Origin of the sequence: Bradyrhizobium sp. ORS 278, assembly GCF_000026145.1 — a bacterium.
Lineage (GTDB): Bacteria > Pseudomonadota > Alphaproteobacteria > Rhizobiales > Xanthobacteraceae > Bradyrhizobium.
The window spans coordinates 3,271,023-3,497,334 of sequence record NC_009445.1 but is presented as its reverse complement, the minus strand read 5'-3'; the positions used below and the strand labels follow the sequence as shown (position 1 = coordinate 3,497,334).

224 protein-coding genes and 2 tRNA genes (2 of these 226 only partly in view) are annotated in these 226,312 nt (G+C 65.5%); 78 read left to right on the top strand and 148 right to left on the bottom strand.

Annotation, left to right across the window (positions count from 1 at the left end; genetic code table 11):
* Positions 1-109 carry the final stretch of a replicative DNA helicase gene (locus tag BRADO_RS15465; RefSeq protein WP_041756558.1) on the top strand. 1,400 nt of this gene lie to the left of the window's left edge, so only the last 109 of its 1,509 coding nucleotides appear in the window; the start codon falls outside the window, past its left edge; the stop codon is at positions 107-109.
* Between the two features lie 45 nt (positions 110-154).
* On the top strand, positions 155-1,336 hold the full coding sequence (gene alr, locus BRADO_RS15460) for an alanine racemase (protein ID WP_011926253.1): 1,182 nt from the start codon (positions 155-157) through the stop codon (positions 1,334-1,336).
* A gap of 1,003 nt (positions 1,337-2,339) precedes the next feature.
* On the opposite strand, the gene BRADO_RS15455 is transcribed toward alr, so the two are convergent.
* The gene (locus BRADO_RS15455; protein ID WP_011926252.1) at positions 2,340-2,543 is read right to left on the bottom strand and encodes a hypothetical protein; all 204 of its coding nucleotides are present in this window, start codon (positions 2,541-2,543) and stop codon (positions 2,340-2,342) included.
* Positions 2,544-2,549: 6 nt separating this feature from the next.
* On the opposite strand from BRADO_RS15455, the gene BRADO_RS35015 reads away from it, so the two are divergent.
* Positions 2,550-3,044: a hypothetical protein gene (locus BRADO_RS35015; protein WP_157872568.1), complete on the top strand. Its 495-nt coding sequence runs from the start codon at positions 2,550-2,552 to the stop codon at positions 3,042-3,044.
* 68 nt (positions 3,045-3,112) lie between these two features.
* Here BRADO_RS35015 and BRADO_RS15450 read toward each other — a convergent pair whose 3' ends face one another.
* From BRADO_RS15450 to BRADO_RS15425, 6 genes are all read right to left on the bottom strand, one after another.
* Entirely contained in the window at positions 3,113-4,096 is a 984-nt protein-coding gene (locus BRADO_RS15450) for a hypothetical protein (protein WP_011926251.1), read from the bottom strand.
* 396 nt (positions 4,097-4,492) lie between these two features.
* Complete coding sequence (locus tag BRADO_RS15445) at positions 4,493-5,053, bottom strand: GNAT family N-acetyltransferase (RefSeq protein WP_011926250.1); 561 nt, start codon at positions 5,051-5,053, stop codon at positions 4,493-4,495.
* A 77-nt stretch (positions 5,054-5,130) separates the two neighbouring features.
* Positions 5,131-5,622, bottom strand: a complete 492-nt coding sequence (locus BRADO_RS15440; RefSeq protein ID WP_011926249.1) for a hypothetical protein — start codon at positions 5,620-5,622, stop codon at positions 5,131-5,133.
* Positions 5,623-5,717: 95 nt separating this feature from the next.
* Positions 5,718-6,947, bottom strand: a complete 1,230-nt coding sequence (gene thrS, locus BRADO_RS15435) for a threonine--tRNA ligase (RefSeq protein WP_011926248.1) — start codon at positions 6,945-6,947, stop codon at positions 5,718-5,720.
* A gap of 310 nt (positions 6,948-7,257) precedes the next feature.
* On the bottom strand, positions 7,258-7,851 hold the full coding sequence (locus BRADO_RS33310; RefSeq protein ID WP_011926246.1) for a lipocalin family protein: 594 nt from the start codon (positions 7,849-7,851) through the stop codon (positions 7,258-7,260).
* Between the two features lie 436 nt (positions 7,852-8,287).
* Complete coding sequence (locus tag BRADO_RS15425; protein WP_011926245.1) at positions 8,288-9,106, bottom strand: SDR family oxidoreductase; 819 nt, start codon at positions 9,104-9,106, stop codon at positions 8,288-8,290.
* 93 nt (positions 9,107-9,199) lie between these two features.
* Here BRADO_RS15425 and BRADO_RS15420 point away from each other — a divergent pair, with 93 nt between their 5' ends.
* Positions 9,200-9,778, top strand: coding sequence for a TetR/AcrR family transcriptional regulator (locus tag BRADO_RS15420; protein WP_011926244.1), 579 nt, complete (start codon positions 9,200-9,202; stop codon positions 9,776-9,778).
* 9 nt (positions 9,779-9,787) lie between these two features.
* On the opposite strand, the gene BRADO_RS15415 is transcribed toward BRADO_RS15420, so the two are convergent.
* Positions 9,788-10,030 carry a cysteine rich repeat-containing protein gene (locus tag BRADO_RS15415; protein ID WP_011926243.1) on the bottom strand — a complete coding sequence of 81 codons (243 nt, stop codon included), beginning with the start codon at positions 10,028-10,030 and terminating at the stop codon, positions 9,788-9,790.
* A 27-nt stretch (positions 10,031-10,057) separates the two neighbouring features.
* On the opposite strand from BRADO_RS15415, the gene xth reads away from it, so the two are divergent.
* A complete protein-coding gene (gene xth, locus BRADO_RS15410) occupies positions 10,058-10,846 on the top strand; it encodes an exodeoxyribonuclease III (protein WP_011926242.1) in 789 nt (262 codons plus the stop codon).
* Positions 10,847-11,127: 281 nt separating this feature from the next.
* On the opposite strand, the gene BRADO_RS15405 is transcribed toward xth, so the two are convergent.
* Together BRADO_RS15405 and BRADO_RS15400 are read right to left on the bottom strand one after the other, a co-directional pair.
* The gene (locus BRADO_RS15405; RefSeq protein WP_011926241.1) at positions 11,128-11,622 is read right to left on the bottom strand and encodes a hypothetical protein; all 495 of its coding nucleotides are present in this window, start codon (positions 11,620-11,622) and stop codon (positions 11,128-11,130) included.
* A gap of 163 nt (positions 11,623-11,785) precedes the next feature.
* Complete coding sequence (locus tag BRADO_RS15400; RefSeq protein WP_041756557.1) at positions 11,786-12,511, bottom strand: alpha/beta hydrolase; 726 nt, start codon at positions 12,509-12,511, stop codon at positions 11,786-11,788.
* A 105-nt stretch (positions 12,512-12,616) separates the two neighbouring features.
* Here BRADO_RS15400 and BRADO_RS15395 point away from each other — a divergent pair, with 105 nt between their 5' ends.
* Positions 12,617-13,600 (top strand): helix-turn-helix domain-containing protein, encoded by a 984-nt coding sequence (locus BRADO_RS15395; RefSeq protein WP_011926239.1) that lies wholly within the window; start codon positions 12,617-12,619, stop codon positions 13,598-13,600.
* Here the strand turns inward: BRADO_RS15395 and BRADO_RS15390 are convergent.
* On the bottom strand, positions 13,592-13,879 hold the full coding sequence (locus BRADO_RS15390; RefSeq protein ID WP_011926238.1) for a hypothetical protein: 288 nt from the start codon (positions 13,877-13,879) through the stop codon (positions 13,592-13,594). The two genes, BRADO_RS15395 and BRADO_RS15390, sit on opposite strands and share 9 nt — an antisense overlap.
* Positions 13,880-14,134: 255 nt before the next feature.
* Between BRADO_RS15390 and BRADO_RS15385 the strand changes: the two genes are divergently transcribed.
* The 4 genes from BRADO_RS15385 (at position 14,135) to purF (ending at position 18,721) form a co-directional block, all read left to right on the top strand.
* A complete protein-coding gene (locus BRADO_RS15385; RefSeq protein WP_041757521.1) occupies positions 14,135-14,860 on the top strand; it encodes a sulfite exporter TauE/SafE family protein in 726 nt (241 codons plus the stop codon).
* A 19-nt stretch (positions 14,861-14,879) separates the two neighbouring features.
* Positions 14,880-16,379, top strand: coding sequence for a DNA repair protein RadA (gene radA / locus BRADO_RS15380; protein WP_011926236.1), 1,500 nt, complete (start codon positions 14,880-14,882; stop codon positions 16,377-16,379).
* A 159-nt stretch (positions 16,380-16,538) separates the two neighbouring features.
* Complete coding sequence (locus BRADO_RS15375; protein ID WP_011926235.1) at positions 16,539-17,165, top strand: CvpA family protein; 627 nt, start codon at positions 16,539-16,541, stop codon at positions 17,163-17,165.
* 59 nt (positions 17,166-17,224) lie between these two features.
* Positions 17,225-18,721 carry an amidophosphoribosyltransferase gene (gene purF / locus BRADO_RS15370; RefSeq protein WP_041756555.1) on the top strand — a complete coding sequence of 499 codons (1,497 nt, stop codon included), beginning with the start codon at positions 17,225-17,227 and terminating at the stop codon, positions 18,719-18,721.
* A 615-nt stretch (positions 18,722-19,336) separates the two neighbouring features.
* Here the strand turns inward: purF and BRADO_RS15365 are convergent.
* Both BRADO_RS15365 and BRADO_RS15360 read right to left on the bottom strand, forming a co-directional pair.
* A complete protein-coding gene (locus BRADO_RS15365) occupies positions 19,337-19,894 on the bottom strand; it encodes a hypothetical protein (protein WP_011926232.1) in 558 nt (185 codons plus the stop codon).
* Positions 19,882-20,148: a PadR family transcriptional regulator gene (locus BRADO_RS15360; RefSeq protein WP_157872567.1), complete on the bottom strand. Its 267-nt coding sequence runs from the start codon at positions 20,146-20,148 to the stop codon at positions 19,882-19,884. Before BRADO_RS15360 ends, BRADO_RS15365 begins: the two co-directional genes overlap by 13 nt.
* A 430-nt stretch (positions 20,149-20,578) precedes the next feature.
* Here BRADO_RS15360 and BRADO_RS15355 point away from each other — a divergent pair, with 430 nt between their 5' ends.
* On the top strand, positions 20,579-21,322 hold the full coding sequence (locus tag BRADO_RS15355) for an SDR family NAD(P)-dependent oxidoreductase (RefSeq protein ID WP_011926230.1): 744 nt from the start codon (positions 20,579-20,581) through the stop codon (positions 21,320-21,322).
* A gap of 300 nt (positions 21,323-21,622) precedes the next feature.
* On the opposite strand, the gene BRADO_RS15350 is transcribed toward BRADO_RS15355, so the two are convergent.
* From BRADO_RS15350 to BRADO_RS15340, 3 genes are read right to left on the bottom strand one after another with little or no spacing between them, the layout of a single operon-like run.
* Positions 21,623-21,928: a hypothetical protein gene (locus BRADO_RS15350; protein WP_011926229.1), complete on the bottom strand. Its 306-nt coding sequence runs from the start codon at positions 21,926-21,928 to the stop codon at positions 21,623-21,625.
* Between the two features lie 8 nt (positions 21,929-21,936).
* Positions 21,937-23,211: a patatin-like phospholipase family protein gene (locus BRADO_RS15345; RefSeq protein WP_011926228.1), complete on the bottom strand. Its 1,275-nt coding sequence runs from the start codon at positions 23,209-23,211 to the stop codon at positions 21,937-21,939.
* On the bottom strand, positions 23,208-24,104 hold the full coding sequence (locus BRADO_RS15340; RefSeq protein ID WP_041756551.1) for a DUF3313 family protein: 897 nt from the start codon (positions 24,102-24,104) through the stop codon (positions 23,208-23,210). Before BRADO_RS15340 ends, BRADO_RS15345 begins: the two co-directional genes overlap by 4 nt.
* A 180-nt stretch (positions 24,105-24,284) precedes the next feature.
* Between BRADO_RS15340 and BRADO_RS15335 the strand changes: the two genes are divergently transcribed.
* The 4 genes from BRADO_RS15335 (at position 24,285) to BRADO_RS15320 (ending at position 28,102) form a co-directional block, all read left to right on the top strand.
* Positions 24,285-24,893, top strand: a complete 609-nt coding sequence (locus BRADO_RS15335; protein ID WP_011926226.1) for a TetR/AcrR family transcriptional regulator — start codon at positions 24,285-24,287, stop codon at positions 24,891-24,893.
* 98 nt (positions 24,894-24,991) lie between these two features.
* Entirely contained in the window at positions 24,992-26,128 is a 1,137-nt protein-coding gene (locus tag BRADO_RS15330) for a hypothetical protein (protein WP_011926225.1), read from the top strand.
* A 143-nt stretch (positions 26,129-26,271) separates the two neighbouring features.
* Positions 26,272-27,498, top strand: a complete 1,227-nt coding sequence (locus BRADO_RS15325; protein WP_008962012.1) for an ABC transporter substrate-binding protein — start codon at positions 26,272-26,274, stop codon at positions 27,496-27,498.
* 229 nt (positions 27,499-27,727) lie between these two features.
* A complete protein-coding gene (locus BRADO_RS15320) occupies positions 27,728-28,102 on the top strand; it encodes a DUF1398 domain-containing protein (RefSeq protein WP_011926224.1) in 375 nt (124 codons plus the stop codon).
* Positions 28,103-28,190: 88 nt separating this feature from the next.
* On the opposite strand, the gene BRADO_RS15315 is transcribed toward BRADO_RS15320, so the two are convergent.
* Positions 28,191-29,468, bottom strand: a complete 1,278-nt coding sequence (locus BRADO_RS15315) for a TCR/Tet family MFS transporter (RefSeq protein ID WP_011926223.1) — start codon at positions 29,466-29,468, stop codon at positions 28,191-28,193.
* Positions 29,469-29,772: 304 nt separating this feature from the next.
* On the opposite strand from BRADO_RS15315, the gene BRADO_RS35010 reads away from it, so the two are divergent.
* From BRADO_RS35010 to BRADO_RS15295, 4 genes are all read left to right on the top strand, one after another.
* The gene (locus tag BRADO_RS35010) at positions 29,773-30,105 is read left to right on the top strand and encodes a hypothetical protein (RefSeq protein ID WP_011926222.1); all 333 of its coding nucleotides are present in this window, start codon (positions 29,773-29,775) and stop codon (positions 30,103-30,105) included.
* Between the two features lie 237 nt (positions 30,106-30,342).
* Positions 30,343-31,359, top strand: a complete 1,017-nt coding sequence (locus tag BRADO_RS35760) for a deaminase (RefSeq protein ID WP_083794887.1) — start codon at positions 30,343-30,345, stop codon at positions 31,357-31,359.
* Between the two features lie 95 nt (positions 31,360-31,454).
* A complete protein-coding gene (locus BRADO_RS35625; RefSeq protein WP_197535383.1) occupies positions 31,455-31,727 on the top strand; it encodes a hypothetical protein in 273 nt (90 codons plus the stop codon).
* A gap of 180 nt (positions 31,728-31,907) precedes the next feature.
* Complete coding sequence (locus BRADO_RS15295; RefSeq protein WP_011926217.1) at positions 31,908-32,945, top strand: tyrosine-type recombinase/integrase; 1,038 nt, start codon at positions 31,908-31,910, stop codon at positions 32,943-32,945.
* A gap of 80 nt (positions 32,946-33,025) precedes the next feature.
* Here BRADO_RS15295 and BRADO_RS15290 read toward each other — a convergent pair.
* Together BRADO_RS15290 and BRADO_RS15285 are read right to left on the bottom strand one after the other, a co-directional pair.
* A tRNA-Leu gene (locus BRADO_RS15290) sits at positions 33,026-33,110 on the bottom strand.
* 135 nt (positions 33,111-33,245) lie between these two features.
* A complete protein-coding gene (locus BRADO_RS15285) occupies positions 33,246-33,536 on the bottom strand; it encodes a FliM/FliN family flagellar motor switch protein (protein WP_371259359.1) in 291 nt (96 codons plus the stop codon).
* A gap of 20 nt (positions 33,537-33,556) precedes the next feature.
* On the opposite strand from BRADO_RS15285, the gene lipB reads away from it, so the two are divergent.
* A complete protein-coding gene (gene lipB / locus BRADO_RS15280) occupies positions 33,557-34,279 on the top strand; it encodes a lipoyl(octanoyl) transferase LipB (protein ID WP_011926216.1) in 723 nt (240 codons plus the stop codon).
* 2 nt (positions 34,280-34,281) lie between these two features.
* Here the strand turns inward: lipB and BRADO_RS15275 are convergent, their stop codons facing one another.
* Positions 34,282-34,710, bottom strand: coding sequence for a 4-oxalocrotonate tautomerase family protein (locus tag BRADO_RS15275; protein ID WP_011926215.1), 429 nt, complete (start codon positions 34,708-34,710; stop codon positions 34,282-34,284).
* 115 nt (positions 34,711-34,825) lie between these two features.
* Between BRADO_RS15275 and BRADO_RS15270 the strand changes: the two genes are divergently transcribed.
* Both BRADO_RS15270 and BRADO_RS15265 read left to right on the top strand, forming a co-directional pair.
* Positions 34,826-35,683 (top strand): LysR family transcriptional regulator, encoded by an 858-nt coding sequence (locus tag BRADO_RS15270; RefSeq protein WP_011926214.1) that lies wholly within the window; start codon positions 34,826-34,828, stop codon positions 35,681-35,683.
* A gap of 118 nt (positions 35,684-35,801) precedes the next feature.
* Positions 35,802-36,788, top strand: coding sequence for an AraC family transcriptional regulator (locus BRADO_RS15265; RefSeq protein WP_011926213.1), 987 nt, complete (start codon positions 35,802-35,804; stop codon positions 36,786-36,788).
* Between the two features lie 14 nt (positions 36,789-36,802).
* Here the strand turns inward: BRADO_RS15265 and BRADO_RS15260 are convergent, their stop codons facing one another.
* From BRADO_RS15260 to BRADO_RS15250, 3 genes are read right to left on the bottom strand one after another with little or no spacing between them, the layout of a single operon-like run.
* A complete protein-coding gene (locus BRADO_RS15260) occupies positions 36,803-38,239 on the bottom strand; it encodes a TIGR01777 family oxidoreductase (RefSeq protein WP_011926212.1) in 1,437 nt (478 codons plus the stop codon).
* Positions 38,236-38,895, bottom strand: coding sequence for a DUF4166 domain-containing protein (locus BRADO_RS15255; RefSeq protein ID WP_011926211.1), 660 nt, complete (start codon positions 38,893-38,895; stop codon positions 38,236-38,238). Before BRADO_RS15255 ends, BRADO_RS15260 begins: the two co-directional genes overlap by 4 nt.
* Before the next feature lie 16 nt (positions 38,896-38,911).
* Complete coding sequence (locus tag BRADO_RS15250) at positions 38,912-39,481, bottom strand: GbsR/MarR family transcriptional regulator (protein ID WP_011926210.1); 570 nt, start codon at positions 39,479-39,481, stop codon at positions 38,912-38,914.
* 155 nt (positions 39,482-39,636) lie between these two features.
* On the opposite strand from BRADO_RS15250, the gene BRADO_RS15245 reads away from it, so the two are divergent.
* The gene (locus BRADO_RS15245; RefSeq protein ID WP_011926209.1) at positions 39,637-40,446 is read left to right on the top strand and encodes a class I SAM-dependent methyltransferase; all 810 of its coding nucleotides are present in this window, start codon (positions 39,637-39,639) and stop codon (positions 40,444-40,446) included.
* Between the two features lie 9 nt (positions 40,447-40,455).
* Here the strand turns inward: BRADO_RS15245 and BRADO_RS15240 are convergent, their stop codons facing one another.
* The 5 genes from BRADO_RS15240 to BRADO_RS15220 all read right to left on the bottom strand — a co-directional run bounded on the left by BRADO_RS15240 (position 40,456) and on the right by BRADO_RS15220 (position 45,306).
* Entirely contained in the window at positions 40,456-40,743 is a 288-nt protein-coding gene (locus BRADO_RS15240; protein ID WP_011926208.1) for an acylphosphatase, read from the bottom strand.
* An 11-nt stretch (positions 40,744-40,754) separates the two neighbouring features.
* Positions 40,755-41,621, bottom strand: coding sequence for an oxaloacetate decarboxylase (locus BRADO_RS15235; RefSeq protein WP_011926207.1), 867 nt, complete (start codon positions 41,619-41,621; stop codon positions 40,755-40,757).
* 110 nt (positions 41,622-41,731) lie between these two features.
* Positions 41,732-43,747 carry an acetyl/propionyl/methylcrotonyl-CoA carboxylase subunit alpha gene (locus BRADO_RS15230; RefSeq protein ID WP_041756547.1) on the bottom strand — a complete coding sequence of 672 codons (2,016 nt, stop codon included), beginning with the start codon at positions 43,745-43,747 and terminating at the stop codon, positions 41,732-41,734.
* A gap of 153 nt (positions 43,748-43,900) precedes the next feature.
* Positions 43,901-44,107, bottom strand: coding sequence for a hypothetical protein (locus tag BRADO_RS15225; protein WP_011926205.1), 207 nt, complete (start codon positions 44,105-44,107; stop codon positions 43,901-43,903).
* A 71-nt stretch (positions 44,108-44,178) separates the two neighbouring features.
* Positions 44,179-45,306 (bottom strand): putative zinc-binding metallopeptidase, encoded by a 1,128-nt coding sequence (locus BRADO_RS15220; RefSeq protein ID WP_011926204.1) that lies wholly within the window; start codon positions 45,304-45,306, stop codon positions 44,179-44,181.
* Between the two features lie 227 nt (positions 45,307-45,533).
* Here BRADO_RS15220 and BRADO_RS15215 point away from each other — a divergent pair, with 227 nt between their 5' ends.
* From BRADO_RS15215 to BRADO_RS15185, 7 genes are all read left to right on the top strand, one after another.
* Complete coding sequence (locus BRADO_RS15215; protein WP_083794885.1) at positions 45,534-48,002, top strand: PAS domain-containing protein; 2,469 nt, start codon at positions 45,534-45,536, stop codon at positions 48,000-48,002.
* A 121-nt stretch (positions 48,003-48,123) separates the two neighbouring features.
* Positions 48,124-49,572 carry a HAMP domain-containing sensor histidine kinase gene (locus BRADO_RS15210; protein ID WP_041756545.1) on the top strand — a complete coding sequence of 483 codons (1,449 nt, stop codon included), beginning with the start codon at positions 48,124-48,126 and terminating at the stop codon, positions 49,570-49,572.
* On the top strand, positions 49,557-50,912 hold the full coding sequence (locus BRADO_RS15205; RefSeq protein ID WP_011926201.1) for a sigma-54 dependent transcriptional regulator: 1,356 nt from the start codon (positions 49,557-49,559) through the stop codon (positions 50,910-50,912). Before BRADO_RS15210 ends, BRADO_RS15205 begins: the two co-directional genes overlap by 16 nt.
* 115 nt (positions 50,913-51,027) lie before the next feature.
* Positions 51,028-51,720: an OB-fold nucleic acid binding domain-containing protein gene (locus BRADO_RS15200; protein ID WP_011926200.1), complete on the top strand. Its 693-nt coding sequence runs from the start codon at positions 51,028-51,030 to the stop codon at positions 51,718-51,720.
* Between the two features lie 39 nt (positions 51,721-51,759).
* Entirely contained in the window at positions 51,760-52,434 is a 675-nt protein-coding gene (locus tag BRADO_RS15195) for a hypothetical protein (RefSeq protein WP_011926199.1), read from the top strand.
* Positions 52,435-52,477: 43 nt separating this feature from the next.
* Positions 52,478-53,752 (top strand): MFS transporter, encoded by a 1,275-nt coding sequence (locus tag BRADO_RS15190; protein WP_011926198.1) that lies wholly within the window; start codon positions 52,478-52,480, stop codon positions 53,750-53,752.
* 22 nt (positions 53,753-53,774) lie between these two features.
* Entirely contained in the window at positions 53,775-55,031 is a 1,257-nt protein-coding gene (locus tag BRADO_RS15185) for an arsenic transporter (RefSeq protein ID WP_011926197.1), read from the top strand.
* Between the two features lie 14 nt (positions 55,032-55,045).
* Here the strand turns inward: BRADO_RS15185 and BRADO_RS15180 are convergent, their stop codons facing one another.
* The gene (locus BRADO_RS15180; protein ID WP_006610550.1) at positions 55,046-55,540 is read right to left on the bottom strand and encodes a ferritin-like domain-containing protein; all 495 of its coding nucleotides are present in this window, start codon (positions 55,538-55,540) and stop codon (positions 55,046-55,048) included.
* Positions 55,541-55,745: 205 nt separating this feature from the next.
* On the opposite strand from BRADO_RS15180, the gene BRADO_RS15175 reads away from it, so the two are divergent.
* The gene (locus BRADO_RS15175) at positions 55,746-57,602 is read left to right on the top strand and encodes an alkaline phosphatase family protein (protein WP_011926196.1); all 1,857 of its coding nucleotides are present in this window, start codon (positions 55,746-55,748) and stop codon (positions 57,600-57,602) included.
* Between the two features lie 273 nt (positions 57,603-57,875).
* Here the strand turns inward: BRADO_RS15175 and BRADO_RS34030 are convergent, their stop codons facing one another.
* Positions 57,876-58,115, bottom strand: a complete 240-nt coding sequence (locus BRADO_RS34030) for a PDZ domain-containing protein (protein WP_244423042.1) — start codon at positions 58,113-58,115, stop codon at positions 57,876-57,878.
* Between the two features lie 38 nt (positions 58,116-58,153).
* Complete coding sequence (locus BRADO_RS15170; RefSeq protein ID WP_011926195.1) at positions 58,154-58,717, bottom strand: hypothetical protein; 564 nt, start codon at positions 58,715-58,717, stop codon at positions 58,154-58,156.
* Between the two features lie 365 nt (positions 58,718-59,082).
* Here BRADO_RS15170 and BRADO_RS15165 point away from each other — a divergent pair, with 365 nt between their 5' ends.
* Positions 59,083-59,742, top strand: a complete 660-nt coding sequence (locus BRADO_RS15165) for a peroxiredoxin (RefSeq protein ID WP_011926194.1) — start codon at positions 59,083-59,085, stop codon at positions 59,740-59,742.
* A 108-nt stretch (positions 59,743-59,850) separates the two neighbouring features.
* Here the strand turns inward: BRADO_RS15165 and BRADO_RS15160 are convergent, their stop codons facing one another.
* The gene (locus tag BRADO_RS15160; RefSeq protein ID WP_041757515.1) at positions 59,851-60,252 is read right to left on the bottom strand and encodes a DUF2177 family protein; all 402 of its coding nucleotides are present in this window, start codon (positions 60,250-60,252) and stop codon (positions 59,851-59,853) included.
* Between the two features lie 55 nt (positions 60,253-60,307).
* Positions 60,308-62,251: a DEAD/DEAH box helicase gene (locus tag BRADO_RS15155; protein ID WP_041756543.1), complete on the bottom strand. Its 1,944-nt coding sequence runs from the start codon at positions 62,249-62,251 to the stop codon at positions 60,308-60,310.
* A 139-nt stretch (positions 62,252-62,390) separates the two neighbouring features.
* On the opposite strand from BRADO_RS15155, the gene BRADO_RS15150 reads away from it, so the two are divergent.
* The 6 genes from BRADO_RS15150 to BRADO_RS15120 all read left to right on the top strand — a co-directional run bounded on the left by BRADO_RS15150 (position 62,391) and on the right by BRADO_RS15120 (position 70,825).
* The gene (locus BRADO_RS15150) at positions 62,391-62,768 is read left to right on the top strand and encodes a DUF1428 domain-containing protein (protein WP_041756541.1); all 378 of its coding nucleotides are present in this window, start codon (positions 62,391-62,393) and stop codon (positions 62,766-62,768) included.
* Between the two features lie 912 nt (positions 62,769-63,680).
* Positions 63,681-65,765, top strand: a complete 2,085-nt coding sequence (locus tag BRADO_RS15145) for a hydantoinase/oxoprolinase family protein (RefSeq protein WP_011926189.1) — start codon at positions 63,681-63,683, stop codon at positions 65,763-65,765.
* Positions 65,766-65,767: 2 nt separating this feature from the next.
* Positions 65,768-67,420 (top strand): hydantoinase B/oxoprolinase family protein, encoded by a 1,653-nt coding sequence (locus BRADO_RS15140; RefSeq protein ID WP_011926188.1) that lies wholly within the window; start codon positions 65,768-65,770, stop codon positions 67,418-67,420.
* A 274-nt stretch (positions 67,421-67,694) separates the two neighbouring features.
* Positions 67,695-68,696, top strand: coding sequence for a TRAP transporter substrate-binding protein (locus tag BRADO_RS15135; protein WP_011926187.1), 1,002 nt, complete (start codon positions 67,695-67,697; stop codon positions 68,694-68,696).
* Positions 68,689-69,294, top strand: coding sequence for a TRAP transporter small permease subunit (locus BRADO_RS15130; RefSeq protein WP_011926186.1), 606 nt, complete (start codon positions 68,689-68,691; stop codon positions 69,292-69,294). Before BRADO_RS15135 ends, BRADO_RS15130 begins: the two co-directional genes overlap by 8 nt.
* 226 nt (positions 69,295-69,520) lie before the next feature.
* Positions 69,521-70,825, top strand: coding sequence for a TRAP transporter large permease (locus BRADO_RS15120; RefSeq protein WP_011926185.1), 1,305 nt, complete (start codon positions 69,521-69,523; stop codon positions 70,823-70,825).
* 260 nt (positions 70,826-71,085) lie between these two features.
* Here BRADO_RS15120 and BRADO_RS15115 read toward each other — a convergent pair whose 3' ends face one another.
* Positions 71,086-72,789 carry a Cache 3/Cache 2 fusion domain-containing protein gene (locus BRADO_RS15115; RefSeq protein ID WP_041756538.1) on the bottom strand — a complete coding sequence of 568 codons (1,704 nt, stop codon included), beginning with the start codon at positions 72,787-72,789 and terminating at the stop codon, positions 71,086-71,088.
* A 125-nt stretch (positions 72,790-72,914) separates the two neighbouring features.
* Between BRADO_RS15115 and BRADO_RS15110 the strand changes: the two genes are divergently transcribed.
* A complete protein-coding gene (locus BRADO_RS15110) occupies positions 72,915-74,360 on the top strand; it encodes a deoxyribodipyrimidine photo-lyase (RefSeq protein ID WP_083794883.1) in 1,446 nt (481 codons plus the stop codon).
* A gap of 70 nt (positions 74,361-74,430) precedes the next feature.
* Positions 74,431-74,712 carry a hypothetical protein gene (locus BRADO_RS15105; protein ID WP_011926182.1) on the top strand — a complete coding sequence of 94 codons (282 nt, stop codon included), beginning with the start codon at positions 74,431-74,433 and terminating at the stop codon, positions 74,710-74,712.
* Positions 74,713-74,932: 220 nt separating this feature from the next.
* Here BRADO_RS15105 and BRADO_RS15100 read toward each other — a convergent pair whose 3' ends face one another.
* On the bottom strand, positions 74,933-75,376 hold the full coding sequence (locus tag BRADO_RS15100) for a hypothetical protein (protein ID WP_011926181.1): 444 nt from the start codon (positions 75,374-75,376) through the stop codon (positions 74,933-74,935).
* A 208-nt stretch (positions 75,377-75,584) separates the two neighbouring features.
* On the opposite strand from BRADO_RS15100, the gene BRADO_RS15095 reads away from it, so the two are divergent.
* From BRADO_RS15095 to BRADO_RS15085, 3 genes are all read left to right on the top strand, one after another.
* Positions 75,585-75,851, top strand: coding sequence for a hypothetical protein (locus BRADO_RS15095; protein WP_011926180.1), 267 nt, complete (start codon positions 75,585-75,587; stop codon positions 75,849-75,851).
* Positions 75,852-75,945: 94 nt separating this feature from the next.
* A tRNA-Arg gene (locus BRADO_RS15090) sits at positions 75,946-76,022 on the top strand.
* Positions 76,023-76,250: 228 nt separating this feature from the next.
* Positions 76,251-77,375, top strand: coding sequence for an integrase arm-type DNA-binding domain-containing protein (locus BRADO_RS15085; protein WP_011926179.1), 1,125 nt, complete (start codon positions 76,251-76,253; stop codon positions 77,373-77,375).
* A 135-nt stretch (positions 77,376-77,510) separates the two neighbouring features.
* On the opposite strand, the gene BRADO_RS15080 is transcribed toward BRADO_RS15085, so the two are convergent.
* The 14 genes from BRADO_RS15080 to BRADO_RS15015 all read right to left on the bottom strand — a co-directional run bounded on the left by BRADO_RS15080 (position 77,511) and on the right by BRADO_RS15015 (position 93,585).
* Positions 77,511-77,735, bottom strand: a complete 225-nt coding sequence (locus BRADO_RS15080; protein WP_157872565.1) for a helix-turn-helix domain-containing protein — start codon at positions 77,733-77,735, stop codon at positions 77,511-77,513.
* Positions 77,736-78,261: 526 nt separating this feature from the next.
* A complete protein-coding gene (locus BRADO_RS15075) occupies positions 78,262-78,975 on the bottom strand; it encodes a hypothetical protein (protein ID WP_011926177.1) in 714 nt (237 codons plus the stop codon).
* Between the two features lie 737 nt (positions 78,976-79,712).
* Positions 79,713-80,735, bottom strand: coding sequence for a hypothetical protein (locus BRADO_RS15070; RefSeq protein WP_041756537.1), 1,023 nt, complete (start codon positions 80,733-80,735; stop codon positions 79,713-79,715).
* A gap of 1 nt (position 80,736) precedes the next feature.
* Positions 80,737-84,936 (bottom strand): hypothetical protein, encoded by a 4,200-nt coding sequence (locus tag BRADO_RS15065; RefSeq protein WP_041756535.1) that lies wholly within the window; start codon positions 84,934-84,936, stop codon positions 80,737-80,739.
* A complete protein-coding gene (locus BRADO_RS33295) occupies positions 84,933-86,042 on the bottom strand; it encodes a MoxR family ATPase (RefSeq protein WP_011926173.1) in 1,110 nt (369 codons plus the stop codon). The genes BRADO_RS15065 and BRADO_RS33295 overlap by 4 nt, the downstream gene beginning before the upstream one ends.
* A gap of 10 nt (positions 86,043-86,052) precedes the next feature.
* Positions 86,053-87,552 (bottom strand): trypsin-like serine protease, encoded by a 1,500-nt coding sequence (locus tag BRADO_RS15055; RefSeq protein WP_011926172.1) that lies wholly within the window; start codon positions 87,550-87,552, stop codon positions 86,053-86,055.
* A gap of 9 nt (positions 87,553-87,561) precedes the next feature.
* Positions 87,562-87,885 carry a trypco2 family protein gene (locus BRADO_RS15050; RefSeq protein ID WP_011926171.1) on the bottom strand — a complete coding sequence of 108 codons (324 nt, stop codon included), beginning with the start codon at positions 87,883-87,885 and terminating at the stop codon, positions 87,562-87,564.
* A gap of 1,205 nt (positions 87,886-89,090) precedes the next feature.
* Entirely contained in the window at positions 89,091-89,243 is a 153-nt protein-coding gene (locus tag BRADO_RS35005) for a hypothetical protein (RefSeq protein WP_157872564.1), read from the bottom strand.
* A gap of 59 nt (positions 89,244-89,302) precedes the next feature.
* A complete protein-coding gene (locus BRADO_RS15040) occupies positions 89,303-89,605 on the bottom strand; it encodes a LysR substrate-binding domain-containing protein (protein WP_256374626.1) in 303 nt (100 codons plus the stop codon).
* Positions 89,606-89,712: 107 nt separating this feature from the next.
* On the bottom strand, positions 89,713-89,922 hold the full coding sequence (locus BRADO_RS15035) for a hypothetical protein (protein ID WP_041756534.1): 210 nt from the start codon (positions 89,920-89,922) through the stop codon (positions 89,713-89,715).
* 192 nt (positions 89,923-90,114) lie between these two features.
* Positions 90,115-91,560 carry a cytochrome c oxidase accessory protein CcoG gene (gene ccoG, locus BRADO_RS15030; RefSeq protein ID WP_011926167.1) on the bottom strand — a complete coding sequence of 482 codons (1,446 nt, stop codon included), beginning with the start codon at positions 91,558-91,560 and terminating at the stop codon, positions 90,115-90,117.
* 45 nt (positions 91,561-91,605) lie between these two features.
* Complete coding sequence (locus BRADO_RS15025) at positions 91,606-91,809, bottom strand: DUF2892 domain-containing protein (RefSeq protein ID WP_009027996.1); 204 nt, start codon at positions 91,807-91,809, stop codon at positions 91,606-91,608.
* Between the two features lie 52 nt (positions 91,810-91,861).
* Complete coding sequence (trxC, locus tag BRADO_RS15020) at positions 91,862-92,302, bottom strand: thioredoxin TrxC (protein WP_011926165.1); 441 nt, start codon at positions 92,300-92,302, stop codon at positions 91,862-91,864.
* Positions 92,299-93,585, bottom strand: coding sequence for an NAD(P)/FAD-dependent oxidoreductase (locus BRADO_RS15015; protein ID WP_041756532.1), 1,287 nt, complete (start codon positions 93,583-93,585; stop codon positions 92,299-92,301). Before BRADO_RS15015 ends, trxC begins: the two co-directional genes overlap by 4 nt.
* A gap of 118 nt (positions 93,586-93,703) precedes the next feature.
* Here BRADO_RS15015 and BRADO_RS15010 point away from each other — a divergent pair, with 118 nt between their 5' ends.
* The 10 genes from BRADO_RS15010 to BRADO_RS14965 all read left to right on the top strand — a co-directional run bounded on the left by BRADO_RS15010 (position 93,704) and on the right by BRADO_RS14965 (position 104,128).
* Positions 93,704-94,012, top strand: a complete 309-nt coding sequence (locus tag BRADO_RS15010; protein ID WP_173363502.1) for a helix-turn-helix transcriptional regulator — start codon at positions 93,704-93,706, stop codon at positions 94,010-94,012.
* Between the two features lie 118 nt (positions 94,013-94,130).
* Positions 94,131-95,132: an efflux RND transporter periplasmic adaptor subunit gene (locus tag BRADO_RS15005; protein ID WP_041757508.1), complete on the top strand. Its 1,002-nt coding sequence runs from the start codon at positions 94,131-94,133 to the stop codon at positions 95,130-95,132.
* On the top strand, positions 95,129-98,350 hold the full coding sequence (locus BRADO_RS15000) for an efflux RND transporter permease subunit (protein ID WP_041756530.1): 3,222 nt from the start codon (positions 95,129-95,131) through the stop codon (positions 98,348-98,350). The genes BRADO_RS15005 and BRADO_RS15000 overlap by 4 nt, the downstream gene beginning before the upstream one ends.
* A 9-nt stretch (positions 98,351-98,359) precedes the next feature.
* Positions 98,360-98,713, top strand: a complete 354-nt coding sequence (locus tag BRADO_RS14995; RefSeq protein ID WP_041757507.1) for a carboxymuconolactone decarboxylase family protein — start codon at positions 98,360-98,362, stop codon at positions 98,711-98,713.
* Between the two features lie 112 nt (positions 98,714-98,825).
* Complete coding sequence (locus BRADO_RS14990; protein ID WP_011926159.1) at positions 98,826-99,494, top strand: Crp/Fnr family transcriptional regulator; 669 nt, start codon at positions 98,826-98,828, stop codon at positions 99,492-99,494.
* 90 nt (positions 99,495-99,584) lie between these two features.
* Positions 99,585-99,788, top strand: a complete 204-nt coding sequence (locus BRADO_RS14985; RefSeq protein WP_011926158.1) for a DUF2892 domain-containing protein — start codon at positions 99,585-99,587, stop codon at positions 99,786-99,788.
* 68 nt (positions 99,789-99,856) lie between these two features.
* On the top strand, positions 99,857-100,744 hold the full coding sequence (locus tag BRADO_RS14980) for an MBL fold metallo-hydrolase (protein ID WP_011926157.1): 888 nt from the start codon (positions 99,857-99,859) through the stop codon (positions 100,742-100,744).
* A gap of 108 nt (positions 100,745-100,852) precedes the next feature.
* Positions 100,853-101,230, top strand: coding sequence for a hypothetical protein (locus BRADO_RS14975; RefSeq protein WP_041757505.1), 378 nt, complete (start codon positions 100,853-100,855; stop codon positions 101,228-101,230).
* A 166-nt stretch (positions 101,231-101,396) separates the two neighbouring features.
* Positions 101,397-103,493: a protein-disulfide reductase DsbD gene (locus tag BRADO_RS14970; RefSeq protein WP_011926155.1), complete on the top strand. Its 2,097-nt coding sequence runs from the start codon at positions 101,397-101,399 to the stop codon at positions 103,491-103,493.
* Positions 103,493-104,128: a DsbA family protein gene (locus BRADO_RS14965; protein ID WP_011926154.1), complete on the top strand. Its 636-nt coding sequence runs from the start codon at positions 103,493-103,495 to the stop codon at positions 104,126-104,128. Before BRADO_RS14970 ends, BRADO_RS14965 begins: the two co-directional genes overlap by 1 nt.
* Positions 104,129-104,183: 55 nt before the next feature.
* Here BRADO_RS14965 and BRADO_RS14960 read toward each other — a convergent pair whose 3' ends face one another.
* The 15 genes from BRADO_RS14960 to BRADO_RS14890 form a co-directional block, all read right to left on the bottom strand.
* On the bottom strand, positions 104,184-104,525 hold the full coding sequence (locus BRADO_RS14960) for a rhodanese-like domain-containing protein (RefSeq protein ID WP_011926153.1): 342 nt from the start codon (positions 104,523-104,525) through the stop codon (positions 104,184-104,186).
* A 48-nt stretch (positions 104,526-104,573) separates the two neighbouring features.
* Entirely contained in the window at positions 104,574-105,131 is a 558-nt protein-coding gene (locus BRADO_RS14955) for a YeeE/YedE thiosulfate transporter family protein (RefSeq protein ID WP_011926152.1), read from the bottom strand.
* A gap of 14 nt (positions 105,132-105,145) precedes the next feature.
* Positions 105,146-105,688 carry a YeeE/YedE thiosulfate transporter family protein gene (locus tag BRADO_RS14950; RefSeq protein WP_011926151.1) on the bottom strand — a complete coding sequence of 181 codons (543 nt, stop codon included), beginning with the start codon at positions 105,686-105,688 and terminating at the stop codon, positions 105,146-105,148.
* A gap of 93 nt (positions 105,689-105,781) precedes the next feature.
* The gene (locus BRADO_RS14945) at positions 105,782-106,882 is read right to left on the bottom strand and encodes a YeeE/YedE family protein (RefSeq protein ID WP_011926150.1); all 1,101 of its coding nucleotides are present in this window, start codon (positions 106,880-106,882) and stop codon (positions 105,782-105,784) included.
* A 67-nt stretch (positions 106,883-106,949) separates the two neighbouring features.
* Entirely contained in the window at positions 106,950-107,390 is a 441-nt protein-coding gene (locus tag BRADO_RS14940) for a DsrE family protein (protein WP_041756529.1), read from the bottom strand.
* Positions 107,391-107,392: 2 nt separating this feature from the next.
* Complete coding sequence (locus BRADO_RS14935) at positions 107,393-108,301, bottom strand: alpha/beta hydrolase (protein WP_011926148.1); 909 nt, start codon at positions 108,299-108,301, stop codon at positions 107,393-107,395.
* Between the two features lie 11 nt (positions 108,302-108,312).
* Positions 108,313-108,747 (bottom strand): hypothetical protein, encoded by a 435-nt coding sequence (locus BRADO_RS14930; protein WP_011926147.1) that lies wholly within the window; start codon positions 108,745-108,747, stop codon positions 108,313-108,315.
* A gap of 26 nt (positions 108,748-108,773) precedes the next feature.
* Positions 108,774-109,553, bottom strand: a complete 780-nt coding sequence (locus BRADO_RS14925; protein ID WP_011926146.1) for a c-type cytochrome — start codon at positions 109,551-109,553, stop codon at positions 108,774-108,776.
* A complete protein-coding gene (gene soxC, locus BRADO_RS14920; protein WP_011926145.1) occupies positions 109,492-110,775 on the bottom strand; it encodes a sulfite dehydrogenase in 1,284 nt (427 codons plus the stop codon). Before soxC ends, BRADO_RS14925 begins: the two co-directional genes overlap by 62 nt.
* A gap of 5 nt (positions 110,776-110,780) precedes the next feature.
* On the bottom strand, positions 110,781-112,460 hold the full coding sequence (soxB, locus tag BRADO_RS14915; RefSeq protein ID WP_041756527.1) for a thiosulfohydrolase SoxB: 1,680 nt from the start codon (positions 112,458-112,460) through the stop codon (positions 110,781-110,783).
* A 20-nt stretch (positions 112,461-112,480) separates the two neighbouring features.
* A complete protein-coding gene (gene soxA / locus BRADO_RS14910) occupies positions 112,481-113,305 on the bottom strand; it encodes a sulfur oxidation c-type cytochrome SoxA (protein WP_011926143.1) in 825 nt (274 codons plus the stop codon).
* A 34-nt stretch (positions 113,306-113,339) separates the two neighbouring features.
* Positions 113,340-113,666, bottom strand: a complete 327-nt coding sequence (soxZ, locus tag BRADO_RS14905) for a thiosulfate oxidation carrier complex protein SoxZ (RefSeq protein WP_011926142.1) — start codon at positions 113,664-113,666, stop codon at positions 113,340-113,342.
* Positions 113,667-113,684: 18 nt separating this feature from the next.
* Positions 113,685-114,137 carry a thiosulfate oxidation carrier protein SoxY gene (soxY, locus tag BRADO_RS14900; RefSeq protein WP_011926141.1) on the bottom strand — a complete coding sequence of 151 codons (453 nt, stop codon included), beginning with the start codon at positions 114,135-114,137 and terminating at the stop codon, positions 113,685-113,687.
* A gap of 20 nt (positions 114,138-114,157) precedes the next feature.
* Positions 114,158-114,601: a sulfur oxidation c-type cytochrome SoxX gene (gene soxX, locus BRADO_RS14895; RefSeq protein WP_041756525.1), complete on the bottom strand. Its 444-nt coding sequence runs from the start codon at positions 114,599-114,601 to the stop codon at positions 114,158-114,160.
* A gap of 128 nt (positions 114,602-114,729) precedes the next feature.
* Entirely contained in the window at positions 114,730-115,278 is a 549-nt protein-coding gene (locus tag BRADO_RS14890) for a thioredoxin family protein (RefSeq protein ID WP_011926139.1), read from the bottom strand.
* A 122-nt stretch (positions 115,279-115,400) separates the two neighbouring features.
* On the opposite strand from BRADO_RS14890, the gene BRADO_RS14885 reads away from it, so the two are divergent.
* Complete coding sequence (locus BRADO_RS14885; RefSeq protein WP_011926138.1) at positions 115,401-116,117, top strand: hypothetical protein; 717 nt, start codon at positions 115,401-115,403, stop codon at positions 116,115-116,117.
* Here the strand turns inward: BRADO_RS14885 and BRADO_RS14880 are convergent, their stop codons facing one another.
* Complete coding sequence (locus BRADO_RS14880) at positions 116,118-116,852, bottom strand: cytochrome c biogenesis CcdA family protein (RefSeq protein ID WP_011926137.1); 735 nt, start codon at positions 116,850-116,852, stop codon at positions 116,118-116,120.
* Between the two features lie 121 nt (positions 116,853-116,973).
* Between BRADO_RS14880 and BRADO_RS14875 the strand changes: the two genes are divergently transcribed.
* The 3 genes from BRADO_RS14875 to BRADO_RS14865 all read left to right on the top strand — a co-directional run bounded on the left by BRADO_RS14875 (position 116,974) and on the right by BRADO_RS14865 (position 118,966).
* Positions 116,974-117,363 (top strand): thioredoxin, encoded by a 390-nt coding sequence (locus BRADO_RS14875; RefSeq protein WP_011926136.1) that lies wholly within the window; start codon positions 116,974-116,976, stop codon positions 117,361-117,363.
* A gap of 24 nt (positions 117,364-117,387) precedes the next feature.
* Entirely contained in the window at positions 117,388-117,738 is a 351-nt protein-coding gene (locus BRADO_RS14870) for a helix-turn-helix transcriptional regulator (protein WP_006614312.1), read from the top strand.
* A 142-nt stretch (positions 117,739-117,880) separates the two neighbouring features.
* The gene (locus BRADO_RS14865; RefSeq protein WP_041756523.1) at positions 117,881-118,966 is read left to right on the top strand and encodes a YeeE/YedE family protein; all 1,086 of its coding nucleotides are present in this window, start codon (positions 117,881-117,883) and stop codon (positions 118,964-118,966) included.
* An 847-nt stretch (positions 118,967-119,813) separates the two neighbouring features.
* Here BRADO_RS14865 and BRADO_RS34015 read toward each other — a convergent pair.
* From BRADO_RS34015 to BRADO_RS14825, 8 genes are all read right to left on the bottom strand, one after another.
* A complete protein-coding gene (locus BRADO_RS34015) occupies positions 119,814-121,880 on the bottom strand; it encodes a hypothetical protein (RefSeq protein ID WP_197535382.1) in 2,067 nt (688 codons plus the stop codon).
* Positions 121,881-121,973: 93 nt separating this feature from the next.
* Positions 121,974-122,165 (bottom strand): type II toxin-antitoxin system HicA family toxin, encoded by a 192-nt coding sequence (locus BRADO_RS36005; RefSeq protein ID WP_041756520.1) that lies wholly within the window; start codon positions 122,163-122,165, stop codon positions 121,974-121,976.
* Between the two features lie 401 nt (positions 122,166-122,566).
* Entirely contained in the window at positions 122,567-124,174 is a 1,608-nt protein-coding gene (guaA, locus tag BRADO_RS14850; RefSeq protein WP_011926132.1) for a glutamine-hydrolyzing GMP synthase, read from the bottom strand.
* Positions 124,175-125,047: 873 nt separating this feature from the next.
* Complete coding sequence (locus tag BRADO_RS14845) at positions 125,048-126,346, bottom strand: RsmB/NOP family class I SAM-dependent RNA methyltransferase (protein ID WP_011926131.1); 1,299 nt, start codon at positions 126,344-126,346, stop codon at positions 125,048-125,050.
* Positions 126,347-126,361: 15 nt separating this feature from the next.
* Entirely contained in the window at positions 126,362-126,694 is a 333-nt protein-coding gene (locus BRADO_RS14840; protein WP_011926130.1) for an MAPEG family protein, read from the bottom strand.
* Between the two features lie 139 nt (positions 126,695-126,833).
* Positions 126,834-127,856, bottom strand: coding sequence for an NADP-dependent oxidoreductase (locus tag BRADO_RS14835; RefSeq protein WP_011926129.1), 1,023 nt, complete (start codon positions 127,854-127,856; stop codon positions 126,834-126,836).
* A gap of 247 nt (positions 127,857-128,103) precedes the next feature.
* Complete coding sequence (guaB, locus tag BRADO_RS14830; RefSeq protein ID WP_011926128.1) at positions 128,104-129,591, bottom strand: IMP dehydrogenase; 1,488 nt, start codon at positions 129,589-129,591, stop codon at positions 128,104-128,106.
* Between the two features lie 251 nt (positions 129,592-129,842).
* Positions 129,843-130,091, bottom strand: coding sequence for a hypothetical protein (locus tag BRADO_RS14825; protein WP_011926127.1), 249 nt, complete (start codon positions 130,089-130,091; stop codon positions 129,843-129,845).
* A 132-nt stretch (positions 130,092-130,223) separates the two neighbouring features.
* Between BRADO_RS14825 and BRADO_RS14820 the strand changes: the two genes are divergently transcribed.
* The 4 genes from BRADO_RS14820 (at position 130,224) to BRADO_RS14805 (ending at position 136,080) form a co-directional block, all read left to right on the top strand.
* Entirely contained in the window at positions 130,224-131,711 is a 1,488-nt protein-coding gene (locus BRADO_RS14820; RefSeq protein ID WP_011926126.1) for a DHA2 family efflux MFS transporter permease subunit, read from the top strand.
* 252 nt (positions 131,712-131,963) lie between these two features.
* On the top strand, positions 131,964-133,373 hold the full coding sequence (locus BRADO_RS14815) for a cytochrome c (protein ID WP_011926125.1): 1,410 nt from the start codon (positions 131,964-131,966) through the stop codon (positions 133,371-133,373).
* Positions 133,370-133,861, top strand: coding sequence for a (2Fe-2S)-binding protein (locus BRADO_RS14810; RefSeq protein WP_041756519.1), 492 nt, complete (start codon positions 133,370-133,372; stop codon positions 133,859-133,861). The genes BRADO_RS14815 and BRADO_RS14810 overlap by 4 nt, the downstream gene beginning before the upstream one ends.
* Entirely contained in the window at positions 133,858-136,080 is a 2,223-nt protein-coding gene (locus BRADO_RS14805) for a molybdopterin cofactor-binding domain-containing protein (RefSeq protein WP_011926123.1), read from the top strand. Before BRADO_RS14810 ends, BRADO_RS14805 begins: the two co-directional genes overlap by 4 nt.
* 60 nt (positions 136,081-136,140) lie before the next feature.
* Here BRADO_RS14805 and BRADO_RS14800 read toward each other — a convergent pair whose 3' ends face one another.
* A complete protein-coding gene (locus tag BRADO_RS14800; RefSeq protein WP_244423040.1) occupies positions 136,141-137,646 on the bottom strand; it encodes a hypothetical protein in 1,506 nt (501 codons plus the stop codon).
* Here BRADO_RS14800 and BRADO_RS14795 point away from each other — a divergent pair.
* Entirely contained in the window at positions 137,613-138,146 is a 534-nt protein-coding gene (locus tag BRADO_RS14795; protein WP_011926121.1) for a DUF1003 domain-containing protein, read from the top strand. The two genes, BRADO_RS14800 and BRADO_RS14795, sit on opposite strands and share 34 nt — an antisense overlap.
* 111 nt (positions 138,147-138,257) lie before the next feature.
* Here the strand turns inward: BRADO_RS14795 and BRADO_RS14790 are convergent, their stop codons facing one another.
* The 8 genes from BRADO_RS14790 to BRADO_RS14755 all read right to left on the bottom strand — a co-directional run bounded on the left by BRADO_RS14790 (position 138,258) and on the right by BRADO_RS14755 (position 145,419).
* Entirely contained in the window at positions 138,258-139,475 is a 1,218-nt protein-coding gene (locus BRADO_RS14790; protein ID WP_011926120.1) for a hypothetical protein, read from the bottom strand.
* Between the two features lie 53 nt (positions 139,476-139,528).
* On the bottom strand, positions 139,529-141,028 hold the full coding sequence (locus BRADO_RS14785) for a tripartite tricarboxylate transporter permease (RefSeq protein ID WP_041756516.1): 1,500 nt from the start codon (positions 141,026-141,028) through the stop codon (positions 139,529-139,531).
* Positions 141,028-141,516, bottom strand: a complete 489-nt coding sequence (locus tag BRADO_RS14780) for a tripartite tricarboxylate transporter TctB family protein (protein WP_011926118.1) — start codon at positions 141,514-141,516, stop codon at positions 141,028-141,030. The genes BRADO_RS14785 and BRADO_RS14780 overlap by 1 nt, the downstream gene beginning before the upstream one ends.
* On the bottom strand, positions 141,513-142,481 hold the full coding sequence (locus BRADO_RS14775; RefSeq protein ID WP_041756514.1) for a tripartite tricarboxylate transporter substrate binding protein: 969 nt from the start codon (positions 142,479-142,481) through the stop codon (positions 141,513-141,515). Before BRADO_RS14775 ends, BRADO_RS14780 begins: the two co-directional genes overlap by 4 nt.
* 192 nt (positions 142,482-142,673) lie before the next feature.
* Positions 142,674-143,033, bottom strand: coding sequence for a hypothetical protein (locus BRADO_RS14770; protein ID WP_041756512.1), 360 nt, complete (start codon positions 143,031-143,033; stop codon positions 142,674-142,676).
* A gap of 82 nt (positions 143,034-143,115) precedes the next feature.
* On the bottom strand, positions 143,116-143,397 hold the full coding sequence (locus tag BRADO_RS14765; protein WP_083794876.1) for a DUF3551 domain-containing protein: 282 nt from the start codon (positions 143,395-143,397) through the stop codon (positions 143,116-143,118).
* Between the two features lie 104 nt (positions 143,398-143,501).
* The gene (locus BRADO_RS14760) at positions 143,502-144,197 is read right to left on the bottom strand and encodes an RlmE family RNA methyltransferase (RefSeq protein ID WP_011926114.1); all 696 of its coding nucleotides are present in this window, start codon (positions 144,195-144,197) and stop codon (positions 143,502-143,504) included.
* 148 nt (positions 144,198-144,345) lie between these two features.
* Positions 144,346-145,419 (bottom strand): Ppx/GppA phosphatase family protein, encoded by a 1,074-nt coding sequence (locus BRADO_RS14755; RefSeq protein ID WP_041756510.1) that lies wholly within the window; start codon positions 145,417-145,419, stop codon positions 144,346-144,348.
* A gap of 200 nt (positions 145,420-145,619) precedes the next feature.
* Between BRADO_RS14755 and BRADO_RS14750 the strand changes: the two genes are divergently transcribed.
* Positions 145,620-147,995 carry a xanthine dehydrogenase family protein molybdopterin-binding subunit gene (locus BRADO_RS14750; RefSeq protein WP_011926112.1) on the top strand — a complete coding sequence of 792 codons (2,376 nt, stop codon included), beginning with the start codon at positions 145,620-145,622 and terminating at the stop codon, positions 147,993-147,995.
* Between the two features lie 398 nt (positions 147,996-148,393).
* On the opposite strand, the gene BRADO_RS14740 is transcribed toward BRADO_RS14750, so the two are convergent.
* On the bottom strand, positions 148,394-149,197 hold the full coding sequence (locus BRADO_RS14740) for a hypothetical protein (RefSeq protein WP_011926111.1): 804 nt from the start codon (positions 149,195-149,197) through the stop codon (positions 148,394-148,396).
* A 124-nt stretch (positions 149,198-149,321) separates the two neighbouring features.
* Here BRADO_RS14740 and BRADO_RS14735 point away from each other — a divergent pair, with 124 nt between their 5' ends.
* The 3 genes from BRADO_RS14735 (at position 149,322) to BRADO_RS14725 (ending at position 152,913) form a co-directional block, all read left to right on the top strand.
* Positions 149,322-149,816, top strand: a complete 495-nt coding sequence (locus BRADO_RS14735) for a YaiI/YqxD family protein (RefSeq protein WP_011926110.1) — start codon at positions 149,322-149,324, stop codon at positions 149,814-149,816.
* Between the two features lie 7 nt (positions 149,817-149,823).
* On the top strand, positions 149,824-151,632 hold the full coding sequence (locus tag BRADO_RS14730) for an ABC-F family ATP-binding cassette domain-containing protein (RefSeq protein WP_011926109.1): 1,809 nt from the start codon (positions 149,824-149,826) through the stop codon (positions 151,630-151,632).
* 201 nt (positions 151,633-151,833) lie between these two features.
* Positions 151,834-152,913: a D-TA family PLP-dependent enzyme gene (locus tag BRADO_RS14725; protein WP_011926108.1), complete on the top strand. Its 1,080-nt coding sequence runs from the start codon at positions 151,834-151,836 to the stop codon at positions 152,911-152,913.
* Between the two features lie 206 nt (positions 152,914-153,119).
* Here BRADO_RS14725 and BRADO_RS14720 read toward each other — a convergent pair whose 3' ends face one another.
* From BRADO_RS14720 to BRADO_RS14680, 9 genes are all read right to left on the bottom strand, one after another.
* Positions 153,120-154,295 (bottom strand): TIGR03862 family flavoprotein, encoded by a 1,176-nt coding sequence (locus BRADO_RS14720; RefSeq protein ID WP_244423039.1) that lies wholly within the window; start codon positions 154,293-154,295, stop codon positions 153,120-153,122.
* Between the two features lie 246 nt (positions 154,296-154,541).
* Positions 154,542-155,459 carry an SDR family NAD(P)-dependent oxidoreductase gene (locus BRADO_RS14715; protein WP_011926106.1) on the bottom strand — a complete coding sequence of 306 codons (918 nt, stop codon included), beginning with the start codon at positions 155,457-155,459 and terminating at the stop codon, positions 154,542-154,544.
* Positions 155,460-155,584: 125 nt separating this feature from the next.
* Complete coding sequence (locus BRADO_RS14710) at positions 155,585-156,061, bottom strand: MaoC family dehydratase (protein WP_011926105.1); 477 nt, start codon at positions 156,059-156,061, stop codon at positions 155,585-155,587.
* Between the two features lie 7 nt (positions 156,062-156,068).
* Positions 156,069-157,796, bottom strand: coding sequence for an AMP-binding protein (locus tag BRADO_RS14705; protein ID WP_011926104.1), 1,728 nt, complete (start codon positions 157,794-157,796; stop codon positions 156,069-156,071).
* On the bottom strand, positions 157,796-158,686 hold the full coding sequence (gene mmsB, locus BRADO_RS14700) for a 3-hydroxyisobutyrate dehydrogenase (protein WP_011926103.1): 891 nt from the start codon (positions 158,684-158,686) through the stop codon (positions 157,796-157,798). Before mmsB ends, BRADO_RS14705 begins: the two co-directional genes overlap by 1 nt.
* A gap of 28 nt (positions 158,687-158,714) precedes the next feature.
* The gene (locus BRADO_RS14695; protein ID WP_041756507.1) at positions 158,715-159,791 is read right to left on the bottom strand and encodes an enoyl-CoA hydratase/isomerase family protein; all 1,077 of its coding nucleotides are present in this window, start codon (positions 159,789-159,791) and stop codon (positions 158,715-158,717) included.
* The gene (locus tag BRADO_RS14690; protein ID WP_011926101.1) at positions 159,788-160,933 is read right to left on the bottom strand and encodes an isobutyryl-CoA dehydrogenase; all 1,146 of its coding nucleotides are present in this window, start codon (positions 160,931-160,933) and stop codon (positions 159,788-159,790) included. Before BRADO_RS14690 ends, BRADO_RS14695 begins: the two co-directional genes overlap by 4 nt.
* A 158-nt stretch (positions 160,934-161,091) precedes the next feature.
* Entirely contained in the window at positions 161,092-162,588 is a 1,497-nt protein-coding gene (locus BRADO_RS14685) for a CoA-acylating methylmalonate-semialdehyde dehydrogenase (RefSeq protein ID WP_011926100.1), read from the bottom strand.
* A gap of 153 nt (positions 162,589-162,741) precedes the next feature.
* Positions 162,742-163,398 carry a TetR/AcrR family transcriptional regulator gene (locus tag BRADO_RS14680; protein ID WP_011926099.1) on the bottom strand — a complete coding sequence of 219 codons (657 nt, stop codon included), beginning with the start codon at positions 163,396-163,398 and terminating at the stop codon, positions 162,742-162,744.
* 148 nt (positions 163,399-163,546) lie between these two features.
* Here BRADO_RS14680 and BRADO_RS14675 point away from each other — a divergent pair, with 148 nt between their 5' ends.
* The 3 genes from BRADO_RS14675 to BRADO_RS14665 all read left to right on the top strand — a co-directional run bounded on the left by BRADO_RS14675 (position 163,547) and on the right by BRADO_RS14665 (position 167,015).
* Entirely contained in the window at positions 163,547-164,317 is a 771-nt protein-coding gene (locus BRADO_RS14675; RefSeq protein ID WP_011926098.1) for an enoyl-CoA hydratase, read from the top strand.
* Between the two features lie 141 nt (positions 164,318-164,458).
* The gene (locus tag BRADO_RS14670) at positions 164,459-165,646 is read left to right on the top strand and encodes an acetyl-CoA C-acyltransferase (protein ID WP_011926097.1); all 1,188 of its coding nucleotides are present in this window, start codon (positions 164,459-164,461) and stop codon (positions 165,644-165,646) included.
* Between the two features lie 85 nt (positions 165,647-165,731).
* On the top strand, positions 165,732-167,015 hold the full coding sequence (locus BRADO_RS14665; protein ID WP_011926096.1) for an MFS transporter: 1,284 nt from the start codon (positions 165,732-165,734) through the stop codon (positions 167,013-167,015).
* Between the two features lie 6 nt (positions 167,016-167,021).
* On the opposite strand, the gene BRADO_RS14660 is transcribed toward BRADO_RS14665, so the two are convergent.
* Positions 167,022-168,581: an acyl-CoA carboxylase subunit beta gene (locus BRADO_RS14660; protein WP_011926095.1), complete on the bottom strand. Its 1,560-nt coding sequence runs from the start codon at positions 168,579-168,581 to the stop codon at positions 167,022-167,024.
* A complete protein-coding gene (locus BRADO_RS14655; protein ID WP_011926094.1) occupies positions 168,511-169,494 on the bottom strand; it encodes an IclR family transcriptional regulator in 984 nt (327 codons plus the stop codon). Before BRADO_RS14655 ends, BRADO_RS14660 begins: the two co-directional genes overlap by 71 nt.
* Positions 169,495-169,868: 374 nt before the next feature.
* Here BRADO_RS14655 and glsA point away from each other — a divergent pair, with 374 nt between their 5' ends.
* Positions 169,869-171,731, top strand: coding sequence for a glutaminase A (gene glsA / locus BRADO_RS14650; RefSeq protein ID WP_011926093.1), 1,863 nt, complete (start codon positions 169,869-169,871; stop codon positions 171,729-171,731).
* A 654-nt stretch (positions 171,732-172,385) separates the two neighbouring features.
* On the opposite strand, the gene BRADO_RS14645 is transcribed toward glsA, so the two are convergent.
* From BRADO_RS14645 to BRADO_RS14630, 4 genes are all read right to left on the bottom strand, one after another.
* Positions 172,386-172,742 carry a Zn-ribbon domain-containing OB-fold protein gene (locus BRADO_RS14645; RefSeq protein WP_011926092.1) on the bottom strand — a complete coding sequence of 119 codons (357 nt, stop codon included), beginning with the start codon at positions 172,740-172,742 and terminating at the stop codon, positions 172,386-172,388.
* Complete coding sequence (locus BRADO_RS14640; protein ID WP_011926091.1) at positions 172,739-173,875, bottom strand: thiolase family protein; 1,137 nt, start codon at positions 173,873-173,875, stop codon at positions 172,739-172,741. Before BRADO_RS14640 ends, BRADO_RS14645 begins: the two co-directional genes overlap by 4 nt.
* 567 nt (positions 173,876-174,442) lie before the next feature.
* Positions 174,443-175,609 carry an acyl-CoA dehydrogenase family protein gene (locus BRADO_RS14635; RefSeq protein ID WP_011926090.1) on the bottom strand — a complete coding sequence of 389 codons (1,167 nt, stop codon included), beginning with the start codon at positions 175,607-175,609 and terminating at the stop codon, positions 174,443-174,445.
* A 4-nt stretch (positions 175,610-175,613) separates the two neighbouring features.
* Positions 175,614-176,819 carry a CaiB/BaiF CoA-transferase family protein gene (locus BRADO_RS14630; RefSeq protein WP_011926089.1) on the bottom strand — a complete coding sequence of 402 codons (1,206 nt, stop codon included), beginning with the start codon at positions 176,817-176,819 and terminating at the stop codon, positions 175,614-175,616.
* 459 nt (positions 176,820-177,278) lie between these two features.
* On the opposite strand from BRADO_RS14630, the gene BRADO_RS14625 reads away from it, so the two are divergent.
* On the top strand, positions 177,279-177,704 hold the full coding sequence (locus tag BRADO_RS14625; protein ID WP_011926088.1) for a GFA family protein: 426 nt from the start codon (positions 177,279-177,281) through the stop codon (positions 177,702-177,704).
* A gap of 755 nt (positions 177,705-178,459) precedes the next feature.
* On the opposite strand, the gene BRADO_RS14620 is transcribed toward BRADO_RS14625, so the two are convergent.
* The 3 genes from BRADO_RS14620 to BRADO_RS34995 form a co-directional block, all read right to left on the bottom strand.
* Positions 178,460-179,605: a hypothetical protein gene (locus BRADO_RS14620; protein WP_197535381.1), complete on the bottom strand. Its 1,146-nt coding sequence runs from the start codon at positions 179,603-179,605 to the stop codon at positions 178,460-178,462.
* A gap of 87 nt (positions 179,606-179,692) precedes the next feature.
* Positions 179,693-180,007 (bottom strand): hypothetical protein, encoded by a 315-nt coding sequence (locus BRADO_RS35000; RefSeq protein WP_011926086.1) that lies wholly within the window; start codon positions 180,005-180,007, stop codon positions 179,693-179,695.
* A gap of 184 nt (positions 180,008-180,191) precedes the next feature.
* Entirely contained in the window at positions 180,192-180,386 is a 195-nt protein-coding gene (locus tag BRADO_RS34995) for a hypothetical protein (RefSeq protein WP_157872563.1), read from the bottom strand.
* A 180-nt stretch (positions 180,387-180,566) separates the two neighbouring features.
* Here BRADO_RS34995 and BRADO_RS14615 point away from each other — a divergent pair, with 180 nt between their 5' ends.
* Complete coding sequence (locus tag BRADO_RS14615) at positions 180,567-183,614, top strand: AAA family ATPase (protein ID WP_011926085.1); 3,048 nt, start codon at positions 180,567-180,569, stop codon at positions 183,612-183,614.
* A gap of 5 nt (positions 183,615-183,619) precedes the next feature.
* Here BRADO_RS14615 and BRADO_RS14610 read toward each other — a convergent pair whose 3' ends face one another.
* Together BRADO_RS14610 and BRADO_RS14605 are read right to left on the bottom strand one after the other, a co-directional pair.
* A complete protein-coding gene (locus BRADO_RS14610) occupies positions 183,620-184,660 on the bottom strand; it encodes a catalase family protein (RefSeq protein WP_244423038.1) in 1,041 nt (346 codons plus the stop codon).
* Between the two features lie 350 nt (positions 184,661-185,010).
* Complete coding sequence (locus BRADO_RS14605; RefSeq protein ID WP_041756506.1) at positions 185,011-185,325, bottom strand: NAD-binding protein; 315 nt, start codon at positions 185,323-185,325, stop codon at positions 185,011-185,013.
* 261 nt (positions 185,326-185,586) lie between these two features.
* On the opposite strand from BRADO_RS14605, the gene BRADO_RS14600 reads away from it, so the two are divergent.
* Positions 185,587-186,150: a DinB family protein gene (locus BRADO_RS14600; RefSeq protein ID WP_041756505.1), complete on the top strand. Its 564-nt coding sequence runs from the start codon at positions 185,587-185,589 to the stop codon at positions 186,148-186,150.
* 129 nt (positions 186,151-186,279) lie between these two features.
* Here the strand turns inward: BRADO_RS14600 and BRADO_RS14595 are convergent, their stop codons facing one another.
* Positions 186,280-186,837, bottom strand: coding sequence for a GNAT family N-acetyltransferase (locus BRADO_RS14595; RefSeq protein WP_041757502.1), 558 nt, complete (start codon positions 186,835-186,837; stop codon positions 186,280-186,282).
* Between the two features lie 258 nt (positions 186,838-187,095).
* On the opposite strand from BRADO_RS14595, the gene BRADO_RS14590 reads away from it, so the two are divergent.
* Positions 187,096-188,325 carry an LON peptidase substrate-binding domain-containing protein gene (locus tag BRADO_RS14590; RefSeq protein WP_011926081.1) on the top strand — a complete coding sequence of 410 codons (1,230 nt, stop codon included), beginning with the start codon at positions 187,096-187,098 and terminating at the stop codon, positions 188,323-188,325.
* 213 nt (positions 188,326-188,538) lie between these two features.
* On the opposite strand, the gene BRADO_RS14585 is transcribed toward BRADO_RS14590, so the two are convergent.
* From BRADO_RS14585 to BRADO_RS14560, 6 genes are all read right to left on the bottom strand, one after another.
* Positions 188,539-189,708, bottom strand: coding sequence for an acetyl-CoA acetyltransferase (locus BRADO_RS14585; RefSeq protein WP_041756504.1), 1,170 nt, complete (start codon positions 189,706-189,708; stop codon positions 188,539-188,541).
* A 75-nt stretch (positions 189,709-189,783) separates the two neighbouring features.
* Positions 189,784-190,767 (bottom strand): D-erythronate dehydrogenase, encoded by a 984-nt coding sequence (gene denD, locus BRADO_RS14580; protein WP_011926079.1) that lies wholly within the window; start codon positions 190,765-190,767, stop codon positions 189,784-189,786.
* 130 nt (positions 190,768-190,897) lie between these two features.
* On the bottom strand, positions 190,898-191,833 hold the full coding sequence (locus BRADO_RS14575) for a carbohydrate ABC transporter permease (protein WP_008964681.1): 936 nt from the start codon (positions 191,831-191,833) through the stop codon (positions 190,898-190,900).
* Positions 191,830-192,783 carry a carbohydrate ABC transporter permease gene (locus BRADO_RS14570; RefSeq protein ID WP_041756502.1) on the bottom strand — a complete coding sequence of 318 codons (954 nt, stop codon included), beginning with the start codon at positions 192,781-192,783 and terminating at the stop codon, positions 191,830-191,832. Before BRADO_RS14570 ends, BRADO_RS14575 begins: the two co-directional genes overlap by 4 nt.
* Positions 192,784-193,124: 341 nt before the next feature.
* Positions 193,125-194,447 (bottom strand): ABC transporter substrate-binding protein, encoded by a 1,323-nt coding sequence (locus tag BRADO_RS14565; protein WP_011926076.1) that lies wholly within the window; start codon positions 194,445-194,447, stop codon positions 193,125-193,127.
* 98 nt (positions 194,448-194,545) lie between these two features.
* On the bottom strand, positions 194,546-195,607 hold the full coding sequence (locus BRADO_RS14560) for an ABC transporter ATP-binding protein (RefSeq protein ID WP_041756501.1): 1,062 nt from the start codon (positions 195,605-195,607) through the stop codon (positions 194,546-194,548).
* A 248-nt stretch (positions 195,608-195,855) separates the two neighbouring features.
* Between BRADO_RS14560 and BRADO_RS14555 the strand changes: the two genes are divergently transcribed.
* The 4 genes from BRADO_RS14555 to BRADO_RS14540 all read left to right on the top strand — a co-directional run bounded on the left by BRADO_RS14555 (position 195,856) and on the right by BRADO_RS14540 (position 200,664).
* Complete coding sequence (locus BRADO_RS14555) at positions 195,856-196,950, top strand: LacI family DNA-binding transcriptional regulator (RefSeq protein ID WP_011926074.1); 1,095 nt, start codon at positions 195,856-195,858, stop codon at positions 196,948-196,950.
* Positions 196,951-197,108: 158 nt separating this feature from the next.
* Entirely contained in the window at positions 197,109-198,932 is a 1,824-nt protein-coding gene (locus BRADO_RS14550; RefSeq protein WP_011926073.1) for an IlvD/Edd family dehydratase, read from the top strand.
* Positions 198,933-199,069: 137 nt separating this feature from the next.
* The gene (locus BRADO_RS14545; RefSeq protein ID WP_011926072.1) at positions 199,070-199,804 is read left to right on the top strand and encodes an SDR family oxidoreductase; all 735 of its coding nucleotides are present in this window, start codon (positions 199,070-199,072) and stop codon (positions 199,802-199,804) included.
* Positions 199,805-199,917: 113 nt separating this feature from the next.
* Positions 199,918-200,664 (top strand): SDR family NAD(P)-dependent oxidoreductase, encoded by a 747-nt coding sequence (locus BRADO_RS14540; RefSeq protein ID WP_011926071.1) that lies wholly within the window; start codon positions 199,918-199,920, stop codon positions 200,662-200,664.
* A 128-nt stretch (positions 200,665-200,792) separates the two neighbouring features.
* Here the strand turns inward: BRADO_RS14540 and BRADO_RS14535 are convergent, their stop codons facing one another.
* The 38 genes from BRADO_RS14535 to fusA form a co-directional block, all read right to left on the bottom strand.
* Positions 200,793-201,089, bottom strand: coding sequence for a hypothetical protein (locus BRADO_RS14535; RefSeq protein ID WP_041756499.1), 297 nt, complete (start codon positions 201,087-201,089; stop codon positions 200,793-200,795).
* A 144-nt stretch (positions 201,090-201,233) separates the two neighbouring features.
* Positions 201,234-202,772, bottom strand: a complete 1,539-nt coding sequence (locus BRADO_RS14530; RefSeq protein ID WP_011926069.1) for an amidohydrolase family protein — start codon at positions 202,770-202,772, stop codon at positions 201,234-201,236.
* Between the two features lie 15 nt (positions 202,773-202,787).
* Positions 202,788-203,576: an ABC transporter ATP-binding protein gene (locus tag BRADO_RS14525; protein ID WP_011926068.1), complete on the bottom strand. Its 789-nt coding sequence runs from the start codon at positions 203,574-203,576 to the stop codon at positions 202,788-202,790.
* On the bottom strand, positions 203,576-204,475 hold the full coding sequence (locus BRADO_RS14520; RefSeq protein ID WP_050781001.1) for an ABC transporter permease: 900 nt from the start codon (positions 204,473-204,475) through the stop codon (positions 203,576-203,578). Before BRADO_RS14520 ends, BRADO_RS14525 begins: the two co-directional genes overlap by 1 nt.
* A gap of 204 nt (positions 204,476-204,679) precedes the next feature.
* On the bottom strand, positions 204,680-205,735 hold the full coding sequence (locus BRADO_RS14515) for an ABC transporter substrate-binding protein (RefSeq protein ID WP_011926066.1): 1,056 nt from the start codon (positions 205,733-205,735) through the stop codon (positions 204,680-204,682).
* A 384-nt stretch (positions 205,736-206,119) separates the two neighbouring features.
* Positions 206,120-207,430 carry a chloride channel protein gene (locus BRADO_RS14510; protein ID WP_011926065.1) on the bottom strand — a complete coding sequence of 437 codons (1,311 nt, stop codon included), beginning with the start codon at positions 207,428-207,430 and terminating at the stop codon, positions 206,120-206,122.
* Positions 207,431-207,451: 21 nt separating this feature from the next.
* Positions 207,452-207,748: a DUF1330 domain-containing protein gene (locus tag BRADO_RS14505; RefSeq protein WP_041756498.1), complete on the bottom strand. Its 297-nt coding sequence runs from the start codon at positions 207,746-207,748 to the stop codon at positions 207,452-207,454.
* 106 nt (positions 207,749-207,854) lie between these two features.
* The gene (locus BRADO_RS14500) at positions 207,855-208,649 is read right to left on the bottom strand and encodes an SDR family NAD(P)-dependent oxidoreductase (protein ID WP_041757500.1); all 795 of its coding nucleotides are present in this window, start codon (positions 208,647-208,649) and stop codon (positions 207,855-207,857) included.
* Between the two features lie 238 nt (positions 208,650-208,887).
* On the bottom strand, positions 208,888-209,328 hold the full coding sequence (locus BRADO_RS14495) for a hypothetical protein (protein WP_011926062.1): 441 nt from the start codon (positions 209,326-209,328) through the stop codon (positions 208,888-208,890).
* Between the two features lie 183 nt (positions 209,329-209,511).
* Complete coding sequence (gene rplQ, locus BRADO_RS14490; RefSeq protein ID WP_011926061.1) at positions 209,512-209,925, bottom strand: 50S ribosomal protein L17; 414 nt, start codon at positions 209,923-209,925, stop codon at positions 209,512-209,514.
* 173 nt (positions 209,926-210,098) lie between these two features.
* Positions 210,099-211,130, bottom strand: a complete 1,032-nt coding sequence (locus tag BRADO_RS14485) for a DNA-directed RNA polymerase subunit alpha (RefSeq protein WP_011926060.1) — start codon at positions 211,128-211,130, stop codon at positions 210,099-210,101.
* 115 nt (positions 211,131-211,245) lie between these two features.
* Positions 211,246-211,635 (bottom strand): 30S ribosomal protein S11, encoded by a 390-nt coding sequence (rpsK, locus tag BRADO_RS14480; protein ID WP_006611861.1) that lies wholly within the window; start codon positions 211,633-211,635, stop codon positions 211,246-211,248.
* Positions 211,636-211,763: 128 nt separating this feature from the next.
* Positions 211,764-212,132: a 30S ribosomal protein S13 gene (rpsM, locus tag BRADO_RS14475; protein ID WP_008963796.1), complete on the bottom strand. Its 369-nt coding sequence runs from the start codon at positions 212,130-212,132 to the stop codon at positions 211,764-211,766.
* Positions 212,133-212,327: 195 nt separating this feature from the next.
* Entirely contained in the window at positions 212,328-213,209 is an 882-nt protein-coding gene (locus tag BRADO_RS14470) for an adenylate kinase (RefSeq protein WP_011926059.1), read from the bottom strand.
* An 88-nt stretch (positions 213,210-213,297) separates the two neighbouring features.
* Positions 213,298-214,629, bottom strand: a complete 1,332-nt coding sequence (gene secY / locus BRADO_RS14465) for a preprotein translocase subunit SecY (protein ID WP_011926058.1) — start codon at positions 214,627-214,629, stop codon at positions 213,298-213,300.
* A gap of 158 nt (positions 214,630-214,787) precedes the next feature.
* Positions 214,788-215,273: a 50S ribosomal protein L15 gene (gene rplO / locus BRADO_RS14460; protein WP_011926057.1), complete on the bottom strand. Its 486-nt coding sequence runs from the start codon at positions 215,271-215,273 to the stop codon at positions 214,788-214,790.
* A gap of 11 nt (positions 215,274-215,284) precedes the next feature.
* Positions 215,285-215,476: a 50S ribosomal protein L30 gene (gene rpmD / locus BRADO_RS14455; RefSeq protein WP_011926056.1), complete on the bottom strand. Its 192-nt coding sequence runs from the start codon at positions 215,474-215,476 to the stop codon at positions 215,285-215,287.
* Between the two features lie 45 nt (positions 215,477-215,521).
* Positions 215,522-216,094, bottom strand: coding sequence for a 30S ribosomal protein S5 (gene rpsE / locus BRADO_RS14450; protein WP_006611855.1), 573 nt, complete (start codon positions 216,092-216,094; stop codon positions 215,522-215,524).
* A gap of 48 nt (positions 216,095-216,142) precedes the next feature.
* Positions 216,143-216,505, bottom strand: coding sequence for a 50S ribosomal protein L18 (rplR, locus tag BRADO_RS14445; RefSeq protein WP_011926054.1), 363 nt, complete (start codon positions 216,503-216,505; stop codon positions 216,143-216,145).
* Between the two features lie 11 nt (positions 216,506-216,516).
* Positions 216,517-217,050, bottom strand: coding sequence for a 50S ribosomal protein L6 (gene rplF / locus BRADO_RS14440; protein WP_008963473.1), 534 nt, complete (start codon positions 217,048-217,050; stop codon positions 216,517-216,519).
* A gap of 13 nt (positions 217,051-217,063) precedes the next feature.
* Positions 217,064-217,462: a 30S ribosomal protein S8 gene (gene rpsH / locus BRADO_RS14435; RefSeq protein ID WP_006611852.1), complete on the bottom strand. Its 399-nt coding sequence runs from the start codon at positions 217,460-217,462 to the stop codon at positions 217,064-217,066.
* Positions 217,463-217,474: 12 nt separating this feature from the next.
* Positions 217,475-217,780: a 30S ribosomal protein S14 gene (gene rpsN / locus BRADO_RS14430; RefSeq protein WP_035656627.1), complete on the bottom strand. Its 306-nt coding sequence runs from the start codon at positions 217,778-217,780 to the stop codon at positions 217,475-217,477.
* 48 nt (positions 217,781-217,828) lie between these two features.
* Positions 217,829-218,386, bottom strand: coding sequence for a 50S ribosomal protein L5 (rplE, locus tag BRADO_RS14425; protein WP_006611850.1), 558 nt, complete (start codon positions 218,384-218,386; stop codon positions 217,829-217,831).
* Positions 218,379-218,693, bottom strand: a complete 315-nt coding sequence (gene rplX / locus BRADO_RS14420) for a 50S ribosomal protein L24 (protein WP_006611849.1) — start codon at positions 218,691-218,693, stop codon at positions 218,379-218,381. Before rplX ends, rplE begins: the two co-directional genes overlap by 8 nt.
* Entirely contained in the window at positions 218,693-219,061 is a 369-nt protein-coding gene (gene rplN, locus BRADO_RS14415; RefSeq protein ID WP_006611848.1) for a 50S ribosomal protein L14, read from the bottom strand. The genes rplX and rplN overlap by 1 nt, the downstream gene beginning before the upstream one ends.
* A gap of 100 nt (positions 219,062-219,161) precedes the next feature.
* Entirely contained in the window at positions 219,162-219,410 is a 249-nt protein-coding gene (gene rpsQ, locus BRADO_RS14410) for a 30S ribosomal protein S17 (protein WP_006611847.1), read from the bottom strand.
* A gap of 10 nt (positions 219,411-219,420) precedes the next feature.
* On the bottom strand, positions 219,421-219,627 hold the full coding sequence (gene rpmC, locus BRADO_RS14405; protein WP_006611846.1) for a 50S ribosomal protein L29: 207 nt from the start codon (positions 219,625-219,627) through the stop codon (positions 219,421-219,423).
* 5 nt (positions 219,628-219,632) lie between these two features.
* Positions 219,633-220,046, bottom strand: coding sequence for a 50S ribosomal protein L16 (gene rplP, locus BRADO_RS14400; RefSeq protein ID WP_006611845.1), 414 nt, complete (start codon positions 220,044-220,046; stop codon positions 219,633-219,635).
* Positions 220,047-220,086: 40 nt separating this feature from the next.
* Positions 220,087-220,797 carry a 30S ribosomal protein S3 gene (gene rpsC / locus BRADO_RS14395; RefSeq protein ID WP_006611844.1) on the bottom strand — a complete coding sequence of 237 codons (711 nt, stop codon included), beginning with the start codon at positions 220,795-220,797 and terminating at the stop codon, positions 220,087-220,089.
* A gap of 22 nt (positions 220,798-220,819) precedes the next feature.
* Positions 220,820-221,200 carry a 50S ribosomal protein L22 gene (gene rplV, locus BRADO_RS14390; RefSeq protein WP_006611843.1) on the bottom strand — a complete coding sequence of 127 codons (381 nt, stop codon included), beginning with the start codon at positions 221,198-221,200 and terminating at the stop codon, positions 220,820-220,822.
* Positions 221,201-221,210: 10 nt separating this feature from the next.
* Positions 221,211-221,489: a 30S ribosomal protein S19 gene (gene rpsS / locus BRADO_RS14385; protein ID WP_008963465.1), complete on the bottom strand. Its 279-nt coding sequence runs from the start codon at positions 221,487-221,489 to the stop codon at positions 221,211-221,213.
* Between the two features lie 12 nt (positions 221,490-221,501).
* Positions 221,502-222,335 (bottom strand): 50S ribosomal protein L2, encoded by an 834-nt coding sequence (gene rplB, locus BRADO_RS14380; RefSeq protein WP_011926053.1) that lies wholly within the window; start codon positions 222,333-222,335, stop codon positions 221,502-221,504.
* A gap of 12 nt (positions 222,336-222,347) precedes the next feature.
* Entirely contained in the window at positions 222,348-222,647 is a 300-nt protein-coding gene (locus tag BRADO_RS14375; RefSeq protein ID WP_011926052.1) for a 50S ribosomal protein L23, read from the bottom strand.
* Positions 222,644-223,264 (bottom strand): 50S ribosomal protein L4, encoded by a 621-nt coding sequence (gene rplD / locus BRADO_RS14370; RefSeq protein WP_006611839.1) that lies wholly within the window; start codon positions 223,262-223,264, stop codon positions 222,644-222,646. Before rplD ends, BRADO_RS14375 begins: the two co-directional genes overlap by 4 nt.
* Entirely contained in the window at positions 223,265-223,984 is a 720-nt protein-coding gene (rplC, locus tag BRADO_RS14365; protein WP_011926051.1) for a 50S ribosomal protein L3, read from the bottom strand.
* Positions 223,985-224,041: 57 nt separating this feature from the next.
* On the bottom strand, positions 224,042-224,350 hold the full coding sequence (rpsJ, locus tag BRADO_RS14360) for a 30S ribosomal protein S10 (protein ID WP_002712302.1): 309 nt from the start codon (positions 224,348-224,350) through the stop codon (positions 224,042-224,044).
* Between the two features lie 87 nt (positions 224,351-224,437).
* Positions 224,438-225,628, bottom strand: a complete 1,191-nt coding sequence (gene tuf, locus BRADO_RS14355; protein WP_008963462.1) for an elongation factor Tu — start codon at positions 225,626-225,628, stop codon at positions 224,438-224,440.
* Positions 225,629-225,667: 39 nt separating this feature from the next.
* Positions 225,668-226,312, bottom strand: the final stretch of a protein-coding gene (gene fusA, locus BRADO_RS14350; protein ID WP_011926050.1) for an elongation factor G. It continues 1,428 nt past the right edge of the window; only the last 645 of its 2,073 coding nucleotides appear in the window; the start codon falls outside the window, past its right edge; it ends in the stop codon at positions 225,668-225,670.

The window sequence follows — 226,312 nt, the reverse complement described above, 5'->3', positions numbered from 1 at the left end:
GCAGCGTCACGGTCCGACCGGCACCGTCGAGCTGCACTTCGACGCCTCGGTCACGCGCTTCGGCGACCTCGCCCATGACGGTATGCCGCCGCAGCATCACGACTATTGACCGTGTGCTGTTGAACAGATGCGCCGCGGCGCGTAAAAGCGCCGCATGAGTGTTCCCGAACCGAAACCCGCCGAGCCCTCTGCGTCGGCGGCCGATGCGATCCCCGCCAGCGCGACCGGCGTGCTGACCATCGATCTCGATGCGCTCGCCGCGAACTGGCGCAAGCTGGAAAAGACCGCGGTGCCGGCCGAATGCGCGGGCGTGATCAAGGCCGACGCCTATGGCTGTGGCATTCCGCAGGTAGCGCGCACGCTCGCCGCCGCCGGTTGCAAGACGTTCTTTGTGGCGACGCTCGGTGAGGCCAAGATCGCCCGCAGCGCCCTGCCCGAGCCAGCCGCGCTCTACGTGCTCGACGGCTTCTTCCAGAACACCGGCGATGACTACGCTGCGATCAACTGCCGCCCCGTGATCGGCGATCTCAATGAGCTCGCCGAATGGGACATGTTCTGCCGCCGCACCGGCTGGAAGGGCGGCGCCGCGATCCATGTCGACACCGGCATGAACCGGCTTGGCCTTACGCCGATCGACGCGCAGGGCATGATCCCGCGCATCCAGAGCGGCGACCATGGCATCACCCTGGTGATGAGCCATCTCGCCTCCGCCGAGCAGGTCAACAGCCCGGCGAATGCGCGCCAGCTCGCGACCTTCCGCGAGGTCGCCAGCGTCTTCACCGGCGTGCCGGCGGCGCTCGCCGCCTCCTCCGGCATCTTCCTCGGCGCCTCCTTCCATTTCGACATGGTGCGTCCGGGCGCCGCGCTCTACGGCGTCAACCCGACACCGGAGGCCGACAACCCGATGCAGCCGGTCGCCGAGATCAAGGCCCGCATCGTGCAGCTGCGGGATCTCGCTCGCGGTGATGCCGTCGGCTATGGGGGCACCTGGACCGCGCGTCGACCGACGAAGATCGCCATCCTCTCCGCCGGCTATGCCGACGGCTATTTCCGCGCCGCCTCGTCCAACGACGGCACCCGCGGCGCCGACGTCATCGTCGCCGGCCAGCGCTGCCCCGTCGCGGGCCGGGTGTCGATGGACCTGATCGCCGTCGATGTCACCGACCTGCCGCCGAAGGCCGCGCGCCGCGGCCATTTCGCCACCCTGCTCGGCGAAGGCATCAGTGTCGACGAGCTCGCGCATCATTTCGGCACCATCGGCTACGAAGTCCTGACCAATCTCGGCCGCCGCTACCACCGCATCTACAAGGGCGGCGCGGCGGTTGCGGCGAGCTGATCGCGAGGCGGCGAGCGCCGGATTCGTTGGCACACTCCGTTGTATCTACATCGTCATTGCGAGCGCAGCGAAGCAATCCAGAGTCCCGCACACCACCCTGGATTGCTTCGCTGCGCTCGCAATGACGAGCTGATAGATATCGGCCCCAATTTGCGACGCCGCCCGCAGCCGTAGCCCGGATGAGCGTAGCGACATCCGGGATCTCACGCGCAACATCGGTGACCCCGGATACCGTTGCGCTCATCCAGGCTACGCACTGATCGGGCTGCTCTGCGCCTGCGATCTCGATGATCACCCAACAACCTCCACTGTCATCGCCCGGCTTGACCGGGCGATCCAGTATTCCAGAGCCAGTTGTGAATCCTCGATGGGCCGCGGCGTACTGGATCTCCGCTTTCGCGGGGATGACGACCGTGTGTGAGGTGCGACGATTCCGTCTCATGAGCGGACACAGCTCGTTATCCTCGCGCGCGGTTTGCGCCGAGCTATCCATTCTCGTTGTCACCCTCTCGCAAACGAGGGCGCAGGGAATGCCGGGTGCTGGCCGCAACCCATGGCCCGCCTGCAGAAAAATTAGCAGGCGGCAGTCACCACAGGTCCAGCCGGTCAACCGGCATTCCCTGCACGATGGCTTTACGTCTTATGACGTACTCTCCCCGGGGATCGGCTGTCTTGCCCCCGTAACCTGTGGATCATCGTCACCACCGGCGTAGCATCAGCGTCGAGATGCCAGGACCATACGTTTTCGACGTGCGCCTCGAACCGTTCGTCCGCACGGCCAGGCCATGCTGCGATCCGATGCGCCCACCACATCTCACCCCGCGTGCCGTGACGATCGCGATACGCCCCTCGTGCCGAGGCAGGACAAAGGCAGTGAACCATATTTTTCTGAAAAACGGAAGCTCGATATTTTTCGCCAGCTGACTGGACAGCGTGAGTCGCCTTGAGATTGCAGACAGATTCCCGGCTTCGGCGCATCCGTTAGGGCAAGGCCAGGATCGGACTACGGTTTCTGGTCATGACGGATGTCGTTCGCCCGCTTCATTTCTCGCGCCAGATCGTCAACGACCTGCGCCAGAGAGCGGTCATCATCGGCAGTGAGCGACTTCGTTATCTGCCGTGAGCTCCACAGAATGGCAGCAATGAACATGATGAAGGGAAGCCAGGAGACAATCAGGCTCACGTACCACGGCACTTCATTCGTCATAACAAAATGCTTTCCTGCGATGTCTTCGAGACAGCGCGCCTGGTTCGGATCAGCGGTGCTGACCGACTACAACCTTTTCTCATTTGCACGTTTCAACTCATCCGCCAGATCGCCGACGACCTGCGTCAGCGATCGACCATCGCTGGTTGTCAGAGACCTCTGGATCCGACGGGTGCTCCAAACAACCGCTCAAACGAACGCAATCAATGGCAACCAGGCGATGACAAGACTTACGTACCAAGGCGCATCGTCATTCACACCGACCTCCACGCAATGGCCTCGCGCCGGCGGACCCTGATCAAGGCTATGATGCATTCATTAAGAAGTAGATGGGACGGCAACGACAACCTGCACCATGAGCACCGTCCAGCTGGCATGCTGAAGCTCGGCAAGATCAGGCGCCGCCCAAGCGGTCACCACTGCCTTCATAACGTCATTGCGAGCGAAGCAATCCAGAGTTCCGCACACCCGCCCTGGGTGGCTTCGCTTCGCTCGCAGTGACGGGTGGCGGCTCGGACCTCATGATCATCCTGTGCCGCAAAGCGGAGCGTGATCGCCGCCGAGGCCCGCTACCCCGTCGTCACGATGCGATCCATCTCCTGCAGACGGACGAATGCCGCCCAGGCCTGGCGATATTCGATGTCGATGCAGTCGATGGTCAGCAGTGCGCGGGAGGCGTCCTTGATGTCCTTCGGCGAGGGACGCAGGCGCGGATCGCCGGCGGCCTCGGACTTCTTCCAGCGCTCCTCGACGTCTCGCGCCAATGCCAAAGCTTCGGACGGCGGACGTTTCTCCGCCGGAACCGCCAGCGGATGGCCCTGCGGGAATTTCGGCCAGTTGGGCGGCGGCTGATCGGCGCGCCATTCCGGCGGCTTGCTGGCGGACCCTGCCGACTTGCTGGGGATGCCGCGCTCGCTGACGATGATCTGCCCTGCACTGCTGCCGCCAGCTGACCCCACGGTCTTGCCGGCAAGCGCCGCGATCTGCTGCTCCATCGGCTGGCCACCCCCTCCGCCCGCCCTCGACCCGGCCGCCTCAGCCATCGTCGAGGCCAGCGCCGTCAGCGTCGCCGGATCGCCCTCCGGCATCAGTTGCACGGCCGTCTTCACCACGGCCAGCGCGGCGGGCGAGATCATGAGCTTCTTGTCAGGGTCCTTCTGCGCGACCTTCGGCTCATCCTCGATCACCGGACAAGGCCGGTACGGCGCCTGCTCACGCGTCAGCCGGCCGCCATCGTCGACGCGGACAAAATTCGCCGCCACAGCATAGACAAAGGGGGCATCAGCGACGTTGCCGGTGCGGTCGCGCGCCTTGACGAGGCCGCAGACATATTTCGTCGTGCCCTCGGTCACCGTCCGCATGCCGTCGAACTGCGCCGTGTCCGGCGCGACCAGCACGTTGCGCACCGCCGCGCGCGCTTTCATGTGGTCGGACGACAGCGCGCTCATGACAGGCTTTGCGTCGATAGCCGGCGGCTGGACGTACCATCTGAGCTCCGCGGCCAGGAACACCGCGCCAAATCCGGTCGCGATCAGCAGAGCCGGAATATTCATGACACCACTCCAGGTAGCATATACTAAAAATTGCTTTTCTCTCACCAAACCATTTTGGATAGAAATACCGGACACACCTCGGCGTCGACCGGACGCGGACGTGGCCAGGGCGAGAGACGGGGATGAGCGGTGACATCATACGTCAAGCGGCGCGCGGCCGGTAACGGAATGTTTCTGCGTTTCTGATCAGGGTAAAGCCGGTCTTAACGTGATCGCTTCGACAGCGCGTCGGGCGTGATCGCAACGGCCCTGCCTGCGGTGACGCGAGCGTCACGGTCGAAAGAGGCGTTGACGCGGGAACTCGCCTCCTGAGTGCAGGACGCCATCTTGCAAACATTCGTCACAAGTCCCGGCCCGGCCGGTGTCGCACGCGGCCGTCAGCAGCCGCCGCGCGCCTCACGCGCGTCCGCGCGAATCCGTTGCCAGCAGCGCATAGAGCATGTCGTCGCGCCATTCGCCGTCGACGCGCAGATGATCGCGCAGCCGGCCCTCGCAGCGGAAGCCGAGCTTCTCGGCAAGGCCGCGGGACGGAGCATTGTCGGGATGGATCAACGCCTGAAGGCGGTGCAGGCCGAGCTCGCCGAAGCAGTAGTCGAGCATCGCAGCAACGGCCTCGCCGGCAATGCCCTGACGCTGGCGGGCGGGATCGACGATGTAGCCGATCGCGGCGCGCCGGCTGCGGATGTGGCCGTCGTGATAATTGACCATGCCGATGCAGCGATCGGACGTCGCCTCCGCCACCGCCCAGAACCGATAGTAGGACGGCGTGCAGTCGATGAACCTGCGCACAGCGCGCTCGCTCTCGATGCGCTTGGTGTGCACCGGATGGTTCCAGAACCGCATCGCATCGGGATCGCTGAAGCAGCGATGCATCGCGTCGACATCGTCGGGGCGAAACTGGCGCAGTTGCAACCGCGCAGTCGACAGGATCGGGTGGGGAAGCGGCGGCTTGGCCATGGCGGGACTCGTGCGTCTGCTCGCACGAGCCTAGCCGCAACGATCGCAGGAGCGCCAGGGGGGACGACGTCCGCTCGCTATTTCCCGGTCAGCTTGATCGAGCCCAGGATCTTCGTCACCGCCGCGGCATTGCGCTGGAAACCGTCGGCCGTGCCCCATTGCGCCACCTGAAGACAGCGCTTGCCGGGGAGAGGCGCAACCAGGGCGACGATCTGCCGGGCCTTCTTGTCCTCCGTTGCAGCATATTGCGTCGCCGTGCCCTGCAGGCCGGCAAGCGGCTGCGCGCTTTCCTTTGCGGAGGCGCGATCGATAGTCATACCGTTGCGGGTCAGCATCGCAACCACATCGTCACGCGCGGCAGCGCAATTGTCGCCGTCGAACGTGTAGATCGACATGAAGAACGTATTGCCGGGCGCTGCCGCGTCGACGCCGTCTTCCGAATGATTCGGGCTCCAGCCATCGGGAACGGTGATCGTGAAGGCCGATTTCTCATAGGGTACGCCGAACGTCCCGGCGACGGCCGCGGTGGTGATGGCCATGATGCTCAACGCAGCGATCAGCGTTCTCATAGATCCTCCCTCTTGCTCTTCGGCCGTCGCGGTGAGCGCCCTGCCCCAACGCGCCTGCGGCGCGTCGTATTGGTCGCGCCGCGGCACTGACTGGTTCAGTCAAGATCGGGGCCGCACGCGCGATCGACGCTACCGCGAGGCGGCCGATTCCGCTCGCGCAGCGTGCTGACCGCCCGATCCCACGTGAGCACGGAGGTCGTCCCGTCGCGCTCGCGCAGGCTCACGGTGCCCTGCGCTGCTTCACGAGCCCCGACCACCGCAACGACGGGAATGCTCGCCGCATGCGCCGCGACGATGCGCCGAGACAGCGTCTCGCCATCAGCTGATAGAACGGCGCGCAGCTCGGCGCTGAAGAGAAGTTCGCGGAGCTTCAACGCATCGTCCAGCTGATCCCTCGTGATCGGCACGACCGCGACCTGGTCGGGCGACAGCCAGAACGGCAGCGCGCCGGCGTGGTGCTCGAGCAGCATCGCGATGAAGCGACCGATCGAGCCGAGCACCGCGTGGTGGATCAGGACCGGCGTCGCCCGGGCACCGTGGGCGGCGACATAGGAGGCGCCGAGACGTTCCGGAAGCACGCTGTCGAGCTGAACCGTGCCGCACTGCCAGGAGCGGCCGAGCCGGTCGCGCAGCGCAAACTCCAGCTTCGGTCCGTAGAACGCGCCCTCGCCGGGCTGGATCGCATAGGACAGGCCACAGCTGCGGGCGGCTTCGGCCAGAGCCTGCTCCGCCCAATCCCATGACGCGTCCGATCCGGCGCGCAGTTGCGGTCGCGTCGACAGCGACACCTCCGGCGCGTCGAAGCCGAACGCGGCATAGACCTCCGAGAGCAGCGCGGCGAAGCGGGCGACCTCGCCCGCGACATCGTCGGCGCGGCAGAACACATGCGCATCGTCCTGCTCGAAGCCGCGCGTGCGCATCAGACCGTGCAGCGCGCCAGACGGCTCGTCGCGATGGCAGCTGCCGAACTCGGCGTAGCGCAGCGGCAGCTCGCGCCACGACCTCAAATTCCTGTTGAAGATCTGGACATGGCAGGGACACGACATCGGCTTCAGCGCCATCGCGCGCTCGCCCTCGCCGAGGGCGAACATCTGCGCGCCGAACTTCTCCCAATGCCCGCTTTGCATCCACAAGTCGAGCGGCAGCAGCTGCGGCGTCCTGACCTCGGCATAGCCGAGCCGGCGCATCTTGCCGCGGATAAAGTTTTCGAGCACGCGATAGAGCGCGTGGCCGCGCGGATGCCAGAACACCATTCCCGGCGCATCCTCCTGGATGTGCCAGAGATCGAGACGGGGTCCGAGGCTTCTGTGATCGAGATCGTCCATGACTAGCTTCCTTTGCATGAAGCCGCGCGGACGAGGGTTTGTGCAGACACAGAAAAGGCCCCGTCCGTCGCCGGCGGGGCCTGTTCTGGGAATGCGATCTGCTACCGCATGCGACCAGGAGACGACCCGCCGGAGCTGGTCGTCGCGGTGGTCATAGACATGGAGCGGAGATTGCGCATACGTGCTCATATCGCATCGTCTCTGCCGCTCCGTCAATGGCGGTTACCCTCATTTTAACGGGGCCCTCGCCTGCAGCACGTCGTTGCGTCGCGCGTCTGCCCGGCGCGCTGGAGCTGGCGCGAGCGGTCCGTTATGGGCCGCCGGCCCTCGGGCCTTGAGGGGTCTCGACGGTTAGGGAATTGGAATACCCTTTTCGAAGCGCCACCTCTTCGGCCATCGCCAGGAGAGCGGGAGACGGATCGGGCACACGGCTGAGGATCGTGTATCCGCGTGACCTTGGAGACGAGAGGAGAGCCATCTGGTAGTCCGGATCGACCCAGACTACCCAGTAGTCGAACTCGAAAGGCCGCAAGTACAGCGGATCGAAACGGATCTTGAACTCAGTGCGGTTGGCATTGACGGGACGGGCAGATCCTTCGATCACAATGCGTCTCCCATCCAACGAGCCCTCGAAGCATTCGTTTCGCAAGCGAATCGTGCCATCCGCTTGAGCGGCGTACGTAACCCGCGTGCCCACGCAGCGGTCCTTGACCTTTTCTCGTTGCTCGAACTCCGCCGCATTGTCATCGACACTGTCCCTCAGCTGAAACCAGGTGCCGCTGTATCGATCCAGGTCCAGGACGAACCCGGAGTCGGCCCGCTCACCCGCGCAACCCGTCCCCGACATCGAGCCTAAGAACGTCCCCAGAGAAAAGAACCAAGCGCGTAGAGTTTTCGACGTCATCAGTTAGAGCCTGTGCTTCCATTGACAGGAACCGATACGGTCGCGGCGGCATCTATGCATCGTCTTGCTGTAATCCAATAGCGAGCCGAGAACGCCGTGACCCGGTGCCGGGGCAATTCGGCGCAGTGATCTCGACACCGGCCAAGTTGGCTCCGGCCTATTGACGCCGGCGGAAAGACGACGCCGGCCGCAACTGTCCATTGCTCACGACGGAAAGCATTTCCCGAATGCCGCCATCAGCCGCACCGGACCAGGCGGGCGATTGAGATCTTCTTGGCGAGAAAGCGCAGCCAAGACGTGCTGTCGGCGGTGATGCGGCCTTGCCGACATGACCCTGCTGCACGGTGAGCCGGCGGTCACGGATGGTGACGGTGGCCTCTGCCGGCTCCTCGCCATGGCTCTCGTGCTCCGTCGCGCAGCAGAGAATGTCGCGGAGTCACGCCGTCTTCGTCATGCCGGCCATCACCCGCGCCAGCATTGCGGCACGGCCCGAGCGCGGCAGCAGCATCAGGCTGGCCTCCAGCGCCTTGGCGAGAAAGCCGGGCCGCACCGTGGTGCAGCGGCCCAGCATCTTGAGCGTGCCGACCGCGACCTCGTCGGGAGTCTGGCCGCTCGCAATCGTCATGCGGGCGCGCTGGCCGAAGCCGCTCATCACCGGCCCCGGCGCCGAGGCCAGGACGTCGACGCCGAACGGCTTGAGCTCGGGCGCGAGGCCCTCGGCGAGGCTCTGCACGAACGCTTTCGTCGCGGCATAGTTGGCGGCCCGCGGCACGCCCTGGAACGCGACCAGCGAACTCATCAGCACGATGCCGCCGCGCCGTCTCGCGGCGAAGCGGCGGCCGAACATGTGCGTGAGCTGCGCCAGCGCGCGGCAGTTGACGTCGATCATGTTGAGCTCGGCGGTGAGATCGCCGTCGACGAACGGGCCCGAGGTGCCGAAACCGGCGGCGGCGACCAGCAGGCCGACATCGAGATGCGCGGTGTCGCGGTCGATGCGCGCGACATCGTCTGGCACCGAAAGATCAGCCGAGATCACGACGGGTCGGATCGACTGCAGCGCTTCGAGCTCGTCGGCGAGTGCGTCCAGCACCGCCTTGCGCCGCGCGACCAGCACGAGGCCGAAGCCGGCCTGCGCGAGGCGCATCGCCACGGCGCGACCGATCCCATCGGAGGCGCCGGTGACGACAGCAGTGGCGCCATAGGCGCGGCGCAAGCGGTCGGCCTCTGCCAACGGCCGCAGGAGAGGACTGGTCATGAACGGCTCCAATTTAGATTATGATCGAACTCTAATTGCAAAGATGTCGGACGACCGCTAAATTGTCAAGACCAACACATCAGGTTCGATCAGATGCGCAAGACACGCGAGCAAACCGCTGAGAGCAAAGCAAAAATCATCGATACGGCGGCACATTTGCTGCGCGAGCGCGGGGTTGCGGAAGCAAGCATCGCCGACGTCATGGCCGCCGCCGGCATGACCCAGGGCGGCTTCTACCGGCACTTCACCTCCAAGAACGACATGCTCACGGCGGCCACGCGGCACGCCTTTGCGATCATGGCCGACGGGATGGACCGCGATATTGAGACAGCCGGCGCCGAGGCGGCGCTGGCGGCCTATGTGGCGCGCTATCTGTCGCCCGAGCACATCGCCCATCCCGGCGCGGGCTGCCCCGCGGCGGGCTTCGGCGCCGATGCGGGCCGCATGCCGGACGTGCTCGGCGCGGAATTCGCCGCAGGCGCCGAGCAGCTCATCACGCGCGTGGCGGCCGGCCTTGTCGCGCGCGGCCATGCCGAGCCGGAGGCACGCGCGGAAGCGATCCGCACGCTGACGATGCTGGTCGGGACTGTTGTGATGGCCCGCGCACTCGGCGCCTCTTCGTTGCAAGACGAGATCGTCGCGGCGGCACAGCAGAAGCTCGCGGGGGATTGAGGAGCCGGCCTACCCCTTGGTGTCGGCGATGGTCGCGGCGTCGAGCACCTTCTTGCAGGCGTCCGCGAGCTCGGCGTAATTGCGCATCATGCAGGCAATGATGCGGCCGCCGCCCGGCAGCACGTCGACGCAGAACCTGATGTAGTCCGCCTGGCAGGCGGCGCGCTGCGCGTCGGTCGGCAGCTGCTGTGCATGCGCAGTCGCGACGCCCGACGCCAGCGTGAACAAAATGGCGGCTGCGAACTTTGGCATCAGGTCTTTCCTCGCTCCGGCGGCATCATGAAGATTGCGACATTCAACATCAACAATGTCAGGCGACGGCTCCCCAACTTGCTGGCCTGGCTGCGCGCCGCCAAGCCGGACATCGTCTGCCTGCAGGAGCTGAAATGTACGCTGGCCGAATTTCCGGTCGAGGAGATCGCCAAAGCCGGCTACGGCGCTGTCTGGCAGGGCCAGAAGACCTGGAACGGGGTCGCGATCCTCGCCCGCAAAGCCGAGCCGGTGCTGATCCGCACCGCCCTGCCCGGCGATCCCAGCGACAAGGAGGCGCGTTACATCGAGGCGGCGGTGCGCGGCATCGTCATCGCCTGCCTGTATCTGCCGAATGGCAATCCGCAGCCGGGTCCGAAATTCGACTATAAGCTCGCCTGGTTCAAGCGGCTGCACAAGCACGCGGCCAAGTTCATCAAGGACGACCTGCCCGTCGTGCTCGCCGGCGACTACAATGTCGCGCCGACGCCGCTCGACATCTATCCGACGAAATCGTGGGACAAGGATGCTTTGATCCAGCCCAAGAGCCGCGCAGCCTATGCGGCGCTGGTCAATCAGGGCTGGTGCGACGCGATCCGCACGCTGCACCCGGACGCGCCGATGTTCACGTTCTGGGACTACAAGCGCAACCGCTGGCCGCGCGATGCGGGACTGCGGCTCGATCATCTGCTGCTCAGCCCGCAACTCGCGCCACGGCTCAAAACCGCCGGCGTCGACCGCGCCATTCGCGGCGAGGACGGCGCCAGCGACCACGCACCGGCCTGGATCATGTTGAAATCGACCCGCGCCTCGCCATAACACGCTCTCCGCATGTTGGCGGAGAGAGTGTGCAGCGCCGGCCTCGGCCCTGCCCCTCTCCATGACTGTCGTATTCATGCTCCAGCGTGTAGCGCCGACCCGGCTGCCACCCCTCATGGTGAGGAGGCGCGCAGCGCCGTCTCGAACCACGAGGCCCAGTCAGCGGCCTCGCCCTTCGAGACGACCGCCTGCGGCGGTCTCCTCGGGGTGAGGAGCGATAAGGGGTGCCGGCAACTAACGAACAAACCGAACGAACAATTGGACGTGATCTCGAGACCGGCTCAGCTGCGATCCGGCCAGACCTCCTCCAGGTTGGTCCTGCGCTCCGGCAGGCCTTCGGTCAGGACAGCCGTGCCGCCGCACACCGGCAGATGCACGACGAGGCTGGCGGCATCCGGGACATTGGCCCGCGGCGTCACGTTCCACAGCATGATCTCCTGGCGGGTGCGGCGGATCTCCTTGAACTCATAGCTGAAGGTCTCCGATCCCCGCGGATATTCGCGCCAGATCTTGCCTTCCTTGCGGAAGCTGCTCTGCGTGCCGCCGAACTGATCGGCATAGGAGAGACAGGCCGGGATATTGAGCGTGTCGAGCACGGTCGCGCTGATGTTCGACACCTGGGGAATGAGGGTATTCGCTGCACCGATGGCGGCGAAAACGGTGGTGAGCGCGCCGGCCGCCATGGCGAGCCAGCTCGTCTTTGATGCGCCGGGCTTGGCGCTGACGGTCTTGTTGGACAGAACCTTGGACGGCGACGTCAAATGGAGCTGGGTCATGACTGCGTTCTCCGATGTTTCGCGAGGAGCTTTGCTGACCAACCGGGTCCGTTCATCGGAGATTAATCTCGCAGGTCACAGCCGTGGCGAATGTGAGGCAAATCACAACCAGGAATTTCCGCCGCCCTTCGCTGCACGGCTGACGGTCAGCGTCCCTGCCCTATCAGTCGCGGCCCGCGTCCATGATCGCCTGCGCCAGGCGCGCCGGATCCGAGAAACACAGCTCGTGGCTGCCGGGCACCTGCACCAGCCGGAACAGGCCGAGCTTGCCGGAGAGCCGCGGATGCCATGGCAGGCTGTGCGGCAGCGCCGTGTCCTCGGTGCAGTTGATGTAGGACTTGGCGATGGTCATCTCGGCCGGATTGGTCTTCAGCTTGATCGCGTCGGTGAAAGTCTTGTTGGGATGCGGATTGAGGATCTCGTAGGTGCGCGTTGCAGTGGCGAGATCGGCATCGTTGATGAAGGCCTCGCGCCAGATCGGGAATGGCAGCACCACCGAGCCGTCGCCGCGCTCGGCCGCAACCGCATCGAACAGCGCGACGTAGTGCGGCGGCACCATGTCGTTGAGGCATTCGCCGTCATTCGGCACGAACGCGTTCCAGTAGATCAGCCGGCGGATGCGTCCGGGAATGCGATCGGCGACGCCGGTGATGACCATGCCGCCATACGAATGGCCCATCAGCACGGCGTCGGTGATGTCGTGCTCGGTGAAGTAGTCGACGATCGAGCTGATCGCCTCATTGAGACCGGTGGTCTTTGCGTCCCCGGGGCGGTTGCCACTGATGGTCGGGAGATGCACGATATGCCCGGCGGCGCGGATTGGGGCTGCGACAGGCTCGAGCTCGGCTCCGGTGTGCCAGGCGCCGTGGATCAGGACATAGGTTGACATGGTGAGGTTCCTTTGCACGATGAAGGGACGGTGCAAGGAAGATGGGCCGGGCGGCGTTCGCCGCGCTTGGCTGCGACTGAACCCGAATGGTCTCGGAGTGAACTGATGACTGGCGCAGCATCGGAACGTCAGCGGAGCTGGAACACCGCCATGGTGCGGCCGGCGGAGCAGTTCTCCTACTACCGCGAAGCGATCTGCCAGGCCTTCATGAACCTGACGCCGGAGCCGCCGCGCCGCCACGGCTTTTCAGCGGAGGTGCAGCACATCAGTCTCGGCCGCGGCGCCATCAATCGCGTGACCTTCCCCGAACATACGGTGCGCCGCTCGCGCACGGACATCGCGGCCTCCGACCAGCGCTGCTTCTATCTGAACCTCAAGCTCGCCGGCCGCTGCACGATCCTGCAGGACCAGCACGAGGTCAGCCTGTCGACCGGACAGGTCGGCATCTTCGACAGCCACCGTACTTTCGAGCTGCGGCACGATCGCGGACCTTCGCTCGGCGTCATTTCGTTTCGCGTCCCCGCTGACGCGCTATTCGGCCGGCTGCCGACCATTTCGGAGGTTGCGCCGACGCGGCTGTCCGATGATCCCTGCCTCGGCGCGCTGATCGTCGAGACCGCGCGCTCCCTGAATGCCAATGCGCTCCGGCTCGTGCCCGACGATGCCGCGGCGCTGTTTGACGTTCTGCTCGACCTGGTCGCGCTCAGCGTCTCACGCCGCACGCGCAACGAGGCCTTCGCTACGGCATCCTTTGCCGACGCCACCACGTTGGCGGTGCGCCGCGCCATTCACGAGCGGCTGCGCGAGCCGGGCCTGACGGTCGCGACCATTGCGTCGGTTGTCGGGATCAGCGAGCGTTACGTGCACAAGCTTTTGGCGCGCGCCGGCACCAGCTTTTCCGACCTCGTGATGCAGCGCAGGCTCGACGGCATCGCGCGAGACCTCCGCGATCCCGCCTGCGCGGGCCGCGACATCGGCCGTATCGCCTTCGACTGGGGCTTTTCGGATCTGTCGCATTTTACGCGCCGCTTCAAGCAGCGCTTCGGCCTGCGCCCGCGCGACTGGCGCGCGCAGGCGAACTCAGGCTGAAAGCCGCCGCGCATTGGCGGCGACGTGCTCGCGATAGCGGCCCACGATGGCTGCAGCCGACGCACCGGCGCACAGGCCGGCGGCAGCCTCGAACGCGGCCGCGATCTTCTCTCCGACCATCAGCTGCGCTTCATAAGGCGAGTCCTGATCGCCGCGCGCGAACTTTTCCAGGCGCAACCGGATCACCTCGCCTGCCTCCACGGCCAGCATCGCGCCGGCGAGCCAGGGGAACGCCGCGGTGGTTGGCTGTGTCTTCGCGGATGTCGGCTGTCTGCTCATCGTCGCCTCGCTGCGGAACATCGGCAGGTGATGCGACGAATACGCTTCAACTTTTAAAGATGCAGACGCAAAATCATCGGCGATCGCGAGTCGGGTCGAACCACCCGTTAACCACCGGCGCAGCTCCCTCCTTCGTCATTTCGAGAGCAGCGAAACAATCCAGGGCCGTGGAAGTGGCCCTGGATTGCTTCGTCGCTTCGCTCCTCGCAACGACGTGTGGAGAGGTCTTGCCTCGTCACTGCGGAGGACGACATCTTGAGCTTCCTGTTCGTCCTCGCCGTCGGCCTCGTCGCCGGCACCTTGTCAGGCATCGTCGGCACCGGCTCATCGATCATGCTGATGCCGGTGCTGGTCTATGAGTATGGACCGAAGGAGGCGGTGCCGATCATGGCGGTGGCTGCCGTCATGGCGAATCTGTCGCGCATCCTGGCGTGGTGGCGCGAGGTCGACTGGCGCGCCTGTGCGGCCTATTCCGTGACGGGCATCCCGGCCGCGGCGCTCGGCGCGCGTACGCTGCTGATCCTGCCCTCGCGCGCTGTGGATATCGCCATCGGTCTGTTCCTGATGGCGATGGTGCCGGTGCGGCACTGGCTGGCGCGGCACGAGATCAAGGCCAACCTCTGGCACCTCGCGCTCGGCGGTGCGGTCATCGGATTCCTGACCGGCATCGTGGTCTCGACCGGGCCCCTTAGCGTGCCCCTGTTCCTGTTCTATGGGCTGTCGAAAGGCGCCTTTCTCGCCACGGAGGCGGCGAGCTCGCTCGGGCTCTACGTCTCCAAATCCATCACCTTTCAGCGCTTCGGCGCATTGACGCCGGACATCCTGTTCAAGGGGCTGATCGCCGGCGGCTCGCTGATGGCCGGCGCCTTCGTCGCCAAGCGGTTCGTGCTGCACATGAAGCCCGACGTGTTCCGCCTAGTGATGGATGGCATCATGCTGGCCGCGGGCCTAAGTATGTTATGGAACGCCACCCACTCCTGACTGCATCGATTCTCCCGACATGGCCAAGTCCACGCTCTCCTTCGTCTGCCAGAACTGCGGTGCGGCCTATACCCGCTGGCAGGGCAAGTGCGAGGCCTGCGGCGAGTGGAACACGCTGGCCGAGGAAGACACCACGGGCGCGACCTCTGCGCCGGTGTCGCTGCGCTCCAAGCGCAAGGGTCGCACCTTCCAGCTGGAATCGCTGACCGGCAAGAGCATCGATGCGCCGCGGCTGTCCTCCGGCATGACCGAGCTCGACCGCGTCACCGGCGGCGGTTTTGTGCGCGGCTCGATCCTCCTGGTCGGCGGCGATCCGGGCATCGGCAAGTCGACCCTGCTGACCCAGGCGACCGCGATGATGGCGCGCGCCGGCCATCGCGCTGTCTACATCTCCGGCGAGGAGGCTGTCGCCCAGGTGCGGCTCCGCGCCGAGCGGCTCGGGCTCGCGGATGCGCCGGTGCAGCTGGCGGCAGAGACCTCGGTCGAGGACATTATCTCCACTTTGTCCGAAGGCACGATGCCGCGGCTGATCGTGATCGATTCGATCCAGACGATGTGGACCGACACCGTCGAATCGGCGCCGGGCACGGTCACCCAGGTGCGCGCCTCGGCGCAGAAGCTGATTCGCTTTGCCAAGAAATCCGGCGCGGCCATCATCCTGGTCGGCCATGTCACCAAGGACGGCCAGATCGCCGGCCCCCGCGTCGTCGAGCACATGGTCGATGCGGTGCTGTCGTTCGAGGGCGAGGGTTCTCAGCAGTTCCGCATCCTGCGCGCGGTCAAGAACCGCTTTGGCCCGACCGACGAGATCGGCGTCTTCGAGATGACCGGTCTCGGCCTGCGCGAGGTCACCAACCCGTCCGAGCTGTTCCTGTCCGAGCGCGATCTCGGCAGCCCCGGCACCGCCGTGTTCGCCGGCATCGAAGGCACCCGCCCCGTGCTGGTGGAAATGCAGGCGCTGGTGGCGCCGACCTCGCTCGGCACGCCACGCCGCGCCGTCGTCGGCTGGGATCCGAGCCGGCTATCGATGGTGCTGGCGGTGCTGGAGGCGCATTGCGGCGTCAAGCTGTCCGGCCACGACGTCTATCTCAACGTCGCCGGTGGCCTGCGCATTCACGAGCCCGCCGCCGATCTTGCCGCGGCCGCCGCGCTGGTCTCGTCGCTGGTGAACGCGCCGCTGCCGCCCGATGCGGTGTATTTCGGCGAGATCTCGCTGTCGGGCGCGGTGCGGCCGGTGGCGCAGACCTCGGCGCGCCTGAAGGAAGCCGCCAAGCTCGGCTTTCTGCGCGTCGTGCTGCCGGAGCGCGCCCGCGGCGAGGTGGGCGGCGACGCCGGCCTGAACCTCAGTACCGTCGGCGGACTGACCTCGCTGGTGGCCGACATCGCCGCGCGCGGCACGCCCCGCGCGCGGCCAAACAGCGGCCGGGACGATGGCGATGCCGCCGAACAAGGCGGCCGCAAGGCGAGCTATGCCGAAAAAAATGCCACACCGGCGAGATTCCGCCGTCAGGACGGCTAGCCGGACCGTGACGTTCCCGTGACTCGCCGCTATACAACGCCGCATCCGGGCCCGCACGGGATCACGGACTTGCCGGGGAACCCTGCTTTCCTGCACGTGGAAGGCCGTCCTCACTCGATTCGAAGCGAACCTTGACCTTGAAGCGGACCTGAGCAGCCGATGCCGATAACGATCCTCGATCTCATCCTGCTCGGTGTCATGCTGATCTCAGGACTGCTCGCGATGGTCCGCGGCTTCATGCGCGAGGTGCTGTCGATCGCGGCCTGGGGCGCCGCCGCGCTGGTCACGCTTTATTCATTCTCCAAGCTGCTGCCGACCGCGAAGACCTACTTCAACAACGATACCGTCGCGAGCGTTGTCGTCGTCGCCGGTACTTTCGTGGGCACGCTGCTGATCGTCTCCGTCATCACGGTCAAGATCTCCGACATGATCCTCGATTCGCGCATCGGCGCGCTCGACCGCACCCTGGGTTTCCTGTTCGGCCTGGGCCGCGGCCTGCTGATCGTGGTCGTCGCCTTCCTGTTCTTCAGCTGGCTGGTGCCGGACAAGCAGCGGCCGGACTGGGTCACGGCGGCAAAATCCCGGGTGGTCCTGCAGGGAACCGGGGATTGGCTGATGTCGCTCTTGCCTGATGATCCCGAGAACACCATTTTAAAGAAATTCAAGAAGAACAAGCCGGACGACGACCAGACTGACACCGAGTCGCCCGCAGCGGGCGGCGATGGGTACAGCAAGCCTAACCGCGACAGCTTGAAGAAGCTGATCGAGAAACCCGCGGCCAAGTGAGCCAACCCCAGAAGAGAGGCGCGATGGACCAGCACCACGATTCTTCCGGCGAAGCTCCCATGGAAATCCAATCGGATCTGGACTTCGGACCTCAAGCCTACACGAGAGACCCTGACCTGGACGGAGACACGCTGCGCGAGGAGTGCGGCGTGTTCGGCATTTATGGGCATAGCGATGCCGCCGCGATCACCGCGCTCGGCCTGCATGCGCTCCAGCATCGCGGCCAGGAAGCCGCCGGCATCGTCTGCTATGACGGCACCCGCTTCCACAGCGAGCGGCGCCTCGGCCTGGTCGGCGACACCTTCTCCCGCCGCGAGGTGATCGAGCGCCTGCCCGGCACCGCCGCGGTCGGCCATGTCCGCTACGCGACGACCGGCGCAACCATCCTGCGCAACGTGCAGCCGCTGTTCGCCGAGCTCAATGCCGGCGGCTTCGCGGTCGGCCACAACGGCAATCTCACCAACGGTCTCACGCTCCGTCGCGAACTGGTGCGCGCCGGCGCGATCATGCAGTCGACCACCGACACCGAGGTGATCCTGCATCTCGTCGCGCATTCCCGCCGCAGCAACTTCATCGACCGCTTCATCGAGGCGCTGCGCGCGCTGGAGGGCGCCTATTCGCTGGTCTGCCTTACCAACAAGAAGCTGATCGGCGCCCGCGATCCCCTGGGCATCCGCCCGCTGGTCTATGGCGAGCTCGACGGCTGCCCGATCCTGGCGTCGGAGACCTGCGCGCTCGACATGATCGGCGCGCGCTACATCCGCGACATCGAGCCCGGCGAGGTCGTGATCTTCGACGAAGCCGGCATGCACAGCCACAAGCCGTTCCCGCCGAAGCCCGCGCGTCCCTGCGTGTTCGAATACATCTACTTTGCCCGGCCCGATTCCGTGGTCGGCGGCCGCTCGGTCTACGAGGTACGCAAGGCGTTCGGCGCTCAACTCGCGCGCGAGAGCCATCCCGAGGTGGATGTCGTCGTGCCGGTGCCGGATTCCGGTGTGCCGGCGGCGATCGGCTACAGCCAGTATTCGGGCGTGCCGTTCGAGCTTGGCATCATCCGCAACCACTATGTCGGCCGTACCTTCATCCAGCCGACCCAGGCGATCCGCGAATCCGGCGTGCGCATGAAGCACTCGGCGAACCGCGCCGCGATCGAAGGCAAGCGCATCATCCTGATCGACGATTCGCTGGTGCGCGGTACCACCTCGCGCAAGATCGTGCGCATGATGCGGGACGCTGGCGCCACCGAGGTGCACTTCCGTCTTGCGTCGCCGCCGATCCTCTACCCCGACTATTACGGCATCGACCTGCCGGACCGCGGCGGCCTGCTCGCGGCGACGCATTCGCTCGAGGAGATGCGCGAGCTGATCGGGGCGGATTCGCTGGCGTTCCTGTCGATCGACGGCATGTACCGCGCGATGGGCGAGCCGGCCCGCGACCCCGCCGCACCGAAATACGCCGACCACTGCTTCACCGGCAGCTACCCCACCAGCCTCACCGACCAGTCGCTGGTCGAGCCGACCCAGCAGCAGCTGTCGCTGCTGGCGGAAGCGAGCTGAGGCGGCCCCTCCTCACGCCGTCATTCCGGGGCGAGGCCACAGGCCTCGAACCCGGAACCCCGAAGTTTCATTCTGGAATCATGAAGGTCCGAGTCAAGGTCTTCGTCGAAAACATCCAGCATCAGGATGTCCCCGGCACCGACCAGTTCGCCACCATCCTGATGAAGCCCGGTCTTTGGCTCCTACGGCGACGTCGAAGGCACAAACAAGAGCTGGTCGAAGTGGACGCCCTCCGGGCACCTCTCGATCACGATCACCAACCCCGACGCGATCGACGCGTTCGAGATGGGGAAGGCGTACTACCTCGACTTCACGCCGGTGCCTGCCGCCGGCTGAACACCAATCCCAGAGAGGGCCCCCCCCGCGACTGTCGTCGCTACGGCGTGGATCAGGCGGGCCCCGCCATGCAAGCCGCGCTGACCGGAGGGCGACGTGTCCGGAGCGGGAGCTGATAACTCCCCACAGCAGACGACGGTGAAGACGGTCCCGTCACAAAGGCTCACCAGAACCCGATCAGCCAGCCCGCTGCAAGGCGATGGGGCGAAACATCGCCGGAGGTCCGCAAGCCTCCAAGCCTATTCGCGCTGAATGGCGCAACGAGCGTTGGGAAGTAGCTCAGCTGCCCAGCCGTCGGTTTGAGTCCAGCCTTGCCAGCCGACGCGACCGAGCGAAGCGGATACGGTTGAGCGCTATGTGCCACGCCTCGTAAGTGCCGTAGCAGAGTGCGAGTATTGACATGCCAAAGATAGTCCAGAATACGAGCGGTGATCGAGTCGAAAGCTTCTGGCCGCCCAGCTTGCTATAGAGGATTAGGGTCAACGCCAACGAAACCGCCATCGCGAGCGATGAAAACGCCATCCGCTGCCAGACGTTGCGTTTGGGCGGGGTGGCGACATGGTTCGCGGCTCGGGCTGACCGTCCTGCAAGCACGTAAAAAGATGCTGCATCCCAAAGCCGTCGCGTTGGGCTTGCTATGCCGCCGTTCATCGCAAGAATTTCGGCCATGTGCTCGGCGCGATGTTCTTCAGCGAAATGATTGCACCCCTTGTCGATGAGCCACTTGATGAGCGGCTCATAGACGGCGGAGACCTCGGCGCGCGCCCAGGCCCCCAGCAGCGATAGCAAGATCGAGGAACAGGCCACGCCGATCAGGGTAAGCATCAGCGTGCCCATGCGATGGCTCCTGACATAGCCTTCTCCTGACCACGCTCGAAGGCACGCTGGCCAGACGGTGTCAGGCGGTAGAAGCGCTTCTTCGGTCGACCGAGTTCGATTGGACTGTCGTCTTCCCAGCGATCCTTCAGCCAGCCGGCTTCGCGAAAGCGAATGAGGATCGGATAGAGCGTGCCGGACAGCATCCCGGTGCGCTCGCTGATGTCAGCGCCGGAGAGTTCGACGTGTCCGGCTTCAATAAACGCGTTGAGCACGCGCATCCCCTGTGAGGTGAGACGAGGTTCTGGCACTTCAGTTCGCTCCTATGTCGAAATCTACATAGCCCCTCCGAGGCCGGTTCGCAAGGTTCTCGACGGGGCGGAACATCGTCGGAGGCCCGCAAAAGCTCCGAACCAATTCGCGCCGGAATGGTGGAACCGAGGCTAGCTGGTAGTGCGAGGATATTCCCCCCGCGTCGTCTGCAGCGACGCGGGGGAGAGACAAGACACATCTGCAAAGTTTAATGCTTCGCAACGCCCCGGAATGATGGGCGTGTGCTGAGCAGTCGTCCCGACGCACGCCGGGACCGTAGCCACCGGCCGTTGCTTGACCAACAGGACTAGCCACGGGCAGCCAACTCCCTCATAACCGCCGCGGAGTATGGGTCCCGGCGTGCGCCGGGACGACGGCCCTGAGATGATCGTGATGACCCTTCCCCTCGCCAATCGGATTGCCCTCGTGACCGGCGCCTCGCGCGGCATCGGCCATGCGACCGCGCGCGCGCTCGCCCGCGCCGGCGCGCATGTCGTGGCCGTCGCCCGCACGCAAGGAGGGCTGGAGGAGCTCGACGACGAGATCCGCAAGGAGACCGGCCACGGCGCCACGCTGGTGCCGCTCAGCATGACCGACAGCGACGGCATCGCCCGGCTCGGCGCCGCGCTGCACGAGCGCCACGGCAAGCTCGACATCCTCGTCGGCAACGCCGCCGTGCCCGGCCCGTCCTCGCCGCTCGGCCATATCGACCTCAAGCCCTGGAACGACGTCGTGACGGTGAACCTCTCGGCGAACTTCCAATTGATCCGCTGCATGGAGCCGCTGCTGAAGGCCTCCGATGCCGGCCGCGCGGTGTTCCTCACGTCGGGCGCCGCGCAGCGCGCGCAGGCTTATCTCGGCCCCTATGCGGTCACCAAGGCGGCGCTGGAGACCCTGGCGCGCGTCTGGGCGCACGAGACCGAGCGCACGGCGCTGCGCGTCAATCTGTTCAGCCCTGGCCCGATCCGCACCCGCATGCGCGCCACCGTCTTCCCCGGCGAAGACCCGATGACGCTGGACACGCCCGAGCAGGTCGCCGAGTTCATCGTGCCGCTCTGCCTGCCGTCCTGGACCGAGACCGGCAAGCTCTACGAGTACAAGACCCGCACGCTGAAGAGCTTTCAGCTGCCAGCGTAGCGCACCCGCGCGACCGCTGACATCACGTGCCCGCCACGATCTCCACGAACGCGATGCTACGATCGGGCCCGGCTGCCTGCGACCTCCGCCGTCGTCGTCCCGGCGAACGCCGGGACCCATAACCACCGGCCGCCGTATTTTCACACGATGGCAATTCAGACTTTTCGTCCCCACGCGCATCACGCGGTATGGGTCCCGGCGTTCGCCGGGACGACGGCGGCGAGCGTGATCGGCACCGCGCTTCTCATGCATGCCGCGTCAGCGCGCTCGTGCCTGATGGCCGTCGGATCCGATCGGCACCTATTTCGAATCCGGGCTTGCAGCCGGCTTTGCTGCCGCGCCCTTGGCCGCCGCCGGGACCTGCCGATCACGGACGGCCATCAGCTCCTTGCGCAGCTTCTCCTGCTGCTCCACCGACAGCACCGGCCGCTGCTCGTCATGCGGCAGGTCGTTGACCGGAAGATAGTTGTAGGTGTTGTTGAAGCTCGCACCGGCCTCGGGAGCCGGCGTGGACGACGTCGCGCAGCCGGCGAGCAACAGCGTGGCCAGCAGGGCCGCTGCGCTAGGCAGCGCGCGCGCAGCGGCGACCACTCCGGAGTCTCGCACCGATCTGCTCATCGCGCCGCCGCCATCGTGGGCGCAGACAGCTGCGCCGTGAGGCCATGCTCGTTCGATTGCAGACCCGGCAGGCTCCGCACCCAGGGATAGCCGCGCCGTCCCATCTCGAAGCCGCGATCGAACAAGGCGGTCATGTAGGTGCGGTCGAACGCGCCGTTGGGCTTGACCTGGAAATCCGCCGGCACGCTGGCGAGGTTGAAGTCGATGTTGTTGAACTTCGCCACCGTATAGATCCGGTAGATGTCGCCGATGCCCTGGTTCTTGATCAGGGTCGTCAGCGAGCGCTGCGTCACCGACAGCACGTCGGCCCCGACGCTGTCCCATTCCGGATCGATCCGGGCGTTTCGGATGACGTAGAGATGCGCGCCGCTGACGCTGCGTCGCGGACCGCGTGCGGCGACGAGGCGCAGCACCGACGGGCCGATGAACACCTGCCGCGTGACGCCGCCATCGACATGCAGCTCGTCGTAATCCTTGTCGCCGATCCTCACCTTGATGCGCACCGGCGCGAAGGCGCCGGGCACGGTGGCGGAGGCAAGCAGCACCTGGCGGAACAGGTCGATCGCCTCCGGCGTGTCGGCGGCGGCGATGCGGCCCATGTCCCACAGCACCGGCCGCTGCGCGTCGAGATTGGTGGTGCCGACCAGCAGCACCCTGCCCTTGGCGCTCTCGCGGGCGACGTCGCGCAGGAAATCGCGGTCGACATATTTCTCGATCAGGCGCGACAGCGGCGTATTGTCGGCCAGCGCCGAGCCCTGCAGCAGGCCGGGAATGTTGACGGTGAAGATGTCCTTGCGCTCATAGGCGGTGAAGATCTCGCGCAGCCGCTCGTCATGCGCTCGCCCCAGGAACACGAACGGAGCCATGAGCGCGCCCGAGCTCACGCCCGTCACCATGTCGAAGGTCGGCCGGCTGCCGGCCTCGCCCCAACCCGACAGAAGCCCGGCACCGAACGCGCCATTCTCCGCTCCGCCGGAGATCGCCAGAAAGTTCATCGGACGCGACGCGGCCAGTTCTGCCGAGGCGCGCTGCAACGAGGCTTCCGCCATGCGCGGCGACGGCTCATCGCCCCAATAACGGACGTCGCGGAAGCCGACCGGCTCGGCATGAATGGCCGCCATCTCGGACGGCGCGTTGCGCGGCACGATCGCGGCGCAGGCGCCAAGCTGCAGCGACGCCACGAGCACGACCGCCAGCCGCGAGACAATGGCGCGGAGAGTGCCGAGAGTCAGAGTACTGAGAGTGAGAGTGCTGAGAGCCATGGGCATCATCGCGTGGGTTGCTGCTCCATGCTCGCGACTTCAGGTGAAGGCGGCGGCGAGGACGACTTGGCCTCGTCCGCGCCCTTGTCGGTCCAGCCCGGCGGCAGGCCGAGACCGGCGCCGACGAATCCCTTCAGACCCGGGAAGCGACCAAACTGCTCACATGCGGCATATTTAGGGGCGCCCCCGAGCTTGGCTGGGACGCTGGACACCGACGGCAACGAGGCCAGCGACGACACGCCTGAGAACGGCGACTCCCCGGTCGACACGAGCTTGGCGAAATCGGCGCCGAATTCGGACGCGAGGTCGTAGGCGTCGCCGTCATTGGCCATGCGCGCCGTCGAGATCGAATTGGCGCCGCGCGCCCACACCATCGCTGCCTTCTGAAAGCCGGCAAAGTCGCGCGCCTCGGCTTCGACCGACAAGGTGCCGAGCCCGACCGGCAGCCGCGGCACTGGCACCGGAACGCCGGGAAGCGCGACGCTCTTGGCGATCGAGGCAGCCTGCGAGGCGGCGGACGCGGTCGCACTCGTGGCCGTCGCATGGGTGACGGTGGCCTTGATGGTCAGATCGGCGTCGTCGCGGGGCCCGACGATCTCAAACCGCTCGCTCAGCCGCAGGCACATTTCGCGGCTGATGGCATTGGTCACCAGCTTCCGCTCGGTCTCGTCGAAGGCGACGTCGGCGCGCGGCGAAAACGCGGTCGGCTCGATCCGGACCGTCTTGGCCTCCAGCAGATCCGCCTTGCTGGCTTTGATCTGCGCGCGCGTGACCAGGCCGTTGGCATCGGCGAGACGATCGTAACTCTTGAGCGAGCCCGCCCGCTCCAGCGGCGCCGTCGCGCAGCCACCGGTCGCAAGCGTCAGGGACACCGTGCATTGCAGCGCAGCCAGCCGCGTCATACGAGAGAAATCCGTTGATAGATAGCTCACTCTAATTATTTCCACGGGTCCGGCGGCTTGTCCATGGAAACTAGATCAAATTCTCTAGAAAACAGCGGCGAGAAATATTATTTTATATTACAAGGGTTTGGCAAAGTTGGATGGAATGAGGCGGCCGCTGGGCAGGCAGAGCGCGAACCGATGAGGAAGGTTGATCCGGTCAGGCACGAGCAGAAGCGGGGCGAGATTCTCCGCGCCGCGCTGGCCTGCTTCGTCCGGGATGGCTTTCACGGCGCCAGCACCACCGACATCTGCGCCGAGGCCAAGATCAGCCCGGGCCACCTCTACCACTACTTCCCCAGCAAGGAGACGATGATCCAGGCGCTGGTGGAGCAGAACCTCTGCCACGCCGCCTCCCGTCTCAAGGTTATCTTGACGGAGCCCGACGTCATCGAAGCGCTGGTTCTGGAGCTCGAGAGCACCAGCATCCACCGGCCGGAGGCCCAGGTGCTCAGCGCCGAGGCGCTCGCCGAGGCCTGCCGCAATCCGCAGTTCGCAGCCATCGTTCATGCCCATGCGCGGGCGATGCGGGCACTGCTGGTCGATTTCATCACCAAGGCCCAGCGCCGCGGCGAGGTGGACGCGGGCCTCGATCCCGAGGCGACGGCCAACATCCTGTTCGTCGTGGTGGACGGCGCGCGCGCGCTGCCGATCCGCAATCCGAACGTCGACGTCGCGCAGAGCACGCAGCATCTGCGTCTCATGCTGACGCGCTTCCTCAGGCCCGCCGCGGCGTCGGCGGTCGCGTGAGACCGCGCATCGCCATCGCCGGCAATTGACACCCTCCCCCGCGCACGATTGACTGCATTCAACTAAGCGGATGACCGCAGCAGATCGGGGAGGATGCCATGACGCGAGGACGACGCGGACGCGCAAGTGGTCTTGCCCTGACGTTGCTGACGGCCGTCGTCGCGACCGCCGGCGCCCTGCTCCCCCACACCGTCCGCGCCGCTGACATCCCGGCCTTCGCCGTCGAGCCGTCCTGGCCGAAGCAGCTCCCCAACAACTGGATCCTCGGCCAGGTCGGCGGCATCACCGTCGATGCCCAGGGCCACATCTGGGTCATCCATCGCCCGCGCTCGCTGACCGACGATGAGAAAGGTGCGGCCCTCAATCCGCCCCGCTCGAAATGCTGCATCCCGGCGCCGCCGGTGCTGGAGTTCGACACCGACGGCAATCTGCTTCGCGCCTGGGGCGGCCCTGGACCGGGCTATGAATGGGTCGGCCGCGAGCACGGCATCGAGGTCGATGAGCGCGGCTTCGTCTGGATCGGCGGCAATGCCGACAATGACAATGCGATCCTGAAATTCACCCTCGACGGCAAATTCGTCGCGCAGATCGGCTCGATCGCGCCGAGCAAGGGCTCGAACGACACCACGCAGCTCGGCAAGCCCGCAGAGACCGCGATCGACAAGGACGCGAACGAGATCTACGTCGCGGACGGCTATGGCAACCGGCGTGTGATCGTGTTCGATGCAACGACGCTGGCCTACAAGCGGCACTGGGGCGCCTATGGCCATGTCCCTGACGATGCCAAGCAGCCGCCCTACGATCCCAAGGCGCCGGTCTCGCAGCAATTCGGCAATCCCGTGCACTGCGTGAAGATCGCCGACGACGGCCTCGTCTATGTCTGCGACCGCATCAATGACCGCATCCAGGTGTTCAGGAAGGACGGCACCTTCGTGACCGAATGGTTCTTCGAGAAGGCCACGCTCGGCAACGGCGCGGTGTGGGACGTCGCGATCTGGCCCGATCCGAAGCAGAGCTATCTGCTGTCCGCCGACGGCGAGAACAACGAGATCCGGATCATCCGCCGCGCCGACGGCAGCGTGGTCGGAGCCTTCGGTCACAATGGCCGCAATGCCGGGCAATTCCACTGGGTGCACGCGATGGCGGTGGACAGGCAGGGCAACGTTTATACCGCCGAGGTCGACACGGGAAAGCGCATCCAGAAATTCAGGCTGACCTCGGATGCCCTGCGTTAAGGCTTAAGCGAGACGCTCAAAGCTTGGGCGCGCCTTCCTCCTTTGGCGCATTGCCGCGACCGGCGAGACCGGCTAATCAGGATGACAGACGGCAAAGGGCGCCCAAGATGCCCTGCCGCGACACGACACCAGGGAGGACTTTGATGACGACGTCTCACGCGCGACGGATTGCCGCGCTGCTTGCCGCCACCACGCTCAGCTTTGCCGGCTCCGCCTTCGCCGACGACAAGGTCGTCAAGATCGGCGTGCTCAACGACATGTCGAGCCTCTATGCCGACATCGGCGGCCCGAACTCGGTGGCCGCGATCAACATGGCGGTCGAGGATTCCGGCCTGAAGGCCAAGGGCTGGACCATCGAGGTCATCAGCGGCGATCACCAGAACAAGCCCGACATCGGCGTCAACATCGGCCGGCAGTGGATCGACACCCAGAAGGTCGACGTGATCATGGACACGCCGAACTCCGGCGTGGCGCTGGCCGTCTCCAACCTGGTCAAGGACAAGAACGTGGTCCTGATCAATTCCGGCGGCGCGACGGCCGACCTCACCGGCAAGGCCTGCAACGCCAACACCATCTCCTTCACCTACGACACTTACATGCTGGCGAACGGCACCGGCAAGGCGCTGACCAAGTCCGGCGGCGACAGCTGGTTCTTCCTGACCGCGGACTACGCGTTCGGCCAGGCACTGGAGCGCGACACCTCGGCGGTGGTGACGGCCAATGGCGGCAAGGTGCTCGGCTCGGTGAAGCATCCGCTCAACACCGCCGACTTCTCCTCCTTCCTGCTGCAGGCGCAGTCGTCGAAGGCGAAGGTCATCGGCCTCGCCAATGCCGGCGGCGACACCACGAACGCGATCAAGCAGGCCTCGGAGTTCGGCATCGTGCAGGGCGGCCAGAAGCTCGCCGCGCTGCTGCTGTTCGTCAACGACGTGCACGCGCTCGGCCTGAAGGTCGCCCAGGGATTGACGTTCACGGAATCGTTCTACTGGGACCTGAACGAGCAGACCCGCGCCTGGTCCAACCGCTTCATCAAGCTGTCGCCCAAGGGCACGATGCCGTCGATGACCGTCGCCGGAAACTACGCCGGCACGCTGCATTACCTGAAGGCGCTGGAAGCGCTTGGCGGCAATCCGCATGACGGCGCCAAGGTCGTGGCCAAGATGAAGGAGATCCCGACCGACGATCCGCTGTTCGGCAAGGGCCCGCTGCGCGCCGACGGCCGCCGCTTGATCCCGGCCTATCTGTTCGAGGTCAAGAAGCCGGAAGAGTCGAAGTATCCGTGGGACTACTACAAGCTGATCGCGACCATCCCCGCCGAGGACGCCGCCAAGCCGCTCGAGGCCAGCGAGTGCCCGCTGGTGAAGAAGTAGTCTCACGACCCTCTCCTCTCCGAGACCGCGTCGCGGCGCCGGTCTCGGGAAGCAGCTCCTTTCAGCCCCTATGTGCAACAGCCGACGCCTCCCCGGGCGTCGGCGCGAGCGATGCCCCGGTTTATCGACGACAGCTCGTGAGACCCCGGGATGTTGCGTGCGGCTCCGGCTTGCGCTCGTCGGGAATGTGAAGACACAGACTCGTAGATCCCGCCTCTCGGGAAATACCATGAGCTTTCCGCAGATCGTTGGCACGTTGATGAAAGCCGGATTCGAGAGCTATGCGATCGACTTCAGGCGCGCGACCGCGACCTATTACTTGGCCGACGGAGACAGCATCGAGCTGCCGGTCCACCGGATCCATACGCCGATCACACCCGCGTTCGACACATCGCGCATGCAGGCCGCCATCCGGGAAACGCAGCAACAGGTCCCTTGCTACACTTACAGAGGCTTCTGCGAGAAAGCGGTTTCGGCGGGCTGCGCTGGTTACATCGTGTCGTTCTCGGGCCGTCGCGCCCTGTATGTCGGACGCACCGCCGAAACTCACGTTGAGCACTTTCCAAATCACCAGGCCGGGAGCCGCCGTGGACTTGGATCGTGAAGATGCGGCAGGCGGAAACGAAGGTGCGCTCTTCGTCCACGCGTGCTCACAGTCGACTGTGCAGCACGGTTTGCGCGCGCTGCCGTCATCATGACTTTCTTTCCTCCGCGCGCAGCGCCCGCACCGCGATGACGAGCGCCACGATCAGCAGCGCCGAGGCCAGCAGGAACGGCGCGCCCGGCAGATGCAGCGGCGCGCCGGCGCCGATGAAATACGCAAACGTCAGCGTGAACAGGAACGGCCCCGCGAGTTGCGCCATGCTCTGCACGCTCGACGTCGCGCCCTGCAGCTGGCCTTGCCGGTCCGGCGGAACCAGCCGCGTCATCAACGCCTGGATCGCCGCACCCGACACGCCCCACAGCGCCATCGCGGGAATGCCCGTCCAGCTCAGCATCCCCGTTGGCGCCAGGCCGAAGATCAGGAACCCGACCGTGCCCGCGGACAATCCGAGCATCAGCGCGCCGCGCTCGCCGAGCCTGCGCACGATGAAGCCGACGGCGCCGCCCTGCACCACCATTGCGCAGACGCCGACGATCGCGAGCGTCAGGCCGACCGTGCGCGTGTCCCACCCATAGCGATAGGTCGCGTACAGCACGAAGGTCGACGGCAGCACCACATGGGCGAGCTGGGTGATGAAGTTGACCAGCGACAAGCCCGCCAATGTCCGCTCCGAGCGCAGCAAGCGCAGCGCCCCCAGCGGGTTCGCCGCGCGCCAGCGGAACGCGCTGCGACGTTCGGCCGGCAGCGATTCCGGCAGCACCAGCAGGCCATAGAGCGCATTGGCGAAGCTCAGCCCGGCCGCCGCCCAGAACGGCAGCCGCGGATCGATGTCGCCGAGCAGACCGCCAGTCGCGGGACCGAGCACGAAGCCGGCGCCGAACGCCGCCCCGATGCGGCCGAACACGGCGGCCCGGCGGTCCGGCGGCGTGAGATCGGAGATGTAGGCAAACGCCGTGGAGATGCTGGCTGAGGTGACGCCGGAAATCAGCCGCCCGAGGAACAGCCAGGCGAGCGACGGCGCCAGCGCCATCAGCACGTAGTCGGCGGCGAGGCCGAAATTCGACAGCAGGATGACGGGCCGCCGCCCGAACCGGTCGGACAGGCTGCCGAGCACCGGCGAGAACACCAACTGCATCAACGCCCAGGCCGTCCCGAACAGCCCGAAGATCCGCGCGGCCTGCGCCGTGTCGTTGCCGACGAAGCCCTCGATCAGCTTCGGCAGGATCGGCATGATCAGCCCGAGCGCGAGCATGTCGAGCAGGATGGTGACGAAGATGAAGGCGACCGCGCCACGGCGCGGCGCCTGCGGCGGTGCCGTGTTATTCAAGATCGTGTCGTCGGATGTCGTGTCGTCGGGACGGAGCATGGCCTGCCATCGGATGTGCGTCCGCGGCGACGCAGGACGGAGCCGACTTATACACGTGGCGACCGGACCGGCAATCCACGCAGCTCAGCGGCCACGGCCCGGCGGCGCGACCGTTGCCGGCTCTCCGAAGGCGAGACATCTTCAGCTGCACCTTGGCTCCAGAACGAGCGCGCCCGCACTCGGCGCTGGAGGACTACCAGTCATTCCCGCTTGTGTGGCTGGACTCGTCGACTCGGCTGGAATTCTAGATGATCTTCAAGCAGTCACTCGTTCTGAGGACCTCGATCGCGATGTATTATCACGCTTGAAGGGACTTCGCGCGGCGAAGCCAAGTGCCGAGAACTATCTAGCTGCTCACCACGCGTGGTTGCGCTGGCAGTTCGCCGATGCCCTGGTCTGGGGTCGCGAGCCTTTTTCGCTAAGTGACATCTATGCTGAGACGGACTGTGGTCGACTCAGCTGGTCGGAGATTGTCGATCAAAGCAGACAGCGCGATCCTTTCCGAGATGACGAGACAAACGGCGGTCGGCATAACCTGATCGACACCGTCATCGAGTTGTTCTCGGATCCCAAAAAGTTCCTAGACCTTGTCGTCGTGCAGGGACCACCGGATGCGGCAAATCCGCGTTTTCGTTGAGGCTGTTATCCAGCGTGCAATTGACCCCGTATCGGCGTGCAAATTTTGCACGCCGGATAACAAGATGATCGTTGCCGCCGTCTCACGCGGCGCGAAGCCCGACGCGGGCTCCGTGTCCTTCGCGTTGCCCAACGCGCGCTTTCGCGTAGTCGAGATCACCATGCGGCTCGACAACGTGATCGCCGGTGTGCGCAGGGTCCGCGCCACCGGCACCGTCCCAACCTTGGATGTCGCGTGGTGGCCAAACGCGCTGCTTTTTGGATGGATCAGGCCGCCGCTGCCGCCACGCAGAGCAAGGATCGCAGCCGCAAGATCGGTTGCGTGATAGTCGATCGCAACGACGTTTTAGTGCAAATGGGCTGGAAGGGCTTTCCCCGCCGCGTGAACGAAAATGTCGAGGCTTGCCATGTGCGCCCGCTGAAAAACAAGTGGACCGAGCATGCCGAGCGCAACGCCATCTATAAAGCTGCCGCGCGTGGCGTCAGCACACTCGGCTGCACGATCTATCTCTCATGGTTTCCGTGCAGCGATTGCGCTCGCGCGATCATTCAGTCCGGCATCGAGCGCCTGATCTGTGTGGCGTCCGAGCCGGACGATCCGCAATGGTCCGAGGACATACGCTTCATCCTCATGGCGAGGAGCGACCGCAAGCGCGTGCTGTGGCCGATGCCGACCCATGCCCGCGTGCCGGCGAGCGGCAACCTCTCGTTGTTCGGCGACATGAAGCCGTGGCGCCCGGCGCGCGACATCATCGACTGGAAGATCAAGGGCCGCTCGATCTATGACCGGAAGAAGCCGCTCGCCCCTGCGACGCTGGCGCGCATCCATGCCGGCGCCGTCAAGTTCGGCTGGCCTGAGCCCTTCATCGTCACGCTGCGCAACCACATGGCGGCGCACGGGGTCGACCAGCCTATCCCGACCATCGCGGCGAACGGAACGCATATCGGGCTGGCAGAGCCGTTCCTCCTGAATCGCCACGGGGACGGCTACGGCGAGACGCGCGCTCATTCGATCGACGAGCCCGCTCCCACCGCGAACTGCGACGGCGGCGGCTACGTGGTCGAGCCGTTGGTCGTCAACCTAAAGGGCCAGTCGACGGCACCGAAATTGAGTCGCCCCTGCCGACGCAGACAGCGCACGCCGGCCATCTCTATATCGCGGAGCCGTTCGTCTTCTCCCGCCATGCCGAGGGAGCCCCGCGCTCGGTCGACGAGCCGACTCCGACCCAGGTGGCCAAGCACTCGTATTGCCTGATCTCGCCCTACTACGGCTCCGGATCTGGCGAGACCTGACAGAGCGCGTCCGAGCCGCTGCCGACGGTCACCTCGAAGGGGCGGTTCGGAATAGTGGTGCCGGTCACCCACGCCGACGGATCGAATCGCGCGCGCGACGTCGCCGACCCATTGCCGACGCTGACCACCGCGAACCGCGGCGAGCTGGCGTTTATCACCGCGGCCTTCGGCGAGCGCGAGGGCCAGGATCCGCGTGTGCACGACATCGGGGAGCCATCGCCGACCATCTGCGCCACCGGCCGGGTCAACCTCGTCCAGGCCACGCCGCAATTCGACATCCTCTTCCGTATGCCGGCGCGCGCGTCCATCGTCCAGCGAGCGGCCGAATGAGCCGCCGCCCCGCCACCGTCACCCAGGCCGACGTGCACCGCGTCATCAAGGCAGCAAAGCAGGCCGGCGCCGGCGTGGTCGAGATCAAGCCAGACGGCACGATCCGGGTGCTCCTGTGTCACCCGAATCCACCGTTGCCGAGCCGGAAGGGGTTGAGGACGAGCGTCCCGTGGTGCTCTGATGGCCGACATGCCCCGCCCGAGACCACCGCATCTGCAGCGCGGCGTCAGCCGCCACGGCAAGGTCTATTGGTTTGACCAGATGCGCCGCGGTGCACCGAAGACCCGGATCAGGGGGGAATACGGCTCGGCCGAGTTTATGGCCGCCTACGACGCGGCGGTGACCGGTGGCGCCGCCAAGCCGACGCCGGAGATCAAGGCGCCCAAGGGCACTCTGGAATGGGCCTGGATGCTCTACCGGCAGTCCGGAGCGTGGCAGAGCGGCCTCAGCCAGGCAACGCGGCGGCAGCGCGAGAACATCATGAAGCATGTTCTAAAAACAGCCGCCAGCACTCCGCTGTCCGACATCGACGCAGCTGCAATCGCCGACGGCATCGACCGCCGCGCCAAGACGCCTTCTCAGGCCAAGAACTTCTTGCAGACCATGAACCAGTTTTTCGCCTGGTTGAAGCGGGCGAAGATCGTCAGCGAAAACCCCTGCGACGGCGCCGAGCTGCCGAAACGGCCGAAGACCGGCGGCTTTAAGAAATGGTCGCTGGACGACGTCGAGCTATACGAGAAGCGCTGGCCGATTGGCACCCGAGAGCGGGTGATGCTCGATGACTACATGTACACGGGTCTGCGCCGCGGTGACGCGGCCGTGGTCGGCAAGCAGCACGTCAGGAACGGGGTGATCTCGCTGCAGACAGAGAAGGCCGGCCAGTGGGTTCACATCCCGCTGCTGGACGTCCTCAAGCGGACGCTCGAGGCCGGACCGGTCGGCGACCTCGCCTGGAACGCGACGAAGTCCGGCCGGCCCTTCGCCAAGGAGTCGCTCGGTAACGCATTCAAGGATGCTTGCGTCGCAGCCGGCGTGCGCGACAAGTCGGCCCATGGCCTGCGCAAGGCAGCAGCAACGCGCGCGGCCGACAACGGCGCCACCGCGCACGAGCTGATGGCCATCTTTAGGTGGGTGGACATCAAGGAAGCCGAACTCTACACCCGCGCCGCGGACCGCAAGCGGCTGGCCGCCCAGGCGATGGGGAAGCTCGAAAAGTGAACAGGCTATGCACCCACCCTTGTGCGAGGTGGGTGCAGCAGCGCGAAAAGCGCAGCAATATCAAAGCTAGATTTTGGGCTTGGTGCGCTCGGAGGGACTCGAACCCCCACGGTGTTACCCACTGCCACCTCAAGGCAGCGCGTCTACCAATTCCGCCACGAGCGCGAAGGAGAAGCCGGAGCCTGGAAACGGACGGCACCGGATCAGTGGCGCCCGTGTATCAAATCGATGTCGGGGGGACAAGGCCCGCCCTGCCCTAAAATACCGGATTGTGGATGGTTTTCGCAGCCGCCCCGGACGCTACCGCGTGGTCGGCGTCGGCGAGCGCGGCAGCATCTGCTTGACCTCGACCGCGATGCGATTGCGGTCGACCAGCACCACGCCGTTGGCGATCGGCAGGTTGTTGGCCAGCACCTTGACGTCGTCGGCCTCGGTGGCGTCCAGCTCGATGATGGCGCCGCGGGACAGCCGCAGAACCTGGTGGATGGGCATGGAGCAGGTGCCGAGAACGACCATCAGGTCGACTGTCACTTTATCGAGGGTTGACACTGCGGGAGCACCGAAGTCACTGGATTCCGTTACCCCAGACATCACCATGTTGTGGTTAGCCAATGGTTAACGGCCGCGAAACGCTCGACCTCACCCCCTTCGCCGGCCCTCCGGGCAATGTGGCGGCGTGGCGCATCTCCGATGCGCTGGTCGACTATGCCGAGGCGACGGCGTTCATGGAGGCCCGTGCTGCGGCCATCGCGGCCCATCAGGCCGAGGAGCTGGTCTGGCTGCTCGAGCATCCGCCGGTCTACACCTCCGGCACCTCGGGCAAGCCCGAGGATCTGCGCGATCCGCGCTTCCCTTTCATCGCCACCGGGCGCGGCGGCCAGGTCACCTATCACGGCCCCGGCCAGCGCGTGGCCTATGTCATGCTCGACCTCAAGCGTCGCCGGCCCGACGTGCGGGCCTATGTCGCGGCGCTGGAGGAGACCATCATTCGCACGCTCGACGCGTTCAACGTGCGCGGCGAGCGGCGGGAGGACCGCGTCGGCGTCTGGGTGAAACGGCCCGACAAGGGCGAAGGCCATGAAGACAAGATCGCCGCGATCGGCGTGAGGCTCAAACGCTGGGTGACGTTTCACGGCATCGCCATCAATGTCGAGCCGGACCTGTCGCACTTCCAGGCGATCGTGCCCTGCGGCGTGACCGATCCGCGCTACGGCGTCACCAGCCTGGTCGATCTCGGCCTGCCCGTGACCATGGCCGATGTCGATGTGGCGCTCCGGCAGGCGTTCGAGAGCGTGTTCGGCGCGACCCGTGCGATCCTGCCGGAAACCGCATGAAGTCAGGCGGCGCCGCGCTGCAGGGGCACGTCGAGCCTGGCGGCAATATATCGACGCTCCTGGCTGAGGCCGCCGAAGCCATAGGCATCCGCCTTGACCTCGTCGACATGCAGATAGGTCTCGTGATGCAGCGGTCCGATCAGTTCGGTCATCGCCGCGAACACCGCGGTGAGATAGGCCGCCTTCTCGTCCTTGGTGTTGGTGCCCTCGGTGACATGGACGTCGATCCAATAGCTGGCGAGCCCCTGCTCGGCCAGCGAGGCGCCGCCGGCAAACCAGTTGGCCGGATCGGCTTCGGCGACGATGACGGCGGTGACCTTGGGGTCCTTGCCGAGGATGCGCGCCGTCAGCGCGGTGACGGTCTCGGCGATGTCCTTCTTCAGCGACGGCGAGCGGCGCTGGCTGGCATAGTTGATCGAGATGAGGGGCATGGTGTTCATCCTGTGGAGGCGGCGACGCCGCGTGCACCACCAACCTAGTCCCCGCCGCATCATTTCTGTATGCTATTGCGTCTGATATCAATGATAAGCGAACCGAATATTAGAGATGACCCCGACTCTCGACGTTTCGGCCGTTCGCGCCTTCCTGCTGGTCTGCGATCTCAAGAGCTTCACACGCTCGGCCGAAGCGCTGGGCACGACGCAGGCCGCGGTCAGCCTGAAGCTGCAGCGGCTGGAAACGGCACTCGGCAAGCGCCTGCTGGAGCGCTCGCCGCGGGCCGTCCAGCTGACCGCCGATGGCGCGGCCTTCGTCGACAACGCCCGCACGCTTGTCGCCGCGCACGATGCTGCGCTGGCAGGCGGTTCCAGCGAGAGGCCGCGATTGTCGCTCGGCATCAGCGATCATGCCGCCGGCCCCGAGCTGGTGCCGATGCTGCAGCAGTTTCAGGCCATCGTCACCCGGCTGAGCCTGTCAGTCAGCATCGGCTTTTCCCGCGACCTGCTCGACAGCTACGATGCGGGCACGCTCGATGCGATCATCATTCGCCAGGAGGCCTCCCGCCGTGGCGGGGAGACCCTGGCCGATGACGAATTCGCCTGGTTTGCGAGCCCGCGATTTCGGGCGCCGGCCGGCGCCCCCTTGCCTCTTGCCACGCTGGCCGCGCCCTGCGGCGTGCGCGCGATTGCGGTCCGCGCCCTCGACAAGCTCAAATTGCCTTTTGTCGAGGCATTCGTCGGCGGCGGTGTTGCAGCCGTCGTGGCTGCCGCGCAGGCCGGCCTCGCCGTCGCGCCGCTGGCACGCCGGATCGCGCCGGGAGGGCTGCTCGACGTCGGACCAACGCTCGGGCTGCCGAAGCTGGGGCGATCGAGGGTGATCCTGCACGCCAAGGTCGGTGACACGGAGAAGCGCGCCGCCTTGCGCGCGCTGGCGGCGGCATTCCGAAGCGCTGCGACATCGAATTAATTGACGCGGAGCGAACGTCAGGTAGCATAGGTTAATTTCGGAGCTCAGGAGCCGCGGCTTGAACCGTCTCTTGACCGCAGCTGACACCGTCAGTGCTGCACCACGGCCGAGCCCGGCAATGACGGGCGACATCGGCCTCGAACCGTTGCATCGCCACGCCCTGATCCGAACCTCGAGCGCCGAGGTGCTGCGCGATCTCGCCAGCCGTAAGCTCGGCGCGGAGCGCGTCGATTTCCGCAATGCCGAACGCTTCGAGGCCATCGTCAACCTGATCGAGCTGCAGACCATAGGGCTCGCCTTCGGCACCACGACCTGCGACATGGTCTCCGATCATCGGACGGCCGACTTCCTGCGCGTGCAGATCTCCCTGAGAGGACGCGCCGTGAGCTGCGCCCGCGGCGAGGCGACCGACGTCAATGAGCACCAGTTCGCGGTCGCGCCGGCCGGCATGCCCTGGCAGATGGCGTGTCAGGGCGGACATCGCCGGCTGACCCTGCGGCTCGATCCGCAGGCACTGCGACAACGGTTGACCGCGCTGGTCGGCGTGCAGCCGCGCACCGACTACACGATCGAAGCTGCCATCCCCGCAGCGGACCCCCAGGCCCGCAGCCTGCAGCGGCTGCTCGATTTTCTCATCACCCAGCTGAGCGAGCAGGACGCGGTCTTTCCGGCGGCGGTCTACCGCGAGCTCGAAGACGCCGTGCACGTGGCCTTTCTCTGCGCCAGCCGGCACCGTTTCCGCGACGCGCTGATCGATCCCTCGCCGATGCCCGATTTCGGCCTGGTCAAACGGCTCGAGGACTACATCGAGGCCAACTGGCACGAGGCGATCACGATCGAGCGCCTCGCGGATGAAGCGGGTGTCAGCGCCAGGTCGATCTTTCGCGTCTTCGAGCGCGTGCGCGGCTATTCGCCGATGGCCTTCGTCAAGTCCGTGCGCCTGCGCCGGGCGCACGAGATGCTGCGCTCGGGAGATCCGAGCGTGACGGTGGCGGTGGCAGCGGCCGCCTGCAACTTCGCCAACGCCGGACATTTCGCGCGCTACTACCGCGCCACGTTCGGCGAACTGCCGTCGGCGACGATCGCCCGCGCCGAGCGGAGGTGACCGACGCGCGCATCTCACAGGACCGATTCGAGCGCGCTGCGCAGGCTCTGATGACGAAACACGAAGCCGCTCGACAACGCCTTGTTCGGCACCACACGCTGGCCGCCGAGCAGCAGTTCCTCGGCAAAGTCGCCGCCGATCCGGCGCAGCAGCCCCGCCGGCACCCGCAGGATGGCCGGACGCCGCAAACAACGCGCGAGTTCGGCGGTGAAGGTGACATTGCGCACCGGCAGCGGCGCCGTCGCGTTAATGGGGCCGCCCATCGCGTCGGTCGCGATGACATGCGCGATCAGGCGGATGAGATCGTCGCGCTCGATCCACGACATCCATTGCGCGCCGGAGCCGAGCGGCCCGCCGAGGCCGAACTCGAACGGCGTCAGCATCCGCGCCAGGAAACCGCCGTCGCGGCCGACGACGAGTCCGATCCGCAACAGCGCCACGCGCACGCCATGCGCCTCCGCACCTCGGGCCGCCTGCTCCCAGGCTTCGCAGAGGTCGTGGCTGAAGCAGGCATGCGACTTCGCGGACTCCGTCAGCGGCTGGTCCTGCCACAGGCCATACCAGCCGATGGCGGAGCCATTGACCAGAACCTTCGGCTTGCGATCGAGCCGCGCGATCAGGCCCACGACGGCTTCCGTCGTGGCGAGCCGCGACTGCAGGATCGCGGCGCGCTTGGCCGCCGTCCAGGGCGCGTTGCCGATCGGCTCGCCGGCGAGATTGACGATTGCGTCGATGCGCGTATCGGAGGCGAGCTGATCGAGGCCGGTGATCAAGGTGAGCGGCGGCGGCAATGCGGCGGCGCGGCCGGGAGCGCGCACCAGCGCGATGACATGATGGCCCGCCGCTGTAAGGCTCGCGACGAGACGCGCGCCGATGAACCCGGTCGCGCCGGTGACGAGGATCGTCTGCGCCGGCGGCAGCGCGCCGACCAGTCCGCTCGCATCGGGCTGCGACATCCGCGCCAGTCGCGCCGCGGCCGTGAAGTCGCGCAGGCCGCACAGGCTCGCGCCCACCGCAGCGGCGGCGGCAATCCAGCTCAGCCAGCCCGCATAAGCCAAAACGATTGCGGAGGGCCGCATCGCCCAGGCGATCAGCACGGGCACCAGCAGCATCAGGATGGCGCCGTAGTTGATCGCGAGCAGCGTATGATTGATGCGTTCGCTCGGCGGCAGCTTGCGCGTCAGGTCCTCCTCGACGAAGTCGGTCAGGGTGATGGCGATCTCGGCGATAAGCACCGCGAGGACTGCTATCGCGAACAGGCCGTTCGGCTCACACCAGCCGAGCACGGCAAACAGCACGGCATAGAGCAGATTGCGCGCGCCATGCAGCTTCAGCTCGTCCCGCTGCGACGGCCGCCAGGCGAGCCGCTCGGTGAATTCGTGGTGATAGAACGTGTCGAACACGCCCATCGCGACCTGGAGGGCGATCAGGGACCAGAGCAGCGGCGTCATGGTGCGGACTCCCGGAACGTGGCGCTCTGGCGGATGATCCGGCCGAAGCGCGGATGGACGATCTCGAGCGCGAAGCGGAAGGCACCGCCGCCGAGATCGGAATGCGTGACGGTGAGATCGCCCGGCGTCAGCCAGGCCGGCAGCCGCCAGCGCCGGCCGGCGATTGCAAGCGTGTAGCCGGCACTGTGAAAGGCGAGCGCACCATCGCTCACGCAGACGCGCAGGCTCATGCTGAGGCCCCAGCCGAGATATTCCTCCAGCCCGGTCGGGCCGGCGAAGCGCTTGGCCGAATGGATCACCTGCGGAAAGCCTTGCGGCCGGCCGCAGATGCGGGTCCAGATCTGGCCGCCGCTTGCGGCATCTTCCGTCACCGCGACGATCATCGGCACGTCGGTATTCGCCGTGGTCGGCAGCGGCCCGCCGATCAGCCGCGCGGCCTGCGCAAACCAGAAGCCGGCGCGACTCATTTCGGCCTGATCGACCTCGCCGACATAGACGACGGTCGCGCCATCGGCGAGCCGCTTGGAGAAGCGCCGCCAGATCGAGACCGGCAGCCGGCCCCAATCCTCCGGCGACAGCAGCGCCCGGAATCTGTGATCGTCGTGCAGCCTGGCGTTGGAGGGCGTTGTTGATCCGAGTTGTCGTAGACTCACCATGGCGCCCTCCTCTGACCTAATCGCTGCCGGACCTGGATCGACCCGACGGCAGCAGATTTGCGATCTTCTCGCCGAGCTTGATCAGCGCGACCAGACGGGGCCGCGGCACCCTCAGCATCTGCGCGTACCAGCGGTCGACCAGTTCGGTGAACGCCAGCATGTCCTTGAGTCGCCTGGCCGCGACCGCGCTGATCGCGGGATCGGCGGTCGCCTCCGCGACGCAGGCGCGCAGCGCGGCGATCGCCGGATCGATCTCGCGCTCCTTGCGGCCGGCGGCGATGCGCTGCGCGACCTCCCAGATGTCGGTCTCCGCCTCGAAATGATCGCGGCGGTCGCCCATGATCGGCACGCGCCGGATCAGGTCCCAGGCGAGCAGCTCCTTGAGCGAGTTGGAGACGTTGGAGCGCGCCATCCCGAGCGTCTCGGCGATGTCCTCCGCGGTCATCGGCTTCTCGGCGAGATACAGCAGGCCATGGATCTGGCTGACCGAGCGGTTCACGCCCCATTGGTCACCCATGTCGCCCCAGTTGAGGATGAAGCGCTCGACGGCGGGAGGAAGCTTCTTTTTGCCTGTAATTTCTGTCATGACAGAAATATCTGACCGATGGAGGCAGATGTCAAGAGTGAACGCCTAGCTGAACCGCAGGCCCGATTGGCAAGACGCAGATGAGGGCGCGGACTTCGTCCGCCGACGACCACCGCCCTGACGTTTCTCCGCCACACCTGGAACAGGAGCCAGCCATGACGGCATCCGACAAGGCCTTCACCGGTTCGATCCCGCAGATCTACGACGAGCTGCTGGTTCCGCTGATCTTCACGCCCTATGCACATGATCTTGCAGGCCGTATTGCGAAGGCAAAGCCTGGCCAGGTGCTGGAGACGGCGGCGGGAACCGGCGTCGTGACCCGGGCGCTTCATGCGGCGCTGCCGCCGGAGGTGCGCATGACGGCCACCGACCTCAACGAACCCATGCTGATGCAGGCGAGGACCCATCTCGCCGGCGCTGACCGCATCAGCTTCCAACAGGCCGATGCGCTGGCCCTGCCCTTTGCCGATGCGAGCTTCGATGTCGTCGCGTGCCAGTTCGGCGTGATGTTCTTCCCGGATCGCGTCAAGGGCTATGCCGAGGCGCGCCGCGTGCTCAGGCCGGGCGGACGCTTCGTCTTTAACGTGTGGGACCGGATCGAGGACAACGAGTTCGCCCACGTGGTGCATGAGACGCTGCAACAGATCTTCTCAGACAACCCGCCCCAGTTCTTCACCCGCGCGCCGCATGGCTATTTCGATCCGGTGAAGATCCGGGCCGACCTGGGCGACGCCGGCTTCTCCGATATCATCATCGAGACGCTGCCTCACCGCAGCCGCGCCGCCTCTGCGCAGGAGCCCGCCATTGCCTACTGCCAGGGTACGCCGATGCGCGGCGAGATCGAGGCGCGGGGCACGCCGGACCTCGCCACCGTGACGCAAGCGGCCGCGAACGCGATCCGGCAACGCTTCGGAGATGGACCGGTCGAGGGGCAGATCCAGGGGCTGGTGATTTCAGCCCGGTGAGCGCCGCAGCTAGACCGTCGGCAGGACGGAGAACTCTTCGCCGGGCCGGCGCAGCGCGAGTTGATCGACCGTGGCCGGCGTGTCCGCGACATTGTCGACGCGCGCAGCCGGCGGCCCGTTTCGGCAGGCGGCGACCATGACGGCGACGTCATCGGCAGGGCCGGCGAAGACGGCCTCGACGCTGCGGTCGGTGCGGTTGCGGACCCAGCCTCCGAGGCCGTTCAGAATGGCCTGATCCTCGACCCAGGCTCGATAGCCGACGCCCTGAACGCGGCCGCGCACGATGACATGGACCATGGTCAGATCGCTCACGATCCGAGCCCCAGAAAATCGCGCAGCCGTTTCTTGACGTCGGCCTCACGCATCACGCGCGACGTCAGCTCGGCCGACGGCAGTCCCTTGAGCTGTTTTGGTGACACGCCATCACGCAGCGCCTTCAGCGTGTCGTACACCGCCTGCGTCGCGGCTGCGATCGGCGCATGTCCCTGCAGCGCGATCCGGACGCGGCGCGAGGCGAGATAGCCGAGGTCGGACATCTCTTCCGGCGCACCGCCCAGCACGATCGGCAAGTTCGTCGCCGCCGCGATCGCATCGAGCTGATCGCGCGTCGTGATGCCGGTGAAGAAAAGACCGTCGACGCCGCAGGTCTCATAGACCCTGGCGCGAGCAATCGCGTCGTCGAGCGAGGTGATCGAGACAGCGCCAGTGCGCCCGAGGATCACCAGCGAGGAATCGCCGCGGCCATCGAGCGCGGCCTTCACCTTGCCGACGCCTTCATCCAACGAGATCAGCTGCGGCTTGGCCGCGCCATAGGCCTGCGGCAGCGACGTGTCCTCGATGGTGAGGCCGGCGGCCCCGGCGGCCTCCAGCTCCTGCACCGTGCGGCGGACGTTCATCGCATTGCCGTAGCCGTGGTCGGCATCGACCAGCACCGGCAGCACCGCCGCGCGCGACATCCGCCGCATCTGCTCGGCGAGCTCGGTAAGCGTGATCAGCGCGATGTCGGGATCGCCGAGAATGGCCAGCGACGCCGCCGAGCCGCCGAACATGCCGAGCGGAAAGCCGAGATCCTCGGCGATGCGGATCGAGATCGCGTCGTAGACGGAGCCGGGGTTCACGCAGCGATCGCTGGTGAGGATCGTGCGAAGCGCCTCCCGACGCAGACGGAAAGTCATTCCGGGCTCCTCTCTCGGCATCGCGAGGAGCGAAGCGACGAAGCAATCCAGAGTGGCGTGCCGAGCCCTGGATTGCGTCGCTTCGCTCGCAATGACGGCGGTTGGACTGACTACGCGAACTCCAGGATGAGCGCGTCGACCGCCAGCGTGGCCCCGGCCGAGGCGTGAACCTTCTTCACCGTCCCGTCCTGTTCGGCGCGCAGCACGTTCTGCATCTTCATGGCCTCGATCACAGCCAGCGTCTCGCCGGCCTTGACCTCCTGCCCTTCGGTGACGGCAATCGAGACCACCAGCCCCGGCATCGGGCACAGCAGCTTCTTGCCGCTGTCGCCGGCCGTGACCACCGGCATCAGCCGCGCCGCCGCGGCTTCGGACTCGGTGTAGACGTAGACCGGCGCCTCGACGCCTTGATGCGCGAGCCGCACGCCGTTCGGAATCGGGCGGGTCTGCACCGCGATCTCGGAGCCGTCGATGGTGCCGTGCCACACCGCATCGCCCGGCTTCCAGTCGGACACCAGCGCATGCGCCGGGCCGACCTTGCCATCAGCCGCCAGGAAGCGGACCGTGATCGCGCCATTGTCCCTGCTGATGTCTAGCAGGATCTCGTCGCGCCCGAGCCATACCGCACGGCGGCCCTGGCGCTTCACCGGGCGGCCGATCATCTGCTGCGAGATCTGCCGCTTGCGCTCGCCGAGCACGTGATCGATCGCAGCACCCACCGCCGCGAGACGGCGCGCGATCTCGCCTTCCGGCGCACGCGCGGCGAAGCCCTTGGGAAACTCCTCGGCGATGAACCCGGTCGACAGCCTTCCCTCGCGCCAGCGCGGATGGTTCATCAGCGCCGACAGGAACGGGATGTTGTGGCGGATACCGTCGACATAGAACGCGTCGAGCGCGGTCGACTGCGCCTCGATGGCGGCGGCGCGCGACGGCGCGTGCGTGACCAGCTTGGCGATCATGGGGTCGTAGTAGATCGAGATCTCGCCGCCCTCCTGAACGCCGGTGTCGTTGCGCACGGTGATGCCATCGGCCCTGCTCTCGGCCGGTGGGCGATACTTCACGAGACGGCCGATCGAGGGCAGGAAGTTGCGGAACGGATCCTCCGCATACACACGCGACTCGACCGCCCAGCCGGTCAGCGTGACGTCCTTCTGCTGAAGCGCCAGCTTCTCGCCGGCGGCGACGCGGATCATCTGCTCGACGAGGTCGATGCCGGTGACGAGCTCGGTGACGGGATGCTCGACCTGCAGGCGGGTGTTCATCTCCAGGAAGTAGAAGCTCTTGTCCTGGCCGGCGACGAACTCCACCGTGCCGGCGGAATCGTAATTCACGGCCTTGGCGAGCGCGACCGCCTGCTCGCCCATCTCGCGCCGGGTCTCCTCGTCGAGCAGCGGCGACGGCGCCTCCTCGATGACCTTCTGGTTGCGGCGCTGGATCGAGCATTCGCGCTCGCCGAGATAGATCACGTTGCCATGCTTGTCGCCGAGCACCTGGATCTCGATGTGGCGCGGGTCCGTGATGAACTTCTCGATGAAGACGCGGTCGTCGCCGAACGAGGCCTTCGCCTCGGCCTTGGCCAGGTTGAAGCCCTCGGCCACCTCGGCGGTCGAATGCGCGATGCGCATGCCCTTGCCGCCGCCGCCGGCGGAGGCCTTGATCATGACGGGATAGCCGATGTCGTCGGCGATGCGCACGGCGTGCTTGTCGTCCTCGATCACCCCGAGGAAGCCGGGCACGGTGGAGACCTTGGCCTTGGCGGCGGCCTTCTTCGATTCGATCTTGTCGCCCATCGCGGCGATGGCGCCGGGATTGGGACCGATGAAGACGATGCCATTCTCCTGCAGCGCGCGCGGAAACGCCTCGCGCTCTGACAGGAAGCCGTAGCCCGGATGCACGGCTTGCGCGCCGGTCTTCTTGCAGGCCTCGACGATGCGGTCGATCAGCAGATAGCTCTCGGCGGCGGCGGGGGGACCGATCAGAACGGCGTCGTCGGCCATCTCGACATGCAGCGCATCGCGATCGGCTTCCGAATAGACCGCCACGGTCTTGATACCCATGCGGCGGGCGGTCTTGATGACCCGGCAGGCGATCTCGCCGCGGTTTGCGATCAGAATGGTCTTGAACATGTTTTTTCTTGATACCTTTGGGCGGGCTCCCCGCACGCGGCGCAGCAACGGACCGCGAGCTTGACCGGTTCGTCTATAGCAAAATGGCCCGCGCGCAACCCGCCTTGCGTCAGATCAAGCCGTTCTTCGAGGCATGCCAGTCGCGCTGTCCCGTCAGCCGGAATAGCTGTGGAAACGTCCCCGCGTATAGGCGTGCGACACCGCTTTCATCAGCTCGCCGACTTCCGTCTCCAGATAATCATTCGCAACGATCAGCGCGCGAATGGTGGCTCTGAGATCACCACCGCAGGCGGCAATCGCCTGGTCCACGGCGACCTCGAGTTCGTCGTCCTCGGGAGTTGAGCGGGCTTGGGTCGGCATCGGAGGATCGCCCTGGTCGATATCTGCGACCGCCTTTGTTCACTTTATGTTCTCAGGAGTCAAGGCCGGGTTCATACCGCCCCGGCCTCCTCCTTCTGTTCGGCCTGCGGCTTTTCCGGCGCCAGAGGCGCCGTCGTGGTCTGCAGCGCGCCATGGCGCACCAGCTCATGGATGAAGCCGAGCTTTTCGATGACGGGAGGCGTCAGGATAAAGGGATAGAGATCGCGCGCGCCCATCGCCCGGGCCACGCTATTCATGGCGAAGGTGAACGGCAGCCAGGCATTGACGATCCTATCGATGTCTTTGACCACATACGGATCGAAGGTGACCCGCGCGGTCAGCCCGCCGATCTGGTCAGCCGGCGGATCGATCTCGATGCCGAACTCGGAGGCCATTTCCAGCGTGTCGACGATGTGCAGATAGTGCGCCCAGGTCTCGGCGAAGTCTTCCCAGGGATGGGTTGTCGCATAGGCCGAGACGAAATTGTCCTGCCAATTCGCCGGGGCGCCCTGATCGTAGTGGCGCTTCAGCGCCTCACCATAATCCTGGCTGTCGTCGCCGAACACGGCGCGGCAGGCGTCGAGCCTGCCGGCATCGCGCACCAGCACGTCCCAGAAATAATGCCCGACCTCGTGGCGGAAATGCCCGAGCAAGGTGCGGTACGGCTCGTCCATCTCCAGCCGGCGGCGCTCGCGCTCGATGTCGTCGGCTTCGGCGAGCGCGATCGTGATCAGGCCGTTGTCGTGACCGGTCATAACCTTCTGCTGGCCGGTGGGATCATCGGCCAGGAAGTTGAAGATCAGCCCGTGCTGCGGATCCTCGATCCGCGTTTTCAGCGGCAGCTTCCAGCGGATCAGCGAATACAGCAGCCGGTGCTTGGCCACCTCCAGTTCGCGCCAACCGGCAAGTTGCGCCGGGTCGGACAGATTGGGGATGGTGCCATTGTGCCGGCAGGCGCGGCAGAATCCTGCGGTCTCGCCGATCTCGAGCAGCCAGTTGCAGGCGTCATGCTCGGCATTCGCGCAGAAGAACCGTCCGGTCTTGCCGTCGGCCAGCGTGCGAAAGCCGTCGTCGGCCGGCTCGATCGCCGACAGCGTCTGGCTCTCCGGCATGAACGCGAGCTGATGGCCGCAGCGTCCGCAGCTGCGGTTCTCGAAATACAGGATGTTCTTGCAGGCCTGACAGACGAAGAGCTTCACGGTATGGACCTACGTGTTGCGGTTGTTCAGCGCCTGACGACGCACGACAGTAACAGTCCGTTCCGCCGCTGCGGAACTTTTTATCTGCCTCGACGTTCACGTCATGCGGGCGTTTGCCCGCCTCAATCGCTGGCCAATCTGCTTTCATTGACCCCAATGTCGCCAACCTTCCGAACACCTCCGGTGAAATGGTCCGGCGACCGCTTGCTCTCCCAGTGCAGGTCAGCATGAACCGCGCGGATGCGCCACGAGACGAAGTCCTTCCGGAAGCCGCAGGCGCGGCCGAGCTGCGCCAGCACATCGAGGAGATCGCGCGCGACCGCGACCAGGCCTATCGGGCGCTGCAGGAGCGCGAGGCGGAGCTGGCGCGGATCCAGCGGATCGGTCGCGTGGGCGGCGTCGAGGTCGATCTCCGCGAGGGTTTTCGCAACCGCCGCTCCCCCGAATATCTCATCATTCACGGCCTGCCTCCCGAAGCCGCCAACGAGACCCACGAGGATTGGGTCCGGCGCATCCATCCGGACGACCGTGCCAAGGCGGAGCAGGACTTCATCGCCGCGGTCAAGAGCAAGCAGGAAGACTATACCACCGAATACCGGATCATCCGTCCGAACGACGGCGAAATCCGCTGGATCAGGGTGATCGCCAGGATCGAGCGCGACCGCAACGGCCGCGCCATCCGGCTGGTTGGCGCGCATATCGATGTCACCGACCAGATGCTCGCGCAGGCCAAGCTGCGCGAGAGCGAGGAGCGCTTTCGCCTGATCGCCGACAGCGCGCCGGTGCCGATCTGGGTGACCAAGCTCGATCGCACCCGGTCCTTCGTCAATCAGGCCTATGTCGACTTTCTCGGCCTGCCCCATGACGAGGCGATGGCCTTCGACTGGCGCAAGGTGCTGCATCCGGAGGACCTGCCGCGTATCCTGGCCCAGCAGCAATCCGGCGAATGCTCGCTGAAGCCGTTCTTTCTCGAGGCACGCTATCGCCGCGTGGACGGCGAGTGGCGCTGGCTGCGCTCGGAGTCACAGCCGCGCTGGGACGCGAACGGCCGGCACATCGGCTTCATCGGTGTCGCCCATGACGTGACCGCCGCCAAGCAAGGCGAGATCGAGCTGCGGCGCATCAACGAAACGCTCGAGGAGCGGATCCGCGAGCGGACCTCCCAGCTCGAAGCCAACGAGGCGCGCATGCGCGCCATCTTCGACACCAGCAACCAATATCAGGCGATCCTCGACACCGAAGGCCGTATCACCCACGCCAATCGCATCGCCGTCATGGGCATGCGCGCCGGCGGCGTGGATGTGATCGGCCAGCCACTGTGGAACGCGCCCTGGTTCGCCGACACCACGGGCGTCAGCGACATGCTGCGCAAGGCGTTCGCGCGCGTGCTGTCCGGCGACAGTTTCCGCACGGAGGTCCGGCTCGAATTCGCCAACGGCGATCGCCATTTCGAGCTGTCGATGCGGCCCTTGTTTGATCAGCACGAGGCGATCATGGGCGCGGTCGCCGAAGCCGTCGATGTCACCGAGCGCATCCAGGGTGAGGAACTGCTGCGCCAGTCGCAGAAGATGGAAGCAGTGGGACAGCTGACCGGCGGCGTCGCGCATGACTTCAACAATCTGCTGACGATCATTCGCTCGGCGACCGATTTCCTGCGCCGGCGCGATCTGCCCGAGGAGCGGCGACGGCGCTATGTCGATGCGATCTCCGAGACCGTCGAGCGCGCCTCCAAGCTGACCGGGCAATTGCTGGCCTTCGCGCGACGGCAGCCGCTGACGCCGCAAGTGTTCAATGTCGGCGAGCAGGTCGAGAGCGTGGTGCAGCTGATCCGTCCGCTGGTCGGCAGCCGCATCCACATCGAGCTGGCCATCGACGACGCCAGACTGTTCACGCTCGCCGACATCGCCCAATTCCAGACCGCGTTGATCAACCTGGCGGTCAACGCGCGCGATGCCATGAACGGCGAAGGGCGGCTGACGATCGGCGTGCAACGGACCGATCATATTCCGTCCTTGCGCGGCCAGACCGCGCGCCCCGGTGCCTTCATCGCGATTTCGGTGAGCGATACCGGCGCCGGCATTGCACCACAGAACATCAACGCGATCTTCGAGCCGTTCTTCACGACCAAGGAGGTCGGCAAGGGCACCGGCCTTGGCCTCAGCCAGGCGTTCGGCTTCGCCAAGCAGTCCGAAGGCGACATCGCCGTCGACAGCCGGCTCGGCCATGGCGCGACCTTCACGATCTATCTGCCGCAGGCGGCCGCGCCGCAGTCTGGCACGGATGCCGGCGTCGCGCGGATCGAGCCCGCCACCATCGGCCGCGGCTATCGCGTCCTGGTGGTCGAGGATAATGACGAGGTCGGGCAATTCTCGACCGAGCTGCTTGAAGATCTCGGCTACGTCACCCGCCGCGTGTCGAACGCGCAGGATGCGCTGGCCATCCTCGCCGACAACGAGTTCGCGGTCGATCTCGTGTTCTCCGACGTCATCATGCCCGGCATCAACGGCCTGGAGCTCGCCGGCATCATCCGCGAACGCTTTCCCGGCTTGCCGGTGGTGCTCACCTCCGGCTACAGCCACGTGCTCGCGGAGAACGCCCATCATGGCTTCGAGCTGATCAAGAAGCCCTACTCGGTGGAGTCACTGTCGCGCATCCTGCGCAAGGCCATGGCCGAGAAGGCGCCACTGCCACGGTGAGCCGGTAGCGCGGGAACCATTGTTGCAGATCAGGCGTTCCTTTCCGTGATGACGTGCACCGATCCGTGTCCTGCGGAAGGCTTTGCGCGCTCAGGCATCCCTTGTCATTGCGGACCAATCGATGCGCTCCCTACGCTCGCGGCTGTCGGCGCTCTGGCTCATGCTGGCAGTCTCCGGCGCGGCGACGGCCTATCTTCTGGTCGAGTCGTTTCAGCAATCGTCGCAGGCGCGCGTCGCGCGCGCGCAAGATCTCGTGGTTCGCGGCTGCCGCGATATCGCAGACCGCTATCAGTTCTTCGTCGCGGGCTGGGGCGGCGCGCCGATCGATGATCGCATCAAGCAGGACCTCATTCCCGTGGTGCAGTCCGCGCTGGCGGCATCGCCGGGCGTCGAGGGCGGCATCTGGCAGGCCGAGCATGGCTCGCTTGCCTATTCCTATCCGACCTATGAGGGCACGGGCCCGAAAACCGATCTCCCCGCAGCAGAGCTCAGCGTCATTCAGCAGGTCAATGGCGACGCCCAGCGCAGCGGCCGTCCCGCGACGACGGAAAACGCCGGACGCTCGCAGACCCTGATCGTCCATGCCTGCCCGCTGCGCGGGCCGCTGCCGAACGTCACGGCATGGACGATGACGCGCGCGGCCACCGCGGAGGGTCCGGCCTACGCGCATCTGCTGACTGGTCTCTCGGTGCTGGCGCTCACGCTGCTTGGCTCGGCCATCTGGCTGGCTTTCATCCTGGCCTCGTGGTCGCGCCGTATCGCCATTATCGAGCATGCGCTTGGCGTGGCGCCCGCAGCCGCCGACCTTCCGCAGCTGCCGCACACCGGCGCGCGCGAGCTCGATCGCCTGGTCGATGCCGTCAACGATGCCGGCCACCGGCTCGCAGCGGAGCGCGAAAGGGCAACGGCGGCTGAGCGGCTTGCCGCCGTCGGCCGTCTCTCGGCGAACCTCGCCCACGAGATCCGCAACCCGATCGCGGCGATGCGATTGAAAGCCGAGAATGCGCTCGCCTCGCCCGATCCCACGCGCAAGGGCCGCGCGCTCGAAGCGATCCTGCAACAGGTCGCGCGGCTCGATGCGTTGTTGCGTGATCTGCTCGCCATGACCCAGGCGAGCCGGCCCGCCACGCGTGCTGTCGATCTCGCGGCCTTCCTGCACGCGACGATCGAGACGCATCGCGAGCTGGCCGCGCGTCGCGGACTGGAATTGCACATGCGCGCACCCTCCGCCACCGAGGCCGCCTGCTTCGATCCTGTCCAGATGCAGCGTGCGCTCGACAACCTGATCCTTAACGCGATCCAGAATGCGCCGGAGCGAAGCGAGATCGTCGTGGCCGCCGAGATCCAGGACGCGCGACTGCTCTTTCGCGTCATCGACAGCGGGCCCGGCGTTGATGCCCGCATCAAGGATCGCCTGTTCGAACCCTTCGTCAGCAGCCGCGCCGAAGGCACCGGCCTCGGCCTCGCCATCGTGCGCGAGATCGCCCGCGCCCACCATGGCGAGGTGCAACTCGCACACACTCGTCACGGCTCCAGCTTCGAGATCTCCCTCCCATGGCCACCATCCTGATCGTCGACGACGATGCGGCGCTGCGCGACGGTCTCGCGGAGACGCTGACCGATCTCGGTCACGACACGCTAACGGCTGCATCGGGGCGCGAGGCGATCGGCATGGTCTCGGCCGAGACCGACGCCATCCTGCTCGACCTGCGCATGCCCGGGATCGACGGCATCGAGACCTTGCGTCGGATCCGTGCCGACGCCGAAGCGCCGCCGGTGATCGTGCTGACGGCCTATGCAAGCCCGGAAAACACCATCGAGGCGATGCGGCTCGGCGCTTTCGATCATCTGGTCAAGCCAATCGGCCGCGACGCCCTGCGTGAGTTGATCGAGCGGCTGCCGCCGCGAACCCGGCCGCAGCAGGACATTCGCGGCCGCGATGACAGCGGCCTGATCGGCACCAGCGAAGCGATGCGACGGGTGCAGAAGATCATCGGTCTCGCCGCCGACGCCGACGCGACGGTGCTAATCCGCGGCGAGACCGGCACCGGCAAGGAGCTGGTCGCACGCGCGCTGCATGTCCACAGCCGGCGCAGCGCGAGCCCCTTCATCGCCGTGAACTGCGCGGCGATCCCGCAGGACCTGCTCGAAAGCGAGTTGTTCGGCCATGTGAAGGGGTCCTTCACCGGCGCCACCTCGGATCGCTCCGGCGCATTTCGCGATGCCGGCGCGGGGACACTCTTCCTCGACGAGATCGGCGACATGCCGCCTGCGATGCAGGCCAAGATCCTGCGCGCGCTGCAGGAGCGCGTGATCGCGCCGGTCGGCGGCAAGCCGGTGAGGGTGGCCGCCCGCGTCGTCGCTGCCACGCATCGCGATCTCGCCAGGCAAGTCGCGAGCGGCGCCTTCCGCGAGGATCTCTACTATCGCTTGAACGTCATCCCGATCGAGCTGCCGCCGCTGCGCGAGCGCAGCGAGGACATTCTGCTGCTCGCCGGTCACTTCCTCGCGCTCGCTGCCAATGGGCGCGCGCGCCCGCAACTGAGCGAAGCGGCGATCGACAAGCTCGTTCGTGCGCCCTGGCCCGGCAATGTGCGCGAGCTGCGCAATGTGATCGAGCGCGCCTGCGTGCTGACGCGTGGCGGCTTGATCGAAGCCGAGGACATCGACATCGCCGCAGCCCCGATCGCTGAGGACATCGATCCGGCAACGGATCTGCCGGCTGCGGTCGCGCGGCTCGAGGAACGCATGATCCGGCGCGCGCTCGCGGACTGCAGCGGCAACCGCACCGAAGCCGCGCGGCAGCTCAACATCAACCGGCAGCTGCTCTACACCAAGATGCAGCGCTACGGGCTCGCTGAAGAGGCGTCAGGAAATCTGACGCGCATCGTCGGGAAAGACGACGTCTAGCGCGCGTCACGCTCATGCAACCCATTGATTTGTCGGCAACCCGCGATTGGCACGGCCGTTGCGAAACAGAACGCGTCACCAACCAACGACAAGGAGTTCCAGGATGACGCGAAAGATGACGCCGATCATGGGTGCGCTCGTGCTCGCCGCAGCCGGCCTCGGCACCTATGCCTATGCCCAGGCACCGCTGTCTCCCCCCGATGCGACATGGGACGCATCGCAGCTGCCGGAGACGCGCGGCATCGTCAAGCAGTACACGCTGACGCCGCGCGGCGACGTCGATGGGCTGATCCTCAATGACGGCACCGAGGTGAAGCTGCCGCCGCATCTCACCGCGCAGATCGTGTTCACGATCAAGCCGGGTGACGGCGTCTCCGTGCGGGGCTTGCGCGCCCGCGCGCTGCCGCTGGTCGACGCCAGCCAGGTCACCAACATCGCGACGGGCAAGAGCGTGGTCGACAACGGCCCGCCCGATGGGCCCGGCCGGCGCGCCAACGAGCAGACGATCAGCGGACGCATCGCCACGCTGCTGCACGGCAAGCGCGGCGAGGTCAACGGCGCGGTGCTCGACGACGGCACCGAGCTGCGGCTACCACCGCCGGAAGCGGAGCGCCTCGCCGACACGCTGCGTCCCGGCCAGACGATTTCGGTGCGCGGCGACCTGCTGGAGACCGCGCTCGGCAAGCTCGTCGACGTCAGGGCGATCGGCACTTCGCCCGATCAGTTGACCGAGATCGAAGGCCCGCGACCGCCGCGCGGCCCGAAGGGCGGTCCCGACCGGCTCGGCCCTCCGCCGCCGCGCGGCTGAGACCTTTCAAACCCAACGAACAGAACTGAGGAGACAATCATGCATTGGATCGACCCTGAAAGCCTGCCGGCCGTGACCGGCATTCTCGAGCGCTTCGTGCTCAATCCTCATGGCGAGGTCGATGGCTTCGTCATGCGCGCGGGCGACAAGGACTTGCTCGTTCACACCCCTCCGCACATGGAGGCGGAGCTGACGCGTCATATCAAGGCCGGCGATGAGGTCGGCGTGCACGCGGTAAAACCGCGTGGTGCTGACTTGCTTGCCGCAGTCGCCATCACTGGGCCGAACGGACATCAGATCGTCGACCAAGGACCGGACGACGACCGTGAGCATCCCGAGCACGACCATCAGAAGATGGACGCCGAGGGCACGGTGCGGCTGTCGCTGTTCGGGCCGAAGGGCGAGCTGCGCGGCGCCCTGCTCACCGACGGCACCGTCATCAGGGTCGGGCCCAAGGAAGCCACTGATATCGCCGAGTTGCTCGCGCCCAAGGCCACGCTCGCCGTACGCGGCGACGGCATCGAGACCTGCTTCGGCCGGGTCATTCATGCCCGCGAGGCCGGCGCGAGCGTGAAGTCCCTGGCGCCGATCAAGCACGCCAAGCCACGCCCCAAGCATGAGCACAAGCGTGAGCATGAGCATGGCCCGAAGCACGGGCCCAAACATGGACCCAAGCACAAGCATGGACCCAGGCATGATCACGCCCACGCGTGATCGCGCGTGCTCACGATAGTCAGATGAACCGAGGCCGCCAGCCATGTCCCAGGATGAGATCACCACGCGCCGGGCGAGCCGCGCGCTCGACGCCGCCAATTTCTTCCTGGCCGACGTGCGCGACGGCCTCGGTCCCTATCTCGCGATCTATCTGCTCACCGAGCAGAAGTGGGACGAAGCCTCGATCGGCGTCGTGATGTCCCTGGCGACCATCGCCGGCATCGTGGCGCAGACACCGGCCGGCGCGCTGGTCGATGCGACCCGGGCCAAGCGCATGATCATGATCGTGGCCGCGATCATCGTCACGGCAGCGTCCCTGGCGCTGCCGCTGATGTCGAGCTTCTGGCCGGTGGCGATCTCGCAGAGCATCGCCAACGCGGCCGGCGTGATCTTCGCGCCGGCGATCGCGGCGGTGTCGCTCGGCATCGTCGGCGCCCGCGCCTTCACCGCGCGGATCGGGCGCAACGAGACCTTCAACCATGCCGGCAACGCGGTCGGCGCCGTCATCGCGGGCGCGGCCGCCTACGCGCTCGGGCCATCCGCCGTGTTCTACCTGATGGCGGTCACCTCCGCCGGCAGCCTCATCAGCGTGCTCGCCATCCCTGAGCGCGCCATCGATCATGATGCTGCGCGCGGCCTGGCGCATCAGAAAGACCGCGGCTCGAGCGACCAAGGCGGGCAACCCTCCGGCCTGGGCATTCTGCTCACTTGCCGCCCGCTGCTCATCTTCGCGATCTGCGTGGCGTTGTTCCATCTCGCCAACGCGGCGATGCTGCCGCTGGTCGGCCAGAAGCTCGCCTTGCAGGACAAGAATCTCGGCACCAGCCTGATGTCGGCCTGCATCGCCGCCGCCCAAGTCGTGATGGTGCCGATGGCTCTCCTGGTCGGCGCCCGCGCCGATCGCTGGGGCCACAAGCGCTTCTTCCTCGCAGCGCTCCTGATCCTGCCGCTGCGCGCGGTGCTCTATACGCTGTCCGACGACAAGGCTTGGCTGGTCGGCGTGCAGCTGCTCGACGGCGTCGGCGCCGGCATCTTCGGCGCAATCATGCCGGTGATCGTCGCCGACCTGATGCGTGGCACCGGCCGCTTTAACGTCGCGCAGGGCGCCGTCATCACTGCGCAGAGTATCGGAGCAGCGCTCTCCACCGCGATGGCCGGCCTCGTCGTGGTCCATGGCGGCTACAGCGCCGCATTCCTGGTGCTCGGCGCAACGGCCGCGGTCGCCGTGGCCGTGTGCTGGCTGCTGCTGCCCGAGACCGGCGGAGCGGAGGCCGCGCATCCGGACGCCGCCGCCGCGCCCGCTATCCCCGCCGAATGATTTGCTCTAACGATCCCCGATCATGCTCGCACACCCGACCTGGCTCACCTACGCCATCATCATCACCGCCACCGCCGGCGTCATTATTCGCCCCTTCCGGCTGCCCGAAGCAATCTGGGCGGTGGCCGGCGCGGTCCTGCTCGTCGCGCTCGGTCTGCTGCCTTGGACGGACGCGCTCGCCGGCATCCGCAAGGGCATCGACGTCTATCTGTTCCTGATCGGCATGATGCTGATCGCCGAGCTCGCGCGCCGCGAAGGTCTGTTCGATTATCTGGCCGCCTATGCGGTGGAGCATGCGCGCGGCTCGCCGCAGCTGCTGTTCCTGCTGGTCTATGCGGTCGGCACCCTGGTCACCGTGCTGCTCTCCAACGACGCCACCGCGATCGTGCTGACGCCCGCCGTCTATGCCGCGACGCGCGCCGCCGGCGCCTCGCCGCTGCCTTACCTCTACGTCTGCGCCTTCATCGCCAACGCGGCGAGCTTCGTGCTGCCAATCTCAAACCCGGCCAACCTCGTGGTGTTCGGCGAGCGCATGCCGCATCTGACCGAATGGCTGCGCCAGTTCACCCTGCCCTCGATTGCGGCCATCGCCCTCACCTATGTGGCCTTGTGGCTGACCCAGCGCCGTGCGCTAAGCGACGAGACGCTGCGCACTGACGCCGACAAGCCCCATCTGAGCCGCGAGGGCCGGCTCGCGGCGATGGGCATCATCGCGATTGCCGCCGTGCTGCTGACGGCGTCCGCGCTCGACGTGCAGCTGGGCCTGCCGACCTTCGTCTGCGGCGTGGTCACGGCGGCCGCGATCCTGCTGGTCAGCCGGCAGTCGCCCTGGCCGATCCTCAAGGGCGTGTCCTGGGGCGTGCTGCCGCTGGTCGGCGGGCTGTTCGTGATGGTGGAGGGATTGGGCCGCCTTGGTGCGATCGGCCAGCTCAGCGCCTGGCTGCATCAGGGCGTCAGTCAGTCACCGGCGGGAACCGCCTGGGCTGCCGGCCTGATCACGGCGGTCGCCGACAACATCGCCAACAATCTGCCGGTCGGGCTCGTCGCAGGCTCGGTCGCGGCGAGCGATCACCTGCCGCAAGAAGTCATCCGCTCGATCCTGATCGGGGTCGATCTCGGGCCGAACATCTCGGTCACGGGCTCGCTCGCGACCATCCTGTGGCTGACGGCGCTGCGGCGCGAAAAGATCGAGGTGTCGGCCTGGCAATTTCTCAAGATCGGACTCGTGGCAACGCCGCCAGCGCTGATTGCAGCACTAGCGGCGGCCATTCAAGGGTAGAGCGTGCGCGGTGATCAGGCAGCCGCCTCGTAGTTGACCTCGCTCTCGGCGACCTTGGTCAGGAGATCGTCGGTCTTCTTCTCCTCGTTCAGGGTCTGGTCGAGCAGCTTGACGGCCTGCTTGAGTTCGAGCTTGTTGGCCCAGGACTTCAAGGTGCCGTAGCGCGAGATCTCGTAGTGCTCGACGGCCTGCGCCGCAGCCAGCAGGCCGGCATCGAGCGCCGACGTGCCCTTGTACTCCGTCATGATCTCCTTGCCCTCGTCGAGGATGCCCTCGATCGCATCGCAACGCTTGCCGCGCGCGGGCTTGCCGAGCAGCTCGAAGATCTGCTCCAGGCGCTCGATCTGGCCCTCGGTCTCCTCCTGGTGCTTCTCAAACGCCGCTGACAGCTTCTGCGACTGCGCCGCCTTGGCCATCTTCGGCAGATTCTTCAGGATCTGCTTCTCGGCGTAGTAGATGTCCTTCAGCGTATCGAGGAAGAGTTCGTTGAGGTCTTTGTCTGCAGCCATGGTGTGCTCCCTGGGGTTGTTGCGAGCCGACAACCGGAAAGCCACACCCAGGTTCCTGCAAGGGACTACCGCCGCGCGAAATTCCTGTCGCGAGCCGGCCTCGTCGCAGCCTTCCCCCTTGTAACAAAACCGTCACCTGGCAAAACTAAAGCTCTTGCCTGCGGCGAGACGCCGCGATTCCGCCGATTGCTTTCAGGAGTTATCAATGCGCCGCCCGCTCGTGCTGCTGTGCGCCGGACTGACCCTCTTGTCGTCCAGTGCCGCATTTGCGCAGAACGCCACGCCCCGTAACCTCATCCTGTTCATTCCCGACGGTCTGCGCGCGGCAAAGGTGACGCCGGAGACCGCGCCGGCCATGGCCGCCGTCCGCGACAAGGGCGTCAATTTCAAGAACTCGCACTCGCTGTTTCCGACTTTCACCATGGCCAACGGCTCGGCCATGGCGACCGGCCACTATCTCGGCGACACCGGCACGTTCTCGAACACCATCTTCACCGGCTACACCTCGGTGCCGGCCGGCGACACCGTCGTGCCCTTCATCGAGAACGACGCCGTGCTCGGCGACATCGACGAGCATTTCAACGGCGACTATCTCAACGAGGACACGATCCTGAAGCTCGCCCGCAAGGCCGGCTATTCCACGGCCGCGATCGGCAAGCTCGGCCCGACCTATCTGTTCGACCACACCGGCTGCCCCTGCAAGCCCGGCGCGACATCGTCGATCGTGATCGACGATTCCACCGGCGGCAAGGCCGGCGTGCCGCTGACCGACGAGATCAAAGACGCCATCGGCAAGGCCGGGCTGCCGCTGGCGACGCCGTCGCGCGGCGACAATGGCAAGGCGGGCGATGCCAAGACACCGGGCACCACCTCGGCCAACGTCGCCCAGCAGGCCTATATGGTCGACGTCGCCACCAAGGTGGTGCTGCCGATGTTCAAGGCCCGCAACAAGCCGTTCGTGCTGGTGTTCTGGTCGCGTGACCCCGACGGCAGCCAGCACAATCAGGGCGACAGCCTCAACACCATCACGCCGGGCATCAACGGCCCGACCTCGATGGCCAGCATCAAGAATGCCGACGACAATCTCGCCGCGCTGCGCAAGGCGCTCGATGATCTCGGGCTTGCTTCCTCGACCAACATCATGGTGCAGGCCGACCACGGCTTCTCGACCATCTCCAAGGAGAGCAAGACCTCGCCCTCGGCCAAGGTCAGCTATGACGACACGCCGAAGGATTTCCTGCCGATGGGCTTCCTGGCGATCGACCTCGCGAAGGCGCTCGACCTGCCGCTGTTCGATCCCAACGACAAGAACGCCGCGGTACCCGACGGCAAGCATCCCAAGTCCGGCAACGGCGTGCTCGGCAAGGACCCGGCCAAGCCGGACCTCGTCGTCGCCACCAATGGCGGCTCCGACCTGATCTATCTGCCGAACGGCGACAAGAAGCTCGCCCGCCGCACCGTGAAGGCGCTGCTGGCGCAGGATTATGTCTCCGGCATCTTCGTCGACGACAAGCTCGGCGAGATCCCCGGCACATTGCCGCTGTCGGAGATCAACCTGCAGGGCAAGGCGGTGACGCCGCATCCCGCGATCGTGGTGAACTTCCGCTCCTACGTCGCACCTGGCTGCGACCAGCCGACCAATTGCCAGGTCGAGGTCGCCGACACGGTGCTGCGCCAGGGCCAGGGCATGCACGGCTCGTTCGGCCGCGGCGACACCTACAACTTCATGGCCGCCATCGGTCCCGACTTCAAGGCGGGCTTCGTCGATCCCCTGCCCGTCAGCAACGCCGATGTCGGCGCCACCGCGGCCAAGCTGCTCGACCTCAAGGTCGCGCCGAAGGGCAAACTGGTAGGCCGCGTGATGACCGAGGCGATGCCGAACGGCGCGACGCCGAAGGCCACGACCGACGTCATCAAGTCCGACCCGGCCGCCGGCGGGCTCCGCACCGTGCTGAAGCTGCAGCGCGTCGGCAGCCAGCGCTATTTCGACGTCGCCGGCTTCCCGGGCCGCACGGTGGGCCTGGATGACGAGGCGCCGCAGCAGAAGGCGGCGGCGAAGTAGTCGGATTACGGCCTTTCAGCGATCAGCGAGTGCCCCGTGCAAGCGGGGCACTCCTTTTTGAACGCGACGCGCTGCCGTCGCCCGGGTGAGCGCAGCGACACCCGGGAACACTGTCCCCGCATATCGCTTCGCTCATGCGGGCTACGGTTCACCAGCGAGCCACCGCTCTCTCCACGTGATTGCGAGCGCAGCGAAGCAATCCAGAGTCGCCCTGGATTGCTTCGCTTACGCTCGCAATGACGCGTGGAACCATCTCGCTGCTTCACGACCACCTCACCGCGCGACGTCGAGCGTCACCTTAACCTCGATCGTCTTGCCTGCGCGGAGCACGCGCAGCACGACGCGATCACCGGGGGTCTTGCTCTCCAGCGCGCGCGTCATGTCGTCAGGCGAATCCACCGGCTGGCCGTCGATCGCGTGCAGCACGTCGCCCAATGCGAAGCTTCTAAGACTGCCGATACTGATGCGCGCCGGCGGCCCGGGCCAAAAAGCAAAAGAGCGCGATGAAGCCATCGCGCTCTCGACAATCCATGTGGATGAGGCGCTCCGCCTCACATCCCGATATCGATCATCGACGGCAATTGCGCCAGCGGCAGCACGCTCACGCCGACCAGGGTCGCGACCATCGCGCGCAGCGCGCGGTTGCCCTGGCGCTTGCCGCGCATGCGCTTGGCGACCCACTCCAGCGCGTCGGTGCGGACGCCGCGCGCATTCATCGGCGCCCAGCTCTCGATCGCCGTCTCCGGCGACAGCGCCACGCTGCGCGGCGGCACCGGCAGGCCGGAGGCGGAAGCGGTGTGATGCGCGATCGCCTTGGCCAGCAGATCCTCGAACCGACCGTCATCCTTGCGCTCGGTCGCTGCAGCGTCGATCTCGAACAGCGCCTCGGCCTCGGCGCGACTGACCGGGGCGTCGTTGATCGCGGCGGCGGTCAGAATGCGCAGACACCAGGCGGCATCCTCGGGATCGAGCATGCGGGAGAAATGCACGCGGCCCGCGGTGGTCGGACCCTCGCCGGTGATCACGCCGTCGCGCACGATGCCGAGCGCGGAAGCAGCGGTCTCACACGAGGAGGGTTCGAGACCATCGATGGATTTTGGTGCAGAGGTAGCCATGTTCTCTTCTCAGTTGCTGTGTTGACCCACCTTGTCGGTCCGCGTCTGAACGAGTGGTTAATGGTTCGAAACGGCGTTGTGGGTTTTTGTATCGGTTGCCGATTTGCCGCAGTGACCTCGATCACAGTTCAAAGCCCCGGCGCCAGGGGGCGGCGTGTTGCGACCAAGACGTGGCGAAATCTGGGCAGCCGGTAGTCTCACGGATGTTTCGCCGCAGGAGCGGAACTCAAAAGAAGTTGTTGCGCGCAGGGGCTGCAGGAGAACGATGTTCTCTTTTTTTCGAAACGGTTCCCATGGTGGGCGGTATTTCCTATAATCAAGAGAACAATTTATGCCGCCCCTTCAATTCTTCACGTGAGGACATCATGGCTCTGCAAATCGGCTCCACCGCGCCCGACTTCGAGGCTGAGACCACCGAAGGCAAGATCAAATTCCACGACTGGATCGGCGACAGCTGGGCGCTGTTGTTCTCGCATCCGAAGGATTTCACGCCGGTATGCACGACCGAGCTCGGCGCCCTCGCCCGGCTGAAGCCCGAATTCGACAAGCGCGGCGTCAAGCTGCTGGGCCTCTCGGTCGATCCGGTGGACAAGCACGCGCAGTGGTCCGAAGACATCCGCGAGACCCAGGGTGCGGCGCCGAACTATCCGATGATCGGCGATACCGATTACAACGTCTCCAAGCTCTACGACATGCTGCCGGCCGCCGTATCCGGCGATCCCGCCAAGCGCACCGCCGCCGACAATCTGACCGTCCGCAACGTGTTCATCATCGGGCCCGACAAGAAGATCAAGCTGATCCTGGTCTATCCGATGACCACCGGCCGCAACTTCCAGGAAATTCTCCGCGTCATCGACTCGCTGCAGCTCACCGCCAAGCACCGCGTCGCCACTCCCGCCGACTGGAAGCAGGGCGAGGACGTGATCATCGCGGGCTCCGTGTCCGACGACGAGGCCAAGACGATCTATCCCGACGGCTGGAAGGCCCCGAAGCCGTATCTGCGCGTGGTGCCTCAGCCGAAGTAAAGGGCGTCACACAGGGCTTGCAAAGGTTATCCCGGGACACCTCGCATAGGCGGACCCGGGATCTTGAGATTCGGGTTCGCGCTGCGCGCGCCTCGGATTGACTGCCGATTACCCCCGCGGCGTCACCCAGTCCGCGATCAACAGGCCAAGCGTCGCGGACACTGCCGTCACCAGCACGCCCCAGCTGATGTCGAGCGCGACGACCGCCCAGGTCCACTGCTTGAGCATGGCGAGCGAGGTCAGCTCGAAGGTGGCATAGCAGAACAGGCCGAACAGCGCGCCGTACAGCAAGGTCGAGCGCCAGGTGGCGTCGGCCATACCGTTCACGAAGATCAGCACGCCCGCGATATAGATCAGATAGAACATCACCGCGGGCACCGGGCGGACTTCGCCGAGCATCTCGCCGACCTGCGACTGGAAGAAGCCCTTGGCGACGATGGCGAGGAACGGGATGTCGAAGCCGAGCAGCACGGCGAGCGTGGCGAAATACAGAACGGCGTAGCGGCTCAAGGACGGCTCCTCCTTCACGTTTGCCGGTCGACTTCAGCAAGATCAACCGGCTGGGTCAGCCGCGACGCTTGGCCTTCGGCTTCTTGCCACCCGGCGCTTTCGCGTGCGGGTTGCTCGAACGAAACGCCTGTCCGCCAGGGCTGGACTTGTCGCGGTGCTTCTTTTTCTTCGCGAACGCCGGTTCGCGGAATGATTTCGGCTGATGGTCGCGAGGCGGCTTGCCGCGCGGCTTGTCGTCCGCTCTGTCGCGCGGCTCGTCACGATCGAGCGGATGATAGCTGCCCTCGTCCGCCTTGCGCCGCGGCGGCTTGTCGGGCCGGGCCGCTGCCGACGGCGCGGCGGCGAGCGGTTCGATCCGGATCGTATCCTCCTTGTCGGGCCGGCGGATGTTGGCGGTGAAGCTGTCGGCGACGCGCGCGGCGATCTCGAATTCGGTCGTGGTGTCCGAGATCTTGATCGCACCGATGTCCTGCTTGTCGATGCCGCCGCGCCGGCAGATCATCGGTAACAGCCAGCGCGCCTCCGCGTTCTTGCGGCGACCGATTGCCGCGCGGAACCAGACGCTCGGCTCGCCCATGCCGTGGCGCGACGGCTTGCCGCCCTTGGTGCGCGGCGCCGGCGCCCGCTCCTCCCCCCGTGACGGCCGCTCGCGCGCGGCACGATCGGGCCGCGACCGGCCGCGGTCCTCGCCGGGATCGAGAATGTCCTCCGGCGACGGCAGCCTCGCGCGATAGAGCCGCACCAGTGCTGCGGCGATATCTTCCGGCGAGCGCTCCGCGAGCAGCGCCTGCGCCAGCGCCAGGTCCTCCGCCGTCGACTCCTCGGTCAGCACCGAATCCTGCAGCATGCGCTCCTGGTCGAGCTTGCGGATCTCCTCGGCCTGCGGCGCCGCGCCCCACTCCGCCTCGATTCCTGCGAGCTTCAGCAGCATCTCCGCGCGCCGCCGCCGCGCCGGCGACACCAGGAGTACGCTGACGCCCTTGCGCCCGGCCCGCCCCGTGCGCCCCGAGCGATGCTGCATCACCTCGGGATCGTTCGGCAGCTCGGCATGGATGACGAGATCGAGATTGGCGAGATCGATGCCGCGCGCCGCGACGTCGGTCGCCACGCAGACGCGCGAGCGGCCGTCGCGCAGCGACTGCAGCGCCATCGTGCGCTCGTTCTGCGTCAATTCGCCGGACAGCGCGACGACCGAGAAGCCGCGCTCGAGCAGCGCCGCCTGCAGATGCCGCACCGCCTCGCGCGTGTTGCAGAACACGATCGCGCTCGGCGATTCGTAGAACCGCAACAGGTTGACCACCGCATGCTCGGCATCATCGGGCGCGATGCGGATGGCGCGATACTCGATGTCAGCGTGCCCGCCCTCGTCGCCCTCGACCTCGATGCGGAACGCGTCGTCCTGATACTGCTTCGCCAGTGCCACGATGCCGCGGGGAAAGGTTGCCGAGAACAAGAGCGTGCGGCGAGTCTCCGGCGTGGTCTCGAGGATGAACTCCAGATCCTCGCGGAAGCCGAGGTTGAGCATCTCGTCGGCCTCGTCGAGCACCACGGCCTTCAGCTCCGAGATGTCGAGCCGCCCGCGGCGAAGATGATCGCACAGCCGCCCCGGCGTGCCGACGACGATATGCGCGCCCGCCTCCAGCTCACGCTGCTCGCGGCGCGGATCCATGCCGCCGACGCAGGAGATCACCCGCGCGCCGGCATGCTGGTACAGCCAGGCCAGCTCGCGCTGCACCTGCAGCGCCAACTCGCGCGTCGGCGCCACGATCAGCGCCAGCGGCGCGGCGGCCGGGCCGAACCGCTCGGCCTCGCCGAGCATGTTCGCCGCCATTGCGAGCCCGTAAGCGACGGTTTTGCCCGAGCCCGTCTGCGCCGACACCAGGAGGTCGCGACCCTCGGCGTCCTCGGCGAGCACGGCGAGCTGGACCGGCGTGGGATTCACATAATTGCGCTCGGCCAAAGCGCGGGCCAGCGGCGGGGTGGTCGCGGGGAATGACAAGGAAAGACCTCTCTTCGATTCCGGCTGCTTTACGCCATGCCGCGCCGGAACACGAGGGCCATGACACCCCGTCTCTGCCGGGCCGGGCGCGCTGGCCCTCGTCGTGCTAGCCTTGCCGGAGTCCAGGGGAGACGAGCCCATGTATATCGCAGGATTTGTGATCCCGGTGCCCGCCGAGAAGCTGGAGGCCTATCGCCGATGGGCGGAGCGTGGCGCGCTGCTGTTCAGGGAATATGGCTGCATCGAAATCGTCGAGTCCTGGGAAGACAACGTTCCCGACGGCCAGCTCACGGATTTTCGCCGCGCCGTTGCCGCCAAGCCCGGTGAGAAGATCGTGTTCTCCTGGCAGGTCTGGCCCGACCGGGCGACATGCGATGCGGCCGAGACGCGGCTGCGCGACGACGACCGCTTCGACATCCCCGCAGACATTCCCTTCGATCCCAGGCGCCTGATCCTCGGCTGCTTCAGCCCGATCGTTGTCATGGGGCGGACCACGGCCGAGCCGCTGGACCCATGATGCGGCGACACCGCGTCCTCCATGTCAAACAATTTCGCATAAATAGAATTTTGAACTTTCGTTTTCTCGGAACTCATGTATGATCCGCGCCGTCCTGCCCCATGCAGAGGGACGTACGCGTCGTCACGAACGTCGGGGTGGGATGCGGTGCCGAAAGTCATGCCGGACGCGCGTCACGCGCAGACGACCGGCATGCTTGCGGACGTGAAGTCGCAGCGTCCTGATACCCCGATGCTGGTATCCCCCGCGCAATGCGCGCCAGCGCAGTGTCGCGGCATGGTGGCCAACAAGCCCGGCGCACCAGGGAGACTGCGTATAAACGTGAAGACACCGCGCAGGGAATGCCGGATGCTCGGCTGCACCTGTGGTACCTGCCGCCTGCATTTTTTTCGCAGGCGGGCCATGGGTGAGGCCTTCACCCGGCATTCCCTGCACCCTCTCGGTCTCAGTGAGGGTGAACTGATTGCAGAGCTCGGGCTGATCGTGCCGCGGGAATGCGAACGCATGCCAATGAGATCCGCCGCACGCGCACCATCCCCCGCCGTCGTCCCGGACAAGCCGCGGCGCGCATCAGCGCGACGCGGCGCCGATCCGGGACCCAAACGCCGCGACGGTCATGAGGCGGATGGTGCGTAACGACGTGACTGCCTCAAACCACGCCCTGTGGTTATGGGTCCCGGCGTTCGCCGGGACGACGGTAGAGCGGATGATCGGCAGCGATGCCTGGACTCGCCATCGAGCGAATGTCGCCGAACAACGACTCTGTCGATCAGCAGGATTGAGCGCGCATCTCTTCACGACCTCCAATCCGCACCGCACAAAACGCAGAGCAGCAACACGCATCACCTCTGGCGCAATGGCATGGGACTTGCTCAAATTGCACCTCAATTCGTTGCTTGCGGAGATGACTGAATGCTTGAAGGAGCCGAAGTCCGGCTGGCCGTCGATATCGGGGGCACATTCACCGATATCGTTCTCGACATCGGCGATCACCGCCGCACACGCAAGGTGCTGACGACGCCGACTCAGCCGGAGCAGGCTGTGCTCGACGGCACACGTCTCATCCTGGCCGATGCGAAGGCCCGCATCTCCGACATCGACGTCTTCATTCACGGCACCACGCTCGCGACCAACGCCATCATCGAGCGACGCGGCGCGAAGACGGCGCTGATCGCGACGTCAGGCTTCCGCGATGTTCTGGATATTGGAACTGAGAGCCGCTACGACCAGTACGACCTCTCCATCGACAAGCCGAAGCCGCTGGTGCCGCGCAGCTTGCGCTTCACCGTTCCCGAGCGCGTCGATGCTCACGGCGACATCAGGCTGCCGCTCGACGAAGCGGCGGTGCGCGCACTGGTTCCGCAACTGCGCGCGCTCGAGGTCAGCAGCATCGCCATCGCCTTCCTGCACGCCTACGCCAATCCCGCGCATGAGCGTCGTGCCGGCGAGATCCTGGCCGATGTGATGCCAGGCGTATCGATCACGCTGTCGTCGGCCGTCTGTCCCGAAATCCGGGAATATGAGCGCACCTCGACCGCGGTCGCCAACGCCTATGTGCAGCCGCTGATGGACTCCTATCTCGCCCGCATGGATCAGGCGCTGCGCGTCGAGCAGTTCCGCGGCGCGATCTATCTCGTGACCTCCGGCGGCGGCGTCACCTCGATCGACACGGCGCGGCGTTTCCCGGTGCGCCTCGTCGAATCCGGTCCCGCCGGCGGCGCGATCTTCGCGGGCCAGATCGCCGCACGGCTCGGCGAACGCAAGGTGCTGTCGTTCGACATGGGCGGCACCACCGCCAAGATCTGTCTCATCGAGGACTTCGAGCCCGAGAGCTCGCGCGTGTTCGAGGTCGATCGCGCCGCGCGCTTCCTCAAGGGCTCCGGCCTGCCGGTGCGCATCCCCGTCATCGAGATGGTCGAGATCGGCGCCGGCGGCGGCTCGATCGCGCGCATCGATGCGATGAAGCGCGTCACCGTCGGCCCCGAAAGCGCCTCCTCTGAGCCGGGCCCGGCGTGCTATGGCCGCGGCGGCCAGCATCCGGCCGTGACCGATTCCGACGTCGCGCTCGGCATGATCGATCCCGACGCGTTTGCCGGCGGCACCATCAAGCTCGATCCCGAACTGTCGAAGCAGGCGCTGCTCCGCGACGTCGGCGCGCCGCTCGGCCTCAATGCCGAGACCGCGGCCTATGCGGTGCATGAGGTCGTCTGCGAGAACATGGCGAGCGCCGCGCGCGTCCACGCCGTCGAGCGCGGCGCTATCATCGGCCAGCACACGCTGATTGCGTTCGGCGGTGCAGCGCCGCTGCATGCCGCGCGCGTCGCCGAGAAGATCGGTGTCGCCAAAGTGATCGTGCCGTCGAATGCCGGCGTCGGCTCAGCCGTCGGCTTCCTCGCGGCTCCCATTGCCTATGAGCTGGTCCGCAGCCGCCACGCGCGGCTCGATACGTTCGACACCACGCTCGTCTCCGCCCTGCTACAGGAGATGGCGGACGAAGCCCGCGCCCTGGTCGAGCCGGGCGCAGCCGGTGCTCCGGTGCGCGAGCGCCGCTCCGCCTTCATGCGCTATGTCGGCCAGGGACACGAGATCAGCGTCGAGTTGCCCAACCGTGCCCTCACCGCGGACGACCTCCCTGCCCTGCGCAAGACCTTCGAGGCCGGCTATGCCGCGCTGTTCGAGCGCGCCATTCCGGGGGCCGCGATCGAGGTGCTGAGCTGGTCGGTGCTGGCGACGACGGACGCGCACCAGCCAGCCACCGTCGCTGAGGTCACGCGCAAGCCCGCCGGCGAGGCGTCGGGCCACCGCAAATTCTTCGACGGCCGCGCCGGCCGCTTCGTCGACATCCCGCTGTATCGCCGCGAGCAGATGGCGCCCGGCGCGGTCATCGCAGGTCCCGCCGTGATCGCCGAGGACGAGACCTCGACCTTCATCTCCAACAGTTTCGACGCGCATATCGACGGTGCCGGCAGCATCGTCATGGAACGGAAGGCGGCCTAACCATGAGCTCGCAAACCAGCCTGATCGACCTGCAGATCATGTGGCACCGGCTGATCGCCGTGGTCGAGGAGCAGGCGCAGGTGCTGCTGCGCACCGCCTTCAGCCCGATCGTGCGGGAATGCGGCGACCTCTCAGCCGGCGTGTTCGACCTGAAGGGCCGCATGCTGGCGCAGGCGGTTACCGGCACGCCGGGCCACGTCAACTCGATGGCGGAGTCGGTGAAGCACTTCATCGCGCATTTCCCGCTTCAGACGATGAAGCCCGGCGATGCCTACATCACCAACGATCCCTGGATGGGCACCGGCCATCTCAACGACTTCGTCGTGACCACGCCATGCTTCAAGGACGGCAAGCCGGTCGCTTTGTTCTCCTGCACCAGCCATCTGATGGACATCGGCGGCATTGGCTTCGGCCCTGATGGCACCGACGTGTTCATGGAGGGCCTTTACATCCCGATGCTGAAGCTGATCGACCAGGGCGTCGTCAACGAAACCTTGATGGCTGTCATCCGCGCCAACACGCGGCTGCCGGTCGACACCGAAGGCGACACCTACTCGCTCGCCGCCTGCAACGACGTCGGCTGCCAGCGCCTGGTCGAGATGATGACGGAGTTCGGCATCGCCTCGCTCGACGAACTCGGCGACTATGTCTGCGACCGCTCGCGCGAGGCGGTGCTGGCCGAGATCGCCAAGCTGCCGAAGGGCACCTTCCGCAACGAGATGGTGGTCGACGGCTATGATGCGCCGGTAACGCTCAAGGCCGCGCTGACGATCAGCGATGCCGGCATTCACGTCGATTTCGACGGCACGTCGACGGCCTCGAAGTTCGGCATCAACGTGCCGCTGTCCTACACGACAGCCTACACCGTGTTCGGCCTCGGCTGCGTGGTGGCGTCCGCGATTCCCAACAATGCCGGCTCGCTGTCGCCGCTGACGGTCTCCGCGCCTTCGGGCGCGATCCTCAACGCGCCAAAGCCCGCGCCGGTCGCCTCGCGCCACGTCATCGGCCAGATGCTGCCCGACGTCGTGTTCGGTTGCCTGCGCCAGATCATTCCGGAGCGCGTGCCCGCCGAAGGCACCTCCTGCCTGTGGAATCTCAACGTCCGCGGCCAGACCCGCTCCGGCGCCGGCGGCAATTACGGGTTCTCGATGGCGGTGACGTCGAACGGCGGCACCGGCGCGCGTTTCGACAAGGACGGGCTGTCGGCGACGGCCTATCCGTCCGGCGTGCGCGGCACGCCTGTCGAGATCGCCGAGACGCAGACGCCGCTGATCTTCTGGCGCAAGGAGCTGCGGCCGGATTCAGGCGGCGCCGGCCGCACCCGCGGCGGCCTCGGCCAGATCATCGAGGTCGGCAGCGGCGTCGACGCGCCGTTCGACATCCTCGCCGCCTTCGACCGCATCGACCACCCGCCCCGCGGCCGCGACGGCGGCCACAATGGCGAGGCCGGCTATGTCGGGCTCGCCTCGGGCAAGAAGCTGCGCGGCAAGGGCTTCCAGACCGTGCCGCCGGACGACCGGCTGGTGGTGCTGACACCGGGCGGCGCCGGCATCGGCGATCCGCGCGAGCGCGCGGCAGCGCTGGTGCAAGGCGATGTCGAGAGCGGGCTGGTGTCGGCGGAGAACGCGGCAGCGGTCTACGGTCGAGCACGATGATGAACGATCGTATGAGACGGCAGCTGAGGCCTCGCCCCGTTTGGGGCATCGCTCTCGCCGCACGCGCGGTGCACCCTCTCCCCTTGTGGGAGAGGGTGGCGACGAGCGTCAGCTCGGCGCCGGGTGAGGGGTTCTCTCGGCACATGCGATCGCGGAGAGAGACCCCTCACCCGGCTTCGCTGCGCGAAGCCACCCTCTCCCACAAGGGGAGAGGGTGCACCATCCGCGCACAAGCAGCATCGACCAAAGCAAACCTACAACAGCGGAGACCCTCATGATCACGCGACGTACGTTCACCGCAGGTGCAGCTACCCTGCTCGCCGGCACCCAGCTTTCGACACGCGCACGCGCCGCCACCACCAACTGGGACATGTCCACCGTCTGGCCCGACGGCAACTTTCACACCCAGAACGCGATGGCCTTCGCCGAGGAGGTGAAGAAGCAGACCAATGGCGCCGTCAACATCACCGTGAAGGCCGGCGGTCAGCTCGGCTTCAAGGGCCCCGAGCATCTGCGCGCGGTGCGCGACGGCCTGGTGCCGCTGGCGGATGTGCTCAACATCCAGCAGGTCGGCGACGAGCCCTTCATGGGCGTCGAAAGCATCCCGTTTCTGGCCGGCTCGATGGACGAGCTCAAGGTGCTGCACAAATATGTGCGGCCGGAATACGAAAAGATCGCCGCGCGCAACAATCAGAAGATCCTCTACATCGTGCCGTGGCCGACGCAATACCTGCATCTCAAGGTCAAGACGACGGATGTCGCGGGCCTGAAGAACATCAAGATCCGGGTGCCCGACAAGAACGCGGTCGACATGCTCAATGCGATCGGCATGGCCGCGGTCATGATCCCCTGGGGCGAGACGATTCCGGCGCTGGCGTCCGGCGCGGTCGCCGGCGTCTCGACCTCCTCGGTGTCGGGCGTCGACGGCAAGTTCTGGGAGTTCCTGAAATACGTCTACCCGACCAACCATGTGTGGTCGTCGCAGATGCTCAACGTGAACCTCGACTCGTGGAAGGCGCTGACGCCGGAGCAGCAGAAGACCGTCACCGACATCGCCGCGAAGATGGAGCCGACGTTCTGGGCCAACTCGTTGAAGGCCGATGTCGACAGCCTCAACCGGCTGAAGGAAGGCGGCATGGAGGTCGTACCGGTCTCGGACGCGATGATGACGGAGATCCGGGCCAAGACTGCGCCGCAGATGGACGCCTTCCTGAAGCGCGTGCCAGCCGCGGACGCGCCGGTGAAGGCCTATCTCGCCGAGATGAAGCGTGGCTGAGATCGCGCAGGCCCCCTCGCCGGGCGAACGAGCGAGCCTCAATGCAGCGGCGCCCGCGCCGCTGCGAATCCTGCTCGACGTCATCGATCGGCTCGGCCGGCTCGACGGCTGGATCGGCGGCGGCTGCCTGCTGACCCTGACGGCGCTGATGCTGGCGGAGGTCACGACGCGGGCGCTGTCGAACGTGCTGCCGTTTTTCCCGCCGACGATCTCGATCGCCTGGGAATACTCATCCTATTTGATGGCGGCGTCCTTCACCTTCGGCGCCGCCATGACGCTCCGGGTCGGCGGCCACATCCGCGTGGTGCTGCTGCTGAAGAACGTGCCCGCTCCGCTGCAGCGCGCGCTCGAAGTGCTGGCCGCGGCCGCCGGCTTCGCCTTCATGGCTTACCTCACCTCGGCGATGACGAAGTTCGCGTGGAGCTCCTTCATCCGCGGCCAGGTCTCGACCTCCAGCGACACCCCGCTGTGGTTTCCGCAGGCCGTCGTCACCTTCGGCATGCTGCTGCTGACCCTGCAATTCCTCGCCCGCGCGATTCAGGCGGCGCTGGGACTGCCGATGGAAGACCACCGCATGAAGGCCTCGCCGGTCGAATGAGAGGGCGATTGCACATGCTGGCAGTTAGTTACTCCGTCCTGCCCGGGCTTGTCCCGCCTGCGCGGCCGAAGCCGCTTCGGCGCGGCGAAGGCCCGGGCATCCATGTCGTTCTCCGCGTGCCGAACGACGTGGATGGCCGGGACAAGCCCTGCCATGACGACGTGGAGACAGACGAACGCAAAACTTCGAACGCAGTCGCCCTCCTCACCGCGGACTCCCCCACCCCATGACCATCGAAGTCATCGCCCTTTTCGTCATCCTATTCGCGCTGCTGGCCGGCGGCCTGTGGATCGGGCTCACGCTCGCCTTCACCGCGACCCTGCTGCTGGCGATGTTCCGCTCGATCCCGCTGGACAAGCTGCTGCCGCAATATGCCTGGAACATCCTGACCACCCAGGAGCTGCTGGCGCTGCCGCTGTTCATCCTGATGGGCGAGCTGCTGTTCCGCACCCGCCTGTCGCGCTCGCTGTTCCAGGGACTCGCGCCCTGGGCCGGCCTGCTGCCGGGCCGGCTGCTCCACGTCAACGTCATCGGCTGCACCATCTTCGCCGCGATCTCCGGCTCGTCGGCCGCGACCACGCAGGTGATCGGCCGGATGTCGCTCAACGAGCTCCTGCGCCGCGGCTATTCGCGCGACATCGCGATCGGCTCGCTGGCCGGCGCCGGCACGCTGGGCTTCCTGATCCCGCCGTCGAACATCATGATCATCTATGGCGTGCTCGGCGACGTTTCTATTCTGAAGCTCTTCACCGCCGGCGTGCTGCCCGGCCTGCTGCTCGCCGGCACCTTCATGGGCTGGGTGATGCTGCACACCACGCTGAAGCCCGCGATGGTGCCGAAGGCCGAGGCACAGCTGTCGCAGGTGCCGTGGGCCGAGCGCTTCGCCGCGCTCAAGGACCTCGCGCCAGCCCTGTTCCTGATCGCCTGCGTGCTCGGCTCGATGTATGGCGGCCTCGCCACGCCCTCGGAAGCCGCCGCGGTCGGCGTGCTCGGCGCGGCGCTGGTCGCCTTTTTCCAGGGAGCCCTATCTCAGCAGGTCGTCCGCGACGTGATGATCGGCTCGGTGATCACCTGCTCGATGATCGCGCTGATCGTGCTCGGCGCCTCGATCCTCGGCAATGCCGCGGCGTTCCTCGGAATCCCCCAGGCGGTCGCCGCCTTCGTCAAGGGGCTCGGCCTGTCGCCGTTCATGCTCATCGTGGTGCTGATCGTGTTCTATCTGATCCTGGGCTGCTTCCTGGACGGCTTCTCGATGATCGTGATGACCCTGCCGATCGTGCTGCCGATCGTGAAGGGCGCCGGCTTCGACGAGGTCTGGTTCGGGATCTTCCTGGTGCTCGCGGTTGAGATGGCCCAGATCACGCCGCCGGTCGGCTTCAATCTGTTTGTGATCCAGGGCCTGACGGAGGACGGCCTCGGCTATATCGCCCGCGTGACCGCCCCCTATCTGATCATCATGATCGCCTTCGTGCTGCTGCTCACCCTGCTCCCGGGCATCGTGACGATCCTGCCAAAACTGCTCTACGGGTGATCCATGTGACGTCAGCGACCTTTTTCCCCACCGTCATTCCGGGGCATTCGCGCGCAAGACGGCAAAGCCGTCTTGAAGCAGCGCGAATGAGCCCGGATTCCATAACCACGAACGGTCGTGGCGTGGCGAGATGCGAGTGGCACCGCTCTTCGAACCAACGACCGCTCGTGGTTATGGATTCCGGGCTCGCGCTTCGCGCGCCCCGGAATGACGAGAGAGCGAGGGTTCGGATGGGTGTCAGCGCCATCCGGCCGGGCAAATCAAGCCGCGCGCATCCCGTCGAGGAACTTCTGCACCTCGGCCTTCAGGCGCAGGCTCTCGCCGGACAGCGCCTGGGCGGAGGCGAACATCCGGTTGGAGCTTTCGCCGGTCTCGCCCGCCCCGCGCGCCGCGCTGCGGATGTTGTTGACGACCTCGGCGGTGCCGCTCGCGGCCGAGCGGACGCTCTGGGTGATGTTCTGCGTGGCGGCGCGCTGCTGCTCGACCGCGGCCGAGATCGACGCCGCAATCTCGTTGATGCGCTCGATGGTCGAGCCGATCGCCTTGATGGCGTCGACCGATTCCTGCGTCACCGTCTGCATGTTGGCGATCTGGCTGGAGATCTCCTCGGTGGCCTTGGCGGTCTGCCCGGCGAGCGTCTTGACCTCCTGGGCGACGACCGCGAAGCCGCGGCCGGCATCGCCGGCGCGTGCCGCCTCGATGGTGGCATTGAGCGCCAGCAGGTTGGTCTGCTCGGCGATCGAGGTGATCAGCTTGACGACGTCGCCGATGCGGTTGCCTGCGTCAGACAGCTCCTTGATGCGCTGGTCGGTGGCGGTGGCCTGCTTGACCGCCTCGGCGGCAATGGCGTTGGACTCTTGGACGCGGCGGATGATCTCGGCGATCGAGCCGGAGAGCTCGTCGGATGCCGCCGCGGCGGTGCGGACGTGCTCCGACGCGGTCTCCGAGGCGCCGGCCGACTGTCCCGAGAGATCGGCTGTGGTGCGCGCGGTCTGTGTCAGCTGGCGCGCCTCGCGCTCGAACTCGCCCGACGAGGTCAGCACATTCTCGATGATGCCGCCGATGCTGGTCTGGAAGGAATCGACGAAGCGCTGCAGCTCGGCCTTGCGGTGCTCGACCGCCGCGATCGTGGACGCCGCCTGCTCCTCGCGCATCCGGCGCCGCTCGCTGGCGGCGCTGCGGAACACGACAAGGCTGCGGGCAATCTCGCCGATCTCGTCGCCACGGTCGTCGGACGTGATGTCGACGTGGTCCCGTCCTTCGGCGATGGCAGTCAGCGCCTCCGTCACAGCGCTCAGCGGCTTGGTCACGCGGCTCACGGCCAGCATCGTCAGCCCGAGCACGAGAAGCGCCGCGACGACCGCAGCGATGATCATCGTCTGCATCGCCTGCGACAGCATGGCGTCGAGCTCAGCCATCGGTACGCCGACATAGAGGATGCCGATCACCTTGCCCGCGGGATTGGTAACCGGGAAATAGGCCGTCATGAACGGCTTGCCGAACAGCACGGCCGGCCCCTTATAGGCCTCGCCACGACGCAACAGCGCCTGCGCCGGATGATCGGCGGCGAGTTGCGTGCCCACCGCGCGGTCGCCATTCTCCTTCTTCACGTTGGTGGAACGGCGCACGAACTGGCCGCTGTCGTCGACCACGAACAGGGTCGCGCTGCCGCCGACATACGACACCGCGCGGTCGACGATCGCATGATCCTTGATCTCCGGGATCGCCGGGACCTCGATGCGCGTGACGACGCCGTTCTGGAGGCTGACCTTGGCGTCCTTGAACGTCTCGTTGAACGTCAGGGCGAAGGTGCGCAGATTGCCTTCGATGTCGCGCTTGGCGCGATCGGCAAAATCGTTGGTGAGGGACCAGTAGGCGGCGCCCACCACGAGGGCCGTATTCAGCGCGATCACGACCACGGCGCCGAGCAGCGCCTTGGTACCGAGCTTCAATTTGACGGACACGTCAGAAAACCTTCCTGGAGAACTGCAACTGAATCTCAAAGTGCCCGTATTTGGTTTCCATCAGATTATTTTCCGGCCGGAAGAATACTGACATCACCGGAAAAACAGCAATAAGATACCTCAGAATGGCTCCCCCCCCTATCATCGTATGGTTTCGCGAGAGCCTGCGACTATCTGACCACCCGGCGTTGTATACTGCGGCACAGGCTGGCGGCCCCGTTGTTTGTAGTTACGTGTTCGATCAGGAGAGTCCGGGGCTTCGGCAACTCGGAGGAGCGACGCGATGGTGGCTTGCACAATCGCTGCGTGCGCTGCGCACTGAGTTGCAGTCGCTCGGCTCTGATCTGGTGATCCGCCGCGGGCCGGCGGCGCAGGTTCTCGGCCAGCTCGCACGCGAGACCAACGCCAGCGCAGTGTACTGGAACGATGTCGCTCAAGCGGGACCGCGCCGGGTGGCCGCCTCCGTCGAGGCCGACCTCGATCACATCGGCGTCGCGTCACGCGTGTTTCCAGACGACCTGCTGGTCGATCCGGCGACCATGAGCGGAAAGGATGGACGCGGCCCGCGCGTGTTCACGCCGTTCTGGAAGCGCGTGCTGGCCCTCGGCGATCCGCCGAAGCCGCTGCCGACACCGGCGAGGCTGCCCATGGTGCCGGACGTCACCGGCCTCACCGTGGATGACCTGAGGCTGGAGCCGACCAAACCGGACTGGGCGGGCGGCCTGCGCGCCACGTGGCAGGCCGGCGAGCGCGCCGCGCAGCAGCGCCTCCGGAGCTTCCTCGAGAGCACCGTCAGCGGCTACGCCGCCGATCGCGACCGCCCCGACATCGACGCCACGTCGCGGTTGTCGCCGCATTTACGTTTTGGCGAAATCACTCCGCGGCAGATCTGGCACGCCGCCCGCTTCGCGGCCGAGGAGCGCCCCGCGCAGGCGAAGGGGATCGACAAGTTCCTGAGCGAGATCGGCTGGCGCGAGTTCAGCCGCCACCTGCTCTACAACAATCCGGACCTCGCCAGCCGCAATCTGCAACCGTCCTTCGATCCCTTCCCTTGGGTTCAGGACGATGCTGCACTCGCCGCCTGGCAGCGCGGGCGGACCGGCTATCCGATCGTCGACGCCGGACTGCGCGAGCTATGGCACACCGGCAGCATGCACAACCGCGTCCGCATGGTGGCTGCTTCGCTGCTGGTGAAGCACCTGCTGATCGACTGGCGGCAGGGCGAACAATGGTTCTGGGACACGCTGGTGGACGCCGACCCGGGCAGCAACCCGGCGAGCTGGCAATGGGTGGCCGGCTCCGGGGCGGATGCGGCGCCCTACTTCCGCGTCTTCAACCCTGTGCTGCAGGGCGAGAAGTTCGATGCCAACGGCAGCTATGTGCGGCGCTGGGTTCCGGAGCTTGCGCGACTTCCTGCCGGGGTGATCCATCAGCCGTGGGCGGCCAAGCCGCTTGAGCTCGCCGAGGCCGGTGTCACGCTCGGACGCTCCTACCCCACGCCGATCATCGATCACAAGCAGGGGCGCGAGCGTGCGCTGGCGGCTTATGCGAGCTTGCGCACAAGTGATTAGTTGCGCTCGCTTTGACAGCCGGGAGAATCCAGCTATCGTCGCAAGGTTTCCAACACATCGGGGGACCGATATGGACGACACCACTCTGACCGACCCGACCGTCGCCGCACCGAGCGCACCGCCCGAGGCTGCGGCCGATCCGACCACTGCCGCAGCGCCGAAGGCGAAGCGGGCTTCCAAGAAGACGGCCAAGAAAGCCGCGAAGAAAGCCGCACCCAAGCGGGCCGCCGCCAAGGCCAAGAAGGTTGCGACCAAGAAGTCGGCCAAGAAGACCGTGAAGAAGGCAGCGAAAAAGACTGCGAAGAAGGCCACCAAGAAGGCGGCCAAGAAGACCAAGAAGGCCAAGCGCTAACCTGCTTGGTCGAGACCGACGGCGGGGTCGTCACCTGTCCCGAGGGTCTCGGCGAAACAATCCAGTGCCCGGTCATGGGGACGATCTGGCGCTGGATTGTTTCGTGCGTTTGTTCGGAATGGCTGCTGTCATGACCCGCTGCGGTCATGTCCGGAGCCCGCGCCTGGAACGGCCCTGATCGCGGCGTTGCAGCCTCTATAAGATGTGGGAGGTGCGCCGCTCACCAGGAATCGGGACAGGGATCGACGATCTTCCAGAGCTCGACGCCGTTCGTGATCTTCTTCATCTCGGTCGTCAGCCCGCCATTGCGCCGGATCCAGGACTTCACCGTCTCTGGATAGAACGACATCAGCTCGGTCGTCCCCTCGATGCTGGTGACCTTGATCCCGAACGTGAATGCCTTGTCGTAATAGGCCTGATGGAACCCGATGCTCGCCCTGGGCGTAACGCAGATCCTGTTCAACGGCACGATGCCGAATACCAGGGTGCAGGCCGAGTTGCAAATGCCGTCGATGATGACACGCTGGCGCGTATCGCGGATGTGCCTGTACTTGGCCTTGTACTCTTCGATATACCCGCCATGATCGCGTGTGATGTGCAGATCGGCATACGCCGGGGTCGCGGCGATCAGCGAAAGCACGACGCATGGGAGCAGGCGGTTCATGGATCGGACGGGAAACCCGGTCTCAACTCGGCTCGCGGCGAGGCCCCACGGCCCGACGGCATCCGCGATACCTTGTCACAGATGTCTTAAGCATGCGGAAAAGGCCAAAATTTTGACAAAACGGCTGTTCTTGCGCATCCTTTGAGCCCTTGTCGGGTTAGAGAACCGGCCCGTTGGCCGCCCTACCGCTCCCTCTGGAGACAAGAACATGAGCAAGCTCGCATTGTCGGCCGCTGCCCTGATTGTCGTCGTTGCGGCCCTGGCTCCCGCCGCTGCGGAGGCGCGCAGCCATCACCGTTACCATCACCATCGCAATCACCCAGGCTTGCCCTACGCGATCAGCTACCTGCACAATTACGGTCCCGGCCCACTGCCCGGCACCTTTGCGTTCTACGACGGCCCGTCGACCAATCACTGCTACCAGAGCTCAGCCGCCTATATCGGTCAGGACCGTCGTCGGCATCCCTGCTTCTGACGCCCCTTGGCATCGCCACCATCGCAACTGGCAATGCCGTCTTGGGCTGGTCTTGGCTGACCAAGTCTGATATCCGGATCGAGATGGTCAGCACGCGCTCGTAGCTCAGCTGGATAGAGCATCGGATTTCGATTCCGAGGGTCGGGAGTTCGAATCTCTCCGAGCGCGCCAAGCCCGCCTTCGCCCCCCTTCACCCGCCATCGCCGACCATCACCGAAGCCCACGATAAGCGCTTGTCAGATCGTGGTTTTTCGTAGTTTGGGAGACTCCAGCGTACGATCGGCGGTCGTCGGCTAACTCCGCCAGACCGTCCATTTGGCCATCCCTCGATCTGAGTTAGAATCCCCCTCACCTGAAACGCTGCATTTTTCGGCGAGGGACAGGAGTTTCGAATCTCCCATGCAGTTTCTAACTCAAAAGCCCGAGATCACCGCCAAGAACTATCTCTCCGTCGGGCCCGGCGAATACCCGTGCGGCAACACCCTCTACCTGATCGTCACCCCAAGCGGCGGCCGCCGCTGGGCGTTCCGCTACCAGCGCAACGGCATCGTCAAGAAGATGGGTTTTGGCTCGGCCAAGGAAACCGGCCTGAAGCTCTCCGAGGCCCGGGACAAGGCGATTGACGCTCTGCGGCTGCTAGCGAAGGGGACCGATCCGCGAGAGCACCGTGACGTCGAGAAACGCCGCATTCAGGGATCGCGCCAGTTCGGCGAATTCGCCGAGGAATGGCGGCGAACCTACGAGATCGGCATGGGGCACAAGGCCGCCAGGGCAAAGCTGAAGCGCATCGTGCAGGTCGTCTGCCGCCCGCTCCACAAGCACTGGGTCCACGAGATCGAAACCGCCCATGTCGTCAACGTGCTCATGCCAATCTGGCAGCAGCCCGAGACCTCCCGCTCCGCTCGCCAGATCATCAAGAAGATTCTCGACGCGGCGATCGCCCACAACCTGCGACCGAAAGACAACCCCGCTGACTGGGCCAGCCGACTGCAACCGATCATGCCCAGGCAGCGGCGGCGTGGCACGATACGGGGCGGCCACAAGGCGATGGACTACCAGGACCTGCCGGCGTTCATGCACAAGCTCAGCGCCATCTCCACGCAAAGCGCGCGGGCGCTCGAGGTCATCATCCTGACCCTGGGACGAACCGCCGAAGTTCAGAACATGCGCTGGGCGCAACTCGATCTCGATAACGGAGTCTGGGATCTTGGCTTTCTCGGCACCAAGAACGAGCGGTTGAAGCGTACGCCGTTGCCCCGGCAGACGCTGACCTATTTGCGCGAGGCTTACGAGAGCCGGGTCAATGACGAATTCGTGTTTCCCGGGCGCAGTTTAAAGCGGCCGATGAGCAACATGACCATGCTGAAATATCTCAAGGAGCTCACCGGAGACGACTCCCTGACAGTGCACGGCTTCCGCACGACGTTTCGAACCTGGGCGCAGGAGCAAACCCACTTCGAGGAGGAAATCGTCGAGCATTGCCTGCACCACATCACGGGCGATGATGCCGGAAAAGGCCTATAAGCGCGGCGAGGCCCTGAAGAAGCGACTGCATGTGATGCAGACATTCGCGGACTTCGCAACGCAACCACCAAAGAGCAATGTGACCCCGATGAAGGTCGCCTGAAAGTTCAAACTATCCCTGCCCCGCCGAGGATGTCACCGCTCGGGCTGCTTGGTCGCCTCGGGCAGGCTTTCCAAGAAAGAGGCCAGATCTGCGCGCGTGATGATCGTCCGCGTGCCGTACTTTCGGATTCGCAGCCGCCCTTCTTTGATGGCCTTGTAGAGGGAAGTCTGTCCGAGCGAACACAGTACGGCAGCCTCAGGAACAGTGAGGCAGAGCTTGTCCGCAGCGTTTCGAAGCATCGGTTCGCGCTTTGGCATCTTGGGTTGTTCTCGCTTCATTTGATTGCCGCGGCGACATCGAAGGCACGCAGATCCGACGGATGATGGCGAAGCTAATGCTTGGCAACATCTGAAATCCCCTAGGCGGAGTTTCGGATACGATGTCGCATAATTGGGATAGTTGGGAATTCTGGCTGAATTGAACTGGCAGCGAAGCGCGGATGCCGAGACCAGCTAAGAGGGCAGCCGCAGTGTCAACATCGTGTGGCGACTGTTGCCCCTTTGCTGCGCCTTCGGTTCCACAGCTCTCCAAATCCTTCCGGAAGTCGTTGGAGTGGCTCAAAGCAGACCGCGCGGATTAGAGCCCAATCCCTTCGCTTCAGTCTCCTGCGCCCGCTCTGGGCCTTGCAGCCCACGTTCACGAGCAGGCAGAGATCAGGACGATACACGGCATAGCTTCCGGTTCGGCCCCCTGGACCGCCCCGCCGGCTTCCCCCCAGCGGTTTGGAGCTTCGTCACGTCACTGCACCCAGCACAATCTGGGCGGCCCCGCGAGTCGGATCGCTTACCTGCCCTTCGGCCGACCGCCACCCAGCAAATGTCGGTATCGGGTCCGGAGCTCCATGATCGCAAACCGATCGAGCTCGCCCCGCCGGTAGCGTTGAAGCAACTCGTCCCGTGCCGGGTCCGGAAGCGCGACAATCAACTCCCAACCTTCAGCAGCATCGTCGAAAAGCTCGACAATCCTCGGATCGAGGCAGGCGTCATCCTGGAGCTCGGCCATCTCATCGTGCGCCGTGCCGACGACGTCAGGCCAACCATCGAAAGCGCGTGCTCCCAGCAGATCAGGTCTGTTTTTATATCGTTCTTTATAGGCAGGTCCCTCAGGGCCCTGCGGTGAGTCTTTATACGCAGGTCCCTTTTGGACCCGCGGAGCCGCAGGTCCCTTTCGACCCCGCGGACGCGCCGACTTATCCACAGGCGCCGGCACGTCACGGACGACGTAATCAATCTCACCGAACCGATGTCCGTCGACAATTCGTTGTGCTTCGCGTGTGACGTAGCCGGCGGCGATCAACTCTCGGAAAATACGCTGCAGCTTCTTGCGGCCGACCAGGAGGGTTCGCCCGATATGATCGAGGCGGACATGCCAGTTGTGGGGGCGCGACAAGAGATAGCCGAGGACACCCTTGGCCTGGACAGAGAGACGGGTATCCGCGAAGACCGCGTTCGGGACGATGGTGAACTGCGCCCTGTGCACGCGACGGACGATCGTCACCGGCGGGTGACCGTCCAGATGAGCTCATCCAGATCGGCGCGAGCTTTAGCCGCCCGACGGCACCCTGCCCCTATGGAACGGCGTGCGAAGCTCACGGGAGGATACGCCGGATTCAGGAGCTTGCAGGACCTCGCATCGGTCGGAGCGCGCAACTCACTCGGGCAATGGCCGCACGGCGACATAGGTCGATTGTGTCACAGCAACTCCGGGCCCGCATATCGCCGAATCTTCGCTGTGCTACGCCGCCATGCGATCGACAGGTCGCGGGGTTCTGAGAGATGGCGAGAGGCGCCAACCGCAATGAGCGTCGCCAGTGCGAGGCTCGCCGTGAACCGCATGCAGTCCCGCAAACCGGCCGCCCGTCCTCAGGCCGACTGCCCCTCAGAGAGTCCGGCCCCGTTCTCTTCCAGGCCTTCTCCCACCCGATCAGTGCCGACTGTGATCTGGTAGCACAGACTCCAGGCGGCGTTCTGTATTACCAGAGCTTGCAATGCGGGGCTCGCCGCCCTCCGCAGCCTGCGCCGCCTTGACGAGACGCCTGACCTGTCGTGCCGTGCCGGCCAGGGCCTCGGCGTGACCTTCTGGCAGATCATTGCCCGGTAGGTCGATCCGATCCCGGCCGGCTGCGACGCGCTGCCAACGATTCTGACCAACACCGGCTGCGACCCTCAGTTTCTCAACCTGCCAACGGGACGGCACGACGTCGCAACCTCGGCCGAGAGAGATCTCTTTGGCGCTCAACCAGCACCTTTGAGCTGCTCAACCGGTGGTTTGGTGTCGGGCTGCAGCTGCGAGGGAGTGCCGAGCACAGCAAGAATGCCCGCGCCTGACAGCAGGAGCAGCAGCAGGACGATGGCCCAGGCCACCGGGACCGCCGGAGCCAGCGGAAACTGCCGAGGCGGCCGGCCGAGCGGCGTCCACACGCCCTCGGGCGCCTCGTGCAGCACAGCGTCGGCAAATTGCGCAGCGCGGTCTCGCAACGCCCCGGCGGCGGCGTTGAATTCGCGGGCGCTGCCATTGTCCTGGATTGGTGCCTTGCCTTCGGCTGGTGCCGACGTCGGGCCGACCTCCGATCTCACCAAATGGAGCTTGAACTCAGGGCTTTCGACCAGCTCGTACAGCGACCAGAGGCGCGTGACATGAGCCTTGAACGAACGCACCAGCGCGAGGAATTGCTCGCCCAGTTGCTTGCCGGTCGCGGTCTCGATCGCCTGTCGCCGTTCCGTATCGAAGAAAAGCTCGGCAAGCCGGATCGGCGTAACGAGCCATTGCTCCGGCGGCGATCGGTTGCGCGCAACAATCCCGATGAAGCGATCGCCGATGAACACCGGGGACCCGATCGTCAATTCAGGCTCTTCCGCCGTAATAAAATCCATGCGCCGGTCCGAGCCCTGAAAACTCAAGATGTATCCCGCGACGGCTCCCCCTTCGTCGGCGCGAAGCGCCACGGCTTCGGTAAAATCGATCGGTCGCTCAGACAGCACTTCGCTGGCACTATCATCATCCAGGGACGGCCCACCGATGCCCTCGATCGCCAGCAGCGACACGCGGCCGCCAATGCCGGTGCGCGACGCCAGCAGACGAACCGGCCGCTGCATGCCGTCACCGAGATCAACCGACTCCGGCTGCCCCAGCTTCTCATCCTTCGTAGCGATCAGGATCAGGCTCGGCCGAAATCGATAGCCAATGCTTGCGCTTGAGGCATAGTGCACGGTGCATTGACCGCGCACGAAAGTGGGGGATGAGACCGAGGATGCCATGTCATGCCGCCTTTGGCATCGGCGCCTCGGCCCTTGCATCGACGGCACCGCTCGCGACGGAGGGCCTGAATGCGAGCATCACGCGCCAACCGAACAGCGCGAAGGCGAGATCATCGAACCGAGACGTTAGAACATCGATTGGCCTGGGATAGCTCATCGCGACTTTAAGATCCCAGACGTTAAAGGCTAACGCGAGCTTGCCAGAGCCGGACAATAAGGCGGGAAGGAATTCACCGCCAAGCAAAATGGCGGCGGAGAGCAGGACGCCGCGCCAGCCGAGGGCCATGCCGAGCATGAAGATCAAGGGCTGGAAGACTGCTGCGCCGATCAGGCCATCGAAGGCTGTTCTTCCCAGCGAGCTGCCGCGCAACTCGGCATGGCTCAGGACAACACACAGCAGCAGGACGCCGGCCAGCGCGCTCGCCACATTCGCGGTCTCTCCGTTTCGACTCTCTTCTCGCTGAAGGGCACGGGGGAGCTGCCAGTGAAAGAGGTAGCCTCCAAGGAGCAGGAACGCGAGCGGGGTCGTGATCTCCGATGGATGAGTGAAGCCGAGCGTCAGATAAACTGGCCATTCGACGGCTGACATCGGATTGGTGCCTATCAGTCGATCTACAGAGAAATTGACAGCAAATGTCACGACCGCCACGGCGAGTAGTACGCCGGTGACTGGAACCTTCGGAATGCGCGATGCGCCCAACAGAAACAGAACATAATAGAGGGCGAGCTCGGCCGATCCGCTGCCGCTGGGGTCCGACCCGATCGCGAACTGGTAAGTGCTTCCGAGCAGCAGGATGATTGCCGTCAGCTGGATCGGCGCCAGCGAGGTCGCGAACAAGACGCGTGTGCGAAACGTCGGATCGGCAAACAGTCGATGCACGAGCAGCGCCGTCAGGAATATGCCAGGACTGGCGATGGTCTTCAGCGGGGCAAAATCGAGATAGAGGAAAAATGGCAATCCGCCGATGATGACGGCGGGCCATGACGCCGTCCCGAAATGGCTGCCGAGCGCCGCCGCCGCTGGGATGAACAGAAGCGGCGCGCCGAATGTCGTTCCGAACAGAGCTCCCTGAACCGTGAGGAGCCCGAGCGGTGGGATCGCGACCAGCCATAGCGGCGGCGCATACACCGCCGCAAATGCGCGCCAGGGCGATGCGCTGGCGGACGCTCCGTTCTGGCGCGCCTCGGCGTTGGCAAGGGCGGCCATGATCGCCGCGATCGCACCGGGCACGAACAGGAACTGCACGGCGTGGCCGATTGCGGCTCCGATCTGCCTCACCGGCACGCTAAACATGCGGTAGTTGCTGCTGGCGAAATCATTGGGGGAGCTATCGGAGAGCACGCCGATCAGCAGACCGGCCGCAAAGACAGTCACCATATAGACGAGCCCGCCGCGAACCACCGGGCGGGAGGTCAGGGCATCGGGTCGCACCAGCGCAAGCAATGTCAGCACCAGGCAAAGGCCGCCCGACGGCACGTAACTCGACCACAGTCGAAGGGGTGTCAGGTGCTGTGGCGCCCTCGATGGCGCAGAGGGTACATCGAACATTGCATTTGCGATTGTGGCTACGAGAATACCGACAATACCGAGCGCGGCGATGATGAGAAACCGGGTCAGGCGGATGCGTCGCAGCGTCACGGCCGCGAGCATCGCGCCATAGACCGCTGTGATGATCCCAATGTGGACCCACGATTGGAGCGACAGAACGTTTTCGAAATCACCAGGGCGTACGAGCCATTGGAGCAACAAGACGACTGCCACAGCAGGAAAATAAGAGAAGATCCCACCAAGAATTGCGCCTATCAACATGAACACCAGTGGAAGATTGACAATGTTGCTCAGGATAGCGGCTAGAAGTGTTACGCCGATCGCCGCAACGAGAATGCCATCGGTCGACTTGTTCGCGACATCGATCATCACGACCGCATACAGGACGCCGGCCAGCAGGTAGAGAAAGGTCGACAGATCACGGAACGGCAGCAGTTGGTCCAGAGGCTCAATTTTGGCAGGGACCAAGGCGAGCACAAACCCTGGCAATAAGAGACTTGCCATAGCCGCCCGAAAGAGATCGTTAGGTGCTACGTCGACGATCACAATCGCTTGCGTCACGAGCAAGAGCAGAACCGATACGACATTGGTGATCGTAAGCCACGCTCGCCAGCGCTCAAGATAAGCTGCGAGATGCCAGGTGATGATCGAAGCGGCGGAGCCGGCCACGATTGATATCGCGCCTGGCACCCCGTCAATCGTCCGGGTTTTGCGAAGCGCAACGAGCTCCGGCGCATAGACGAAAGCCAAAACCGCGAGTCCGAGCGCCACCGCGCCGGCAATCCATTCTGGGTCGAGAAAGCCCGGACGTAGCAGCCGGCGCAGTACGTCCGGGGCGCGCAGGTCGATGTCGCTGATCTCCTCGCCGCGTTGCGACTTCAGGAAGATCACATCGCGCAGGGGCGTGCTCGGATCGCTGGCGACGTGGCGGCGCAACAGTCGCGCGAAAGCTCCCGGCTCATAGGCAATCGGTGTATCGTCACCTCCCTGTTGCGGGAGCCCCTGCGCCAGCCAGAGATCGTAGAGCTGTCGCGCCTCCTCGCGCCGTTTCGCCGACAGGCACTGAACCAGGTCGAGACGAAGCCAGTCCGGAAGACGGCCGAGCCGCATCCACGGCAGCCACGCCAGCGCGCCAAAGCTTTCTTCGTCGAGCAGCGGATCGCCGTTGCGTCGCTTCAGCATCAGCCCCATGTGCAGCGTGAGATCGAGGCGGACATCGGGGAATCGGGCGAGCACGCAAAGCAGTTCGAACGCCGCGGCGGGAAGCTCCGCCGCGATCGCATCAATGATCTCCTCGCGCTCTTCCGGTGCGGGTATCGGTTCGTCATGGTGCCAGGCGAGGCTGGCGTGGATGTCGCGTCGGACCGCGCGGCACTGTGCAGCAGGCAGCCGCAAGGCCGGGCTTTGCAGCTCGGCATTGCCCGCAAGCTTCAGCGCGAGCTGCGCCAGGCCTTCCGGCGTGGCCGGCATCACCAGCAGGCCGGCTTCAGCCAACACCTGCTCGCGGCGCGACCAGCGCGCGAGCGGCACTGGCGTCAGCAGCACCGGATTGGCCCAGGCCAGCAGCTCGAGCGCGTAGGCGTTCGCTGCGCCCGTCAGCGGGTCGATCAGCACATCGCCGTCGCTGACCAGAAGGATGGTGTCATCGCCATGGCGGCTGAGGACATCGCCAAGCCCGAGCAGGCGACGGGTGTCGCCGCGCAGCATGCGTGGATCGGTCGAGAACACATAGACCGTTGCCGCCAGTCGCTCGGCGGTCAGTCGCGCGGCAAGCGCGCGGCCGAGCGCGGCAACATGATCCTTGCCCGAAAGCTGCTCGATGAGCACCGGATATTCGGGCAGCATCGGCCGCAGATCCTGCACCAGCGTCAGGAAACCGCCGGCCTTTGCGGTCGCACAAGCGCTTTGCGCAAAGTCGTATCCCGCCGAGGGGGCGAGCCGGTGTGCGCGCATCGCCTGCAGCGGCCGGCGCAGCTCCGGCGCACCGAACAGCACGAAACGGTCGGCCGACGACTCGGCAAGCGAATGTCTTGCCTTTTCGTCCGGCGCGTCGCGCGTGCGTGCCCGTTGCAGCACGACCGGGCGGCGGCGGTACCAGCTGTAGAACATCAGCCAGAAACCGATCGGAACGATCGCAAAACTCAAACCCTGTGAGAGCCGCATCCATAGCCAGCTGAAGTCTCTGGTCAGCGGTTGCACGGCGGTCCTGGGATCGGAAACAGGAGGAGGGTCTGGGGAGACGCGAAACCCGAGCGCATAGGCCAGCGCGACGAAGAGGCCGATCATGCCAAGCAAAATTGCGCCGGCGACGAACGGGTTCTTCATCAAATTCGCGCCGGCGCCTGCCGGATCTTGCTCGGCAGGCGGGAGCGTTGGTAGCGGTGCCGGCGGGACCGGAGCGGGGATGAAGAGGCTCTCGAATTCGGCCAACAGCAGTGGCAGTACCGCCTGCTGCGCCGCGTTCGTGCACACCAGCGGCGCGAGCCATCGCGTCGCTTCTTGAGCCGTGCGCGGCTTGGTGCCGCGCCGGCCGAGTTCGTCGAGCACGGCGCTGACCCGCAAGGCCTCGCCGGTCCCCAGACGCAGACCGCGTTCGCGCAGGAAGGTGCACAGCACCAGCGGATCGTCGAGCCAATCCGCCCTGGCCGTCACGGCTTTGCTGCCTGGGCGCGGCTCCGGGCCGGGTCCGCGGCCCAGGCATCGATGATCGTCTTGGCTCTGACGATATCTTCCGGCATCTTCGCGAGTGCGCTCAGCTGACTCTTGAGTTCGTCGACGTGGTCGCGCAAGTCTGTCGTGGCGACAATCTTGGGGTTCGCCTTGAGCAGCCGGAGCGAGTTCAACAATTCGGATGTGCTCGGCGGCTTGCGCAGCGCCTTTCGCAGGTCATTGAACAGCGTGAGCAGCTGGTCGAGCTGGTCTTCGTCGGAAAACACCAGGCCGCCGAGGCGGCTTTCGATGATCCGGCGCAGCATGTCGTTGTCGGGAAACTCGATGTGGTGGAAGGCGCAGCGCCGCAGAAATGCCTCGGGCAGGCTCTTCTCGCTGTTGCTCGTGATGAACACCACCGGTCTTGGCGCCTTCTCGGGTGGATCGACGCGCAGGCCTAGCTCCGGGATCGCGAACGAGAGACGTTCGAACTCCTCGAGAAGATCGTTCGGCGCGTCGCGCGGCGCCTTGTCGATCTCGTCGATCAGCACGACCCAGCGTTCCTGCCTCGTCCAATTCGTCGCATGAGGCAGCAGCATCCGTGTGGTCGGAGCGCCGTCGGGACGACCCGGACGTTTGCCGAAAATCTCATCGAGAACCGGCTCGTCACCGCTGAGCGGACGCCCGGCCCTGTCGCTGAGCGGAGCATCCGGACCGCAAGAGCGGATGATCGCCTCGCCAAGCGGTTGGAACTCGACATAGGCGATCGTCGGCTTGGTCATGCGCTGCGGTTGCGCGTCGCGAAAGCGTCCCAGCTCGTCGATCCGATAGAGCAGATCGGTGCGGCTGGTAGAGGATTTGACCTGCATTTCGAGATAGCGTCCGTCGAACAATTCGTCGGCGACCGCGCGGGCGAGCGTCGTCTTGCCGGTGCCGGGCTCACCCGTGAGCAAAAGCGGCTGGCCCAGGATCATCGCAACGTCGACCGCAGCCTTCAACGCGGGGCTCGGGATGTAGCCGGAGCTCTTGCGGAAGTGCGGTTCAATCGGTTCGGGAAGCTTCGGCTCCTTAGTTGCGGACCCAACGCCTGCATAAATCGACTCGACCATCGAAAGCCCTCTATCTCGCCATCCGACGCACTTTACGGACGACCGTCTTCAGGTCGGAAGCTGTGAACTCTCGCGGGCCGCCGAGCATCTGGTCGAGCTCACTCTCGAGATCATCCTTGATTTGCGTCGCCTCCGCGGCCAACGCCGGCACGATTTTGGGAACTCGACGATCGATCCATTCGCCGAAATCGATCCATTTGCAGGCGCCAAGCTCAGCAAACGACGGCAGCGCAACCTCCTTCGCCGGCGTAATCTGCTTCAGCCACGCCTCGATCTGAGCGCGCGTTGCATCGGTGACCAGGAAGATGTGCAGCGGCGGACGTGACAGCTCGTAGACCGCAACAGATTCGAGAAACGCGAGCCAGGCGCTCCACAACACCGCGCTTTCCGCCGTCAGCTGCGTTGGCGAAAGCTCCGAGACGAAGAAGTGCGGGCGGCTCTCGTCACAAAGACGCTCCCTGAACGCAGCCGGCTCGACAGGAACCTCACTGCCATCCTCGTCGCACAGAACATTCCAGAGCAGCGCGCGCAAGGTTGCGAGACCGTTGGTAACGTCGACCTCGCTGCTGGGCCAATTTATCGGCTTGAATGGCGATGTCTCGCCAGGCCTCAGCTTGCGCAGTTCAGGGATCGTCACCAGCGCGAAGCGGTCAGCCAGGTCGATCGGCCGATGCCGGGCGCCGCCATAGATCAGGCAGCACAACGGCCGAACCCGCCTGTCGTCGAGCAGCTTTCGATACGCGGTTCGAAATGCGCTGTCTTGTGGATCGCGATCGACCAGGCAGACGAGCCGGCCCAGATTGAGGTTGGATTCGGCGGCGCCTTTGGTCGAAATCGCCGCCTGTGACGCGGCAACGCGTTGGCGGAAATCGGGATCGCGAAGAGCGGCATCGAGGCGCATCGCGCTGAAATCGTCCATGCCGTCCACGATCTTGACGGTCAGCACAGCAATCAGCTGGCCTTGCGAGAACACCGCAGCGCCCGACGCGCCCTTCCATTCTTCGTCAGACTTCGCAGGCCGTCCCTTGTTGATGTCGATCGTATAGATGTTCTGCTTGACGCCGGTGGCGGGCGCGGCTTCTCCGAACAGCTGTCTGACGTCCCGATTGTCGCTGTTTCTGATCGTCATCAGTCTCGGGAAACCGGCGAAGCTGATTTGGAGCATCTTGTCGCGCGGCAAGCCGTCCGTTCCGAAGTGGATCGGTTGTGCAGCCTTCTTGGTAACCGGGTCCGGGGTGATCTCCAGCAACGCAATGTCGAGATCGGCAAGCTCCTGCCATCGCGCGGGCGGCGGCCAGATCAGCTTGGCCTTCTGAAATGGAAGGCGCGCATTAAAATGCGCGATGGTCCTGATATCGATGTCGAGGTCATCAGGAGGCGACCGGGTCAAGTCCGCAATCACATGGCAAGCGGTCAGCACGAGATCAGGCGCGATCAAGTAGCCAGACCCATATCCGGAGGTGGTCTTGCAGCGAACCTCGGTGAGACACGTCTCGATATCGCCAGGCATTGCCGCGTGCTACTCTGGCATTTTGCCAACCGTGTCGCGAACCATGAACTGATTGCCGTCCTTGTCGACCGGCGTGAGCTTCAGCTTGAGCTTATGGCTGCCGGCCCGCTCGACTTCGCCTTTGGCACCGATCTCCAGGACCCAGAATTTCACGCCGGCATTGGCGCCGCCCTTGTAGGTCATTCCGACGCTGAGCTCGAGCTCGACCGGGTCAAGCTTGAACCGCAGATCCTGGTTCTTGCCTTCCGATACCGCCTTCAACAATTCTGACCTGAGGTCGGCGATGGCCTTGGCGAGTGGAATACCAGACTCGGTTTGTTCATCGGCGCTCATGGTGTCTCCCCCGCCGCAAATGAATGTCTCAAATTTCGTGAATGCTAATCTGAGGTTGTGGCAATGCCAAGTCGAAAAATCCGACACCTCCCGGCCTCAAGATGTTACCTAGGCCGAACCGATATTCGATCCCACGCTTCAGGGCCACAGCGTCTGTCAAATGTGGCGGGCGACATCCTCTCGGCCCGCGGCCAGCGTCCGGGGCAGAGAACATGGAGCGCAAATCTCTTCGGTTGAGCTAAGTGAACTCGGCGAGGCTCGAATGAAGATTAGGATCGGCATTGCCCGTCTTTGAAATCGACAACGAGAGCTTGCGCTCTCAAGAAGCATCCACAGCGCTCCGCACACCGAGCTGCCGCCCGAGAAGGACGAGACCATTAGCGACGCCAACCCAACAGACGAAGACGCCCCCGAAAGAAGGGCTGCCAAGCCGTAAAAAATCGATTTGTGTTGTACTGGATGAGCATGCCGACGGATCAGGTCGCATTCCCAAATTCTCGATTTGATCGCAAAGTCAGAAACTTACGGCAAGTGGAGGCACTACTCCGCCGCACTTTTCGATGGCAATGCCTCCACCGCCCCTCAGCGATCACAACGACGCACCCGGTCTGAAGATACTTCGGGCGGCCGGCAATTGCCCTCTCGTTCACAAATCTGCAACATTTAACTTCGGCGAAGGAGAGTCCCCATGGAGCCTGCTCGAACACACTGCAAACGAGCGCAAACGCCTGCTGAAGGTCTGGTGCGACGAACTGGCCCACTGCGAGCGGCGCGAAATCGAATTCGTCGCCACGATCGCCACCAGCGGGACGCCGAGCTGGAACTGCTAATGGGAGAATCTTCAGGCCAGTGCGTGTCCGAGCGGCCGGCAGCTCTGTATCGTCTGACCGCTCTCATCTCCCATTGGACCTTCTCTCGGTCCATCAAGCGGGGCTTGCCGGACCTCGCATTCGTCGGTGTGCGCAACTCACTCTGGCAATGGCCGCACGGCGACATAGGTCGATTGTGCCACAGCAACTCTGGGCTCGCATATCGCCGAGTCTGCGCTGTGCTACGCCGCTATGCGATGGACAAGTCCGCGTGGGTCGTTGATGCGACAGGCGTCGATCGCAATGAGCTTCGCGAGTGCGGGGCTCGCCATTCCGGCGAGCCGTCTACCAAACCGGCCGTCCCGCGCCGACTCCCCCTCAGAAAAGCCGGCTCCCCTACTCTTCCAGGTCTTCTCCCACTCGATTATCTTGCGCAGCACTAACGCATTGATCCCAAATGCTTTTACCGACATGCCACATCGGCACGCCGATGGCGAGACCGACGATTTTCTTTGGTCTTGATTCCACAGGATTATTTTGCGGGGTCATGACGAGCTTCTCTTCATCAACTATCGTCTGCTATTGCCAGCACAGCGACAAGTCGTTTGTTAGTTCCGTACAGAACAGCGCATCACCGCGTCGACAGTGTTGACCGAAAATCGCGGCTTGATCGGCACCGCGTCTTCGCCGGCGCCACTGCCAAACGTCCAGCTCCGATAGGTCTGCAAGCCTTCGAAGGCGATGCAGTCATGATCGCACAGCGCCTCAAGGTCGGCGGGCCTGCCGCGGCGGGCAAGGTCGTCCGGACTGGCGCTGAGGATCCAGCGCACGTGCCCGACCTGACGGCTGATCAGTTGGCGGTCGGGCATGCAGCCGATGCGGACCGTGACGTCGACATGCGCGTCGATGATATCGATGATGTGGTCCGCCGCGGGAGCGCTTCACGATGTCTCGCTTCCGGCCCCCGACCGAGGCGCTGTTTGATGCCGTGAACGCCTCCAGTCCGGCTGCGCACCCGTCAGGCGGTGCGGCCCCGTCCATTACGGCCGATCTTCGCCGCGACGAGATAGGACAGAGGCATTGCGACCACAAAGCCGACCAGCGCCGCCAGCGGCAGGTCTTTCATCGGGCTCGCGACCAGCCCCTGCACCGTCAACAATGCCGTGATCGCACTGCCCGCCAGCACCGTGCCCAGCATCACCCAGATCAGAATTGCGACCTTGAACATCTGTTCTTCTCCGTCATGAGGAAACATCGATCCCTTGACGCCCCGATGCTCTGCCTGCCGTCTTTGCGCATCATTGATCTGGAACAAGCACGACAGACAAAAGAGGGAGGAGCGGATGCTCCTCCCTCTTTTTTCATCAGCTACAAACTACGCGACAGATGACGTTGCCTCGCAACTGCTCGATCGTCAGCGTCATCGCGTCGGCGGCACGAAGTGATCGCGCTTGCTCACGGACGTTCCGGTAGCCGGATCGGTGATCTTGATTTCGATGTCGACGGGAGTCGAGGGAAGATCGGCGCCCTTGGCCTCGATCGACATCCGAATCTCCCGCGTCTGGTCCTGGCCGACATCGATCATCATGCGGCCGTCCTGCTCGCGCACCTCGCCGGCCACGGTGACCTTGGCATTCGGCAGGCCGACGACGTCGAGCACGAAGTCGCGTGCGCCGCGCTTGTTGAGCAGGCGTACCGTGTAGTCATTGCGCACGCCGCCATCCGACAGTTGCACGAACAGCGGGTTGCGCTCGTGCAGCACGTTGATGCCCATGGTGCCCCGCGTCGCCAGCGTATACAGCATGATGCCGCCGACGATCGCGATGAAGCTCGCATAGATGATCGTACGCGGCCGGATGATCCGGTAGATCTCCGGCTTGCCTTCCTTGCGGCGCTGCACGTTGATGTCGGTGTCGTAGCCGATCAGGCCGGTCGGGCGTCCGATCTGCTTCATCACGGTATCGCAGGCATCGATGCACAGGCTGCACTGGATGCAGCCGAGCTGGATGCCGTGCCGGATGTCGACGCCGGTCGGGCAGGCATTGACGCATTGATGGCAATCGACGCAGTCGCCGGCCGGTTCGCCCTGCAGCCGCGCCGCCTCGGCCTTCTTGACCGACATGCGCGGCTCGCCACGGTCGCCCTTGTAGGTGACGTTGAGCGCCCATTCGTCGGTCAACGCCGCCTGGATGCGCGGCCAGGGGCACATGTAGATGCAGACCTGCTCGCGGGCGTGGCCGGCGAAGACGTAGGTGGTCGCAGTCAGGATGCCGATCCACAGATAGGCGGTGAACGGCGCCTGGAAGGTGGCAAGTTCCGTCACCAGCGTCGGCGCGTCGTCGAAGTACAGCACCCAGGCGCCGCCGGTCCACCAGCCGATCATGATCCAGAGGAAGTGCTTGAGCGCGACCTGGCGGATGTGGGTGAAGGTCCAGCCCTTCTTGTCGCTCAGCATGCGTTCGCGCCGATCGCCCTCGACCCAGCGCTCGACCGCGTAGAACAGGTCGGTCCAGACCGTCTGCGGACACAGATAGCCGCACCACAACCGCCCCGCGACCGCGTTCATCAGGAACAGGCTTACAGCGGCAATGATCAACAGGCCGGTGAAGTAGTAGACCTCCTGCGGCCACAGCTCGATGAAGAAGAAATAGAAGCGACGGTGCGGGAAGTCGACCAGCACCGCCTGGTTCGGCATGCCCGGCCCGCGGTCCCAGCGCACGAAGGGCAGCAGGTAGTAGATGCCGAGCGTGATGCAGAGGATCGTCCACTTGATGCGCCGGAAGCGGCCGTGCACAGCCGCCGGATAGACCTTGTCGCGCGCCTTGTAGAGCGGACCGACGATATAGGTTTCGTCCGAGTCAGCCATGATACCCCCGCTTCATCTTCATCTCGCTCTGTTTTATCGGCGCGCTCAGGAGAATGCGTTGCCGCTGCGCAGCCCCAACTTCTTGAACACGATCGCCGCCGGACAGAAGCCGGTGAACGAGGCCTGGATCATGTTCACGCCGGCAAAGGCCGCGAGCAGGAACCAATATGGATTGACGTACCAGCCGAGCGCGAGGCTGAGCAGGACGACGAACCCTGCGAAGGTGAGAACTGCTTTATCGACGTTCATGGCATGGTCCCTCATCGTTGCATTTGAGCGTGATCAAGCCGGTGCCGCGGCGTCACTGCCGCAGGCCGGACAACGTCCAGGCGACGATTCGTTGCGAGTCCATTGCACCCGAGATCCGCGCCAGCTCCCTTCCCTTCTGCAGCAGCAGCAGGGTGGGAATTCCGGAGATGCCGAACTTCGCCGAGACCTCCGGCGCCTCGTCGGAGTTCAGCTTCAGAAGCTGCACGCGCGGCTCGAGCGCCTCGGCGGCGCGCGCGAACATCGGCGCCATTGCCCGGCACGGGCCGCACCACGGCGCCCAGACATCGACCAGCAAAGGCAGGTCGCTGTTGGCGAGGTGGCGCGTGAAGCCGGCCTGGTCGACCTCGATCGGATGACCGGAAAACAGCGGCGCGTGGCACTTGCCGCATTTGCCCTGGGTGGGCGCCCGGCCCGCGGGCAGCCGGTTGATCTGCCCGCAATGGCCGCACACCAGTTGGAAGGTCTCGCTCATGTGCCCGTCCTGACTTCCTTGATCTTGCCGATGTTGAGCCGGTCGAGCAGGAACTTCTCGTAGAAGGGCTCCGGCGTGCCGCGCTTCATCTTGCGCAGGAAATACTTCTCAAAGGCGACCTTGGCGTAATGCACCCACTCCCCCTTCGACGACCAGTTGACGTTGCGGGGCGGGATCTGTGGCTGCGCCAGGAAGGCGACGCCGGAATCGCCGAAGTCTGCAAGGCAGATCGCATTCCAGGTCGGCTGCGCCTTCGGCACCTCGCCGCGCAGCAGCGCGCCGATGTTCAGCGCGGTGGCCGTGACCATCGACTCGATCATGAAGCCGGTCTTCGGCACGCCGACCGGCACCGGCGTCGGCCCAATCGGCGGGATCGCGACGCAGACGCCGATGGCGAACACGTTGGGATAGGCCGGGTTGCGCTGGTGCTTGTCGACAACAACGAATCCGCGCGGATTGGTCAGCTTGTCGATGCCCTTGACGGCGCCGACGCCGCGGAACGCCGGCAGCATCATCGAATAGGCGAACGGCAGCTCATGGGTCTTCCGCACCGAGCCGTCGTCGGCCACCTCCTCCACGAACATGCGGCCGTCCTCGACCTTGGTGACGCGCGCACTGGTGATCCACTTGATGTGCTTCTCGCGCATCTCGCTTTCGAGCAGCCCCTTGGTGTCGCCGACGCCGTCCAGCCCGAGATGGCCGATATAGGGCTCCGAGGTCACGAAGGTCATCGGCACCCGGTCGCGCATCTTGCGCCGGCGCAACTCGGTTTCGAGGATGAAGAGGAATTCGTAAGCCGGTCCGAAGCAGGACGCACCCTGCACCGCGCCGACGATGACGGGACCGGGTGTCTCGGCCAGCTTGTCGAAGGCGGCCTTGGCATGGGCGGCGTGATCGACATGGCACACCGACTGCGTGTGGCCGTCGGGGCCGAGGCCCGGGATCTCGTCGAAGGCGAGTTCGGGCCCGGTGGCGACGACCAAATAGTCGTAGGCGACCATCGCGCCGTCCGTCAGTTCGACCTGGTTGTCGTCTGGGTGCACCCGTTTGGCGCCCTGAGTCAGCAGGCGGATGCCCTTGCGCTGCATGACATCGACGAGGTCGATCTCGATGTCGTCGCGCTTGCGCCAGCCCACAGCCACCCAGGGATTGGACGGCACGAAATGATACGAGGACCCCTGCGAGATGACGGTCACGCGATCCTCCTTTCGCATCTGGGGCAGCAATTCATAGGCCATCAGGGAGCCGCTCAGCCCCGCTCCGATCACGACAACGTCCGCCATTGGGTCCTCCATCGCCTTGCTTTGTTCTTGTCTCGCTCAGCCGCGACCTTCCGGGCCGGCCTTGACTATATATTTGAATATCTGTATATATGCAACTATGAAATTTAATGCTGACATCATGGAAGTGGCGGCCGACCAGGCCCGTGACCTGTTGAAGGCGCTGTCGAACCGGCACCGGCTCCTGATCGTCTGCCAGCTGGTCGACGATGAACGGTCGGTCGGCGAGTTGGCGGCATTCCTCGGCCTGCGCGACTCGACCGTCTCGCAGCACTTGGCGTTGCTACGCAGAGACGGCCTAGTCACCGCCCGGCGCGACGGGCAGACCATCCACTACTCGATCGCCAGCGAGCCGGCCCGCGAGGTTCTGAAGACGCTCTATCAGGTCTATTGCGCGACGCCGCCGCAGAAACCCGTCCCGAGACTATGACGGCGTCCAGCCGCCGACTTGACCGGTATCAAGCGGGAACCCGTATCCCGGTGGGATGTCTGGACCGCCCGTTTCGCCCGACCACACGATTTGATTCAAGACAGACAGGATGAAGCCGATGCGCAGATTATCGCTCCTGACCTTGATCGCCGCGATGGCCTGCCAGCTTAGCTCGCAGACCGCGCCGGCCCTTGCCGAAGCGCTGACGGTGAGCCCGCGCCAAATCGCCGACGAAAAGGCGGTGTTCGCGACCGTCGAAAGCATCAGCGTCGTTCCTGCTCGCGGCAGAATTGGCGGCACGATCGTGCAGCTCTCGGTCCGTGAAGGCGATCCGGTCAAGCGCGGCCAGCCCATCGCCCTGATCGGCGACGAGAAGCTGGCGCTGCAGCTCAAATCGCTCGACGCCCAGATCGAAGCGCTGCAGGCGCAGGCCAACCAGGCGCAGCTCGATTTCACACGGACCGAGGGCCTCGTCGAGCGCGGCACCCTGCCCCGGGTCAAGCTCGACGAGACGCGCACCGCGCTCAACGTTGCCGACAACTCGCTGCGCGCGAAGACCGCGGAGCGTGCGGTGGTCAACCAGCAGATGAGCGAAGGCCAGGTGCTGGCCCCGGATGACGGGCGCATCCTGAAGAAGCTGATTGCAGTCGGATCCGTGGTGTTGCCCGGCGATCCCGTGGTCACGGTGGCGCAGCAGAACTTCAAGCTGCGGCTGCGCGTGCCGGAGCGGCATGCGCTGTTTCTCAAGGCCGGCGACAAGGTCCGGGTCGACGGCACCGAGTTCGGCGACAGCTCCGACAAATGGGGCGTGATCGATCTCGTCTATCCGCAGATCGAGGAAGGCCGGGTCGTTGCCGACGCCATCGTCTCCGGTCTCGGCCAGTATTTCGTCGGCGACCGGCTGCGGGTCTGGATCTCCGGCGGCCAGCGCGACGCCTTCGTGATTCCGTCCCGCTACGTCACCACCCGGTTCGGCATCGACTATGTCCAGCTACAGCAAGGAGCGCAGAAGGTCAGCGTTCCGGTGCAGCGCGGCCGTGCTTTGCCGAGCGCCGACCTCCCCGACGGACTTGAAATCCTGTCCGGCCTGCGCGCCGGCGACCAATTGGTGCAGCCGTGAAACTTGGACTCTCAGGCAAGCTGGCCCAGGCGACCATCGCCTCGCCGCTGACGCCGCTGTTCCTGCTCGCCTCGCTCGTGGTCGGCCTCATCGCCGTGGTCGTGATCCCGCGCGAGGAAGAGCCGCAGATCAGCGTGCCCATGGTCGACATCCGGGTCAACGCCGACGGCCTGCGCGCGCCTGACGGCGTCGAGCTCGTGACCAAGCCGCTCGAGACGATCGTCAAGGCCATCGACGGCGTCGAGCATGTCTATAGCCAGACCGAGGATGACCGCGTCATGGTCACCGCGCGGTTCCTGGTCGGTACCAAGTTCGAGGATGCGATCCTGCGCGTCCACGAGAAGCTCCGCGCCAATCTCGACCGCATCCCGGTCGGCATCCCCGAGCCGCTGATCGTCGGGCGTGGCATCAACGACGTTGCGGTCACCGTGCTCACATTGTCGCCGAAGCCGGAAGCCGCCGAGCGCTGGTCGGACAAGGATCTCTACGAGCTTGCCGATAAGCTGCGGGCCGAGCTGACCAAGGTCGACAATATCGGCCTGACTTACATCTCCGGCGGCGGCGCCCAGCAGATCCGCGTCGAGCCGGATACGGAGAAGCTGGCCCTGTTCGGAGTGACCCTGCAGCAGCTGGTCGGCAAGGTGAAGGATGCGAATCGTTCGTTCCTCGCCGGCGACGTCCGCGACGGCGGCATCGTCCGCAATGTGGCTGCCGGGCAGACGCTGGCCGGCATTCCCGATATCGGCCTGCTGCTGATCTCGACACGTGACGGCCGCCCAGTCTATGTCCGCGATGTCGCAACCGTCGTCGTCGGCCTCAATCTCGCCGAGCACCGCGTGTGGGACGATGCCCGCAGCAATAAGGGCGACTGGCATCGTGTCCCTGCGGTGAGCCTCGCGCTCGCCAAGCGCGCCGGCGCCAATGCCGTCACCGTGTCGCATGACATCGCGCATCGTCTCGAAGGGCTCAAAGCCAGCCTCATCCCGCACGACGTCTCGGTCACCGTGACGCGCGACTATGGCGAGACCGCCAACGAGAAGGCCAACGAGCTGCTGTTCCATCTTGGCCTGGCCACGATCTCCATCGTCGTACTGATCGCGATCGCGATCGGCTGGCGCGAGGCCGTCGTCACCTTCGTGGTGATTCCGACCACGATCCTGCTGACGATGTTCGCGGCCAACCTGATGGGCTACACGATCAACCGGGTCAGCCTGTTTGCCCTCATCTTCTCCATCGGCATCCTGGTCGACGACGCCATCGTGGTGGTCGAGAACATCGCCCGACACTGGGGCATGCATGACGGCCGGCCGCGGCTGCAGGCGACGATCGAGGCGGTGGCCGAGGTCGGCAATCCCACTGTCGTCGCGACCCTCACCGTGGTCGCCGCCCTGCTCCCCATGCTGTTCGTGTCCGGGCTGATGGGGCCGTACATGGCGCCGATCCCGGCCAACGCCTCGGCGGCGATGCTGTTCTCGTTCTTCGTCGCCATGGTGGTGGCGCCATGGTTGATGCTGCGCTTGGCGCCGAAGACGACAACCGCCTCGGCAGGCGGGCATGACGCGCACGGCGAAGGCCGTCTCGGACGGATCTATCGCGGCGTTGCGCGTCCGATCGTCGCCAGCAAACGCTCGGCCTGGATTTTCCTGCTCGGCGTCGGCATCGCCACCCTGCTGTCGATGACGCTGTTCGCGACCAAGTCCGTCACGGTCAAGCTGCTGCCGTTCGACAACAAGTCGGAAATCGCCGTGATGGTCGATCTGCCCGAGGGCGCGAGCCTCGAGGATACCGAGCGGACGCTGTTCGCGGCCGCCGACATCACCCATCAGCTGCCGGAGATCACGACGGTGCAGAGCTATGCAGGCACCGCTGCGCCGTTCAACTTCAACGGCCTCGTCCGCCATTATTATCTGCGCGAACGGCCCGAACTGGGCGAGTTGCAGGTCAATCTCGCGGCCCGCGGCGACCGCAAGCGCTCGAGCCATGACATCGCGCTCGATCTGCGCCAACGGCTGAAGGCGGTCGCGGTGCCCTCGGGCACCAGCATCAAGGTGGTCGAGGTGCCTCCCGGACCTCCGGTGCTGGCAACCCTGCTTGCCGAGGTCTACGGACCCGATGCGGCGACCAGGCGCGCCGTCACGACCGAGCTCAAGAAGGTATTCGCCGACGTTCCCTTCATCGTTGACGTCGACGACTCCATCGGTCAGCGGCGACCCCGGCTGCGGCTGTCAATCGACCAGGACAGTCTCGAGTTCTTCGGCGTCGAGCAGAAGGACGTCTACGACACGATCCAGACGCTGTTCGGCGGCGTCTCGGTCGGCTACTCGCACCGCGGCGAGGACCGCAATCCGATCGAGATCGCTGTGCGGTTGCCGAAGAGCGACAAGAGCTGGAGCCAAGCCCTGGCATCGACGCCGGTACCGGCCAACACCCTGCCCGGCAGCAAGACCGTGGTCGAGCTCGGCCAGGTCGTGAAGGCCACCATGGAAGAGGGATCGCCGATGATCTTCCGGCGCGACGGCCGCTTCGCCGACATGGTGATGGCCGAGCTCGCCGGTCGCTTCGAGGCGCCGCTCTACGGCATGCTCGCGGTCGCCGACCGGATCGACGCGCATGACTGGGGCAAGCTGCCGAAGCCCGTGATCGGCTTCCATGGCCAGCCAACCGACGAGCAGCGTCCGACCCTGCTGTGGGACGGCGAATGGGAGATCACCTATGTCACCTTCCGCGACATGGGCGCGGCGTTCGGCGCGGCCATCCTCGGCATCTACGTGCTGGTGGTGGCGCAATTCAAGAGCTTCCGCCTGCCGCTGGTGATCCTGACGCCGATCCCGCTGACCCTGATCGGCATCCTGCTCGGCCACTGGCTGCTCGGCGCGCCGTTCACGGCGACGTCGATGATCGGCTTCATCGCGCTCGCCGGCATCATCGTCCGCAACTCGATCCTGCTGGTCGACTTCATCCGGCACAGCGGCGGTGAGGGCAAGACCTTGCGCGACGTCGTGCTGGAGGCCGGCGCGGTGCGCTTCAAGCCGATCCTGCTGACGGCGCTCGCCGCCATGATCGGCGCAGCGACGATCCTGCTCGACCCGATCTTCCAGGGCCTGGCGATCTCGCTGCTGTTCGGCCTCGCCTCGTCCACCCTGCTCACCGTGCTCGTCATCCCCGCGATCTACATCGCGCTGCGCGAGCCCGCCAAATCTACCACGAAGACGTCGTAGGAGACAATGATGACCAAGCTGTACAGCGATATCTGCAAGGATCTGTCCGGCAATCTGAAGACTTTGCGCAAGGACATTCCCGACGTCATGCAGGGTTTCTCCGCGCTGGCGCGGGCTGCCGGCGCAGACGGCGCGCTCGACAAGAAGACCAAGGAGCTGATCGCGCTGGCGATCGGCGTCGCCGTCCGTTGCGATGGCTGCATCGGCTTTCATGCCGAGGCGCTGGTCCGCCTCGGTGCGAGCCGCCAGGAGGTCGAGGAGACGCTCGGCATGGCGATCTACATGGGCGGCGGCCCGTCGCTGATGTACGCCGCCGACGCGATCGGCGCCTTCGAGCAGTTCCAGCAGCAGGCAACCGCCTGAGCCGAGATCAGCCGCAGACGATGCCTTCTATGCCGCCCATTTTTAGATATGGTCGGCGTCGATCCCATAGGCAGATCGGACTGCAGTCGATCTGGAACGCTCGGATTTGGTGATGTCATCGAAGCAAGATTGGACGGACACATTCCCGCCGCTACAGCAGTTGCCGGAAGGGATCTTCAAGCAACTGCGCCAGGCCAGCCTGATCGTGGAGCTTCCCGAGGGCAGCCGCATCTTTGGGCCCGGCCAAGCGCCGGAATCGTTCCTGCTGCTGCTGGCAGGAACCATTCGTGTTCAGCAGACGTCGGAGTCCGGACGCGAGATCGTGCTCTACCGCGTTCAGGCCGGTGAGAGCTGCGCCCTGACCACCGCGTGCCTGATGGGCTATGAGGAATACCAGGCCGAGGGGATTGCCGAGACACCGATCCGTGCCGTGGCAATCCCGCGTGCGCTATTCGACCAGTTGATCGCCACCTCGCGCGAATTTCGCCAGTTCGTGTTCACGGCGTTCAGCCGCCGGGTCACGAACCTGTTTCGCGTCATCGAGGAGGTGGCGTTCGAACGGATCGACGTGCGGCTGGCGCAGAAGCTGCTCGAGCTTGCCGGCGCGAAGCATCAGGTTGTCGCCACCCACCAGGATCTTGCCAACGAGCTCGGCAGCGCCCGCGAGGTCATCAGCCGCCAGCTCAACGAATTCGCCAGGCGCGGCTGGTTGCGAGTGGCTCGCGGAATCGTAGAGATCACCGACAGGCCGGCGCTCGCGCGGTTGGCCCAGCACGGCTAGAAAGCCGTCTGGTCTCGGTGACTTAGTTACAGACCCTCGCCCCCTGCCGCTCTACGTTTGCTCCATCACAACGCTACAGGGGAGCATCACATGACGCGGAATGTTGGCAATATCGACCGGCTGCTCAGGATCATCGTTGGACTGGCGGTTCTCAGTCTCGTGTTCGTCGGACCGAAGACGATGTGGGGTCTGCTCGGTCTGATCCCGCTCGGCACCGCGCTGGTCGGCTGGTGTCCGCCCTACGCTTTGCTCGGCATCAACACCTGCGGGACGAAGTCGAGCCCGACGTCTTAGACCCGGCAGAATGACAGAGGGCACGGGGCGGCGATGCCGCCCCGGAGCTTCATCGTGGAGCAGCAGCCATGTCCTATCCGAGCGATCTCCGTGTGCGGCCCAAGGTGGCCGGCTTCTTCGATCCGGACACCAGCACGATCAGCTATGTGGTGAAGGATCCGTCATCGCCGTCCTGTGCGATCATCGATCCCGTCCTCGACATCGACTATGCGGCCGGCCGCCTCGGCACCCGCTCCGCAGACACGCTGATCGACTATGTCAGGATGAACGATCTGCGGCCGGAATGGCTGATCGAGACGCATGCCCATGCCGATCATCTCTCGGCCGCGCCCTACATCCAGGACAAGCTCGGCGGCAAGATCGGCATCGGCGAGCACATCCTCACTGTGCAGGAGACATTCGGCAAGGTCTTCAACGAAGGCACCGAGTTTCGCCGCGACGGCAGCCAGTTCGACCGGCTGTTCAAGGACGGCGACACCTATAAGGTCGGGCAGATGACCGCCTTCACGATGCACACGCCCGGCCACACGCCGGCCTGCGCAACGCATGTGATGGGCGATGCGGCGTTTGTTGGCGACACCCTGTTCATGCCCGACGGCGGCACGGCGCGGGCGGATTTTCCCGGCGGCGATGCGCGCACGCTGTTTCGGTCGATCCGCCGGATCCTCGAGACGCTGCCGCGCGAGACCCGGCTGTTCATGTGTCACGATTACGGCCCTGATGGCCGTGAGGTGCGCTGGGAGACGACCGTCGGCGACGAACGCCTTCACAACATTCACGTCCGCGACGGCATGACCGAGGACGCGTTCGTTGCGCTGCGCGAGTCCCGCGACAAGATGCTGGGCATGCCGCGGCTGATCATTCCCTCGCTGCAGGTGAACATCCGCGCTGGACATCTTCCGCCCGCCGACGACAGCGGAAAGACCTTTCTCAAGGTGCCGATCAACGTGCTGTGACGATGACGCCGGCAGCATCTTGGTTGCCAGATCACAGCGTCACGAAGATGTCAGTTGCCAAAGACGAGCGCTCCGCGCGACCTGTCTGCGGTGAAGAAGAGAGCCGAGATGAGGCGATCTGGTTTCAAGGTGCCCGTGCTGACCCGCCGCCTCGTGGCGGCGCTGGTCGCGGTCGCCGTGAGCCTGGTTCAGCTGCTCGGCACGCTCGATACCGCAACGGCGGCAACCGCCGACGGCGTTCACGTGCAGCAATTGTCGTCGACGACGACATCTGCGCCGAAGCCATGCAGGAAGGCCGTGCTCCCCGGCACTATCAATCTCTGTCCCTTCGCCGCGGCGAGCCTCACCGCCCTTCCCGCGGATGACAGCCCAATGGCGCAGCCGATGGCCGACGCCCGGACGCTGTCGTGGCATCCCCGGCATGAGGCGCTGACGACGCAATGCCACGCGTCCTCGCCCTACCGTCCTCCCTGTCGCCGCTCCTGATCATCGTTTCGCGCGCGGCGTAACGCTGCGGCTAGAGCGAACGAAATTCCATCATCGATCGCGCATCGAACGGATCGAGCACCGCGGCCCCGTTGTTCGGCCGCCTTGCGTCGAACCGCGCGGCACGACCGCTTGAGACATGCGCTGACCGCGCAGGGAGATCATCATGTCCATCCGCCATCCTCGCTGGCTCGGCCTGCTGCTGGGCGCGCTCCTTGTTGCGACGACGGCCGCGAGCGCCGCGTCGCGGCCTCAGCCGAACCTCGCCACGCGCCTGCTGGTCGGCCACGTCGCACGCACCGACAGCGGCGTGACGACGGCCTGGGCTGGCCTCGACGTCAGGCTCGGCGCCGGCTGGCACACCTATTGGCGCTCGGCCGGCGACGCGGGTGCGCCACCCGAGTTCGACTGGGCCGGATCCGCCAATGTCGCTGATGTCACGGTCGAATGGCCGGCGCCGCGCCGCTTCAGCGAGCAGGACATCGACACGTTCGGCTATGACGAGCACGTGCTGTTTCCATTGCGGGTGCGGCTGCAGGATGGAGCAGCGCCGGCGTATCTCAAGCTGAAGGCGGTCCTGTTCGTCTGCTCGATTATCTGCACCCAACAGGAGACACAGCTCGAGGCCGACATCCCGGCGGCCTCACATCAGCCGAACGATCAGGCGCTGATCGAGGAATGGCGGCAGAGCGTGCCGCGCGAGACCGCACCCGGCCTCTCCGTCACCGCGCTGCGCATCGAACGCCAACCCAAACCGCAGCTGCGTCTCGAGGCCCTGGCGACGCCGCCGCTGCGCGCGCCCGACGTCTTCGTCGACGGCAGTGAGGCGGTGTCCGGCGGTCGCGCCCAGGTTAGCAACAGCTCGGATGGTGCCGTCACGATCCATGTGCCGTTGCAGGGCCTCGATCAGGCTGCGGCTGGAGAACGTCTGCGGGTCACGCTGGTCGATGGTGACAGAGCGATCGAAGCCACGCTCCCCGTGGACGCTCATACTGTCGCCGCCACGTCGGCAACGATAAGGCCGCACGCCGCTGCGGCATCGATCTGGACCATCCTCGGCGTGGCGCTGCTCGGCGGATTCATCCTCAACTTCATGCCCTGCGTGTTCCCGGTGCTGTCGCTGAAGCTCGTCTCCCTGGTGGATCACGATCCGGCCCGCGCGCCGTCACGGCGTCCGGCCTTCCTGGCGACGGCCGCCGGCATCATCGCCTCATTCGTGACCCTCGCCCTCGTCCTCTCAAGCCTCAAGGCCGCGGGCGCGGAAGTCGGCTGGGGACTGCAGTTCCAGCAGCCGGCTTTCCTCATAGCGATGATCGTCGTGCTCGCCGCGTTCGGCGCCAACCTGCTCGGCCTGTTCGAGATCCAACTGCCTTGGTGGATCGCCGGCCGCCTCGGCGGCGCCACCGGCCGCAACACGATGGCGGGCCACGCCGTCAACGGCTTCGTCATGACGCTGCTCGCGACGCCCTGCTCGGCGCCGTTCGTCGGCACCGCCGTGGCGTTCGCGCTGTCGCAAGCTGCGCCGCAGATCCTGCTGGTGTTCACCGCGCTAGGGCTCGGCATGGCGGCGCCCTATCTGGGCCTCGCAGCGGCGCCGCGCTTGGCCGCGCTGTTTCCTCGGCCGGGCCGCTGGATGTTGACGCTGCGCGCCGTTGCGGCGCTCGCGATGATCGCAACGGCATCATGGCTGCTGCGCGTGCTCGCGGACATCAGCGGCGTTGCAGCCGCGGCCATGCTCGCCGCCGTCCTGCTCGTGCCCGCGCTGATCCTGACGATGCTGCGCTTTCCGTTGCGGCGAACGGTCGCCGGCGCGGGCGTCATCGTCGCGATCGGGCTGGTGCTGACCGCCGCCACTGCGATCCGGCACTCGGATGGCCCCGGACGGTCGGACGGAATTGCATGGCGGCCGCTGGTGCCGACAGACATCGCGACCCAGGTCAGCGCCGGCCATACTGTGTTCGTCGACATCGGCGCCAGTTGGTGCGTGACCTGCAAGGTCAATGAGAAGCTCGTGATCGACAGCACCGCCGTGCGAAGCCGTCTCACGTCGGTCGTCACCGTCAGGGCGGACTGGACCTCGCACGACGATACGATCGCAGCGTACCTGCAATCCTTCGGCCGCTACGGCCTGCCGTTCAACGTCGTGTTCGGCCCCGGCGCGCCCGCCGGCATCGTGCTGCCCGAACTGCTCACACCGCAGATCGTGCTCGACGCCATCGACACCGCATCGACCATCCCGCCAAAGGAGACCGACAAGACATGATGACCAGGAAGACCTTTGCCGCATCGCTCGCGACGCTGCTGCTGCTCACGGCTGCCATGCTGCCGTTCCAGGCCCGCGCCGAGGATGACGACGGCGACATTCTGAGGGAGGCGCGCATCTTGCGCGATCCCGCTATTCCCGTCCTCGGCAACGCCGATGGCGACATCACGATCGTCGAGTATTTCGACTATCAATGTCCGTATTGCCGCAAGATCAGCCCGGAGCTCGCCAAGGTGGTTCGCGACGACGGTCACGTCCGCCTGATCTTCAAGGACTGGCCGATCTTCGGCGGCCCCTCGATCTACGCCGCACGCATGACATTGGCGGCGAAGTACCAGGACAAGTTCGCCGAAGCCCACGAGGCGCTGATCTCGCTCAAGGACAAGCTCTCGGAGGCAAACGCCGACGCCGCGCTTTCGGCCGCCGGGATCGACCTCGCGCGCGCCAAGGCCGATCTGGCCGCCAAAGGCAGCGAGATCGATGCCGTCCTCGCCCGCAACCACGAGCAGGCCATGGGCCTGGGCTTCCAGGGCACCCCGGCCTTCATCATCGGCCGCTTCCGCGTACCCGGAGCTCCCAACGCGCAGGCCTTCAAGCAGGCCATCGCCGACGCACGAAAAGCGGCGCGGAAGTAACGTCCGTCGTCAAACGCGACGCTGGCGTTATGTTCAGCCGATCCGGACCGGCCGCCTAGGCGACCGGACCGCCATGCGCGCGCCAGCGGCTCATGCCGCCGGCGTAGTGGCGGATGTCCTGCCGCCCCGCCGCCAGCGCTCGCCTTAATGCCGTGGCCGAGCGGCCGCCGGCTTGGCAGATCAGAATCACCGGCTTGTCGTGCACGAGGCTGTCCGGATCGAATCTTGAAAGCGGGTGGTTGATCGCGCCCGGGATGTGGCCACCGTTGAACTCGTGCGGCTCGCGGACGTCGACGATGACGCAGCTGCGCCGTTGATGCGCCTTGACCAGCTCGTCGTGCTCGATCGCCGGCACGCTGGTCGATCCCGTCAGCTTGTTGAACAATCCTGCCAGCATTGGATGAACCTCTCGACTGTTGATGATGGGCGGATCGGACGAAGCGACCTAACCTTGCGCGCGCTTCGCCTTGGCCTCCGACGCCTCGACCCAGAAGAAGAACGCGCCAGCGCCGATGGCCAGCGCGGCGAACCAGACGCCATCCGGCACGCCGGTGATATCGGGCAGCCGCACCTTGCCGAGTGCCCAGACATTGAGGATGTGGGCCTTCAACCAGTCGAAGCTCAGCGCATAGAGGATGGCGCCGACGATCATGCCGAAAGCCCCAACCGCTGCGTGGACGCTGCCGCTAGCGATGGCGCCGAGCGCGGTGCCCGGGCAGTAGCCGTAGACGACCATGCCGACGCCGAACAAGGCCGCGCCGAGCGTGACCGCCAGCATGTTGGCGTCCTTGACGTAGTATTTCGTGTTGCCGGTGTCGACCAGCAGCAGCACGCCGATGCCACCGACCACGATCGCGGTGCCGATCACCTTCAAGACGGTGAAGTCACGCAGACGGAACTGATTCTCAATCACGTTGCAACTCGTGACCTTGCCCTGCTGCAGCAGATAGCCGAATACAGCGCCCATCAGGATCGGGCCGGCGATGCTCATCAAAGACGTCATGACCTCTCTCCCTCTCAGGCCTTGCGGAACATCAAGCGTGACACGGCCAGGCCGGTCGCGAACATCACCGCCAGGAACAGCCAGCTCGACAGCGCCAATTGCAGCCCGCCGGAAATGCCGTGTCCGCTGGTGCAGCCACCGGCCAGCCGCGCGCCATACATGATGACGATGCCGCCGAGAAACGCAGCGACAAAGCGCTTGAACACCGACGGACCGAAGCGCTCCTTCCAGACCTCCGGCACCAGCTCGAGCCGCCAGGTCCCCGAGATGATCGCCGACAGGAACGCGCCGAGTGGAATGCCGACCAGGAACCAGACGCCGTAGTCCCATTTCAGCGGCATCGATTTCCAATAGCTGTTGGCGGCGACGGCTTCGGATCCGATCACCGGCGCGGCGAACAACGACGCGATCCGTGAAAACGCGGTCGTCACGCCGAGCGGATCGCCAAATCCGGCAAAGGCCACCCAGCTCAGGATGCCGATGCCGGCTCCGACCAGGTAAGGCGACCAGTCGATCCGCCTGGACTTCCTTGCATCTCCGACTACGACGTCGGTCATGATCGTCATGACGCCTGTCCTCCCTGCTCGCGCGCGGCGCATGCCGCGCTGGTGCACTCATTATATACGTACATTCGAACTTGTGAATATAAATTATGAGGGCGCCGCCGTGCTCGACAGTGTGTCGCGCTGCGCCCGTTTGGCTCCGAACAGCCAGCGATCGACGACGAAATCGGTCACCGCCGCGCCGATCCACATGCCGCCGAGCACGATCCAGGCCGTCAGCGCGAACACCGACGCTCCGGTCACGCCGGCCCCGACCGCGCAGCCGCCGGCCAGCATCGCGCCGAAGCCCATGAGGACGGCGCCGATCAGATAGCGCCGCATGCCGCGGCCGTCGGAAAAGCCTTCGAGATTGAGCTCGCGGGCCAGCGCGGCGGCGACGAACGAGCCGAGAAAGACGCCCGGGATGATGCCGAGGTCGAACCCCGGCTTCAGCTGGGGGCTGGCCAGCACCTGCATCAGGAGCTCGGCGGAAGGCCCGCTGAACGTCAGGCTCTTCAGCGGCACCGGCGCGAACGAGGCCTGGCCGAGCTGATACGTCAGCAGCCAGCCCGCCACGACTGCCGCGCCCGCGGCCACGGCCGAGCGCAGGACCTTCGCGCCGACCTGAAACTTCGACACCGCGGCGAGGCCGGCCACGAACCACAACATGCCGAAGCCGAGCTTCTCGGGCGTGCCGCCGCCGAACAGGCTCATGATGTCGCGGGACGGCCCGCCGTCGACGAGCCAGAGATTGGTGAGCCACTCGCGCGCCGGCGCGAGCAGGCCACGATAGGCAGACTGCGCCGTCACCGCGAAGATCAAGCCGGACAGCAGCGCCCGCAGATTGCCGTTCGCCGAGAGCACCAGGAGCCGGCTGGCACAGCCGCGCGCCAGGATCATGCCGCAGCCGAACAGGGTGCCGCCGATCATCGCGCCGGAGATGCTGCCCTGCTGTGCCAGCTGGCGCGCTTCGGACACATCGAGCAGGCCCATCGCCACCAGCGCCTGGGTGCCGAGCAGCGCCGAGGCGAAGGTGAGGAGCCACACCGCCAGACGCGGCCCGCCCTGCCCGCGCGCGAACTCGATCGTCGCCGCCCGCAGGCAGAAGCGGCTGCGCTGGGCGAAGAAGCCGAACGCGCCGCCGACCGCGAGCCCGCCCAGCAGCGACACCAGCTCCTCACCCAGAAGGTCGATCAATGCGGTGAGCACGGGCGCTCTCGTCGTTCAGGTCTGTCGGCGGTCACGCCGGGCGGCCTCGGTGGGACGCATGCACCCGCTACGGGCGCAGATAGGCATATCCGCTCTGCTGCAGCTCGGTGAGGCGCACCACCCCGCCTTTCTCCGCCACCGCGAAGCCGGGCAGGAGATCGTCGAGCTTCACGCCCTGCGCCTTCATGGTGTTGGCGCAGGCTTCGAAGCTGACGCCGGCCTTCATGAGCCGTTCGGCAAGGCCCGAAATGGTCTGATCGGCCGAGATCGCGTGAAAGGCGCGCAACCCCGGACCGTGGATCACCAGCCGGATGTCGGCGTGACCGGGTCCGCCGGTGCCGTCGACATGGTTCTGGATGTTGCCGAGCACGAACAGCGCGCGATCCTGGTCGGCCAGATGATAGGCGACCCGCTGGCGCGGCGACTCCGTCGCGGCCCGGGCGCTGCCGACACCCAATAGTCCGAACAGGCTGGCAAGCCCGGCTTGCATCAAGGATCGTCGTTCCATGGTCACTCCTTACGCGCGGCTGCAATGAATCCTGCGATGCGATCAGCGGCATCCTCGGCGGCGAGATCGCGGAAGAAGTGATCGGCGTCGTCGATCGTCTCCAGCCGGACACGACTGCCGGCGCGCGCGGCCAGCGGCGCGAACGAGGCTGCCACGTCCGGCACGGTCTTGTCTTGCGCGGCCGCAAGCACCAGGACCGGGACACTGAGGCCCGCGATCAGCGCCGCCGTGTCTTGGCGCCGGTCGGCGCGATAGAACGCGGCGAAGGCGCGCGCCGTCACCTTGGCGTCGCGGCAATAGATGAAACCCGGCACCGACATCCACTCGCCGCCACGCCCCGCGGACACAGCGGCTTCGGCCTTGTCGAGCAGCGGCGCCAAAGGCTGGCCATAGCTCTCCGCATAGGCTGCCTTCAGGCTGGTCTCGATGCCCGCCGTGGCCGGCGCCAGCAGGATCGCGCCTGCGATCGCGGCTTTCGGGTTGGCCACCAGATAGCGCGCGAGCTGATTGGCGCCGCGCGAATGCCCGAGCACGAAGATCCGCGACGATGTCTTGCGCGCCTCGGCGAGCCAGGCGGCGATCTCCTCGATCGCATCATCCGGCGCGTAGTCATGCGGCTTGGCACAGTCGTACATGCCGGTGCGGCGATCGAGCCCGAGCACGAGATTGTGGGCGAGCGAGGCGATGCCGCGCTCGGCCAGCGCCTTCGACAGGCCCTGAATGGTCTCCATGTCCTTGTGCGCGAGCGTGCCGTGGGTCATCAGCACCAGCGGCACATCCGGCCCCGACTGCGCCGGCAGCCTGAGCGTCGCAAGCGCCGTGCGGCCGCCGATCATGAGCTCGCGCGGCTCCTCAGCGGCGAGCGCGACCGAGGCAACGAGACAGACGACGAGAGCGAGCCACCAGCGCATCACAAATTCCTTCACGGACGCACGATCGTCCAGTTCTTCTCCGCCAGCTCCAGCAGGGTCGCGACACCGGTCTTGACCACCGTCACGCCGGCGAGCAGCGGCGGCTGCCGCCCCTCCTTGCTCGCGAGCGTCTCCAAGGTGTTGCCGCAGGCGATGAAGCTGACATTGGGCATCGACTTGGCGAAGCCGAGCACCCGCTCCTTCACCGGCGAGCGGTCGGCCAGCAGCATGTCGAGCCCGCCGTTGAACGCGACCACCACGATCTCGACCTCGTCGCCCTCGCCCGAATAGTGCCGGGACACATTGGCGGCGACGTCGAGCACCGCACGCATCTTGGCCGGGTCCTCATCGCTAATTTGCAGCGCGAGCCTGTGCGGCTCCGCTGCGGCGGCAATGGAGGCAGCCCCGCTTATCGCGAGCGTGACCGATGCGGCCGCCAACAGCATCTCGCGGCGGCTGCATCCGACCATCGTCACTCGACGCCCCGCGGCTTGCCGTCCTTGTCCTCGGGCGTGACGTCGACGGCGGTCGCACGTCCGGTGATCTTGACCGGCGCGATGCAGTTCTTCATGCACGGGTCCTTCTGCCAGAACGCCTTCTCGCTGGTCGCTCGATCGTCCATGATGAACCCGCTTTCGTTGGGCATCTTGATCGTGGCGAGATTCTTGTCGGTCAGCTCGAAGTTCTGATCGGCGATGATGTCGTTCAGATAGAGCACATAGGCGACCAGCGCGTAGTACTCGTCGACCTTCAGCGACTGCGGGCTGCCGAACGGCATCGCGTGGCGGACATAGTCGAACAAAGTGGAGGCGTAGGGCCAGTAGGAGCCGACCGTCTTGACCGGGTTGTCCGATGTCAGCGAGCCCTTGCCGCCGGCGAGCACCGGCCAGCGGCCGGCGCCCTCGCCGAACTCGCCGTGGCAAGTGGCGCAATTGTCCATGAAGAGCTTCTCGCCTTGCGCGACGGTGCCCTTGCCGGCCGGCAGGCCCTGCCCGTCCGGCCGCACGTCGATGTCCCAGCCGCGGATCTCCTCGACCGTCGGCGCGCGGCCGATGTTGAAGCGCTGCGGCGCATTGGCTTCCGTCTTCGCCTCGGTCTTGGCCTCGGTCTTGGCCGCGATCTTCTCCTGCGGACCACCGGCGAGCGCAACCGAGCCCGCGAAGGTGGCTAACGCGACTGCAATGATCAGCTTAGGCGACCTCGACATTCTCGACCTCACCGTTTGCCTGCACATGCCAGGTCTGGATGCCATTGTTGTGATAGATGGAGTTGTAGCCGCGCACCTTGCGCAGCTCAGCCTTGGACGGCTGGACGTAGCCGGTCTCGTCCTGCACCCGGGACTGCAGCAGCAGTGGCTCGCCGTTCCAGTCGAACTCGTAGTAAAAGCGGGTTAGCGCCTTATCGAGCACAGGGCCATCGATCCGCGCCGGCCACCAGTTGCGGCCGCCGTCGAGCGACACATCCACGCGCTTGACCTTGCCGCTGCCCGACCACGCCAGGCCCGAGACGATCGTAAAGCCCTTGCCATGCTTGATCGGCGCCTGCGGGCTCGGGCTCGTGATCACCGACTTCGGATCCATCGCCCAGGTGAAACGGCGCGCCTTGCCGTTCGGCAGGAGGTCCGTGTACTTCGACGTCTCCTCGCGGGTGTGCCAGGGCTGATCGCCGACCTCGATGCGGCGCAGCCACTTAACCCAGAGATTGCCCTGCCATCCCGGCACGACCAAGCGCATCGGATAGCCCTGTTCGGGATACAGCGCCTCGCCGTTCATCTTGTAGGCGATGATGCAATCGTCGAGCGCCTTCTCGATCGGCAGGCTGCGATCCATCGAGGCAGAGTCGGCGCCCTCGACCAGCAGCCACTTGCCGCTCGGCTTGACGCCGGTCTCCTCCAGCAGCGTGCGCAGCGAGACGCCGGTGTACTGCACGCAGTGGATCATGCCATGGGTGAACTGGCAGCCGTTGAGCTGGGCGCCGCGCCACTCCATTCCGGAATTGGCCGCGCATTCCATGAAATGGATGCGGTTGACGCGCGGGTAGCGCTTGAGCTCGTCGAGCGACAGCAGCAGCGGCCGCTCGACCAGGCCATGGATCATCAGCCGGTGATCGGCCGGATCGACCTCGGCGACGCCGCCGTGGTGACGCTCGAAGCACAGTCCGTTCGGCGTGATGATGCCTTCCAGCTCATGCAGCGGCGTGAAGCTGACGGAGGATTCGCGCGACGCCGTCAGCCATTCGACGTCGCGGCGGATGACGTCCTTCTCGAATTTCGACGGCTTGCCGTAGGGGCGAACCGCGACGCCCTCGCCGAGCGTGCGGGTCCATTCCGGCACGTTCGGCGGCTGATTGGCAGGATTGCCGGCGCCGGCACGCGCTTGCGACGCCAGCGCCGTGGCCGCGAGGCCGCCCGCCGCGGTCAGGAAGCCGCGCCGCGACGCGCGTGGGGCTGAGGAAAGCGATTTGTCCTTGGACATCGTCGTCACACTCCGGAGACTTTGACGGCCCGGTTGGGCTCGAGACGCACGGTTTTCTGGCGCTGCAGATAGCTCGACACGACCTCCCAGATCGGCGGGCCCTGCGTGCCTTCGTTGACGCTGGCCCAGCCGGCGACCTGATATTCGCGCGCCGGATCGATCGCGGCGCCGGTCTTGATCAGGCGCATGTCGGAGATGCGCTGCCCCTGCGGCTTGTTGACGTCGATCGCATAGGACATGCCGCCGATGCGAACCATGTCGCCGCCCTGCTGGTAGTACGGGTCGACGTTGAACAGATTGTCGGCGACGTCCTCGATGATCTCCTTGAGGCGCGTGCCGGTCATGCCCATCCGATACACCGCGGGATAGGTGATCGCGGTGGCGTTGGTGACGTCCTCGAAGGTGATGTCCTGGCCCGGCATCACGCTGGTGCCCCAGCGGAAGCCCGGCGACAGCGCGATCTCCGCGTCGCGCTCCTGCAGCAGCGCCTGGCAGATCAGGTCGTCGAACGTGCCGTTGAAATTCCCCCGGCGATATAGCAGCGTTTCGGTCCGTCCCAGCGCACGGCCGAGATCGGCGGCAAACGGCTTGCGCACCTCGGCGATCTTGGCGGCCATCGCCGGATCAGGCGTGATCACGTCGGAGAACAGCGGGATCAGCTTGTAACGATAGCCCTTGACCTCGCCATCCCTGACGTCGAGATCGAGCCGCGAGACGAACTTGCCGGACGACCCCGACGCGATCAGCAGCGTCTTGCCGACCTTGACCGCCTCGGGCAGCGCATCATGGGTGTGACCGGTGAGGATGACGTCGAGGCCCTTGACGCGGCTCGCCAGCTTACGGTCCACGTCGAAGCCGTTGTGCGACAGCAGCACCACCAGACCTGCGCCGTCCTTGCGCGCCTTGTCGACCTGGGTCTGGACATCCTCCTCGCGCACGCCGAACGACCAGTTCGGAATCATCCAGCGCGGATTGGCGACGGGCGTGTACGGAAAGGCCTGGCCGAGCACCGCGATCTTGAGGCCACCGCGCTCAATCATCGTCGAGGCTTCGAACGCCGGCTCGTTCCACTCGGTGTCGCGGATGTTGAGACCGAGGAACGGGAAGCCGAGCGCATCGACTGCCTGCTTGACGCGCTCGCTGCCGTAGGTGAACTCCCAATGCCCCGTCATCGCATCGGGCTTGAGCAGCACCATGCAGTCGATCATGTCCTGGCCACGTGTCTTCAATGACGTCCAGGATCCCTGCCAGGTGTCGCCGCCATCGAGCAGCACGACCTTGTCGCCGCGCTCGGCGCGGATGGCCTTGATGACGGTGGCGGCGCGGTCGAGCCCGCCGATCCGCCCGTAGGTCTTGGCGAGCGCCTCGAAATCCTCGGAGGTCAGCGCATAGGCCGACGACGAGCCCGGCGCGATGCCGAAGCGGGTGAGAAAATCCTTGCCGGTGACATGCGGCGGCTGGCCCTTGGCGTCGCCGACGCCGAGATTGGTCGACGGCTCGCGGAAATACAGCGGCATGAGCTGGCCGTGGATGTCGGTGACATGCACCAGCGTGACATTGCCGACCGGATCGAACGCAAGAAGCTCCTTCTCGGTCAGCTTCTGCTGCGCAAAGGCGCGGGACGTGCCGCCCGACAAGGCAGCCGCCGCCAATGCGACCTGAACGAATTCGCGACGCGATATCATGATGTCTATCCTTGTGTCCGCTAGTTGCGGACCGACGGTGTCTCGACGGGCAGACCGATGCCGCGCCAGGCGACGTAGAGCTCTAGCGCGAGGAACTCGTCCGACAGCGGCTTGTAGGGCACGCCGCGGACATCGAACATGCAACCCTCGAAGCGCTCGTGCAGCGGGATCAGGCGCTGATCACGCAGCCGGTAGGTCGGAAAGCCGTTGGTCTGGCCCTGGCTGAGGAAATCAGCGCGCATGAACTTGCCGTTGTTCTTCTCGTGGCACGAGGCGCAGGCGAGATCGAGCTGGCCGACACGCGTGTAGTAGATCTCCTTACCCTTCTCGAACCAGGGCGACATCGGACCGTCGGTCTTGACAGCCACCGGCATGCCGCGCGACTGGAAGCGGACGAAGGTCGTCATGTCCGTCAGCTCCTTGGACTTGAACGCCCAGGGCTGCGCCTTCATGTGCTCGGTGCGGCAGATGTTGATCTGCTGCTCGAGATTGACCGGCTTGTTGAGCTTCTCGCTCCATTTGGGCATGGCAGCGCCGACGCCCTTCATGGTCGTTTCCGCCTCGCCGTGGCAGCTCATGCACGACTTGCCTTCGCTGCCGTCGACCGACTTCCAGACATCGGCCGCCCGCTCCACCGCGAGGAAGCCCGGGTTCTCCAGGTCATCATCCTGCAGCGCGCGGGTCTCCTTGGTGCGGAACTGATAGCCCGAGATGATGGTCTTGAAGACGTGGCCGGGAGGCGCCGGAATGCCCTTCCGTTCCGCCTCCTGCCCGAACACGGCGATCGCCGAAAGGGTCAGCGCGGCCGTGGCCAGGACAGCGAGAGAACCGTAGCGAATGGACATCCGTCACTCCCTGTAGCGATCGGCAGCCTGCCAATCAGGCCTTCAACGCGATCTTTTCCTCGGCCGTCACCACCGAGCCGTCGTCATCCGTCCAGGCGAACTTGAAGGTGCCCTCTTCGTCGACCTTCGCGTCAAACTGGATGTACGGGTTGGCCGAGATCGCCGGCTCCAGCGCACAGGAGAACACCGGCTTGCCGTTGAACTCGCAAGCGAACTTGTTGATGATCTTGCGTGGGATCGGCTTGCCCTGCGCATCCTTGCGCTGGCCCGATTCCATCAGATGCGAGACCAGCGTCTTGATCTGGATGATCTCGCCCTTCTTGGCTTCCTTCGGAAGCTTGATTCGCGGCTTGTCTGCCATATCAGTCTCTCCCCTGTCTCAGCCGCCGCAGCCGCCGATGGTGACCTTGACGGTCTTGCGCTCGGTGAACAGCGAGCCGTCGCTCATCTTGGCGACCGCGATCACGTTCTGGGTCTGCGCCAGGCGGATGCGGATCGAGGCCTCGGCCTTGCCGGACATCGGCGTGAACATCAGCGTCGCGACGCCAGCGTTCGGATTGCCGTCGGCCACGAACAGCACCTCCTTGACGTAGTTGTCAGCCGTCATCGGGCTCTCGACAGAGAGCGCGAGCGGCACGGTGTTGCCGTTCTCGGCGATCTCGGGCAGATCGAGCGTGATCTTGCCCTTCGTGGCATCCTTGCCGCCGGTGAACTTCTTGATCATCTCGGCCGCGTCGTTGCTCGGCTCGGCGTTGGCGGCCATCGGCAGCACCGTCAAGGCGACGAAACCGCCGCCGAGAAGGAATGCCTGTCGTCTGTTGATTGCGCCCATGCATCATCCTCCAGAGGCGGTTATTTCAATGTTTCGAGATAGGCCACGACATCCTCGACCTGCGCGGCGGTGAGAACCGGCTTGCCGACAAACTCGGGACGCACGCGATTGAGACCGTCGTTCTTGTAGAAGGCGGGCATCACCGTATCGGTGAAGATGCGCTTGGGATCGGCAACGATGAGGCGCAGCTGCGCCGTGTTGTAGCGGGTCGCGACGCCGTCGAGCGACGGCCCGAACTCGCCGTGAAACTCCTCGGACTTCAACGACGTGACCTGATGACAGGCAAGGCAATTGCCGAGCGTCCGCGTCAAAAAAACGTTCTTGCCGGCATCGGCACTGCCGGGCGCACCCGTCAACGATTTCGGAATGGCGAAGTCGACGACATCGAGCCTGATCGGCTCGTCGCCTCGCGCGGTCGCGGAGAGCAACGCGCAGAACAAGGCAGCCGGAATCATACGGCGCATGTTTCCACCCTGACCGACGAGGTTTCCCCTCGCCTGCTGATGACGCGACGGACTTACGGTCCATCATATTCACTAATTATGATTTGATAATATGATTGAAGTCAACCGAATTCGATGCGGCAGCGCACTCAACCTTTGGACGCAGCGAGATAGTCGCGGAAGGTGCCGCGCTCATAGGCCCTGTCGCGCACGAAACGGAACATCGCCAGGAAATGCGGCGGCTTGAGATAGCCCGGCGCGCGCGCCACCTCGCGCGCGAGCGGCTCCTTGGCGGCGACGCCATCGGCGGACGGCGGAAAGAACTGGAAGGTCGGCGTGAACCTGATGGCGTAGCGCTCGGCAAGCTCCTTCTCGGTGAGCTCCTTGCCGTCGAAATCGGTCACCTTGCGGGCGCCGAGCAGATTGAGCTGCAGCACCTCGAAATTCGCGCGGATGTAGTCGGTGATGCCGGGATCGGCGAAGTTCACCAGATGCGTCTCGCGGCAATACGGACAGCCGCGCAGCTCCCACATGATCGCGAGCCGCTTGCCTTCCGATGCCGCGCTGTCGAGATCTTCGCGCAGGTCGAGAAAGCTGTTGAGAAACCACGACTGATGATAGAGCCCGTCGTCGCCGAGCACCGCGTCCGCTCGCGCCAGCGTCGGCGCGGCGCCGAGGACGGTCGCGGCAGGCAGCATGGCAATCAGGCCGCGCCGCGTCATCGTCGAGTTCGAAGTCATGAGCCTGCTCGCGCGCTTTGCCAAGTCGGCCGAAGTTCGATACACCATATTCGAATAGCAGAATATGAAGAGGACATTCGATGCTGCGCCGCGCCATCATTCTGTCCCTCGTGCTGTCGTGTCTCGCCCCAAGCGTCCATCTGCATGCCGCAGAGGAGGCGGACATCGCGGCGCTGATGCCGGCGGCGATGGCCAGTCTGCGCGCCGCTGCGAGCTACGCGCGCACCGGCAATATCGGCCTCGCGCAGATCGAGCTCGACGATGCCCGACGGGCCTGGGCAAGGCTCGGCGGAGTGACCGAGCGCGCGGTGGCCCCCTATTCGGATAGGTCGATTTCGGGGCTGATCGCCGGTGGCAACGATCGCCTGAGCAAGGCCGACGCAGCTCTGACCGCGGGTGATGGCGCCCGTGCCGCGGTGGACATCGCCGCGCTGCGCCGGTCGATCCACGCGCTGAGGCGCGAGGCCGGCGTGGCCGAGCTCAGCGACTGCGTGTTCGAGCTCGCGCCCGTCATGGACGCGCTGCGCAACGTCGCGGCGCGGTTCGCCTCGAGCAAGGCAGGACCTGGCGAGGTGGTCGAGGCCGGCGCCGCCCTGCGCGCCCAGTTGCAGCGCTGCAACGACCTCGCCACGCCCGAGATCGCAAGCCAGGCCGAATTCCGCCGCCTGATCGACGGCGCCAGCGCGAGCGCCGAGGAGATCGGCCGCGCCGCGCGCGAGGGCGATGCCGGCCTCGTGCATCGCTACGAGATCGAGCTGGAATCCTTCGTCAACCTGCTCGATTTCCGCTTTGGCTGATCAGCCGATGGTGGCGAGCGATGGGAAGCGCTCGAATATCCATTGCGACATCTCCGGAATGACACCGGCAAGAAAGGCCACGCCGGTAAGGACGAGAAAGCCGCCCATCGTCTTTTCGACCAGAGGCAGATGCGGCTTGATACCCTTCAGTACCGTCATGAACTGCCCCGTGAAGGCCGCCGCGATCAGGAACGGGATGCCTGTTCCGACCGAATAGGCCGCGAGCAGCAGCGCGCCCTTCCCCACGGTCGCCTCCGCGCCGGCCATCATCAGCACGGCGGCGAGCACCGGTCCCGCGCATGGCGTCCAGCCTAAGGCGAAGGCCAGCCCCATGACGAAAGCGCCAAGCAGGCCGGCCGGCTTGCGGCCGACATCGATCGTCGCGCTGCGGTACAGCAAGGGTATCCTGAGCAACCCGAGGAAATGCAGCCCCATCGCGATGATGACGAGTCCCGCGACCATGCCGAGCTGGCCGAGATGACCGGCGATGAAGCGGCCAAAGACGGAGGCTGTCGCACCGAGGCCTATGAACACCAGCGAGAAGCCGGCGACGAAGCACAGCGCCGTCAGCACCGTCCGGCGCCGCTGCACCACGCCGCCCTCGGCGATGGTATCGGCCGCCGAGACGCCGGCCATGTAGCACAGGAACGGCGGAACCAGCGGCAGGATGCAGGGCGACAGGAACGACAGGAGGCCGGCGGCGAGCGCGGCGCCGAGCGTGACGTCGAGATCCATTTGTCCTCCCGCGCAGCAGTGCTGCGACTCCCGGCCGGCAGCGCAGGCTTCGGAATTCGCGCACTAGTACATATTCGAATTTAATGATAGATTGGCTGGCAAGTCCAGAGAGGATGGCAGCATGTCCGGTCAAATCACAGCTCGCACGGCTGCAACACTCGCCTCGGCCGCGGTCGCCCTGCTGTGCCTGTCGGCTCCGCTCCTCGCCTCCGAACTCGTGATGTTCGAGCGCCCCGGCTGCGGCTGGTGCGCCCGGTTCAATGCCGAGATCGCGCCGATCTATGCCAGGACCGACGAAGGGCGCGCCCTTCCGCTGCGACGGGTCGACCTCACCCAGCCACTGCCGGCGGATCTCGCCGGCATCGACCCCGGCGCCTTCACGCCGACCTTCGTGGTGCTCGACCAGGGCCGCGAGATCGGCCGGATCCGCGGCTATCCGGGCGATGCGTTCTTCTTTGGGCTGCTCGGCCGCCTGATGAATGCTACAAGCGGGACGCCGGCCCGCTCCTGACCGACAATCGAGGATCCCAGTTTCATGCCGCTGCCGAAGATGAAGGACATCGAAACCTCCGCCGAGCTCGAGCAGATGATCGAGAAGGCGCGCGAGGCCAGCGAGATGCTGAAGGCCCTGTCCCACGAGTCCCGGCTGCTGCTGCTGTGCATTCTCTCCGAGGGCGAAAAATCCGTTACCGAGCTCGAGCAGTTTCTCGGTGAGCGGCAGTCGACCGTCTCGCAGCAGCTCGCCCGTCTCAGGCTCGACCGGCTGGTAACGACGCGGCGCGACGGCAAGACGATCTATTACAGTCTCGCCAGTGAGGACGTGCGCAAGATTCTGACGGCGATCTATGACGTCTTCTGCGAGCCGGTCCGCAAGCGTCGTCGCTGACCATCGCTCTGCGCTGCGGCATCCTCGGACGCACGCGCGACAGGCAGGCGCGAACGCCGACAGCGGGTGTCGCAAGAGGTCTGGCTTCGCCGTCGATCCTGGCGCACAATCGCCCGGACAAGAACAAGGACATCGGGGAGGCATGCTCAGTCCGTCAGCTTTGACGTTCATGTGCGGGCTGCTCGCAGGCGCCGTGCTCGGGGTGGCCGGCCGCGCCGGGCGCTTCTGCACGCTCGCGATGCTCGAGGACGCGTTCTTCGGCGCCGATACACGGCGGCTCAAATCCTTCGCCCTGGCCGCCGCCGTCGCGCTTGTCGCGACCCAGTTGCTCGCCAGCTTCGGCCTGGTCGATCTCTCCCGCTCGATCTATCTCACCTCCTCCATTCCGCTCGGCGGCGCCATCCTCGGCGGCCTGCTGTTCGGGATCGGCATGGCGCTGGTCGGCACCTGCGGCTTCGGGACCCTGGTGCGCATCGGTGGCGGCGATCTGCGCGCCATCGTCGTCTTTCTCGTGCTCGGCGTCTCCGCATTGGCGGCGATGCGTGGCCTCACTGGATTCTTGCGCGTCGGTTTGATCGAGCCGCTGTCGGTGCATCTGCCGGAGGCAATGAACCAGGGCATGGATACGCTGCTATCCGCAGCTATCGGCTCCTATGCACGGCCCGTCATCGTCTCACTCGCGGCCGTGGCGCTCGCGGCCTGGGCCCTGGCTAATGGCCAATTGTTGAGATCACCTCGCCTGCTGTTGTCAGGCCTCGCGGTGGGCGGCGCCGTCGCCTTCGGCTGGTTCGCAACCGGCTGGCTCGGCCATGACGATTTCGACCCCGAGCGGGTGGCCTCGCTCACCTTCGTTGCTCCGCTCGGCAACACCGTGCTCTACATCGCTACGCTCTCGGGCAGCCACGCCGACTTCGCGATCGGCTCGGTCGCCGGCGTCATCCTTGGCTCGTTCCTGGCGGCGATGTTCTCGCGCGTCTTCCGCTGGGAAGCCTGCGACGACGCGCGCGAGCTGAAGCGCCACATGGTCGGCGCGCTCCTGATGGGCACCGGCGGCATCATGTCGATGGGCTGCACCATCGGCCAGGGCCTGTCGGCATTCTCGACGCTCGCGCTATCGGCGCCGCTGACCATGCTCGCGGTCGCCTGCGGTGCGCGCCTTGGGCTCGAATACACCATGACGGGCGAATGGCGCCCCGCCGTACGCAACCTGTTCCGGATGAGCCATTGACGTCCGGGCGCCGGCCGGCCGCTCCTGCGGATCACGGCATGACATCGTCATGCGCCCCTTCTCCACGGTTTTGACACCAGGCATGGCTTAGCGATCTCGCGGCGATGTCTGCCCGAGTTGTTTTCTTGAGTGAACCTCTTCCGAAGAAGAGGCGCAGGGAAGACCGGGTATCGACTGATACCCGCGGTCCGCGTGCAGCAAACAAGCACGCGGTAGAACCACAGGTTCAGCCCGATCTCCGGCCTTCCCTGCGCGACGGTTTTGCGGGTTATAGGTGCTCTCCCCGGGGACCGGCTGTCTTGCCCCCGTCACCAGCGGATCATCATCACCACCGGCTTGGTCTCAGCGTCGGGAGACCAGGACCACACCATTTCGCCGTCGCCTCGCTCCGTTCGTCGGCACGGGCTGTGAGACCCGGCTGCGGAGCAACGCGCCCGTCGCCTCTCCGGCTCGACGCTTCATGACGATCGCGAAACGTCCCTCTTCAGCGAGCCGGGATGCGCGGAAATGTGCAGGTGATTTGCCCGACGGCGCAAGGGAAAAGTGTGCGACAAACTGGCACGACGGGCAGTTGGTGCATGCGGGGATTGCCCGTCGTGAAAGGGGCAATGCATCTGAGAGAAACGGCGCGCTTTCACCCCAAGCAGGCCGTGACGACTCCACCGAGGTCGAGACCAACTCCACCTCGCCGCCGAATGCAGCTTCGACATTCTGCGGCAAAGCAAATACGAGCCTTGCACGCCGTAATCGAAATCACCTATCTCTCGCAAACTGGGCTCTCCCAACTGGCTCAGCAATCCTGCCGAGCCAGTTGTGAAATTTAAAGGAAGATTTAGTTCTGCAGACATCAACTGGACGACTTAGCGTTTAATGCCGCATCTTCACTTTCCCAAGCCTCCTCGGAGCCACCGCTCGAATCGGCATACGGATCATCATTCTCGACCTCATCATCGTCGGACGGATTGATCACGTTAGCCGGCTTGGTCCCGTGAGCTCGACGAAAAGTACGAGCCCAGATTACCATCTCTTCGTCGACCTTAGACAGCAAGTCCCTCCAAGTATCTGTGAGGCGTGGTTCGACGCCCAGTGTGTCAACTACTGGCTGGCTGTCGTCGCCAAGGACCTTGGTAAGACCATTAAATGCCTCTTCTACACTAACGAATGCTCGGCTGAGTGCCGAAAGAGCGTTCTGGTAACGGTCTGTGGCAGTGTCACCCGGCCGCGTCGCCTTCACCTTTCCAGGCGGAGGAAACTCATTGCGAAGATAAACGTCGGTAATCGTGATTTCGGATGAACCGTTTGTCAGACACTTGATCGCTCCCGACTCATCAACAGCGCGCAAAGGCCTATTGCCTTCAAAGTCCAGCAGCGCGCGTCCAAGTTGGTGAATGCCTTGGACAGAGCGCCGCATTGTGTCCAAAATCTCACCCGGCGTCCGACGATCGGGCTGATCGTTACCCGACGATCCGCGATCTGCATTGAGGCGACCTGACACAACAAGCGGATAGGAAGCGCGCACAGCCAGCTCCAGAGACGACGGCCCGGGCTCACCGGTAGTACCCGCTGAGATCGCCTCGCGCACCTCTGTGAGCGCGGCCTGGATCAACTGTTCACTCGTCCTTCCAGTCGCCTGCCATCGTGCCCGATGCGCTGATTTGCCAAAGGCGTGGCGCAAATAGCGTCGGATTTGGTCAACCTTAGCGGGCTCATCTGCCACGGCACGAAGGATTAATGCAGTCGCGAGTTCGTTCATCAGTTTTGCTGTGATACGCTTCCGCGTAGACTGACTCGTTACCGCAACACGGATGGCCTCAGCGACTCGTTCGTCACTTGTTGTGAAAAGCTGAACGATCTTTGCTGCTCGGAGCACGGGATCAACTGGCAGATGGGCCGCCGCCGCTTCCGTCTTTGTGCATGCCCCCGCAAAATAGTCTCGCTCCGTTGATGAGATCAGGTGGCGGCGATGAAGTTCATCAAGCACCTCGTCCGCAAGGGACTCGTTCTCCGGCCCCTCGCCCCAAGGCTTCGGTGGATCGACGTGGCGCAGAGCAACCAAAGATTTCACGGCCGTCGGAAAACCGGTGGTACCAAATGCGTGAGGTCGGAAACCAACTAAGATCAGAGCTGGGATTCGCTCACAACGGAGTGCAACAACAGTCTCCTTGTTTCGCTCACCACGATCAAAAGCATCATTCAGCTTTCGGATGTGAGCGCGAAACCGCGAGTCATTATCCTCGTAAGGAACGTCGGCGGAATTAACGCCGAGAAGGCCATGGACCGCGGTACATCTTGATGATCCCTCTACAGTCGTCAAAGTCGTAGCCGGCGCGGATCCATCGGTGTGGAGGTAAGTCGTCGGTACCAACCAAACGGCTTCCATCACCCCTTGGGACTCGATCGAACTACGCCAATCGTTTTCAGCCAGAACGAAAGCAGCAGCCCGCTGGCATGCCCAAATCAGATGGTGCCTGCTCTCAATCTCGACGGCAAGTTCTGCTCTCTCAGCTGCGTTCGCGTCCAAACTTCTTGGTTCGGGGACAGGTCGGAACTTGGAGTCCTCTCCACCGCTTCCCGGATCAACTGCGAAAGGATGTCGGCGCGACGGAAGAGTCCTGGGATTTCGTGGATCCGGCATAACGCGGCGAGCCCAAACACTCGTGCGAATGCCGAGCAGAGTTCCGCCAGGTACCGCGATGCTCTCGACATCAGGGTCATTTGGCTCGCCAATGGACTTACGTACCTCCGAAGGATCAACAACTGCAGAAGCGATTGCTGCGGCCGACGTGTCGGACATTCCAAAGGCATCGACAAGACGCTCTGTCAGAGCTTGGCGAGCTTTCGAGTGAGCGTATTCAGGAAGCCGGTCGACTGGACGAGGCAAGACGAAGCCGTTCGCATTCTCTGTGTTATTCATTTGAATGCTCCTTATGGGCGCGCAGCCCACCAAATCAGTTACAGAAAAGAGCCGCCCAGCCGTGATGAGCGGGCGGCTCCATCTACGACTTTGTTAGGGGATGAACCGCGACCTCATCTTTCGCCGAATCAGAGCGAACAGGTTCTTAGTCCCGCGGTAGTCTGACGGTGTGTCTGGCGCGAACACCGGACCGTCCATGTCGGGGTGTTCGAAACGCCAGTGGCCTCCTCGGGTCTTGGTCATGGTAAACCCATGACGTTCGAGGAGACGGCGCACTTCCTTCATCTGACTGCTTGCAGTCATAACATTCTCCACTTGGCAGGCGGCCGCCAGCTTGCAGCTTGACTCGGCCGCAACACTAGGTTGACGATCCCGAGGTGCCAGGGAGAACGATGAGATGCTCCATGCGCATCCTCCTTCCGCTTACCGGAATTCCGGTGTCACCGAAGGCGGCAACAGCATCGAGAGCATCTCCAAGACGTACAGAATGGCCGGGCTAACCGATCAAACTGCGTGGTCGCCCCTCACATCCAAACAGTGAGGGTGAAAAACCCGCATAGCTGCGTCGCGGTTGTACCAAAATGATCTACTACCGAAAAAAGTCAAGTGGGCTGTTAAGATCACGGTAATCTTGCGGTGCACAGCCTTGTTGGGGGACACGTCAATTCGAGCGTCATTGGGGCACCCTACTCCCACTCAATCGTTCCCGGAGGCTTGCTCGTCACGTCATACACCACCCGGTTCACGCCCTTCACCTCGTTGATGATGCGCGTCGCCGTATTCCCTAAGAACTTCATATCAAACGGATAGAAGTCCGCCGTCATGCCATCCGTCGAGGTGACCGCGCGCAGGCCGACGACGTAGTCGTAGGTGCGGCCGTCGCCCATGACGCCGACGGTCTTGACGGGGAGCAGCACGGCGAAGGCCTGCCAGATGGTGTCGTAGAGGCCGGCTTTGCGGATCTCGTCGATGTAGATGGCGTCGGCCTTGCGCAGGATGTCGAGCTTGTCTGTCGTGATCTCGCCGGGGCAGCGGATGGCGAGGCCGGGGCCCGGGAACGGGTGGCGGCCGACGAAGACGTCGGGGAGGCCGAGCTCGCGGCCGAGCACGCGGACCTCGTCCTTGAACAGCTCGCGCAGCGGCTCGACCAGCTTCATGTTCATGCGCGCCGGCAGGCCGCCGACATTGTGGTGCGACTTGATCGTCACCGAGGGGCCGCCGGTGAAGGAGACGCTCTCGATCACGTCGGGATAGAGCGTGCCCTGCGCCAGGAAATCGGCGCCGCCGATCTTCTTGGCCTCGGCCTCGAACACGTCGATGAAGAGCCTTCCGATGGTCTTGCGCTTCGCTTCCGGGTCGGTGACGCCTGCGAGCTCGCCGAGGAAGAGCTTTGAGGCGTCCACATGCACCAGCGGGATGTTGTAGTGGTGGCGGAACAGGTCGACGACGGTCTCGGCCTCGTTCAGGCGCAGCAGGCCGTGGTCGACGAAGACGCAGGTGAGCTGGTCGCCGATCGCCTCGTGGATCAGCACCGCGGCGACAGCGGAATCGACGCCGCCGGAGAGACCGCAGATCACCTTGCCCTGGCCGACCTGGGCGCGGATCTTCTTGATCTCCTCCTCGCGGAAGGCGTGCATGGTCCAGTCGCCGCCGAGGCCTGAGATGTTGCGGACGAAGTTGCGGATCAGCTTGGCGCCGTCGGGTGTGTGCACCACCTCGGGGTGGAACATCAGGCCGTAATATTTGCGCGCCTCGTCCTGGATCACGGCGAACGGCGCGTTCGGCGAGACGCCGGCGACCGAGAAGCCCGGCGGCATCTGGGTGATGCGGTCGCCATGGCTCATCCACACCTGGTGCTGCTCACCCGGCTGCCAGACGCCGTCGAACAGCAGGCTGTTGGTCTTCACCTCGACGTCGGCGCGGCCGAACTCGCGGTGGTGACCGCCCTCGACGGTGCCGCCGAGCTGGGCGGCCATCGTCATCTGGCCGTAGCAGATGCCCATCACGGGGACGCCTGACTCGAAGATCAGCTGCGGGGCGCGCGGCGAGCCTTCCTCGTGGACGGATTCGGGGCCGCCGGACAGGATCACGGCCTTCGGGTTCATCTGCCGGAAGGCGGCCTCCGCCTTCTGGAACGGCACGATCTCGCAATACACGCCGTCCTCGCGCACCCGGCGCGCGATCAGCTGCGTGACCTGGCTGCCGAAATCGACGATCAGGATCTTGTCGTGGAGCGCGGCCACGGAGGTGTCGGTGGCGGCGGCGGCGGGGGTATTGTTGGCTGGGGCTGTCATGGCAAGGAATTACGCCGCTGCGGGAGGACTCGCAACCCTTGCAAGCGGGCGATTCACTGCGCCGTGACGCGTTTCGATGCGGCTGCCAGATACAGCGCCCTCTCCCCTTGTGGGAGAGGGCATGTACGGCCCATCCGCGCATACGGTTGGGTGAGGGGTATCTTTCAGCAAGCGGTGCTCGCGGAGAGAGACCCCTCACCCAACCGAGCTTGCCCAACCGTCGTGCATGCCCTCTCCCACAAGGGGAGAGGGCACAATAACGGGCACCGTCAGAAGGAGCGGCATGGTATCGTCCGCCGGATTCGGTCCTCAACCACCGCTGTCGTCCCGGCCAAGCGGGCTGGGGCAATGCGCAGCATTGCGCCGGGCCGCGCCGAGCGGGGATCCATAACCACAGGATGCGGGGCGCGGGCACGCTGGCCGCTCGATCTCGCGCCTCATAACGGCCGCGGAGTATGGGTCCCGGGTCGGCGCCCCACGCGCTGCGCGCGCGGGGCTTGCCCGGGACGACACTTGTTTTGTTATCCCGGCCCTCGTCCCGGCCAATCGGGCCGGGCAATGCGATAGCATTGCGCCGGACCGCGCCGAGCCGGGACCCATAACCACAGGATGCGGGGCTCGGGCACGCTGGCCGCTCCATCTCGCGCCTCATAACGGCCGCGGAGTATGGGTCCCGGGTCGGCGCCCCACGCGCTACGCGCGCGGGGCTCGCCCGGGACGACAGCAGTGGGGGGGCGCGGCTCCCTCCTTCGTCATTGCGAGCGCAGCGAAGCAATCCAGGGGCTCGGGTGGGACTCTGGATTGCTTCGCTGCGCTCGCAATGACGGCGGAGAGGGCTTTGACCGCGGAGGGACCTGCAGACGGCGGATGGGCTTACGCCTTCTTCAGGACCGACACGAAGAAACCGTCCGTGCCCGTCCGGCGGGGGGTCATCAGCCAGCCTTCGGGCGTCTTCAATGCGGCCTCGGCGAACGGCTCCGACTTGTCCCAGAGGACAGTGGCGGTCTGGTCCGGGGGCTGAACTGCGAATTCCTTGTGCCGCGCCACGAACGCCCGCACCTGGTCACCGTTTTCCGGCTGGAGCACCGAGCAGGTGATGTAGGCGATGCGGCCGCCGGGTTTGACCAAGCCCGCGGCGCGCTCCAGCACCTCGGCCTGGTCCTTCAGGCGGATCTCCAATGCACCCGGGCGCATGCGCCATTTGGCGTCGGGGTTGCGGCGCCAGGTGCCGGTGCCCGTGCAGGGGGCGTCGATGACGACCAGATCGGCGGAGGACTTGATGTCGGCGAGCGGGTCGGCGTCGCCCTTCGGCGTGCGGATCTCGGCATTGTGGACGCCGGCGCGGGAGAGGCGCTCATGGATCGGGGCGAGCTGGCGCTTGTCGGCGTCGGTGGCGATCAGGCGGCCCTTGCCGCCCATCATCGCCGCCAGCGCGAGCGTCTTGCCGCCGGCGCCGGCGCAGAGGTCGATGACCTGCTCGCCGGGCTTGGCGGCGGTGAAGAGTGCTGCGAGCTGCGAGCCCTCGTCCTGGACTTCGATGGCGCCCTTGATGAAATCCTCCTCGGCATGAACGCCGGGATTGCGCGCGTCGGCCCCGAGCGTGATGCGCAGGCCGAGCGGCGACCATGGTGTCGGCACAGCGCCGAGATGCTTCAGCGAGGCCTGCACCTTCTCGCGCTTGGCCTTGAGCGCGTTGACGCGGAGGTCGAGCGGCGCGCGGCTGGCCATCGCCGTGGCTTCCGCAACGCGGTCGTCGCCGAACACGGCAGCGAGATACGGGTCGAGCCAGTCGGGATAGTCGCCGGAGACCGGCGGCGGTGCGCCCTCCGTCGTGCGCGAGGCCAGCGCCCGCTCCTCCTGCGCCGTGAGCGGCGATGGCGCGAAGCGGTTGCCGTCGCACATCGCGGCGATGGTCGGCACGTCGAGACCGCGCTCGAGCTTCAGCATGCCGAGCACCCGCGCCCGCGCCGTATCGTTCTCCATCACGTAAGCGCTGGAGGCGCGGCGGCGGAGCACGTCCCAGACCAGGCCGGCGATGGCGGCGCGGTCGCCGGCGCCGGCGAAGCGGTGGCTGGTGCCCCAATCCTTCAGCGCCTTGGCCGCCGGCGCGCGCTCGGCCTCGATGGTCTCGATGATGTCGATGGCGGCGGACAGCCGGGCGGCGGGGGTCATTTGAGGTATCCAGTCTCAGATCAGAAGAAGCATCTTCAGGGCGAAATACAGCCACATCGCCAGCAGCACCAGCGCCGAGGCGGTCCAGGCCAGGGAGCGCTTGTCTGCCCCGCGCACAAAGCCGGCATTGACGAAGCGGGTGACGACGAACACCCAGGACAGCAGCACGATCACCAGATCGGCATGGCGCAGCGGCAGCGCAATCGCGATCAGGGCGTAGAACAAGGTCGGCAGGCCGAATTCGTCGGCGGCGTCCGTGGCTTGGCTGCGCGTCTTATTCCAGAATAGCAGCGCAAACGTCAGCGCGATCTCGACGAAGACGGGCAGCAGCACCATGGGCAGCGACATCGACAATCCCCCTCTGGAATGGCGAAGGCCCGGCATCATGCCGGGCCCTCTGAATGAACCGGTTCCCTCAGGACTCCCGATAAGCCCCAGTGGTTCCCGTGAATTTACGGCCGCGCTGAACTTTCACATCAAGTGTGGCTCAGGCTTTATCCGGCCCGACCCGCACCAGCTGCTTGCCGAAATTGGCGCCCTTGAGCAGGCCCATGAACGCATCCGGCGCATTCTCCAGACCTTCGGTGACGTGCTCCTTATACTTGACCTTGCCGTCGCGGACCCAGGCCGACATGTCCTTGATGAAGTCGCCGTGGCGGGAGGCGAAGTCGGAGACGATGAAGCCGCGGATCAGGAGACGCTTGGTCAGCACGTTGCGCATCAGCGCGCCGGCCCATTTCGGCGAGGCCGACTGGGTGTCGTTGTAATGCGCGATCAGGCCGCAGACGGGCATGCGGGCGAAGGCGTTGAACAGCGGGAACACCGCCTCGAACACCGGGCCGCCGACATTCTCGAAATAGACGTCGATGCCATCAGGGCACGCCACTTTCAGCTTGGCCGCGAGATCGGGGTCGCGATGGTCGAGGCAGTCGTCGAAGCCGAATTCGGATCGAACGTAGTCGCATTTGTCCTTGCCGCCGGCGATGCCGATGGCGCGGGCGCCCTTGATCTTGGCGATCTGCCCCACCGCCGAGCCGACCGCACCGGAGGCGGCGGCGACCACCACGGTCTCGCCGGCCTTGGGCTGGCCGATGTCGAGCAGGCCGGTATAGGCGGTCATGCCGGGCATGCCGAGCACGCCGACCGCGGTCGAGATCGGCGCGAGGCTCGGGTCGACCTTGGCGAGACCACGGCCGTCGGAGATCGCATGCGTCTGCCAGCCGGCGCGGGCCAGCACGATGTCGCCGGGCTTGAAGGCTGGATTGTTGGAGGCCACCACCTCGCACACGGTCCCCGCCTCCATCACGCCGCCGACCGGCACCGGCTGGGCATAGGACGGCCCGTCGCTCATGCGGCCGCGCATGTAGGGATCGAGCGACAGCCAGATCGTGCGCAGCAGCACCTCGCCGGCGCCGGGCGTCGGCACGGCGTAATCCTCGAGGCGGAAATCGCTGGGCTTAGGCTCGCCGACGGGACGCGCGGCGAGCACGATGCGCTTGGCTTGGGACATGGTGTTTCCTCTTCTTTGTTGGTTGTGGAGCCTTTATGCCCCGAGGGCACCGTCATTGCGAGGAGCGAAGCGACGAAGCAATCCAGGGCTGCGCGCGCCGCCCCTGGATTGCTTCGCTTCGCTCGCAATGACGGAGACGGTGCCGTAGCCCGGATGAGCGGAGCGACATCCGGGGTCGCACGCGCTGTTTACTAGAACCCGGATATCGCTTCGCTCATCCGGGCTACACGCTTGCTCTCTCCCCGTCTTACGCCCCGCCCGGATAGTTCGGGCTCTCGCGGGTGATGGTCACGTCGTGGACGTGGCTTTCGCGCAAGCCCGCGCCGGTGATGCGGACGAACTCGGCCTTGGCGTGGAAGTCTTCCAGCGTCTTGGCGCCGACATAGCCCATGGCGGCGCGCAGGCCCCCGGCGAGCTGGTGCATGACGTTGCCGACCGGGCCCTTGTACGGCACCTGGCCCTCGATGCCCTCGGGCACGAGCTTCAAGGTGTCCTTGATGTCCTGCTGGAAGTAGCGGTCGGCCGAGCCGCGGGCCATCGCGCCGACCGAGCCCATGCCGCGATAGGCCTTGTAGGAGCGGCCCTGCCACAGGAAGACTTCGCCGGGGGTCTCGTCGGTGCCGGCGAGCAGCGAGCCGACCATGGCGACGTCGGCGCCGGCGGCGAGCGCCTTGGCGAGGTCGCCGGAGAACTTGATGCCGCCGTCGGCGATCACAGGCACGTCAGCCTTCTTGGCGGCTTCCACTGCATCCATGATCGCGGTGAGCTGCGGCACGCCGACGCCGGCGACGATGCGGGTGGTGCAGATCGAGCCCGGGCCGATGCCGACCTTGACCGCGTCAGCGCCAGCATCGATCAGCGCCTGGGCGCCGTCGCGGGTGGCGATGTTGCCGGCGATCACCTGCACCGCGTTGGAGATGCGCTTGATGCGGTTGACCGCTTCCAGCACGCGCGAGGAATGGCCATGCGCGGTATCGACGACGACGAGATCGACGCCGGCCTCGATCAGCTTCTCGGTGCGCTCGAAACCGCCCTCGCCCACGGTGGTCGCGGCGGCGACGCGGAGCCGTCCCTGCGCGTCCTTGCAGGCCAGGGGATGCGCGACCGCCTTCTCCATGTCCTTGACGGTGATCAGGCCCACGCAGCGGTACTGATCGTCGACGACGAGCAGCTTTTCGATGCGGTGCTTGTGCAGGATCTTCTTGGCCTCGTCCTGGCCGACGCCCTCGCGCACGGTGACGAGGTTCTCATGCGTCATCAGCTCGGAGATCTTCTGCCGCGGATCGGTGGCGAAGCGGACGTCGCGGTTGGTCAGGATGCCGACCAGCTTGCCGGGAATGCCCTTGCCGCCACCGGTGACGACGGGAATGCCGGAGAAGCCGTAATCCTTCATCAGCGCCAGCGCGTCCGCCAGCGTCGCGTCCGGCGCGATGGTCAGCGGGTTCACCACCATGCCGGATTCGAACTTCTTGACCTGGCGCACCTGGGCGGCCTGGCCCTCGGGATCGAAATTGCGATGGATCACCCCGACACCACCAGCCTGCGCCATCGCGATCGCCATGCGCGCCTCGGTGACGGTATCCATGGCGGAGGCCATGATCGGAATGTTCAGCGGGATTTCGCGCGTCACGCGCGAGCGGATGTCGACCTCGGAGGGAAGCACATCGGACAGGCCCGGCTTCAAGAGCACGTCGTCGAAGGTGAAGGCTTCGCGAAGTGTCTGCACGGTCGCCATCGTCAACTCCTTGTCTGCAGCCATAACGGCCGCGATGGGATCTAAGGATGAGCGGCGCCGCCGTCGAGACCATGCCTCGCCGTCGAATCGGAGCCCATCGGTGGGGTTGACGCGGGTCGATAGCATGGGCCTGTGACGAATCAAAGGGCCGATCGGCCGTCCTCCCGCGATTGCGAAGGACGGCCTGGATCGGCCCCCGATGCGCAACAAAAGGTCGCGAAAGCCCCGATTCCGGGGCAGAAGTTCCGCCGCTAGCGCCAGGCGCCCGGCGGCGGGCCATAGCGGCGGATAGCGTCGACCACCTCGCGGTGCCGCCGGTCCTCCCGCCGCATGTGCACGGCGATCAAGGCGTGCGCCGAGGGCACCAGCAGCAGCACGTGGAAGAACAGGCCGAGGACGAGGCAGACCAGGCACAGCATCAGGTTGAAGATCGCCGCGAACGGTTGCCCGTTGAGCAGCAGACCCAGCGGCGGCACCAAAGCGGCGAGCAGGTAGATCATCGGCATCTCTCCTACAGCGAGGACGCAACAGCGCCACCCTGCATTTGGGGGGCCATGCCGCCCACGCAATGGCCCTGTCCGTCGCAGGGTGTTAAAGCCGCCGCGCCCGCCGCTTTCCCTCCCCAGGATTCGATGAACAAGCAACGCATCATTCCGCTGATCGTCGCCACCGCCCTGTTCATGGAGAACATGGACTCCACGGTCATCGCGACCTCGCTGCCGGCGATCGCTAGGGATATCGGCACCAGCCCGCTGACCTTGAAGCTCGCGATCACGTCCTACCTGCTGTCGCTCGCGGTGTTCATCCCGGCGAGCGGCTGGACGGCCGACCGCTTCGGCGCACGGCGGGTGTTCTCCAGCGCGGTCGCGGTGTTCATGATCGGCTCGATCGGGTGCGCGCTCGCCAACTCGGTCGAGAACTTCGTGTTCGCGCGCATCCTGCAGGGCATGGGCGGGGCGATGATGACGCCGGTCGGCCGCCTCGTGCTGCTGCGCTCCGTCGACAAGAGCGCGCTGGTCGGCGCGATGGCCTGGGTCACGATCCCCGCGCTGATCGGCCCGGTGATCGGGCCGCCGGTCGGCGGCTTCATCACCACCTATTTCTCCTGGCACTGGATCTTCCTGATCAACATCCCGATCGGCATCGTCGGCATCATCATGGCGCTGCGCTTCATCGATCCGATCAAGAGTGACAATCCAGAGCCGTTCGATCTCTACGGCATGGTGCTCGCCGGCATCGGGCTGGCCGGCCTCGCCTTCGGCCTGTCGGTCGCCGGCCTCAATCTGCTGCCGTGGTCGGTGGTCGGCAGCCTGGTCGCGATCGGCGCGATCTCGATGACGCTCTATGTCCGCCACTCCTGGCGGACCAATTCGCCGGTGCTCGACTTCTCGCTGCTGCGGCTGCCGACCTTGCGGGCCTCGATCGTCGGCGGCTTCATGTTCCGGCTCGGCATCGGCGCCCTGCCCTTCCTGCTGCCGCTGTTGATGCAGCTCGGCTTCGGCCTGTCGCCGTTCCAGTCCGGCCTCGTCACCTTCGGCTCCTCGGCCGGCGCGATGGGCATGAAGGCGCTGGCGGCGCGGCTGATCAAGACCTTCGGCTTCCGCCACCTCATGACGGTCAATGCGGTCGTCAGCTCGGTCTTCCTCGCCGCCTGCGCGCTGTTCACGCCGGCGACGCCGCTGTTGCTGATCGTCATCATCCTGTTCGTCGGCGGCTTCTTCCGCTCGCTGCAGTTCACCGCGATCAACACCGTCGCCTATGCCGAGGTCGAGACCGCGCAGATGAGCCGCGCCACCACGCTGACCAGCGTCAACCAGCAGCTCGCGATCTCCGCCGGAGTCGCCGTCGGCGCGTTTTCAGTGGAGACGACGATGTGGGCTCATGGTGCGAGCCAGCTGACTGCCACCTCCTTCGCGCCAGCCTTCATCGTCGTCGCCATCACCTCGGCGCTGTCGTCGCTCCTGTTCTGGCAGATGCCCGACGATGCCGGCAGCGAAATCTCCGGCCGGAAGGTCAATGCGATCGCGAGCCGCAAGGGCGCGGAAAAAGGCGCCGAGAAGGCCGCGACCAAGTCGGCCAGCGAGACCACGCACGACGCGCGGGATCAGAAGCTGGGATGATAGGCCCCTCCCGTCATCGCGAGCGCAGCGAAGCGATCCACAGTGATGGGCGGGACTCTGGATTGCTTCGCTGCGCTCGCAATGACATGCTGAGGGATAGTGGCCGCTCGCGATCTTCGCTCGATGAGCCATCGATCGGGTATCGGCGCTGCGGTGCAGCGCCTTCAAATTGAAGCAGCAGTGAATGGCGCTTTTGCCGTGAAACCGATCATGCTGGGGATCGTTGTCTGACGCCACGAGAACAGCGTCTGCATGTCCCTTTCGAAACGGTTCGGCCTCGCGCTCCTGACGCTGCTGGTGATCCTCGGCGCGGCCGCCCTTGCGATGACGTGGCGACCTGCGATCGCCGCGATCGATCCGCCCAGCGCAAAGGCCTTCGATCCCGCACTGGTCAAGCGCGGCCGGCAACTCGCGGCTATCGGCAATTGCGCCGACTGTCACACCTTCAAGGGCGGCAAGGATTTCGCCGGCGGGCTTCCTGTGGCCACGCCATTCGGAACAATCTTTTCGACCAACATCACGCCTGATCCGGACACGGGCATCGGCCGCTGGTCCGAGGCTGCGTTTCAGCGCGCGATGGCCTCCGGCATCGATCGTGCCGGACAGCATCTCTATCCGACCTTTCCCTATGATCACTTCACCCATGTGAGCCCTGAGGACAACAGCGCGCTCTATGCCTATCTGATGACGCGCGAGCCGGTGCATGTGGCGCCGCCCGACAATCACCTCACCTTCCCCTTCAACGTCAGACCCATTTTGGCCGGCTGGAAGCTGCTGTTCCTGCGCCGCGGCGAGGTGACGCCGGATCCCGCCCGGAGCGCCGCCTGGAACCGCGGGCAATATCTCGTCGAGGGCCTCGCGCATTGCGGCGCGTGCCACACGCCGCGCAATGCGCTCGGCGCCGAACGGAAGGCAGCCAGCTTCGGCGGCGGTGAGGCCGATAATTGGCAGGCCTATGCGCTGAATGCACAGTCGCCGGCGCCGGTGCCATGGACCGGGGACGCGCTGCTCGACTATCTGCGTCACGGCTGGCAGAGGGATCACGGCGTCGCGCGCGGGCCGATGGCGCAGGTCGTCAACAATCTGGCTTCCGTGGACGCGGATGATGTCCGAGCGATCGCAACCTATACGGCCGACATCTTCGGTCCTCCGCGGGATCGGTCGCGGCGCCCGGAGGCCGGAGTTGCCGACGCCGCCGCAAGTCAGTCCAAGCCGCCAGCAGGCCTCCCGCAAGCCTCCGTCTCAACAGCGAACACCGGGTCCGCGCCCTCCAACAACGCGGATGGCGCGGCGATCTATGCCGCCGCCTGCGCCAACTGCCATGAGAGCGCGCGTCCCCTCCCCTATGGCGGCATCGACCTGCATCGCTCCACCGGCATCAGCGCGCCAGACGCCCGCAACGTCGCCAACACCGTGCTGTACGGCCTGCCGCCGCGCGACGGTGAACGCAGCCCAATCATGCCGGGCTTCGCCGCGAGCCTGACCGATGCGCAGGCAAGCGCGCTGCTTGCATTCCTCCGCGCCCGCTTCAGCACGCAGCCGCCGTGGAGCCATCTCGATCAGACCCTCGCCGGGGCACGCCGGGCACAGGCGAGCTTCCTCCGCACGGCGGCCGAGCCGCCCAACATCAGCATCACCGGGACGACGCGAGGCCAGCCATGATGACCCTCACGATCAACGGCCGCGATCACCAGGTGGACGCGGAGCCGGACACGCCGCTGCTCTACGTGCTGCGCGACGATCTCGCACTCAACGCGGCGAAATATGGCTGCGGGCTAGGCCAATGCGGCGCTTGCACGGTCATGATCGACGGCGAGGCCGTATTCTCCTGCATCACGCCCGTCCTGCTTCTCGCAGGCCGCAAGATCACCACGCTCGAAGGATTGGGCACGGAGGAAGCGCCGGCCCCGATCCAGCGCGCCTTCATCGAAGAGCAGGCCGCGCAATGCGGCTACTGTATCCCGGGCATGATGATGCGCGCGCATGCACTGCTGCAGCGCAATGCCAGCCCGACCGACCTGCAGATCCGCGCCGAGCTGGCGCCGCATCTCTGTCGTTGCGGCACGCACATGCGCATCCTGCGCGCGGTGCATCGGGCCGCGGACATGGTGCGCCGGGCCGATGCCGGCACCGAGGGAGGCAGGTTATGACGTCAACTATCACCCTCGATCGTCGTGGCGTCCTGCTCGGCGGCGGCGCCCTGATCGTCAGTTTCGCCCTGCGCGACACCGCCGCGCAGCCGTTACCGGGTGGCGTGAAGCGGCCGGGCAGCTTGACCGGCGCCCCCTATCTCGACTCCTGGATCCGCATCGATGCCCGCGGCGAGATCACGGTGCTGACCGGCAAGGCGGAGCTCGGCCAGGGCCTCAAGACCGCGCTACGGCAAGTCGCCGCCGAGGAGCTCGACGTGCCCGTCTCAGGATTGAAGCTGGTCACGGCCGATACCGGCCTCACAGCCAATGAGGGCTACACCTCCGGCAGCCATTCGATGCAGGACAGCGGCACCGCGATCCGCAACGCCGCGGCCCAGGCGCGCGCGCTGCTGATCACCCGGGCGTCGCAGCGACTCAATCTCTCAGCAGATCAGCTGCGAACCGACAGCGGCGCTGTCGTCGCACCAGATGGCACGCGCATCTCCTATGGCGAGCTTGTCGTCGGCGACACGTTGCATATCGAAGCCGAACCGACCTCGCCACTGAAGGGAACCGCGCGCTTCACCGCGATGGGCAAGCCGCTGCCGCGCGTGGACATTCCGGCCAAGGTGACTGGCGGCGCTGCCTATGTCCAGGACATGCGTCCGAGCGGCATGTTGCACGCGCGTGTAGTGCGTCCACCCAGCTATGGCGCGCAATTGACAACTCTCGACAGCGCCGAGGTCGAAGCGATGCCCGGTGTGGTCAAGGTCGTCAGGAACGGCAATTTCCTTGCGGTGGTCGCCGAAAAGGAATTCCAGGCGATCAGAGCCATGATTGCGCTCGCCGCGCGCAGCCAGTGGCGGGAGAAGGCGAGCTTGCCGGCGCAGGGCGATCCGCGACAGCTGCTGACCGGCCTGCCCGCACAGGATTCGATCATTCTCAACATCGCCAACCCGGCCGCCGCAACGGGCACGAGAACACTCGAGGCAAGCTACACGCGCCCCTATCAGGCGCACGGCTCGATCGGCCCGTCCTGCGCGCTGGCGCAGTTCGTGGACGGCGCGATGACTGTGTGGAGCCACACCCAGGGCGTCTTCCCCGACCGCCAGGCGATTGCCGAGATGCTGCAGCTGCCGCCCGACAAGGTTCGCGTCATCCATGCCGAGGGCTCCGGCTGCTACGGCCATAACGGCGCTGATGACGCCGCCGCTGACGCGGCACTGATCGCGCGCGAGCTGCCGGGCCGTCCGATCCGGGTGCAGTGGATGCGCGAGCAGGAGCATGCATGGGAGCCATTCGGCCCGGCCATGCTCACGCAGGCCAAGGCGTCGCTCGATGCCGACGGCAAGATCGCCGACTGGCGGTATGAGGTCTGGAGCAACACCCATTCGATGCGGCCGGGCGGCGCCGGCAGCCTGCTGGCCGCCCAGCACAAGGCCGATCCGGTCGCGGAGCCCGCCCCCAAGCCGCTGCCGCTTCCCGAAGGCGGCGGCGACCGCAACGCGATCCCGATCTACACATTCCCCAACGCCACCGTGACGCACCACTTCATCAAGCAGATGCCGTTGCGCGTCTCGGCGCTGCGCTCGCTCGGCGCCTATCACAACGTGTTCTCGATCGAGAGTTTTATCGACGAGCTCGCGCTGCTGGCGGGCGCTGATCCCGTCGCGTTCCGGCTCAAGCACCTGACGGATGCGCGTGGCCGCGACGTCATCGACAAAGCGGCGAGCGCGTTCGGGTGGAGCCGAGGTGACAAACTCCCGGCCGGACACGGCCGCGGCTTCGCCTTCGCACGCTACAAGAACCTGGCGGCCTACTGCGCCATAGCCGCTGACGTCGAGGTCAACCGTGACACGGGTCGCGCGCGACTCGTGCGCGCGGTGGCGGCGGTCGATGCCGGTGAGATCATCAATCCCGACGGTCTCACCAACCAGATCGAGGGCGGAATCATCCAGTCGATGAGCTGGACGCTGTACGAAAGCGTCACCCATGACGACACGAGAATCACCAGCATCGACTGGCAGAGCTATCCGATCCTGCGCTTCAACTCGGTGCCGGACAGCATTGAGGTGCATCTCATCAACCGCCCGGGCCTGCCGTTTCTCGGTGCGGGCGAGACCGCGCAAGGACCGGCAGCCGCCGCGATCGGCAATGCCGTCGCTCATGCGATCGGCCGCCGGTTGCGTGACCTGCCGCTGACCCGGCAGCGGATCAAGCATGCGATCGAGGCCTGATCTCCAGCCGGATCATCGAACACCGGCTGAACCCGAAGCGGCGCGGTTCAGTTCAGGCCGTCAACGCGCATCGAATTGTCCCGTCACGGTCAATCGCGGACCGTGCGTATAGCGGTTCGGCGTGAAGGCCGTATCCTGCGTGTTGATCACGGCGTCGACTCGGTAGCTTCCGCCGAGCTTGACGTTGTCGGTGATCCCATAGGACAGGCCGAACTGCAGATCGGCATTGAACAGCGCAGTGTTACGCTCCATTGAGAAGGTGGCGCTGGTGCCGGGTTGCGCCAGCCCGGGCACGCTGGCGGATGACTGGGACCTGCTGTTGACGACGTTGCGCTGCACGCCGAACAGAACGGCAATGTCGCTGAGATAATCGAGCGACCAGCGGCCGGCGAAGGGAATCGAGCCTTCCACGCCGACACGCGGGCCGGCCCCAAGAAAGCTGTTGCGATTTTCGCCGTCGTTCACCTGCGCGACGTCGACATTGGTGAAGACCGCGTTGCCGAAATTGACGATGCTCGCATTCTGTCGCAGCAGATCGGAGTTGGTCGCGCGGGTCTCGAAGTCGAGCAGCCGCAGTCCCCCCTTGACCTGAAGCGCCGCCGGCCCGGTCGCAAACACGTCGCGCCCGATGGCGATGTCGGCCAGCCAACGCGATTCCTGATAGGTTGCGCCGAACGTGTCGGACGCGGTGATGACGCGGCCCTGTCCGAGATCAAGCCGTCCGGATGACGCGATTTGTGCGCTGGCCTGGCCGCTCTGACCGTAGCGGAGCTGGCCGCTGACGTGCCACGGCGAGCCGGCGATCAGATAGTCGAATCCGGTGGCGGCCTCCCAACCGACCTTGGGCGTCAGATCGAGCGGCGGCGACACGGGCGTGTTGGGAAAAAAAGCGAGCGGCGTGCCCGCATCCTGGACAAACCGATCGCCCCCGCTCCAGATGGCGCCGCCCTCACCCCAGATCTTCAGCACGCCCCCCGCGGGACGAGCCGCCGCCGTGTACGCGGCGGGACCATCCGCCGACGCAAAGCTGCGATAAGGATCTTTGTTGTTCAGTCCAAGGCGCGCCGGAGCGGGCGCCGCGCTTCGATCGGCGGCAGATCGGCCGAAGCCGCCGGACGTGGCGGATCGCACAGCCTCGGCATCCTGCGCCGAGCGCAGCCTGCCGTTTTCGTCGCGTAACCGCTTGTTCTCGCGCAGCGCCGCGTTCTCCATCCGCATCGCCGCGTTCTCCCGTTCCAACTTCGCCAAGCGGGCGTTGAGATCGTCAACCTCGGCGGCCGAGGCGCTCGCCGATACAAGCATGAGGCTGAGGATCGACACGTTACGACGAAGCGCGGTGCTCATGACTATTCCCATCTGCAATCGAAAAACAGCGAGATTGCTGCTTGCCAAGCGCAACCGCCCGGCGCCTCCGCCAAATGATGGAGACCGACCAAGATTGGGCCTGCGTGGCCTCACGGCCACAGCTGTCGGTGGTGTTGGTTGACGAGCGGACGTTGGAACACTTGGCCGCGAGGTTTCGTTCTGATCGCATGACCGAAGAGCTGGCACCGCATCCCACCCCAAGTCCGGGGCTAACGCCCGCGCTCGAGCGCAACATCCAGGCGCTGGTCGACCGCCGCAAGCGCGAGCAGAGCGAGGCAACCACGCAGCAGAAGGTCGCCGACGCGATCACCGGCTTCACCGGCTCGATGATCTTCGTCTATCTGCATCTGGCCGTGTTCGGCTTCTGGATCATCGCCAACCTGCACCTCATTCCCGGCGTGCCCGCCTGGGACGAGAGCTTCGTGGTGCTGGCGATGATCGCCTCCGTCGAGGCGATCTTCCTCTCCACCTTTGTGCTCATCTCACAGAACCGGATGGCCGGCGAAGCCGATAAGCGCGCAGATCTCGATCTGCAGATCAGCCTGCTCACCGAGCACGAGCTGACACAGGTGGTGACGCTGCTGAACCAGATGGCCAAGCGCATGGGAATCGAGCCGGACGCCAAGCCCGAGCTGCGCGACGCCTCCAAGGACATCGCGCCGGAGCGCGTGCTGGACAAGATCGAGGAAGCGCAGCGATGACATGCGGGCTCGCACGCGCTGCGTGGAAAACTCCAGGCCGCCGAACTCGCTCAGGCCGCGCAGCGCCGGCGCTGATGGATGGATCAGCCCGGCGCGTCGGAGGACGGAACCTCAGGGCACTCTCACGCCGGTGAACGGATTCCAGCCGGTCTCGGCGAGCACCGCCCATGCCGTCGCGCCGAGATGCGGACGCTTGTAGTAGAAGAAATCGGGGATCTTGCTCGCCCCGCTCGGATCGATCGACAGGCCGGTCGTGAGCCGCGCGCCACGCGTCGCATTCAGTAGCCCGGACGCCGTGCCGTCGGCCTGCAGGCCGGTCAGCAGCCGCTGGCTCGCAGCGGAGTTGCCGATCATGCGATAGGCGAGCGCAGCTTGCGCCGTGCCCTCGACCCAGACACCGTCGCGGTTGCCGTTGAAATCGAAGCCGCCGTCGACGGCGAGATTTCGCTCGGCAAAGCCCAGCGCCTTGCGCCAATCGAGCGCATCCGGCACGGCCATCCATGGCCACAGCTGCACGTCGAGAGCCAGCAGATCGCTTTCGGCGATGCTGCCGTCGGGCTTGGTGCCGAGCAGAAAGTGATCGCCGCGGAAGGTGCGCTCGAGCAGCCGGCGCGCCGCTCTTGCCGCGTCCTGATAGCGGGGCTCGGATGTGAGGCGAGCGAGCCACGCGGCGACGGCATAGACATCCGTGTTGTGCTCGGTCGACATCCAGGTCAGCCGCACCTGCTGCGGATCATAGCCGTGAAAGCCGCCGCTGAAGCCATCAGAGCCGCTTGCGGCATGGGCGATGATCCAGTCCATCAGCCGCCGCGCGCTGGACAGATAGGCCGTCTCCCCCGTTGCCTGATGCAGGGTCAGCAGCGCCAGCGCCGCCCATGCGACATTGCCGGTGGACGTGCCGTCCTGCGCGGGATCCTCGCCCCAGATGTTCCTGGCGTAGTCCCACCAGCCTGGCAGGAGCGCCGCCCCCCGGCCGACCGGCCCGGCCCGATAGGCATTGCGGAGACGGCCATCGTCGAAGGTTCGATCATAGGTCGCCGCTTGCATCAGGGCTTTGCCGATGATCCGTGCCTGGTCGACCTGGCCACAGGCCACCAGCGCGATCGCGGCGAGCGCATTGTCGTAGACGAAGGCCGTCGTGGACAGGCCGAGCGGCAGCTCCCCCTCACCGGCGGCCGGCTCATAGCTGCGAATGAACACCGCCTCCCGCTCTGCGAGCTTCGGAGCCACGGCCTTGATCAGGCCTGGGCAGAACGAGCCCTCGGCCTGTGCCGGCAGGCCGCCGCCGAACAGCGCTGTCGCCATGATGACCACGGATATCAGCCTCATCGCGTCGCCTGCGCTCGAACATCAGCCGCGCCAGACCGCGGATCGCGTCGTGCTCAATCCTCGTTCGCCTTGAAGCGCCCGAGCCCCTTCAGGATGAACGGCGCGACCAGCGCGATCAGCGCGACGACCAGCAAGGTGGCAGAGATCGGAGATTGCAGCAAGGTCATGGGATCGCCGAGGCTGATGGCGAGCGCGCGTCGCAGCTGGCTCTCGGCGATCGGTCCGAGGATCAGCCCAACCACGACAGGGGCGATCGGAAAATCGAAGCGGCGCATCAGGAAGCCGAGCACGCCGAAGCCGGCGAGCATCGACAGTTCGACCACCGACGGCTTGGCGGCGATGGTGCCCATGGTCGCGAACACGAGGATGCCGGCATAGAGCCAGGGCGTCGGGATTCTCAACAGCCGCACCCACAGGCCGACAAGTGGCAGGTTCAAGACCAGCAGCATCGTGTTGGCGATAAACAGGCTCGCGATCAGGCCCCAGACCAGATCGGGACGTTCAGCGAACAGCAGCGGGCCCGGATTGAGTCCATATTGCTGGAACCCCGCGAGCATCATCGCCGCGGTGGCGGAGGTCGGCAGTCCCAGGGTCAGCAGCGGCACGAGTGTACCCGCGGCGGAGGCGTTGTTCGCGGCCTCCGGCCCGGCGACGCCTTCGATCGCGCCCTTGCCGAACTGGTCGGGATATTTGGTCAGACGCCGCTCCGTCGAATAGGACAGGAAGGTCGGAATCTCGGCGCCGCCGGCCGGCAGCGCGCCGATCGGGAAGCCGAACGCAGTACCGCGCAGCCACGGCTTCCACGAGCGCTTCCAATCCTCGCGCGTCATCCACAGCGAGCCTTTGACCGCCTCGATCTTCTCCTCGCTGTGATGGCGGCGCGAGGCGACGTAGAGCGCCTCGCCGACGGCGAACAGGCCGACCGCAAGCGTCGTCACCTCGACGCCGTCGAGCAACTCGGGCACGCCGAAGGCGAGCCGCGCCTGGCCGGTGAGCTTGTCGATGCCGACAAGGCCGAGGGTCAGCCCGATGAACAGGCTGATCAGCCCGCGGATGGGGGAGTCGCCGAACGTCGCGGACACCGTGACGAAGGCGACGCACATCAGCGCGAAGTAATCCTCGGGTCCGAAGCGAACGGCGATGTCGACGAGATAGGGCGAGAGAAACGCGAGACCGATGGTGGCGATGGTGCCAGCGACGAACGAGCCGATCGCCGAGGTCGCCAGCGCCGGGCCGCCGCGGCCGGCCTTGGCCATCTTGTTGCCCTCCAGCGCGGTGGCCATCGAGGCACTCTCGCCGGGCGTGTTGATCAAGATCGCGGTGGTCGAGCCGCCATACATCCCGCCGTAATAGATGCCGGCGAACATGATCAGCGAGCCGCCGGGATCGAGCTTGTAGGTGACCGGCAGCAGCAGCGCGACGGTGAGCGCCGGGCCGATGCCCGGCAGCACGCCGACGGCGGTGCCGAGAAACACGCCGATCAGCGCGTAAAGCAGGTTCATGGGCTGGGCGGCGATCGCCATCCCATGCGCGAGCGCGGCGAAGGTGTCCATCAGAGCAGTCTTTCGAGCGGACCGGCGGGAAGGCTCAAAGTGAGGAGACGGTCGAACGCGACGTAGATGAGCGTCGTCAGCACGGCGCCGATGACGAGATCGGTTGCGAAGGCGCGGCGGCCGAACGCGGCCGAGGTGGTGACGAACAATGTCGTCGTCGCCAGGATGAAGCCGCCGCCGAAGCCGATGATGGCGATGAGCAGCGCGAGGCCGACGAGAATCAGCAGCACCGCGACCGGATCGGCACTTTCGCGCGGCGGCAGGTTGCCCCTGATCGCATCGATCAGGTTGGCGAGCGCGAGAATGCCGAGGCCGATGGCGATCACCACCGGCATGACCTGCGGGCCCATGCCGTAAATCGTCGTCGCCGGAATCTGATTGGCGTCATAGACCAGCACCAGCGCCACCGCGGCCAGCAGCGCCGCGATGACGATGCCGGCCTTGTCGATGCCGCGCGGGGATGTCTGCGTTCCGGCGCTTTCCGTCATGACTTGACGAGGCCGACCGACTTCAGCACATCGGTGACACGAACTTTCTCCTTCTTGAGGAAGTCGGCGAAGGCATCGCCCGCGAGATAGGCATCATCCCAGCCCTTCTGCTTCAGGATCTCCTTCCACGCATCCGACTTCACCATCTTCTCGACGGCATCGGCGAGCGTCTTCTTCTGCTCCGGCGTGATGCCGGGCGGGCCGACCACCGAGCGCCAATTGGCGAGCACGAGATCGATGCCCTGCTCCTTGAAGGTCGGGATGTCGACGCCGGCAATGCGGTTCTCCGAGGAGATGCCGATCGCGCGCAGTTTGCCGCTCTTGATCTGCCCGTCATATTCCGACAGTCCGGAGATCCCGGCGGTGACCTTGCCGCCGAGGATCGCCGCCAGCGACTCGCCGCCACCGGAGAACGGAATGTAGTTGACCTTCTTGGCATCGGCGCCGACGGTGCCGGCGAACAGCGCCGCCATTACATGGTCGACGCCGCCGGCCGAGCCGCCGGCAAAGGTCACCTTGGCGATGTCGGCCTTCAACGCGGCGGCCAGATCCTGTGCCGACTTGATCGGCGAGTTCGCGGGCACGACGATGACCTGGATCTCCTCGGTCAGGCGCGCGATCGGCGTCACCTGCTCGAGCGTAACCGGCGACTTGTTCATGGCGAGCGCGCCGACCATGACGAAGCCGTTGACCATCAGCTGATTGCCGTCGCCCTTGGCGCCGTTGACGAATTGGGCGATGCCGACGGTGCCGCCGGCACCGGCGACGTTGGTGACCTGCACGCTGCGCGCCACTCCGGAGGCGACGAAGGCCTGTTGCATCGCCCGCGCGGTCTGATCCCAGCCGCCGCCAGGCGCGGCCGGCGCCATCACTTTCAGCTCGAGCTGCTGGGCAAGGGCCGGAGCGCCGGCCAGAAACGTCAACGCGACAGCTGCGCCGAACAGGCGAGCAACAAACGAATTCAAAGGACCCCTCCACGGCCGCTCAGGCGGCTCCCGTTTCTTCTCTTGTCTCGAAGACCGGACGCGGACCGCTCCCGGATTCTCAAGACACCACAAGAGCCTACAGCCGCATGGGGGGCGTTCAAGGCGTCGGGCTGCGACAGGATAGCGCAGCCGCCAGCGGAACTCAGTGAAGAGAACGTCCGGCCCGCAGGCCTAGCCGCAGGTCCAGACCATGCCGACCGGCGTGCGGGTCCAGCACGGGCCGAAGCTGCCGCCATTGTAGTGGCCGCGGTAGAAGCCGGGCTGGCCGAAATAGTGCCACTCGCCGTTGTAAAGCATGTATTTCGGCGTGCCGTCGATGTACCAGTTGCGGCGGTTGCCGCGCGGCCCGTTACGCATCGCCTCCTTGTCGGCGTAGAGCGGCAGGCTGTTGTTCGGCGGCTGCTTGTAGCCGGGCAGGAAGCCGTAGCCCTGCCAGCGTTGCGCTTTGCGCTTGTGCGACGGCGCCGCGAGGGCGATCGCCGGCAGCAACAGGAGAAGCGTCACGATCGAAACGATAAAGCGATGCGGCATGGCGGCGGCCTGATGGCGATGATGTCCCGGATCTTGAGCTTGATCGCGCGGCCCCGCAACGGCCGTTCCGTCATGAAATGTTTCAGTGATGCCGCCGATGGGCACGCGGCGGCGGGGGCGCCGGCGGCGCGTAGAACGGATTGATGTCGCAAATCGCCGCCCGTCCCGACGCCGTCGCGCGGCATTGTGGCAGCGAGGTGAAGCTGCAGTCGATCCACGGGCTAGCGCCGAACCGGTCGCCCCCTTCATAGACCTTCATGCACACGGGATAGCGCGGATCATAGGCCTGGGCATGAGCCGGGCCCGATGCGGCGCCCGCGACCATCAAACCCAGCGCGAGGGCGCTCCAGCTCAGGACACGCATGAAGGACCTCCGAAATTGATGTCTCGCCGGCTCTTCAACCGATTCCCGAGACTGTGGTTGCAGCTGCTCTTTATCGCCCGGGCGAGGCCACCGCAATGACGCCATTACAACAGGTCGGCCTGCTCTCCGCCGCGGAAGCCCATCGCCAACACGTAGCGCTCCGAGGAATCCTGCCGGCTCGCCGCCGGCTTGACATGGCGGACTGTGGCGTAATCGCGCTTCAGCTGCGCCAGCAACTCGGCATCGGCGCCGCTCTGGAACGTCTTGGCGAGGAAGCTGCCGCCGGGCTTCAGCACCTCGCCGGCGAAATGCGCGGCGAGTTCCACGAGGCCGACGATCCGCAGCTGGTCGGTCTTGCGATGTCCCGTGGTGTTGGCAGCCATGTCCGACATGACCACGTCAGCGCGGCCGCCGATCATGGTGCGGAGCTTTTCGGGCGCATCCTGGGCGTGGAAGTCGAGCTGGGCGAAGGTCACGCCGGGGATCTCGCCCATCTCCAGCAAATCGATCGCGACCACCTTGCCCTTGCCGGCCTCGGCGCCGACGCGGCGCGCGGCGATCTGGCTCCAGCCGCCGGGCGCAGCGCCGAGATCGACCACGGTCATGCCGGGCTTGAGCATGTGATATTTGTCGTCGATTTCGATCAGCTTGTAGGTCGCGCGCGAGCGATAGCCGTCGCGCTTGGCCTGCGCCACATAGGGGTCGTTGAGCTGGCGCTCCAGCCAGAGCTTCGAGGACAGCTTGCGCTTGCCCCCGGTCTTGACCTGCACATGCATGCGGCCGGTGGTGTCTTTTGCCATCTTGATCTCGGAAGCCATTCCGGGACCGCCCGTCAGGGCGGGACCCGGAATCCAGAGGTTACGGAACGAGTTTCCCGGTTCGCGCCAGACGCAAACAGCTTCGCTGTTTTCGTCCGGCCCGCCCCGGAATGACGTCGTCAATCCTTTGCTACGCCGACCTCAGCGCGCCGTCCTCGCGCATCATCTCGACCAGCATGCCTTCGCGCAGGCCGCGATCGGCGACGCGCAGGCGCGGCAGCGGGAAGGATTGCCGGATGGCGTCGAGAATGGCGCAGCCGGCCAGCACGAGATCGGCACGGTCGATGCTGATGCAGTTGTTCTCGGCGCGCTCCTGATAGCTCATCGCCAACAGCTTGCCGATCGTCGACGTGATGTCTGAATCGTTGATCCAGATGCCGTCGACGCGTCGGCGATCGTAACGCGCGAGGTTGAGGTGGATGCCCGCGAGCGTCGTCACCGTGCCCGACGTGCCGAGCAGATGCATGCGGTCGAGATCGCCGCCGTTCTCGGCCGCGAACGGGCCGACATGCTCCGCAACCGCCTCGACCATGGCCGCATAGATCTCCGGCGTCACGTCGCGGCCGCCGAACCGCTCGGCCAGCGTCACGACGCCCAATGGAATCGACATCCAGGCCTTGATGCGCGGCTCGGCATGGCGATCGGCCGGATCACGTTCGATCCGGACCAGTTCGCTGGAGCCGCCGCCGATGTCGAACAGGATCGCCCCGCGCCCGCCGGGGTCGAGCAGCGGCGCACAGCCCTTCACGGCCAGCGCAGCTTCGGTTTCGCGGTCGATCACCTCGAGCTCGATGCCGGTCTCCGCCGCCACCCGGGTCCGGAACCCCTCGGCATTGGCCGCCGCGCGGCAGGCCTCGGTCGCGATCAGGCGCAGCCGCCTGGCCTTCTTCGACTGGATCTTGTCCCGGCAGATGGACAGCGCCGCGATGGCCCGGTCCATCGCCGCGTCGCTGATGCAGCCGGTGGTCGAGATGCCCTCGCCCAGCCGGACGATGCGCGAGAAGGAGTCGACCACGCGGAAACTGTCGCCCGAGGGACAGGCGATCAGGAGCCGGCAATTGTTGGTTCCAAGGTCCAGGGCCGCATACACGCTGCTGCCGTGGCTGGCGCAGGCCGGTGTCGCGACGTCCAGACCCGGATTCAAGCCGGGCTCCAGGTTCCCGCGCGGCGTGGGACTCTCCCGCAGCCGCGTGTCATTGATCATTCAAATGTCTTTCCGCTGGCCGAACCGGCCCAGGTGGAAGTTCTCTTTCCCAAGACTTTATCAGTGGAGTGCGCCGGCGCAACAGCCCCTCCGTCAGGCGTGATGCACCATTCCTAATCAACCGTTGTCCGGCCGCGGGCCCTGCACTATCTGGGAACTGCCCGCATTTGCGCTCCATCCAGCTTCCCGGATCCCCATCCATGCAAGATCACACCGCACCGGCCTCCCTCGAAAATGCGATTGCGCTGCAGAAATTCGGCGTCGGTCAGCCGGTCCGGCGCAAGGAAGACGACACGCTGGTGCGTGGTCACGGCAAATATACCGACGATTTCAACCTGCCGGGACAGGCGCATGCCTGGATTGTCCGCTCCAGCCACGCCCACGGCATCATCAAGGGCATCGACACGGCCGCGGCCAAGGCCATGCCGGGCGTGCTGGGCGTGTGGACCGGCGCGGACCTCGCGGCCGCCGCCTATGGCCCGTTCACCTGCGGCCTGCCGCTGAAGGGCCGGGACGGCTCGCCGCTGCTGCAGACCAACCGGCCGGCGCTGGTCACCGACAAGGTGCGCTTCGTCGGCGACCCCATCGCCTTTGTGGTGGCCGAAACCGCCGCGCAGGCGCGCGACGCCGCCGAGGCCGTCGAGGTCGACATCGAGCCCCTGCCCGCCGTCACCAATGCCGAAGAGGCGACCAAGCCGGGCGCGCCGCAGCTCTACGACCACATCCCGAACAACGTCGCGCTCGATTACCATTATGGCGACACCGCCAAGATCGACGAGGCGTTCGCCAAGGCCGCGCATGTGACCAAGCTCGACATCGTCAATACCCGCGTCGCGGTCGTGTCGATGGAGCCGCGCGTCGCGCTCGCCGCGTTCGATGGCAAAACCGAGCGCTTCACCTTGCAGGTGCCGACCCAGGGCGTCTCCGGCAACAAAGCGACGCTGGCCAAGATCCTGAACGTCGCGCCGGAGAAGGTCCGCATCCTTACGACCAATGTCGGCGGCTCGTTCGGGATGAAGAACGTCTCCTATCCGGAATACATCTGCATCCTGCACGCGGCGAAGGAGCTCGGACGTCCGGTGAAGTGGCGCGACGAGCGCACCACCGCCTTCCTGTCGGACAGCCAGGGCCGCGACCAGATCATCCATGGCGAGCTCGCGCTCGACGCCGACGGCAAGTTCCTCGCCGTGAGACTCTCCGGCTACGGCAATCTCGGCGCCTACATCATGGGCGTGGCGCCGCTGCCGCTGTCGCTCAACACCGGCAAGAACCTCGCCAGCGTCTACAAGACGCCGCTGCTCAGCGTCGACATCAAGACCGTGCTGACCAACGTCACCCTGATGGGCGCCTATCGCGGCGCCGGCCGGCCCGAGGCCAACTACTTCATGGAGCGGCTGATCGACACCGCCGCGCGCGAGATGGGCATCGACCGCCTCACCATCCGCAAGCGCAACTTCATCAAGCCGAGCCAGATGCCGTTCCCGGCGGCCTCCGGCGTGACCTATGACTCCGGCGACTTCGCCGCGGTGTTCGAGAAGGCGCTGCAGGTCTCCGACTATGCCGGCTTTGCCAAGCGCAAGCGCGAGAGCCGCAAGCAAGGCAAGCTGCGCGGCATCGCCGTCGGCTCGTATCTGGAAGTCACCGCGCCGCCCTCCGGCGAGCTCGGCAAGATCACCTTCGACGCCGATGGCGGCGTGACGTTAACGACCGGCACACTCGATTACGGCCAGGGCCATGCCACGCCGTTCTCACAGGTGCTGTCCGAGCAGCTCGGCGTGCCCTTCGAGAAGATCCGGCTGGAGCAGAGCGACTCCGATCTCGTCCGCTTCGGCAACGGCACCGGCGGCTCGCGCTCGATCACTGCGACCGGACAGGCGATCGTCGAATCCTCACAGCTCGTCATCGCCAAGGGCAAGCAGGCAGCGGCGCATCTGCTCGAGGCGTCTGAGGCGGACATCGAGTTCGCGGGCGGCCGGTTCACCATCGCCGGCACCGACCGCAGCATCGACATCATGGAGCTGGCGCGGCGGATGCGCGAGGGCAAGATGCCCGACGGCGTGCCCGCCTCGCTCGACGTCGACCACAATTCAACGGCGACGGAGTCGACCTTCCCCAACGGCTGCCATGTCTGCGAGGTCGAGATCGAGCCGGATACCGGCGTGGCGCACATCGTCGGCTACACCGCGATCAACGACTTTGGCACGGTCATCAATCCGATGATCGTCGCCGGCCAGCTGCATGGCGGCGTCGCGCAGGGCATCGGCCAGGCGATGATGGAGCATCTTCGCTACGACGAGAGCGGCCAGCCGATCACCGGCTCGCTGATGGACTACGCCCTGCCGCGCGCCTCGGACGTGCCGATGATGACGGTCGACAATCATCCGGTGCCGGCCAAGAGCAATCCCCTGGGTACCAAGGGCTGCGGCGAGGCCGGCTGCGCCGGCTCGATGGCAAGCGTGATCAATGCGGTGATCGACGCGCTGTCGGACTACGGTGTGAAGCACCTCGACATGCCGCTGACCGCGGAGAAAATCTGGCGCGCCATCCAGGACGGCAAGGCGAAGACGGCGGCGTGAGGCACGCGCTAGTGCGGCGATGAGTTAGTGCCCCTCTCTCTCCTCCGTCATGGCCGGGCTTGACCCGGCCATCCACGAGCTGCAGCTGACGCACGACGTGGATGCCCGGGACAAGCCCGGGCATGACGACCGATTGTTGGAAGACAGCGTCATTGCGAGCGCAGCGAAGCAATCCAGAGTTCCGCCCACCACCCTGGATTGCTTCGCTACGCTCGCAATGACGGAGTGTGGGGCGAGCGGCGTGCCACAAACTCCGCTGTCGTCGTCCGCGAAGGCGGACGATCCAGTACGCCGAGACGGTTGTGATTGAACTGAGACGCCGCGGCGTACTGGATGCCCGCCTGCGCGGGCATGACAGTTGTGTTTGGAGCGGCGGCTTGCATTTCCGCGCCCCGTCGCTATGCCGCTGCCTGCGCGCGCGGCTGGTAAATCGCGACGTGGTGGCAATGCGCCAGCGGTCGATCGCCATTCGCGACCACCAGCGCGTCGATCTCGACGAAGCGGTGGCCCTTCTTCTCGTAGTTGGCAACCACCCGCCCCCGCGCCGTGATCTCGTCGGTCTCGGCGATCGCCGACACCAGCTGCATCCGGCTGCCGACGTGGATCCAGGGGCCGAGCACGACATTGTCGACCAGCAGCCGGTTCATCACCCGCTGCAGCATGCCGGGATGGCCGAGCCGCTCGCCGGCGTAGATCGGATCGCGCTCGCGGATCTCGTCGAGATACAGCGTGGCCGCCTGCCCGGGCCAGGCGCGCGGCGCGGTGCCGAGCCAGCTGCCGACGGCAAACGTGTCTGGCCCGATCGGCGGGCGCTCGGCTGCGGGCGGAACGTCGCGATAGTCGGCCAGTTCGACTGAAGGCGCCGACGGCTGCAGGAATGCGGCTCCCCAGGCGCACATTTGTCCCTGACTCGCCACTTCGAGCCCCAGAATGCCCTCTTCCTCGCGGCGCGCCCTGACCTCGGCCATCTCGCCATCATAGACCGGCTTGATGAACCGCGCCTCGATGAACCCGCGCTCCAGAAACCCCCGGCCCCAGCGCGCGACCGGCTGGTGCAGCATATAGGCCAGCACCTCGACGCCGGGCACCAGGCCGCCGGCGAAGCCGAAGCGGCGGGCCACGCGGTCGTCGTGCATCTTGTTCTCGGACTGCTTGGCCGTATTGAACGCCTCGACCGCGTAAGGCGCGATTTCGCCGGACATGCTTGCCTCCCTTTGAGCCTTTTGGGCGATGGTAGCGGCCGGAAAGTCCCTGGCAAGCGCAGCCTTTGGCTCGCAATTCCCGGCGCGATGGAGTACCAACCGGCCCATCCCTTATGAAGCCCCGATGACGACCGAAACCGCCCCGATTACCCTCTATGTCGACGCCGACGCCTGCCCGGTGAAGGACGAGATCTACCGCGTCGCGATCCGGCACGGCCTGGCGGTGATCGTCGTCGCCGGCGGCTTCATCCGCGTGCCCGACGATCCCCTGATCACGCGCGTCGCGGCGGGCAGCGGCATGGATGCCGCCGATGACTGGATCGCCGAGCATACTGGTCCGGACGACATCGTCATTACCGCGGACATTCCGCTGGCGAGCCGCTGCGTCAAAGCCGGCAGCGCGGTCATCGCGCCGAACGGCAAGCCATTCACGGAAGAGTCCATGGGCATGACGCTCGCGGTCCGCAATCTCATGACCGATCTGCGCTCCTCCGGCGAGGTCACCGGCGGCCCGCGCTCGTTCACGCCACGCGACCGCTCCACATTCCTGTCCACCCTCGACACCACGATCCGCCGCGTGCAGCGCCAGCGCGCCGCGCGGATCCAGCAACAGAGCTAGCATCACGATGGCGCCGCCTCTCATCCAACTCAAGGACATCCGCCTGACCTTCGGCGGCACGGCGCTGCTGCAAGGCGTGGAGCTGTCGGTGTCGCCCGGCGAGCGCGTCTGCCTGATCGGCCGCAACGGCTCAGGCAAGTCGACCTTGTTGAAGATCGCAGCCGGGCTGGTCGACTGCGACAGCGGCACGCGCTTCGTGCAGCCCGGCGCGACCGTACGCTATCTGCCGCAGGAGCCGGATTTCTCCGGCCATGCCACGACGCTCTCCTACGTTGAGGCCGGGCTCGGGCCCGGCGACGATCACTACCAGGCACGTTATCTCGTCGAACAGCTTGGTCTCACCGGTGAGGAAGATCCCGCGCACGTCTCCGGCGGCGAGGCGCGCCGCGCGGCGCTGGCGCGCGTGCTCGCGCCCAATCCCGACATTCTGCTCCTGGACGAGCCGACCAACCATCTCGACCTCACCACCATCGAGTGGCTGGAGAACGAGCTCGATGGCCGCCGCTGCGCGCTGGTGCTGATCAGCCACGATCGCCGCTTCCTCACCAACCTGTCGCGCGCGACCGCCTGGCTCGATCGCGGTCAGATCAAGCAGATCGACCGCGGTTTTGCGGCGTTCGAGGCGTGGCGTGACGAAGTCCTGGCGGAAGAAGAGCGCGAGCAGCACAAGCTCGACCGCAAGATCGTCAACGAGGAGCACTGGCTGCGCTACGGCGTCTCCGGCCGGCGCAAGCGCAACGTCAAGCGGCTCGCCAATCTGCATGCGCTGCGCCAGCAGCGCCGCGACTATCGCGGCACCGCAGGCAGCGCCAATCTCGCCGCGGCCGAGGCCGACAAGTCCGGCAAGCTGGTGATCGAGGCCAAGGGGGCGTCGAAGAGTTTCGGCAATCGCAAGATCATCGACAATTTCTCCATCCGTATCCAGCGCGGCGACCGCATCGGCATCGTCGGCCCGAACGGCGCTGGCAAGACCACGCTGGTCAACCTGCTCACCGGCGGCAGCGAGCCGGACAGCGGCAGCGTCCGGCTCGGCGTCAATCTGGAGATGGCGACGCTGGACCAGCATCGCGAGAGCCTCGATCCGCGCACGACGTTGGCAGAGGCGCTGACCGGCGGCCGCGGCGATCACGTCATGGTGGCGGGCAAGCCGAAGCACGTTGTCGGCTACATGGAGGACTTCCTGTTCTCGCGCGAGCAGATGCGGACCCCGCTCGAGGTGCTGTCCGGCGGCGAGCGCGGCCGGCTGATGCTGGCGCGCGCGCTCGCAAAACCCTCGAACCTGCTGGTGCTGGACGAGCCGACCAACGATCTCGATCTCGAGACGCTGGACGTATTGGAGGACATGCTCGGCGACTACGAGGGCACGGTCATCCTGATCAGCCACGATCGCGACTTCCTCGACCGCGTCGTCACCTCGGTAATCGTGCCCGAGGGCAACGGCAAGTGGCAGGAATATGCCGGCGGCTACAGCGACATGCTGGTCCAGCGCGGCGCCGATTTGAAGCGCGAGCACGCGAAGGCGGCTGAGGAAAAGAAAGAGACGAAGCCGGCCACCGCCGCGCCCGCAAGCGCGCCGAAGCGCAAGCTCTCTTTCAACGAGAAGCACGCGCTGGAGACGCTGCCGAAGACGATCGCGAAGCTGCAAGCCGAGATCGCCAAGCAGCAGGCCGTGCTCGCCGACCCCGCGCTTTATTCGAAAGATCGCAAGAAATTCGACGCCGCCTCCCTCGCCATCGCGGCAGCGCAAGCCGAGCTCACCGCCGCGGAGGACCGCTGGCTGGAGCTCGAAGTCCTGCGCGAGGAGATCGAGGGATAACGCTGCGTAGGGTGGGCAAAGGCGCGCAAGCGCCGTGCCCACCGCGTTCTTGCACAACAACAAATGGTGGGCACGCTTCGCTTTGCCCACCCTACGTTCTCTCTTTCGTCATTGCGAGCGAAGCGAAGCAATCCAGGGCTGCAGTCGGGACTCTGGATTGCTTCGCTCCGCTCGCAATGACGACAACATGGAGCAAACGACATGACTACCCCGCTCGCCGCCAAGATCGCCCGGGAGTACGGCACGCCCTGCGCCGTCATCGACATGGACAAGGTCGAGCGCAACATTGCGCGCATCCAGGCGCAGTGCGCTGCCGCCGGCGTCGCCAACCGACCGCACATCAAGACGCACAAGAGCCCGGTGCTCGCCAAGCTGCAGATCGAGGCCGGCGCGCAGGGCATCACCTGCCAGAAGATCGGCGAGGCCGAGATCATGGCGGACGCTGGCATCAATAATATCCTGATCAGCTACAACCTGATCGGTGAGGAGAAGATGGCGCGTCTCGCCGCGTTGCAGGCCAAGGCCGACATGACCGTCGCCGCCGACAACGCGACCGTGATCGCCGGCCTGCCGCAGGCGGCGAAGCAGTCTGGCCGCACGCTGTCGGTCGTCGTCGAATGCGATACGGGGCGCAAGCGCGCCGGCGTCGAGACGCCGGCCGAGGCAATCCAGCTGGCGCGGCAGATCAAGGCCAGCGAAGGCCTGCGCTTCGCCGGCTTCATGCTGTATCCCACGGAGAGCGGCTGGGACGACGCACAACGCTTCTACGACGAGGCGCTGGCCGGCGTCCGCGCCGAGGGGCTGGAGGCCAGCATCGTCTCGACCGGCGGCTCGCCAAACCTGAAGAACATCGGCAAGCTCAAAGGCGCCACCGAGCATCGTCCCGGCACCTACATCTACAACGACCGCATGCAGGTCGCCGCCGGCGTCGCCACCTGGGACGACTGCGCGCTGCACATCTACTCCACCGTCGTCAGCCGCGCCGCGCCCGAGCGCGGCATCCTCGACGCCGGCTCCAAGACCTTGACCACCGACACCGGCGGCCTCGATGGCCACGGCCTGATCCTGGAGCATCCGGAAGCCAAGATCGCCCGTTTCGCCGAGGAGCACGGCTTCCTCGATCTCTCCCGCAGCAACACCCGCCCCAACGTCGGCGACGTCGTCCGCATCGTCCCCAACCACGTCTGCGTGGTCGTCAACATGATGGACGAGGTCGTGATGGTGCGCGGGGACGAGATTTTGGGCACGTTGCCGGTGGCGGCAAGGGGGAAGCTGCGGTAGGGCACGCCTTTTTCAGCTCGTCATTGCGAGGAGCGGAGCGACGACGCAATCCATAGTCACGCGCGCAGCCCTGGGTTGCTTCGCTCCGCTCGCAATGACGGAAATTTGTAGGGTGGGCAAAGAGACGACGCGGCAAAGCCGCGGCGCATCGTGCCCACCGTGGTCTCGGTTGACGCTGATGGTGTGCACGCTGCGCTTTGCCCACCCTACGATTTGAGCCACTTCAGCACGCCCCTCCCCGCAGCCACGCCCGTCGCAAATGAGGCCTGCAGCAGATAGCCGCCGGTCGGGGCCTCCCAGTCCAGCATCTCTCCCGCGGCGAACACGCCTGGGAGACGCCTGAGCATGTAGTCAGCATCGAGCTCGTCGTGCGCGATACCGCCGGCGCTGGAGATAGCGCGCGCGAGCCCCGCAATGCCCGTCAGCTTGATTGGCACGTCGTTAACGAGCGCCGCGAGACGCTCGGGTGGCAGCGAAGACAATGACTGCCCTTGCGTCTTTGCCGCCTCCTGCAATAGCCCGATCGCCACAGGAGAGAGCTGCAGCACCTTGCGCAGCACGTTCGAGAACGACTGTTTTCCGCGCGGTGCCGACAGCCGCCTGATCAGATCGGGCGTCTCGAGGTCAGGCCGCAACGCGACATGCAAGACCGTCTCGCCATTCAGCGCGATGGCCTCGCGCAATTCAGCCGACAGCGCGTAGACTGCGCCGCCTTCAATGCCATCTCGCGTGACGACCGCCTCACCGCGCACACTGCGCTCGCCAAACGACAGCGCGATACCCTTCAGCGGATGGCCCTCGAACCGGTCGCGAAAGATGTCGGACCAGCCGACGCTGAAGCCACAATTGGAGGGCCGCAGCGGCGCGATCGCGACGCCTCTTGCTGCAAGGATCGATACCCAGCCGCCATCGGAGCCGAGCCGCGGCCAGCTCGCGCCGCCGAGGGCGAGCACCGTCGCCTCGGCTGCGATGGCGCGCGGACCGTTTGGCGTGTCGAAGATGAGACGACCCTGATCGTCCCAGCCGGTCCAGCGATGGCGCAGCTCGGTGCGCGCGCCGTGCGCATCGAGCCGGCGCAGCCAGGCGCGGAGCAGTGGCGAGGCTTTCATCGCGACCGGAAACACGCGGCCCGAGGAGCCGACGAAGGTCGGTTGGCCCAACGCTTCGCACCAGTCGCGCAGTTGTTGTGGCGCGAAGCCTTGGACCGCGGGCGCAAGCCAGTCCGCCGCTTCGCGATAACGCGCCAGGAATGCCTCCAGCTCTTCGCTATGCGTGAGATTGAGGCCCCCTCGCCCCGCCATCAGGAACTTGCGCGCCACCGACGGCATCGCGTCGTAGACGGTCACGTCGGCTCCGCCCGCGGCCAGCACCTCGGCGGCCATCAGCCCGGCCGGGCCGGCCCCGACAACCGCAATATGCTTTGAAGAAGACATCTCGCCAGTTTAAGCCGCGCGGCCTGCCAAACCAAAGGGCGTCATGCCCGGGCTTGATCCGCCTGCGCGGCCGAAGCCGCTTCGGCGCGGCGAACGCCCGGGTATCCACGCCTTTCCACGCCCATGGTGCCAAAGACGATGGATGGCCGGGTCAAGCCCGGCCATGACGGTGGAGTGTGGGATGCCGACTGTGCCTTACAGCTTGATCCCCAGCCGCGCAGCAGCCTGCGACACATATTTCTGCGTCTGCTCGAACGCACCCTGCAGCGCCCGCGCCTTCGACATGTCGCTGATCTCGGCGAAATGCGCAGCCACTGCGTCCGGCGTCCACTCCTCCGGCGGCAGGTTGACGCCCTCGCTCTCCAGGATCCTGATCACCGCGAACGAGCCGGCGCCGGCGCCCATGATGGTGCGGGTGGGCGCGTCCTCGCTGAGCAGATACTCCACCGCCGGCGTGATCGATTCCGGCTTCATCAGCTGCAGCGCCTGCGGCGGCAGCAATTCCTCGGTCATGCGGGTGGCAGCGGTCGGCGAGATGATGTTGACGCGGATGTTGGTCTTGCGCCCTTCCTCCGCCAGCACGTTCATCAGGCCGACCATGCCGGTCTTGGCCGCGCCGTAGTTGGCCTGGCCGAAATTGCCGAACAGGCCCGACGATGACGTCGTCAACACGATGCGCCCGTAGTTGCGCTCGCGCATGCCGTTCCACACCGCCTTGCAGCAGTAGAAGCTGCCGACCAGATGCACGTCGAGCACCTTGGCGAAATCCGCCACCTCCATCTTGGCGAACGACTTGTCGCGGAGGATGCCGGCATTGGCACACATGATGTCGACACTGCCCCACTCCCTGGTGGCGCGCTCGGCCATCGCGGTGACCTGCTCGAAGTTCGAGACGTCGGCACCGTCGGCCATCGCGGTGCCGCCGGCTTTGCGGATCTCCTCGACCACGGTCTCGGCCGCGGTCATCGACCCGCCGGTGCCGTCGCGCGCGCCGCCGAAATCATTGACTACGACCTTGGCGCCGCGGCTCGCCAGCCCCAGCGCATGCGCGCGCCCGAGCCCATTACCTGCGCCGGTGACGATGGCGACACGTCCGTCGAATCTGATTGCCATGATGTTTGTCCTCGGTTCTGCACTCGTCATGCCCGGGCTTGACCCGGCATCCATCCCATTTTCAGAAGTGGATGGATCGCCGGGTCAAGCCCGGCAATGACGAAGGTAGGTTGTGACGACGATTGTTAGCTCAAATAGATCAGTCCGATCCAGTCGGCGACCAGTGCGGGCTTGTCCTCGCCCTCGATCTCGACCGTGACGTTGGTCCGCGACTGCAGCTCCTTCGGCTTGCGTAGCGTGGCTTCGGCGAGCACGAAGCGGCCGCGCACGCGCTTGCCCGATCTCACCGGCGAGATGAAGCGCAGCTTGTCGAAACCGTAGTTCACGCCCATCGCCGTGCCCTCGATCGCCGGCATGACCTCGTAGGACATCACCGACAGCAGCGACATCGTCAGGAAGCCGTGCGCGATGGTGGTGCCGAACGGGGTCGCCTTGGCTGCTTCCGGATCGACGTGGATGAACTGATGATCCTCGATCACGTCGGCATAGGTATCGATGCGCCGCTGATCGAGCACGTGCCATGACGAGACCCCGATCTCCTGGCCAACCATGGCCTGATAGGCTTCGAGTGAAATCGGCGGCTTATTCCAGATCTTGTTCATGCGTTCCCTACACCTCGTGCCCGGATGGCCGTGTCTTCAATTCCGGGAAATCCTCTTCCCTGAACTCCGTGCCGCGCAGATGATCCGTGCGGTTATCCTCGTGCTCGAGCCGGCGCAGCTGCACGCGCCGGATTTTCCCGGAGATCGTCTTCGGCAGCTCGCTGACCAGCTCGAGCCGGCGGATGCGCTTGAACGGTGCCAGCCGCTGCTGCAGATGCTCGAAGATCGACAGCGCGGTCGCGCGCGAGCGCGGGGCGCCGGATGTCAGCAGCACATAGGCCTTGGGAATCGCCAGTCGGATCGGATCGGGGCTCGGCACCACCGCCGCCTCGGCCACCGCCTCGTGCTCCAGCAGCACGCTCTCGAGCTCGAACGGCGAGATACGGTAGTCGGACGATTTGAACACGTCGTCGGAGCGGCCAACGAAAGTGAGATAGCCCTCCTCGTCCTGGAACACGACGTCGCCGGCGCGATAGCGCGGGCCATCGGCGCCGGAGAGCTTACCATCGTCTCCCTGATAACCTTGCATCAGGCCGGCCGGGCGCTCGCCTGTGAGCGCCAGGGTGATCTCGCCCTCGCTCGCCAAATTGCCATCAATGTCGGCAACCTCGACACGATAGCCCGGCAGCGGCCGCCCCATCGAGCCGATCTTGAGCTTCTGCCCCGGCGAGTTGCCGCAGATCGCCGCGGTCTCGGTCTGGCCGTAGCCATCGCGGATCGTCAGTCCCCAGGCGGCGCGGACCTGATCGATCACTTCCGGGTTGAGCGGCTCGCCGGCGCCGCAGGCTTCGCGCAAGGACACCTTGAAGTCGGCGAGATGCTCCTGGATGAACAGCCGCCACACCGTCGGCGGCGCGCACAGCGTCGTCACGCCGCAGCGCTTGATGATCGCGAGCAGTCCCTTGGCGTCGAAGCGCGGCTGGTTGACGACGAACACGGTCGCGCCGGCATTCCACGGCGAGAAGAAGCAGCTCCAGGCATGCTTGGCCCAGCCCGGCGAGGAGATGTTGAGATGGACGTCGCCCGGCTGCAGGCCGAGCCAGTACATCGTCGAGAGATGGCCGACCGGATAGCTGCGGTGGCTGTGCCGCACCAGCTTCGGCTTGGCCGTCGTGCCGGACGTGAAGTACAGCAGCATCGGATCATCGGGCTGCGTCGGTCCGTCGGGCGTGAACGGCTCGGCGGCATCGGCCGCCTTGTCGAACGGAAGCCAACCAGTGGACGTCGTCGTCCCCACGACAATGCGGACGAGATCGTCCGCGCCGAGATCGGCGAACTTGGCGACCTGATCCTGCGCGGCGACCACGGCCTTGGCGCGGCCGCGCTCCAGCCGGTCGCGCAGTTCGTCGGTGGTCAGCAGCGTGGTCGCGGGGATCACGACGACGCCGAGCTTCATCGCCGCCAGCATCGTCTCCCACAGCGGCACGACATTGCCGAGTAGAAGCAGCAGATGATCGCCGCGCTTCAGCCCCTGGCCACGCAGGAAGTTGGCGACCTGATTGGAGCGGCGCGACAGCGCGGCGAAAGACAGTTTCGTCTGGCGGTCCTGCGCGGCATCGAAGATCCACAGCGCCGTACGCTCGCGGCTCTCGGGATCGGAGGCGAGCTCGGCATCGAACCAGTCGAGCGCCCAGTTGAACGGCACCGGATCGGGCCAGCGAAAGCCCTTTACGGCGGCATCGTAGTCGGTGCGATGCGCCAAAAGAAACGCGCGTGCGTCCTTGAATGTCGTCATCAGGTGGTCCCGGCGAGCTTGCGGACGTGCTGAATGATGCCTGAGAAATCGACGCCACCATGGCCGGCGGCGTCGAACGCCTTGTAGATTTCCTGCGCATGCTGGCCGAGCGGCGTCGCCGCACCGGCGGCCTTGGCCGCGTCCTGCGAGAGCGTGAGATCCTTGAGCATCAGCGCGGTCGCGAAGCCCGGTCTATAGTCGTTGTTTGCCGGCGAAGCCGGTACCGGGCCGGGCACGGGGCAATACGACGTCAGCGACCAGCACTGCCCTGAGGAGGTCGAGGCGACGTCGAACAGCGCCTGGTGCGACAGCCCGAGCTTTTCGCCTAGCGCAAAGGCCTCGCCGACCGCGATCATCGAGATGCCCAGGATCATGTTGTTGCAGATCTTGGCCGCCTGCCCCGCGCCGGCGCCGCCGCAATGGACGATCTTCTTGCCCATTGTCTCGAGGATCGGCTTCGCTGCAGCGAAAGCGCCCTCCTCGCCGCCGCACATGAAGGTGAGCGTGGCGGCTTTGGCGCCGCCTGTGCCGCCGGACACCGGGGCGTCGACGGCGGCGATGCCATGCTTGGCAGCGAGCGCATGCGCTGATCGCGCGCTCTCGACGTCGATGGTCGAGGAGTCGATGATCAGGGCGCCCTTGCTCATCGCGGGTACAACCTCGTTCCACACCGCCAGCACGTGCTTGCCGGCCGGCAGCATGGTGACGACCGCGTCCGCGCCCTTCACCGCAACGACGGCGCTCTCGGCGATCGCGGCGCCATCGGCCTTGGCCTGCGCGCGCGAGGCCTCGACCAGATCGAACGCGACCACCTGGTGGCCGGCCTTGACGAGATTGGCGGCCATCGGGCCGCCCATGTTGCCGAGGCCGATGAATGCGATCGTTGCCATGCTTCGTTGTCTCCCCTCGACCTGCTTGTTATCTCGCTTGCGGGAATGTCAGCTCGTCAGGGCCGTTCTCGGCGAGATACGGCGCCAACATCTCCGGCGTCACCTGATCGACATCCGGCGGCGACCATTTCGGATTGCGATCCTTGTCGATGATCGCGGCGCGCACACCCTCGCGGAAATCGTCGCTACGGAATACTTCGAGCGCGGCACGATACTCACGCACCAGGCACTCTTGCAACGACGTCGCGCCGCGTGCCAGCCGCAACAGTTTCAGCGTCACCACCATGCCGCGCGGCGACTTCTCCTTCAGTGTCTTCAGGGTCGACGCGGCCAAATCGGAGTCATCGGCTTCCAGCGCAGCAAAAACATCGTGCATGCTGTCGTGAGCGAACCACGCATCGATCTTGGCCTGGTGCGCGGCGACCGGTCCTTCAGTTTCGCCAGTCGCAAAGCCGGCGATGAGGCGGTCGATCTCCGCCGACAATGTCCCCGGCCTGACCTTGGTCAGGACCTCGCGCAGCGCCGGCCAGTTCGACGTCGCCACGACGGCATCGGCAAAGCGGGCATGGATCGCGTCGGGACCGTTCATGGTCTGCCCGGTCAGGCCGAAATAGGCGCCGAGTTCGCCCGGCGCGCGCGACAGCAGCCAGGTGCCGCCGACATCCGGGAAGAAGCCGAGGCCGACCTCGGGCATCGCAAGCCTGGTCTTCTCGGTGACGATGCGGTGCCGGCCATGCGCCGAGAGGCCGACGCCGCCGCCCATCACCAAGCCGTCCATGTAGGCGACATACGGCTTCGGGAACGCGGCGATGCGCGCGTTCATGATGTATTCCTGGCGCCAGAACACCTTGCCGAGATCGCCATTGACCTTCGAGCTCTCATAGAGCCCGCGAATGTCGCCGCCGGCGCACAGCCCACGCTCGCCGGCGCCTTCCAGCAGGACCACGGCAATGGCGGGATCGGCTTCGAACTGATCGAGCGCCGCGTCGATCCCTATCGACATCTCCAGCGTCATCGCATTGATCGCCTTGGGCCGGTTGAGCCGGATGATGCCCGCAGATCCCTCGCGGCGAACGATCAAATCGCCTTCGACCGCGTCGCTCATCGCGCGGCCTCGATCAGCTTGCGCGACACGATCAGGCGCATGATCTCGTTGGTGCCCTCGAGGATCTGGTGCACCCGCAAATCGCGAACGATCTTCTCGATGCCGTATTCGCTCAGGTAGCCATAGCCGCCATGCAGCTGCAGCGCCTGATTGGCGACCTCGAAGCCGACATCGGTGCCGAAGCGCTTGGCCATCGCGCACAGCATCGTCGCATCGGCATCCTTGTGATCGAGCGCCGCCGCCGCGCGCCACAGGAAGGTGCGCGCCGCCTCCAGTTCGATCGCCATGTCGGCGATCCGGAACTGCAGCGCCTGGAATTCGTCGAGCCGCTTGCCGAACGCCTTGCGCTCCCTGGTATAGGCCAAGGTCTTGTCGAGTGCGGCCTGCGCGCCGCCCAGCGAGCAGGCCGCGATGTTGAGACGGCCGCCATCGAGCCCGGCCATCGCGATCTTGAAGCCGATGCCCTCCTCGCCGAGCCGGTTCGCGACCGGAACGCGCGCGTTCTCGAAAATCACGGCGCGTGTCGGCTGTGCATTCCAGCCCATCTTGCGCTCATTGGCGCCGAACGACACGCCCGGCGTCTTGGCGTCGATGACGAGAGTCGAGATGCCGCCGGGACCATCGGCGCCCGTGCGCACCATCGCAACCAGGATATCGGTGGCGCCGGCGCCGGAGATGAACTGCTTCTGGCCGTTGATCACGTAGTCGTCGCCATCGCGCACTGCGCGAGTGCGCAGCGCCGCGGCGTCGGAGCCGGCGCCCGGCTCGGTCAGGCAGTAGCTCGCAATCAGGTCCATCGGGCAGAGCTTCGGCAAATACTCTTGCCGCTGCGCCTCGGTGCCGAACGTGTCGATCATCCACGATGCCATGTTGTGGATGGAGATGAAGGCCGACACCGTGGGGCAGCCCGTCGCCAGCGCCTCGAAGATCAACGCCGCATCGAGCCGGGTCAGGCCCGAGCCGCCGACATCGTCGCGGATGTAGATGCCGCCCATGCCGAGCGCGGCGGCCTCGCGCATGACGTCGACGGGGAAATGCTTGTCCTCGTCCCAGCGCAGCGCATGCGGGGCGATCTTCTCGGCCGCAAAGGCGCGCGCCATGTCGCGCACCGCGATCTGATCCTCATCGAGAGCGAACTGCATTCGTTCTCCGCGTTTCCGTGTTTTTAGTTGGTTGCGTTCGGCGCGTCCTCACATTCCGTCATTGCGAGGAGCGAAGCGACGAAGCAATCCAGAGTCACCCTGGATTGCTTCGCTTCGCTCGCAATGACGAGACGAGAGCCCTTGCGGGCTCCCCTCCGTCACTTCATCAGCGGGATCGAGAACTCCGCGCCTTCCTTGACGCCCGACGGCCAGCGCGAGGTGACGGTCTTGGTCTTGGTGTAGAAGCGGATCGAATCCGGGCCGTGCTGGTTGAGGTCGCCGAAGCCGGACTTCTTCCAGCCGCCAAAGGTGTAGTAGGCGATCGGCACCGGGATCGGCACGTTGATGCCGACCATGCCGACATTCACCCTGGCCGCGAAGTCACGCGCCGCGTCGCCATCGCGGGTGAAGATCGCAACGCCGTTGCCGTAATCATGCTCCGACGGCAGCGCCAGCGCCTCGGCGTAATCCTTGGCGCGCACGACCGACAGAACGGGCCCGAAGATCTCTTCCTTGTAGATCCGCATGTCCTTGGTGACGTTGTCGAACAGACAGCCGCCCATGTAGAAGCCGTTCTCGTAGCCCTGCATCTTGAAGCCGCGGCCGTCGACGGCGAGCGTCGCGCCTTCCTTGACGCCGATGTCGACATAGTTCTTCACGCGCTCCACCGCCTCGCGGGTCACCAGCGGACCGTAATCGGCCGACGGATCGATCGAGGTGCCGATCTTCAAGCTTTCGACACGCGGAATGAGCTTTTCCATCAGCCGGTCCGCGGTGGTCTTGCCGACGGGCACCGCGACCGACACCGCCATGCAGCGCTCGCCAGCCGAGCCGTAGCCGGCGCCGATCAATGCGTCGACGGCCTGGTCGAGATCGGCGTCGGGCATCACGATGGCGTGGTTCTTGGCGCCGCCAAAACACTGGCAGCGCTTGCCGTGGGCGGCGGCGCGCTCATAGATGTACTGCGCGATCGGCGAGGAGCCGACGAAGCCGACCGCCATGATGTCCGGATCCTCCAGGATGGCGTCGACCGCCTCCTTGTCGCCGTTGACGACGTTGAGGATGCCCGGCGGCAGGCCGGCCTCGATCATCAGTTCGGCGAGCTTCATCGGCACGCCGGGGTCGCGCTCGCTGGGCTTGAGGATGAAGGCGTTACCGCAGGCGATGGCCGGGGCGAACTTCCACATCGGAATCATCGCCGGGAAATTGAACGGCGTGATGCCGGCAACGACACCGAGCGGCTGACGCATCGAATAGATGTCGATGCCGGGGCCTGCGCCCTCGGTGTATTCGCCCTTCATCAGGTGAGGAATGCCGCAGGCGAACTCGACCACTTCGAGCCCACGCTGAATGTCGCCCTTGGCGTCGGGAACGGTCTTGCCGTGCTCGCGGGCGAGCAGCTCGGCCAGCTGGTCGTAGTCGCGCTGGGCGAGTTCCAGAAACTTCATCATGACGCGCGCGCGGCGCTGCGGGTTCGTGGCGGCCCAGGCCGGCTGCGCCGCCTTGGCGTTCTCGACAGCAGCCCGCAATTCAGCGCGGGAGGCCAGCGCGACCTTGGCCTGGACGTCACCGGTCATCGGCTCGAAGACATCGGCCGTCCGTCCGGACGTTCCCTTGACCTCTTTGCCACCAATAAAATGACCGATCGAACGCATGGGGTATCCTCCGCAAGGGTAACAGTGCCGATTTGGCCGGCATCTTGCAGTCTTTGCGGCATTTGGGAAGGGTCTAAGCGCTGACCGGCGCTGCGAAATTGCCGCCCCTTCGCTCGTGCAGCCCGCCGTCGGACCACCCGCTGTCTGCAGGACTCAGCGCTTGGCGGCGGCCGCCTTCTTCACCGGCCGCTTGGCGGGCGCGCGCGCCGGGGTCTTCGCCGCCGGTCCGCCACCATTTGCGACCGCGAGGGCCACCTCCCGACCGGAGCTCAGGATTTCCTCGGACAATTCGCCGCTGCCGGTAATGCGCGCCATGACGATCGTGCCCATCAGGGTCGCAAGCATCGCCGAGGCCCGCTTGCGCGCGGTCTTGCGCGGCACGTCGACGATGTAGTCGGCGAACAGGTCGATCAGCTCCTCGAGCTTGCACGCGAAAGCCTTCCGGGTCTTGGCGCTCTCGCGCGCGATCTCCGCGCCGAGCGCGGGAACCGCGCAGCCATGGCCGGGATCATCGCGATGCTCGGGCGACAGATAGCCGTCGACGATCGCCGCGATCCGCTTCTGCGGCGGCAGCCCGTCGAGGACCTTGCGCCAGCGCTCGAGCGAACGATCGATCGCATAGCCGAACGCCTCGACGACCAGTGCCTCGCGCGATTCGAAATGCGCATAGAAGCCGCCATGGGTCAGGCCGGCCTCCTTCATCAGATCAGCAACACCGACGCCGTGCGCGCCCTTCTCCCGCAGCCGCACCGACGCCTTGCGCACGATTCGCGCGTGGGTTTCCGCCTTGTGTTCAGGAGAGTAGCGCATTGCCGTCCCATTGAATGTCCGAGGTCATACAATAGCAGCTCTGCGCCCTGCTCGCTGCAGCTATTTGATGAATTTGAGTTGATCTAAATCAAGACCGTGACACCATTCTCAACAGCCGGAACTCAGCCGTGCTCATGAGGAGGCGACCATGGACATGCTCAATCCCCACTGCGGCGTCGACCGTGACAGCCGCGGCGTCGTGCGGCTGACGATCTGCAACGCCGGCAAGCTCAACATTCTCGGCTCTGCCGCGATTCTCGACGTTCAGACCGGCTTGCAATCGCTTGCATCCGATCCCGGTATTCGCGCAGTGGTCCTTGCCGGCGAGAGCGAACGCAGCATGATTGGCGGTGCCGATATCCGCGAGATGGCCTCGCTCGACCAGATGTCGGCGGAAGTCTTCATCTCGCGGTTGGCCGGGCTGTGCGAAGCGGTGAGGAATTTTCCTGCTCCGGTGATCGCGCGGATGCCGGGCTGGTGCCTTGGTGGCGGCCTGGAGGTCGCGGCCGCCTGCGATATCCGCATCGCGGCTCATGACGCCAAGTTCGGCATGCCCGAGGTGCGCGTCGGAATCCCCTCGGTCATTCATGCCGCGCTGCTGCCGCGGCTGATCGGCTGGGGCCGCACGCGCTGGCTGCTGATGACAGCCGAAACCATCGATGCGCCGACGGCGCTGGCCTGGGGTCTGGTCGATTGGGTGGCCGCGGAAGGCGCGCTCGACGCTGCGGTCGAACGCACGATCGAATCACTCCTCGCCTGCGGGCCGGATGCGCTCCGGCTGCAGAAGGCCTTGCTACGGCAATGGGAGGAGCTGCCGCTGAAGGAATCGATCGCGGTTTCGATCGGAGCCTTCGGCCGCGCGTTCCTGACCGACGAGCCCAGGCGGCTGATGCAGCATTTCATCGATCGCAAGCGCTAGAGCCGCAAATTTTTCCAAGTTTTCGACCTCAGCTTCCGGCAGTCTCGCGCGCGCCGTCACCACAAAGTGCACGAGAACGACCGTTTGCTTTTCCGGGCTCTCATTATATGATGATCATCATCTTTACTCAGGGAGCCTGTCATGGCCTCGTTCGATCCCGTCATGATCCTGTCCGCTGCGCGCACGCCGCTCGGCCGCTTCATGGGCGAATTGTCGCCGCTGCGCGCGCATGAGCTCGGGGCTCACGCGATCAAATCGGCGCTCGAGCGGGCGGCTCTCGCCCCCGAGACAGTCGGAGAGGTCTTCATGGGCAACGTGCTGCCGGCGGGCCAGGGCCAGGCCCCGGCCCGACAGGCTGCGCGCGGCGCCGGGCTGCCCGACGCGACGGGCGCCACCACGATCAACAAGGTCTGCGGCTCCGGGATGAAGGCGACGATGCTGGCGCACGACATCATCCGCGCCGGCTCCGCCGACATCGTCGTGTCCGGCGGCATGGAAAGCATGAGCAATGCGCCCTATCTGCTCGCAAAGGCGCGCGGCGGCTACCGCGCCGGTCACGATCGTATTTTCGATCACATGATGTTGGACGGGCTGGAGGACGCCTATGACACCGGCCGCTCGATGGGGGACTTCGGCGAGGCCACGGCCGAAGCCTATCAGTTCACGCGCGCCGACCAGGACGCCTACGCCATCGAAACGCTGACGCGCGCCCGAAAGGCGGTCGAAAGCGGCGCGTTCGCGGCCGAGATCGTGCCGATCACGCTGACGGAAAAATCTGGTCCGCGGGTGGTGACGAACGACGAGCATCCACTCAAGGTCGATCCAGCCAAAATCCCGGCGCTGAAGGCGGCATTCCGCAAGGACGGCACCATCACGCCGGCGGCGTCCTCCGCCAATGCCGACGGCGCTGCGGCGCTCGTGCTTGCGACGCGAACGCGCACCGAACGCGACGGCCTCCCGGTGATCGCCGAGATCAAGGGACACGCGACGCACAGTCAGGAGCCGCAATGGTTCACGACGGCGCCGATTCCGGCGATCCGCAAGCTGCTCGACAAGGTCGGTTGGCGGGTCGAGGACGTCGACCTGTTCGAGATCAACGAGGCGTTCGCCGTGGTCGCCATGGCCGCCCAACGCGACCTCGGCATTCCCCGCGAACGGCTGAACGTCAATGGCGGCGCCTGCGCGCTGGGCCACCCCATCGGCGCCACCGGCGCCCGGCTGATCGTGACGTTGCTGCACGCGATGCAGACACGTGGTCTGAGGCGCGGTGTCGCCTCGCTATGCATCGGCGGTGGCGAGGCCACGGCGATCGCACTGGAGCGGCCGTGATGTCCAGAAACGAGGGAACATTGGCATTCATGTCGAACGCTCATTCTGGCAGGATGAGCAAGGCCTCTCCAATCGGACGAACTCGATGATCTCGAACCAACTCGCAGCCACCCTGGCTCGGCGCAACATCCACTACGGCTGGGTCATGGTCGCCGTGACCTTCTTCGCGGCTCTCGTGTCCGCCGGGACGGTGGGCGCGCCCGGGGTGTTCATCGTGCCGTTGCAACAGGAATTCGGCTGGAGCACAGCCGAGATCTCCTCGGCGCTGTCGATCCGCTTCGTGCTGTTCGGGCTGATGGCGCCGTTCGCGGCGGCCCTGCTCAACCGATACGGCCTGCGCAACATAACGCTGCTGGCGCAGCTGATCGTGGTGTCGGCGCTGCTGGCGTCGCTGGCGATGACGCAGGTCTGGCATCTCGTGCTGCTGTGGGGCGTCGTGATCGGAATCGGCACCGGCATGACCGCGCTGGTACTGGGCGCGACCATCGCCACGCGCTGGTTCGTGGCACGGCGCGGCCTCGTGGTCGGCATTCTCACCGCCAGCGTGGCCACCGGACAGCTGGTGTTCCTGCCGCTGCTCGCGAGTCTGACCGAGCGGCTCGGCTGGCGTACGGCGCTCGCGCTCGTCTGCGTCACGCTCGGCGTCTCCGCCACCGCCGTGCTGCTCTTGATGCGCGACCGCCCAAGCGATCTCGGCCTGCGCCCGTTCGGAGACACGGGGACCGAGCCCATCGCAGCGCCCCCGCCCGTCACTACCCCGATCCTCGCCGCCGCGCTCGGCACCTTACGAGATGCGGTACGGGTGCCAGTGTTCTGGATGCTGTTCGCGACCTTCTTCATCTGCGGCGCGTCGACCAACGGCCTCGTCCAGGTGCATCTGATCCCGATGTGCCTCGATTTCGGTATCCCGCAGGTCCAGGCCGCGAGCCTGCTCGCCGCGATGGGCATGTTCGACTTCGTCGGCACCATCGTGTCGGGCTGGCTGTCGGACCGGTACGACAATCGCTGGCTGCTGTTCTGGTACTACGGACTGCGCGGTCTCTCTCTCCTCTTCCTTCCGTTCACCGACTTCTCGTTCTACGGCCTGTCGCTGTTCGCGATGTTCTACGGCCTCGACTGGATCGCGACCGTGCCGCCGACGGTGCGGCTGACGGCGCAGCGCTTCGGGCCGGAGCGCGCCAACCTGGTGTTCGGCTGGGTGTTCGCCGGACATCAGCTCGGCGCCGGCACCGCCGCCTTCGGCGCCGGCCTGTCGCGCACCTTGCTGCAGAGCTATCTGCCGGCGTTCTTCACCGCCGGCGCGCTCTGCATCATCGCAGCGCTCCTCGCGCTCGCCATCGCGCGGCAGGCAAAGCCCGCCGCGGCGTAACACTCACTACGGCCGCGTTGTCATCGCGGCCGGCGGTCCCGGCGTCCGCAACGGCTCGGCAAGACGCGCGAACTCGCAGAGCAGCGCGCGCGTCTTGCGCGGGTCGATGATCTCCTCGACCCAGAACTTCTCGGCCGAGCGGAACGGCGAGCGCAGCTTGTTCAGCCGCTCCTCGATTTCCTTCAGCTTGGCCTTCGGATCCGGAGCCGCATCGATCTCGGCACGATACGCCGCCTCGATGCCGCCTTCGAGCGGCAGCGAGCCCCAATAGGCCGACGGCCAGGCGTAGCGGATCGAGAACCGGTCCGCCGGCTGATGCACGACGCCGGCGACACCGAACGAGTTGCGCACGATCACCGTGCACCACGGCACCGTCGACTGGTTGACCGCCGCCATCGCGCGCACGCCATGGCGGATGGTCGCCGCCTTCTCGGCCTCGAGGCCGACCATGAAGCCGGGACAGTCCATCAGATAGACGATCGGCAGATGGAAGGTCTCGGCGAAGTCGACCCAGCGGATCACCTTCTGGCAGGCATCTGCCGTCCACGAGCCACCGAAGTGATAGGGATCGCTCGCCAGCACCATCACCGCGCGGCCTTCGAGCCGGGCGAGGCCGACGATGAGCGGGCGGCCGTAGTTCTGCGCCACCTCGAAGAACGAGCCGCTGTCGACGACGGATTCGATGATCGGCCGCATCTTGTAGACGCGGCGACGATCGCGCGGCACCGCGCTGATCAACAACTCGTCACTGCGCTGCGGATCATCGGTGCACGGCAAGGTTGGCGGTAGGTCGTAGACCGAGGATGGCAGATAGGACAGGAAGCGGCGCGCGCAGGCGAAGGCTTCCGCTTCGGTGTCGACGGCATGGTCGACGCCGCCCGCCTTGGTCTGGATATCGGCGCCGCCGAGCTCCATCTTGCCGAGGTCCTGGCCGAGCCGCTTCACAACCGGCGGACCGGCGACGAACATCGCCGACTGCCGGGTCATGACCGAGTAGTGGCTTGCCGCGAGCCGCGCAGCGCCGAGGCCTGCCACCGAGCCGAGACCGAGGCCGATTACCGGCACCAGCGACATGTTCTCGGTCGTGTAGCGGTACCAGCGATTGCCGCCGATGCCGCCGGGCAGGTTGGCCGCGCCCTTGGTCTCGATGGTCTTGACCGAGCCGCCGCCGCCGGAGCCCTCGATGATGCGGATGATGGGCAGACGGAAGTCGTGCGCCATCTCCTCCGCCATCAGCGGCTTGGCCGCGATCGACGCATCGGCCGAGCCGCCGCGCACGGTGAAATCGTCGCCGACCACGACGACGGTGCGGCCGTCGATGCGGGCGCGGCCGAACACGCAGTTCGCGGGCGTGACATGCTTGAGCTCGCCCTGCTCGTCATACTCACCGAGACCGGCGACGGCGCCGATCTCGTGGAAGCTGCCGGGATCGACGACGCCGTCGATCCGCTCGCGGACGGTGAGGCGGCCCTGGTCGTGCTGACGCTTGACCTTGTCAGGCCCGCCCATCTCCCGCGCGAAGGCCTCGCGCCGGGCCAATTCCTCGAGCTCCGGCTGCCAACTCATTCGTTCCCCCTGCCCCGGTGATGGTCTTCTTATGATTGGTCTTCGTCGTCACCTGCAGCGGCTTTCTCTCCATCCGGCTGTTGAAGACGTCGGCTTCCGCGCCCTGCAACAGGGCAGAAATGTTGCGGCCGAGCTCGCGCATCGGCTGCGCCACCTCGTCGTGCAGACGCTGCTCGTCATACATCGCCGACAACAGCCCGATGGTGAGCACGACATTGGTCTGGTACTGCGGCGACCACACCGGCAGCGCGAGGCCGTTGATATGCGGGCTCCACAGGCCGCAGGCCACGACGTAGCCATGCTCCTTCAGGAACTGCCTGTTGTGCTCCAGCCGCGGCCGCAACAGATTCGCCGCATCCGGCATCTCGCGCTCCATCTCGGCGAGCAGCGCATCGCCGACCTCCGGCTCCAGCGCGGCGACATAAGCGTGCCCCGCCGCCGTCGACGCCATCGAGATGCGGCTGCCGGTGGTCTCGTGCAGGCCGAGCGCGTTCGCGGCGCGGCCGAACTCCAGATAGACCAGATGAAACTGATCCGGAATGACGAAGCCGACCGTGCCAGGCAGCTGCTCCGCGACGTCCTGCAGGCGCTGCCGGATCAGGTTGCGCAGCTGCAAGCCCCTGGTCATCGAGGTGCTCATCGCGACTGCGCTCGGACCGATGCGATACTTCTGATCGCGTGGCAGATAGACCAGTTGTCCCATCCGCGTCAGCGTGTGCGTCAGCCGCGACACGGTCGACCGCGGCAGCCCGCAGCGGTTGGAAATTTCGAGATTGCCGAGCCGCGAATCGTGCCCCTCGAAGCAGCGAAGCACGTCGAACGCTCGCGACACCACCTGAATGACCTCGCCCTCGCCAGCGAGATCCCCCGGCAGCATGCCCACCCTGCTCAATCGCTCAGACCGTCGTCCCATGCGCGTTCCACTCAATTCCATGATGCGGAATTAAATTCCGCTTACAGAACAAGCTAGCCCAGGCCTTTTTCTCCCACAACACAAGAGCGTTTCTAAAACCCGCCGTTCTTCAGCGTGTTGGCACAAGACTCGACCTCTCAGCGCAATTCGGGAGGGCATCCCGATCCGCACGCTCGGGGACGGTGTTGCAGCACCGCATGGAGCCACGGGCGGCAGGCCGGGGAGATGCCGGCGAGTCGCGCCCGGCCTCGTGCCCGACGCCGCTCAGTCCCTGAGCAGCGGCAACAATTGACCAGCCCTGCACCAAGTGTGGGCTGGCTGCTCCGACGGGGCTGCGACATAACCGGCGCCATCCGTGCCGCATCGAGTCCCCCATGACCACCGACACTCCGCGCCCACATCGCAATCCGCAGCACTGGGCCTCCGCCGCAATGCCTCCGCTGCAGCGCTTCCTCTCGGCCTGCCACGCCGACTTCTGGCCCGATCATGACGGCGCGGTCGCGAACTACATTCCCGAGCTGGGCAAGGCGGACCCCGCGCATTTCGGCATCAGCCTCGCCACGCTCGACGGCCATGTCTACGAGGTCGGCGACAGCCGCGTGCCGTTCACGATCCAGTCGATGTCGAAGCCGTTCGTCTTCGCGCTCGCGCTCGACATTCTCGGCTCCGACGCCGTCGAGCGCGTGATCGGCGTCGAGCCTTCCGGCGATCCCTTCAATTCGATCCGGCTCAATGCCGACAATCATCCGTTCAATGCGATGGTCAATGCCGGCGCGATCGCCTGCAGCGGCCTCGTGCGCGGGGCCCGGCACGCCGACGCGTTCGAGACCATCCGCGACGCGCTTGGCCGCTTCGCCGGCCGCAAGCTCGATGTCGACGACGCCGTATTCGCCTCGGAAGCGGCGACCGGCGACCGCAACCGCGCCATCGCCTATCTGCTGCGGACGTCCGGGGTCATCAGCGAGCCGGTCGACGACGTGCTCGCGGTGTACTTCCGGCAATGCGCCGTGCTCGTCACGGCGCGCGATTGCGCCATCATGGCGGCGACGCTCGCCAATCGCGGCGTCAATCCAGTGACCGGCGAGCAGGTCGTGACGCCCTATGCGGTGTCCCGCACGCTCTCGGTCATGACCTCGTCGGGCATGTATGACTTTGCGGGCGAATGGATCTATCGCGTCGGCATTCCGGCCAAGAGCGGCGTCGGCGGCGGCATACTGGCGAGCCTGCCGGCGCGGCTCGGGCTCGGCAGCTACTCGCCGCGGCTTGATGGCCATGGCAACAGCGCGCGCGGCATCAAGGTCTGCGAGGCGCTGTCGGCGCATTACGGCCTGCACATGCTGAATCGCTCGGACGACGCGCGGACCACGATCATCGCCGATTACGACATCGGCGCCAGTCCGTCGCGGCGCAGCCGCCGCACCCAGGAGCGCGAGATCCTCGCCGCGCACCCCGACGCCGTGCGCGTGCTAGAGTTGGTCGGTACGCTGTCGCTCTCGAATGTCGACTACGTCTCGCGCCAGCTGGCCGCGGGCGAGCGCCCGCAATTCGTGATCTTCGATCTGCACCGCGTCACCGCGATGACGCCAGCCGGCCTGCGTCTGCTGGCCGAGCTGTTTCACGAGCTCGCAGATTTCCACGTCACCGTCGTGCTCTCCGGCCTCCGCCGGACCTCGCCGGAATGGCAGGAGATCACGGCGCGCACCGGCGACATCCGCAACGTGCGCGACTTCTATCTGCTCGACACTGCGATCGAATGGGCCGAGGACCAGATCGTCTATCGCTACGGCGGCGCGATCGACTTCCTCGAAACCACCGAGCTTGCCGAGCAGCCGCTGCTGGCCGGCCTCTCCGCCGACGAGCGCCACGAACTGGCCGCGCTGGCCACGATCCGGCACTATCAGCAGAGCGAGCGCATCCTGTCCGCGGGAGAGGCAGCGAGCTCGCTGTTCTTCCTGCGCTCCGGCGTGGTCCATGTCACCCTGCCCGACGGCATCCGGCTGGCCACGCTGACGGCGGGGCAATGCTTCGGCGAAATGGCCTTGCTCGAGTCGGCAAGATCTGCCGACGTGACGGCCGACTTCTCGGCGACAGCGTTCGAGATCGCGCTGGATGATTTCGAGCGTTTCCGGGCGCGGCATCCGCGCGCCGGCGAGCGGATCATGCGCAACCTCGCGCAGCTGCTGGCGGAGCGCCTGACGATCGCCAATGCGCGGCTGAATCTGCTGGCTGCTGATTGAGATTGTCATCACAACGTCATATATCGTCGAATCATTTTAAAATCTAAGGTTGTGTTCGCGGCAGCTAATAGCCTTCGGTCGTTATACTCATCACTCGTATTTGTACGGCTTCGCCCAAACGTTACCGGAAGTCGGTCGCAGGACAACCATAAGCAAGCCCAATTCGCGCCGCATTACCCGACGATGTTCTGAACCGTCGATGAACGCCGAGTGGGGACTCGCGAAGCGGACATCGAGTGGGGTGTTCCGAGTGAAATTCCAGCCGTCCGTTGCGTGTGTATTTGCGCGACGGGAAGTCGTGTCCAGTCCAGGGAGGAAACGGCATGAAGGAAGCCACTAAGAGGGCAACATCGGAGGCACTCGCGCACATGCTGGCCGTGACGTCGATGATCGTCATCGCCAGCGTCCTGTTCTACGGGCGATGAAGGGCTGTCTGGAGGTTCTGCGTCGCAGTTGCTTCATCGCCCGTAGGTGGGATTGTGGGCTCGATTGCTCACGCGAACGACCGAGTTGAGTTGCGTTTGAGTTAGTAAGCGTAGCGTAGAGTATGGCGTCAATCGCGCGGCGATCCGGGTCGGGACGACTGTGTTGTGCGTATCGTCCCGCCTCGGTCACCCGCATTCGTCTGTTTTCCCGTAGTTCGGCTGCTCGACGTCATTTCCGCTTTCCAAAGTGAGGCACCAGGCCGCCCGCGAAGTCGACGAATCGCGCCTCGACGACGTCGCCGATGGCGAGATCCTGCTCGCCATGCGCCATCATGCGAAAGCCCTCGCGCATATCCACCAGCACGATGTTGTAGGGCACATGCGCGCGCGTCTCCGGCGTCGCGGCACGGCACACCAGCGATGTCGCGTAGATGGTGCCCTCGCCGCTTGCCGTGTGATTCGTCAGGGCAAGCGAGCCGCAGGCCGCGCAGAAATCGCGCCTGAAGTACTGCACATGGGCGCAGCACGCGCAGCGTTGATAGCCGGTCGCCGCGGCGCCCTTCGTCCAGTCGGCTGATTCGTTCATCGCTCCCGCTCCCAGAACATGCTGACATGCGAGGACAGCACGCCGCCGTCGCCATGCAGCAGCGTCAGCGCGGCATCGCGCACCTGACGGGCTCCGGCCCGCCCCGTCATCTGCAGATGTGCCTCGTTGAGATGCGCCATCGCGCCGCCGACACCACAATGGCCGTAGCTCAACAGGCCGCCATGGGTGTTGAGGGGTACCGCGCCATCCCGGCTGAAATGGCCGTCCCGCACTTGCGCCGCCGCTTCCCCTCGACCCGCGAGGCCGAGGTCTTCGAGCAGCATGCAGAGCGTGATGGTGAAGCTGTCATAAACCGCCGCATAGCGGACGTCGGAGATCGCAACGCTGGCGGCCGCCTTTGCCTGCCTGATCGCGATCTCGGCGCCGAGCCCGCTCAGAGCCGGCGCCGCGGTTACGTGCTGGTGGGTATGGGCCTGGGCGCAGCCGCGCACCCGCACCGCGGTCCCCGCGGTCGGCTCGCGGCTGACGATGATCGCAGCGCCGCCGTCGGAGACCGGGCAGCAGTCGAGCAGCTTCAATGGCTTCGCCACCGGCTTGGAGGCCATGACGTCGGCGACCGTGATGCGCTCGTGAAATTGGGCCCCGGGATGATCGTGCGCATGCCTGCGCATCAGCACGGCGAACTCGGCGAGATCCTGTTCGGTCACGCCATGCTCGTGCATGTAGCGCGAGGCGACGAGACCGTAATAAGCGGGGATCGTCGGTCCCAGCGGCAGTTCGTAGTCGGGATTGCCGACCTGCGCCAGGGCCTGGATCGAGGCGTCGCGGCTCTGCCCGGTCAGGCGGTTCTCGCCGGCGACGACGAGCATGTGTCTGACCACGCCGGCCTCGACGAGGTGATGTGCGAGCATCACCATAGCGAGCCCGGTGGCGCCGCCGACCTGCACGGCATGGGCATAGGATGGCGTGATGCCGAAATGTTCGGCGAACACGGTCGCGAGCATGATGTGCGGCGATACGGTGGAGTAGCCGCAGAGGATGCCGTCGATGTCGCGGCGCGTCAGTTCGGCGTCGTCGAGCGCAAGCTGCGCCGCCACGCTCATGAGATCGAGCGAGGAACGGCCGTCATGGCGGCCGAACGAGGTGAGACCGGTGCCGGTGATGTACGTCATGGCACTACACCCTTCGCCGTCATTCCGGGGCGTCGCGCAGCGATGAACCGGAAATCTCGAGGTGTGGGATGATGGAGCACAACAATCTCGAGATTCCGGGCTCGAGACGTCGTCGCGCCCCGGAATGACGTGGCGGAATCTAAGCAGCCTGCCATGAAGCGAGAACGAAGCCTCGAGCACCGCCGCGCTCCCCACTCCCTTGCGGGCATGGCTATCGCATGTGGCGATGCGGAGCCGTACCGGCGAACGATCCTGCTCATTTGTTACTCCGTCATGCCCGGGCTTGTCCCGGGCATCCACGCCGTTCTCAGGGCGCCGGACGACGTGGATGGCCGGGACAAGCCCGGCCATGACGACGTGGAGAGAGACGAGCAAATAACCGCGATCTTCATATGCGATAGCCCTGCCCTTGCGGGGAGGGAGGCGGAGGTGCGGGTGGCCGCACGAAGAGTCTTTTGGGGTCCCCCACTCCCTGCCCCTCCCCCACAGGGGGGAGGGAATGCAGGTGTTGTGCGTCCCTTACAGCGTGGTTCGTCATTTCTGCGCAATTCATCTCACGACGACATCTCAATACGATTTCGGCAGGCCGAGCACCTTCTCGGCGATGAAGGACAGGATCAGTTGCGGGCTGATCGGCGCGATGCGGGGGATCAAGGATTCGCGCAGGTAACGTTCGACGTGATACTCGCGCGCATAGCCGAAGCCACCGTGGGTCATCACCGCCTGCTCGCAGGCGTGGAAGCCGGCCTCTGCCGCGAGAAATTTTGCGGCGTTGGCGGCCGGGCCGCAGGCCATGCCCTGGTCGTATTGCCAGCCGGCCTGCAGCACCATGAGCCAGGCTGCCTCGAGCTCCATCCAGTTCTTGGCCAGGGGATGCTGGACGCCCTGGTTCTGGCCGATCGGGCGGTTGAACACGTTGCGCGTCCGCGCATAGGCCGAGGCGCGCAACAGCGCGAGATGGCCGAGGCCGACGGCCTCGGCGGCGATCAGGATCCGCTCGGGGTTCATGCCGTGCAGGATGTAGTCGAAGCCCCGCCCCTCCTCGCCCAGTCGATCCTCGACGGGAATTTCGAAGTCCTCGAAGAACAGCTCGTTGGAATCGACCGGCTTGCGGCCCATCTTCTCGATCTCGTGCACCTTGATGCGGCTGCGATCGAAATCGGTGTAGAACAGGCTGAGCCCGTGGGTCGGGCGCTTCACCTCCTCGAGCGGCGTGGTGCGCGCCAGCAGCAGGATTTTTTCGGCGACCTGCGCTGTGGAGATCCACACCTTCTGCCCATTGACGACGTAGCGGTCGCCCTTGCGCACCGCGCGGGTCTTCAATTGCGTGGTGTTGAGTCCGGTGTTCGGCTCGGTCACCGCGAAGCACGCCTTCTCGCTGCCGTCGACGATGCCGGGCAGCATCCGCGCGCGCTGCTCCTTGGTGCCGAACACGACGACCGGATTAAGCCCGAACACATTCATGTGGATCGCGGAGGCGCCGGACATTCCGGCGCCCGACTCCGCGATCGTGCGCATCATGATCGCGGCATCGAGAATGCCGAGGCCTGAGCCGCCATATTCCTCCGGAATGCAGATGCCGAGCCAGCCGGCGTCGGCCATGGCCTTGTGGAAGTCGGCCGGAAAGCCGCCCTCCTTGTCCTTCTTCAGCCAATAGGCGTCGTCGAACCGCGCGCAGATTTTCGCGACGGCATCGCGGATGGATTCCTGATTGGCGGAGAGCGCGAAATCCATTGGATCACTCCTTGGGAGGCGACGGCATCGTTGCGCCATCGCGGATCATCGCGGCGATCTCGTCGGCCGAAAATCCGAGCTCGCGCAGGATCTCGTGACCATGCTCGTTCGGCCGCCCCGCCAGATGCTGCGGCTCGGCCTTGGTCTCTGACCAGGTCGCAGATACCCGCGTGCTGCGGATCGGGCCTTCGGTCGGATGCTCTACGACGGGAAAGAAATCAGTCGCGACGAGGTGCGGATCGTGCAGCAGGCTTTCGAGATCGTGCATCGGCATGACCGGGATGTCGGCCTCGTCGAGCAGCGCGGTCCATTCCGCGGTGGTGCGCGTGGCGAAGATTCGCGCCAGTTCGGCATAGACGACGTCGATGTTGGCGGCGCGACGAGCGAAGCTGTTGAAGCGGTCGTCGGCGCGCAGGTCGGTGCGGCCGGATGCGGCGAAGAATGCGTCCCATTGCTTGTCGTTGTAGACGATGACGCAGATGTGGCCATCGGCGGTCTTGTACGGCCGGCGGTCCTGCGACAGATGCCGGGCGTAGCCGCCGCGGTCGAGCGGCGGCTCGTAGGTGAGGCCGCCCATGTGGTCGCCCATGATGAAGGCCGACATGGTCTCGAACATCGGCACATCCAGCCGCTGGCCGCGGCCGGTGCGGTCGCGATGCACCAGGCTGGCGCAGATCGCGCCGACGGCGGTCAGCCCGACGATGCGGTCGACCAGCGCGTTCGGCACATAGCGCGGCGTGCCGTCGCCGGCGACCGCCATCAGGTGTGACAGCGCCGCCCCGCCCTGGATCAGGTCGTCATAGGCGGGCTTCGCCGCATAGGGCCCGTCCTGGCCGAAGCCGAACACGCCGGCATAGATCAGCCGCGGATTGAGCGCGGAGACGACCTCGTAACCGAGGTTCAGCCGCGCCATCGCCTGCGGACGGATGTTGTAGAGCAGCACGTCGGCATCCGCAGCCATGCGCAGCACCGCATCGCGCCCGGCCGGCTTCTTGAGATCGAGACAGATGACGCGTTTGCTCCGGTTGGTGTTGAGGGTCACCGGCCCCATGCCGGGATGGCGCCACGGGCCGATCTTGCGGGTGACGTCGCCTTCGGGCGATTCCACCTTGATGACGTCGGCGCCGTAGTCGCCGAGCGTCTGGGCGGCATACGGCCCCATCAGCACGGTGGTCATGTCGATGACCTTGATGCCCGCAAGCGGTCCCATCGCGGCGCTGGCTCCCTTGTACGTTGTTGTGGGGAGAGCTAACGGCACCGAGGGTTCTGGAGCAAGCGGCGCTGCGCGTATGGAGCCATGCGCGTGGCCGCCGCGCGGAATTTCGAGGCAACCGGCCGCGTGGTCCTCACCCTCCGCCTTGAGAACGATGATTGTGCCGACATCAGTGGCATCCCGGGAAATGCTGTCGACCCTCACCCCGAGGAGCCCGGCGCAGGCGGGCGTCTCGAAGGGTGAGGCCGCACCTGTGGCCTCATGGTTCGAGCCGCGCCTTCGGCGCTCCTCACCATGAGGGTTGCGACCGGCGACCGGATCGGGATCTTCCGTAGCTCGCCGCTGCGCCGCACCAGATGTTCCAGGCCGGTAGCTCTATTCTTGGATTCCCTTTGGCCGTGCAACTGTGCCAGCATGGTCGTCCAACATCGAAAAACAGTCAGGGAGAACGCTGTCATGACGCTCTATCAGGGCAAATGCTTCTGCGGCACGGTCGAGCTCGAGGCCGATGGCGAGCCGGAGGCGATGGGCTATTGCCACTGCTCCTCCTGCCGCTCGTGGTCGGCGGGGCCGGTCAACGCCTTCACGCTGTGGAAGCCGTCGAACGTGCGCGTGACCAAGGGCGCGGAGGCGATCGGAACCTATCACAAGACCGACATGAGCCACCGCAAATATTGCACCAAGTGCGGCGGGCACCTGATGACGGACCATCCGCCGCTCGGCATGATCGACGTCTATGCCGCGACAATTCCGACGCTGAAATTCACCCCCGGCGTGCACGTCAACTACGCGGAGAGCGTGCTGCCGATCAAGGACGGCCTGCCGAAGCTGAAGGACTTTCCGGCGGAGTTCGGCGGCTCTGGCGAGATGATGCCGGAGTGAGTTAGTCGAAAGACCCCTCGTAGCCCGGATGAGCGGCTTGTCCGCCGAAGCCTGCAAGGCGAAGGTGGAAGCGACATCCGGGTTCACACGAGCTGTTGCGATGAACCCGGGTGTCGCTCCGCTCACCCGGGCTACGCATTCCCGGTGGCGTTCGACGGAATGCCTCCCGACGAAGGCATGATCTGCATTCGATAAGCGCGCAAGCATCACCGGCCTCGCGACAGGATCTGTCCGAGCTGTGCTGATCGTTACCGCCCTCCTCCAAACAGAGGGCGCAGGGAAGGCCGAGTGCCGACTGGCACCCGCGGCCCCCGTGCGAAAGAAAAGCACGGGGAGAGAACCACAGGTTCAGCCGGACCGACCCGGCCTTCCCTGCGCGATGGTTTTCACGTGTACTTCGCGCTCTCCTCGGTGCACCGGCTTTTGGCCACCGTCATCCGCGCGATGCGCAAGCATCGTCGCGAACTTGGCATCAGCATCGGGATGCCGGGACCACGCGACTTGACGTCCGCGCCATGCCGTTCGTCCGCGCAGACAAGCTACGCTGCGACATGTCGCGGCCACCGCCTCCCTGCCTCAACGTTCGTGACGATCGCGAAGCGCCCCTCGTGGCGAAGCAGGATGACGGAGAGTGAAGCATATTTTTCGGAAAAACGAAAGATTTATTTCGTCATCGCCTGGAGAAATCTGTCGGTCAGGCAAAGGTGCGAATCGTTGCCACCTGTCGATCACGCATCTGGTGCGGTGAATGGAATTCAAGCGGAGGGCCGTCCTCGAACCCGCCAGCCTGTCACGGACGCGTTCCAGCGCGATAAGCGCGCCCCAAGCGCAAACGTCTGCTTGATGAGCAGCGGCAAGGCCAGCACTGGAACCACGCAGGCGGCAACATACCCCTCAGTCACGGCCGGCAATCCGAAGCTCGCGGCGGCCCAAGCCAAGGTCACGTTGCGATTGCCGCTGACGAGACCGATCGTGGCGGCAAGACGGATGCCGAGACGGCGAAACGCGAGCATCGCAACCAGACAGAATGCGAAATTGATCGCAATCGCGGCTCCAAGCATTTCGACAAAGCGATAAGGATCGCTGTGCCATTGGCTCGCGACGCCCTTCGAGGTCGCAAGACCGACGATCACCAGTCCGATGACGGCAGCACCCGTCGCCGCCTGGCCATCCGGCAGCAGACCCGCTGTCCACCGCCGGAATCTGAGCGCCACCATTGCCAGCAATGCTGCGCAGCCAATGATGGTCAGCAATCGGATCGCGAGCCAGCCGACGTTGAAACCGATACCGAGCCCGAGGATGGTCGCGAACGCCGGTATCGTTACAGGCGACGCCAAGGTCAGCGTGATCGACACGATCAGCGCCAGCCGCGGCTGCAATCCGAGCATCGCGGCGATTGCGGCCGCACTGCCAACGGGCGGCGCGAGCAGAGACAGCAGCACGCCCGCGCGCAGCGCCGGATCGAGCGTCACGGCCGACAGCACGCCTGCGGCCGCAAGTGGCAGGCCGACGCCGACCCATACGAGCACGATGGCGAGCAGCCATCGCGCAACCGGGACCTCCGCCGGTGCAAGTCCGGCGGTCAGGAACGAGCCTAGGGTCAACAGGAAAGCCGAGACGGGCAACAGGTGATAGCCGAAATCGCCAAGCGGCGGAACGAGGACGCCGAAAGCCAGCGCCGCAACCAGCAGCACCGGCCCGTGTCCGCCGAACCAAAACAGCAAGCGTCCGGCGGTGCGGCTCGCTTTGGCGCCGGCTTTCGCCACTCCACGCATCATGCCCTGCAAAACGCAAATCGCGAAGGACGTGACCATTTCGCGCCTCATCCGTTCGGCAGACCCGCGGCATTCGTCCGGATCGATCAGCGGACCGTGCGATCGATGGTGTTCGATGTCGTTCATCGTGACCTCCAAAGGTCAATGGCGTCGTCCCCGCGGCCCAATATTCCGATTCAGCAGGTCGCAGCAGCGCGCAGTAGACCTTGCCGTTCAGTCATCGCGGGTTACGGTCAGCCCCATGCCAACCGATCCCACCGTGCTCACAGGTGCCGGATCCCGTTCAGAGGGTCGGCGTGGTGTCAGCACCGCAAACTGGTGCGGAGAGGCTGTATCCAGCAGCGGCAGGCACGTCAGGCTTTGCGCGGCGTTCGCCGGACCCAAGGCCGCCAGCTGATGCGGCGACATCGGAAAGCCCAGCGTTTCGTAGCAGGGCCGCTCGGCGGCTGCGACCGATGTCATCGCGCGTGTCATCACAAGACCGGTTAGCATGCCGGCACAGACGATACGGCCATGGAGCGGGATCATGCGTCTGCCCTCCTCTTTCCGAAAACATTCAGCGGTAAATGCGGTCAATGCTCGGGAGCCTGCGCCAACGCACGCCAGATACTACCTGCGTCCGGCGGCGGCGCTCCTAACAATGACCAGATGCCGACTGCCAAAATGACCGATGCGGCAAGGCACCAGCAGACGAGCCGCAGCTGCTGTTCGCTCAAGGCATGAACCCCATCGCCGCGAGCTCGATGTCGGCCGCGGTCGTGCCGGTCGATGACAAGGTGAAGTAAATTGCCGCCAACATCAGCAAGCCGTAAACGGCAGAGCCCACGATGATACGCCCGTCATAGTCTCGTAATGTTGACGGTGCAGCCGGTAAAAATTCGTGTCTTGCAATCTTGGCAACGCGCATTTTCGATCTCCCTTGTTAGGATTCGAGAACTCGCCCAATCATTGAATTGGCGCTCTCGCGAGCGAACACTCCGCGATCATCGCAAAACAATGCTAATTCGCGAGGGCTCGCGAGTCCTTAGGAGCTCCTTACATTTGGCTGAGCTTTCCCTTAAGATCCGCTCAGAAAGGAGCTTATGACGTGACCCAGAAAACGTTCGTTTTCGGCCCGTTCCAGCTCGATCAGCAAAACGCCCTGCTTCGGCGCAGCGGCGAGCGCATCCTGCTCGCACCGAAGCCCTTTGGCGTGCTCGTCCACCTCGTTGAACGTGCTGGCGAGCTCGTCACCAAGGAGGAGCTACTCAACGCTGTGTGGTCCGATGTCCACGTCAGCGAATCCAGCCTCTCGGTGACTATCAATGCGCTACGAACGGCACTCGATGATAATAAGCAGTCGCCGCGCTACATCGAGACGGTGCCGCGGCGCGGCTACCGCTTCATCGCTGCTGTGGAGATAGCTCATCACCTTGCTGACCCGGCGCGCGATAGCGGACTGAAGCCGCAGGGTGAAGCGGCCGACCGCCATCGTGGCTGGCGGGTCGGACGCGACGCCGCGTTGCAGACACTCCAATTGGCCATGCAGAAGGCGGACGAAGGCCAACGCCAAGTGGTGTTCATTACCGGCGAGGCGGGCATTGGCAAGACCACGTTGCTTCAGATGGCAGAGGAGCACTTCCAGGCCGATGGCATCTCGGTGCTTCGATGCGCATGCAACGAAATGTTCGGCGCCCGGGAGGCCTTCCTGCCGCTGATCGAGGCGCTTCACGAGCACTCCCGCCGCACCGACGGCGCCGGTCTGGTCAAGTCGCTCCGGACTCGCGCACCGACCTGGCTCGCGCAGGTGCCTGGTCTGCTCGGGGATGACGAGCGGACGGGATTTCAGCACGACATCTTCGGTGCCACGCGTGAGCGGATGCTACTCGAATTTGCCGATCTCATGGAGCACCTCAGCGCGAAGCGCACATGGGTGATCATTCTGGAGGATCTGCACTGGAGCGATTTCGGCACGGTCGACGTCTTGTCGCGGCTGGCGCGGCGGGATCATCGCGCCGCCATCCTGGTGCTCGCTACCTATCGGCCGAACGAGGTGGAGACCGGCAATCATCCGATCCGCTCCGTCCACGCCGACCTGCAGATCCGCGGTCGGTGCATCGAGCTGCCGCTCGACCGGCTGTCACAGAGCGAGACCGAGCACTATCTCACCTTGCGCTTCAATTCGCCGGCGCTTGCGGAGGATCTGTGCAAACGCATCTTCAAGCGGACCAACGGACAGCCGTTGTTCGTCGTCTCGCTGGTCGATCATCTCGTCGGCGCGGGCATCCTGGTCGAGAGTAACGGCCATTGGCGCCTGGAGCAATCCGATGCGGCCGCGCGCGAGGCGATGCCACGCGATCTGCAGAGCATGATCACGCGCCAAATCGAACAGTTCGGACCGGAGGAACGCAGTCTGCTGGAAGCGGCCAGTGCCGCCGGAGCGGAGTTCTCGGCGCTCCACCTTGCGGGCGCGCTTGATCGTCCGGTACTGGAGATCGAGCAGCGCTGCGAGCAGTTGGCGCGCGTCGGCGGCGTCATCTTCGCTTCCGGCGTGACAGAATGGCCGAATGGCGCCATCTCCGGACAGTACGCCTTCCAGCATGCGCTCTATCAGGAGGCGCTGTACCGGCGACTGCCGCCGGCTCGCCGTGCCGACACCCACTCACGCCTGGGTGACGGCCTGGAGCAAGGCTACGGTTCTCACACGCGAGAGATCGCTGCGGCGCTGGCGCTGCATTTCGAAATCGGCCGCCGCTTCGCCAAGGCCGTCAGCTATCTGACGCTGGCAGCGGAAAACGCCGCGCGCCGCTTCAGCCCGCAGGAGGCGGCGGCCTATCTCACGCGCGCCCTCGAACTCGTGCCATACCTGGCGAAGGAGCAGCGCACCGACATCCAGCTCAAGCTTCTGCGCCAAAGAGCCTGGGCCTGGCGCGCCGGCGGCGACTTCGCCCGTTCGATTGCAGATCTTCACGCGATTGCTGCAGCTGCAGCCGCGGGCGGGCTGATCCAGGACGAGGTCAATGCACTGGTCGATCTCAGCCGCTTCTTCCTCTACATCGATCCGCGTCGGTGTCTGCCGTTCGCCGAGCAGGCACTGGAACGCTGCCGTGCCATCGGCGATCCGGCGTTCGGCGCGTTGGTTCAGGGCAACGCGGCCAATCTCCGCATGATGCTGTTCGGCTGGTCCGCGAATGACGCCGAATTCTGCCGGGAGGCGTCCGAGGTCATCGGGGATTCGTCCGATCTCAACATGCGCATGCGGCGCTATTCGATGGAGATCGTGGTCGAACTGCTGCGCGCCGATTATCCGGCTTGCCGGCGCGTCGCCGAAAAGGGCAAGGCACTGCTGCGCGAGATCGGTGACATCTACGTCTTCACGCTCTACACCACGGTCGAGGCATTCGCCATGCTCTACCAAGGCGAATGGGGCGGCCTGCAGCAAACCGTCTCGGTCGCGCTGAGCGCCGCGGAACGCAACCAAAACCTGCAAGCCGTCGCGCTGTGCCACTTGACGCTGGGCTGGCTCTACGCCGAGGTAGAGCAATTCGAGCGCGCGGCCGAGCTTGCCGACATCGGACTGACGCCCCAGGCCGAGGCTAATCCCTTCAGCTTTTTCATAGGCCGGTCACTGCTGGTCCGGACACATCTCGGGCGTGGCGATCTAGTAGCCGCGCGCAGCCACCTCGTTATGATCGAGGAGAGGCTCGCCGTTCAAGGCATTCCGATGGAGTCGGCGATCGTACCACATCATCTCCTGAACGTTTTCAACTATTGGCTGGTCTGCGGAGAGCTCGAAAAAGCAAGTCAAGCCAGCGCCAATCTGCATGCGTTCGTCGCCGCAGCCCCCGATCTCCCGTTTCTCGCGCTCGCCTGCGATGCAGCGGCCCGTCTGTGTCTGGGCAGAGATGACACCGCTACAGCGCGGAAACATCTGAGCGAGGCCATAAAGGCGCTCCGTCGCGTGCACGCGCCCTTCGCGGCGCGGCGCGTCTACACGACCATAGCGGAGGTCTTCGATCGCGCGGGCGACGTCCAGCGCGCGCCGGCGTGGCGCAGGCGCGCAAATGATATGGTGGCTCTGCTGGCACACTCGCTAGCACCCGACGATCCGCTGCGGGCCGCGCCGTTCTTTGCGCTCACGACCCGGATCGACTGAACATCTCAGTCGGGCAGCTCCGCGATGTCGCGCGGCTCCGTCGGATTGGGTGGCGCGAGGCCGAGCGCCGCATTCTGCTGCTGGCGCAGGACTCGCGAGGTTCGATAGACGTCGCGACGCATCCGCATGACAGAGCCGAGCGGCTGATGGGCGGCCAGGCAGCGCCACGGGTCGAACGAGAGCACGTCGTCGACATAGGCGCGGCGGGCGGGACTGTCAGCAACCTGCGCCGGAAGCCTGATATTGGCGATCGGCTGCGGTGGCGCGAAGTCTTCAGGCCAGTCGATTGAGGAGTCCTCGATCGGGGTGTGCCGCAGGTCGGTGCAAAGCTGTGCCTGCAGCTCGTACTCGGCAGGCTCCGTCCGGAAGAACGAGACGACGGATTGCCGCACCACATCGTCGCCGTCGTGACTGGGCTGCCCCGTGAGACGACGAAGCGCGGGTGAAACCGGAACAGCCCGCAGCCGCGCCACAAAATCCCCGAAGCGGATCGCGCCCTCGGTGTGAAACGTCTCGCCAAGAATATGATGTCCGGGATCGCCGAGCGCCTTGATGATGATTGGCAACGGCAGGCGGACGAGTGTTGATAGCTCGAGCAGCACGCGCGAGACGAGGCCAACGGCCCGGACAGCGAGGTCGGGGAGACTTTTGGTACGCTCGAATTTGCGCTGCGCCTCCAAGTAGCTGCGCGCGTCGGCGATATAGCTCGGATGATTGACGAGCAGAAGGTCCTGGCTGGTGGTGTCGTCGTCGGCGAGTGCCTTGGCGCCGCTCACGCCCAGCACCTTGATCGCGAAGCCGCGCGGCACCCGGATCCGATCGCTCTTGATCGCGCCCAATGCCGTCGAGAATCGCACGATCACGGGATAGCGCGTGGGTTGCGCGAACAAGCCCTGGCGCAGATGACTCGGAAGGTCCTCATAGACGGTGAGCTCGCCGCGCAGATAGCCGACGCCCTTTGCGTGCTGCTGCCGGAGCCCATGTTTGTAAGTGGCAAAGGTAGTGGCGCTTGTGCGCTCGACAGACGCCACGATGGCGCGGATCATTTCGGCCTCGTCAGGCCGCGGCTGCTCAATGGCTGGATAGTAACGAAGATAAGGATCCGAATGCGTCTCGTGGGACATGGCACAGGATCTCCCGCTCCAATGCGGAGGCTATTTAGTGTAGAAGCGTGCACAGCCCGCCTGCAAGCACGGAATGAGCTCGCTGCCGTGCAGATGATCGTCCCGCGACACCGGAATGCTCACGGGGAACATGACAATGAGATGACGTCAGGTCGAAATCCGCTCCGGAGTTCGCTCCGGCGCCCGATCAGGTGGCCGTGTGTCCAGCTCCTCGATCATGCCGCGGGCGATCTCGCGCTCGCCCATGATGACCATATCCGCGCCGAGCGATGTCAGATGCCCGACCTCGGCGTCCGAATGCGCGCGCGCCACGATGTGCAGCGCCGGGTTGGGGGCACGATCTGGCCGGCCTCGAAGGCTTCGGAATTGACGATGACGAGCGCATGCGCGGCCGTTGGATTGGTCGCGCGTAGCACGTTGCTGCGGGCGGCATTGCCGCTGATGGACTCGATGCCGGCGTCCTTCAACTGCTTCAGGATATCCTCGGAGGTCTCCACTGCGAGGAACGCTTGACCGCGCTGCTGCAGCGCCTCGCCGACCAGGCGGCCGACGCGGCCATAGCCGATGATAATGGAGTGCTCCGTCAATCGAGTCACCGGGATCGCGCTGCGCCTGCGCTCCGAACACGAAGGCCAATCCGAGGCCGGCGACAATGGTCGCGATCAGGGGGGTGTCGTGCGACATCTCGACTTGTTGCAGAGGAGGCCAGCCGATGCACCGCGACCGATTGTGGCAGAGTTCCGTCACGCGGATGGGGATGATGCGCGCGGAAGTGCGGAAATCGGTGGTGAAGCGCGCGGTCCGTTCCGTATGATAGGACACGAGCCATCACGGGGTGACCAGACGCAATGCCCGCCGATCTCGTCCAGACGTTTCGTGCTTTCGCGTATAACAATGCCTGGGCCAATCACCGGCTCTTGACCGCTTGCGGCCAACTCGGCGCCGCGGAGTTCGCCGCCGAGCGCACCGGCTTCTTCCCGAGCCTGCAGAAGACGCTCAACCACATCTACATCATCGACCTGTTCTATATCGACGCGCTGGAGGGCGGCTGGCTCGGCCCGATGGCCTGGCAGAACGAGGTTCCGTTCCCGCGACTGTCCGATCTGGTGCGAGCGCAGGGCGCCATGGATCGCCGCCTGATCGACTTCTGCGAGACGCTGACGCCGGCCCGGCTCGACGAGACCGTGCGCATCAACCGCGAGACCCGCGTCCAGAACGAGCGCTGCGACCGCCTGCTGCTGCACCTGTTCCAGCACGACATCCACCACCGCGGCCAGGCCCATGCGATGCTGTCGGCAACATCCGTGAAGCCGCCGCAGCTGGATGAATTCTTCCCGGCCGATGATGCCGGCCTGCGGGCGAAGGATTTCGCCGAGCTGGGGTTCAGCGAGGAGAAGGTGTGGAAGCCGTAGCGTGGGCAAAGGCGATGCCGTGCTCTCTCCTCACGGGCCCTCGCCATAGCGCCGTGCCCACCACCCAGCCGCGGAGTGTGCCTCGCGACGGTGGGCACGCTGCCGCCCGCGGCGGCCGCATTGCCCACCCTACCGCATCTCGCTTGCGGCCCATACCTCGCGCGGCAGCCGGTACATCACCTGCCGGCGCAGCGGGCTGTCGGCTTCGACGCGCGGATGATCGAAGTCAGAGGCTTCGTCCCGGATCATGCCGAGCTTGCGCATGACATTCTGCGAGGCCGCATTGGCTGGCGCGGCGTAGGCGATGATCTCGTCGAGAGCGAACTGATCGAAGCCGATGGCGAGCGACGCGCGCGCCGCCTCCGTTGCAATCCCCCGCCCCCAGGCCGGTCGCGCGAGCCGCCAGCCAATCTCGACCGCCGGCGTGAACGGGGCGTCGAAGAAGACCTTGAACAATCCGGTGGCGCCGAGGAAGGCGCCGGTGGCGCGGTCTTCGACCACCCAGAAGCCGAAGCCGTGCTCGGCCTGATGCGCGATCTGAAAATCGATCCACCGGTCGCTGTCCTGTCGCGCCGGCAGCGCCCGCAGATACCGCATCACGGCTGGATCGACCGACATCGCCGCAAACGGCGCGCGATCCTCATCGCGCCATTCGCGCAAGGTGAGACGTTCGGTGACGATGGTCATGATGCCCCCCCAAGACTCGAAAGCCCGGCCGAGACAACGCATCGCGGGCAGGCCGCAGCTCTTTCCCACCCGATCGACGATTGACAGCCGCATCAGCCTGCGTCAACCTGCCGGTAGGTTGATACGACCTGCCGGTTGCGCCCTTCCCAGGGAATGGTGAACGTATCGAGCCTTCTTGGCCTCCCCCTTTGCCCGAGCGACCGGGTCAGCAACGCAGCCACCTGACATGCCTGGTTCGCTCCTGCAGAGGATCAAGCGATGCGCGATTTTCGCGATGCCAAGGTCATGGCACAGACACTGCGCGAGTGCCTGACCACCCAATCCATCACCATCAGCCATAGCCACAGCCTGGAGCTGGTCTCACGGATGTTCGGCCTGGCCGACTGGAACACACTGTCCGCGCTGATCAAGGCCGCTGACGGCGCCAAGCTGACGCGGCCGCCGGTCATTCAGGCCGAGATACAGCGGCGTCCGGCCCTTCCGCTGCGCGACTTCGTCCCGTTTCCAGGCGCCACCCACCCGCTGTTCGTCGGGCGCGCCAAGACGATCAATGCGCTCAACGACGCCTTTACGAAACAGAGCGATGTCGTGATCGCGCTGCAGAAGCAGCAAGCGGTGGACGAGCCCAGCCTGGCTGATCTGCATGAGATCGGGCTGCGCGCCGACCTGATCGAGCTCACGCCGCTGCCCGACGGCACGCTGAAGGTGCAGGTCCGCATCATCAGGCGCGTCCGGGTCAGGGCGTTCAGCAGCGACGCCAGCGCCTACCAAGCCGAAATCTCCGACATCAGCGAGGACAGCGCGGCCGATGCGCCGGATCTCATCCTGCGCGCCGTCACGCGCTTCGAGCGCTACGCCGCGATCCGCAACATCCGCCTGCCCGACGGCTGGCCGCCGTTCGGCGAGGGCCGCCACCCCGGCCGCGTCGCCGACCTCATCGCCGCGCTGGTGCTGCTGCCGCTCGCGCACAAATACGAGCTGCTGGCGGTGCTCGATCCGGTCAAGCGCCTGGAGCTGGTCGAGACGCTGCTCGATGTGACGGCGCGACCGCTGTCGTCGGCGCTGCAGGCGACACGGCAGCGTGCGATCGCAAACGCGCGCGACCGCCGGCATCGCCATGCCACGCTCGAGCATCTGCTGCTGGCGTTGCTCGACGACGACAGCGCCGCAGCCGTGATGCGAAGCTGCCGCGCGAGCCTGGCGCAGTTGCGGACCAAGACACGGCTTTATGTGGACACGGAGCTCAGCCATCTCGCCACCGAGGATGACGACATCGCGCAGCCGACCGATGCGTTCCGACGCGTCAACGACCGCGCCGCGCTCGCCGCCCAGGAGGTCGGCTACCCGCTCGTCACCGGCGCCAACACGCTGCTCGCGCTGTTCCCGGAAACCCGCAGCCCGGCCGCACGCCTGCTCGCCGAGCACGGCGTGACCATGGTGCGGGCCGCCAAGGCGGTGGCCGACGGCGTGGGCAAGGAGGAGGCCTGAGCGGGGGCTTGCACTTCGTAGCCCGGATGAGCGCAGCGACATCCGGGGTCACACGCGCTTTCGCGACGAACCCGGATATCGCTGCGCTCATCCGGGCTACACCACGGCGGTCGGCTCGCTCCGACGACCCTCAATGCAACCACCAATCCAGGGCGGCACGTGCGGCCCTGGATTGCGTCGCTTCGCTCGCAATGACGGGGGAGAGAGCCGGCGCTACTTCGCCGGCTCCAGGATCGAGACGTAGTTCGCCACCGCGGCGCCGCCCATGTTGAAGATGCCGCCGAGCTTGGCGTTGGGGAGCTGCATGCCCTCGGGCGCCGTGCCGGTGAGCTGCATGGCGGTCATCACGTGCATCGAGACGCCGGTGGCGCCGATCGGGTGGCCCTTGGCCTTGAGGCCGCCGGAGGGATTGACCGGCAGCTTGCCGTCCTTGAGCGTCCAGCCTTCCTTGATGGCGCGGGCACCCTGCCCCCTGGGCGTGAGGCCCATCGCCTCGTACTCGATCAGCTCGGCGACGGTGAAGCAGTCATGGGTCTCGACGAAGGAGAGATCGGACAGCGTGACGCCGGCCTTCTCCAGCGCACGCTGCCAGGCCACCGTGCAGCCCTCGAAGGCGAGGATGTCGCGCTTGCTCATCGGCAGGAAGTCCTGCGCATGCGCGGTCGCGCGGACGTTCACCGCCTTGGCGAATTTCTTGGCGGTCTCGCTGTCGGTCAACACCAGCGCGGCGGCGCCGTCGGAGACCAGCGAGCAGTCCGTGCGCTTCAGGGGGCCGGCGACGTACGGGTTCTTCTCGCTCTCGGAGCGGCAGAACTCGAAGCCGAAATCCTTGCGCATCTGCGCGAACGGGTTGGCGACGCCGTTCTTGTGGTTCTTGGCGGCGATCAGCGCCAGCGCATCGGACTGGTCGCCATATTTCTGGAAATAGCCCTGCGCGATCTTGCCGAACACGCCGGCGAAGCCGCCGACGGTGTCGCCGTCCTCCGGCAGGTAGGAGGCTTTCAGCAGGTTCTTGCCGATCTCCGGACCCGGCGTCCGCGTCATCTGCTCGACGCCGACGACGAGGACGATCTTCGCGGCACCGGCCGCGATGGCGCGGATGCCCTGGTGGACGGCAGCAGAACCGGTGGCGCAGGCGTTCTCGACCCGCGTCGCCGGCTTGAAGCGCAGCGCCGGATCGGCCTGCAGCACCAGCGAGGCGGTGAAGTCCTGGGGCGAGAAGCCGGCATTGAAATGGCCGAGCACGATCTCGTCGACGTCGCCGGCCGCAATGCCGGCATCCGCCAGCGCCTCATTGGCGACCTTGACGACGAGGCTCTCGACGGTCTCGGCGTCGAACTTTCCGAACGGCGTATGCGCCCATCCGACGATGCTGGCGGTCATGCTGTCTCTCCCGAATGTCTCCCTGTCCCCCAAATGGCGCTTTGCTCCATGCGAGTCCAGAGGCTGGTGGCGGTCTCAGGCCACGAACTTGCCGCCGAGCTCGTCCTCGATGTGGATCCGGATGATATCGTCGAAGGTCTTTTCCTCGGTGGTGAAGCCGAGCTCGCGGGCGCGCCTGGCCTCGAAATTCCGCGGCCAGCCGGCGACGATGCCGACGATGAAGGGGTCGGGCTCCCGCCTGATGCGATTGGCGACGTTGTCGCCCGCGACGCGGCGGAGGGCGGCGATCTGCTCGCCGACGGTGGCCGTCAGGCCGGGCATGGTCAGGTTCCGGCGCGGGCCGATCTTCGCGGTGTCCATGGTCGCGGCATGCAGCAGGAAGCCGACCGCCGAGCGTGGCGTCGCGTGCCAATGCTGGACGTCCTCGGACACCGGCAGCACGGCCTCCTTGCCGGCCAGCGGCTCGCGCAGGATGTTGGAGAAGAAGCCGGACGCCGCCTTGTTGGGCGCGCCGGGGCGGATGCAGATGGTCGGCAGGCGGATGCCGACGCCGTCGAAGAAGCCGCGGCGGCTGTAGTCGGCCAGCAAGAGCTCGCCGATCGCCTTCTGGGTGCCGTAGCTGAGCAGCGGCGCATTGACGAACTCGTCGCCGATGGCGTCGGGGAACGGCGCGCCGAACACGGCGATCGAGGAGGTGAAGACCAGCCGCGGCTTGTAGCCGTTGCCGATCAGCCTGACGGCGTCAAACAGCATCCGCGTGCCGTCGAGATTGATGCGGTAGCCCTTGTCGAAATCGAGCTCGGCCTCGCCGGAGACGATGGCGGCGAGATGGAAGATCACGTCGGGGCGATCGGCGACCAGCTTCTCGGCGAAACCGGGCACGGCGAAATCGCCGGCGATGGTGTCCACCGCGATGGACGTGTCGGGCTTCGCCGGCGCGACGATGTCCTGCAGGGTCAGGCGGGTGATGGCGCTGTCGCCGAGGCGGCCGTCGCGGACCAGCCGCTCCACCAGCTTGCGCCCGACCATGCCGGCGGCGCCGAGAACGAGAATATGCAAGGGGATGCTCCTTCAACATGTAGGGTGAGCAAAGGCGCGTAGCGCCGTGCCCACCGCAGCATTTGGCGATGCCGGAAGACGGTGGGCACGCTTCGCTTTGCCCACCCTACGAGAGCTCGACGAGCCCGCCCTACTCCTTCACCGCGCCGGTCATGGCCGACACATAATGCTCGACGAAGAAGGCGTAAAGGATCACGAGGGGCAGCGAGCCGACCAGGGCGCCGGCCATCAGCGATCCCCATTTGTAGATGTCGCCATCGACGAACTCGTTGACGATCGCGACCGGCACCGTCTTGTTCGGCGTCGACTGCAGGAAGGTCAGCGCGTAGATGAACTCGTTCCAGCACAGCGTGAACGAAAAGATGAAGGCCGAGATCAGGCCTGGCACCGCCAAGGGCACAACGATCTTGACCAGGATCTGCCAGCGGCTGGCGCCGTCGATCAGGGCGCACTCCTCGAGCTCGAACGGGATGGTCTTGAAGTAGCCCATCAGCAGCCAGGTCGAGAACGGGATGAGCAGTGTCGGATAGACCAGGATCAGGGACAGCGGCGAGTCGAACAGGCCGTAGGCCTGGATCACCGAGGCCAGCGGGATGAACAGGATCGACGGCGGCACGAGATAGGCGAAGAAGATCAGCACGCCCACGGTGTCGGCGCCCTTGAAGCGCAGCCGCACGATGGCATAGGCGGCCAGCACGGAGGCGAAGATCGACAGCGTGGTGGCGCCGACCGCGACATACATCGTGTTCCACAGCCAGCGCGGATATTGCGTCTCGAACAACAGCTTCGAGATGTGCTTGAAGGTCGGATGCACCACCCAGAACGGGTTGTACTTCTCCATGTCGATCAGCTGCTCGTCGGGTTTGATCGACGTCAGGCCCATCCAGTAGAACGGGAACAGCAGCACCAGGAGGATGATCCCGAGCGGCAGATACAGCGTGATCAGGCGTCGCGGCAGCGACTCGAGATAGCTCATGCCCTCCGAGTCGTCGCCGGCGGCGAGCTTGGCCGCGGTCGCGGTGGCGTTCGATGGGGTCTTGGATTGCAGCGCGGCGGTGTCGGTCATTGGTCGGATCCTTGCTGCCATTTGCGCCGTTGCATGCCGAACCAGGAGATCGCGATCGCCGCCATCAGGAATGGAATCATGGCGGTGGCGATCGCGGCGCCCTCGCCGAGCCGGCCCGAGATGATGCCGCGCTGATAGCTGAGCGTCGCCATCAGGTGCGTGGCATTGACCGGACCGCCGCGGGTCAGCGCCCAGATCAGTTGGAAATCGGTGAAGGTGAACAGCACCGAGAACGTCATCACGACCGCGATGATCGGGGTCAGCAGCGGATAAGTGATGTAGCGGAAGCGCTGCCAGCTGGTGGCGCCGTCGAGCGTCGCCGCCTCGTACAGCGAGGGCGACACGGTCTGCAGGCCGGCGAGCAAGGTGATCGCGACGAACGGCACGCCGCGCCAGATGTTGGCGATGATGACCGAGGCGCGCGCCCAGGAGGTGTCGCCGAGGAAGTTGATGTTCTGAGTGATCAGGCCGAGCTTGATCAACGACCAGGAGATGATCGAGAACTGCGCGTCATAGATCCACCAGAATGCGATCGCCGACAGCACCGTGGGCACGATGAAGGGGATCAGCACGATGGCGCGGATCATCGCCTTGAACGGCATGTGCCGGTTCAGCAGCAGCGCGAGATAGAGGCCAATGGCGAATTTGATGGCGGACGCCACGATCGTGTAGAGCAGCGTGTTGAACACCGACAGCCAGAAGATCGAATCGTCCCACAGCCATTCGTAGTTCTCGATCCCGACGAAGACGCCGCTGCGGCCGATCTTCTCGTCGGTGAAGCTCATCCAGACGCCGAGGCCGAGCGGATAGGCCAGGAACAGGATCAGGAACGCCGCCGCGGGCAGCATGAACCACAACGCGACGAAGTTGCGGTTCGCCTTCAAGCGCGCCCATGCCGACGGCTCGCCCATGGCGGCGCCCGGAGGCATCGAGGTCTGGATGGTACTCATTCTTCGAGCAGCTCCCTTCGCGACGGATCCGTAGGGTGGGCAAAGCGCAGCGTGCCCACCGACGTTCCAGACGCATCAACGCCAATTCGTCATTGCGAGCGAAGCGAAGCAATCCAGGGCCAGGCAAACAGTCTGGATTGCTGCGTCGCCGTCGGCTCCTCGCAATGACGGCCGTGAGTAAGCCGTAGGGTGGGCAAAGGACCTCGACGCGATGCGTGCATCGCGTCGAGGGCCGTGCCCACCATTCGGTGGTGCGACAAACTCGGTGGGCACGGCGCGGGAGAGATCCGGGATTTCTCCTCTATCCCGGCGCGCCTTTGCCCACCCTACGTAGCCGCGGCTCAGCGGAAGATGCGCTTGGCGGACCGCTCGGCGCTCGCCATCGCCGTCTTCACGTCCTCGCGGCCGGTGCAGTAGTTCGCGAACATGTCGACCAGGACGAAGTCGGCGATCGCGGCAGCCGCCGCCTCGCCGAGCTTGCCGACGCCGGCCGGCGTGGTCGCGGTGGCGGCGACGTCGCGATACGGCGTGTTCTTCGGATCGGCCGTCCAGATCGGGTTGGCGTCGTAGCCTTTGAGGAAGTGCGAGAGATAGCCCTGCGCCGCCTCGATCCATGGGTTGAACTGCTCCGGCTCCAGCATGAAGGCGGTGAACGCCTTGCAGGTCTGCGGGTACTTGGAGAAGTTGAACACCAGGATCGGGAAGCCGAGATGCATCTCGCGGGTCTTGCCGTCCAGGCCGGGCGGCAGATGCGCGTGGTTCATGTCCTCGGCGATCTGCGGCGCCTCCTTCTTGGCGGTGACGTAGATCGAGATGCCGTTGACGGTGGTGTAGAGCTGGCCGGCCAGGAACGCCTTGTTGTTCGAGGAGTCGTTCCACGACGCGGTGCCCGGCACGAAATTGTCGTACAGGCCCTTGACGTATTCGAGCGCCTTGGCGGTCTCCGGCGAGTTGATGACGACCTTGTTGTCCTTGTCGATCAGGTTGCCGCCATGCGCCCACAGCGCCCAGTGCACCCAGCCATTGGCGTCGCCCGAGGCGTGGCCGAGCGCCATGCCGCCGGGCGTGCCGTTCTTGTTCATCGCCTTGAAGAACTCGGACATGCCGGCCAGGTCCTTCGGAAACTCCTTGAAGCCGGCCTTCTCGGCCGCGGCCACGCGGTAGTTGATCAGGCCGCCGGTGGCCGCCACGGGAATGCCGATCCACTTGCCGTCGAGCATGCCGTAGGCCTTGCCGGAGTCGGTCCAGCCGCCGCACTTCTTGCCGAGGTAGTCGGCGACGTCGGTCATATCCACGCATTTGTTGGAGAACAGGAAGGGCAGCGTGTAGAGGCCCCACACCATGTCGAGCCCCTGCCCGGTATTGGCCGCGACCGAGGCCTTGGGCTGGACGTCGTCATAGGATTCGTTGGAGATATTGATGGTGACGTTATTGGCCTTCTGGAAGGCGTCGACGATCTTCATGAAGGCCACGTCCTCGGCCTCGACGAAGCGCTTCCAGCGCATCATGTTGACCTTGGCGCCGGGCTCCGGCTTCCAGGGCGAGGTCTGCGCCCAGGCCTTGGCGTAGCCGAGCAGTTCGTCGGCCGACATCGTCGCCGCCGCCGCCATCAAGGTCGCGCCGCCCTTGAGCAGAGACCGTCGATCCGTGAGGAATTTCGTCATCTGAAGTTTTCTCCCGTTGACTCTTGCTTGTTTGTTTTTTGCCGGTTTTCCGGCCTTTTTAATTGGTCTGCTTGGTCAGTCCGCGCCGCGCGGCCGGATCAAAGTCTCCGGCCGCTATCCTTGTCGAACAGATGCGCCGCCGACGCGCGCGGACGCAGATGGATCTTCTCGCCGGGATTGACCTCGTGGCGATCGCGGAACACCGCGATGATGTCCTGGGTGCCGATACGGGCGACGATCTGGGTCTCCGAGCCGGTCGGCTCGACCACGATCACCTCGGCCTCGATGCCGTCATCGGCAAGTTCGAGATGCTCCGGGCGCACGCCGTAGACGACGGGACGACCATCGGACGCAGCCGGCGCCGTCAACAGCGGCAGCTTGGCGCCGTTGTCGGTCTCGACATAGACCGAGCCGTTGGACTTCAAATGGCCATTGAGGAAGTTCATCGCGGGCGAGCCGATGAAGCCTGCGACGAACTGATTGTCCGGCTTGTCGTAGAGGTCGAGCGGCGAGCCCATCTGCTCGACGATTCCGTCATGCATGACCACGATCTTGTCGGCCATGGTCATGGCCTCGATCTGGTCGTGAGTGACGTAGACGGTGGTGGTCTTGAGCCGCTGATGCAGTTCCTTGATCTCGGTGCGCATCGCCACACGCAGCTTGGCGTCGAGGTTCGACAGCGGCTCATCGAACAGGAACACCTGCGGGTCGCGCACGATGGCGCGGCCCATCGCGACGCGCTGGCGCTGGCCGCCGGAGAGCTGGCGCGGATAGCGGTCGAGCAGCGGCGTCAGCGCCAGGATCTCGGCGGCGCGCGCGACGCCCTTCTTGATGTCCTCGGGCCGGGCGCCGCGTAGCTTCAGCGAAAAGCCCATGTTGTCGGCGACGGTCATGTGCGGATAGAGCGCGTAGTTCTGGAACACCATCGCGATGTCGCGCTCTTTCGGCTGCACGTTGTTGACGACGCGCTCGCCGATCGAGATGGTTCCGGAGGTGATGTTCTCGAGGCCCGCGAGCATCCGCAGCAGCGTCGACTTGCCGCAGCCGGACGGACCGACCAGCACGACGAACTCGCCATCCTCGATCGGAATGGTCACGCCGTGCAGGACCTCGAATCCGCCGAACGATTTGCGCACGTCGCGAATTTGCACCGACGACATCAATTTCCTCCTCATGGTCCGACTGCATTGGCTGCAGACCGGCGGCATTCTGACCGTTGTTCGCGACCGATTGATCTGGCCGCTTATCGTTATGTAGTCTTTTGATCGTTCGGGCTGCGCGGACGAGCCGTCAGCTCAGCACGCATTGTCGGCAGTTTAGTTCTCTTTCGCAATGCTTCGCTTAGCAACCGCGTGATAGCGCTGTCAATATCGCTTGTGTACCAGACCGCCTATGCTATGAGCGACGGATGGGACGGAAACAGATCAACCCGGGCAAAGTCCGGCTGACCGAGGTTGCAGCACTGGCGGGCGTCAGCCCGATCACGGTGTCACGCTTCTTCCGTAATCCCGACACCGTCTCGGCGGGCCGCCGCCTGCGCATCGAGAGTGCCGCCAAGGATCTCGGCTACGTTCCCAACCTCGCCGCGCGCGCGCTCGCATCGCAGCGCACCGAAGTGATCGGCGTGCTGATACCGTCGCTGACCAACAACGTGTTCTCCGACGTGCTGCGCGGCATCTATGACGCGTTCGAAGGCAGCCGCTACAGCATCCAACTTGCGAATACACGCTATAGTGTGCTGCAGGAGGAGCGGCTGCTGCGGCTGTTCCTGATGCAGAAGCCGGCCGGCCTGATCGTGACGGGCGTCGACCAGACCGCAGAAGGCCGCTCCCTCGTGCAGGCGGCCGACTGTCCGGTGGTGCAGATCATGGAGCTGGGTGCCGATCCGATCGACATGATGATCGGGTTTTCGCATGTGGACGCTTGCTTCGCCGCGATTTCTCACCTTCTCGCCCAGGGTTGCCGGCGCATCGGATTTCTCGGCGCACGCATGGATCCCAGGGTGCAGCGTCGCCTTCAGGGCTACCAGAACGCCATGAAGAATGCCGGACTGTTCGATCCGCGACTGATCGTCACAACCGCCGTGCCGACGTCCACGACCGTGGGCGGCAGCCTGTTCTCGGATCTCATGCTGAGGGCGCCCGATCTCGATGCCGTATTCTGCGCCAATGACGACCTCGCGCTCGGGGTGCTGTTCGAGTGCCAGCGGCGCCACATCGCGGTGCCCGAGCAGTTGGCGATCGTCGGCTTCAACGACATGGAGTTCATGGCATCGGCCGTTCCGACGCTGACCAGCGTCAGGACCAACCGCTACGAGATGGGCCTGCGCGCGGCGAAGATGATCATGGACGAGGTCGAAGGCCGGCCTGTCGCCGAGCGCGTGGTCGATCTCGGATTCGAGGTGATGGAGCGGCAGAGCTCGACCTTGCAGCGCGAGGTCGGAAGCGCCGGGCGAGCGGGCCCCAGAAACAAAATGGTAGCGCAACCAAAATCGGTGATCTAGAACCACGCGAACGAACGAGACCTTGAACCAAAGGCGTAGGCGAGCTGCGACGCCGGCTGGCGGCATCTGACTGCGGCGCCTCATCCCGCGTGATCCCCACGCGGGATGAGACATCCCGATGGGCCGGTGTCGCCACGTTTGCACTGCGGGAGGAACGAATGACAAAATCCAACGGACATGCCGGCAACGACGCTGACAAGAGCCGCAAGCTGCGGTCGCAGGCGTGGTTCAACGATCCGCACAACCCGGGCATGACCGCGCTCTATCTCGAGCGCTATCTGAATTTCGGCCTCACCCGCGCCGAGTTGCAGTCAGGCAAGCCGATCATCGGCATCGCGCAGACCGGAAACGACCTGTCGCCGTGCAACCGCCACCACCTCGAGCTGGCGCATCGCGTGCGCGAGGGCATCCGCGAGGCCGGCGGCATCGCGATGGAGTTTCCGACCCATCCGATCCAGGAGACCGGCAAGCGGCCGACGGCGGCGCTCGACCGCAACCTTGCTTATCTCGGCCTGGTGGAAATCCTGTTCGGCTATCCGCTCGACGGCGTGGTGCTGACCACCGGCTGCGACAAGACGACGCCGGCCTGCCTGATGGCGGCGGCTACCGTCAACATTCCCGCCATCGTGCTCTCGGGTGGACCGATGCTGAACGGCTGGCACGAAGGCCAGCGCACCGGCTCCGGCACCGTGGTGTGGAAGTCGCGCGAGCGGCTGGCCGCCGGCGAGATCGACTATGAGGAATTCATGCAGATCGTGGCGTCGTCGGCGCCATCGGTCGGGCATTGCAACACCATGGGCACGGCCTCGACCATGAACGCGCTGGCCGAAGCGCTCGGCATGTCCCTGCCCGGCTGCGCCGCGATCCCTGCGCCCTACCGCGAGCGCGGCCAGATCGCCTACGAGACCGGCAAGCGCATCGTCGACATGGTGTGGGAGGACCTGAAGCCGTCGGACATCCTCACCCGCAAGGCGTTCGAGAACTGCATCGTCGCGAACTCCGCGATCGGCGGCTCGACCAATGCGCCGATCCACATCAATGCGCTGGCGCGCCATGTCGGCGTCGAGCTGAACATCGATGATTGGCAGAAGGTCGGCCACGATGTGCCGCTCTTGGTCAACATGCAGCCGGCCGGCTTCTATCTCGGCGAGGAATTCCATCGCGCCGGCGGCGTGCCGGCGGTGATCGGCGAATTGATGCGGCACAAGCGCATCCACGAGGACGTCATCACCGCCAACGGCCGCAGCATGGGCGACAATTGCCGCGCCGCGCCGAAGCCCGACAACGACGTGATCTGGTCGTACGACAAGCCGCTGGTGAAGGACGCCGGCTTCCTCGTGCTGCGCGGCAATCTGTTCGATTCCGCGATCATGAAGACCAGCGTGATCTCCAAGGAATTCCGCGACCGCTATCTGAACAACCCGAAGGACCCCAACGCCTTCGAAGGCCGCGCCATCGTGTTCGAGGGTCCGGAGGACTATCACGACCGCATCGACGATCCGGCGCTCACGATCGACGAGCACTGCGTGCTGTTCATCCGCGGCGCCGGCCCGATCGGCTATCCCGGCGGCGCCGAGGTCGTGAACATGCAGCCGCCGGCGGCGCTGATCAAGCGCGGCATCCTGTCCCTGCCCTGCATCGGCGACGGCCGCCAGTCCGGCACCTCGGGCTCGCCGTCGATCCTCAACGCCTCGCCGGAAGCCGCCGCCGACGGCGGGCTCGCGATCCTCAGGGCCGGCGACAAGGTCCGGATCGACCTCAACAAGGGCTCGGCCAACATCCTGATCTCCGACGAGGAGGTTGCGAACCGGCATGCCGAGCTGAAGGCCAAGGGGGGCTTCCCGCACCCGGCCAACCAGACGCCCTGGCAGGAGCTCTATCGCAACACCGTCGGCCAGCAATCCACCGGCGCCTGCATGGAGCTCGCGACACGGTACCAGAACATCGCTGGCACTGTCGGCGTGGCCAGGCATAACCACTAGACACACGGCACAAAGCCAGCCACCGTCATTGCGACGAGCGAAGCGACGAAGCAATCCAGAGCCGCACACGCAGCCCTGGATTGCTTCGCTGCGCTCGCAATGACGAAATAAACAACGAGCATTCCCGAGGAGACCCCATGTCCGACCGCCTCAAGGGCAAGCGCGCCTTTGTCACCGCCGCCGCTGCCGGCATCGGCCGCGCCTGCGCCATCGCCTTCGCGCGCCAGGGCGCCACCGTGTTTGCCACCGACATCGATGAGAAGGGCCTGGCGACGCTGAAGAGCGAGGGCATCGCCGAGGTTACCACGCTCGACGTGCGCAACACAGCCGCCGTGAACGCGATGGCCGAACGGGTCGGCAAGGTCGAGATCCTGCTCAATGCTGCCGGCTTCGTGCACAACGGCACCATCCTCGACTGCTCGGACGGCGATTGGGACTTCTCGTTCGACCTGAACGTCAAATCGATGCACCGCACGATCCGCGCCTTCCTGCCGAAAATGCTCGATCAGGGCGGCGGCGCCATCGTCAACATCGCCTCCGCCGCCGGCGTCTTCAAGGCGGCGCCGAACCGCTACGTCTATGGCGCCACCAAAGCCGCTGTCGCGGCGCTGACGCGCTCGGTCGCGGCCGACTTCGTGGCCAGGAAGATCCGCTGCAACTGCATCTGCCCAGGCACGATCGAAACGCCGTCGATGCTGGGACGCGCGGCATCGGCCGGTCCGAACGGCCTCGAGATGTTCATCTCGCGCCAGCCGATGGGCCGGCTCGGCACCGCCGAAGAGATCGCGCATCTCGCCGTGTATCTCGCCAGCGACGAGAGCGCGTTCACCACCGGCGTCGCGCACACGATCGACGGCGGCTGGACGCTGTAGACAGTCCGTCATTCCGGGGCGATGCGAAGCATCGAACCCGGAATCTCGAGATTCCGGGTCTGGTCCTTCGGACCATCCCGGAATGACGGCAACAGCCATCGGGGGAAACAATCATGAACCATATCGATCTCGCCAATCGTTGCGCCGTGGTCACCGGCGGCGCGCAAGGATTTGGCCGCGCCATCGCCGAACGCTTCAAGGCCTCCGGTGCGAAGGTAGCGATCTGGGATCACGACATTGCGCTCGCGGAGAAGACCGCGCAGGCGATTGGTCCGGAGGTGCTGGCGCTCAAGGTCGACGTCACCGACACGACGGCCGTCGAGGGCGCCCGCGATGCGACGCTGGCGGCGTTCGGCACCATCGACATCCTGGTCAACAATGCCGGGATTGCCGGCATCAACAAGACCGTGTGGGAGACCGATCTCGAGGAGTGGCGCAAGGTGCTGCGCATCAATCTCGACGGCCCCTTCATCTGCGCCAAGGCGATCGTGCCGGTCATGCTCACGCAAGGATATGGCCGCATCGTCAACATCGCCTCGATCGCCGGCAAGGAAGGCAATCCGAACGCTGCGCACTACTCCGCCTCGAAGGCCGGCCTTATTGCTTTGACCAAATCACTTGGCAAGGAGCTCGCGCAGCATAATATCACCGTGAACGCGGTGACGCCGGCGGCGGCCAAGACCGCGATCTTCGACCAGATGACCGAGGCGCACATCAACTTCATGCTGTCGAAGATTCCGAAGGGCCGCTTCGTCCTCGTCGAGGAGCTCGCCGCGCTGGTGTCCTGGCTCGCGTCCGAAGAGTGCTCGTTCTCCACCGGCGCCGTGTTCGACATCTCTGGCGGCCGCGCGACGTATTAGTTCAAAGTCGTTGCTCGTAGCCCGGATGAGCGAAGCGACATCCGGGCTCTCACGCGTTGCCGATGTGAGCCCGGATGTCGCTGCGCTCATCCGGGCACTGCAGTTGTCGTGCAGGTGACGAGACCCGCTCAGTTGTGCTTCTTCCAGAAGATGCGCGCGCTCTGCACGGATTGCGCGAAATTGATGCGGGCGCGTTCGAACGGGGTCACCACGCCATCGGCCTTGGCATGGTTTTCCATTTGCTGCACGCGGACCTGGCCGTCGATCAGCTGCTGCTCTTCCGGATAGGAAAGACGGCCCGAGACAACGCCGTTATGGATGCGGTACGACTGGATGTTCTGCCGTGCATCGATCAGCGGCGTGCCGGCCAGGCACGCACCTGACGTGACGACGAGCACCAGCGCTGCGACCGTGATGGACTTCATGTCACTCTCCTGTGGTTGTGGTCCACTGGCGTGAAGACGTCATTGTCCGCACTCCTCCAGCGAACGGACGCAGTGTGCACGAGATCCACGGCATAGACCGTGCGCGCACTCACACTCGACAGCGGGCTGTATGTGATCACCTCACTACGCTTTCGTCGATGTCCGATAGAATGGCGTGTGCGCGGTGCCATCGAAATAACCGTCGTAGAACTGCTTGACGTGCGGGAACACCGCGAGACCGAGCTCGCGGCGGGCGACCTCCTCCTCGCTGCGCGGCTTGGCCAGGATACTGGCGATCTCGCCCAGCACCTCGTCGCGGTTGATGCGGGTGAAGCGGCCCTCGGCGTAGACGATGTCGCCGCCGACATACACGGCCGCCACATGCTGCGACTTGGCGCGCTGGACGAGAGCATCGAGCATCGGGATGTCCGGGTCCTGGAACGGATACATCGCCGCATTCCAGTCAATCAGCACCGCGTCGAACAGCCGGCCCTGCTCCAGTTTCCCGATGCTCTCGCCGAACGCGGTGGTCTTGGCGCCGCCCTCGGTCGCCATGCGCACGATCTGCGGCGACGTCGGCACCTCGTCGTCCATGCCGGGCGTGCGATGGACGCGCAACGCCAGTTTCAATTCCTGCAGCATGTCGCGGTCCTCGTTGATCCCCGCTTCATCCAGCCCCATGCCGATGGTGATCCCTTTCTTCTCCCAGACATTGAGCGGCGCCAGCCCCGAGCGCAGCCGGAAGTTGGACGAGCAATTGTGGCAGATGCAGGTGCCGGTGTGGGCGACGATGTCGATGTCCTCCTCGGTCAGCCAGACGCCATGGCCGAGCGTCATGTGCGGGCCGAGCACGCCGAGATCATGCAGATGACGCACCGCCGTCTTGCCGGTGCGCCGTCGCGCATATTCCTTCTGATAGGCGGTCTCCAGCAGATGCATGTGCATCGGCACCTTGGCGGCGCGCGACTTCTCGTGCAGCGCCACCAGTCCGTCATCGGTACACCAGTGCAGATTCGCCGGCGCGAGCTGGATGCGGGTCAGGCTCTGGCCGGCGTTCTCGGCCGTGAGCACGTCGAACAGCTTGATGTAGTCGGCGAACGGCACCTGCTGCGCCTTGAGATGCGCCGCCAGCCGCTTGTTCCATGGCGCCGGCAGCCGGGCGCAGAATTCTTCGTCGGCCTCGTAGACCAGCCGGTTCTGCTCGCGCACGGCGTAGCAATAGGACGCGCGCATCCCGATGTCGCGATAGGCCTTGAGCACCTTGGTGGCGGCGACGTGGATCGCGTCGAAGCCGCCGGCCATCCAGCCATGGATATGCTGCACGGTGGTGACGCCGGAGGCGATCATCTCGAACGCCGAATACAGCGTGTCGAGATAGAGGTCGATACGGCGCGCAGGAAGGCGGCTGGCGAACCACAATTCCAGCGCATGATCGGGAGAGCCGAGCTGCAGCGGCGTCAGCCCGACATGGTGGTGGCTGTTGACGAAGCCCGGTAGCATCACATGGTGCGGGTGGCGCGTCACGCTGGCCTGCGGCGCCAGCTTTTCCAGCTCGGCGAACGGGCCGACCGCGACGATCACACCCTCGCGGGCGAGCACGGCACCATCCTCGATCACATCAGGCGTATGCCGATCCTGAATTCCAGAGACGACCCACTTCGCCCCGACCAAAACCTCTGCCATCTGTCGTTCTCCCTCTCACAGGCCCGACTGCTCGGCGAAGGCCTTGTCGACCTCGGCAGCGAGCAGCTCGGTGAAATAGTCGCGATATTCGTGATAGCGCGGCGAGCGTGTCGGCCGCGGCCGCGGCAGGTCGATCGCTACGATCTCCTTGACCCGGCCGGGACGCGCCGTGAACACGATGACGCGGTCGGCGAGGCTGATCGCCTCGTCGATCGAATGCGTCACCAGCAGCACCGAGGCGCCGCTGTCCTGCCAGATCTGCAGCAGGAAATCCTGCAGCTTGGCGCGGGTCTGGACGTCGAGCGCGGCGAACGGCTCGTCCATCATCAGGACGCGCGGCTGCATCACCAGCGCGCGCGCGAACGCGGCGCGCTGGCGCATGCCACCGGACAATTCATCCGGCTTCTTGTCGAGCACGTCGCCAAGGCCGACGCGGCGCAGGATCTCGCGCGCCTTCTCTCTGCGGCGCTCCGGCAGCTCGGCGCGGATGGCAAGGCCGAAGGCGACGTTGTCGAGAATTGTCAGCCAGGGAAACAGCGAGGCCTCCTGGAAGATCAAGCCGCGTTCCGGCGAGGGACCGGCGATGGCGAGGCCGTCATCCTCGATGACGCCGTTGCTTACGCTTTCCAGTCCGGCGATCATGTACAGCAGCGAGGACTTGCCGCAGCCGGAGGGGCCGAGCAGCACGACGAACTCGCCGGGCGCGACGTCGAACGACAGCTCGTCGATGGCGCGCAGCGGCGGCCGTCCCTCGACGTCCCAGGTCTTGCCGACGTTGCGGATGGACACGGCCGGACGCGACATCACACCCCTCCCCGGTTCGGCGCCACCCACCACAGCATGCGGCGCTGGATCTGGCGCAGGCCCCAATCGCTGAGGAAGCCGAGCGCGCCGATCACCGCCATCGTGAAGAACACCAGCTTGGCGTTGAAGGTCGCGCGCGCCATCGAGATGATCTGACCGAGCCCGGTGCCGACGCCGACGGTCTCGGCGATCAGCACCACCATCCAGGCGCCGAACAGATTGAGCCGCAAGGTCATGAACAGGCTGGGCAGGATTGACGGCAGGATGACGCGCCAGAACAACTGGGTCTGCGTCGCGCCCATGATGCGGGCGACATGGATGTAGTTGACCGGCACGCTCTCGATCTGCGCCGAGGTCGACAGCACGATGGTGAAGAACACGGTGATGAACACCAGGAAGATCGCCGGCACGTCGCCGATGCCGAACACGAAGATTGCGACCGGCAGCCACGCCACCGGCGAGATCGGCGCCAGCAACAGCACCGTCGGCATCAGGAGATTGCGCAGCCAGTGCACGTAATGCAGCGTGGCGCCGACCGCGACGCCGCTGACGAAGCCGAGCGCCAGCCCGGTGAAGACGCGTAATGTCGTCCAGAACATCGTGATGCCCAGCGCGCCGACGCCGCCGCCGGAGGCCACCGAGCCGACGCGGTTGGAGCGGTCGAAGAATTTCAGCGTGCCCGGAATGTCCTGCAGGAACAGATGCGGCGGCGGCAGCAGCAGCGGATTGATCTTCTCGAAGTACCACAGCACTTCCCAGATCGCGGCGAACAGGCCGATGGAGAGCGCGGCCCAGCCAAGCGCGGCAATGCGGCGCCGCGCCTTGCGCCAGTTGCGTGGCGGAACGGGAGGTGACACGGAGCGCGCCGCAGGGGTGACGACGGCGGTTTCAATTGCCATGGACGAATATCCGCGAAGCCATGCTGTTTCGTTGATTGTCATGCGCGGCCATCCTTCGAGACGCCCGCCTCCGGCGGGCTCCTCAGGATGAGGTCTTTTTGTGTTGAGAGAGCGCGTAGCCCGGATGAGCGGAGCGACATCCGGGTTCACACACGCTCCTCGTGAGACCCCGGATGTCGCTTCACTCATCCGGGCTACGGGATCTCACGCCGATTTCAGTTTCAGCCCGTCATAGAGGGCCTTGTTGTCGGCGATCACCGCCTCCAGCAGCGACCAGTCGAAGGCGCCCTGGTCGGGCAGCTTCTTGACGTAGCCGAGCTCCTTCATCGAGACGCCGCGGTCGATGATGAACTGGGTCTGGCTGCGCTGGTCGACCACGATCGGCTGCTTCGATGACGCATCGATCGCCGCCTCCATCGAGGTCTTGTAGTACTTGCCGACGGTGTCCTTCAGCGCCGCGGCCTTGTCGGCCTCGGCCTGGCTCTGCGCCACCATCAACGCCTTGATCACCGCCTTCACCGCCGCCGGGTTCTTCTCGATCAGCGGCACGCGCGCCGCCAGCACGCAATCGGAATAGCCCTTGCCGTAGAGGTCGGTGCCATCGGACAACACGGTCGCGCCCTTGCGCTGCTGCACACATTGCGTCGCATAAGGCTCGATGTGGCAGATCGCGTCGAGCGCGCCGGCCATGAAGGCCTGAGCGAGCTCCGGCGAGGTGTCGAGATATTTGATGTCGACATCCTTGAACGATAGCCCGGCCTTCTTCAGGTAGTCGTAGGGCAGCACCTCGAGCGTATCGGCCTGGAACGTTCCGAACGTCTTGCCCTTGAGGTCGGCGGCGGACGTGATGCCTTCCTTCGCGACGATGATGCAGCCCTGCACTCCGCCGCCCGCCACGATCTTCACCGGCGCGCCGGCGTCGTACAGCGTCATGAAGTTGGAATACGGGATCATGGAGATGTCGACGAGACCGGCGCCGAACATCGTGGTGATCTCGGTGTTCGACGGCGTCACCACGAATTCGAGCTCGACACCGTCGGCCACCGTCAGGTTGCGCTCCTTGGCGAGGAAGATGCCCATGTTGCAGAAGCCAGAGCCATGGGTCGCCTTGATGACAGTCCCGGCATGCGCCGGCGTCGGCGCCAGCAAAGCGGCGAGATGGGCGGGAACGGCGACGGTGGCGGCCGTCGCGGCCACCGTGGACTTGAGGAAGTTGCGGCGAGAGAAGCTGCGATAGAAGGTTCCGTCACGATCGCACATGCGAGTCTCCATCCATGACGACGGGATGGACCCCGTGTTGGCGATGAGCCGTAAGGCTCCACCTACGGTGGACGCGACCTGCATCGTCCCACCGACCCCACGGGATCCCGACGATGGGCACGCCAACCCAAGAGAGCGATGCTCTGCGCTGGGCTTAACTACGCAAGCTGTGTGCCAACGGAGTGATATTGAACTAACAGCGGATTTTGCGGTGATGCTGTTGGAGCAGGAGCCCGCTCGCTCAATCGGGCATCAAGCTGCTCACGAGCGCGGCAGCGTTCGGGTGCAAGGTGACGAGGAGTGCGGAGCCCGGATGAGCGCAGCCACATCCGGGGCCACACGAGCTGCGGCGATGAACCCGGATGTCGCTGTCGCTCATCCGGGCTACAGATGGCCCGCCGCTCCCGCCTCCGCCTTCGCGACAAAACCTTTGGCGAGCGCGTGATAGAGCCCCTCCTCGCAGATCAGTCGCGAGGTGCCGTAGGCGATCAGCGAGGCCATCATCAGCGGCACCACCATGGCGTGGTTGTCGGTCATCTCGGTGACGATGACGAAGGCGGTGATCGGCGCCTGCACCACGCCGGCGAAATAGGCGACCATGCCGAGCAGCATGATCGGCGCCAGCGGCGTGTGCTGGAACAGGCTGGCGACATTGGCGCCGATGCCGGCGCCAACGGCGAGCGACGGCGCGAAGATGCCGCCGGGAATGCCGCTGATCGCAGCGAAGGTCGTGGCCAAGAACTTCAGCGCGCCGAAATCGGCGGGCAGCGGCGTGCCGCTCTCGAGCGCCGTCTTCACCTGGGCGTAGCCGGTGCCGTAGACCGTGCCGCCCGAGGCGAGACCGCAAAGCGCTACGGCGAAGCCGCAGGCTAGCGCGAAGAGCATCGGCTGGCGCTTGATGAAGAGGCCGGCGGTTCCAGGCAGCCCCCGCGCCATGGTGATCAGGATGCGGCTGAACAGCCCGCCAGCGGCGCCGCCGATCACGCCGCAGAGCGGAACGGCGAGCCAGTCGATGCCTTTGCCGAGCGCAATCGGCGTCGTCCCGAAATAGGCGTAGTTGCCGATCAGCGCCAGCGAGGTCAGGCCGGCCGCGATCACGGTCGCGATGACGAGGCTGGAGGTCCGCGTCTCGAAGGCGCGGCTCATCTCCTCAATGCCGAACACGATGCCGGCGAGCGGCGTGTTGAAGGCGGCGGCGACGCCCGCGGCCGCGCCGGCCAGGATCAGGCCGGGCTGGCGGCGCGGCGACAGCCGGCCCAGTGCGAACATGATGGAGGCGCCGACCTGGACGGTCGGCCCCTCGCGCCCGACCGAGCCGCCGCAGAGCAGCCCGAGCAGGGTCAACAGGACCTTGCCGATGGCGATACGGATCGACACCAGCGGGCTGCGCGCACTGGTATCGGTGAGATGACGCGCGGCGATCGCCTGCGGAATGCCGCTGCCCTGTGCGTTCGGGAAGAAGCGCTGCGTCAGGTAGACCGACAGGCCGAAGCCCGCGGGGGTGACGATCAACGACGCATAGCGGGATTGCGCCAGCAGCCAGTTGAACGCGAGCTGGGCCTCATCGGCGAGCTTGGCAAGCGCGACCGCGGCGGCGCCGACCACGAGACCGCCCGCCACGAACAGCACCCGCCGCTGCCAGCGCGCCGACGTCAGCTTGAGCCAACGCTTGCGGCGGGGGGTGATCTTGAGCATGAGCGCGCTACGGTCCGGATTTTACGCAGGTGCAACACCTTCGACGAAAATCAGCCGACGGTCCAGTGCGTTCCAGCGGTCGCGCAGCGCTTCGGCATACTCGGCCGACGCATACCATTCGCGCAGCCGCGCCATCGACGGGAACTCGACGATGATCAGTGCCTTGGCCAGCGGCCCGCCTTCGACGGTTTCGGCGGCACCGCCGCGCACCAGATATCGGCCGCCATACTGCGCGATCGAGCGCGCGGCAGCGCTGCGGTAACGCTCCATGGCATCGCTGTCGCGCACCTCGACTTCGGAAATAACGTAGGCGGGCATCTGGCCTCATGTCGTAGCCCGGATAAGCGAAGCGACATCCGGGGTCTCACGCGCTGTGCGTGTGGACCCGCATGTCGCTGCGCTCATGCGGGCTACGCAACGACGACTACGCAATCGTATCGATGATGCCGCCCTCGGCGCGCAGCGCGGCGCCGTTGGTTGCGGAGGCCTCCTTGGACGCGACGTAGACGACCAAGTTGGCGATCTCGTCGACGCTGGCGAAGCGCTGCAGCAGCGAGGCTGGGCGGTGCTGCCGGACGAAAGCCGATGCCGCTTCCTGCTCCGACTGGCTGTTCTGCCGCGCCAGATCCTTGACGAAGGTCTCCACGCCTTCCGACATCGTCGGACCCGGCAGCACGGAATTGACCGTGACGCCGGTGCCGCGCGTCAGCTTGGCGAGGCCGCGCGAGACCGACAGCTGCGCGGTCTTGGTCATGCCGTAGTGGATCATCTCGGTCGGGATGTTCAGCGCCGACTCCGAGGAGATGAAGATGATGCGGCCCCAGTTGCGCTTCAGCATGCCCTGCATGTAGGCGCGCGCCATGCGCACGCCGGAGAGCACGTTGACCTCGAAGAAGCGGCTCCAGTCCTCGTCGGGAATCTCGAAAAAGTCCTTCGGCTCGAAGATCCCGGCATTGTTGACGAGGATGTGGACCTCGGGGACTGCCGTGACGATGGCGTTGCCGCCGTCGACCTGGGCGACATCGCCGGCGACGCCGCGGACCTTGGCGGACGGCACTGCCTGCTTCAGGCGCGCGACGGCGTCATCGACACGGCCTTGGGCACGTCCGTTGAGGATCACCTCCGCGCCGGACGCGGCGAGTCCTTTGGCGATCGCAAAGCCGATGCCGGCTGTGGAACCGGTGACAAGCGCGGTTTTACCCGAGAGGTCGATATGCATGAGCAGCTCTCCGTAGTGCTGGAGCAACGCATGTAGGTCGCCATTGCGCCGACCCCAACGCGCTGCGCGCAGAACTGATCCTTTTTGAGGGTAGCCCGGATGAGCGGCTTGTCCGCCAAGGCCTGCAAGGCTAAGGCGGAAGCGACATCCGGGGTCTCACGAGTTGCGGCGATGATCCCGGATGTCGCTTCGCTCATCCGGGCTACAGTTCATCAAAAATCGGATCGGGGGCCGCCCCTCAGCTCGTGGTCCCCGTCAGGACCGCGACCTTGCACCGGCCGTTCAGCAGCTCCTCGAAGTCGACGGCGAAGCGGTCGAGGATCGCGTATTCGGTCAGGAAGCGGATCGAGGCGCTGTTCTGCACATCGGCACCCAGCGCGCTATGAACGACCGTGGCGAGGTCTGCATGCACCAGCAAATGCCCGCTGAAATCAAATGGTTTGATCACGATTCGGACGAGGCATTGAGCTAGGCTACGCTCGTCGTAACCACCTTCGATCTTCGGCGGCTTGTCCCACGACAGCGGATAGGCGCGCAGCCCTTTGACGAAATCATCCAGTTCGCGGCCGAACCACGCCTCGCCGCGGGCGGCAAACGCGCCGGCCCTGGCCGTGGCGATGATCTTTCCGGTGCCGTCGTCATCCGGCTCGTAGGCAACGTGCAGCTCTGCGGTGCCCATGCGCGGCGCTCCAGTCCATGTCAGGCAATTCAGGTGCGTAGCCCGGATGAGCGCAGCGATATCCGGGGTCTCACGAGCTGTGAGGATGAACCCGGATGTCGCTGCGCTCATCCGGGCTACGGAGCATCCAAATGAAAACGGCGCCCGAAGGCGCCGTCTTGCAATCCCAGGGATCGGTGCCGCTTACGCGGCTTCCGAGGTCTCCTGCACCGGGCCGGAATCCTGGCCCTTGGCATCGACGTCGCGATCGACGAACTCGATCACGGCCATCGCGGCGTTGTCGCCGTAGCGGAAGCCGGCCTTGATGATGCGGGTGTAGCCGCCGTTGCGGTCCTTGTAGCGGGGCGCCAGCACGTCAAACAGCTTCTTGACCTGGTCGACGTCGCGCATCTCGGCGATCGCCTGACGGCGCAGCGCCAGCCCACCCTTCTTGCCGAGGGTCACGAGCTTCTCGACGATCGGCCGGAGCTCCTTGGCCTTGGGCAGCGTGGTGACGATCTGCTCGTGCTTGATCAGCGACGCGCACATGTTTGCGAACATCGCCTTGCGATGCTCGGCGGTGCGGTTGAGCTTCCGATGAACCTTGCCGTGACGCATTGTCTTGAGTCCTCAATTTCAATCTGCCGCGACGGTTCGTCGGACATGTTGCTCAGGTGGGCTGCCTGCGTTCGCCCGGTGGAGGTGGTCATTCCGGGGCGATGCGCAGCATCGAACCCGGAATCTCGAGATTCCGGGTCCGGTCCTACGGACCGTCCCGGAATGACGAATGCTCAGTAGTGATCCTCGAAGCGCTTGGCCAGCTCGTCGATGTTCTCCGGCGGCCAGCCCGGCACTTCCATGCCGAGATGCAGACCCATCTGGGCCAGCACTTCCTTGATCTCGTTCAGCGACTTGCGGCCGAAGTTCGGAGTGCGCAGCATCTCCGCTTCCGACTTCTGCACGAGGTCGCCGATGTAGACGATGTTGTCGTTCTTCAGGCAGTTCGCCGAACGCACCGACAGCTCGAGCTCGTCCACCTTCTTGAGGAAGGCCGGATTGAAGGCGAGGTCCGGGATGATCTCCTGGGCGACTTCCTTGCGCGGCTCCTCGAAGTTGACGAACACGTTGAGCTGATCCTGCAGGATGCGCGCGGCATAGGCCACCGCGTCCTCCGGCGAGATCGCGCCGTTGGTCTCGATCGTCATGGTCAGCTTATCGTAGTCGAGGATCTGGCCCTCGCGGGTGTTCTCGACCTTGTAGGAGACCTTGCGGACCGGCGAGAACAGGCTGTCGATCGGGATCAGGCCGATCGGCGCGTCCTCCGGACGGTTACGCTCGGCCGGGACGTAGCCCTTGCCGGTCGCGACCGTGAACTCCATACGGATTTCGGCGCCCTCGTCCAGGGTGCAGAGCTGCAGGTCGGGGTTGAGCACGACGATGTCGCCGACGGTCTGGATGTCGCCGGCGGTGACCGCGCCCGGACCCTGCTTCTTCACGACCATCCGCTTCGGGCCTTCGCCCTGCATCTTGATCGAGATGTCCTTGATGTTCAGCACGATGTCGGTGACGTCCTCACGGACGCCCGCGATCGAGGAGAACTCGTGCAGCACGCCGTCGATGTGCACCGACTGCACGGCGGCGCCCTGCAGCGACGACAGCAGGATGCGGCGCAGCGCATTGCCCAGCGTCTGGCCGAAACCGCGCTCCAGCGGCTCGGCAACCACGGTGGCGAAACGAGTCGCGTCGGAGCCCGGCGTGACCTGGAGCTTGTTCGGCCGAATCAATTCTTGCCAATTCTTCTGGATCGTCACTGTTTCACCCATGGGCCAGTCCGTCTGGGGGACGACTGACTGGCGTTGGAGAACCGCGCATCGGATCGCGGTTATCGAAAAGGTTCAAAAGCAAGAAAAGGCGGACATGCTGCCCGCCTCCTTCGGATCAGACGCGACGACGCTTGCGCGGACGGCAACCATTGTGCGGGATCGTCGTCACATCGCGGATCGAGGTGACGGTGAAGCCCGCGGCCTGCAGCGCGCGCAGGGCCGACTCACGTCCGGAGCCCGGACCGGCCACCTCGACCTCGAGGGTGCGCATGCCGTGCTCCTGGGCCTTCTTGGACACATCCTCCGCCGCGACCTGGGCGGCATACGGGGTCGACTTGCGCGATCCCTTGAAGCCCATCGTCCCAGCGGACGACCAGGCAATGGTGTTGCCCTGCGCGTCGGTGATGGTGATCGTGGTGTTGTTGAACGACGAATTCACATGGGCGACGCCGGAGGCGATGTTCTTGCGCTCACGACGGCGGACACGTGCGGCTTCCTTGGCCATATAAGTACCTTTCTCGAGATCTCAACGCCGCCGTAATGCCAGCGGCTACACCAAACGAGCGAATGGTAAATGGCGAATAGCGAGAAGGGCTTCCCCTACCCGCTACCCGCTCATTCGCAATTCGCCAATTACTTCTTCTTGCCGGCGATCGCCTTGGCCGGACCCTTGCGCGTGCGCGCATTGGTGTGGGTCCGCTGGCCGCGCACCGGCAGGCCGCGGCGATGGCGCAGGCCGCGATAGCAGCCGAGGTCCATCAGGCGCTTGATGTTGATGCCGGTCTCACGGCGGAGGTCACCCTCGACGACGTAATCGCGGTCGATGATTTCGCGGATCTGCAGGACCTCCTGGTCGCTCAGCTGGTTGACGCGACGATCCTCGGCAATCTTCACCTTCTCGATGATCTCGCCCGCGATCTTCGGGCCGATGCCATGGATATACTGGAGCGCGATCAGGACGCGCTTGTTGGTCGGGATGTTGACACCGGCAATACGGGCCACGGACTTCTCTCCTGTCGCCGATCCCAGGTCGGACCGGCCTTCTCTGTCGCTATTTCGGGCAGGTGTCCGCAAACGCGAACAAGACGCCCACCCCTCGATTCGTGGGGCCCGGCATCTTTGGAAAACTATCCGACTTGGATGCGGGCTTATTAATGGATTCACACGGCGGTCGTCAACCGCTCCTAGAAGATTCGGTCACCCCTTGCTGCGCTTTTTTGCAGATTTTGAAGAGGTTTTCCGGGTTCCCTTGGTCGCCTTGGCAGCGGCCTTGGAGGACTTCTTCGCGGCCTTTTTCACGGTCTTTTTCACGGTCTTGGCCGCCTTCTTGGCGGTTTTAGCCGGCTTGGCAGCCTTCTTGGCCGCTTTCTTGGCGGGCGCGGCGGTCTTGGACGCCCTCTTGGCCGCCTTTTTGGCCGCCTTAGGTGGGGCCGCCGTCTTGGCGCTGCGCTTGGCGGGGCTCGCCTTCTTGGCCGCCCGGCTGCCCGCGCTCTTGCCCACCGCAGCCAGGATCCGGCCGATCTCCTCGGTGACCTCTTCGATCGGCATCATGCCGTCGACAGTCGCCAGCATCCGGTGGTCGGAATAATAGTGGATCAGCGGCTCGGTCTGGTCGCGATAGCTGTGCAGCCGCTTGGTCAACACCTCGGGAGTGTCATCGGCGCGCACCGCCTCACCGCGGGCGCGGGTTTCGGCAGCGCGGCGCTCGACGCGCTCCAGCAGCACACCCTCGTTGACCCGGAGCTCGATGACCGCGTCGAGATTCATCTGCTTCTGCTTGAGCAGCGCATCCAGCGCCTCGGCCTGCGGCACCGTGCGCGGGAAGCCGTCCAGGATGAAGCCATTGGCCGCGTCAGGCTGCTCGATCCGGTCGGCGATGATGCCGACCACGACCTCGTCCGGCACCAGGCCGCCGGCGGCCATGATGTCCTTGGCCTTCAGCCCGATCGGCGTCTGCGCCGCGACCGCGGCGCGCAGCATGTCGCCGGTCGAGAGCTGGACGATACCATATTGCTGCACCAGACGCTGCGCCTGCGTGCCCTTGCCCGAACCGGGCGGTCCCAAGAGAATGAGTCTCATCTAAATTTCGCCCCCCGGCACACGGTGAGCGATCCTCCCGCACACCTTGTTCTTGGCTTTTTGGTTCCCGGGCCGCGATCCGCCGCTGTCAGCGGCGGCGACCCCGCAGCTTCGACTTCCTGATCAGCCCCTCATACTGATGGGCGAGCAGATAACCCTGAACCTGCGCCACGGTATCCATCGTAACGCTGACAACGATCAGAAGCGAAGTGCCACCAAAGTAGAACGGGACGGAAGCGTAGGAAATCAGAATTTCCGGGATCAGACACACGATCGCCAGATAGATGGCGCCGAGCACCGTGATTCGGGACAGGACGTAGTCGATATATTCCGCGGTACGCTCGCCGGGGCGAATGCCCGGGATGAAGCCGCCATGCTTCTTGAGGTTGTCGGCGGTCTCGGTCGGGTTGAACACGATCGCGGTATAGAAGAAGGCGAAGAACAGGATCAGCGCCAGATACAGCACCAGGAACAGCGGCCGGCCGTGACCGAGCTGGGTGGTGATCCACTGGAACCACTCCGGCCCCTTGCCGGCGTTGAAATTGGCAACAGTGGTCGGCAGCAGCAGCAGCGACGAGGCGAAGATCGGCGGGATGACGCCCGAGGTGTTCAGCTTCAGCGGCAGATGCGAGGACTGGCCCTCGAACATCTTGTTGCCGACCTGGCGCTTCGGATACTGGATCAGCAGCCGGCGCTGGGCGCGCTCCATGAACACGATGAAGGCGATCACGGCGACCGCCATCACGATGACGATCAGGATCAGGCCAGTGGACAGCGCACCCTGGCGGCCCAGCTCGAGCATGTTGGCCAGCGCCGACGGCAGCTCGGCGACGATGCCGGACAGGATGATCAGCGAGATGCCGTTGCCGATGCCGCGCGAGGTGATCTGCTCGCCGAGCCACATCAGGAACATGGTTCCGCCGGTCAGGGTGATCGCGGTCGACAGGCGGAAGAACAGGCCGGGATCGGCGACGACGTTACCGGCGCCCTCGAGCCCCACGGCAATGCCGTAGGACTGCACGGCGGCCAGGATCACCGTCAGATAGCGGGTGTACTGGTTCAGCATCTTGCGGCCCGCCTCCCCCTCTTTCTTGAGGGCTTCGAGCTGCGGCGACACCGTGGTCAGGAGCTGGATGATGATCGATGCCGAGATGTACGGCATGATGTTCAGCGCGAAGATCGCCATGCGGTGGATGCCGCCGCCGGCGAACATGTTGAACATGCCGAGAATGCCGCCGGCCTGGGTGCGGAACACTGAATCCCAGATATTCGGGTCGATGCCGGGCAGCGGAATATAGGTGCCGAGGCGGTAGACCAGCAGCGCGCCGAGGGTGAACCAGATGCGCTTCTTCAGCTCATCGGCTTTTGCAAGCGCGCCGAAATTGAGGTTTGCCGCCAGTTGTTCCGCTGCTGAGGCCATGTCTTAGCTTTCTCCCGCCGCCCTTCTTGACCAGATCAGCCCCGCGAGGGCTCGCGGGGCTTGGGGCGGACGTCGGATATTATCTGGTACGCGAGCGCGATCTGTCCATCGCCCCGCCCTCTCCAGCATGAGCCGGCGACGGGGCAATGACGCAGAAGTTACGCCGCCTCGCCTTCATCCTTGGCGGGCGCCAGGATCTTCACGGTGCCGCCGGCCTTCTCGACCGCCGCGATCGCCGACTTCGAGGCGCCATACACCTCGATGTTGATCTTCGCCTTGAGCTCGCCGCGGCCGAGCAGACGCACGCCGTCCTTGGACCGACGCAGCGCGCCCGACTTCACGAGCGACTCGGCGTTGATCACGCTGCCGGCGTCCAGCTTCTTGGCATCGATCGCCTGCTGGATCCGGTCGAGATTGATCTCGACGAAATCGAGCGCGAAGATGTTGTTGAAGCCGCGCTTCGGAAGACGGCGATGCATCGGCATCTGACCGCCTTCGAAGCCCTTGATGCGCACGCCGGAGCGCGCGGTCTGGCCCTTGCCGCCACGGCCGGACGTCTTGCCCTTGCCGGAGCCGATGCCGCGGCCGACGCGCATGCGCTTCTTGCGCGCGCCGGCATTGTCGGCGATATCGCTGAGCTTCATCGCCCTTCTCCTTACTTCTCGTCGACGATGCGTACGAGATGATGAACCTTGGTGATCATGCCGCGCACCGCCGGCGTATCCGGCAGCTCGGTCACACGGCCGATCTTGTTGAGCTTCAACCCGATCAGCGTCGAGCGCTGCGAGCGATGCCGGCGGATCGGGCTGCCGATCTGCTCGATCTTGATGGTCTTGGCGTCAGCCATTGTCCTTAACTCCGAGATGCGCCGGCCAGAGGCGGCGCGCGTTCGTTAGTCGGCGGCTGCCTCGGCATCGCCACCGACGCGGCGGGCCTGCAGGGTCGACACCTTGATGTTGCGGCGGGCAGCGACCGAGCGCGGGCTGTCCTGATGCTTCAGCGCGTTGAAGGTCGCGCGCACCATGTTGTACGGGTTGGACGAGCCGATCGACTTCGCCACCACGTCCTGGATGCCCAGCGTCTCGAACACGGCGCGCATCGGGCCGCCGGCGATGATGCCGGTACCGGCCGGAGCCGCACGCAGATAGACGCGGCCCGCACCGTGACGACCGAAGATGTCGTGGTGCAAGGTGCGGCCCTCGCGCAGCGCGACGCGGGTCAAATTGCGCTTGGCGGAGTCGGTCGCCTTGCGGATCGCCTCCGGCACTTCGCGCGCCTTGCCGTGGCCGAAACCGACCCGGCCCTTCTGATCGCCGATCACGACGAGCGCCGCAAAGCCGAAGCGCTTACCGCCCTTCACGACCTTCGCGACTCGGTTGATGTGGACGAGCTTGTCGACGAACTCGCTGTCGCGCTCCTCACGCTCCTTGCGATCGCGACCGCCTCGTTCCCGTTCACCTGCCATGGTGCTATCCAATCTTCTGTGGGGCTCTCGCGCCCAAATCCGTTGATATTAGAAGCTCAGCCCGCTCTCGCGCGCCGCATCGGCCAGCGCCTTGACGCGCCCGTGATAGAGATAGCCGCCGCGATCGAACACGACTTCCTTGATGCCGGCCTTCACCGCGCGCTCGGCGAGCAGCTTGCCCACCGCCTTCGCCGCATCGATGTCGGCACCGGTGTTGCCGGCCGAACGCATCTCCTTCTCCATCGACGACGCGGAGGCGATCGTCTCGCCCTTCTGGTCGTCTATCACCTGCGCGTAGATGTGCTTCGACGAACGGAACACCGACAGACGCGGACGGCCGCCGGCGGAGCGGCGCAGCGACAGCCTCACGCGCTGCTTGCGCCGGGCATTCGTAACCTTTGCTCTCGACATGTCCGGCTCCGTTACTTCTTCTTGCCTTCCTTGCGGAAGATGAATTCACCCGCGTACTTCACGCCCTTGCCCTTATAGGGCTCCGGCGGCCGGTAGGCGCGGATTTCGGCGGCCACCTGGCCGACGCGCTGCGGGTCGATGCCCGTGATCGTGATCTCGGTCGGCTTCGGCACGGCGATCGTGATGCCTTCCGGGATCTGGTAGACGACGTCGTGGCTGTAGCCGAGCGCGAGCTGCAGGTTCTTGCCCTGCATCGCGGCGCGGTAGCCGACGCCGGTGATCTCGAGCTTCTTCTCGAAACCCTTGGTGACGCCCTCGACCAGATTGGCGATCTGGGCGCGCGCGGTGCCGTAGAGCGAGCGGGCGCGCTTGGTCTCGGCGCGCGGGGCAACCTTGACCTGGCCGTTCTCGAACTTCACCTCGACGTCGTCGTGGACGAGGAACTGAAGCTGGCCCTTCGGGCCCTTCATCTTGACGGTCTGACCGTCGACGGTGGCGGTCACACCGGACGGCACCGTCACAGGCTTCTTGCCAATTCGTGACATGGCTCAATCCTTCTTAGAACACCGTGAAGAGAACTTCACCGCCGACATTCGCGTCACGCGCGCTATGGTCGGCCATGATTCCCTTCGGCGTCGACAAAACAGAAATTCCGAGCCCGTTGTTCACGCGCGGCAGGTTCTTCACCGAGGTGTAGACGCGCCGGCCGGGCTTGGAGACCCGCTCGATCTCGCGGATGACGGGCTCGCCGTCGAAATACTTCAGCTCGATCTCGATCTCGCTGCGGCCCGACGGATGCTCCATCGTGGCATAGCCACGGATGTAGCCCTCGGACTTCAGCACTTCGAGCACGCTGGCGCGCATCTTCGAGCCGGGGGTCGTGACCTTCGACTTCGAGCGCATCTGCGCGTTGCGGATGCGGGTGATCAGATCGCTGATGGGATCGTGCGTTGACATGTTCGACCCTCCTTACCAGCTCGACTTCACGAGGCCCGGAACCAGGCCCTTGGAGCCGAGCTCGCGCAGCGCGATGCGGCTCAGCTTGTTCTTGCGGTAGTTCGACCGCGGACGGCCCGTCAGTTCGCACCGGTTGCGGATGCGGGTGGTCGACGAGTTGCGCGGCATTTCGGCAAGCTTCAGGGTCGCGGCGAAGCGCTCCTCCATCGGCTTGTCCTTGTCGGCGATGATCGCCTTCAACCGGGCGCGCTTCGGAGCGGCGTTCTTCGCCATCTTCTTGCGCCGGTTGTTCTTCTCGACTGAACTCTTCTTTGCCATGCTTGGCTCCTGGGTATCCGCGTTTGAGAAGCTTCGAAAGTCAGCTGCTCACTGCCGGAACGGGAAATTGAATGCGGTCAGAAGGGCACGGGCCTCGTCGTCGGTCGTCGCGGTGGTGCACACCGTGATGTCCATGCCCCAGCTCTCCCCGGCCTTGTCGAAGTCGATCTCGGGGAAAATGATGTGCTCCTTGATGCCGAGCGAATAGTTGCCGCGGCCGTCGAAGCTCTTCGGGTTCAGGCCGCGGAAGTCGCGGACGCGCGGCAGCGCGACGTTGATCAGCCGGTCGATGAACTCGTACATCTTGGCCTTGCGCAGCGTGACCTTGCAGCCGATCGGCTGGTTCTCACGCAGCTTGAAGGTCGCGATGGCGACGCGCGAATAGGTCACGACGGCCTTCTGACCGGCGATCAGCGACAGGTCGGCCGCCGCCGTCTCCGCTTTCTTGCGGTCGTTGACGGCCTCGCCGATGCCCATGTTCAGCACGACCTTGTCGAGCCGCGGCACCTGCATGACGTTGGCATACCCGAACTTCTCGGTCAGCGCGCTCTTGATCTTGCGGTCGTATTCCGTGCGGAGGCGCGGGGTGTAAGCGGTCTCAGCCATCGATCTCAACTCCCGAGCTCTTGGCAACGCGGACCTTCTTGCCGTCCGCCTGAATCTTGAATCCGATGCGCGTCGGCTTGCCGTCCTTGCCGACGTAAGCGACGTTCGACAGGTTGATGGGAGCTTCCTTGGTGATGATGCCGCCTTCCTGGTTCTGCGTCTGCTTCTGGTGACGCTTGACCAGGTTGATGCCGCGCACCAGCGCCGTGCCGGCGTCCGGACGCACCTCGAACACCTCGCCGGTGCGACCCTTGTCGCGGCCGGTCAGGACGATCACCTTGTCGCCCTTGCGGATCTTGGCAGCCATCACAGCACCTCCGGCGCAAGCGAAATGATCTTCATGTGGTTCTTGGCGCGCAGCTCGCGCGGCACCGGCCCGAAGATACGGGTGCCGACCGGCTCCGACTGGTTGTTGATCAGGACGGCCGCGTTGCGGTCGAAGCGGATCACCGAGCCGTCGGCGCGGCGGATGTCCTTGCGGACGCGCACCACGACGGCCTTCATGACGTCGCCCTTCTTCACCTTGCCACGCGGAATGGCTTCCTTGATCGACACCACGATGATGTCGCCGACGGTGGCATAGCGGCGCTTCGAGCCGCCCAGCACCTTGATACACATGACACGGCGTGCGCCGGAATTATCGGCCACGTCGAGGTTGGTCTGCATCTGAATCATTGATGCACCTCGTCCTCTTCATCTACTGCGCAGGAAAGCTGCGCCTTTTATGATCCCGAAAGCGAAACCGGCCCCTTCGATCCGGGCCGCGTCACGCGCCTCAGGCGGTTTTCTTGTGCTCGCCCCGGACCACGGTCCAGCGCTTGAGCTTGGAGATCGGCTTGCTCTCCTCGATCCACACCATGTCGCCCGGCTTGAACTCGTTGCTCTCGTCGTGAGCGTGGTAGTTCTTCGAGCGGCGGATGGTCTTCTTGTAGATCGGGTGGGTGAAGCGCCGGTCGACGCGCACGACCACGGTCTTGGCCTGCTTGTCGCTGACGACCACGCCCTGGAGGGTCCGTTTCGGCATGTCGAGCCTCTTACTTCGTCTTGGCGCGCTGCTGCGCGGCGATGGTCTTGATACGGGCGATGTCGCGGCGCGCCTCACGCAGGCGGGCGGTGTTCTCCAGCTGCCCGGTGGCGCGCTGAAAACGCAGGTTGAAGCGCTCCTTCTTCAGATTGACGATAGCATCGTCCATCTGGTCGGGGCTCATCGCGCGAATGTCGGCAATCTTCATCTCGGCCATGACCATTACTCCGCAATGCGTTCGACGAAGCGCGTCTTGATCGGCAGCTTGGCAGCGGCCAGGGTCAGCGCCTCGCGGGCGATCTGGTTGCTGACGCCGTCGATCTCGAACATCACCCGGCCCGGCTTGACGCGGGCCACCCACAATTCCGGCGAACCCTTGCCGGAGCCCATGCGGACTTCGGCCGGCTTCTTCGACACCGGCAGATCCGGGAACACCCGGATCCAGACGCGGCCGGCGCGCTTCATGTGACGGGTCAGCGCACGACGGGCGGCCTCGATCTGGCGCGCGGTGACGCGATCCGGCTCCATCGCCTTCAGCCCGAACTGGCCGAAGGCCAGCGTTGCGCCCGAGGACGCAACGCCGTGGATACGGCCCTTATGCGCCTTTCGGAACTTGGTCTTCTTTGGTTGCATCATGGCTTTGAGCCCTCAAACCTGTCTTGTCGCGGCTGATCGATCAGGCCGCGTCGCGGCGCGAACGCGGCGACGGGCTTTCGCCACCGCCCTCGTTCATCCGCTTGTCCTGTGCCATCGGATCGTGCTCGAGGATCTCGCCCTTGAAGATCCAGACCTTCACGCCGCAGGTGCCGAAGGTCGTGAACGCGGTAGCCACACCGTAGTCGATGTCGGCGCGCAGCGTGTGCAGCGGCACCCGGCCCTCACGATACCACTCCATGCGGGCGATTTCGGCGCCGCCCAGACGACCCGAGCAGTTGATGCGGATGCCCTCGGCGCCGAGACGCATCGCAGACTGCACGGCGCGCTTCATGGCGCGGCGGAACGCAACACGGCGCTCGAGCTGCTGCGCGATCGACTCGGCGACCAGCGTGGCATCGAGCTCCGGCTTGCGGATCTCGACGATGTTGATGACGACGTCCGACGAAGTGATGTCGGCGACGCGCTTGCGCAGCTTGTCGATGTCCGCGCCCTTCTTGCCGATCACGACGCCCGGACGAGCCGAGTGGATGGTGACGCGGCACTTCTTGTGCGGACGCTCGATCACGATGCGGGCGACGGCCGCCTGCTTGAGCTCCTTGTGCAGGATCTCGCGGATCTTGACGTCTTCATGCAGCAGCTTGCCGTACTCGGCCTTGCCGGCGAACCAGCGCGAATCCCAGGTCCGGTTAATGCCGAGACGCAGACCGATCGGATTGATCTTTTGACCCATCGTATTCTCCCAGCGCCCGACTTTACGCGCTCGCCTCGACCTGACGAACAATGATCGTCAGCTGCGAAAACGGTTTGAAAACTCGGCCCGAACGGCCGCGGCCGCGCGGCGAGAAACGCTTCATCACGATTCCCTTGCCGACGAAAGCCTGCGAGACGACGAGATCGTCGACCTCGAGCTCGTGGTTGTTCTCGGCGTTGGCGATCGCCGATTCCAGGCACTTCTTGACGTCGACCGCAATCCGCTTGCGCGAGAACTGCAGGTCGGCGAGGGCTGCCGACGCCTTGCGGCCGCGGATCATCTGCGCCACCAGGTTCAGCTTCTGCGGGCTCACCCGAAGCATCCGGGCCACAGCCTTGGCCTCGTTGTCGGGGAGGCTCCGTTCGCGCTTTGGTTTGCTCATCGCTTAATCCTCAAGCCTTCTTGGCTTTCTTATCGCCCGAATGGCCGTGGAAGGTGCGGGTCGGCGAGAACTCGCCGAACTTGTGGCCAACCATTTCCTCGTTGACCGCGACCGGCACGTGCTTCTGGCCGTTGTAGACGCCGAACGTCAGGCCGACGAACTGCGGCAGGATGGTCGAGCGGCGGCTCCAGATCTTGATGACGTCGTGACGGCCGGACGCGCGCGCCGCATCTGCCTTCTTGAGCAGCGACGCCTCGACGAACGGGCCTTTCCAGACTGAACGAACCATGTCCGTCGTTCCTTACTTCTTCCGCTTGTGGCGGCTGAGGAGAATGAATTTGTCGGTCGACTTGTTGGTGCGGGTCTTCTTGCCCTTGGTGGGCTTGCCCCACGGAGTGACCGGGTGACGACCGCCCGAGGTACGGCCTTCGCCGCCGCCGTGCGGATGGTCGATCGGGTTCATCGCGACGCCGCGGTTGTGCGGGCGGCGGCCCATCCAACGCTTGCGGCCGGCCTTGCCGATCGAGGTGTTCATGTGGTCCGGGTTCGACACCGCACCGATCGTGCCACGGCAACGGCCATGCACCAGGCGCTGCTCGCCCGAGTTCAGGCGGACGATGACGTAGTCGTGGTCACGGCCGACGAGCTGAGCATAGGTGCCGGCCGAACGCGCCAGCTGACCGCCCTTCCCGATCTTGACCTCGATGTTGTGCACGATCGTGCCGACCGGCATGTTGCCGAGCGGCATGACGTTGCCCGGCTTCACGTCGACATAGTTGCCGGCGACGATGGTATCGCCGACCGCCAGGCGCTGCGGCGCCAGGATGTAGGCAAGCTCGCCGTCCTGGTACTTGACCAGCGCGATGAACGCCGTGCGGTTCGGATCATACTCCAGGCGCTCGACGGTCGCGGGAACGTCGACCTTGTCGCGCTTGAAGTCGACCGTGCGGTACGACTGCTTGTGGCCGCCGCCGAGGAAGCGAACCGTGATGCGGCCGGTGTTGTTGCGGCCGCCGCTCGACTGCTTGCCTTCGGTCAGTGCCTTGACCGGCTTGCCCTTGTACAGGGCCGAACGATCGACCATCACCAGCTGGCGCTGGCCGGGCGTCGTGGGATTGAATGTCTTCAGTGCCATGGCAGCTCAGCCTTACAGTCCGGTGGTCACGTCGATGCGGTGGCCCTCTTCGAGGGTCACGATCGCGCGCTTGCTGTCCGATTGCGAACCGAAATTGCCGCGGAACACCTTGGTCTTGCCCTTGCGGACGAGCGTATTCACGCTCCGGACCTTGACGTCGAACAGCTTCTCGATCGCTTCCTTGATCTGCGGCTTGGACGCCTTGGCGGCCACCTTGAACAGAACCTTGTTCTGCTCGGAGGCAAAGGTCGCCTTCTCGGTCACGACCGGCGCGATGATGATGTCGTAGTGGCGCGGATCGATGGTCTTCATTTGAAGCGCGCCTCCAGCGCATCGATCGCCGCCTTGGTCAGAACGAGCTTCTGCCGGCGGAGAATGTCGTAGACGTTGATGCCCTGGATCGGCAGCACGTCCAGGTTCGGGATGTTGCGGGCCGCAGCGGCAAAGCCGTTGTGCAGCTCGGCGCCGTCGATGATCAGCGCATTGGTCAGGCCGAGACCGGAGAAGTGGCCGATCAGCGCCTTGGTCTTCGCCGCCTCGAGGGTGGCGTTCTCCAGCACGACCAGATCACCGTCCTTGGCCTTGGCCGACAGCGCATGCTTCAGAGCGAGCGCACGGACCTTCTTCGGCAGGTCGGTCGCATGCGAGCGAACGACCGGACCGAAGGCGCGGCCGCCGCCACGGAACTGCGGTACGCGGGCCGAGCCGTGACGAGCACCGCCGGTGCCCTTCTGCTTGTACATCTTCTTGCCGGTGCGCCAGATCTCGGCGCGGCCCTTGGCCTTGTGGGTGCCGGCCTGGCGCTTGTTGAGCTGCCACTGGACGCAGCGCTGGATGATGTCGGCGCGCGGCTCCAGGCCGAAGATGGCGTCGGACAGCTGGACGGAGCCGGCTTCCTTGCCCTCGAGCGTGGTGACTTTCAGTTCCATTTATGCGCCCTCCTGCATGGCCGGCGCTTCGGCAGCCTGCTCACCCGCGACCTTGAACTTGCCGGGCTTCGGCGCTTCCTTCGGCAGCGGCTTCTTCACGGCGTCGCGCACCGAGATCCAGCCACCCTTGGAGCCGGGCACCGCGCCTTCGACCAGGATCAGGCCGCGCTCGACGTCCGTCTGCACCACACGCAGGTTCAGCGTGGTGATGCGGTCGACACCCATGTGACCAGGCATCTTCTTGTTCTTCCAGGTCTTGCCGGGGTCCTGGCGACCACCGGTCGAACCGATCGAACGGTGCGAGATCGACACACCGTGCGTGGCGCGCAGACCGCCGAAGTTCCAGCGCTTCATGCCGCCGGCGAAACCCTTGCCGACCGAGGTGCCGGTGACGTCGACGAACTGGCCGACGACGAAATGGTCGGCCTGGATCTCGGCGCCGACCGGGATCAGCGAATCCTCGCTGACGCGGAATTCGGCGAGCTTGCGCTTCGGCTCGACCTTGGCGACCGCGAACTGGCCGCGCTCCGCCTTCGGCATGTAGACCGTCTTGCGGCTGCCGCTGCCGAGCTGCAGCGCGACGTAGCCGTTCTTCTCGGTGGTGCGGTGACCGACCACCTGGCAATTGCCGAGCTTCAGCACGGTCACGGGGATATGTTCGCCGGTCTCCGTGAAGACCCGCGTCATCCCGACCTTTTGTGCGATCACTCCGGAGCGCATCGGCGTGCTTCCTGTTCTTCTCTATGTCCGCGATGAGGCGGACGTGAATCCAAAAACTTAGAGCTTGATCTCGACGTCGACGCCGGCGGCCAGGTCGAGCTTCATGAGAGCATCGACGGTCTGCGGGGTCGGATCGACGATGTCGAGGAGACGCTTGTGGGTGCGCATCTCGAACTGCTCGCGGCTCTTCTTGTCGACGTGCGGCGAACGGTTGACGGTGAACTTCTCGATGCGGGTCGGCAGCGGAATGGGTCCGCGAACCTGCGCGCCGGTCCGTTTCGCCGTGTTGACGATCTCGCGCGTCGACGTATCGAGGATGCGATGGTCGAACGCCTTGAGACGGATGCGGATATTTTGGCCGTTCATTGCCGTATCTTTCTGTGAGTAGTGAGTGGCGAGTAGCGAACGGCGAATGGATCACCATTCGCCACCCGCCATTCCCTATTCGTGTTGTTACTCGATGATCGAGGCGACGACGCCGGCGCCGACGGTGCGGCCGCCTTCACGGATGGCGAAGCGCAGCTTCTCTTCCATCGCGATCGGCACGATCAGGTGCACTTCCATCGCGATGTTGTCGCCCGGCATCACCATCTCGGTCCCTTCCGGCAGGTGAACGACGCCGGTCACGTCGGTCGTGCGGAAGTAGAACTGCGGACGATAGTTGGTGAAGAACGGAGTGTGACGGCCGCCCTCTTCCTTGGTGAGGATGTACGCCTCGGCCTTGAACTTGGTGTGCGGCTTGACCGAACCCGGCTTGCAGAGAACCTGGCCGCGCTCGACGTCCTCACGCTTGGTGCCGCGGAGCAGCGCACCGATGTTGTCGCCAGCCTGGCCCTGATCGAGCAGCTTGCGGAACATTTCGACGCCGGTGACGGTGGTCTTCTGGGTCGGACGGATGCCGACGATCTCGATTTCCTCACCGACCTTGATCACGCCGCGCTCGACACGACCGGTCACCACGGTGCCGCGGCCCGAGATCGAGAACACGTCTTCGACCGGCATCAGGAAGGGCTGGTCGATCGGACGCTCCGGCTGCGGAATGTACTCGTCGACATTGCGCATCAGCTCGAGGATGGCGTCGTGGCCGAGCTTCTTGTCCGAATCTTCGAGAGCGGCGAGCGCCGAGCCCTTGATGATCGGGATCTTGTCGCCCGGGAATTCATACTTCGAGAGCAGCTCGCGAACCTCGAGCTCGACCAGCTCGAGCAGCTCCGGATCGTCGACCATGTCGCACTTGTTCAGGAACACGACCAGCGCGGGAACACCGACCTGGCGGGCGAGCAGGATGTGCTCGCGGGTCTGCGGCATCGGGCCGTCGGCAGCCGACACGACCAGGATCGCGCCGTCCATCTGGGCGGCGCCGGTGATCATGTTCTTCACGTAGTCGGCGTGGCCGGGGCAGTCGACGTGCGCGTAGTGGCGGTTCTGCGTCTCGTACTCGACGTGGGCGGTCGAGATGGTGATGCCGCGGGCCTTCTCTTCGGGCGCCTTGTCGATCTGGTCGTAGGCAGTGAACGTCGCACCGCCCGTCTCGGCCAGGATCTTGGTGATGGCAGCCGTCAGCGACGTCTTGCCATGGTCGACGTGACCGATGGTGCCGATGTTGCAGTGGGGCTTGTTACGTTCAAACTTAGCTTTGGCCATTTGACTCTCCGTTCAGTCGCTAACTTGAGCTAACGACAATCAGGCAAACTTCTTCTGGACTTCAGCCGACACGTTGGCCGGCGCTTCAGCGTAGTGCGAGAACTGCATCGTGAAGGTCGCGCGACCCTGGCTCATCGAGCGCAGATTGTTCACGTAACCGAACATGTTCATGAGCGGCACCATCGCGTTGATGACGTTGGCGTTGCCGCGCATGTCCTGGCCCTGGATCTGGCCACGACGCGAGTTCAGGTCGCCGATCACCGAACCGGTGTAGTCTTCCGGGGTCACGACCTCGACCTTCATGATCGGCTCGAGCAGAACCGACTTGCCCTTCTGCAGCGCTTCGCGGAAAGCCGCGCGGGAGGCGATTTCGAAGGCCAGTGCCGACGAGTCGACGTCGTGATACTTGCCGTCGACCAGCGCCACCTTGACGTCGACCACCGGGAAGCCCGCGACCACGCCCGCGCCGAGCACGCTCTCGATGCCCTTTTCGACGCCCGGGATGTATTCCTTCGGAACCGCACCGCCGACGATCTTGGACTCGAACACGTAGCCGCCACCCGGCTCGTTCGGCTCGACCACGAGGCTGACGGCCGCGAACTGGCCGGTGCCGCCGGTCTGCTTCTTGTGGGTGTAGTCAACATTGGCCGGCTTGGTGATGCGCTCACGGAACGCCACCTGCGG

Coding starts and splice junctions, on each gene's coding strand:
- alr (WP_011926253.1), top strand. CDS start 155: ATGAGTGTTCCCGAACCGAAACCCGCCGAGCCCTCTGCGTCGGCGGCC.
- BRADO_RS15455 (WP_011926252.1), bottom strand. CDS start 2,543: ATGACGAATGAAGTGCCGTGGTACGTGAGCCTGATTGTCTCCTGGCTT.
- BRADO_RS35015 (WP_157872568.1), top strand. CDS start 2,550: ATGCTTTCCTGCGATGTCTTCGAGACAGCGCGCCTGGTTCGGATCAGC.
- BRADO_RS15450 (WP_011926251.1), bottom strand. CDS start 4,096: ATGAATATTCCGGCTCTGCTGATCGCGACCGGATTTGGCGCGGTGTTC.
- BRADO_RS15445 (WP_011926250.1), bottom strand. CDS start 5,053: ATGGCCAAGCCGCCGCTTCCCCACCCGATCCTGTCGACTGCGCGGTTG.
- BRADO_RS15440 (WP_011926249.1), bottom strand. CDS start 5,622: ATGAGAACGCTGATCGCTGCGTTGAGCATCATGGCCATCACCACCGCG.
- thrS (WP_011926248.1), bottom strand. CDS start 6,947: ATGGACGATCTCGATCACAGAAGCCTCGGACCCCGTCTCGATCTCTGG.
- BRADO_RS33310 (WP_011926246.1), bottom strand. CDS start 7,851: ATGACGTCGAAAACTCTACGCGCTTGGTTCTTTTCTCTGGGGACGTTC.
- BRADO_RS15425 (WP_011926245.1), bottom strand. CDS start 9,106: ATGACCAGTCCTCTCCTGCGGCCGTTGGCAGAGGCCGACCGCTTGCGC.
- BRADO_RS15420 (WP_011926244.1), top strand. CDS start 9,200: ATGCGCAAGACACGCGAGCAAACCGCTGAGAGCAAAGCAAAAATCATC.
- BRADO_RS15415 (WP_011926243.1), bottom strand. CDS start 10,030: ATGCCAAAGTTCGCAGCCGCCATTTTGTTCACGCTGGCGTCGGGCGTC.
- xth (WP_011926242.1), top strand. CDS start 10,058: ATGAAGATTGCGACATTCAACATCAACAATGTCAGGCGACGGCTCCCC.
- BRADO_RS15405 (WP_011926241.1), bottom strand. CDS start 11,622: ATGACCCAGCTCCATTTGACGTCGCCGTCCAAGGTTCTGTCCAACAAG.
- BRADO_RS15400 (WP_041756557.1), bottom strand. CDS start 12,511: ATGTCAACCTATGTCCTGATCCACGGCGCCTGGCACACCGGAGCCGAG.
- BRADO_RS15395 (WP_011926239.1), top strand. CDS start 12,617: ATGACTGGCGCAGCATCGGAACGTCAGCGGAGCTGGAACACCGCCATG.
- BRADO_RS15390 (WP_011926238.1), bottom strand. CDS start 13,879: ATGAGCAGACAGCCGACATCCGCGAAGACACAGCCAACCACCGCGGCG.
- radA (WP_011926236.1), top strand. CDS start 14,880: ATGGCCAAGTCCACGCTCTCCTTCGTCTGCCAGAACTGCGGTGCGGCC.
- BRADO_RS15375 (WP_011926235.1), top strand. CDS start 16,539: ATGCCGATAACGATCCTCGATCTCATCCTGCTCGGTGTCATGCTGATC.
- purF (WP_041756555.1), top strand. CDS start 17,225: ATGGAAATCCAATCGGATCTGGACTTCGGACCTCAAGCCTACACGAGA.
- BRADO_RS15365 (WP_011926232.1), bottom strand. CDS start 19,894: ATGGGCACGCTGATGCTTACCCTGATCGGCGTGGCCTGTTCCTCGATC.
- BRADO_RS15355 (WP_011926230.1), top strand. CDS start 20,579: ATGACCCTTCCCCTCGCCAATCGGATTGCCCTCGTGACCGGCGCCTCG.
- BRADO_RS15345 (WP_011926228.1), bottom strand. CDS start 23,211: ATGATGCCCATGGCTCTCAGCACTCTCACTCTCAGTACTCTGACTCTC.
- BRADO_RS15340 (WP_041756551.1), bottom strand. CDS start 24,104: ATGACGCGGCTGGCTGCGCTGCAATGCACGGTGTCCCTGACGCTTGCG.
- BRADO_RS15335 (WP_011926226.1), top strand. CDS start 24,285: ATGAGGAAGGTTGATCCGGTCAGGCACGAGCAGAAGCGGGGCGAGATT.
- BRADO_RS15330 (WP_011926225.1), top strand. CDS start 24,992: ATGACGCGAGGACGACGCGGACGCGCAAGTGGTCTTGCCCTGACGTTG.
- BRADO_RS15325 (WP_008962012.1), top strand. CDS start 26,272: ATGACGACGTCTCACGCGCGACGGATTGCCGCGCTGCTTGCCGCCACC.
- BRADO_RS15320 (WP_011926224.1), top strand. CDS start 27,728: ATGAGCTTTCCGCAGATCGTTGGCACGTTGATGAAAGCCGGATTCGAG.
- BRADO_RS15315 (WP_011926223.1), bottom strand. CDS start 29,468: ATGCTCCGTCCCGACGACACGACATCCGACGACACGATCTTGAATAAC.
- BRADO_RS15295 (WP_011926217.1), top strand. CDS start 31,908: ATGGCCGACATGCCCCGCCCGAGACCACCGCATCTGCAGCGCGGCGTC.
- BRADO_RS15285 (WP_371259359.1), bottom strand. CDS start 33,536: ATGTCTGGGGTAACGGAATCCAGTGACTTCGGTGCTCCCGCAGTGTCA.
- lipB (WP_011926216.1), top strand. CDS start 33,557: ATGGTTAACGGCCGCGAAACGCTCGACCTCACCCCCTTCGCCGGCCCT.
- BRADO_RS15275 (WP_011926215.1), bottom strand. CDS start 34,710: ATGCCCCTCATCTCGATCAACTATGCCAGCCAGCGCCGCTCGCCGTCG.
- BRADO_RS15270 (WP_011926214.1), top strand. CDS start 34,826: ATGACCCCGACTCTCGACGTTTCGGCCGTTCGCGCCTTCCTGCTGGTC.
- BRADO_RS15265 (WP_011926213.1), top strand. CDS start 35,802: ATGACGGGCGACATCGGCCTCGAACCGTTGCATCGCCACGCCCTGATC.
- BRADO_RS15260 (WP_011926212.1), bottom strand. CDS start 38,239: ATGACGCCGCTGCTCTGGTCCCTGATCGCCCTCCAGGTCGCGATGGGC.
- BRADO_RS15255 (WP_011926211.1), bottom strand. CDS start 38,895: ATGGTGAGTCTACGACAACTCGGATCAACAACGCCCTCCAACGCCAGG.
- BRADO_RS15250 (WP_011926210.1), bottom strand. CDS start 39,481: ATGACAGAAATTACAGGCAAAAAGAAGCTTCCTCCCGCCGTCGAGCGC.
- BRADO_RS15245 (WP_011926209.1), top strand. CDS start 39,637: ATGACGGCATCCGACAAGGCCTTCACCGGTTCGATCCCGCAGATCTAC.
- BRADO_RS15240 (WP_011926208.1), bottom strand. CDS start 40,743: ATGGTCCATGTCATCGTGCGCGGCCGCGTTCAGGGCGTCGGCTATCGA.
- BRADO_RS15235 (WP_011926207.1), bottom strand. CDS start 41,621: ATGACTTTCCGTCTGCGTCGGGAGGCGCTTCGCACGATCCTCACCAGC.
- BRADO_RS15230 (WP_041756547.1), bottom strand. CDS start 43,747: ATGTTCAAGACCATTCTGATCGCAAACCGCGGCGAGATCGCCTGCCGG.
- BRADO_RS15225 (WP_011926205.1), bottom strand. CDS start 44,107: ATGCCGACCCAAGCCCGCTCAACTCCCGAGGACGACGAACTCGAGGTC.
- BRADO_RS15215 (WP_083794885.1), top strand. CDS start 45,534: ATGAACCGCGCGGATGCGCCACGAGACGAAGTCCTTCCGGAAGCCGCA.
- BRADO_RS15210 (WP_041756545.1), top strand. CDS start 48,124: ATGCGCTCCCTACGCTCGCGGCTGTCGGCGCTCTGGCTCATGCTGGCA.
- BRADO_RS15205 (WP_011926201.1), top strand. CDS start 49,557: ATGGCCACCATCCTGATCGTCGACGACGATGCGGCGCTGCGCGACGGT.
- BRADO_RS15200 (WP_011926200.1), top strand. CDS start 51,028: ATGACGCCGATCATGGGTGCGCTCGTGCTCGCCGCAGCCGGCCTCGGC.
- BRADO_RS15195 (WP_011926199.1), top strand. CDS start 51,760: ATGCATTGGATCGACCCTGAAAGCCTGCCGGCCGTGACCGGCATTCTC.
- BRADO_RS15190 (WP_011926198.1), top strand. CDS start 52,478: ATGTCCCAGGATGAGATCACCACGCGCCGGGCGAGCCGCGCGCTCGAC.
- BRADO_RS15185 (WP_011926197.1), top strand. CDS start 53,775: ATGCTCGCACACCCGACCTGGCTCACCTACGCCATCATCATCACCGCC.
- BRADO_RS15180 (WP_006610550.1), bottom strand. CDS start 55,540: ATGGCTGCAGACAAAGACCTCAACGAACTCTTCCTCGATACGCTGAAG.
- BRADO_RS15175 (WP_011926196.1), top strand. CDS start 55,746: ATGCGCCGCCCGCTCGTGCTGCTGTGCGCCGGACTGACCCTCTTGTCG.
- BRADO_RS34030 (WP_244423042.1), bottom strand. CDS start 58,115: ATGGCTTCATCGCGCTCTTTTGCTTTTTGGCCCGGGCCGCCGGCGCGC.
- BRADO_RS15170 (WP_011926195.1), bottom strand. CDS start 58,717: ATGGCTACCTCTGCACCAAAATCCATCGATGGTCTCGAACCCTCCTCG.
- BRADO_RS15165 (WP_011926194.1), top strand. CDS start 59,083: ATGGCTCTGCAAATCGGCTCCACCGCGCCCGACTTCGAGGCTGAGACC.
- BRADO_RS15150 (WP_041756541.1), top strand. CDS start 62,391: ATGTATATCGCAGGATTTGTGATCCCGGTGCCCGCCGAGAAGCTGGAG.
- BRADO_RS15145 (WP_011926189.1), top strand. CDS start 63,681: ATGCTTGAAGGAGCCGAAGTCCGGCTGGCCGTCGATATCGGGGGCACA.
- BRADO_RS15140 (WP_011926188.1), top strand. CDS start 65,768: ATGAGCTCGCAAACCAGCCTGATCGACCTGCAGATCATGTGGCACCGG.
- BRADO_RS15135 (WP_011926187.1), top strand. CDS start 67,695: ATGATCACGCGACGTACGTTCACCGCAGGTGCAGCTACCCTGCTCGCC.
- BRADO_RS15120 (WP_011926185.1), top strand. CDS start 69,521: ATGACCATCGAAGTCATCGCCCTTTTCGTCATCCTATTCGCGCTGCTG.
- BRADO_RS15110 (WP_083794883.1), top strand. CDS start 72,915: ATGGCTCCCCCCCCTATCATCGTATGGTTTCGCGAGAGCCTGCGACTA.
- BRADO_RS15105 (WP_011926182.1), top strand. CDS start 74,431: ATGGACGACACCACTCTGACCGACCCGACCGTCGCCGCACCGAGCGCA.
- BRADO_RS15100 (WP_011926181.1), bottom strand. CDS start 75,376: ATGAACCGCCTGCTCCCATGCGTCGTGCTTTCGCTGATCGCCGCGACC.
- BRADO_RS15095 (WP_011926180.1), top strand. CDS start 75,585: ATGAGCAAGCTCGCATTGTCGGCCGCTGCCCTGATTGTCGTCGTTGCG.
- BRADO_RS15085 (WP_011926179.1), top strand. CDS start 76,251: ATGCAGTTTCTAACTCAAAAGCCCGAGATCACCGCCAAGAACTATCTC.
- BRADO_RS15080 (WP_157872565.1), bottom strand. CDS start 77,735: ATGCCAAAGCGCGAACCGATGCTTCGAAACGCTGCGGACAAGCTCTGC.
- BRADO_RS15070 (WP_041756537.1), bottom strand. CDS start 80,735: ATGGCATCCTCGGTCTCATCCCCCACTTTCGTGCGCGGTCAATGCACC.
- BRADO_RS33295 (WP_011926173.1), bottom strand. CDS start 86,042: ATGGTCGAGTCGATTTATGCAGGCGTTGGGTCCGCAACTAAGGAGCCG.
- BRADO_RS15055 (WP_011926172.1), bottom strand. CDS start 87,552: ATGCCTGGCGATATCGAGACGTGTCTCACCGAGGTTCGCTGCAAGACC.
- BRADO_RS15050 (WP_011926171.1), bottom strand. CDS start 87,885: ATGAGCGCCGATGAACAAACCGAGTCTGGTATTCCACTCGCCAAGGCC.
- BRADO_RS35005 (WP_157872564.1), bottom strand. CDS start 89,243: ATGACCCCGCAAAATAATCCTGTGGAATCAAGACCAAAGAAAATCGTC.
- BRADO_RS15035 (WP_041756534.1), bottom strand. CDS start 89,922: ATGTTCAAGGTCGCAATTCTGATCTGGGTGATGCTGGGCACGGTGCTG.
- ccoG (WP_011926167.1), bottom strand. CDS start 91,560: ATGGCTGACTCGGACGAAACCTATATCGTCGGTCCGCTCTACAAGGCG.
- BRADO_RS15025 (WP_009027996.1), bottom strand. CDS start 91,809: ATGAACGTCGATAAAGCAGTTCTCACCTTCGCAGGGTTCGTCGTCCTG.
- trxC (WP_011926165.1), bottom strand. CDS start 92,302: ATGAGCGAGACCTTCCAACTGGTGTGCGGCCATTGCGGGCAGATCAAC.
- BRADO_RS15015 (WP_041756532.1), bottom strand. CDS start 93,585: ATGGCGGACGTTGTCGTGATCGGAGCGGGGCTGAGCGGCTCCCTGATG.
- BRADO_RS15010 (WP_173363502.1), top strand. CDS start 93,704: ATGGAAGTGGCGGCCGACCAGGCCCGTGACCTGTTGAAGGCGCTGTCG.
- BRADO_RS15005 (WP_041757508.1), top strand. CDS start 94,131: ATGCGCAGATTATCGCTCCTGACCTTGATCGCCGCGATGGCCTGCCAG.
- BRADO_RS14995 (WP_041757507.1), top strand. CDS start 98,360: ATGACCAAGCTGTACAGCGATATCTGCAAGGATCTGTCCGGCAATCTG.
- BRADO_RS14990 (WP_011926159.1), top strand. CDS start 98,826: ATGTCATCGAAGCAAGATTGGACGGACACATTCCCGCCGCTACAGCAG.
- BRADO_RS14985 (WP_011926158.1), top strand. CDS start 99,585: ATGACGCGGAATGTTGGCAATATCGACCGGCTGCTCAGGATCATCGTT.
- BRADO_RS14980 (WP_011926157.1), top strand. CDS start 99,857: ATGTCCTATCCGAGCGATCTCCGTGTGCGGCCCAAGGTGGCCGGCTTC.
- BRADO_RS14975 (WP_041757505.1), top strand. CDS start 100,853: ATGAGGCGATCTGGTTTCAAGGTGCCCGTGCTGACCCGCCGCCTCGTG.
- BRADO_RS14970 (WP_011926155.1), top strand. CDS start 101,397: ATGTCCATCCGCCATCCTCGCTGGCTCGGCCTGCTGCTGGGCGCGCTC.
- BRADO_RS14965 (WP_011926154.1), top strand. CDS start 103,493: ATGACCAGGAAGACCTTTGCCGCATCGCTCGCGACGCTGCTGCTGCTC.
- BRADO_RS14960 (WP_011926153.1), bottom strand. CDS start 104,525: ATGCTGGCAGGATTGTTCAACAAGCTGACGGGATCGACCAGCGTGCCG.
- BRADO_RS14955 (WP_011926152.1), bottom strand. CDS start 105,131: ATGACGTCTTTGATGAGCATCGCCGGCCCGATCCTGATGGGCGCTGTA.
- BRADO_RS14950 (WP_011926151.1), bottom strand. CDS start 105,688: ATGACCGACGTCGTAGTCGGAGATGCAAGGAAGTCCAGGCGGATCGAC.
- BRADO_RS14940 (WP_041756529.1), bottom strand. CDS start 107,390: ATGGAACGACGATCCTTGATGCAAGCCGGGCTTGCCAGCCTGTTCGGA.
- BRADO_RS14935 (WP_011926148.1), bottom strand. CDS start 108,301: ATGCGCTGGTGGCTCGCTCTCGTCGTCTGTCTCGTTGCCTCGGTCGCG.
- BRADO_RS14930 (WP_011926147.1), bottom strand. CDS start 108,747: ATGCTGTTGGCGGCCGCATCGGTCACGCTCGCGATAAGCGGGGCTGCC.
- BRADO_RS14925 (WP_011926146.1), bottom strand. CDS start 109,553: ATGGCATCCAGACCTGGCATGTGCAGGCAAACGGTGAGGTCGAGAATG.
- soxC (WP_011926145.1), bottom strand. CDS start 110,775: ATGTCCAAGGACAAATCGCTTTCCTCAGCCCCACGCGCGTCGCGGCGC.
- soxB (WP_041756527.1), bottom strand. CDS start 112,460: ATGATATCGCGTCGCGAATTCGTTCAGGTCGCATTGGCGGCGGCTGCC.
- soxA (WP_011926143.1), bottom strand. CDS start 113,305: ATGTCCATTCGCTACGGTTCTCTCGCTGTCCTGGCCACGGCCGCGCTG.
- soxZ (WP_011926142.1), bottom strand. CDS start 113,666: ATGGCAGACAAGCCGCGAATCAAGCTTCCGAAGGAAGCCAAGAAGGGC.
- soxY (WP_011926141.1), bottom strand. CDS start 114,137: ATGGGCGCAATCAACAGACGACAGGCATTCCTTCTCGGCGGCGGTTTC.
- soxX (WP_041756525.1), bottom strand. CDS start 114,601: ATGCGCCGTATGATTCCGGCTGCCTTGTTCTGCGCGTTGCTCTCCGCG.
- BRADO_RS14890 (WP_011926139.1), bottom strand. CDS start 115,278: ATGCTGCCTGCCGCGACCGTCCTCGGCGCCGCGCCGACGCTGGCGCGA.
- BRADO_RS14885 (WP_011926138.1), top strand. CDS start 115,401: ATGCTGCGCCGCGCCATCATTCTGTCCCTCGTGCTGTCGTGTCTCGCC.
- BRADO_RS14880 (WP_011926137.1), bottom strand. CDS start 116,852: ATGGATCTCGACGTCACGCTCGGCGCCGCGCTCGCCGCCGGCCTCCTG.
- BRADO_RS14875 (WP_011926136.1), top strand. CDS start 116,974: ATGTCCGGTCAAATCACAGCTCGCACGGCTGCAACACTCGCCTCGGCC.
- BRADO_RS14870 (WP_006614312.1), top strand. CDS start 117,388: ATGCCGCTGCCGAAGATGAAGGACATCGAAACCTCCGCCGAGCTCGAG.
- BRADO_RS14865 (WP_041756523.1), top strand. CDS start 117,881: ATGCTCAGTCCGTCAGCTTTGACGTTCATGTGCGGGCTGCTCGCAGGC.
- BRADO_RS34015 (WP_197535382.1), bottom strand. CDS start 121,880: ATGAATAACACAGAGAATGCGAACGGCTTCGTCTTGCCTCGTCCAGTC.
- BRADO_RS36005 (WP_041756520.1), bottom strand. CDS start 122,165: ATGAAGGAAGTGCGCCGTCTCCTCGAACGTCATGGGTTTACCATGACC.
- guaA (WP_011926132.1), bottom strand. CDS start 124,174: ATGACAGCCCCAGCCAACAATACCCCCGCCGCCGCCGCCACCGACACC.
- BRADO_RS14845 (WP_011926131.1), bottom strand. CDS start 126,346: ATGACCCCCGCCGCCCGGCTGTCCGCCGCCATCGACATCATCGAGACC.
- BRADO_RS14840 (WP_011926130.1), bottom strand. CDS start 126,694: ATGTCGCTGCCCATGGTGCTGCTGCCCGTCTTCGTCGAGATCGCGCTG.
- BRADO_RS14835 (WP_011926129.1), bottom strand. CDS start 127,856: ATGTCCCAAGCCAAGCGCATCGTGCTCGCCGCGCGTCCCGTCGGCGAG.
- guaB (WP_011926128.1), bottom strand. CDS start 129,591: ATGGCGACCGTGCAGACACTTCGCGAAGCCTTCACCTTCGACGACGTG.
- BRADO_RS14825 (WP_011926127.1), bottom strand. CDS start 130,091: ATGATCTACCTGCTCGCCGCTTTGGTGCCGCCGCTGGGTCTGCTGCTC.
- BRADO_RS14820 (WP_011926126.1), top strand. CDS start 130,224: ATGAACAAGCAACGCATCATTCCGCTGATCGTCGCCACCGCCCTGTTC.
- BRADO_RS14815 (WP_011926125.1), top strand. CDS start 131,964: ATGTCCCTTTCGAAACGGTTCGGCCTCGCGCTCCTGACGCTGCTGGTG.
- BRADO_RS14810 (WP_041756519.1), top strand. CDS start 133,370: ATGATGACCCTCACGATCAACGGCCGCGATCACCAGGTGGACGCGGAG.
- BRADO_RS14805 (WP_011926123.1), top strand. CDS start 133,858: ATGACGTCAACTATCACCCTCGATCGTCGTGGCGTCCTGCTCGGCGGC.
- BRADO_RS14795 (WP_011926121.1), top strand. CDS start 137,613: ATGACCGAAGAGCTGGCACCGCATCCCACCCCAAGTCCGGGGCTAACG.
- BRADO_RS14790 (WP_011926120.1), bottom strand. CDS start 139,475: ATGAGGCTGATATCCGTGGTCATCATGGCGACAGCGCTGTTCGGCGGC.
- BRADO_RS14785 (WP_041756516.1), bottom strand. CDS start 141,028: ATGGACACCTTCGCCGCGCTCGCGCATGGGATGGCGATCGCCGCCCAG.
- BRADO_RS14780 (WP_011926118.1), bottom strand. CDS start 141,516: ATGACGGAAAGCGCCGGAACGCAGACATCCCCGCGCGGCATCGACAAG.
- BRADO_RS14770 (WP_041756512.1), bottom strand. CDS start 143,033: ATGCCGCATCGCTTTATCGTTTCGATCGTGACGCTTCTCCTGTTGCTG.
- BRADO_RS14765 (WP_083794876.1), bottom strand. CDS start 143,397: ATGCGTGTCCTGAGCTGGAGCGCCCTCGCGCTGGGTTTGATGGTCGCG.
- BRADO_RS14760 (WP_011926114.1), bottom strand. CDS start 144,197: ATGGCAAAAGACACCACCGGCCGCATGCATGTGCAGGTCAAGACCGGG.
- BRADO_RS14755 (WP_041756510.1), bottom strand. CDS start 145,419: ATGATCAATGACACGCGGCTGCGGGAGAGTCCCACGCCGCGCGGGAAC.
- BRADO_RS14750 (WP_011926112.1), top strand. CDS start 145,620: ATGCAAGATCACACCGCACCGGCCTCCCTCGAAAATGCGATTGCGCTG.
- BRADO_RS14740 (WP_011926111.1), bottom strand. CDS start 149,197: ATGTCCGGCGAAATCGCGCCTTACGCGGTCGAGGCGTTCAATACGGCC.
- BRADO_RS14735 (WP_011926110.1), top strand. CDS start 149,322: ATGACGACCGAAACCGCCCCGATTACCCTCTATGTCGACGCCGACGCC.
- BRADO_RS14730 (WP_011926109.1), top strand. CDS start 149,824: ATGGCGCCGCCTCTCATCCAACTCAAGGACATCCGCCTGACCTTCGGC.
- BRADO_RS14725 (WP_011926108.1), top strand. CDS start 151,834: ATGACTACCCCGCTCGCCGCCAAGATCGCCCGGGAGTACGGCACGCCC.
- BRADO_RS14720 (WP_244423039.1), bottom strand. CDS start 154,295: ATGGCCGCCGAGGTGCTGGCCGCGGGCGGAGCCGACGTGACCGTCTAC.
- BRADO_RS14715 (WP_011926106.1), bottom strand. CDS start 155,459: ATGGCAATCAGATTCGACGGACGTGTCGCCATCGTCACCGGCGCAGGT.
- BRADO_RS14710 (WP_011926105.1), bottom strand. CDS start 156,061: ATGAACAAGATCTGGAATAAGCCGCCGATTTCACTCGAAGCCTATCAG.
- BRADO_RS14705 (WP_011926104.1), bottom strand. CDS start 157,796: ATGACGACATTCAAGGACGCACGCGCGTTTCTTTTGGCGCATCGCACC.
- mmsB (WP_011926103.1), bottom strand. CDS start 158,686: ATGGCAACGATCGCATTCATCGGCCTCGGCAACATGGGCGGCCCGATG.
- BRADO_RS14695 (WP_041756507.1), bottom strand. CDS start 159,791: ATGAGCGACGCGGTCGAAGGCGATTTGATCGTTCGCCGCGAGGGATCT.
- BRADO_RS14690 (WP_011926101.1), bottom strand. CDS start 160,933: ATGCAGTTCGCTCTCGATGAGGATCAGATCGCGGTGCGCGACATGGCG.
- BRADO_RS14685 (WP_011926100.1), bottom strand. CDS start 162,588: ATGCGTTCGATCGGTCATTTTATTGGTGGCAAAGAGGTCAAGGGAACG.
- BRADO_RS14680 (WP_011926099.1), bottom strand. CDS start 163,398: ATGCGCTACTCTCCTGAACACAAGGCGGAAACCCACGCGCGAATCGTG.
- BRADO_RS14675 (WP_011926098.1), top strand. CDS start 163,547: ATGGACATGCTCAATCCCCACTGCGGCGTCGACCGTGACAGCCGCGGC.
- BRADO_RS14670 (WP_011926097.1), top strand. CDS start 164,459: ATGGCCTCGTTCGATCCCGTCATGATCCTGTCCGCTGCGCGCACGCCG.
- BRADO_RS14665 (WP_011926096.1), top strand. CDS start 165,732: ATGATCTCGAACCAACTCGCAGCCACCCTGGCTCGGCGCAACATCCAC.
- BRADO_RS14660 (WP_011926095.1), bottom strand. CDS start 168,581: ATGAGTTGGCAGCCGGAGCTCGAGGAATTGGCCCGGCGCGAGGCCTTC.
- BRADO_RS14655 (WP_011926094.1), bottom strand. CDS start 169,494: ATGGGACGACGGTCTGAGCGATTGAGCAGGGTGGGCATGCTGCCGGGG.
- glsA (WP_011926093.1), top strand. CDS start 169,869: ATGACCACCGACACTCCGCGCCCACATCGCAATCCGCAGCACTGGGCC.
- BRADO_RS14645 (WP_011926092.1), bottom strand. CDS start 172,742: ATGAACGAATCAGCCGACTGGACGAAGGGCGCCGCGGCGACCGGCTAT.
- BRADO_RS14640 (WP_011926091.1), bottom strand. CDS start 173,875: ATGACGTACATCACCGGCACCGGTCTCACCTCGTTCGGCCGCCATGAC.
- BRADO_RS14635 (WP_011926090.1), bottom strand. CDS start 175,609: ATGGATTTCGCGCTCTCCGCCAATCAGGAATCCATCCGCGATGCCGTC.
- BRADO_RS14630 (WP_011926089.1), bottom strand. CDS start 176,819: ATGGGACCGCTTGCGGGCATCAAGGTCATCGACATGACCACCGTGCTG.
- BRADO_RS14625 (WP_011926088.1), top strand. CDS start 177,279: ATGACGCTCTATCAGGGCAAATGCTTCTGCGGCACGGTCGAGCTCGAG.
- BRADO_RS14620 (WP_197535381.1), bottom strand. CDS start 179,605: ATGAACGACATCGAACACCATCGATCGCACGGTCCGCTGATCGATCCG.
- BRADO_RS35000 (WP_011926086.1), bottom strand. CDS start 180,007: ATGATCCCGCTCCATGGCCGTATCGTCTGTGCCGGCATGCTAACCGGT.
- BRADO_RS34995 (WP_157872563.1), bottom strand. CDS start 180,386: ATGCGCGTTGCCAAGATTGCAAGACACGAATTTTTACCGGCTGCACCG.
- BRADO_RS14610 (WP_244423038.1), bottom strand. CDS start 184,660: ATGATCCGCGCCATCGTGGCGTCTGTCGAGCGCACAAGCGCCACTACC.
- BRADO_RS14600 (WP_041756505.1), top strand. CDS start 185,587: ATGCCCGCCGATCTCGTCCAGACGTTTCGTGCTTTCGCGTATAACAAT.
- BRADO_RS14595 (WP_041757502.1), bottom strand. CDS start 186,837: ATGACCATCGTCACCGAACGTCTCACCTTGCGCGAATGGCGCGATGAG.
- BRADO_RS14590 (WP_011926081.1), top strand. CDS start 187,096: ATGCGCGATTTTCGCGATGCCAAGGTCATGGCACAGACACTGCGCGAG.
- BRADO_RS14585 (WP_041756504.1), bottom strand. CDS start 189,708: ATGACCGCCAGCATCGTCGGATGGGCGCATACGCCGTTCGGAAAGTTC.
- BRADO_RS14575 (WP_008964681.1), bottom strand. CDS start 191,833: ATGACCGACACCGCCGCGCTGCAATCCAAGACCCCATCGAACGCCACC.
- BRADO_RS14570 (WP_041756502.1), bottom strand. CDS start 192,783: ATGAGTACCATCCAGACCTCGATGCCTCCGGGCGCCGCCATGGGCGAG.
- BRADO_RS14565 (WP_011926076.1), bottom strand. CDS start 194,447: ATGACGAAATTCCTCACGGATCGACGGTCTCTGCTCAAGGGCGGCGCG.
- BRADO_RS14560 (WP_041756501.1), bottom strand. CDS start 195,607: ATGTCGTCGGTGCAAATTCGCGACGTGCGCAAATCGTTCGGCGGATTC.
- BRADO_RS14555 (WP_011926074.1), top strand. CDS start 195,856: ATGGGACGGAAACAGATCAACCCGGGCAAAGTCCGGCTGACCGAGGTT.
- BRADO_RS14550 (WP_011926073.1), top strand. CDS start 197,109: ATGACAAAATCCAACGGACATGCCGGCAACGACGCTGACAAGAGCCGC.
- BRADO_RS14545 (WP_011926072.1), top strand. CDS start 199,070: ATGTCCGACCGCCTCAAGGGCAAGCGCGCCTTTGTCACCGCCGCCGCT.
- BRADO_RS14540 (WP_011926071.1), top strand. CDS start 199,918: ATGAACCATATCGATCTCGCCAATCGTTGCGCCGTGGTCACCGGCGGC.
- BRADO_RS14535 (WP_041756499.1), bottom strand. CDS start 201,089: ATGAAGTCCATCACGGTCGCAGCGCTGGTGCTCGTCGTCACGTCAGGT.
- BRADO_RS14530 (WP_011926069.1), bottom strand. CDS start 202,772: ATGGCAGAGGTTTTGGTCGGGGCGAAGTGGGTCGTCTCTGGAATTCAG.
- BRADO_RS14525 (WP_011926068.1), bottom strand. CDS start 203,576: ATGTCGCGTCCGGCCGTGTCCATCCGCAACGTCGGCAAGACCTGGGAC.
- BRADO_RS14520 (WP_050781001.1), bottom strand. CDS start 204,475: ATGGCAATTGAAACCGCCGTCGTCACCCCTGCGGCGCGCTCCGTGTCA.
- BRADO_RS14515 (WP_011926066.1), bottom strand. CDS start 205,735: ATGTGCGATCGTGACGGAACCTTCTATCGCAGCTTCTCTCGCCGCAAC.
- BRADO_RS14510 (WP_011926065.1), bottom strand. CDS start 207,430: ATGCTCAAGATCACCCCCCGCCGCAAGCGTTGGCTCAAGCTGACGTCG.
- BRADO_RS14505 (WP_041756498.1), bottom strand. CDS start 207,748: ATGCCCGCCTACGTTATTTCCGAAGTCGAGGTGCGCGACAGCGATGCC.
- BRADO_RS14500 (WP_041757500.1), bottom strand. CDS start 208,649: ATGCATATCGACCTCTCGGGTAAAACCGCGCTTGTCACCGGTTCCACA.
- BRADO_RS14495 (WP_011926062.1), bottom strand. CDS start 209,328: ATGGGCACCGCAGAGCTGCACGTTGCCTACGAGCCGGATGACGACGGC.
- rplQ (WP_011926061.1), bottom strand. CDS start 209,925: ATGCGTCACGGCAAGGTTCATCGGAAGCTCAACCGCACCGCCGAGCAT.
- BRADO_RS14485 (WP_011926060.1), bottom strand. CDS start 211,130: ATGGGTGAAACAGTGACGATCCAGAAGAATTGGCAAGAATTGATTCGG.
- rpsK (WP_006611861.1), bottom strand. CDS start 211,635: ATGGCCAAGGAAGCCGCACGTGTCCGCCGTCGTGAGCGCAAGAACATC.
- BRADO_RS14470 (WP_011926059.1), bottom strand. CDS start 213,209: ATGAGACTCATTCTCTTGGGACCGCCCGGTTCGGGCAAGGGCACGCAG.
- secY (WP_011926058.1), bottom strand. CDS start 214,629: ATGGCCTCAGCAGCGGAACAACTGGCGGCAAACCTCAATTTCGGCGCG.
- rplO (WP_011926057.1), bottom strand. CDS start 215,273: ATGAAGCTCAGCGATATCGCCGACAATGCCGGCGCGCGCAAGAAGCGC.
- rpmD (WP_011926056.1), bottom strand. CDS start 215,476: ATGGCTGACGCCAAGACCATCAAGATCGAGCAGATCGGCAGCCCGATC.
- rpsE (WP_006611855.1), bottom strand. CDS start 216,094: ATGGCAGGTGAACGGGAACGAGGCGGTCGCGATCGCAAGGAGCGTGAG.
- rplR (WP_011926054.1), bottom strand. CDS start 216,505: ATGTCGAGAGCAAAGGTTACGAATGCCCGGCGCAAGCAGCGCGTGAGG.
- rplF (WP_008963473.1), bottom strand. CDS start 217,050: ATGTCACGAATTGGCAAGAAGCCTGTGACGGTGCCGTCCGGTGTGACC.
- rpsH (WP_006611852.1), bottom strand. CDS start 217,462: ATGTCAACGCACGATCCCATCAGCGATCTGATCACCCGCATCCGCAAC.
- rpsN (WP_035656627.1), bottom strand. CDS start 217,780: ATGGCAAAGAAGAGTTCAGTCGAGAAGAACAACCGGCGCAAGAAGATG.
- rplE (WP_006611850.1), bottom strand. CDS start 218,386: ATGGCTGAGACCGCTTACACCCCGCGCCTCCGCACGGAATACGACCGC.
- rplX (WP_006611849.1), bottom strand. CDS start 218,693: ATGGCTGCCAAGATCCGCAAGGGCGACAAGGTGATCGTCCTGACCGGC.
- rplN (WP_006611848.1), bottom strand. CDS start 219,061: ATGATTCAGATGCAGACCAACCTCGACGTGGCCGATAATTCCGGCGCA.
- rpsQ (WP_006611847.1), bottom strand. CDS start 219,410: ATGCCGAAACGGACCCTCCAGGGCGTGGTCGTCAGCGACAAGCAGGCC.
- rpmC (WP_006611846.1), bottom strand. CDS start 219,627: ATGGCCGAGATGAAGATTGCCGACATTCGCGCGATGAGCCCCGACCAG.
- rplP (WP_006611845.1), bottom strand. CDS start 220,046: ATGATGCAACCAAAGAAGACCAAGTTCCGAAAGGCGCATAAGGGCCGT.
- rpsC (WP_006611844.1), bottom strand. CDS start 220,797: ATGGGTCAAAAGATCAATCCGATCGGTCTGCGTCTCGGCATTAACCGG.
- rplV (WP_006611843.1), bottom strand. CDS start 221,200: ATGAGCAAACCAAAGCGCGAACGGAGCCTCCCCGACAACGAGGCCAAG.
- rpsS (WP_008963465.1), bottom strand. CDS start 221,489: ATGGTTCGTTCAGTCTGGAAAGGCCCGTTCGTCGAGGCGTCGCTGCTC.
- rplB (WP_011926053.1), bottom strand. CDS start 222,335: ATGGCACTGAAGACATTCAATCCCACGACGCCCGGCCAGCGCCAGCTG.
- BRADO_RS14375 (WP_011926052.1), bottom strand. CDS start 222,647: ATGAAGACCATCGATCCGCGCCACTACGACATCATCATCGCGCCGGTC.
- rplD (WP_006611839.1), bottom strand. CDS start 223,264: ATGGAACTGAAAGTCACCACGCTCGAGGGCAAGGAAGCCGGCTCCGTC.
- rplC (WP_011926051.1), bottom strand. CDS start 223,984: ATGCGCTCCGGAGTGATCGCACAAAAGGTCGGGATGACGCGGGTCTTC.
- rpsJ (WP_002712302.1), bottom strand. CDS start 224,350: ATGAACGGCCAAAATATCCGCATCCGTCTCAAGGCGTTCGACCATCGC.
- tuf (WP_008963462.1), bottom strand. CDS start 225,628: ATGGCCAAAGCTAAGTTTGAACGTAACAAGCCCCACTGCAACATCGGC.